The 230686-nt window shown below is 57.9% G+C and carries 198 protein-coding genes, 2 tRNA genes, 5 pseudogenes and 1 riboswitch (2 of these 206 only partly in view); of the genes and pseudogenes, 87 read left to right on the forward strand and 118 right to left on the reverse strand.

What is annotated here, in order from left to right:
- The 9 genes from ACR3E0_RS20800 to ACR3E0_RS20840 form a co-directional block, all read right to left on the reverse strand.
- Positions 1-397: the 5' end (the start) of an SMP-30/gluconolactonase/LRE family protein gene (locus ACR3E0_RS20800; RefSeq protein WP_480481314.1), read on the reverse strand. Its footprint begins 464 nt before the window's first position; the window shows 397 of its 861 coding nt (coding positions 1-397); its start codon is at positions 395-397; its stop codon lies beyond the left edge, outside the window.
- The gene (locus ACR3E0_RS20805; RefSeq protein WP_480481316.1) at positions 394-999 is read right to left on the reverse strand and encodes a 2-dehydro-3-deoxy-6-phosphogalactonate aldolase; all 606 of its coding nucleotides are present in this window, start codon (positions 997-999) and stop codon (positions 394-396) included. Before ACR3E0_RS20805 ends, ACR3E0_RS20800 begins: the two co-directional genes overlap by 4 nt.
- Entirely contained in the window at positions 996-1889 is an 894-nt protein-coding gene (locus ACR3E0_RS20810; RefSeq protein WP_480481318.1) for a 2-dehydro-3-deoxygalactonokinase, read from the reverse strand. The genes ACR3E0_RS20805 and ACR3E0_RS20810 overlap by 4 nt, the downstream gene beginning before the upstream one ends.
- Positions 1890-1893: 4 nt before the next feature.
- On the reverse strand, positions 1894-2661 hold the full coding sequence (locus ACR3E0_RS20815; protein WP_480481320.1) for an SDR family NAD(P)-dependent oxidoreductase: 768 nt from the start codon (positions 2659-2661) through the stop codon (positions 1894-1896).
- Positions 2661-4370, reverse strand: coding sequence for an IlvD/Edd family dehydratase (locus tag ACR3E0_RS20820; RefSeq protein WP_480481322.1), 1710 nt, complete (start codon positions 4368-4370; stop codon positions 2661-2663). The genes ACR3E0_RS20815 and ACR3E0_RS20820 overlap by 1 nt, the downstream gene beginning before the upstream one ends.
- A 26-nt stretch (positions 4371-4396) precedes the next feature.
- Positions 4397-5737 (reverse strand): alpha-galactosidase, encoded by a 1341-nt coding sequence (gene melA / locus ACR3E0_RS20825; protein WP_480481323.1) that lies wholly within the window; start codon positions 5735-5737, stop codon positions 4397-4399.
- Positions 5738-5758: 21 nt separating this feature from the next.
- Positions 5759-6607 (reverse strand): carbohydrate ABC transporter permease, encoded by an 849-nt coding sequence (locus tag ACR3E0_RS20830; protein WP_480481325.1) that lies wholly within the window; start codon positions 6605-6607, stop codon positions 5759-5761.
- Position 6608: 1 nt separating this feature from the next.
- Positions 6609-7535: a carbohydrate ABC transporter permease gene (locus ACR3E0_RS20835; RefSeq protein WP_480481735.1), complete on the reverse strand. Its 927-nt coding sequence runs from the start codon at positions 7533-7535 to the stop codon at positions 6609-6611.
- Positions 7536-7632: 97 nt separating this feature from the next.
- A complete protein-coding gene (locus ACR3E0_RS20840; protein ID WP_480481327.1) occupies positions 7633-8892 on the reverse strand; it encodes an ABC transporter substrate-binding protein in 1260 nt (419 codons plus the stop codon).
- 141 nt (positions 8893-9033) lie between these two features.
- Between ACR3E0_RS20840 and ACR3E0_RS20845 the strand changes: the two genes are divergently transcribed.
- From ACR3E0_RS20845 to ACR3E0_RS20860, 4 genes are all read left to right on the forward strand, one after another.
- Positions 9034-9840 carry an IclR family transcriptional regulator gene (locus tag ACR3E0_RS20845; RefSeq protein WP_480481329.1) on the forward strand — a complete coding sequence of 269 codons (807 nt, stop codon included), beginning with the start codon at positions 9034-9036 and terminating at the stop codon, positions 9838-9840.
- Entirely contained in the window at positions 9837-10895 is a 1059-nt protein-coding gene (locus tag ACR3E0_RS20850; RefSeq protein ID WP_480481331.1) for an ABC transporter ATP-binding protein, read from the forward strand. Before ACR3E0_RS20845 ends, ACR3E0_RS20850 begins: the two co-directional genes overlap by 4 nt.
- Before the next feature lie 281 nt (positions 10896-11176).
- A complete protein-coding gene (locus tag ACR3E0_RS20855; RefSeq protein ID WP_480481333.1) occupies positions 11177-13390 on the forward strand; it encodes an NADP-dependent isocitrate dehydrogenase in 2214 nt (737 codons plus the stop codon).
- A gap of 142 nt (positions 13391-13532) precedes the next feature.
- Complete coding sequence (locus tag ACR3E0_RS20860) at positions 13533-14261, forward strand: formyltransferase family protein (protein WP_480481335.1); 729 nt, start codon at positions 13533-13535, stop codon at positions 14259-14261.
- An 8-nt stretch (positions 14262-14269) separates the two neighbouring features.
- On the opposite strand, the gene ACR3E0_RS20865 is transcribed toward ACR3E0_RS20860, so the two are convergent.
- Both ACR3E0_RS20865 and ACR3E0_RS20870 read right to left on the reverse strand, forming a co-directional pair.
- Positions 14270-15349: an SGNH/GDSL hydrolase family protein gene (locus ACR3E0_RS20865; protein ID WP_480481337.1), complete on the reverse strand. Its 1080-nt coding sequence runs from the start codon at positions 15347-15349 to the stop codon at positions 14270-14272.
- Positions 15350-15534: 185 nt separating this feature from the next.
- On the reverse strand, positions 15535-15927 hold the full coding sequence (locus ACR3E0_RS20870; RefSeq protein ID WP_480481339.1) for a GtrA family protein: 393 nt from the start codon (positions 15925-15927) through the stop codon (positions 15535-15537).
- Positions 15928-16292: 365 nt separating this feature from the next.
- On the opposite strand from ACR3E0_RS20870, the gene ACR3E0_RS20875 reads away from it, so the two are divergent.
- Entirely contained in the window at positions 16293-17672 is a 1380-nt protein-coding gene (locus ACR3E0_RS20875; protein ID WP_480481341.1) for a pectate lyase family protein, read from the forward strand.
- Between the two features lie 14 nt (positions 17673-17686).
- On the opposite strand, the gene asnB is transcribed toward ACR3E0_RS20875, so the two are convergent.
- Genes asnB through ACR3E0_RS20905 form a run of 6 tightly spaced genes read right to left on the reverse strand, consistent with a single transcriptional unit; the run spans position 17687 to position 24177 of the window.
- A complete protein-coding gene (asnB, locus tag ACR3E0_RS20880; protein ID WP_480481343.1) occupies positions 17687-19621 on the reverse strand; it encodes an asparagine synthase (glutamine-hydrolyzing) in 1935 nt (644 codons plus the stop codon).
- 12 nt (positions 19622-19633) lie between these two features.
- Complete coding sequence (locus ACR3E0_RS20885; RefSeq protein WP_480481345.1) at positions 19634-20755, reverse strand: glycosyltransferase; 1122 nt, start codon at positions 20753-20755, stop codon at positions 19634-19636.
- On the reverse strand, positions 20756-21934 hold the full coding sequence (locus ACR3E0_RS20890) for a DegT/DnrJ/EryC1/StrS family aminotransferase (RefSeq protein WP_480481347.1): 1179 nt from the start codon (positions 21932-21934) through the stop codon (positions 20756-20758).
- A gap of 13 nt (positions 21935-21947) precedes the next feature.
- Entirely contained in the window at positions 21948-22643 is a 696-nt protein-coding gene (locus ACR3E0_RS20895) for a PIG-L deacetylase family protein (protein ID WP_480481349.1), read from the reverse strand.
- Positions 22640-23554 (reverse strand): methionyl-tRNA formyltransferase, encoded by a 915-nt coding sequence (locus ACR3E0_RS20900; RefSeq protein ID WP_480481351.1) that lies wholly within the window; start codon positions 23552-23554, stop codon positions 22640-22642. Before ACR3E0_RS20900 ends, ACR3E0_RS20895 begins: the two co-directional genes overlap by 4 nt.
- Entirely contained in the window at positions 23551-24177 is a 627-nt protein-coding gene (locus tag ACR3E0_RS20905) for a sugar transferase (RefSeq protein ID WP_480481353.1), read from the reverse strand. Before ACR3E0_RS20905 ends, ACR3E0_RS20900 begins: the two co-directional genes overlap by 4 nt.
- A gap of 596 nt (positions 24178-24773) precedes the next feature.
- Between ACR3E0_RS20905 and ACR3E0_RS20910 the strand changes: the two genes are divergently transcribed.
- The 16 genes from ACR3E0_RS20910 to ACR3E0_RS20985 all read left to right on the forward strand — a co-directional run bounded on the left by ACR3E0_RS20910 (position 24774) and on the right by ACR3E0_RS20985 (position 45433).
- Positions 24774-26579, forward strand: a complete 1806-nt coding sequence (locus ACR3E0_RS20910) for a GumC family protein (RefSeq protein WP_480481737.1) — start codon at positions 24774-24776, stop codon at positions 26577-26579.
- A 198-nt stretch (positions 26580-26777) separates the two neighbouring features.
- Positions 26778-27962 (forward strand): polysaccharide biosynthesis/export family protein, encoded by a 1185-nt coding sequence (locus ACR3E0_RS20915; RefSeq protein ID WP_480481355.1) that lies wholly within the window; start codon positions 26778-26780, stop codon positions 27960-27962.
- A 55-nt stretch (positions 27963-28017) separates the two neighbouring features.
- Positions 28018-28875, forward strand: coding sequence for a sulfotransferase family protein (locus tag ACR3E0_RS20920; protein ID WP_480481357.1), 858 nt, complete (start codon positions 28018-28020; stop codon positions 28873-28875).
- 487 nt (positions 28876-29362) lie between these two features.
- On the forward strand, positions 29363-31477 hold the full coding sequence (locus ACR3E0_RS20925; protein ID WP_480481359.1) for a polysaccharide biosynthesis protein: 2115 nt from the start codon (positions 29363-29365) through the stop codon (positions 31475-31477).
- A gap of 91 nt (positions 31478-31568) precedes the next feature.
- Positions 31569-31991: a GtrA family protein gene (locus ACR3E0_RS20930; protein ID WP_480481361.1), complete on the forward strand. Its 423-nt coding sequence runs from the start codon at positions 31569-31571 to the stop codon at positions 31989-31991.
- Complete coding sequence (locus ACR3E0_RS20935; protein ID WP_480481363.1) at positions 31988-33631, forward strand: hypothetical protein; 1644 nt, start codon at positions 31988-31990, stop codon at positions 33629-33631. The genes ACR3E0_RS20930 and ACR3E0_RS20935 overlap by 4 nt, the downstream gene beginning before the upstream one ends.
- Positions 33632-33735: 104 nt before the next feature.
- Positions 33736-34542 (forward strand): glucose-1-phosphate cytidylyltransferase, encoded by an 807-nt coding sequence (rfbF, locus tag ACR3E0_RS20940; RefSeq protein WP_480481365.1) that lies wholly within the window; start codon positions 33736-33738, stop codon positions 34540-34542.
- Positions 34543-34549: 7 nt separating this feature from the next.
- Positions 34550-35677 (forward strand): CDP-glucose 4,6-dehydratase, encoded by a 1128-nt coding sequence (gene rfbG / locus ACR3E0_RS20945; protein ID WP_480481367.1) that lies wholly within the window; start codon positions 34550-34552, stop codon positions 35675-35677.
- A gap of 25 nt (positions 35678-35702) precedes the next feature.
- Positions 35703-36917 carry a DegT/DnrJ/EryC1/StrS family aminotransferase gene (locus ACR3E0_RS20950; protein ID WP_480481369.1) on the forward strand — a complete coding sequence of 405 codons (1215 nt, stop codon included), beginning with the start codon at positions 35703-35705 and terminating at the stop codon, positions 36915-36917.
- Entirely contained in the window at positions 36917-37813 is an 897-nt protein-coding gene (locus ACR3E0_RS20955; protein WP_480481371.1) for a class I SAM-dependent methyltransferase, read from the forward strand. The genes ACR3E0_RS20950 and ACR3E0_RS20955 overlap by 1 nt, the downstream gene beginning before the upstream one ends.
- 116 nt (positions 37814-37929) lie before the next feature.
- A complete protein-coding gene (locus ACR3E0_RS20960; RefSeq protein ID WP_480481373.1) occupies positions 37930-38889 on the forward strand; it encodes an NAD-dependent epimerase/dehydratase family protein in 960 nt (319 codons plus the stop codon).
- Positions 38886-39887 (forward strand): glycosyltransferase family 2 protein, encoded by a 1002-nt coding sequence (locus ACR3E0_RS20965; RefSeq protein ID WP_480481375.1) that lies wholly within the window; start codon positions 38886-38888, stop codon positions 39885-39887. The genes ACR3E0_RS20960 and ACR3E0_RS20965 overlap by 4 nt, the downstream gene beginning before the upstream one ends.
- Before the next feature lie 6 nt (positions 39888-39893).
- The gene (locus ACR3E0_RS20970) at positions 39894-40952 is read left to right on the forward strand and encodes a glycosyltransferase family 4 protein (protein WP_480481377.1); all 1059 of its coding nucleotides are present in this window, start codon (positions 39894-39896) and stop codon (positions 40950-40952) included.
- A 50-nt stretch (positions 40953-41002) separates the two neighbouring features.
- Complete coding sequence (locus ACR3E0_RS20975; protein WP_480481379.1) at positions 41003-42823, forward strand: GumC family protein; 1821 nt, start codon at positions 41003-41005, stop codon at positions 42821-42823.
- A gap of 16 nt (positions 42824-42839) precedes the next feature.
- A complete protein-coding gene (locus tag ACR3E0_RS20980) occupies positions 42840-44111 on the forward strand; it encodes an O-antigen ligase family protein (RefSeq protein WP_480481381.1) in 1272 nt (423 codons plus the stop codon).
- A 143-nt stretch (positions 44112-44254) separates the two neighbouring features.
- Positions 44255-45433: a glycosyltransferase family 4 protein gene (locus ACR3E0_RS20985; protein WP_480481382.1), complete on the forward strand. Its 1179-nt coding sequence runs from the start codon at positions 44255-44257 to the stop codon at positions 45431-45433.
- A 248-nt stretch (positions 45434-45681) separates the two neighbouring features.
- Here ACR3E0_RS20985 and ACR3E0_RS20990 read toward each other — a convergent pair whose 3' ends face one another.
- Positions 45682-46488, reverse strand: coding sequence for a sulfotransferase (locus ACR3E0_RS20990; RefSeq protein ID WP_480481384.1), 807 nt, complete (start codon positions 46486-46488; stop codon positions 45682-45684).
- A 488-nt stretch (positions 46489-46976) separates the two neighbouring features.
- Here ACR3E0_RS20990 and ACR3E0_RS20995 point away from each other — a divergent pair, with 488 nt between their 5' ends.
- Both ACR3E0_RS20995 and ACR3E0_RS21000 read left to right on the forward strand, forming a co-directional pair.
- Positions 46977-48281 carry a lipopolysaccharide biosynthesis protein gene (locus ACR3E0_RS20995; protein WP_480481385.1) on the forward strand — a complete coding sequence of 435 codons (1305 nt, stop codon included), beginning with the start codon at positions 46977-46979 and terminating at the stop codon, positions 48279-48281.
- A gap of 78 nt (positions 48282-48359) precedes the next feature.
- Positions 48360-49520 (forward strand): glycosyltransferase family 4 protein, encoded by a 1161-nt coding sequence (locus tag ACR3E0_RS21000; protein ID WP_480481387.1) that lies wholly within the window; start codon positions 48360-48362, stop codon positions 49518-49520.
- A gap of 19 nt (positions 49521-49539) precedes the next feature.
- Here the strand turns inward: ACR3E0_RS21000 and ACR3E0_RS21005 are convergent, their stop codons facing one another.
- The 3 genes from ACR3E0_RS21005 to ACR3E0_RS21015 form a co-directional block, all read right to left on the reverse strand.
- Positions 49540-50535, reverse strand: a complete 996-nt coding sequence (locus ACR3E0_RS21005; protein WP_480481389.1) for a glycosyltransferase family 2 protein — start codon at positions 50533-50535, stop codon at positions 49540-49542.
- Between the two features lie 71 nt (positions 50536-50606).
- On the reverse strand, positions 50607-52139 hold the full coding sequence (locus tag ACR3E0_RS21010; RefSeq protein WP_480481391.1) for an ArnT family glycosyltransferase: 1533 nt from the start codon (positions 52137-52139) through the stop codon (positions 50607-50609).
- A 97-nt stretch (positions 52140-52236) separates the two neighbouring features.
- Complete coding sequence (locus tag ACR3E0_RS21015) at positions 52237-53808, reverse strand: carbamoyltransferase C-terminal domain-containing protein (protein WP_480481393.1); 1572 nt, start codon at positions 53806-53808, stop codon at positions 52237-52239.
- A 542-nt stretch (positions 53809-54350) separates the two neighbouring features.
- Between ACR3E0_RS21015 and ACR3E0_RS21020 the strand changes: the two genes are divergently transcribed.
- Both ACR3E0_RS21020 and ACR3E0_RS21025 read left to right on the forward strand, forming a co-directional pair.
- Positions 54351-56123: a carbamoyltransferase family protein gene (locus ACR3E0_RS21020; protein ID WP_480481395.1), complete on the forward strand. Its 1773-nt coding sequence runs from the start codon at positions 54351-54353 to the stop codon at positions 56121-56123.
- Between the two features lie 4 nt (positions 56124-56127).
- Positions 56128-56985, forward strand: coding sequence for a polysaccharide deacetylase family protein (locus ACR3E0_RS21025; protein ID WP_480481397.1), 858 nt, complete (start codon positions 56128-56130; stop codon positions 56983-56985).
- 50 nt (positions 56986-57035) lie between these two features.
- Here ACR3E0_RS21025 and ACR3E0_RS21030 read toward each other — a convergent pair whose 3' ends face one another.
- The 12 genes from ACR3E0_RS21030 to ACR3E0_RS21085 form a co-directional block, all read right to left on the reverse strand.
- The gene (locus ACR3E0_RS21030; protein ID WP_480481398.1) at positions 57036-58142 is read right to left on the reverse strand and encodes a peptidoglycan-binding protein LysM; all 1107 of its coding nucleotides are present in this window, start codon (positions 58140-58142) and stop codon (positions 57036-57038) included.
- A gap of 44 nt (positions 58143-58186) precedes the next feature.
- Positions 58187-59449, reverse strand: a complete 1263-nt coding sequence (locus tag ACR3E0_RS21035) for a peptidoglycan-binding protein LysM (RefSeq protein ID WP_480481400.1) — start codon at positions 59447-59449, stop codon at positions 58187-58189.
- Between the two features lie 23 nt (positions 59450-59472).
- Complete coding sequence (locus tag ACR3E0_RS21040) at positions 59473-60258, reverse strand: PP2C family protein-serine/threonine phosphatase (RefSeq protein ID WP_480481402.1); 786 nt, start codon at positions 60256-60258, stop codon at positions 59473-59475.
- Positions 60259-60261: 3 nt separating this feature from the next.
- Positions 60262-61284, reverse strand: coding sequence for an FHA domain-containing protein (locus ACR3E0_RS21045; RefSeq protein ID WP_480481404.1), 1023 nt, complete (start codon positions 61282-61284; stop codon positions 60262-60264).
- A gap of 209 nt (positions 61285-61493) precedes the next feature.
- Entirely contained in the window at positions 61494-63629 is a 2136-nt protein-coding gene (locus ACR3E0_RS21050) for a serine/threonine protein kinase (RefSeq protein WP_480481406.1), read from the reverse strand.
- Between the two features lie 339 nt (positions 63630-63968).
- Complete coding sequence (locus ACR3E0_RS21055) at positions 63969-65255, reverse strand: dynamin family protein (protein WP_480481408.1); 1287 nt, start codon at positions 65253-65255, stop codon at positions 63969-63971.
- Positions 65252-67294 carry a dynamin family protein gene (locus ACR3E0_RS21060; RefSeq protein ID WP_480481410.1) on the reverse strand — a complete coding sequence of 681 codons (2043 nt, stop codon included), beginning with the start codon at positions 67292-67294 and terminating at the stop codon, positions 65252-65254. Before ACR3E0_RS21060 ends, ACR3E0_RS21055 begins: the two co-directional genes overlap by 4 nt.
- Positions 67295-67362: 68 nt before the next feature.
- Positions 67363-68220, reverse strand: coding sequence for a hypothetical protein (locus ACR3E0_RS21065; RefSeq protein ID WP_480481412.1), 858 nt, complete (start codon positions 68218-68220; stop codon positions 67363-67365).
- Between the two features lie 23 nt (positions 68221-68243).
- Positions 68244-68645: a hypothetical protein gene (locus ACR3E0_RS21070; RefSeq protein ID WP_480481414.1), complete on the reverse strand. Its 402-nt coding sequence runs from the start codon at positions 68643-68645 to the stop codon at positions 68244-68246.
- A 51-nt stretch (positions 68646-68696) separates the two neighbouring features.
- Positions 68697-70460: a dynamin family protein gene (locus ACR3E0_RS21075; protein WP_480481416.1), complete on the reverse strand. Its 1764-nt coding sequence runs from the start codon at positions 70458-70460 to the stop codon at positions 68697-68699.
- Positions 70461-70468: 8 nt separating this feature from the next.
- Positions 70469-72481 carry a dynamin family protein gene (locus tag ACR3E0_RS21080; RefSeq protein WP_480481418.1) on the reverse strand — a complete coding sequence of 671 codons (2013 nt, stop codon included), beginning with the start codon at positions 72479-72481 and terminating at the stop codon, positions 70469-70471.
- A gap of 2 nt (positions 72482-72483) precedes the next feature.
- Complete coding sequence (locus ACR3E0_RS21085) at positions 72484-72906, reverse strand: hypothetical protein (protein WP_480481420.1); 423 nt, start codon at positions 72904-72906, stop codon at positions 72484-72486.
- 786 nt (positions 72907-73692) lie between these two features.
- On the opposite strand from ACR3E0_RS21085, the gene ACR3E0_RS21090 reads away from it, so the two are divergent.
- Positions 73693-73777: transfer RNA gene (locus tag ACR3E0_RS21090), tRNA-Leu, on the forward strand.
- Positions 73778-73921: 144 nt separating this feature from the next.
- On the opposite strand, the gene ACR3E0_RS21095 is transcribed toward ACR3E0_RS21090, so the two are convergent.
- The 4 genes from ACR3E0_RS21095 to ACR3E0_RS21110 all read right to left on the reverse strand — a co-directional run bounded on the left by ACR3E0_RS21095 (position 73922) and on the right by ACR3E0_RS21110 (position 77930).
- The gene (locus tag ACR3E0_RS21095; RefSeq protein ID WP_480481422.1) at positions 73922-74806 is read right to left on the reverse strand and encodes a LytTR family DNA-binding domain-containing protein; all 885 of its coding nucleotides are present in this window, start codon (positions 74804-74806) and stop codon (positions 73922-73924) included.
- Positions 74807-74874: 68 nt separating this feature from the next.
- The gene (locus ACR3E0_RS21100) at positions 74875-75726 is read right to left on the reverse strand and encodes a dienelactone hydrolase family protein (RefSeq protein WP_480481424.1); all 852 of its coding nucleotides are present in this window, start codon (positions 75724-75726) and stop codon (positions 74875-74877) included.
- A gap of 38 nt (positions 75727-75764) precedes the next feature.
- Positions 75765-76562, reverse strand: a complete 798-nt coding sequence (locus ACR3E0_RS21105) for a MipA/OmpV family protein (RefSeq protein ID WP_480481426.1) — start codon at positions 76560-76562, stop codon at positions 75765-75767.
- A 129-nt stretch (positions 76563-76691) separates the two neighbouring features.
- Complete coding sequence (locus tag ACR3E0_RS21110) at positions 76692-77930, reverse strand: alpha/beta hydrolase (RefSeq protein WP_480481428.1); 1239 nt, start codon at positions 77928-77930, stop codon at positions 76692-76694.
- A 369-nt stretch (positions 77931-78299) separates the two neighbouring features.
- Between ACR3E0_RS21110 and ACR3E0_RS21115 the strand changes: the two genes are divergently transcribed.
- The 3 genes from ACR3E0_RS21115 to ACR3E0_RS21125 all read left to right on the forward strand — a co-directional run bounded on the left by ACR3E0_RS21115 (position 78300) and on the right by ACR3E0_RS21125 (position 81359).
- Positions 78300-80327 (forward strand): adenylate/guanylate cyclase domain-containing protein, encoded by a 2028-nt coding sequence (locus ACR3E0_RS21115; protein WP_480481430.1) that lies wholly within the window; start codon positions 78300-78302, stop codon positions 80325-80327.
- A gap of 225 nt (positions 80328-80552) precedes the next feature.
- On the forward strand, positions 80553-80927 hold the full coding sequence (locus tag ACR3E0_RS21120) for an IS3 family transposase (RefSeq protein ID WP_480481432.1): 375 nt from the start codon (positions 80553-80555) through the stop codon (positions 80925-80927).
- 12 nt (positions 80928-80939) lie between these two features.
- Positions 80940-81359 carry a transposase gene (locus ACR3E0_RS21125; protein WP_480481434.1) on the forward strand — a complete coding sequence of 140 codons (420 nt, stop codon included), beginning with the start codon at positions 80940-80942 and terminating at the stop codon, positions 81357-81359.
- A 232-nt stretch (positions 81360-81591) separates the two neighbouring features.
- On the opposite strand, the gene ACR3E0_RS21130 is transcribed toward ACR3E0_RS21125, so the two are convergent.
- The 9 genes and pseudogenes from ACR3E0_RS21130 to ACR3E0_RS21170 form a co-directional block, all read right to left on the reverse strand.
- Positions 81592-83076 (reverse strand): ABC transporter ATP-binding protein, encoded by a 1485-nt coding sequence (locus ACR3E0_RS21130; protein ID WP_480481436.1) that lies wholly within the window; start codon positions 83074-83076, stop codon positions 81592-81594.
- Positions 83076-83879, reverse strand: coding sequence for an ABC transporter permease (locus tag ACR3E0_RS21135; protein ID WP_480481438.1), 804 nt, complete (start codon positions 83877-83879; stop codon positions 83076-83078). Before ACR3E0_RS21135 ends, ACR3E0_RS21130 begins: the two co-directional genes overlap by 1 nt.
- Positions 83879-84817, reverse strand: a complete 939-nt coding sequence (locus ACR3E0_RS21140) for an ABC transporter permease (RefSeq protein WP_480481440.1) — start codon at positions 84815-84817, stop codon at positions 83879-83881. The genes ACR3E0_RS21135 and ACR3E0_RS21140 overlap by 1 nt, the downstream gene beginning before the upstream one ends.
- A 5-nt stretch (positions 84818-84822) precedes the next feature.
- Complete coding sequence (locus ACR3E0_RS21145; protein WP_480481442.1) at positions 84823-86346, reverse strand: ABC transporter substrate-binding protein; 1524 nt, start codon at positions 86344-86346, stop codon at positions 84823-84825.
- A gap of 337 nt (positions 86347-86683) precedes the next feature.
- Entirely contained in the window at positions 86684-87202 is a 519-nt protein-coding gene (locus tag ACR3E0_RS21150) for a hypothetical protein (protein ID WP_480481743.1), read from the reverse strand.
- 54 nt (positions 87203-87256) lie between these two features.
- A pseudogene (locus ACR3E0_RS21155) lies at positions 87257-87652 on the reverse strand (EamA family transporter); the annotation flags it as partial.
- A 29-nt stretch (positions 87653-87681) separates the two neighbouring features.
- Complete coding sequence (locus ACR3E0_RS21160) at positions 87682-88557, reverse strand: TIGR01459 family HAD-type hydrolase (RefSeq protein WP_480481444.1); 876 nt, start codon at positions 88555-88557, stop codon at positions 87682-87684.
- Complete coding sequence (locus ACR3E0_RS21165) at positions 88558-90030, reverse strand: pyridoxal phosphate-dependent aminotransferase (protein ID WP_480481446.1); 1473 nt, start codon at positions 90028-90030, stop codon at positions 88558-88560. It lies immediately after the preceding gene.
- Positions 90031-90120: 90 nt separating this feature from the next.
- Complete coding sequence (locus ACR3E0_RS21170; RefSeq protein ID WP_480481448.1) at positions 90121-91254, reverse strand: hypothetical protein; 1134 nt, start codon at positions 91252-91254, stop codon at positions 90121-90123.
- Positions 91255-91633: 379 nt separating this feature from the next.
- On the opposite strand from ACR3E0_RS21170, the gene ACR3E0_RS21175 reads away from it, so the two are divergent.
- Positions 91634-91894: a hypothetical protein gene (locus ACR3E0_RS21175; RefSeq protein WP_480481450.1), complete on the forward strand. Its 261-nt coding sequence runs from the start codon at positions 91634-91636 to the stop codon at positions 91892-91894.
- A gap of 148 nt (positions 91895-92042) precedes the next feature.
- Positions 92043-92378, forward strand: coding sequence for a hypothetical protein (locus ACR3E0_RS21180; protein WP_480481452.1), 336 nt, complete (start codon positions 92043-92045; stop codon positions 92376-92378).
- On the opposite strand, the gene ACR3E0_RS21185 is transcribed toward ACR3E0_RS21180, so the two are convergent.
- The 9 genes and pseudogenes from ACR3E0_RS21185 to ACR3E0_RS21225 form a co-directional block, all read right to left on the reverse strand.
- A complete protein-coding gene (locus tag ACR3E0_RS21185; protein WP_480481454.1) occupies positions 92344-93354 on the reverse strand; it encodes a FecCD family ABC transporter permease in 1011 nt (336 codons plus the stop codon). The two genes, ACR3E0_RS21180 and ACR3E0_RS21185, sit on opposite strands and share 35 nt — an antisense overlap.
- Complete coding sequence (locus ACR3E0_RS21190; protein ID WP_480481456.1) at positions 93355-94305, reverse strand: ABC transporter substrate-binding protein; 951 nt, start codon at positions 94303-94305, stop codon at positions 93355-93357.
- Between the two features lie 12 nt (positions 94306-94317).
- A complete protein-coding gene (locus ACR3E0_RS21195; RefSeq protein WP_480481458.1) occupies positions 94318-95094 on the reverse strand; it encodes an ABC transporter ATP-binding protein in 777 nt (258 codons plus the stop codon).
- A complete protein-coding gene (locus tag ACR3E0_RS21200; protein ID WP_480481460.1) occupies positions 95091-95447 on the reverse strand; it encodes a DUF1636 family protein in 357 nt (118 codons plus the stop codon). The genes ACR3E0_RS21195 and ACR3E0_RS21200 overlap by 4 nt, the downstream gene beginning before the upstream one ends.
- A 99-nt stretch (positions 95448-95546) precedes the next feature.
- Positions 95547-95754, reverse strand: a riboswitch (cobalamin riboswitch).
- 176 nt (positions 95755-95930) lie between these two features.
- Entirely contained in the window at positions 95931-96596 is a 666-nt protein-coding gene (locus ACR3E0_RS21205; RefSeq protein ID WP_480481461.1) for a D-lyxose/D-mannose family sugar isomerase, read from the reverse strand.
- An 18-nt stretch (positions 96597-96614) separates the two neighbouring features.
- A complete protein-coding gene (locus ACR3E0_RS21210) occupies positions 96615-97541 on the reverse strand; it encodes a carbohydrate kinase family protein (protein WP_480481463.1) in 927 nt (308 codons plus the stop codon).
- A 41-nt stretch (positions 97542-97582) separates the two neighbouring features.
- The gene (locus ACR3E0_RS21215; RefSeq protein ID WP_480481739.1) at positions 97583-98626 is read right to left on the reverse strand and encodes a glucokinase; all 1044 of its coding nucleotides are present in this window, start codon (positions 98624-98626) and stop codon (positions 97583-97585) included.
- Positions 98612-99910 (reverse strand): annotated as a pseudogene (locus ACR3E0_RS21220) (GH1 family beta-glucosidase); the annotation flags it as partial. The gene ACR3E0_RS21215 and the pseudogene ACR3E0_RS21220, both read right to left, overlap by 15 nt.
- A 2-nt stretch (positions 99911-99912) precedes the next feature.
- Positions 99913-100944, reverse strand: coding sequence for a LacI family DNA-binding transcriptional regulator (locus ACR3E0_RS21225; RefSeq protein WP_480481465.1), 1032 nt, complete (start codon positions 100942-100944; stop codon positions 99913-99915).
- A gap of 219 nt (positions 100945-101163) precedes the next feature.
- On the opposite strand from ACR3E0_RS21225, the gene ACR3E0_RS21230 reads away from it, so the two are divergent.
- The 5 genes from ACR3E0_RS21230 (at position 101164) to ACR3E0_RS21250 (ending at position 107417) form a co-directional block, all read left to right on the forward strand.
- Entirely contained in the window at positions 101164-102432 is a 1269-nt protein-coding gene (locus ACR3E0_RS21230) for an ABC transporter substrate-binding protein (RefSeq protein WP_480481467.1), read from the forward strand.
- Positions 102433-102497: 65 nt separating this feature from the next.
- Positions 102498-103505: a carbohydrate ABC transporter permease gene (locus ACR3E0_RS21235; RefSeq protein ID WP_480481469.1), complete on the forward strand. Its 1008-nt coding sequence runs from the start codon at positions 102498-102500 to the stop codon at positions 103503-103505.
- A gap of 12 nt (positions 103506-103517) precedes the next feature.
- The gene (locus ACR3E0_RS21240; RefSeq protein ID WP_480481471.1) at positions 103518-104666 is read left to right on the forward strand and encodes a carbohydrate ABC transporter permease; all 1149 of its coding nucleotides are present in this window, start codon (positions 103518-103520) and stop codon (positions 104664-104666) included.
- A 9-nt stretch (positions 104667-104675) separates the two neighbouring features.
- Positions 104676-106331, forward strand: coding sequence for an alpha-glucosidase (locus tag ACR3E0_RS21245; protein ID WP_480481473.1), 1656 nt, complete (start codon positions 104676-104678; stop codon positions 106329-106331).
- 3 nt (positions 106332-106334) lie between these two features.
- Positions 106335-107417, forward strand: a complete 1083-nt coding sequence (locus ACR3E0_RS21250; protein ID WP_480481475.1) for an ABC transporter ATP-binding protein — start codon at positions 106335-106337, stop codon at positions 107415-107417.
- A 243-nt stretch (positions 107418-107660) separates the two neighbouring features.
- On the opposite strand, the gene ACR3E0_RS21255 is transcribed toward ACR3E0_RS21250, so the two are convergent.
- Positions 107661-108074 carry an Rrf2 family transcriptional regulator gene (locus ACR3E0_RS21255; protein WP_480481477.1) on the reverse strand — a complete coding sequence of 138 codons (414 nt, stop codon included), beginning with the start codon at positions 108072-108074 and terminating at the stop codon, positions 107661-107663.
- A 245-nt stretch (positions 108075-108319) separates the two neighbouring features.
- On the opposite strand from ACR3E0_RS21255, the gene ACR3E0_RS21260 reads away from it, so the two are divergent.
- From ACR3E0_RS21260 to ACR3E0_RS21295, 8 genes are all read left to right on the forward strand, one after another.
- Positions 108320-108853: a DUF2478 domain-containing protein gene (locus ACR3E0_RS21260; RefSeq protein ID WP_480481479.1), complete on the forward strand. Its 534-nt coding sequence runs from the start codon at positions 108320-108322 to the stop codon at positions 108851-108853.
- The gene (locus ACR3E0_RS21265) at positions 108854-109330 is read left to right on the forward strand and encodes a hemerythrin domain-containing protein (protein ID WP_480481481.1); all 477 of its coding nucleotides are present in this window, start codon (positions 108854-108856) and stop codon (positions 109328-109330) included.
- Positions 109327-109500 (forward strand): hypothetical protein, encoded by a 174-nt coding sequence (locus tag ACR3E0_RS21270; RefSeq protein ID WP_480481483.1) that lies wholly within the window; start codon positions 109327-109329, stop codon positions 109498-109500. Before ACR3E0_RS21265 ends, ACR3E0_RS21270 begins: the two co-directional genes overlap by 4 nt.
- Positions 109497-110006, forward strand: a complete 510-nt coding sequence (gene ubiT, locus ACR3E0_RS21275; protein WP_480481485.1) for a ubiquinone anaerobic biosynthesis accessory factor UbiT — start codon at positions 109497-109499, stop codon at positions 110004-110006. The genes ACR3E0_RS21270 and ubiT overlap by 4 nt, the downstream gene beginning before the upstream one ends.
- A gap of 17 nt (positions 110007-110023) precedes the next feature.
- A complete protein-coding gene (ubiU, locus tag ACR3E0_RS21280; protein WP_480481487.1) occupies positions 110024-111022 on the forward strand; it encodes a ubiquinone anaerobic biosynthesis protein UbiU in 999 nt (332 codons plus the stop codon).
- 5 nt (positions 111023-111027) lie between these two features.
- Entirely contained in the window at positions 111028-111939 is a 912-nt protein-coding gene (gene ubiV / locus ACR3E0_RS21285) for a ubiquinone anaerobic biosynthesis protein UbiV (protein WP_480481489.1), read from the forward strand.
- A gap of 20 nt (positions 111940-111959) precedes the next feature.
- Positions 111960-113120: an NnrS family protein gene (locus ACR3E0_RS21290; protein ID WP_480481491.1), complete on the forward strand. Its 1161-nt coding sequence runs from the start codon at positions 111960-111962 to the stop codon at positions 113118-113120.
- Positions 113121-113274: 154 nt separating this feature from the next.
- Positions 113275-114090: a DUF2189 domain-containing protein gene (locus tag ACR3E0_RS21295; RefSeq protein ID WP_480481493.1), complete on the forward strand. Its 816-nt coding sequence runs from the start codon at positions 113275-113277 to the stop codon at positions 114088-114090.
- A 77-nt stretch (positions 114091-114167) separates the two neighbouring features.
- On the opposite strand, the gene ACR3E0_RS21300 is transcribed toward ACR3E0_RS21295, so the two are convergent.
- The 4 genes and pseudogenes from ACR3E0_RS21300 to ACR3E0_RS21315 all read right to left on the reverse strand — a co-directional run.
- The gene (locus ACR3E0_RS21300; protein ID WP_480481495.1) at positions 114168-114899 is read right to left on the reverse strand and encodes an amino acid ABC transporter ATP-binding protein; all 732 of its coding nucleotides are present in this window, start codon (positions 114897-114899) and stop codon (positions 114168-114170) included.
- Positions 114896-115756 carry an amino acid ABC transporter permease gene (locus ACR3E0_RS21305; protein ID WP_480481497.1) on the reverse strand — a complete coding sequence of 287 codons (861 nt, stop codon included), beginning with the start codon at positions 115754-115756 and terminating at the stop codon, positions 114896-114898. Before ACR3E0_RS21305 ends, ACR3E0_RS21300 begins: the two co-directional genes overlap by 4 nt.
- A complete protein-coding gene (locus ACR3E0_RS21310; protein ID WP_480481499.1) occupies positions 115757-116581 on the reverse strand; it encodes an ABC transporter substrate-binding protein in 825 nt (274 codons plus the stop codon).
- A 299-nt stretch (positions 116582-116880) separates the two neighbouring features.
- A pseudogene (locus tag ACR3E0_RS21315) lies at positions 116881-117312 on the reverse strand (substrate-binding domain-containing protein); the annotation flags it as partial.
- A 241-nt stretch (positions 117313-117553) separates the two neighbouring features.
- Between ACR3E0_RS21315 and ACR3E0_RS21320 the strand changes: the two are divergent.
- Positions 117554-118948 (forward strand): annotated as a pseudogene (locus tag ACR3E0_RS21320) (Tn3 family transposase).
- Positions 118949-119523: 575 nt separating this feature from the next.
- On the opposite strand, the gene ACR3E0_RS21325 reads toward ACR3E0_RS21320, so the two are convergent.
- From ACR3E0_RS21325 to pdxR, 3 genes are all read right to left on the reverse strand, one after another.
- Positions 119524-121017, reverse strand: a complete 1494-nt coding sequence (locus ACR3E0_RS21325) for an aldehyde dehydrogenase (RefSeq protein ID WP_480481501.1) — start codon at positions 121015-121017, stop codon at positions 119524-119526.
- Positions 121018-121033: 16 nt separating this feature from the next.
- A complete protein-coding gene (locus ACR3E0_RS21330) occupies positions 121034-122224 on the reverse strand; it encodes an epoxide hydrolase family protein (protein ID WP_480481503.1) in 1191 nt (396 codons plus the stop codon).
- A 112-nt stretch (positions 122225-122336) separates the two neighbouring features.
- Positions 122337-123800 carry a MocR-like pyridoxine biosynthesis transcription factor PdxR gene (pdxR, locus tag ACR3E0_RS21335; RefSeq protein ID WP_480481505.1) on the reverse strand — a complete coding sequence of 488 codons (1464 nt, stop codon included), beginning with the start codon at positions 123798-123800 and terminating at the stop codon, positions 122337-122339.
- 157 nt (positions 123801-123957) lie between these two features.
- Between pdxR and ACR3E0_RS21340 the strand changes: the two genes are divergently transcribed.
- The 5 genes from ACR3E0_RS21340 to ACR3E0_RS21360 all read left to right on the forward strand — a co-directional run bounded on the left by ACR3E0_RS21340 (position 123958) and on the right by ACR3E0_RS21360 (position 130204).
- Positions 123958-124998: a TRAP transporter substrate-binding protein gene (locus ACR3E0_RS21340; protein WP_480481507.1), complete on the forward strand. Its 1041-nt coding sequence runs from the start codon at positions 123958-123960 to the stop codon at positions 124996-124998.
- A gap of 89 nt (positions 124999-125087) precedes the next feature.
- On the forward strand, positions 125088-126377 hold the full coding sequence (locus ACR3E0_RS21345) for a TRAP transporter large permease (protein WP_480481509.1): 1290 nt from the start codon (positions 125088-125090) through the stop codon (positions 126375-126377).
- A 14-nt stretch (positions 126378-126391) separates the two neighbouring features.
- Positions 126392-126955, forward strand: coding sequence for a TRAP transporter small permease (locus ACR3E0_RS21350; RefSeq protein WP_480481511.1), 564 nt, complete (start codon positions 126392-126394; stop codon positions 126953-126955).
- Positions 126956-127471: 516 nt separating this feature from the next.
- Positions 127472-129055, forward strand: coding sequence for a trimethylamine methyltransferase family protein (locus tag ACR3E0_RS21355; protein WP_480481513.1), 1584 nt, complete (start codon positions 127472-127474; stop codon positions 129053-129055).
- Positions 129056-129097: 42 nt separating this feature from the next.
- On the forward strand, positions 129098-130204 hold the full coding sequence (locus ACR3E0_RS21360; RefSeq protein ID WP_480481515.1) for a mandelate racemase/muconate lactonizing enzyme family protein: 1107 nt from the start codon (positions 129098-129100) through the stop codon (positions 130202-130204).
- 266 nt (positions 130205-130470) lie between these two features.
- Here the strand turns inward: ACR3E0_RS21360 and ACR3E0_RS21365 are convergent, their stop codons facing one another.
- The 5 genes from ACR3E0_RS21365 to ACR3E0_RS21385 form a co-directional block, all read right to left on the reverse strand.
- Complete coding sequence (locus ACR3E0_RS21365; RefSeq protein ID WP_170431619.1) at positions 130471-131430, reverse strand: sugar phosphate isomerase/epimerase family protein; 960 nt, start codon at positions 131428-131430, stop codon at positions 130471-130473.
- Positions 131427-132275: a hypothetical protein gene (locus tag ACR3E0_RS21370; protein WP_480481517.1), complete on the reverse strand. Its 849-nt coding sequence runs from the start codon at positions 132273-132275 to the stop codon at positions 131427-131429. The genes ACR3E0_RS21365 and ACR3E0_RS21370 overlap by 4 nt, the downstream gene beginning before the upstream one ends.
- Positions 132272-133273 (reverse strand): Ldh family oxidoreductase, encoded by a 1002-nt coding sequence (locus tag ACR3E0_RS21375; RefSeq protein ID WP_480481519.1) that lies wholly within the window; start codon positions 133271-133273, stop codon positions 132272-132274. The genes ACR3E0_RS21370 and ACR3E0_RS21375 overlap by 4 nt, the downstream gene beginning before the upstream one ends.
- Entirely contained in the window at positions 133270-134259 is a 990-nt protein-coding gene (locus ACR3E0_RS21380) for a sterol desaturase family protein (RefSeq protein ID WP_480481521.1), read from the reverse strand. Before ACR3E0_RS21380 ends, ACR3E0_RS21375 begins: the two co-directional genes overlap by 4 nt.
- A gap of 137 nt (positions 134260-134396) precedes the next feature.
- Positions 134397-136040 carry an ABC transporter substrate-binding protein gene (locus tag ACR3E0_RS21385; RefSeq protein ID WP_480481523.1) on the reverse strand — a complete coding sequence of 548 codons (1644 nt, stop codon included), beginning with the start codon at positions 136038-136040 and terminating at the stop codon, positions 134397-134399.
- A gap of 202 nt (positions 136041-136242) precedes the next feature.
- Between ACR3E0_RS21385 and ACR3E0_RS21390 the strand changes: the two genes are divergently transcribed.
- A complete protein-coding gene (locus ACR3E0_RS21390; protein WP_170431610.1) occupies positions 136243-137148 on the forward strand; it encodes a LysR family transcriptional regulator in 906 nt (301 codons plus the stop codon).
- 559 nt (positions 137149-137707) lie between these two features.
- Here ACR3E0_RS21390 and ACR3E0_RS21395 read toward each other — a convergent pair.
- The 4 genes from ACR3E0_RS21395 to ACR3E0_RS21410 are packed head-to-tail and all read right to left on the reverse strand — an operon-like array spanning position 137708 to position 142388.
- Positions 137708-139207: a tripartite tricarboxylate transporter permease gene (locus tag ACR3E0_RS21395; RefSeq protein WP_480481525.1), complete on the reverse strand. Its 1500-nt coding sequence runs from the start codon at positions 139205-139207 to the stop codon at positions 137708-137710.
- A gap of 12 nt (positions 139208-139219) precedes the next feature.
- A complete protein-coding gene (locus ACR3E0_RS21400; RefSeq protein WP_480481527.1) occupies positions 139220-139756 on the reverse strand; it encodes a tripartite tricarboxylate transporter TctB family protein in 537 nt (178 codons plus the stop codon).
- An 18-nt stretch (positions 139757-139774) separates the two neighbouring features.
- Positions 139775-140764: a Bug family tripartite tricarboxylate transporter substrate binding protein gene (locus tag ACR3E0_RS21405; RefSeq protein WP_480481529.1), complete on the reverse strand. Its 990-nt coding sequence runs from the start codon at positions 140762-140764 to the stop codon at positions 139775-139777.
- Positions 140765-140795: 31 nt separating this feature from the next.
- The gene (locus tag ACR3E0_RS21410) at positions 140796-142388 is read right to left on the reverse strand and encodes a sulfatase (RefSeq protein WP_480481531.1); all 1593 of its coding nucleotides are present in this window, start codon (positions 142386-142388) and stop codon (positions 140796-140798) included.
- Positions 142389-142484: 96 nt separating this feature from the next.
- Here ACR3E0_RS21410 and ACR3E0_RS21415 point away from each other — a divergent pair, with 96 nt between their 5' ends.
- On the forward strand, positions 142485-143405 hold the full coding sequence (locus ACR3E0_RS21415) for a LysR family transcriptional regulator (RefSeq protein WP_480481533.1): 921 nt from the start codon (positions 142485-142487) through the stop codon (positions 143403-143405).
- 187 nt (positions 143406-143592) lie between these two features.
- Here ACR3E0_RS21415 and ACR3E0_RS21420 read toward each other — a convergent pair whose 3' ends face one another.
- From ACR3E0_RS21420 to ACR3E0_RS21445, 6 genes are all read right to left on the reverse strand, one after another.
- Positions 143593-143802, reverse strand: a complete 210-nt coding sequence (locus ACR3E0_RS21420) for a hypothetical protein (protein WP_480481535.1) — start codon at positions 143800-143802, stop codon at positions 143593-143595.
- Complete coding sequence (locus ACR3E0_RS21425; RefSeq protein ID WP_480481537.1) at positions 143792-144325, reverse strand: adenylate/guanylate cyclase domain-containing protein; 534 nt, start codon at positions 144323-144325, stop codon at positions 143792-143794. The genes ACR3E0_RS21420 and ACR3E0_RS21425 overlap by 11 nt, the downstream gene beginning before the upstream one ends.
- 376 nt (positions 144326-144701) lie before the next feature.
- Entirely contained in the window at positions 144702-144920 is a 219-nt protein-coding gene (locus ACR3E0_RS21430; protein ID WP_480481539.1) for a hypothetical protein, read from the reverse strand.
- A gap of 202 nt (positions 144921-145122) precedes the next feature.
- The gene (locus ACR3E0_RS21435; RefSeq protein ID WP_480481541.1) at positions 145123-147381 is read right to left on the reverse strand and encodes a xanthine dehydrogenase family protein molybdopterin-binding subunit; all 2259 of its coding nucleotides are present in this window, start codon (positions 147379-147381) and stop codon (positions 145123-145125) included.
- Positions 147382-147385: 4 nt separating this feature from the next.
- The gene (locus tag ACR3E0_RS21440) at positions 147386-147850 is read right to left on the reverse strand and encodes a (2Fe-2S)-binding protein (RefSeq protein WP_480481543.1); all 465 of its coding nucleotides are present in this window, start codon (positions 147848-147850) and stop codon (positions 147386-147388) included.
- Positions 147847-148836 carry an SDR family NAD(P)-dependent oxidoreductase gene (locus ACR3E0_RS21445; protein ID WP_480481545.1) on the reverse strand — a complete coding sequence of 330 codons (990 nt, stop codon included), beginning with the start codon at positions 148834-148836 and terminating at the stop codon, positions 147847-147849. Before ACR3E0_RS21445 ends, ACR3E0_RS21440 begins: the two co-directional genes overlap by 4 nt.
- A gap of 191 nt (positions 148837-149027) precedes the next feature.
- Between ACR3E0_RS21445 and ACR3E0_RS21450 the strand changes: the two genes are divergently transcribed.
- The 7 genes from ACR3E0_RS21450 to ACR3E0_RS21480 all read left to right on the forward strand — a co-directional run bounded on the left by ACR3E0_RS21450 (position 149028) and on the right by ACR3E0_RS21480 (position 154149).
- A complete protein-coding gene (locus ACR3E0_RS21450; protein WP_480481547.1) occupies positions 149028-149600 on the forward strand; it encodes a TetR/AcrR family transcriptional regulator in 573 nt (190 codons plus the stop codon).
- 250 nt (positions 149601-149850) lie between these two features.
- On the forward strand, positions 149851-150012 hold the full coding sequence (locus ACR3E0_RS21455; RefSeq protein WP_480481549.1) for a hypothetical protein: 162 nt from the start codon (positions 149851-149853) through the stop codon (positions 150010-150012).
- 23 nt (positions 150013-150035) lie between these two features.
- Positions 150036-151157, forward strand: coding sequence for an ABC transporter substrate-binding protein (locus ACR3E0_RS21460; RefSeq protein ID WP_480481551.1), 1122 nt, complete (start codon positions 150036-150038; stop codon positions 151155-151157).
- Positions 151158-151238: 81 nt separating this feature from the next.
- Complete coding sequence (locus ACR3E0_RS21465; RefSeq protein ID WP_480481553.1) at positions 151239-152159, forward strand: ABC transporter permease; 921 nt, start codon at positions 151239-151241, stop codon at positions 152157-152159.
- Positions 152160-152171: 12 nt separating this feature from the next.
- Entirely contained in the window at positions 152172-152984 is an 813-nt protein-coding gene (locus ACR3E0_RS21470) for an ABC transporter permease (protein WP_480481554.1), read from the forward strand.
- Between the two features lie 8 nt (positions 152985-152992).
- Entirely contained in the window at positions 152993-154051 is a 1059-nt protein-coding gene (locus ACR3E0_RS21475) for an ABC transporter ATP-binding protein (protein ID WP_480481556.1), read from the forward strand.
- Complete coding sequence (locus ACR3E0_RS21480; protein WP_480481558.1) at positions 154051-154149, forward strand: histidine phosphatase family protein; 99 nt, start codon at positions 154051-154053, stop codon at positions 154147-154149. Before ACR3E0_RS21475 ends, ACR3E0_RS21480 begins: the two co-directional genes overlap by 1 nt.
- 267 nt (positions 154150-154416) lie before the next feature.
- On the opposite strand, the gene ACR3E0_RS21485 is transcribed toward ACR3E0_RS21480, so the two are convergent.
- Complete coding sequence (locus ACR3E0_RS21485) at positions 154417-154782, reverse strand: helix-turn-helix domain-containing protein (protein ID WP_480481560.1); 366 nt, start codon at positions 154780-154782, stop codon at positions 154417-154419.
- Positions 154783-154881: 99 nt separating this feature from the next.
- Between ACR3E0_RS21485 and ACR3E0_RS21490 the strand changes: the two genes are divergently transcribed.
- Entirely contained in the window at positions 154882-155262 is a 381-nt protein-coding gene (locus ACR3E0_RS21490) for a YegP family protein (protein ID WP_480481562.1), read from the forward strand.
- A 237-nt stretch (positions 155263-155499) separates the two neighbouring features.
- Here the strand turns inward: ACR3E0_RS21490 and ACR3E0_RS21495 are convergent, their stop codons facing one another.
- Entirely contained in the window at positions 155500-156381 is an 882-nt protein-coding gene (locus tag ACR3E0_RS21495) for a LysR family transcriptional regulator (protein WP_480481564.1), read from the reverse strand.
- 114 nt (positions 156382-156495) lie between these two features.
- On the opposite strand from ACR3E0_RS21495, the gene ACR3E0_RS21500 reads away from it, so the two are divergent.
- Positions 156496-158046, forward strand: a complete 1551-nt coding sequence (locus ACR3E0_RS21500; RefSeq protein WP_480481566.1) for a proton-conducting transporter transmembrane domain-containing protein — start codon at positions 156496-156498, stop codon at positions 158044-158046.
- Positions 158047-158059: 13 nt separating this feature from the next.
- Positions 158060-160471: a YbcC family protein gene (locus tag ACR3E0_RS21505; RefSeq protein WP_480481568.1), complete on the forward strand. Its 2412-nt coding sequence runs from the start codon at positions 158060-158062 to the stop codon at positions 160469-160471.
- 49 nt (positions 160472-160520) lie between these two features.
- Here ACR3E0_RS21505 and ACR3E0_RS21510 read toward each other — a convergent pair whose 3' ends face one another.
- The 9 genes from ACR3E0_RS21510 to hutI all read right to left on the reverse strand — a co-directional run bounded on the left by ACR3E0_RS21510 (position 160521) and on the right by hutI (position 172275).
- The gene (locus ACR3E0_RS21510; protein WP_480481570.1) at positions 160521-161666 is read right to left on the reverse strand and encodes an iron-containing alcohol dehydrogenase; all 1146 of its coding nucleotides are present in this window, start codon (positions 161664-161666) and stop codon (positions 160521-160523) included.
- A gap of 203 nt (positions 161667-161869) precedes the next feature.
- On the reverse strand, positions 161870-163231 hold the full coding sequence (locus ACR3E0_RS21515) for a glutamine synthetase family protein (RefSeq protein ID WP_480481572.1): 1362 nt from the start codon (positions 163229-163231) through the stop codon (positions 161870-161872).
- Positions 163232-163414: 183 nt separating this feature from the next.
- Positions 163415-164263: a carboxylating nicotinate-nucleotide diphosphorylase gene (gene nadC / locus ACR3E0_RS21520; RefSeq protein WP_480481574.1), complete on the reverse strand. Its 849-nt coding sequence runs from the start codon at positions 164261-164263 to the stop codon at positions 163415-163417.
- Positions 164260-165828, reverse strand: a complete 1569-nt coding sequence (locus ACR3E0_RS21525) for an L-aspartate oxidase (RefSeq protein WP_480481576.1) — start codon at positions 165826-165828, stop codon at positions 164260-164262. Before ACR3E0_RS21525 ends, nadC begins: the two co-directional genes overlap by 4 nt.
- A 6-nt stretch (positions 165829-165834) precedes the next feature.
- Positions 165835-166884, reverse strand: a complete 1050-nt coding sequence (gene nadA, locus ACR3E0_RS21530; protein ID WP_480481578.1) for a quinolinate synthase NadA — start codon at positions 166882-166884, stop codon at positions 165835-165837.
- 174 nt (positions 166885-167058) lie between these two features.
- The gene (gene hutU, locus ACR3E0_RS21535) at positions 167059-168741 is read right to left on the reverse strand and encodes a urocanate hydratase (protein ID WP_480481580.1); all 1683 of its coding nucleotides are present in this window, start codon (positions 168739-168741) and stop codon (positions 167059-167061) included.
- Positions 168738-169532, reverse strand: coding sequence for an N-formylglutamate deformylase (hutG, locus tag ACR3E0_RS21540; RefSeq protein WP_480481582.1), 795 nt, complete (start codon positions 169530-169532; stop codon positions 168738-168740). Before hutG ends, hutU begins: the two co-directional genes overlap by 4 nt.
- Positions 169529-171067: a histidine ammonia-lyase gene (gene hutH, locus ACR3E0_RS21545; RefSeq protein ID WP_480481584.1), complete on the reverse strand. Its 1539-nt coding sequence runs from the start codon at positions 171065-171067 to the stop codon at positions 169529-169531. Before hutH ends, hutG begins: the two co-directional genes overlap by 4 nt.
- Positions 171064-172275, reverse strand: coding sequence for an imidazolonepropionase (gene hutI / locus ACR3E0_RS21550; RefSeq protein ID WP_480481586.1), 1212 nt, complete (start codon positions 172273-172275; stop codon positions 171064-171066). Before hutI ends, hutH begins: the two co-directional genes overlap by 4 nt.
- Positions 172276-172356: 81 nt before the next feature.
- Between hutI and ACR3E0_RS21555 the strand changes: the two genes are divergently transcribed.
- Both ACR3E0_RS21555 and ACR3E0_RS21560 read left to right on the forward strand, forming a co-directional pair.
- The gene (locus ACR3E0_RS21555; protein ID WP_480481588.1) at positions 172357-173721 is read left to right on the forward strand and encodes a formimidoylglutamate deiminase; all 1365 of its coding nucleotides are present in this window, start codon (positions 172357-172359) and stop codon (positions 173719-173721) included.
- 82 nt (positions 173722-173803) lie between these two features.
- Positions 173804-174505, forward strand: a complete 702-nt coding sequence (locus ACR3E0_RS21560) for a GntR family transcriptional regulator (protein WP_480481590.1) — start codon at positions 173804-173806, stop codon at positions 174503-174505.
- Between the two features lie 183 nt (positions 174506-174688).
- On the opposite strand, the gene ACR3E0_RS21565 is transcribed toward ACR3E0_RS21560, so the two are convergent.
- Both ACR3E0_RS21565 and ACR3E0_RS21570 read right to left on the reverse strand, forming a co-directional pair.
- Positions 174689-175720, reverse strand: coding sequence for a GlxA family transcriptional regulator (locus tag ACR3E0_RS21565; protein WP_480481592.1), 1032 nt, complete (start codon positions 175718-175720; stop codon positions 174689-174691).
- 104 nt (positions 175721-175824) lie between these two features.
- Positions 175825-176442, reverse strand: a complete 618-nt coding sequence (locus ACR3E0_RS21570; protein ID WP_480481594.1) for a TetR/AcrR family transcriptional regulator — start codon at positions 176440-176442, stop codon at positions 175825-175827.
- A gap of 225 nt (positions 176443-176667) precedes the next feature.
- Between ACR3E0_RS21570 and ACR3E0_RS21575 the strand changes: the two genes are divergently transcribed.
- From ACR3E0_RS21575 to ACR3E0_RS21600, 6 genes are all read left to right on the forward strand, one after another.
- Positions 176668-177597: an AEC family transporter gene (locus ACR3E0_RS21575; RefSeq protein ID WP_480481596.1), complete on the forward strand. Its 930-nt coding sequence runs from the start codon at positions 176668-176670 to the stop codon at positions 177595-177597.
- Positions 177598-177699: 102 nt separating this feature from the next.
- Positions 177700-178533, forward strand: coding sequence for an S-formylglutathione hydrolase (fghA, locus tag ACR3E0_RS21580; protein WP_480481598.1), 834 nt, complete (start codon positions 177700-177702; stop codon positions 178531-178533).
- Positions 178534-178536: 3 nt separating this feature from the next.
- Positions 178537-179994 carry a Si-specific NAD(P)(+) transhydrogenase gene (gene sthA / locus ACR3E0_RS21585; RefSeq protein ID WP_480481600.1) on the forward strand — a complete coding sequence of 486 codons (1458 nt, stop codon included), beginning with the start codon at positions 178537-178539 and terminating at the stop codon, positions 179992-179994.
- Entirely contained in the window at positions 179991-180446 is a 456-nt protein-coding gene (locus tag ACR3E0_RS21590) for a YaiI/YqxD family protein (protein WP_480481602.1), read from the forward strand. The genes sthA and ACR3E0_RS21590 overlap by 4 nt, the downstream gene beginning before the upstream one ends.
- 130 nt (positions 180447-180576) lie before the next feature.
- The gene (gene mtnA, locus ACR3E0_RS21595; RefSeq protein WP_480481604.1) at positions 180577-181671 is read left to right on the forward strand and encodes an S-methyl-5-thioribose-1-phosphate isomerase; all 1095 of its coding nucleotides are present in this window, start codon (positions 180577-180579) and stop codon (positions 181669-181671) included.
- A 75-nt stretch (positions 181672-181746) separates the two neighbouring features.
- Entirely contained in the window at positions 181747-183783 is a 2037-nt protein-coding gene (locus ACR3E0_RS21600; protein ID WP_480481606.1) for a bifunctional aldolase/short-chain dehydrogenase, read from the forward strand.
- A gap of 38 nt (positions 183784-183821) precedes the next feature.
- Here ACR3E0_RS21600 and ACR3E0_RS21605 read toward each other — a convergent pair whose 3' ends face one another.
- Positions 183822-185063 carry an MFS transporter gene (locus ACR3E0_RS21605; protein WP_480481608.1) on the reverse strand — a complete coding sequence of 414 codons (1242 nt, stop codon included), beginning with the start codon at positions 185061-185063 and terminating at the stop codon, positions 183822-183824.
- Positions 185064-185210: 147 nt separating this feature from the next.
- Between ACR3E0_RS21605 and zapE the strand changes: the two genes are divergently transcribed.
- A complete protein-coding gene (gene zapE / locus ACR3E0_RS21610) occupies positions 185211-186269 on the forward strand; it encodes a cell division protein ZapE (RefSeq protein ID WP_480481610.1) in 1059 nt (352 codons plus the stop codon).
- Between the two features lie 62 nt (positions 186270-186331).
- On the opposite strand, the gene ACR3E0_RS21615 is transcribed toward zapE, so the two are convergent.
- From ACR3E0_RS21615 to ACR3E0_RS21630, 4 genes are read right to left on the reverse strand one after another with little or no spacing between them, the layout of a single operon-like run.
- A complete protein-coding gene (locus tag ACR3E0_RS21615) occupies positions 186332-187606 on the reverse strand; it encodes a bifunctional folylpolyglutamate synthase/dihydrofolate synthase (RefSeq protein WP_480481612.1) in 1275 nt (424 codons plus the stop codon).
- Positions 187603-188538, reverse strand: a complete 936-nt coding sequence (gene accD, locus ACR3E0_RS21620; RefSeq protein WP_480481614.1) for an acetyl-CoA carboxylase, carboxyltransferase subunit beta — start codon at positions 188536-188538, stop codon at positions 187603-187605. Before accD ends, ACR3E0_RS21615 begins: the two co-directional genes overlap by 4 nt.
- 59 nt (positions 188539-188597) lie before the next feature.
- A complete protein-coding gene (locus ACR3E0_RS21625; protein WP_480481616.1) occupies positions 188598-189494 on the reverse strand; it encodes a CPBP family intramembrane glutamic endopeptidase in 897 nt (298 codons plus the stop codon).
- Positions 189487-192594 (reverse strand): ABC transporter transmembrane domain-containing protein, encoded by a 3108-nt coding sequence (locus tag ACR3E0_RS21630; protein WP_480481618.1) that lies wholly within the window; start codon positions 192592-192594, stop codon positions 189487-189489. The genes ACR3E0_RS21625 and ACR3E0_RS21630 overlap by 8 nt, the downstream gene beginning before the upstream one ends.
- 247 nt (positions 192595-192841) lie before the next feature.
- Here ACR3E0_RS21630 and ACR3E0_RS21635 point away from each other — a divergent pair, with 247 nt between their 5' ends.
- The 3 genes from ACR3E0_RS21635 to ACR3E0_RS21645 all read left to right on the forward strand — a co-directional run bounded on the left by ACR3E0_RS21635 (position 192842) and on the right by ACR3E0_RS21645 (position 195579).
- Positions 192842-193603, forward strand: a complete 762-nt coding sequence (locus ACR3E0_RS21635; protein ID WP_480481620.1) for a DUF6478 family protein — start codon at positions 192842-192844, stop codon at positions 193601-193603.
- Positions 193604-193614: 11 nt separating this feature from the next.
- A complete protein-coding gene (locus ACR3E0_RS21640) occupies positions 193615-193974 on the forward strand; it encodes a hypothetical protein (protein ID WP_480481622.1) in 360 nt (119 codons plus the stop codon).
- A 78-nt stretch (positions 193975-194052) separates the two neighbouring features.
- Entirely contained in the window at positions 194053-195579 is a 1527-nt protein-coding gene (locus tag ACR3E0_RS21645; RefSeq protein ID WP_480481624.1) for an MFS transporter, read from the forward strand.
- A gap of 49 nt (positions 195580-195628) precedes the next feature.
- Here ACR3E0_RS21645 and ACR3E0_RS21650 read toward each other — a convergent pair whose 3' ends face one another.
- From ACR3E0_RS21650 to ACR3E0_RS21680, 7 genes are all read right to left on the reverse strand, one after another.
- Positions 195629-196969 carry a S41 family peptidase gene (locus ACR3E0_RS21650; protein ID WP_480481626.1) on the reverse strand — a complete coding sequence of 447 codons (1341 nt, stop codon included), beginning with the start codon at positions 196967-196969 and terminating at the stop codon, positions 195629-195631.
- A 6-nt stretch (positions 196970-196975) separates the two neighbouring features.
- Complete coding sequence (locus ACR3E0_RS21655) at positions 196976-198106, reverse strand: murein hydrolase activator EnvC family protein (RefSeq protein ID WP_480481628.1); 1131 nt, start codon at positions 198104-198106, stop codon at positions 196976-196978.
- Positions 198103-199620 carry a 2,3-bisphosphoglycerate-independent phosphoglycerate mutase gene (gene gpmI / locus ACR3E0_RS21660; protein WP_480481630.1) on the reverse strand — a complete coding sequence of 506 codons (1518 nt, stop codon included), beginning with the start codon at positions 199618-199620 and terminating at the stop codon, positions 198103-198105. The genes ACR3E0_RS21655 and gpmI overlap by 4 nt, the downstream gene beginning before the upstream one ends.
- 149 nt (positions 199621-199769) lie before the next feature.
- Positions 199770-201440, reverse strand: a complete 1671-nt coding sequence (locus ACR3E0_RS21665; RefSeq protein WP_480481632.1) for a sulfatase-like hydrolase/transferase — start codon at positions 201438-201440, stop codon at positions 199770-199772.
- A gap of 70 nt (positions 201441-201510) precedes the next feature.
- Entirely contained in the window at positions 201511-201747 is a 237-nt protein-coding gene (nqrM, locus tag ACR3E0_RS21670; protein ID WP_480481634.1) for a (Na+)-NQR maturation NqrM, read from the reverse strand.
- A gap of 15 nt (positions 201748-201762) precedes the next feature.
- Entirely contained in the window at positions 201763-202788 is a 1026-nt protein-coding gene (locus tag ACR3E0_RS21675; RefSeq protein WP_480481636.1) for an FAD:protein FMN transferase, read from the reverse strand.
- 66 nt (positions 202789-202854) lie between these two features.
- Positions 202855-203040, reverse strand: a complete 186-nt coding sequence (locus tag ACR3E0_RS21680) for a hypothetical protein (protein WP_480481638.1) — start codon at positions 203038-203040, stop codon at positions 202855-202857.
- A 121-nt stretch (positions 203041-203161) separates the two neighbouring features.
- Between ACR3E0_RS21680 and ACR3E0_RS21685 the strand changes: the two genes are divergently transcribed.
- Positions 203162-203686 carry a CBS domain-containing protein gene (locus ACR3E0_RS21685; protein ID WP_480481640.1) on the forward strand — a complete coding sequence of 175 codons (525 nt, stop codon included), beginning with the start codon at positions 203162-203164 and terminating at the stop codon, positions 203684-203686.
- A gap of 46 nt (positions 203687-203732) precedes the next feature.
- Here the strand turns inward: ACR3E0_RS21685 and ACR3E0_RS21690 are convergent, their stop codons facing one another.
- Positions 203733-204497, reverse strand: a complete 765-nt coding sequence (locus tag ACR3E0_RS21690; protein WP_480481642.1) for a metallophosphoesterase family protein — start codon at positions 204495-204497, stop codon at positions 203733-203735.
- A gap of 180 nt (positions 204498-204677) precedes the next feature.
- Between ACR3E0_RS21690 and ACR3E0_RS21695 the strand changes: the two genes are divergently transcribed.
- Both ACR3E0_RS21695 and tviB read left to right on the forward strand, forming a co-directional pair.
- Complete coding sequence (locus ACR3E0_RS21695) at positions 204678-205691, forward strand: NAD-dependent epimerase/dehydratase family protein (protein WP_480481644.1); 1014 nt, start codon at positions 204678-204680, stop codon at positions 205689-205691.
- A 14-nt stretch (positions 205692-205705) separates the two neighbouring features.
- Positions 205706-206989, forward strand: coding sequence for a Vi polysaccharide biosynthesis UDP-N-acetylglucosamine C-6 dehydrogenase TviB (tviB, locus tag ACR3E0_RS21700; RefSeq protein ID WP_480481646.1), 1284 nt, complete (start codon positions 205706-205708; stop codon positions 206987-206989).
- A 59-nt stretch (positions 206990-207048) separates the two neighbouring features.
- On the opposite strand, the gene nqrF is transcribed toward tviB, so the two are convergent.
- The 6 genes from nqrF to ACR3E0_RS21730 are packed head-to-tail and all read right to left on the reverse strand — an operon-like array spanning position 207049 to position 212906.
- Positions 207049-208269 carry an NADH:ubiquinone reductase (Na(+)-transporting) subunit F gene (nqrF, locus tag ACR3E0_RS21705; protein ID WP_480481648.1) on the reverse strand — a complete coding sequence of 407 codons (1221 nt, stop codon included), beginning with the start codon at positions 208267-208269 and terminating at the stop codon, positions 207049-207051.
- Positions 208270-208279: 10 nt separating this feature from the next.
- Complete coding sequence (gene nqrE / locus ACR3E0_RS21710) at positions 208280-208888, reverse strand: NADH:ubiquinone reductase (Na(+)-transporting) subunit E (RefSeq protein ID WP_480481650.1); 609 nt, start codon at positions 208886-208888, stop codon at positions 208280-208282.
- Positions 208888-209541 (reverse strand): NADH:ubiquinone reductase (Na(+)-transporting) subunit D, encoded by a 654-nt coding sequence (locus ACR3E0_RS21715; RefSeq protein ID WP_170435367.1) that lies wholly within the window; start codon positions 209539-209541, stop codon positions 208888-208890. The genes nqrE and ACR3E0_RS21715 overlap by 1 nt, the downstream gene beginning before the upstream one ends.
- A complete protein-coding gene (locus ACR3E0_RS21720; protein ID WP_480481652.1) occupies positions 209541-210356 on the reverse strand; it encodes a Na(+)-translocating NADH-quinone reductase subunit C in 816 nt (271 codons plus the stop codon). The genes ACR3E0_RS21715 and ACR3E0_RS21720 overlap by 1 nt, the downstream gene beginning before the upstream one ends.
- Positions 210349-211557, reverse strand: coding sequence for an NADH:ubiquinone reductase (Na(+)-transporting) subunit B (locus tag ACR3E0_RS21725; RefSeq protein WP_480481654.1), 1209 nt, complete (start codon positions 211555-211557; stop codon positions 210349-210351). Before ACR3E0_RS21725 ends, ACR3E0_RS21720 begins: the two co-directional genes overlap by 8 nt.
- 5 nt (positions 211558-211562) lie before the next feature.
- Complete coding sequence (locus tag ACR3E0_RS21730; protein ID WP_480481656.1) at positions 211563-212906, reverse strand: Na(+)-translocating NADH-quinone reductase subunit A; 1344 nt, start codon at positions 212904-212906, stop codon at positions 211563-211565.
- A gap of 293 nt (positions 212907-213199) precedes the next feature.
- Here ACR3E0_RS21730 and ACR3E0_RS21735 point away from each other — a divergent pair, with 293 nt between their 5' ends.
- From ACR3E0_RS21735 to ACR3E0_RS21745, 3 genes are all read left to right on the forward strand, one after another.
- Complete coding sequence (locus tag ACR3E0_RS21735; RefSeq protein WP_480481658.1) at positions 213200-214315, forward strand: THUMP domain-containing class I SAM-dependent RNA methyltransferase; 1116 nt, start codon at positions 213200-213202, stop codon at positions 214313-214315.
- 104 nt (positions 214316-214419) lie between these two features.
- Positions 214420-214496 (forward strand) — tRNA-Pro (locus tag ACR3E0_RS21740).
- A gap of 458 nt (positions 214497-214954) precedes the next feature.
- Positions 214955-215449, forward strand: coding sequence for a hypothetical protein (locus tag ACR3E0_RS21745; protein ID WP_480481660.1), 495 nt, complete (start codon positions 214955-214957; stop codon positions 215447-215449).
- Positions 215450-215482: 33 nt separating this feature from the next.
- Here ACR3E0_RS21745 and ACR3E0_RS21750 read toward each other — a convergent pair.
- The 4 genes and pseudogenes from ACR3E0_RS21750 to ACR3E0_RS21765 all read right to left on the reverse strand — a co-directional run.
- Positions 215483-215584 (reverse strand): annotated as a pseudogene (locus tag ACR3E0_RS21750) (IS5/IS1182 family transposase); the annotation flags it as partial.
- Positions 215585-215678: 94 nt separating this feature from the next.
- A complete protein-coding gene (phnY, locus tag ACR3E0_RS21755; protein ID WP_480481662.1) occupies positions 215679-217136 on the reverse strand; it encodes a phosphonoacetaldehyde dehydrogenase in 1458 nt (485 codons plus the stop codon).
- Positions 217133-218395 carry a phosphonoacetate hydrolase gene (gene phnA / locus ACR3E0_RS21760; RefSeq protein ID WP_480481664.1) on the reverse strand — a complete coding sequence of 421 codons (1263 nt, stop codon included), beginning with the start codon at positions 218393-218395 and terminating at the stop codon, positions 217133-217135. The genes phnY and phnA overlap by 4 nt, the downstream gene beginning before the upstream one ends.
- Positions 218396-218413: 18 nt before the next feature.
- The gene (locus ACR3E0_RS21765) at positions 218414-219601 is read right to left on the reverse strand and encodes a 2-aminoethylphosphonate--pyruvate transaminase (protein ID WP_480481666.1); all 1188 of its coding nucleotides are present in this window, start codon (positions 219599-219601) and stop codon (positions 218414-218416) included.
- A gap of 122 nt (positions 219602-219723) precedes the next feature.
- Here ACR3E0_RS21765 and ACR3E0_RS21770 point away from each other — a divergent pair, with 122 nt between their 5' ends.
- Entirely contained in the window at positions 219724-220665 is a 942-nt protein-coding gene (locus ACR3E0_RS21770) for a LysR substrate-binding domain-containing protein (protein ID WP_480481668.1), read from the forward strand.
- A 4-nt stretch (positions 220666-220669) separates the two neighbouring features.
- Here the strand turns inward: ACR3E0_RS21770 and ACR3E0_RS21775 are convergent, their stop codons facing one another.
- A complete protein-coding gene (locus ACR3E0_RS21775) occupies positions 220670-221167 on the reverse strand; it encodes a MarR family winged helix-turn-helix transcriptional regulator (RefSeq protein WP_480481670.1) in 498 nt (165 codons plus the stop codon).
- Between the two features lie 156 nt (positions 221168-221323).
- Here ACR3E0_RS21775 and ACR3E0_RS21780 point away from each other — a divergent pair, with 156 nt between their 5' ends.
- From ACR3E0_RS21780 to ACR3E0_RS21790, 3 genes are read left to right on the forward strand one after another with little or no spacing between them, the layout of a single operon-like run.
- On the forward strand, positions 221324-222337 hold the full coding sequence (locus ACR3E0_RS21780) for a TRAP transporter substrate-binding protein (RefSeq protein ID WP_480481671.1): 1014 nt from the start codon (positions 221324-221326) through the stop codon (positions 222335-222337).
- 8 nt (positions 222338-222345) lie between these two features.
- Positions 222346-222849 (forward strand): TRAP transporter small permease, encoded by a 504-nt coding sequence (locus tag ACR3E0_RS21785; protein ID WP_480481673.1) that lies wholly within the window; start codon positions 222346-222348, stop codon positions 222847-222849.
- Complete coding sequence (locus ACR3E0_RS21790; RefSeq protein WP_480481675.1) at positions 222846-224156, forward strand: TRAP transporter large permease; 1311 nt, start codon at positions 222846-222848, stop codon at positions 224154-224156. Before ACR3E0_RS21785 ends, ACR3E0_RS21790 begins: the two co-directional genes overlap by 4 nt.
- 28 nt (positions 224157-224184) lie before the next feature.
- On the opposite strand, the gene ACR3E0_RS21795 is transcribed toward ACR3E0_RS21790, so the two are convergent.
- Positions 224185-225141 carry a DMT family transporter gene (locus tag ACR3E0_RS21795; RefSeq protein WP_480481677.1) on the reverse strand — a complete coding sequence of 319 codons (957 nt, stop codon included), beginning with the start codon at positions 225139-225141 and terminating at the stop codon, positions 224185-224187.
- Between the two features lie 79 nt (positions 225142-225220).
- Here ACR3E0_RS21795 and ACR3E0_RS21800 point away from each other — a divergent pair, with 79 nt between their 5' ends.
- Complete coding sequence (locus ACR3E0_RS21800; RefSeq protein ID WP_480481679.1) at positions 225221-226615, forward strand: aminotransferase-like domain-containing protein; 1395 nt, start codon at positions 225221-225223, stop codon at positions 226613-226615.
- Positions 226616-227000: 385 nt separating this feature from the next.
- Here ACR3E0_RS21800 and ACR3E0_RS21805 read toward each other — a convergent pair whose 3' ends face one another.
- A complete protein-coding gene (locus tag ACR3E0_RS21805) occupies positions 227001-227888 on the reverse strand; it encodes a penicillin-binding transpeptidase domain-containing protein (RefSeq protein ID WP_480481681.1) in 888 nt (295 codons plus the stop codon).
- A gap of 216 nt (positions 227889-228104) precedes the next feature.
- Positions 228105-229298 carry a helix-turn-helix domain-containing protein gene (locus ACR3E0_RS21810; RefSeq protein WP_480481683.1) on the reverse strand — a complete coding sequence of 398 codons (1194 nt, stop codon included), beginning with the start codon at positions 229296-229298 and terminating at the stop codon, positions 228105-228107.
- Positions 229299-229539: 241 nt separating this feature from the next.
- On the opposite strand from ACR3E0_RS21810, the gene ACR3E0_RS21815 reads away from it, so the two are divergent.
- Complete coding sequence (locus tag ACR3E0_RS21815) at positions 229540-230277, forward strand: alpha/beta fold hydrolase (RefSeq protein ID WP_480481685.1); 738 nt, start codon at positions 229540-229542, stop codon at positions 230275-230277.
- A 155-nt stretch (positions 230278-230432) separates the two neighbouring features.
- Positions 230433-230686 carry the 5' portion of a S41 family peptidase gene (locus ACR3E0_RS21820; protein WP_480481687.1) on the forward strand. 1150 nt of this gene lie beyond the right edge of the window, so only the first 254 of its 1404 coding nucleotides appear in the window; the start codon lies at positions 230433-230435; its stop codon lies beyond the right edge, outside the window.

The raw sequence follows: 230686 nt of genomic DNA on the forward strand, positions 1-230686 counted from the left end.
GTCGCAGTTCCCCCCGCCAAAAGCGGTAGATTGAACCAGCCCCGGGTTCCGCGTGTTTCCCCATGGTCCCAATCCAGAATCCGCCCCACGGGTCAGCGCGACCGTCATTGGAGCGAGTCACAGGATTGTCCGCCTCAAGAGGCACGACCAGGTCTTTCCGACCTGACGTCAACTCAAACCGCCAGAGCCCTGTTTCTGAGGCGACCAACAGCGTGTCATGATCCACCCACCCGGCGGCCGAGACATGCTCGGGGAATTCCCAACTTTGCTGTTCATCGTCCTTCCGCGTCATCAGACGCTTGCCCACGATATCAAACCAGAAAAGCTGTTGCCGCCCGGGGTGCCATAGGGGCCCTTCGCCCAACCCGCACGGACGGTCGTCAAAGACTGCGCTCATGCTGCGGCCCTGTCATATGCGGCGACGATGTTTTTGGCGTGATCCGCGATCTCGGCAACCTGCAAACCGGGTTTGTAAAGGGCCGAGCCAATACCAAATCCGTCGGCTCCAGCCGCGATCCACTCGGCAAAGTTGTCCGGGCCGGCACCGCCAACAGCAAAGACCATCGCGCCCGCCGGCAGAACCGGGCGCAGCGCGGCCAGACCTGTCGGTCCGGCGATCACACCGGGGAACAGTTTCAGCCCCGTTGCTCCGGCCTGCAATGCGGCAAAGGCTTCGGTGGGGGTGTAAACGCCCGGCCAGCTTTGCAGGCCCAAGGCCACAGACCGGCGGATGACATCGGTATCGCAGTTTGGGGAGACAATCAGTTTGCCGCCAACCTCAGACACTGCCTCAACCTGTTCGGGCGTGAGAACAGTGCCCGCCCCGATCAAGGCGCGATCTCCGAACGCCTCGGCCAACAAGCCAATGCTGCGCAGCGGATCCGGGGAGTTTAACGGCACCTCGATCCGGTCGATCCCGGCTTCGATCACGACCTGCCCGACAGCCATGGCTTCGGAAGGGTCCAAGCCCCTAAGGATCGCAATGATTGGACGGCTCATACGGTCTGCCTCGTCAGGTTTCGGGCCAGTGCAAGACCCGCCAAGGTGGTTGGAATGGCACTAACGGTTTCTGCCAATGCCCCCTGTTGTTCCAGGGCCCGCGCGTAGATCTGCGACACGTTTTCCGCCCCGATGATCGCCAATTGCTGCCCCAGCCAATAGGGTCGCGTCGCGGCCAGTTCCACGCCGATCAATTGGCCGGACAGGCGCGCGCGCGCGGTGTTTCCGTCCTGCCCCAGCAACAGATCCGCCGCGCGCAGGCCAAACAATCGGGCGGCCAGTTGCTCCGGCTTTGTCAGAGCATCCGCAACCGCCTCTGCAAAGGCCGCGTCATCCCAGCCATCGCCGATGGAGTGCCGCAATACCGATTGGCTGCACAAAAGCTCGAAAATCTCGCCCGTCATGAATGTGCGGAAACTCACAACCTCTCCGGCGCTGATCTGAACCCACTTTGTGTGCGTCCCGGGCAGGCAGAGAACGCCATCCCAGTTTTGTCGGGACGCCAGAAACCCAGCGATCTGAGTTTCTTCCCCGCGCATCACGTCAGGTGGGGCGTTCTGTTTGAGGCCGGGCACGACGAACGCCCGAATGCGGGGGTCCGTGTTTGGAACACGGATCGGGGCGGCGGGTACGGGCTCGGACGGTACCGCAGAGTAGGGGGCTTCAACCCAACCCTGACGCGCGCCGACCATCCCGCAGGCGATGACGTCCACCGGTGCGGAACCCAACCAGTCAGCCACCAGTTCCAGTAACGCCGGCTGAAACGCGCCCTTTGCCACGCGTGCCATCCCGCGATCCGATTGCGCCTGATCCAGCACGGTTGCCCCTTGCATGGCCCAGGCCCGCAGATGGGACGTACCCCAATCAACGGCGATCCATTCTGTATTCATGACATCACCCTGTCACCACCACGCCGCCATCAACGGCCATACACTGACCGGTCATGGCGCGGCTGGCCTCTGATGCAAGAAACAGCGTGGGTGCGACCATATCTTCGGGCGTCAGATGTTCTTTCAGACATTGACGCTCCATATGCGCCGCTAGGTCTTCCGGCGTGGCCCACATGTCCAGCTGCTTCTGCGTCAAAACCCATCCCGGCGCCAAGGCATTCACGCGGATGTTCTGCGGGCCTAGTTCACGCGCAAGAGATCGCGTCATACCGGTAATACCGGCGTTGGACGTTGTGTAGATCGGATAGCCGGAGTTGCCCATCATGTAGCTGATCGAGCTGAAATTGATAATCGAACCGCCCTTGCCCAGCATCTGGCGCCCCGCTTCCTGACAGGCAAAGTAATAAGCCTTGAGGTTGACCTCGATCATCCAGTCCCAAAACTCGGGCGTGCTTTCCTCCAGCGAGTGGCGCTTGTCGTTGGCCGCGTTGTTGACCAACACGTTCAATGGCCCATGCGCCTCGGCGGCCTTGGTCATCGTGGCGTGCAGCAACTCGGTATCCGTCATGTCACCCTGCATGAACAGGGGCGCGCGGTCGTGTTTGTCGCGCATCTCATCCACAAAAGCGCTGGCATCCGAGCGACCTATGAAGGCAACGTTTGCACCCTGGGCCAGAAACCCATCCGTGAGCGCAGCGCCAACGCCCGAGCCGCCGCCGGTGATGTAGACGGAGGCACCGTTCAGATCGTGAAATGTCGCTGGCTGGTCCATCAATGGCTCTCTCTCGTCACAAGGCGGGTGTCTTTGCCGACAAGGAAATCAAGATCGGCACCCCGATCAGCCTGCAGCACATGGTCGATATACAGTTTTGCGTAACCGCGGGTGTAATGCGGATCGTCCGGTTTCCAGTTGGCGCGACGCGCCTCCAATTCCTGCGCATCCACCAACAGTTCGAGCTCGCCTTTGCTGGCCGAGACGCGGATGCGGTCACCGGTTTTGACGAGTGCAAGTGTGCCGCCCGCTTGCGCTTCGGGACTGACATGCAGGATGACCGTACCGTAGGCCGTGCCGGACATGCGGGCATCCGAGATGCGGATCATGTCGCGCACGCCGTCCTTCACCAACTTGGCCGGGATCGGCATGTTGCCCACCTCGGGCATACCGGGATAGCCCTTGGGCCCGCAGCCTTTGAGCACCAGAATGGTCTCGGGCGTCACCGGCAGGTCGTCGCGGTCAATATTGGCTTTCAGGTCTTCGATGTTTTCGAACACGTAAGCTTCGGCCTCGGTTTCCAGCAGCGTATCCGTTGCGGCCGACGGTTTCACAATTGCCCCGTTTGGCGCGAGGTTGCCGCGCAAAACACGCAATCCGGCGGCGGGCTTAACCGGGTCGTCGAACGGCCGGATCACATCGTCGTTAAAGCACTCTGCACCCTCGTAATGGGCCGCGATATCCTTGTTCAAAACCGTCTTGGCCGGGCGCAAGAACGGTTTGAGTTCTGATAGAACAACTGGAACACCCCCGGCGTAGCAGAAGTCTTCCATCAGGTATTTGCCCGACGGCATACAATTCACCAGCAACGGGATGTCCGATCCGATCTCGAAATCCTTCAAGGTCAGATCAACGCCAACACGACCGGCCAGCGCCAGCAGGTGCACAACCGCATTTGTCGATCCACCCACGGCTGCATTCGCCAGAATGGCGTTTTCAAATGCTTCCTTGGTGAGGATGTCCGATGGCTTCAGGTCTTCGTCCACCATCTCGACAATCCGTTTGCCGGTCAGATGGGCCAACGCCATACGGCGGGCATCGACGGCGGGCAGGGCGGCGTTGGTGGGCAGGGACATACCCATCGCCTCAACCAGCGACGCCATCGTGGACGCGGTGCCCATCGTCATGCAGACACCCGCGCTGCGCGACATGCCGGATTCGGCATTCATGAAATCCTGAAGGGTCATTTCTCCGGCACGGACAGCCTCGGAGAATTTCCAGACATCCGTGCCCGAGCCGATGTCCTGACCGCGATACTTGCCGTTCAGCATCGGGCCGGAACTGACCACAATAGATGGCAGATCGACCGAGGCCGCGCCCATCAGTTGCCCCGGTGTGGTCTTGTCGCACCCGCCCAGCAGCACGACCCCGTCAATGCCATAGGCGCGGATCGATTCCTCGACATCCATGGCCAGCAGGTTGCGAAACAGCATGGCCGTGGGCTTCATCTGCGTTTCACCCAGCGACATCACCGGAAACTCGACCGGAAAACCACCCGCTTCCCAGACACCGCGTTTGACGCCTTCGGCCAGATCGCGCAGGCCTGAGTTGCAGGGGGTCAGTTCAGACCATGTGTTGCAGATTCCGATGATAGGACGCCCATCAAAAGCGTGATCGGGAAACCCCTGGTTCTTCATCCACGACCGGTGGATGAAGCCATCCTTGTCCAGCTTGCCATACCAGTGCTGTGAACGGCGTTTCTTTGTCATTGTCTTTCAGCCTTGCGAAGTTGGGGTCAGGCAGCCTTGGCGGGTTTGCACCAGTCCGGCAGCCAATCGGCGTGCGCTGCAAGAAGATCATTCACCAGATTGCGGATCTGGCGCAGATCCAGTTCCGCAGCGGTATGGGGATCCAGCATGGCAGCGTGATAGATGTGTTCCGGATTCTGCTCAACCAGGGCCCGTACCGTCAGCTCCTGCACGTTGATCTGCGTGCGCATCAACGCGATCAACTGCGGCGGGATATCTGTGACGACTGACGGCTGAACACCATTTGCATCTACGAGGCAGGGTGTTTCAACAACAGCACCCAAGGGCAGCTGCGGGATCTGGCCCGTATTGGGCATGTTGCCATATGTTGCATAGGCAGCGTCAGTGACGATTGCGTTCATCAGGTCAGCCGCAAATTCGTGACTGCGGGTGACTTCAATGTCGCGGCCATCCGTCAGGGTCTTGGCCTGCTCCTTCCAGTTGGCGACCTGCTCGACACAGCGCGTCGGGTACTCATCCAGCGGAATGCTGAACTGCTCGATCAGGTCTTCGCGGCCATCCTTGATGAACCACGGAACATATTCCGCAAAATGCTCGGAACTTTCGGTGCAGAAATAGCCGAGATGATCCATCACTTCGTACCGCACCTTGTTCGGGCAGCGGGGCATCAGCAAGGGCGGCTTGGGAAGACGCCCACTTTGATACCCTTGACGCAGGGCGGGGTATAGGTCGCGACCGTTGTGCTGCAATTGCAGGAAAAAGGCGACGTGATTGATTCCTGCGACTTTGTAGCGGAATTCGTCCTTCGGCAGGTCCAGATCATGGGCGAGTTCTTCGACCGTATTCTGAACAGAATGGCACAGGCCGACCTGTTTCAGGTTTGGGAAACGCTCGGCCAGTGCCCAGGTGTTGATTGCCATCGGGTTGACGTATTGCAGCAACGTGGCATTCGGACAAAGCTGCATCATGTCCTGCGCGACGTCCCACAAAACGGGAACTGTGCGAAGACCTCGCATGATCCCGCCGACCCCCATCGTGTCCGCAATCGTCTGTCGCAGGCCGTATTGCTTGGGGATTTCGAAATCCGTCACCGTGCAGGGCTGGTATCCACCGATCTGGAACGCGGTGATGACAAAATCGGCCCCATCCAGCGCTGCACGTCGGTCGGTGTGCGTTGAGACGGTCGCACCGGTCCCAACCGAGCGGATCATCGCGCGCGCCACGGTCTCGCTTTCCGCTAGGCGCACCGGATCGATATCCATCAGCGCAAAATGACTGTCGGCCAGCGCAGGGGTCAGCAGTGCGTCGCCCACGATGTTTTGCATGAAAATCGTGGAACCCGCACCAATAAAGGTGATTCTGGTCATGTAGCGAACTCCGGTTCGAAGTTATTTTACGGCACCGAGGGTCAATCCCGCGATGAAGTGTTTCTGCATCAGGAAGAACATGGCCACCGGCGGCAACGCCGCGACGATGGAACCGGCACTCATTAATTGATACGCCGCCCTGAATTGCGCGTTAAAGCTGGTAATTCCGGCCGTAACCGGCTGGCTTTCCGCGCCCTGGGTCAGAACAACGGCCCAGAAGTAATCGTTCCAGATGAAGGTAAAGATCAGCACGCTGAGCGCGGCAATCGCAGGCTTCATCAGTGGTAGTACGACGTACCAGAAAATACGCCATTCACTGATGCCTTCAACCCGTGCAGCCTCAATCAGCTCGAACGGAAGCGCGCGAATGAAATTTCGCATGAACAGCGTGCAGAATCCGGTCTGGAATGCGATGTGAAACAGGACCAGGCCGGTTTTGGTGTTGTAGAGACCCAGTTGCAGAGTCAAGTCGCGCACCGGCACCATGAGAATCTGGAACGGCACAAAGTTGCCCGCAACGAACAGGAAGAAAATCCAGAGGTTGGATTTGAACTTGTAGATCCCCAGTGCGAACCCGGTCATGCAGCTGAGCGCGACACATCCGATCACGGTGGGTACGGTGATCATGAACGAGTTCAGCAGATAACGCGGCATGTCGGAGTTGAAGAACACCTGCCCATAGTTGAAAGCGCCCTCGAAACTGGACGGCATTCCCCAATAGTTTGCATTGGTGAAATCTGCCGCGGGTTTGACCGAGAATAGCGCAACTGCCAAGAGAGGGCCGAGCCACAGCAGCAAAGCCAAAGGCAGCATCGCCTGATAGGTGATCTGTGCCGTGCGGGGTTGTTTTTCGATGGGTTTGGGAAACATCTCAGTGCCCCTTCTCTTCGCGGTACATCGACCAGAGGAAATAGGCGATGAAACACAGCATGATGAGGAACAGGATCACCGCGATCGCCGCGCCGTATCCCATGCGGAAACCATATTCGGACAAGGCGACCTCGAACATGTAATAGGCCAGCACGCGCGATGACCCGAAGGGTCCCCCTTGGGTCATGATCGAGATCAGGTCAAAGGACCGCAGCGCGCCGATGATGGTCACAACAAAGGCGATGAAGGTCGCGGGGCGCAGTTGCGGCAGGATGATGTGCCATAGCATCCGCCCCCCCTTGGCGCCGTCCAGACGTCCGGCTTCGATCTGTTCGGGGTCCACGGCATTCAGGCCAGTGAGATAGAGGATCATGCAATAGGCCGTTTGCGGCCAGAGACCGGCAAAGATGATGCCGTATGTCACAAACCTCTCGTCGCCAAGAATATTCAGGGGGCCCATTCCGAAAAAGCTGAGGAATTCATTCAGAAGGCCAAAAGTCGGGTCGTAGAACCAGGTGAACACAAGGCCGACGACAACCTGACTAATGACAAAGGGGAAGAAAAACAGTGATTTATACAGACGAATGCCCCAGACTGTCTGGTTCAGGAACAAAGCGATGAACAGCCCAGCCGGGATCGCCAAAAGGTACAGCAGCAGCCAGATCAGGTTGTTCTTCAGCGAGATGTAGAACGCATCCCGGTCGACCCACTCCCAATACAGGTCTTCGTAGTTGCGAAAACCGACATATTCTGCGGCGCCCAGCCCGTCCCATTCGTACAGCGACAGGTTAAAGGATTGAAACACCGGGATGATCACATAGACCATAAAGAACAGCAGGCCCGGAGCCAGAAAAAGCCAGGGCGCGATGCGTTGTTGGTTCCTGTGGAACCAGCTTTCTTGTTCTGGGACGTCGACGGCAACGGTCATGGCAAAACTCTGGCTTTGTGGGGCAGGGCGGGCCATGACCCGCCTTGCAATTGATTAAGTTTCCGGGCCGAACATTGGTCCGGCCCTTTGGGCACAATCAGTTGTCGTAGATGCGCTGACGTGCACGTTCCAGCTTGGCCAGAATCTTGTCCGCATCGTCCGGCTTGACCATGAATTCCTGGAAGCCTTCCATCGACGCCTTGGCCATTTCTGCAGGCGCGTCACGGTCCCAGAACTGGGCAACACCGCCGGGGCTGTTGGTCGACAACATCTCAAAGCCCTGCTGCAGGAACTTGTCGTCATCCACCGACGATTGAGCATTCACCGGAAGCTGCCCAAGGTTTGCGCCGTTGTTGATCTCGGTCTGTTCGGCCGGTGATACGGCAAAGCGCAGGAATTCACGGGCCGCTTCTTTATTCGACGCATTGGCCGGGATGTGGAACGTATCCGTTGGTGCGTCCTCGGCCAGTTCGACATCGGGGTTGATCGCGACAAACTGGTAGAAGTCCAGTTGATCGTCGGTCAGCCCGGCCTCACGCAAGGGCGCCACCGCGAAGTTGCCCATCAGATAGGCCGTCGCGTCACCATTCACCATGAAGGGCAGGGCTTCCTGCCAGCTATAGGTCTGGTGATTGTCGATGAAGGCACCCATGTCGATCAGCTGTTTCCAATTGGCGAAGGTCTGCTTGACCCGATCGTCTTCCCAGCTGACTTCGCCATTTGCGAGTTGCTGATGGAAGTCGAATCCGTTGGTGCGCATGTTCAGGTAGTCGAACCAGCCACCCGCCGTCCAAAGGAACTTGGTGCCGATGGTATAGCAGGCGCGGCCCGAATCGACGATCTTCTGGCAGTTTGCCAGCTCTTCTTCCCAAGTGGTCGGTTCGCTCAGGCCCAACTCGTCAAAGATGTCTTTGCGATAGTAGACGCCCCACTGGTAGTAGGTGTAGGGCACGCCCCACTGCTTGCCATCAATGGTCATCGCACCTTTGGTCGATGCGAGGTTGTCGGCAATCGCAGGCTCGGCCCATAGGTCTGACACATCCTCGAACAGGCCGGCCTCGACATACGGTTTCATCCGGTTGGCGGCATACCAGGTGGCCACATCCGGTGTGTCTGCAGTCAGGAAGTTGCGAATCTGGGTCTTGTACGCCTCACGGTCGATCACGGTGGTTTCGATCTCCAACCCCGGGTGCTGAGCCGCGAATCGTTCGATCATCGCTTCCATCGTCGCGCGCGGTGCGGGGTTCGAAGTATCGAGAAAGATTCTCAGATCGCCAGTCAGTTCAGCCGCAACCGGCGCAGCAAGTGCAACACTTGCAGCCAGAGCGGCCGCTGTGCGCTTGAACATGGAATGCATGGTTTCCTCCCTTAAGCTTCCATTTTGGTTCCAAATAATGAAACCATGTTTTATATATTGAAAACTACACATCGACTCGGTTAGTCTTGTCAAGACCTTCGTGCCTCCGGCCGCAGGTTAAGTGGAGGAGAACAGACAGCCTTGGCTGGTGACGGAACAATAGGCAAAGCATGTGATGTGCTGGATCAGGTCGCGTCGTTTGAGCGACCCGTCCGGTTTGCGGAATTGCTGGACAGCAGCGATTATCCCAAGGCAACGCTGTATCGGTTTCTGCAATCCCTGACCAATCAGGGAATGCTGTCATACGACCCAGACAGGCAGACCTACTCACCGGGGCTGCGGCTGGTCCGGCTGGCGCATGCGGCGTGGACACAAAGCTCGCTGGCACCGATTGCCCGACCCTTTCTGGATGCGCTGAGCCGGGAAACCGGCGAAACCGTGCATCTCGCGCAGTTGGATTCCAGCCAGGTTCTCTACGTCGACAAGCGTAACGCGGCGCAGCCGGTCGAGATGTATTCCCAGGCGGGCAAAGTCGGGCCGGCATATTGCACCGGTGTCGGCAAGGCGATGATGGCCTATCTGGACGAAACCGCGCTGAACAAGGCAGTGGCGCAGCAAAGTTTTCATCGCTTCACGGATAAAACGCTGGCCTCGGAACAGGCGCTACGCGCGGATCTCGACCTGATCAGAAGCCGTGGATACGCAGTCGATGATGAAGAACACGAGCCCGGCATCATCTGTATTGCCTGCCCCATCCTGACGTCCGGTGGCCGGATGTTGGGTGCGATTTCGGTGACCGGGTCCACCGAACGTATGAACTTCAAACAACTGGAGACATGGGTCCCTCGCGTTCGGCGCGTCGCCGAACAGATCGGAACCGAAGCACAGGCATGGCGGTTCCCCGAGACCCGCCCGAACGCCACTAACAACAGGATGCAAGCGACATGACGGGTGTAAATCTGAACCAGGCAATCAAACGGTACGGCCAGACACAGGTCATTCACGGTGTTGATCTGCAGATCGAAGATGGCGAGTTCTGTGTGTTCGTTGGCCCGTCAGGCTGCGGAAAATCCACCTTGCTTCGGATGATCGCAGGGCTCGAGGAGACATCCGAAGGCGAAATTCACATCGGTGCCCGCGATGTGACCCATATGGACCCGGCCAAGCGCGGTGTCGCCATGGTGTTTCAGACCTATGCGCTCTATCCGCATATGACAGTGGCGGAAAATATGGGGTTCGGCCTGCGGATGAACGGTGTGCCCAAAGGCGAAATCGACCAGAAGGTACAGGAAGCGTCGAACATCCTCAAACTGGATCAGTACCTGAAACGCAAACCCAAGGCGCTGTCCGGCGGTCAGCGTCAGCGCGTTGCAATCGGTCGCGCGATTGTACGCGGCCCCGAAGTGTTCCTTTTCGACGAGCCGCTTTCGAACCTCGATGCGGAACTGCGCGTCGAGATGCGCGTGGAAATCGCACGCCTGCATCAGGAAATTGGCGCCACAATGATCTATGTGACCCACGACCAGGTTGAGGCGATGACCATGGCCGATAAGATCGTGGTGCTGCGCGACGGTAGGATCGAACAGGTGGGAGCACCAATGGATCTGTACCGCGACCCCGACAATCGGTTTGTGGCCGGGTTTATTGGATCGCCTGCGATGAACTTCCTTAAGTGTGACTACGCTGATGGACAGGTCACCCACCCGGCGCTGAGCCAGCCAGTGGCTGTGCCTGCGTCCGTTCCGGCGGGCCTGAGCAAAGTGACGCTGGGCATGCGCCCCGAACACATACACATCGACCGGTCAGCCGACACATGCACCGTCGACCTGACAGAAGCACTCGGAGGTGTGTCCTATTCCTATCTGATCTCCCCGAATGGCGACAAACTGATCGTCGAAGAACGCGATGACCAGCGCAGCACAACAGGCGAACGGGTGGGCATCTCGGTCCCGTCCGAGCGTGTAATGGTGTTTGATCCCGAGACGGGCCAGAGGTTTCGTTAAACCATCGAGAGGTCGAAGAGCCAGCGGACAATTCGAGGTGTGATCACAATTTTGGGTCAGAACCTGCCCAAAACCGTGCCATCGGCGAAGTTTGTGCCAACCCGTGTCAAATTGCGCGGGTCTACGCGATTGATTCCAAGACAAACGTGATTTAAGGGAGGCCCTGTCAAATCAGAGTCACCCAAGGGGCAGATCGTAACATTGCTCCTTCCGTGCCGCAGACTTTGTGGCCGCAACTCTCAGATCGTTCGCCCCTGAAAGGCTAAAAAAGGTAAAGTAATATGGCAGATAAATCGAACTTCGACATATTGTATACCATTGTAGACGAAGCGCCCGAACTGGCCAGCGCCTCGTTCCTGCCCATCATCCGCAAGTTCGCCTCGGCGGCCGGTGTGAGCGTCGGCACCAAGGACATCTCGCTGGCCGGGCGCATCATCGCGACCTTCCCGGAAAACCTGACCGAGGAACAACGCATCACGGACGATCTGGCCGCATTGGGCGAGTTGGTGAAAACACCGGACGCCAATGTGATCAAGCTGCCCAACATATCCGCCTCGGTCCCGCAGCTGGTGGCCGCGATCGAAGAGTTGCAGGCGCAAGGTTACAATCTGCCAGACTACCCCGAAGACCCGTCAAACGACGAGGAAAAAGCAACTCGTGCACGGTATGACGCGATCAAAGGGTCTGCTGTGAACCCCGTGCTGCGTGAGGGCAACAGCGACCGCCGTGCTGCGCGGGCGGTGAAAAACTATGCTCAGAAAAACCCGCATTCGATGGGTGACTGGGCGTCGGACAGCAAGACCAAAGTATCCTCCATGCCGGGCAATGATTTCTATGCGAACGAGAAATCGGCCACCATCACCGCGGCACAAGCCGGTGACGCGAAGATTGAATTTGTCGGCAAGGATGGCAGTGCCACCGTTCTGAAAGACGGCTGGCCGCTGGCCGAAGGTACTGTCGCCGACGCGACATTCATGTCGGTCAAGGCGCTGTCCGCGTTCATTGCGGATGCCATTGAGGACACGAAGAAAGACGGCACCATGTTCTCGCTGCACATGAAAGCCACGATGATGAAGGTCAGCGACCCGATCATCTTTGGCTACGCGGTCAAGGCATGGCTGGCACCTGTGTTCGAGAAATTTGGAACAGAACTGGATGAATTGGGTGTAAACCCGAACTCCGGTCTGGGTGATCTGCTTGAGCGCGTAAAGGGCAACGCCGACATCATGGCGGCCATCGATGCGATCAAGGGCGACCGTCCGGCGATGTACATGGTCGACAGCGACAAGGGCATTACCAACCTGCATGTCCCGTCCGATGTGATCATCGACGCCTCAATGCCCGCCGTGATCCGCGCAGGCGGCAAGGGCTGGGATGAGACCGGCTCAAAGGGCGACACCAACTGTGTGATCCCCGATCGCTGCTACGCTCCGGTTTATGACGAGACCATCAAGTTCTTCAAAGCCAATGGCGCGCTGAACCCGGCCACAGCCGGAGCCGTGGAAAATGTCGGTCTGATGGCGCAAAAGGCCGAGGAATATGGCTCGCATCCGACCACGTTCCAGGCTCCTGCGGATGGCACCATGCGCATCGTTCTGGCAAATGGTGACGTGTTGCATGAACATGCGGTTGAACAGGGCGATATCTGGCGGTCATGCACGGTCAAGAAAGCGCCGATCGAGAACTGGATTCAACTGGCGATGGACCGTCAGCGGTTGACCGGATCGGAGGCCATCTTCTGGCTGGACGCAAACCGCGCGCATGACGCGGAGTTGATCAAATACGTCAAACCCGCACTGGAAGCGGCGGGTGTGGCTGACAAGTTCCTGATCATGGCTCCGCGCGAAGCGACCCGCCAATCTCTGGAAACGATCACCGCTGGCAAGAACAGCATCGCCATAACCGGCAATGTGTTGCGGGATTACCTGACCGACCTGTTCCCGATCCTCGAGCTGGGCACTTCGGCCAAGATGCTGTCGATCGTCAAATTGATGAACGGTGGCGGTCTGTTCGAAACCGGCGCCGGTGGTTCAGCCCCGAAACACGTGCAGCAACTGGTTGAGGAAAACCACCTGCGCTGGGATTCGATGGGTGAATTCTGTGCACTGGGTGAGTCGTTGAACTTCCTCGCGGACAGCAAGGGCAATGCCAAGGCAGGTGTTTTGGGCGCGGCAGCCGAAGCGGCCACACAAGGCATTCTGGACAACAACAAGACTCCAAGCCGTAAGGTTGGCCAGCCGGATAACCGCGATAGCCACTACTGGTTTGCGCGCTACTGGGCCGAGGCGTTGGCGGCACAATCGGACGACGCGGAGCTGGCTGCTGAGTTCGCTCCGGTCGCAAAAGATCTGGCCGACAAGGAAGGGCAGATTCTGTCTGAACTCGCCGCGGCACAAGGCGGCGCGGCCGACCTGGGCGGGTACTACCACACGGACCCTGCCAAAGCTGCCGCAGTGATGCGCCCCAGCGCGACACTGAACGCGATCATTGGCTGAACCATCGGGCCTGCACCATCAGAGTGCAGGCTCTTCCCGCATAATGCCGAAACGGTAGAGTGCGGGATTTTTGTATGTCATAGTTCCGGTTACGCGCTCGCGAACAGGGCGTGGGCTGACATGATGTGAACGAGTGACCTTGATGACAAACGGCATCGATGCGACGAGACAGGGTGATGGCCCAAGCGTGTTGTTCTTTGGGCGTGAAAACTGTGACGGAACGCAAAAGGCACTGCAGTTTCTGAAATATGCAGGGTTCGATGTCCGCTATGTCGAATCTCAGGGTCTGGGCCAGACGTTACCCGACTGGGTGCGCGACTGGCGCGGCGATTATGTCTTTTGCTTTCGCAGCTATTTCATTCTGGATCAGGCGCTGATTGATGCGGCCTCGGTCGCAGCGATCAATTTTCACCCCGGACCACCTGAGTATCCCGGCAGCGGGTGCATCAACTTTGCGCTGTATGACGGGGCCAAGGAATATGGTGTGACGGCGCACATCATCAACGCCAAAGTCGACAACGGCACCATCATTCAGGCCCTGCGCTTTCCGATTCTGCCGCATGATGGCTTGCGATCCCTGCTCGCCCGGACCCATTTGTACCTGTTCCACCTGTTTCAGGAGGTTGTTGGCGGGCTTGCGACGGCCGGGCAGACCTACCTGAACGACCAGATTTCCGCGTCGAGCGGGGAAAGCTGGCGCGGCGAAGCGCGACGGATGAAAGAGTTGTCCGCCCTGCAGCAACTGCCGCTGGACATTGACGCGGCAGAGTTTGATCGCCGCCTGCATTCCATTCATCTGCCCGAGTATCCGCTGCATGTACTGCTGCACGGTCGGAAATTCGTACTGACCGGCGAAGCAGACGAGACCTGAGGCGGAGATCAGGGGCAGGCGACCTGCGACGGATCAAAGCGGGTCAGGTCAACAAACTCATCTTCGACTTCGAATTGCGCCATACCGTTTTCATCCAGAAACCGGGCCACTTCGCTTGCCACGACAAAATTTCCGATCTCCTGATGATGATGATCCGGTTTGCCATAGAGATCACTGGCGGGAATGTTCTGTTCGGTTGCATACCCGATCACTGCTGGCTTCAAATCCAGCCAGGTCAGACCATTCTCGATCGCAGCCTGATTGATCAGATCGCGGACCTCATCGCTGTATCCCACAGGGTCTTCGCGAAAGGTGATCCTGTCTTCGCCGACAAACTCTGAGATGTCGGGCAGTGAAAACACAACCAGACGGGCGCCTTTGGCGGCAACGGCAGCGGACAGAGAGCGAATGGATTCAAAAAACAGGGTCTGTTCCGTCTCGGAAGGCACGGATGGCAGAAGATTCTGGTCGAACACCTGCGTTTTGAATATCAGCAACAACTTACCCACATAAAGCGAGGCAAAGCCGCGTTTCATACGCTGGGCGAGTGTAGGCGTGTGGCTGCGTGTGCCCGGGTTGTCCTGCCATTTACGGAACCGGACGTTGTCGATCAGGTCATTGCGGTTTAAGATAAACAACAGCACCGTGTCATGAGGAATCTTGTCTTTGAATTCATCGTAGGTCAGTGCGTGTTGTAGCGTCCCGTGGCCCCCAGTTGCCAGATTCACGAAATGCGAATCCTGCGACCACCGAGACAAGAGGGCCGGGATCGTTTCGGTTTCGTCAGACAAAGTGCCCCGGATGAACGAGTCGCCAAGGACCGGTATCTGCGCTTTGTCATCGCCGGAAGAAAACGGCCCACGAAACCCGTGTTCATTGATCTCGTGAAAGGACGCGACCTCGTTGCGAAACTCAAAATAGGATTGGTTGGGCGCTTCCCGCGAGAATACAACATCATGCGGCAGCAGCCGTTTCGGACCGCCGGTACAGAAATAATTCTCTTCGTTTACAAGCGGGACGTTGGCCAGTTTTCGGCTGACATGTGGCTGGAAGTTCAACGGATCGAACAGGCGCAAACCGATTTCCACAACACCCAATGTTATCAATATGCTGAGTAAAATGAGAAAACTATTCTTCAACACGAACTGGCAGTCCCCAAAACTAAAAAACCTGTCACAAACTCAAATGCACCGATCATGACACCCACGTGATGTCGGCAGCGTACCTGCCATGGAACGTTCAGGCAACTGTGTAGCCGACCTCGTGCATCGTTCTATTTTTGCAGTATCTTCCGCGAAATCAAAAAGTTCAGCGTCATTCCTGCAAGCGTTGCAATGGCCAGCGCGAATATCGGATACTCCTTGGCCGTGTCCGACAGGAAAAGAACCACGAAAAAGGTGGTGAAATTGGTCACCAACCCGATCTGCATCCCGCCGAGATAGCTCAGAAACTCAAGAAACGAAGCGGGTTTGCGCGTGCGAAACGTGAAGGTTCTGTTGAGATACCAGGTAAAGGTGATCGAGGCGAGGATCGACAGACAGCGAGACAAGAACGTGCCTGCTCCAATCGCGTACATTGCGGTGAACACGCCAGCATCCACAAAGAAGGCCAACGATCCGACGACGGCAAAGGTCATCATATGACGAAAGGTTTCGCCTGACGGCACGCTGGCGCTCCTGTTTCAGATTGACCACCTATTCGGCGGCATGTTTGAGCATTCGCAGACAACATGCAACGAACGGCAATGCAAGACCAAGGCCGGATAGGGCGCACAGGGCAGTCAAAGGACTCAATAGCTGCTTGAAACGGTCATAGGACAGGGAAATACTGCCGGCTTTCTCAATACAATCAAAACTTTGCCGATTTCAGGGCCGCTGTTGGTTTTGGATGCCAAACCTGAACGCATGGGCTAGAGTGTGTTTTGGGAATTGCGACAATTCACTGAATTCTGTTCTTCGGTTTCGACATATAATTGGTTCAAACATGCGTGTATCGAGTTTTCTTCGTTCTACCCTGATTCACACCAGCGCCGTGAGTGTGTTGTTGGCCACCGGAGGAGCGGCTGACACCGCGTCTGGTGAAAATGTGGCGTTTCCCGGTGCCCAAGGGTACGGCAAACACGCAACCGGCTGGCGGGGTGGAAGTGTTTACTATGTCACGACGCTTGAGGATTCCGGGCGTGGCAGCCTGCGCGAGTGTCTGCAGCACCCGGGTGTTGGCCGGGTTTGCCTGTTTGCGGTTTCAGGCACGATAGAGGTCGACAAGCAATTTCGGGTGTCACCCAATACATATATTGCCGGACAAACCGCGCCAGGGCAGGGGATACAACTGCGCGTCCGCGATGTGCAATCCTCCCCGCTCATGATCTACGATTCCAACAACGTCTTGCTGCGGTTCATGAAGTTTCGACCCGGGCCAAGCAAAAAACCGTCACCCAGCGTCGACGGGTTGGGCATTGAAAGCAGTACGGATGTTTATGTGGATCATGTTTCAGTAGCCTTTGGCGTCGACGAAAACCTCGGCATTGGCAGTGAACGATATGCCAGCCATGACATCACCATCGCCAACACGATCCTGGCATATGGCCTGGACAAATCCACCCACACCGAGCGGCGTCATTCCAAAGGCGCGTTGATCTGTTCCAAGGATGGGGCCGTCTCGGATTGCGGGCGGATTACGCTGGTGGGCAACCTGTTTGCCCATAACCGGGATCGCAATCCCGATGTCTCGTCCTCGCAACTCGGGCCGATCGATATCGTCAACAACGTGTTTTACGATGCAAGCTCGCAATTCGGCGAATTTCGGAACCTCTATGGTGACACCTGGATCAACTATGTCGGCAACGTGATCCTGCCGGGGCCCAGCACACGCGACCGCAACCGCCCGGCGGCGTTTGAGGTATTTCCCGTTGAACCGAGCCATAAACTGGAGGTCTTTGAGCAGGACAACCTGTATCTGGACAACCGGTTGGATATGCTGTGCGACCGCTCAAAGAGAGGGCGAATTGCCGACGTTGCTGCGGTTGCTAATCTGGTTGAACAACCGGCGCATGGCCTGTCGGTCACGCCGCAGCCGGTGGGGGGCGTACTGGATCACGTGCTGGGAAATGTCGGCGCGCGCTTTGGCCCGGATCGGCAATTGGACAGTCTGGATGCGTCGATCATCGAAAACGTTCTTGGGTGCGACGGGCACAGGATTGACCACCCGGACGAGGCAGGTGGCTGGCCCGATCTGCCAGAGATCAGTCTGTTGAACGACCGGGATCTGGACGGTCTGCCGGACGATTGGGAAGAGATGCACGAAGGCCTGGACCCCGATGACCGGAGCGACACGTGGAAAGACCGGGATGGCGACGGCTGGTCAAATCTCGAAGAATACCTGAGCGTTCTGGCCGGTGACCCTCTGCCATAGGTCAAAGCACCCGGTCAGCGCAGCCATTCCTCCTGCCAGAAATGGTACATCAGCGCGACCCACAGATGGGGCCCCCAATTGCGTGTACCGGCCAAGTGCTCATTCCACCGTTTGTTGAGTTGCGCGCGGCCAAAAATCTCACCTACTGTTGTGTCAGCAGAAAACACCTCTTGCGCGACGGATTTCAACGGGCCCCGCAACCAGTCGTTCAGCGGTATGCCAAAGCCTTGTTTGGGCCGGTCATACAACGCCTTCGGCACGCGTTTGTCCAACAGATGGCGCAGGGCAACCTTGCCGGATTTGCCATCATAACGCAGCGACGCAGGCGAGCGCCAGGCCGCCTCGACCACACGGTAGTCCAGCAACGGCGCACGCACCTCCAGCCCCACCGACATCGACGCGCGGTCGGCTTTCACCAGAATGCTCTCGGGCAGGTACAGTTCCGAGTCCAGCAGCATCATGGTGTCCTGCGGTGTCAAACCGTCCGGTATATGATGTGACCGAAAGACACCCTGACAATCCTCCACAGGGGGCTCCCACAACGTGAACAAGGCGTTGTAGCGGCTCCGAAAATCCGCGTGGCGCGCGATTGAGGCCACCTTGGACAACCGGTCCGGCGTAACCTGATCGCGCATGCTCGCCGGTGCGAGCGGCTGAAGGACCTTGGCCGCCGCCTGCGTTACAAATGCGGGTGAGGCTGCCAGTGCGGAAACCGCCGGGCCGGGCAATTTGGCGCTCAGGCGTTCCATCGCCATCATGCGCACATAACGCTCGTATCCTCCAAAGGATTCATCCCCGCCATCACCCGACATCACCACCTTGAGCTGCGCGCGCGCCAGTTGCGAAACCAACAGCGTCGGAAAGGCAGAAGGGTCGGCAAACGGTTCGTCATAAACCTGCGGCAGCGTTTGCAACAGATCAAAGGCCATCTGCGGCGTTGCCGTCACCTCGTGATGGTCGGTGCCCAGATGTTGTGCGATGGCCGCCGCATGATCGGCCTCGTTGGTGGCGTCATGATCGAAGCGGACGGTGAAGCTGATGACTTTGTTGTCCGATTGCTCCTGCATCATCGCGGTGATCAGGCTGGAATCTATCCCGCCCGACAGGAACGTACCAACGGTGACATCCGCGACCATACGTTCGCCAACCGCCGCATGCAGGGCGTCTTCAATCCCGGCCAAGGCCTGCGCCTCGGTATCGTAGGGGTTTGCCCGTCCGGCCTCGACCCGCTCGCGCAGATCCCAGAAGGCTTCGAGCCCCTCAACGAGGTCTTCGGAAGATGCCGGTGGCGCGTTCAGGTCGACCTCGACCATCGTGCCCGCAGGCAGCTTCATCACGTCCCGGTAAATCGTCAATGGTGCCGGGATAAACGCATAGCGCACATATTGCGCCTGTGCCCGCCGGTCGGCCTCGGGCGGTCCGAATGCGGAATGGGTGCGCAGGGCCTTCAATTCTGAGCCGAACAGCAGATGGCCGCCTTTTACGCCCAGATACAGTGGCTTTTTGCCCAGTCGGTCGCGCGCAAAGACAACCCGGTTCTTTTGTCGGTCGAACACCGCAAAGGCAAACATGCCATGCGCAAGTTCCAGTGTCCTGCGAATGCCCCACAGATCCATCGAAGCCAACAGAACCTCGGTGTCCGACGTGCCCCTGAACGCGACGCCCTGGTCGATCAATTTCTGACGCAGGTCGAGAAACCCGTAGATTTCGCCGTTATAGACGATGCAAAACCGTCCGCTGGGCGATGTCATGGGTTGCGCACCGGTTTCCGACAAATCGACGATGGACAAGCGCCGGTGACCCAACGCGACACCGGCATCCGGATCGACAAACATCCCGTCGGCATCCGGGCCGCGATGCGCAATACTGTCACACATCGCCTTGAGTGCAGCGGTCCCCGCCTCGACGCCGATGGGTTGGAATGCAAGATATCCAGCAATGCCGCACATGACCCTGACTCTCTATCCGATATTCGGGGCGGTTGACGACCCCGGCTGGCCCGCAGGACTTTGCAAGACATCATCATAGGCGCGCGCAACAGCGGCCAGAGAATAATTGTTTGCGATCCGGTCCCGCGCGGCTTGGCTGCGCGCCACATATTCCTGCGGCGACCATTGTGCGGCTTTGATAAGTGCCTGAGCTAAAGCCTGCGCATCTCGCGCGGGCACAACAAGATGGGCATCATCCACAATCCGCGCCGCGTCGCCGACATCCGTTGTCACGACCGGGCGACCAAAGCTCATGGCTTCTGCGATAACATTCGGGAAACCTTCGGTGCGCGATGACAGAACCAGCAGGTCAATCTCATTGTAGAACGCGTGCATGTCATGTAGGTCACCGCACAGCGTGACGCTCTCTTCAGGCAGATCGTTTTCTGCCATCAACTCGCGCAAAGCATTGTTGTCTGACGAGACATTTTCTCCGGCAAGACGGGCTGAAAGATCGGGTAGCGTGCGCCGGGCCAGTGCAAACGCGCGGAAAAACGTCCCGAAGTCTTTTTGTGGATGAAACCGGGCCGCCAGTCCAATCACGCGCACTGGACCGTCGCGGGACTGCGGTGACTCCGGCAAGGTAAACCCGTTTGGTATGACCCTAGCGTTTGTATCGGCAAATCCATATTTCGTGTGCTGTTCCAGTGCACGGTTCGAGTTGTAGATGATCGCCGTGCAGAAGCGCGACAGTTTCTGGGATAGCCGCACGGCCATTCGCGTGCTGCGTGTAAAGGCAGCCGGGTCGTCCAGCGCCTGGCGCACCGTCCAGATCACCGGAACCCGCCGCATCGACAACACCTCGGCGATCAGTCCGACCACCATCGCGTGATACATCCAGCACAACACGACGTCGGGTTTATGGGTACGGATCAGCCGGGCAATACGCCAGATCGCACGCGGAAAGGAGACCGGCGACTTCGCGTGAAGCGAGACATACTCGATCTTGTCATTCCCGGCCATCGCACGGCAACGATCCGACACTTCGGTCAGGGCTATGACCACGGCTCGCTCACCCGAATGCGCCAGCAGGCGTGCCAGCATCGCCTGCGCACCACCCTGAGTCGAGAAATCCGTGACCACGTGCAGGATCATCTATCCGGCTTTCTGCGCAGCGAGGGCGCGGTTGCCCACGTCGCGAACGACCTGTGCGAGACGCGCCGTGTGTTCCAGACTACATCCCGGATCGACAAGGAATGCGAGGCTTGTTTCGCCGAGCTCCCGTGCCACGGGCAAACGCTCCGAGGGTCCCAAACCATTCTTGCGGAACGTCTCTTCCAGGTAAATCTCAGAACAACTGCCTGAAAACGCAGGGAAACCGGCCTCGGTGATCTCGGCGATGATCCGGTCGCGCGACCAACCGGAGGCCAGAGCCTGCGGGCGCACAAATGCGTAGAACCGATAGTACGCATGCGTGATACCTGCGGGCGGGATCGGCACGTGGAAGGCGGGGCAACCCGACAAAGCCTCGATCAGACATTCGGCATTTGCCGTGCGATGGGCCCGCCATTCATTCAGCCGCCGCAGCTGCATACGCCCAAGCGCCGCCGAGGGACCCGTCATCCGAAGGTTCGTTCCCGGACCGGAGTCGTGCAGCCACCGAAAGCCCGGCGGGTGGGGCTTGTTGAAAACGGTGTCGTAGCCTTTGCCGTGGTCCTTGTAGCTCCAGACCCGCGACCATAGATCGTCGTCGTTGGTCACCAACAGCCCGCCTTCGCCACCGGTTGTCATGATCTTGTCCTGGCAAAAGGAAAAGGACCCGAACGTGCCGATGGTGCCGATATGCCGATCCCCGATCATGGCACCGTGCGCCTGCGCACAATCCTCGATCACCCACAGGTTATGGACGCGGGCCAAACCCATGATCGCGTCCATGTCGCAGGGCCAGCCGCCCAGATGCACAGGGATGATCCCACGGGTGCGGGGCGTGATCAGCGGTGCGATTGTCTCGACCGTCAGATTCTGCGTCACCGGATCCACATCGGCAAACACCGGCGTGCCACCCGCCAGCATCACCGAGCTGGCAGAGGCAATGAAACTGCGGGGGGTCACAATAACTTCGTCGCCGGGGCTCAAGTCCAGCACGTGCAGGGCCCCGTCCAGGGTCACCGTTCCGTTCGCCATCGCAATCGCATGTCTTGCACCGGTGTAGGCCCGGTATTCGTCCTCGAACGCGCGGACATCCGGACCGGTCCAGGCATTGACCTTGCCCGAGGCCAGAACCCGGCTGACCGCGTCAATCTGTTCCTGATCGTAAATGGGCCATGAAGACATGGGTAACCTCCTGCTAAACGACCGTTCGAACCAGTACGAACCCCTCGGCGGCATGACGGTGAACAGTGGCCCCGCGCAAGGTTGCCAGTGCGCGCAGGCTTTCCACCGAACGTTCGTGGGGCGGTTGCTTGGCCTGGCTTTCGAACAGCCGGAACGCCTCTAGTTTACGCTCCAGCGTGTCCGAGATGTCCACGAAAATATTCGGAACAAAAGGGGGTGTCAGGTACGGCGCATTCCAGTTCGTCTCAGACAGGGTCTCATAGGCCGCGATGGTGGCCGGGTACTTGTCCTGATGCGGTCGACTGGCCACGAGACTGGAAAGAAAAGTCAACTGGTGGTCCATATGGATATCACCCGGATGCGGCGCCAGGATCAGATCGGCGCTCAGCTCTCGCACCAGTGACCCAAGACCCGCATTCAGATCCGAATGCGGTTGCTCCGACAACTCAGCGGCCGTGAAATCCAGCCAATGCGTTTTGGTGACGCCCAGAAAGGCATGAGACCGGCGGGCTTCCGCCCGTGTGATTTCGGTTTCTTCATCTTTGAACTTCGGCGGTTTGGCACGGGTCACGACAACCACATGGACCTCCCGTCCGGCGTCGACCAGCCGCGCAATGGTGCCGCCAGCCCCCAAAATCTCATCATCGGGATGCGGGGCAACGACAAGGGCGGGGCCTGCGCCTGCGTTGATCAAATCGGTGGTAATCATGAAGTCTTTCCCAGTTTCGAGTGCAGAGGCGGGGGCGTGTCGGCGCCGGACCACTCCAGAATATCAAGACACCGGCCATCGCCGCAGGCCACGGTGAACGCCTGACCATCACTGTCCTGCACCTGGCCGGGCAACCCGACAAAGTACCCGTCCGGCTGGGTGTGTCGCGCGCGCGTCAGTACCAACTGGCGGCCATCCGGTCCAAAGGTAAAGGCCCCAGGATAGGGCGGGCCAGAGGCACGGATCAGACGGTCGATATCGGCAGCCGGTTTGGACCAGTCGATCAGACCGTCTTCGGGCCGGCGGCGCGCGCAGAGGCTTATTCCTGTCTGCGGTTGCGGCTCTCGCGGAATGTCCCCCACGGCAATCTGCTCCAGAAGGGGCGGCAGCAAGCCGGAAACGGCCCGCAGCGACCGGTCATACAATTCCCGGGCGGTCACGGTTTCAGGGTCCACCGCATACCGGGCCTGGGCCGCGATCGGTCCGTCATCGGCGCCTTCGCCCAGCCAGAACAGCGACGACCCGACATTGCGTTCCTGCAACAGAACCGTCCATGGGATGACACCGCGTCCGCGCAGACGGGGCAGGGCCGATGGGTGAAATCCGATGCACCCGATCCGGGGAATGGCCCGAAATTCTGGTCCGCAAAGTTGCGACCATCCAATGACCAACAGCAGATCAGGCTGCACCGCCCTGATTTGCTCAAGTGTTTCCGGCGCATTGGTCTTTTCGATATGGGACACCGGTACGCCATAGCGTTTTGCAACGATCCCGAGGTCCACAAAGTCGGAATGGCGATGGGCCAGGTGCGGCGGCAAGGTCATCACCAGATCGGGTGCATGGCCAGCCGCACAAATCGACACCAGCGCCGCATGCGAGGTTTCCACCGCACCCACCAAAACGGTTTTCATGCCGGTGTCTCCTGCAGGTTGGAACAGGCGGGCGGATGATCCCTCAGCCATTGGGCCGCAGTTTCAATTCGGTCTGTTCTGCGGTGCTCACCCCGGATCGCAACACCAACCGTTTCGAGCAAAATCCTAAAGTCCAGTGCCAAGGACCGATGCGCGACATACCACAGATCCAGGCTCAGCTTTTCCTCATTGCTGAGATTGGTGTTGCCGCTGACCTGTGCCCAGCCGGTCAAACCCGGTCGGACGGAACAACGGTACTGACCCCTCGACCCGAAACTCTGGATCGTTTCCGGCAACAGCGGGCGCGGACCAACCAACGCCATCCTGTTTTGCAGAATCAACACAAGCTGCGGAATTTCATCCAGCCGCAATCGCCGGATGAGTGCCGTGGCCTGCGTCTGTCGCTGATCATCGGGTAGCAATTCCCCGTCGGGGCCGCGCGCGTCGGACATGCTCCGCAGTTTGAAAAGGTGGAAAACACGCCCCCCGAGACCGCAACGTCGCTGCGAAAACATCAAAGGTGCACCCACGGACCACAGGACAATCACACAGGCAATCAGGAAGAACGGCAGGGCGACAACACCCAGGACGACGCACAGCAGAATTTCCGGCAGTCTGTTCACAATTCAACCCAACTCAATACTACGCGGCAGGCCGCGCCACATCGAAATCACTTAACAATTCGTCAGCCAGCGTTGACGAGGAAAACGCATGCCCACGCGACCAAAAGGGGCGAGCGCTCTCAATCTGTTCGAATTGTATCCGATTTGCAAGAAGTCTGGACGCCGATAGTCGAATCAAACCCTCCGGCGTTCGGGATCGGTGGACTGGTGCGGGAATTCGGGATACTCAGTCAACGATTCGAGCGGCTGATTGTCATTGTTTCCGATGCAAGAACCGATGAAAGGCGGGTGGAAAAGCAGATGGAAAATCATTGAATTCCATCTATTTGACCTCGGATTTGCGCGGTTGGCCTGACAAATCTCACTGCGCCGCCTGCTGCGTCTTGCGAATATCCCAAGATATCGGTTCAATTGCGCGAAGGTGGATGGAGTAATTCCCTGATAACACGAAGCCGGATTATGAGGCTCTGGCAGCGTGGGCTGTGCCATCGTATCCGACCGTCGGAGCAAAGCAATTTTTAAAACTGGAAAGAGCAGTGCCGGATAATCTCGAACGAACGTATCAGGCCAATCAATTTGAACGTTTCGCGCGCCCGATGATTTGGACCGTGCTGCGGCGACATGCGCTTTTGATGGCAGGAATTTGCCTGCTGTTTCTTGTGATCGCTTATTTCGTTCTAAACCGGCTGGAACCGCGCTACAGCGCACAGGCGACCGTTGTCATGGCCCAGTTGGACACAAGGGTCAGAACGACGGATGTACAACTTGAATCCTTTGAGCTGTCGCGCGTCGCGATTGAAACTCAGCTGGATATTCTACGATCGCGCGAGTTTGCGGCGGATGTGGCGCAGGCCATGGATCTGTATGACAACACTGTATTCATGCCGCTTGCACCACCGGATCAACCTGTTCCGTTCGAGTTTCGGCGCGAGCAAGTTGTGGACAAGCTGCTTGGCTCCTACAACATCCTGCGCCAGGGCGAGAGCCTCGCCATCAAGATAGAAGCCGAGTCAAACGATGCGCCTTTGGCCGCGGAAATTGCCAATACCGTCGCGGAAACCTATATCGCCGAAAGTGATCAGGACCGGCAGGCCGGGATTACGCGGTCGATTGAATTCCTGCGCGCACGCGTCACCCAATTGGGTGAGGAACTGTCGGCAGATGAAATCGCGCTCGCCGCATTTGTCCGGGAAAACAATCTGGACGATGAAACGCTGCCTGATCGTCAACGTGCTGATATCGAACGCCTGCAGGCAATTTTCGATGTCATTTCAGCCGATGACGGTGCATCGGACGAGGCTGAGGAACTCAAGGTGGAACTAGATCTTGCCCGCGCTGAGTTACTTGAGCGTTCAAGGGCAGAACTGAGGCTCATCGGAATGGAGCGGTCTCTGGAGTTGCTACGGTCGCGCTATCAAAGCTCAATCGAACGGCTGAACGAATTGGAAACACAACTGCAATTTGTCTCAGAGGGCGCACGACAAGTCACCATCGCCCGCGTCCCGACACGGCCCTTCTGGCCGAATCCGTACGTCATTCTGGGCGGAGGTCTGTTGATAGGTGCGTTTCTGTCCGTATTGGTTGTGGCCGTGCTGGAAGCCTTGAACACACGGGTCTGGAGCGACAGCCAAGTCACCAATTCGGTCGGCACCGTCAACTATGGATTCCTACCCAAGATCAAAAAACGCAACATGTTCGACAAACGGCAAGAGTTGGTGCCCTATTTCCTTGAGAACCCGCGCTCACCTTATGCCGAAGCGTTGCGAAACTTTCTGACACTCTGGTTCAATCGTGAGGGTCTGGGCCGCGTCGTGATGGTAACGTCCGGCCTTCCAAGCGAGGGCAAGTCGACCGTCGCGGTATCTATCGCGTTGGCGGCAGCACGCGAAGGTTTGAAAGTGCTGGTTCTGGACCTGGACTCCTACAGGATGGGTGCCAGCCGGACATTGACAACAACTCCGGCGGCGCAACCTTTGGAAGACGCAGCAAGCGGAAAGGCCCGACCCAAGGCCCTCCAGATCGACGGGATACCTGACGACGCGATTTCTCTGCTGAGCGTCTCAATCAGGTCCGAAGCCTCGGTCAGGGACGAAACATCGATGCTGGGCGACCTGAAGTCACGGATCGATCCCAGCTATGATCTGGTTTTGGTGGACACACCTCCAATCCTTGTGGTTAACGACGCCTGCAGGATCGGGACACTGATCGACAGCACTCTGTTTGTCATTCGCTGGGGTCGGACGCGCGTGGAAGAACTGCAGGATGCATTCGAAAAACTGGACATGCACGGAATCGAGACCACAGCAACGCTGATCAACGATGTCGACTTGGACAAACAACGGAAATACGGTTACGGCACGTATTCCTATTACAACGACTACAGCAAGGCCGGGTACTCCTGACGGTGGGCCTGTTTCACTTGCCAGCCGAAAGGACTGTGATTAGCTTTATTGACAGGGGCGTTGCCCCAGAGTTTTTTACGGCACGGAATCGTGTGTTTGTATTGTAGCGCAGAGAATTCCCCGACCATTTGGCGATGGGGCGCGATCTGCGGATTTAGTGAGTTGGGAGACAGAGTTTTGCACAGCTGTTTCAGAGCATTGTTTTTGATTTTCACACTGGCGGCCACGTCAGTCTGGGCCGAAGGCTATCGCCTGCTGCCACAGGACCGATTGTCGCTTAAGGCCATGCGTTGGGATGCACCGTCGACCACCTATGTCAGTTGGGATGGTGTCACAGGCGAGTACACCATTGCCGGAGACGGTACCGTGATGGTCCCTCTCGTCGGCCAGATAGAAGCTGAAGGACACACGCCGTCAGAACTGGCCGCCTTGCTGGAGCTGAAATTTCGCCGGCAGATCGGCATGGCCGAACCTCCGCGCATCGCACTTGAAGTGGTGGGACATCTGCCGGTCTATGTTCTGGGGGACGTCAATTCGCCAGGTGCCTATGATTTTCATTTTGGCATGACGGCACAGCAAGTTCTGGCACTGGCGGGTGGACCCATTCGCCCTCCGATCCAATTCTCGTCCAGCAATGACTTTCAGATTCTGCGCATGGGCGGCGAGATTCGTCTGCTGGCCACGCAGATCGAAGAACTGGAACAGGAACGACAACGGCTGGTTGCTGACCTTGCCATCCTGGAAAGTGAAGAAAGTAACGGTGAGTTGCCGGAACTTCCCGAGGGGCTGGAGGGCGAAATACTGGAAGCGACCCTGGCGGCGCGACAGGGGTTGGGCGAGCGCATCGAGGACCTTCAGAGTCTCCTGAAAGAGCAGATATCCAGCCTGACAATTCAACTCGAGCTGCGCAACACGCAGATCGAGAACGTGACCAGAGAGTTGGACAACCTCACGTCGCTCAAGGAAAAAGGTCTGACAGTTTCGAACCGCGTCACCACTATGACCAATGCGCTGAACGATCTGGAATCCAAGCGACTGGATCAGGAGGTTGCGCTGTTGGTCGCGCGTCAGGAGCTGAATCGCGCGGAACGGGACGGGCTGGAGTTGGACGACAACGCCCGTTCGGATTCTCTTGTGCAACTGAACAGGGTCGAAAGCGAACTGGCATCGCTCAAAACACGGCTGGAGACCGCTACCACGCTGCATGGGGAACTCGCGGCGGCCGGTCTCCTCAGCGACGATGATGTGGCCAGCGAGACGATCATAGAGTTTGTCGTAACGCGCGGTGACGACAGTCAGACAAACCGTGTCAAAGGCACCGATCTTGTCCAGCCGGGCGATACGATCGAAGTTATCCGGAGGACTGTTCTGACCTCGAATTGACGGCATTGTTTGTCGGGGGTCTGTTTCCCACGCTTATTGGTTGACGAGTTTTATCATGACATTGCCTGCGGATCGCACGGTCGACTTTCTGATTATTGGCGCGGCAAAATGCGCCACCACCTGGTTGCAGCAATCGCTGTCGCAAACCCGGTCCATCTACATGCCGGGACCAGAGCTTCATTTCTTTTCCCGCGAATATGACAAGGGACTGGGCTGGTATCGGGAACAGTTCGAAATCAGCGAAGACGCCTCGCTGATCGGCGAGAAATCCAACTCATATCTGACCGTACCCGAAGCTGCCCAACGTATACGTGAGTTTGCACCAGGTGCGCGGCTGATCCTGCAGATGCGCGATCCGGTACAACGTGCCTATTCCGACTATTGCATGCTGTTTCGCCGCGGCGAAGTGTCCGATCGGATCGAGGATTATCTCGACCCCGCGCGGGCGGCAGATCAACGGTTCATTTCAGACGGGCGGTATGCGCATCACCTGACCCGGTTCTACGACCTGTTTCCGAAAGACCAGATACTGCTTCTGGCCTACGAAGATATACGCCGCAACCCGACCGGAAACCTGGAAAAGGTGCAGGCCCATCTTGGCATCGCGACCAGACTGGAGGCGCCCGTCAAAAAGCGGGTCAAGGACAAGAACGCGCCGATGGTTCCTCTGCCTTTGCGTCAGGCGCTGGCCCCGGTTCGGAAGGTGCTGGATCCGGTGCGTCATACGTGGCCGGTGCGGACTCTACGCAATGCTGTGGCCAAGCCGGTCAGGTATCCGCCGCTGTCAGATGATCTGTCGAAAAGACTGGCAGATTTCTATGCGGACGATATCGCCTTGATTGAGGCATCCAACCCGGGCCTGTCGCAGGCCTGGTCCATGCCTGATGCTGCGGAAAAGGCGCGAATCAATTGAAGTGGGCGAGGGCTTTGACTCCTGCTAAGTTTCCGCATTGGAAACAAAAGCTGACGATCGGCGCCTGAGTGTCAAGGTTTCGAATGCGGCATTAGGTTTTCGTGAACTGCGCGAACAGCAGGCGAACATTAAGAAATAAGGCAATTCTTTGGTCAATCGGTGTCTGCAAGGTGAAAAAAGCATTTTTATCCCCGTTTTGCTGTGGTACCGTTTACCTATATTAGGAAGACACGGGCCGATTGTGTCGAATACTTGGTCGGCCCGATTTGTAGTTTGGTATGTACGAGTGAAAGGGGTCTTGGTGTCAGAAGCGTGTATTTTCGCGCGTTTGGGGCCGTTGTGGGGGACTTTAAACGAAGTAAGTCAAGCTTGTTGGCACCTGATATGTGCTGATGGATGAGTGCGGCTTTGAAGGCGGGACGGTTGTTTTCGGTCCGTTGATTTGAGTCGAGTGGTAGTGGGCAATTTATACGCCGGAGTACTGAGTATGTATGAGCGTGAGTTTGTTAAGCTCAAGAATGGGTCCGTTAAGGACAACATGGTCGAGCCCGATCTGAAGCTGGGCGATTTTGTCTCGATCCTGAAGCAGAAACTCAATGAGTTGAGCGCGAACCGCCGTCTTGTGATCGGCGATGTCGTGGCTTCGGCTATTTCCGTAATTGTGGCGGTGGTTCTGGCCAATGGCGGCCTTCTACCGGCAGAAGGCGCAGCGGTTTTGATGCCGCTGGTTCTGATGTCTTGCCTTGTGGCATTGGCCATCCTGCCAATGTCCGGCCTCTATAAGCGTCACACACGCTCTACATCGCTGCGTGACGTAACCTTGATTGTGCGCGCCTCAGCGCTCTGTGTTGGAGTGCTCGCACTTTTGAGTACAGCCGTTCAGGTCACCTCGCAGGTTCCGTTGGCGGTTTATGTCGTCCAGTTTTTCCTGATCGTCCCGGCGTTCGGGGCTCTCCGCGTCCTGGCCCGCAGCACTGAGTTCAAGCGCAAGGTGCAATGCCAGAGGGTACGCACCGACGGCAAGATTCCGGTTATCCTGGTTGGTACCGGTGCCAGCTGCGATCTGTTCGTTCGCTCGCTGCGCAATACCGAATCCAAATACGAGCCTGTCGGGATCATTGATGACGCCCGCAACACCCAGGGCCTCTACTTTCATGACGTCAAAATCATCGGCTCTCTGCTGGATGCGGACGCCGTGATCGAACGTCTCAAGTTCTATGACGAGTTGCCCCAGCGTGTTCTGCTGACCGAACCCGTCACGCATTTCGAAAGCGACGGTATTCGCAAATTGACCCGCTGGGCCGAGGCCAACAGCATTACCGTGTCGCGTCTGACCGGGCTGGAAGAGCTGGGCACCGAAAACTCGGGCATTCGCACGGTCAATCCCGAAGACATTCTGGATCGCCCGCAAAAAGCGGTTGAACGTTCCATGCTGCGGGAGATGTTCCAGGATCGTCGCGTGCTGATCACCGGAGCCGGTGGGTCCATCGGCAGCGAACTGACCCGTCAGATCGCTTCGTTTGAACCCGCAGAAATCGTGATGATCGAAAACTGCGAGTACAACGCCTATTCGATCGATATGGATCTGAGCCAGAACTTCCCCGAGGTCGCGCGCCGTATCTATGTTGCCGATATCCGCAGCGCGGATCGTGTGAACTCGATCTTTGAACGTCACCGCCCCGAGTTGGTGTTCAATGCAGCGGCTCTGAAGCATGTACCCATGGTCGAGTTGAACCCCTGCGAAGGCGTTCTGACCAATGTGATCGGGACCCGTAACGTCGCTGACGCCGCCCGAAACGTGGGCGCCATCGCGATGGTTCAGGTCTCGACCGACAAGGCTGTCAACAGCACCAGTGTCATGGGTGCGACTAAGCGCGTCGCCGAGTTCTACGCTCAGGCGCAGGACCGTGTAACCAACGAAACCGATGAAAAGACACGCTTCTTCTCGGTGCGCTTTGGTAACGTTCTGGGCTCGTCGGGCTCGCTTATCCCGCTGTTCCAGCGTCAGATTTCCGAAGGCGGTCCGCTGACCGTGACCGATCCCAAGATGGAACGGTATTTCATGACCATTCGCGAAGCGGTCCAGTTGACGCTTGTAGCCGCGGCCAAGGGTCTGAATCTGGAAGACAGCCATGGCGAGATCTTCGTTCTGGATATGGGCCGCCCGGTCAAGATCGTCGATCTGGCCGAACGGATGATCCGCCTTGCCGGTCTGGTGCCCTACGAAGATGTCGACATCAAATTCATCGGTATTCGCCAGGGTGAAAAGCTGTACGAAGAACTGTTTGACGTCACCGAAGATCACCGCGACAGCGGTATCCCCGGCGTGTCCTCGGCGATCCCAGAAGGCATCTCGGCGGCCCGTTTACGCGCAATGATCCTCAAGCTGGAACAGGCAGCGCATGAAGGGAACGACCTTTCAGTGAAGAAACTGCTGAAAGAACTGGTCCCGGGCTATGGCGCTAACGGTTTGCGTCCGATCGACGCAAAGGATCTGGTGGAGCGTCCGGCAAGACCCAAGCTTCAGGCAATCCCGACGGAAAACCTGACAGGCGGATTTCAGAAGCAAGATACGCTCGAAACCATTAACGGCGGTCGTTAAAATTATACTTTAATGCAATTTGATCTCACGGCCTGATCCCCCGGCGGTGAGCAGTACGAATGAACAAGGGCTCTTCGGAGTTTGGTTTTGTATGACAGGATTTAGTCCGTCCGACGCCCGCAGCCGGTTTCAGGCGCAGTGGGATCGCATTCTCAGATTTCTGGGCGCGGGCGTGGTGAACACTCTTTTTGGGTACACTGTCTTTTCTGTTCTGGTGTGGACCGGCGCACACCCGCAGGTGGCACTGGTCGTGCAATTTGTGGTGGGTGTGTTGTGGAATTTTCAGGTTCATGGCCGCTACGTGTTTTATTTGCAGGGCTATGGTCGGCTTCCGCAGTATGCGATATCTTATTTAGCGATCTATGCCTTTAATGCCGTCCTGTTGTGGGGGCTGCTGCACTTTGGGCTCGACGCATATCTTGCGCAGGCCATTGCGCTGGGACCAACGATCGCGTTGTCCTACGTCCTGATCTCCCGTGCCCTGCGCCCCAACCCTCAGGAGGCGGTCCAGTGACCCAATCCGCAGACCCTGATTTCGAAGCGACCCCAGGGCTGGACGCTCGGGCACATCCGTCCCGCCGGTTCGGTGGCACTGTTTTCACCCGAGCCTTAGTCACAGGTGTATTGGTTGTTTTGTTTGCGGCGCTCTATGGGCGGATCATGGGGTACGGTCTGCGCCGGGACGAACTGATGTTTGTGCCGCCGGCTGAATTGCTGGACTATTGGGGCCTCTACAGTGATTTCTTTTACAATCATGTCCCCAATTCAGCCTGGTACTACAGGGGCTTTTACCTGATTTTCGGGGGCGAGGGTCTGTTGGCCTCAGCCCGCTTTGGTCAGTTCATCGCATGGTTGCTGTTGGCATCAGGTGTGGGATGGGCAACCTGGCGGATATCCGGTTCCGCGTTGCTGGCGATCTTTTTTACAGTGGCGTTGGTGGTCAACGAGACTTTGCAGACCCAGGCTGGCATGGCCGCCAGCAACAACCTGCTTCCGTTGCCATTCGCCGTCTGGGGGTTGGGGCTCTTCATTGTTGAAACCTTGCGTGACCAGCCAAGGTTTCCTTTGCTGGTGCTGTCCGGACTGTGCTTGTCCATTGCCGCCGGGGTAAAAGTCAGTGCAGCAATGTACATCCCTCCGGTCGCTGTCGCCGCCTTTTTTCTTCCCTGGCACATGCAGTTCTCTGACAGAGTACGGTCTGTTGTCCTTCCGGTTCTCATTGGCGGCCTGATCGGAGCCATACCCTTGTTCTGGTACCTTGGGGCAAACCCGGCCGGATTCCTGGCGCATGTGATGCAGTTCCATACCGGACCCCATATCGCGTATTGGCAAGCCAATGCCGCGTCCGAGCCCGGTCTGGCCATGGGCGTAGGAGGCAAAATCCTGTTGGCTTATGCCACGTGGTTCAGCGGAGCGGCGTTGATCGGGCTCATGGTCCTGTTTTATCTGGCGGTTCTGGGCGGTATGCGCGTGCTGCGGGACCGGTCGGGGCTGGGTCAGGTTCTGTTGGTTCTGGCCATACTCGCCGTTACGGCATTGTTCAGTTTTGTTCCGACGCCGGGCTTTCCGCAGTACTACATTCAACCCCTGATCGCGGTACCCGTGTTGGCGGCCCTGATGTATCGGCTAGTGCCTCAGGACAAACGCGTGCAAATCGCGCCACTCTGCGCTGCCGGGTTCGCATTGCTGTTTCTGTTGGGCGCGCCCCGGCTTGCGCCCGGGTTACTGAGTCTGGCGAACCCGGATGGATTTACCACGGCGCGCATCGCCAAAGGGGGTCAGGCCCTCAGCGAGGCTGTGGCCGAAAGCGACCGTCCCGATGGGCCGGTTGCAACCCTGATGCCCCTGTATCCGCTTGAAGCCCATTTGCCGGTCTATCCTGAACTGGCGACCGGACCGTTCGCCTATCGCATCGCTCCCTACACCGACCCCGATCTGGCGCAGCAATATGTGATGGCCGGAGAGGACGAGTTGCAGGCTCTGTTTGATTCCAACCCACCGGCTGCTTTCCTGTTAGGATATGATTCTGCACTTGAAGCTCCATTGTTGCGCTATGCAGAAACAAACGGCTACGCTGCAGTGCAAAAAGACGGGTTAGATAACCGCTATGGTCAGGGTGTGATATACTCACGACATGCAGGTGTGTCAGAATGAGCATGAGACGCAAATGATCCCACCCGCGAGACGACGAACGACACGCAAGACACCGGCGTGAACATGCAGATTTTAGTAAAGGTTTATTTGAGGGAGTGGCACACATGAAAACAGTACTTCTGGCAGGAGGACTGGGCTCGAGGCTGGCCGAAGAAACGGTTTCGATACCGAAACCGATGGTCGAGGTTGGCGGTCGCCCGATCATCGCGCGGGTCATGGACATTTACAGCCATTTTGGCCACCGCGACTTTGTCGTTGCTGCAGGGTACAAGGCTCTGTTGCTCAAGCAGTTCTTCGCGAACTACCACCTGATTGCGAACAATATTTCGGTCGCGCTGGACACTGGCGAGCTGAAACTGGTGCCCTCGGCACCCGGTGGTTGGAACGTATCCGTGGTTGATACGGGCGCGCATACAATGACCAGCGGCCGTATTCGCCGTCTCAAAGACTGGCTGGATCCCGGTGAAACCTTCATGTGCACCTATTCCGACGGTCTGGGCAACATCGACATCGACGCGCTGATCGATTTCCACAAATCTCACGGCAAACTGGCCACCGTAACCGCAGTTCAGCCGCCCGCACGGTTCGGGAATATCGAACTCAAAGGTGACCGCGTGGATGCCTTTACGGAAAAGGTGCGTCGCCGCGAGACTTGGATCAACGGCGGGTATTTTGTCTTTGAACCCGGTGTTATGGACTACATGGTCGACGACATGGAGCCGCTGGAACAATCGCCCCTGTCGCAGATGGCGCGCGATGGCGAGTTGATGGCCTATCGTCACGAAGGATTCTGGCATCCGATGGACACCATCCGTGATCGCAATGCCCTGAACGCCTTGAGCGAGGAAGAAACGCCACCGTGGATGAAATTCGGCGAGAAAGCTTCGGCTGAATACCCGGTTGCGATCTGAGGGTACAATGCAAGGTCTTCAGGATCAGATGTTCGGCGGCCAGTTCCACGGCCGCCGCGTCCTTGTGACGGGGCACAGCGGGTTCAAGGGCGGTTGGATATCGCTCTGGCTGAACCGGCTGGGGGCTGACGTGACCGGACTGTCATTGCCACCGGAACCGGGGCCATGCTTTTTTGATGCCTGCGATCTGGCCGAAACAACCGACAGCCGCTTTGCCGATATCCGCGATGCAGCGGGCTTGACCGAAACGCTGCAAGATGTGGACGCAGAGGTTCTGTTTCACATGGCTGCCCAACCGCTGGTGCGGAAATCTTACCGGGACCCATCGGAGACCTTTGCCACCAATGTGCAGGGCACGGTGAACGTGCTGGAAGCGGCGCGCAAGATGCCGTCGCTCAAGGCGATTATCGTGATTACCAGCGACAAGTGTTACGACAATCGCGAATGGGTCTGGGGCTATCGGGAAAACGATCCTCTGGGTGGAAAAGACCCTTACAGCGCATCCAAGGCCGCGACAGAACTTGTGGCGCAGTCCTACGCCCATTCCTTTTTCGCCGATCCGCAGGGGCCGCAACTGGCCACGGTCCGGGCCGGAAATGTGTTCGGCGGCGGCGACTGGGGCGAGGACCGGCTGGTCCCCGACATTATCCGCGCCTGGGCAAAAGACGAACCGGTGGTGATCCGCAACCCGGCCAGCATCCGACCGTGGCAGCATGTTTTGGAGCCGGTCTCAGGCTACCTGCAGGTTGCCGAGAAAATGCTGACGGATGGCGCGGAGTATGCCGGAGCGTGGAACTTTGGGCCTGATGTTTCAAGTACTGTGGATGTTCGGCAACTGGCCGACATGATCCGGCGCGCCTGGGGGGCAGGCGCGCCCGTGTTCAGGTTCCCGGATCAGGCGCATGATGCCCCGCACGAAGCCGGCATCCTGCGGCTTGACAGCACAAAAGCCCAATCGCGACTGGGATGGCGTCCGCGCCTGACCCTTCAGGAGGCTATTGATCTGACCGCTGACTGGTACAAAGCTCATGCAGCCGACGGCCAGATGACCAAAATCACCGCCACGCAGATTGAACATTTTGAAAGCCTGATGGCACCCGTTGAACCCGACCGCCCGACGGTCGCAGCGCAGTAAGCTGCACATTTGAGGAGTGAGTATTATGAGAGTGAATTACGGGCAGACAGTACATGGCCAGGAAGAGATTGATGCCGTTGTCGAGGTTCTGAAGACATCGACCCAAATGGGCCCCAAAGTGCGCGAAATGCAGCAGAAAGTGTCGCAGCTTTTTGCCAAATCGCACGGGATCATGACCAATTCGGGCTCTTCGGCGAACTATCTGGCAGTTGAGATCCTGGACCTGCCAAAGGGCAGCGAGGTTGTTACGCCCGCGCTGACCTTTGCGACAACTGTCGCGCCGCTGGTGCGTCAGGGACTGGTGCCCGCATTTGTTGACGCCGCCGAAGGCACATACAACATCGACGTGGATCTGATCGAACGGATGATCACTCCCAAGACGTCGGCGGTGATGATACCTTCACTGATCGGCAATCTGCCGGATTGGAAGAAAATCCGCGAATTGGCCGATACGCATGGCCTGAAGGTCATTGAAGACAGCGCCGATACGCTCGGCGCGACGATGGACGGGGTCAGCACCGGCAAATACTCGGACATCTCAACCACCAGCTTTTACGGCAGCCATGTGATCAATGGCGCAGGCAATGGCGGTATGTTGTGTGTCAATGATGACGAACTGGCGCGCAAGGCGCTGCTGATGCGGTCATGGGGGCGCAGCTCCTCGCTGTTTGTGGAGTCCGAGGCCATTGAGAACCGGTTCAACGTGCAACTGGACGGCATCGAATATGACGCAAAGTTCCTGTTTGAAGCGTTGGGCTACAACCTTGAACCATCGGAAATCAGCGCGGCCTTTGGTCTGGTGCAGCTGGGCAAACTAGAGAACAACATCAAAGTCCGCGAAGAGGCGTTTGACGCCCATCGTGCCTTTTTTGCCCAGTACGAGGAATGGTTCATCCTGCCGGAACAACTGCCGGGATCCCGCACCGGCTGGCTGGCGTTCCCGCTGACAATCCGCGAGGCGGCGCCATTCACCCGCCGCGAACTGCAGATTTTCCTGGAAAAGGCCGACATTCAAACCCGACCGGTCTTTACCGGCAACATCCTGCGGCAACCGGCGATGAAAGATGTCGAGTATCGCAGCGATCCGGCGGGATATGCGGTGTCGGATGCGGTGATGCGCGGCGGTATTCTGCTGGCGTGCCATCATGGCCTGACGCAACCTCAGATCGACTATATGCATGAAAAGGTGACAGAATTTCTGGCACCGCATGTCACCGGGCTGTCGCGGGAGGCCTCCTGATGCCACTGGCCCCGACCGAAGCGATCAAGGATCTGATCCGAGAGGACTTCAAACAGGGTACCGGTCCCTGCGCCGCCAATGGCGGGGTCCCGGTCTATGTGCACTATGAGGACTCGGTCATCGAGCCACCAAAACCCACGGATATCGAGGTCGAATCCCAGATTCACCGCCCGGCCTATCGCGGGCCGATCAAGGTCCTCAAGCGATTGGCCTCGCCCATCAAACAGGTCACCTTGCGCAACGTGGACAGGTTCCTTTCGGAAATGAAGGCGCTGAACCCTGCTCCGCGCGTTTTGATCGTCGGTGGCGGCAGTGTGGGGCAGGGCATGGGCAAGCTGTACGAAGACCCCGATGTCCAGATTTTCGCTTTTGACATCTACCAGTCACCCAACATTCAGTTCGTCGCCGACGCCCATGACATCCCGATGAAGGATGACGTGTTTGACGGCGTGGTCATCCAGGCGGTTCTGGAACACGTGCTGGACCCGCGTCAGGTCGCTGCCGAAATCCATCGTGTTCTCAAACCCGGCGGCCTGATTTATGCCGAAACGCCTTTCCTGCAGCAGGTGCACGAAGGACCCTATGACTTCACCCGGTTTACCGAAAGCGGACACCGGTACCTGTTTCGTGCATTTGAGCGGATCGACTCGGGTGCCAGTGCCGGGCCGGGCGTGCAGTTCATGTGGTCGGTGGACTATCTGTTCCGGGGCCTGTTCCGGTCGCGCACGGCCGGGAAAGTGGCCAAGCTGTGCGTGTTCTGGGCCCAATACCTGGACCGGCTGATCCCGGAACCTTACCGCGTCGACGGGGCCAGCGGCGTGTTCTTTCTGGGCCGGAAGTCCGACACGACACTGCAACCCAAAGAGGCTGTCGCTCATTATCAGGGCGCGCAATAGCCATGCGGAGGCCGGGCATTTCACCGGATCGCCCTAATCGTGTAAGCTGCGGTGCAACAAGCAGAGACGGGTATGTTTAAGGTTTTACGTTGTTTGCTGAGTAGGAAGCGGTTCTGATGATGCGGGTTCTGATCACCGGCGCGAACGGGTTCATCGGCTCGCATCTGGTTCGGGCCTGCGCCGCGCGTGGCGACGATGTGATTGCCCTTGTGCGTCCCGGGGCATCGATGGAGAGGCTGGCGGGTGTTGACGGCCTGACGCTCCGACAAGCGCATTTGACCGATGCCATCGCGCTGCAAGCCGTGTTTGCCGAAACCTCGCCCGATCTGGTGTTTCACGCGGCCGCCAAAACCCGCATTGCCAATGCTCCCGATTTCTCGGACGCAGCTGCCAGCCTGCAGGAAAACGTCCTGAGCTTCCTGCAGGTCCTGGGCGCAGCGGCCGCCAGCAAAACACCACCAGGCGCATTTGTCCGACTGGGCACAATCGCGGAATACGGCAACAACCCGGTCCCTTATGTCGAAACGCAGTGCGAGCGCCCGCGCGACAGCTATGGCGCGTCGATGCTGACAGGCACGAAATACCTTGAGATGCTGCGCGACCGCCTGCCGTTTCCCGCCGTAACAGCGCGACTGTCACTGACCTACGGCCCCGGCCAGACAGGTCAGCAGCTTGTGCCGTATCTGATCGACAGCCTGCTGAACCGCCGTACCGCCAAAATCGGCCGGCCGGATGACGCACGGGATCTGATTCATGTGGATGACGTGGTGCGGGGATTGTTGCTTCTGGGCTCTGACCCCCTTGCTGCAGGGCCCGTCGTCAATATCAGTACGGGCATTGCCACCGAGGTGCGCACCGTCGCCACCATGCTGCGCGACTTGACAGGAGCACCCACAGAGTTGTTGTCCTATGGGACGCCCGAGGGTCCGCCGATCGATCTCGTCAATGATCCCGGACTCATGACTTCCCACTATGGCTGGTCCGCACGGATTTCTCTGGCTGATGGCCTGAGGGACACGGTTGACTGGGCGATGCGCGCGCGTGCCGGCGCAAAAGTGACAGGACAGGTATCATGACCCTCGTTTCCATCCTCATCCCCGCTTACAACGAAGAGGCCAATGTGCGGATGGCCTATGACCGGGTCATCGCCGTGTTTGACGGCCTTGACGGGTATGAGCCCGAGATCATCTTCACCGACAATCACTCTGAGGACCGGACCTTTGAAATTCTGTCGGACATCGCTGCAGACGACCCGCAGGTCAGAGTCATACGCTTTGCCCGAAACATGGGGTATCAGGGCTCGGTCCTGACGGCGTATCGGTCGGCCAATGGCGCGTGTGCGGTGCAACTGGACTGCGACATGCAGGACCCGCCGGAGCTGATCCCGCAGATGCTGGATCTGTGGCGGCAGGGCAACCACGTGGTATATGGCATCCGCCGCAGCCTGCCGGACGGTCCCTTCGTGGCAGCCGCACGGCGCGGATTCTACGCGCTGATCGACATGATCAGCGATGACGACCTGCCCCGGAACGCTGGCGAGTTTCGCCTGACCGACCGTCGCATTCTGGACGAGCTGCGCCGTGTTGACGACCGGTCGCCGTATGTCAGGGGCCTCATCAGTGGCATGGGATTCAATCAGGTCGGGTTCGAATACGACCGTGCGGCGCGAACGGCCGGGGAATCGAAATTCCCGTTCCGCGCGATGCTGGGGCTGGCCGTTGATGGATTGATCAATCATTCGCTTCTGCCTCTGCGGCTGGCATCGATGATCAGCCTGACAGCGGGTCTGGCCATGTTCCTGCTGATGGTGGGGTATCTGATTGCCAAGCTGGTCTTCGGCGCCGAATGGCCAGCGGGTTTTGCAACAACCACTGTCCTGCTGCTGTTGTCGATGACCCTGAACGCCATGTTTCTGGGCATTCTGGGCGAATATATCGGGCGGATTTTCCTGCAGTCCAAGGACCTGAACAGACCGATCGTTGAACATGAACTGAACCGGCCCGGACCAAACGACCAGCCAGTGACCCCGGCATTGCGCGAGGCCGAGAAGCCACGCAAAAAGGCATCGGGATAACCGCGCGTGAAACTGTTGATCATTCAGGGCGGTTTCGGGGCAGGGGGCGCCGAAAAGATCGTCTCGGTTCTGGCCGCACATCGGCATGAACGCGGGGATGACGTGCACGTCGCCGGGCAGACCATGCCGTCGGAAGGATCCTATTTCGACTACCCGGATGCGGTCAGCCTGCATGTTGCGACGGCTGACGGTGGGCAACTGGATCGCCTGCGTCATATCCGGCAGGTCATTCACGACGTCGCACCCGACGTGATCGTTACCTTTCTGACCAAGATCAACGTCCTGACATTGCTGGCAACGCTGGACAAGCGGGTGCCGGTCATCATTTCGGAACGCAACAATCCACGCGCGCAGACGGCCCATCCGCTCTGGCGCCATGCCCAGAACCTGCTGGCGCGCCGGGCTCATACGGTTGTGATGCAGACCCAACGGGCCAGCGAAGACCTTCCGCGCGCCGTGCAACGCAAGGCAAAGGTGATTGCCAATCCCTGTGCGCTGCCACCCGGCGCGCGCGAGAATCTTGGAACGGGGTCAAACAATCTGGTTGCCGTCGGCAGGCTGGACAAACAAAAGGGCTTTGATCTCTTGCTGGCTGCCATGCCCGCGATTCTGCAGGGCAACCCGGATGCAAGGCTGACCATCTTCGGGGAAGGCCCAGAGCGCGCGTCGCTCGAGAAAATGCGCGATCAGTTGGGCTTGTCGGATGTCGTGTTCCTGCCCGGTCCCAGCCCATTGCCGGGAGAGTGGATGGAAGGCGCCGATATCCTTGTTTTCCCGTCCCGCTACGAAGGCTTCCCGAATGTCCTGGCCGAAGCCACAGTGACGGGGTTACCCGTGGTATCTTTCGACTGCCCCTACGGTCCGCGAGAGTTGATCCGACCGGAGGAAAACGGCCTGTTGGTGCCGCCCGAGGATGTCGAGGGGCTGGCACAGGCTGTGCTGCGTCTGACCCGGTCTCCTGAGTTGCTGCAACGCATGCGCGAGGTGAACATGGAGAGCCGGGTCTGGCTGGCACCGGACAACATTCTTGCAGAGTGGGACGAAACAATCGACGATGCGGCCTAAGACCGCGCCCGCTCTGGCAGTGAAAGGATACAGAGGATAGTGAGACAGGTGTGAATGTCTCGAATTCCATACCGGACAGAACCAGCGAGTTTCAGTTGGTCGAGGATCAGGTCGAACGTCTGGGCCTTGTCGGCGTGCGCGCAATAATACGGCGCAACCTGGCCTTGTTCCTGTCTGTTTTTGCAGCGGTCATGCTGGTCGCCAGTTTGGTCTTGCTGTTCAAAGACAGGCTTTACGCGACTGAATCCGTCATCGTCCTGGACGACCGCAAGGTCACGATCCGCGCAGACCTGCGCCCGATCGCGAATCTTGAAATTGCGTTGTCCGAAGTCCAGACTGAAGTCGAAATCATTCGGTCCCGGGATTTCGCCCAAACAGTTGTCACACGGCTGGGTCTCGAAAACGACGACAGCTACAACCCGTTTCTGCTGCGCCCGCCCAGAAACCCACCGACACCGGAGCAAAGCCTGACGGCCACGACAACCAAATTGTTGGAAAGATACGTCGTATCGCCGTACCGAAACACCCTGGGAATCGGAATTCAGGTCTATGACACCAACCCAAACCGCGCGGCCCTGATCGCCAATGAAATTGCGCAGGCTTACATTGATCAGACGCTGGAGGTTCAACGGCGCAGCGCGCTTGAGAAAATCGACCTGCTGACCGAACGGATGGGTGTCATGGAGCAGGAAATTTCAGGCATCGAGTCGGACCTGTCCGACTTGATCCTGACCAATCAACTGGACGATGCAGACACCGGAACGGCTCTGAATGCCGAGATACGCAGCGTCGCAGCACGGTTACAATTCCTGCGCGACAGCGATGCTTCGCTATCAGAGATCGAACCTCTAGAGGCTCGTGCGGATCGGGCGCGTGCGCAACTTGAGCAGCGATCCAAGGCAACGCAGGAGCGCATCACGCTGGAACAGCAGCTCGAAGACCTTTTGACCCGTCGCGAAATCCTGTTTCAGCGCAGCAGTGACCTGGCCGTGCATGCCGGGTTGATGGCACCGCTGGCACGCCAAATTTCGGCCGCGCAGCCGCCGCTGGAGCCAGCCTTGCCAAACCGAAACACTGTTCTGGCCGGCAGTTTTGCCAGCGCGCTGGTTATCGCATTCATTGTCGTTCTGCTCAGCGAGATGCTCAACAAACGACTGTTTGTGCGCCGGTCCGTTCACCCAGCCCTGGGCTTACAGGGTGCGCTGGCTTTTCCACGCTTTCCCCGCGCCGCGCGCAGCAGCATGTCAACGTTGCTCGACATATTTGATCAGCGCGTGCCGCCCGATCCGCGCGCCGAAGGCGCCCGACACATCCTGTCGGTTCTGATGGATCGGTTGTCTCAGGACGGATCGACCCGGATGATGATCACTTCGTCATCCCAGAGCGACCGATCGGCATTCATTACCCTGTGCCTCGCGGTATCTGCCGCCGGTGATGGGTTGCGTGTGCTATTCATCGACCTTGATCCGAGTGACGACCCGTCCGTCGCAGGGCTGTTGCCGCGGCACCAATCCCAATACGGCCTGCCATTGCTGTTGGGGAACGCCTTGCTGATGGCTCAGGAGGCGGAAGAAATCACCGACAAGGTTAAGTACGTCAGACCGTCAACTGATGCCCATATCCCGGTGGATATGTTCGATTCGCATAATATGTGGTCCGGGTCGGCAGCCCTCGGCGACCTCTACGACAAGGTTGTCATCCACGTCCCCCCGATTACTGACAATGCAGTTTTGGGCAGGTTGCTGCCATTTACCGACAATGTGGTGTTTGTCGTTCGTGATCAATCATCGGATATGGAGGGTATTATCCGCTCTTTAGAAAAGCTGCACCAGTTGAACCTGAATCCGATCAAGCTCGTGAATTTCGGATAGTTCGGGGTGTCGATCTATGCTGGGCTCACATAACCAAATAACGATCGGAACGGCTACCAAACCGGAATCCCGGCTCGAATTCGCGTTGGTTGCCATTGCCGTGTTTCTTTCCCCTCTGAACTATTTCCGTCCAAGTTTTGTGTATTTCACACTCGGGGATTTCTTTACATTTTTTGCCTTTCTGGTCGTGCTGTTCAGCGGGCGGCTGCCTCTGCGGCCAATGGGGGCGGCGTCGGCTCTTTGGTTTGCGTCGGTGTTGGCATTTCTGGCTGGCTTCGCCGCCGCGTCGATCATTAACGGCAACGCAATGGATGGGGCGCTTGGACTGCTGCAATATTGCTTTTCCTTTGTTCTGCTGCCGTGGATCATTCTGCGAAGATCACGGAAGGAAACCGAAACTCTGATCTTCCTGTTTGTATTGTCCATCGCGCTCGCGATGATTCATGGGGCCTACTACATAAACTTTGTGCCTGGCCAGAACGACTTTGTGAGCGGAAACGGACGCCTGAGTGGACTATTTGAGCGCGAAAACGAATCCGGTGTCTTGGCCGCCTTTGCATTGGTGTTTCTGATATGGATGCGCTCGGTTCACCGGGTCACGACCGTCAGCGCGATCCTGTTGTTTGTGCCGGTGGTCTATGGTTTGCTGCTGACCGGCTCGAACACTGCATTCTACCTGTCTATCCTCGGAATCATACTCTTTGTCTTGCTCACAGGATCTGTAAAAGCAACGGTTGGCCTGACGGTAGGCGTTGTCCTTTTCTTTGTTGCTGCGGCGCTGTTTGGCGAGCTTTTCCTTCCCGAGGTATTTCAGGAGCGCGTTTTTTCTGCTTTACGCAACGCCGATATCAGCGAATCCGGAACAATCGATGACAGGCTGTTTCTGATCCTCGAAGCCATGCGATTTGGTGAAAACACAACTTGGCTAGGTTTCGGGATAGACCAATATGAAGAAAAAAGCGCCATCGGCGCACCTGTCCACAATGCCTATCTTCTCACCCTGACCGAGGGTGGAGCAATTTCTCTGATCGGTCTCGCCGGGCTGTTCGCATCGGGGATCTATGTGATCTGGCGCTACAACATGATCCAGGGCGAGGTCAGGAACACGGCATTGGCGGTGACTATTCTGATCATGCTGGTGATGGTTCTGAACACCGCACCGCATTTCTATGGCCGGTTCTGGCTGGTGCCTTGGATGCTGGGTCTTTCCGTTTGTCTTGCGGGGCGAACCACTGGTGTCACGCCAGCTCGGCCCAACCCGGTTAAACCCGCTGAACAGGCTCACTGATTTGTTGACATGCCATGCCGCGTCAGCACAGTTTCGACGGGAATTGGTTTAAGATGTTGATTGATCCGCATTGCAGCGGTTTGAATGACGAGTGACTGGAGTGCGTCGTGTTGCAAAAACCGGAACCCCTTCAAACCGGACAGGTGCAGCCAGGTCGAAAGATCGCGGTGGTGGCAAATCTGACGTCTTCTCTTGTGAACTTTCGCTTTGATCTGTTGCGCGAAATGGCCCAGAGGGCCGAGGTGATTGCCTGTGGCCCCGAACGTCACGACGCGAGCGAGATCGCCTTGCGCGAGATCGGTGTCAGGTTTGTACCGTTTCCAATGTCGCGGACCGGGATGAACCCGGTAGAAGACCTCGGAACGCTTCGCGCGTTGAAACGGATATTCGATGAGTTTCAGCCGGACACGGTGTTTGCCTATACGATGAAGCCCATCATTTACGGGTGCCTTGCAGCGCGTATGGCGGGCGTGCCGCACAAATACGCCATGTGCACAGGTTTGGGGTATGTATTCAACGCGCAGAATACCAGCCTCAAACGAAGATTGGTGCGCGCCATCTCTTCCAATCTGTACCGGGCGTCGCTGAAAGGCGTTGACGAACTGCTCGTCTACAATCGGGCCGACGAAGAGGAATTTCGGGCCCGTCGGATGGTAGGCAACGGGACCCGGCTGAGCATCGTTCCGGGCTCAGGCGTGAACCTGACCAAATACGCGTCTTCCGGACCACCGGAAGGACCGCCGGTATTTCTGATGATTTCCAGGCTTTTGCGCGAGAAGGGGGTTTTTGATTTTGTCGAAGCAGCCCGAGCTCTCAAACGGACTCATCCGGCCGCACGGTTTCAGATACTTGGTCCGATGGATGCAAACCCCGATTCCGTTGGCCAGAAAGAGATCGACGCTTGGACCCGAGAGGGCGTGGTTGAGTATTTGGGCGAAACAAACGATGTCCGCCCTTACCTCGCCAATTGCTCGGTTTTTGTACTGCCGTCTGCCTACCGCGAGGGCATTCCACGCACGATCCTCGAGGCGATGTCATCTGGTCGCGCGGTGGTCACATCTGATGCCCCCGGTTGTGCAGATCCTGTTGTGGAGGGCGAAACGGGGTTCGTGGTCCCGATGCGGAACCCGCAGATGCTCAGCGAGGCAATGTCACGGTTTCTGGACAACCCCGCTCTGATCTCTGAAATGGGGCTGGCGGCCCGGAGCCGGGCGGAGGACGTTTTTGACGTACGGCGGGTCAACACGATCCTTTTGAAGAAAATGGGTCTGTTGGACGAAAACGAACAACTGTCACATGTTCAGACCGCGCAGGACGGATGAAGAGCCAACGTCGCTGATCCACTGACTGGTCGGACAGAAAGCCACATAAAATCAGTATCCTGTGCTAATTCCTGAGCCCTACGGGATTCCCCTAATTTCTGCCGATGTCATCGTTTGCTAGGTTGATCTCAACAGAAAGATACTACCGGTGAGGCCTAACGGCTTTATCACTCACTCGGAGAGAATGACCAGCATTTGGGGTGCTGGTCATTTGTTTTTGGGGTTGCCGTTTCGGAAGATGTTTTCGATCAGCGCGCTTTGGGCGGCAGTTGGTATCCGTATTTCTCCAGATCTAGACCTGTCAGCTTTTGCAGGGCCGCATTGGAGTCGGCAAACGCGCCTTCGAACTGAACCGCTGCTCGTTTGGCCATGCGTTCTTCCAACATCTGATCTAGCGCTCTGGGGAACATCTTGCCCAAAGGGTCACTCAGCTTGCCGAACCGTCGCGTGGCGTAGGGAAACGGGATCACTGCGCCTGTGCTCAGTTGATTGTCGCTGAAGATGCGATTTACCGCACGCTGCAAAACCTGAAAACTCTGCGACCTTTTCTTGTTGGTCTTCAGAAATTCACGTTTTGGGACCTCAACACCCAACGACCCGCAGAGCTGTGACACAAATGCGTCTGAATCCTGAACAAACTGCTCATAAGTCAGCCCATGGACCCGTTCGGGACCAAACAGCGACTGATAATACTTGAACAGCCGATCATATCGATAGAAATCCGGGCTGAACATCGGGACGCGACGCATCATTGGTTCCGTTTGCGCCAGATACCCCTTGAACGACTTGTGGCCGCCGTCTGTGATGTACTGGCTGTACATCGACAGGATGCTGGAGAGCTGCTCGCGGAAAACGATCAGAATGTGGGCCTCGGGAAATGTGTTCTTCAGGCGCTGCGCGATCAAGGGGCTGTCGAATCCACCCGATGCCGGATAGCCCGAAAACCGTTCGTGAGAGAAGACAGCGACTTTCCCGGAATTATGCGCAGTATCGAGAAAATCCGCATATTGTTCACGAACGGCAGAAGCATCAAAGGTCAGCGGTTGTGGCAACACGAATCTATTGGAAAGGACATATTTCCGCTCATCAGGCGGGCTGACAAAGGGGCCATCAGACTCAGCGAAAAGCTGTTTCTGCAACGACGACGTTGCCGTCTTGTGATACCCGATGTGAATGAGAACTTTTGCTTGTTCCATAAAACGTTAATCAATACCCAAAGTCGATCGACCACCCCACAACCTCGCCTTCAAAAAGGCGATTCACCGTACCCTTAGCCCCTGATTCTCGCGGGTTGCAAACCAATCTTTGCATGTTCAAAACCGGTTCCCCAAAACAGGACTGGATTTCCCCATCAAACTGCGCTTTCGTAAAACGATACAAGCGTAAAAAACAAAATGATAGAAGTAGTGGCGAGAAGAATCGCCAATTTAATGGTTTGACGAGTGATGAAAGGTATTTGACCTGAGACGAGTACCAAGGGTTTTTGCACCATGTTTTTAAAGGGTGCCCGGGATAGCGCCCGGACAAACCGCCAAGTGACGCAATGATCGGGTTTGACGCCAGATCTTTGATTGGGCGGCTGGCCAAGAACATGTCGTGGCTGTTCTTGTCGCAAATCCTTATGGCCGTTTTTGGACTTGCAACGCTGATCATCACCGCACGTGCCGTAGGTCCCGCCGCAGTCGGCATCCTGGCGCTGGTAGACGCCTATGTTCAGGTTCTGGATCGGCTTTGCCGTCTGGAACCCTGGCAAGCGGTCATCAAATACGGCAGCGATGCGCTGACCGAAGATGACACGCATCGGTTTGGTCACCTCATAAAACTGTCTGTCGCGATTGACATCATGGGGGGGTTGCTGGCCGGAACGGTGGCCATCCTCTTGGCGCCAGTCGTGGCGCCGCTGATTGGCCTGCCCGAGGACGGCGGGTCCGCTTACATTGTCCTTGTCGCGCTGGGTCTGTTCCTGTCTCTGCGGCCAACCGGCATCGCCGTTCTTCGTATCCACGACCGGTTCGATCTTTTGGCGATCTCGGACATGGTGGTCGCAGGGCTGCGTCTGGTCGGGACGGTTATCGTATTTCTGTTGGATATGGGCCTGTGGGCCTTCCTCGCGTTGATGCTGATGCACCAGATCCTGACCGGGCTGGTTGCCTTTTTCATCGCATTGAGAGAGTTGCGGCGACGCGGGATGCCTTCCTTCATGTCCTTGAAACTGCGCACGGCGCTGCGGCAGAACCCCGGCTTTCTGAGATTCCTGTGGAACTCGAATTTCAACGTCGTTCTGAGGCAGTCGACCCAGCGGCTGGATGTGCTGGTTGTCGGGGCGCTGTTGGATGTCACGTCGGTCGGTTTCTATCAGATCGGGAAACGGATCATGACCAATATCGTGCGAGTCGGCGGGCCAATCCGGCAGGTCCTCTACCCCGAAATGACACGTCTCTGGTCGGCTGAGGAATACGGCAGGTTCTGGAAACTAGTGCGCTATGTGTCCTTCGTGATGCTTGCATTCTCGCTGGCCATCTCGGTTCCCCTGGCCTGGAAGATGACGGATCTGGCCGTGCTGTTGTTTGGTGCTGAGTTTGCCGGCGCGGCACCGGTCATGACAATCCTGATGTTTGCGGCCGTCATCTACCTGGGCGGTCTGGCCCTCAACCCAACGCTTCTGAGTATGGGCCTGGACCGGGCACTTGTGCGCACGACGATGGTGGCCACGGGTGTTTTTGCACTTTCTTTCATTCCGCTTTTGTGGGTTCTGGGGATCGAAGGCGTTGCCCTGTCCCATATAGTATTCAACATCGTCTGGACGACCGGCTGCATCCTGGCGATCCGGTCCTACCTCGCGCGATAACAGGGGACGCAACCGATTTAAGCATTCCCCGATTTGGCCCCCGCATTAACCGGAATCTAGTGATTAACGAGACGAGCAATGACGAAACGTATTCTGTTTCCTTTTGAAGGCGACACCGTGATCGGTGGCAGCCACGTGTCAGCCATGAAGCTGGCCGCCGGTCTGGACCGGTCGAAATATGAACCTTACATCATGGTCCACTATCAGGACGGGCTGGCTGGCGAATATGCCCAATCGCTGGGGCTGGAATACGAGGTTCTAAAAAAACCAAGCCTGATGTCGCCGGGACAGATCAACTACCCGGGTGATTGCGGCCCCGGACGGTATCTGATGTCGAGTGTGCCGGGGTTCATCTCGGTCCTGAACCGGATCAAGCCGGATATCGTGCACACCAACGAAGGGCGGATGCACTCGAACTGGGCCTTGCCGACGAAATTGTCGGGGCGCAAGCATATCTGGCATCATCGTCAGGACCCCACGGCCTTTGGCATCAATAAACTGGCCCCGGTCTTGTCGGATCACATCATCAGTGTTTCCCATTTCTCGAAGCCCAGGAAACCAGTGCGATCCGTTGACAAGAAATTCACTGTCATTCGCAGCCCATTTGACTTCAACCCGGATCCTCCGGACCCGGCGCAAGCCCGACAGGACCTCCTTGACGAGATGAGCTTGCCTCAGGACGCCTTGCTGTTGGGGTATTTCGGAAACTTCGTGCCCCGAAAACGCCCGGACCATTTTGTCAAAGCCGTGGCTGCCATTCAAAAGCAGATGCCAGATGTTCCCGTGCACGGGTTTCTGTTCGGCAGCGTCGTAGACCGGGGAAATCAGCTGGACAAGGAATGCGAGGACCTAGCGGCCGAGTCCTGGATGGAAAATCAGATCCATATGATGGGCTTCCGACAACCAATTGACGGGTACATGGCCGCGATGGACGCCAATCTGGTTACAGCCCTGGACGAACCCTTCGGGCGCACGTTGATCGAAACGATGTATCTTGGCACGCCGGTTGTCGCCACACGGCACGGCGGAAACGTCGAGGCTATCGTCGACGGCGAAAACGGCTTTCTTGTGGACCCGTTTGATGCAACGGCCTTCGTCGACCCCGTCCAACGCCTGCACAAAGACCCGGAATTGCGGGAAAGGATCATCGCCGCTGGCCAGCGTCACGCCCGGGACAACTTTGGAATGGCAATCCATATCGAAAGCGTCTGCAGAATTTACGATCAGTTGCTGGCCTGAGTTGTGAAGAACCCGGCAACTAAACAGCGGGGTTCTTTGCGCGAGCGACGCTGGGAAACTGCAGGTAAGACAGACGTCGGCTCTCGCGCCGACTTCGCGCCAGCGAGTCCAGGATCAACGCGCAGACCACCGACAACATCGCCGCAACAAAGCCCGAAACAGCAACAACCAGCGATGGCATTCGCGTGACAAGCCCTGTTTCAAGGAATTCGCCCAGAACCGATGCAAAAACCCACAGCGACGGCAGGAAAACGATGACAGCCAGCGACAGGAAGAAAGCCATGGGCTTTTCCTCTTTGATCAGAAGGCTGATCATTTTGAGGATACGCCACCCGTCTTTGAACGTGGACAATTTGGAGTTCGAATCCGGCAGACGTGAAAAGTAGCTTGTCTGAACCTCACCAATCGGCATGCGCATCTGCATCGCGTGAACTGTTAGCTCTGTTTCGATCTCAAAACCATCCGAGACAGCCGGGAAACTTTTGACGAACCGTCTGCTGAAGACCCTGTAACCGGACAAAAGGTCGTTGATCTTGCTGCTAAAGAAGAATTTTACCAAACCGGTAAACAGCGCATTTCCAAATTTGTGCCCGGGGCGGTAAGCCTCGGTTTCGGTGTTCACGCGGGCACCATTCACCATGTCCAGATTCTGGGAAACCAGCAAATCCACCAGCTCGGGCGCGGCGGAACTGTCATAAGTCGCGTCACCGTCGGCCATGATATAGACGTCCGCATCCACATCCGCGAACATCCGGCGCACCACGTTTCCTTTACCTTGCAACGGCTCTGTCCGCACGATTGCACCAGCGTCACGAGCGATCTGGATTGAGTCATCGGTTGACTTGTTGTCAAACACGTAGATGGTTGCTGTTGGCAGGGACTCGCGAAATTGCGCGACGGTTTCTCCGATGGCTACGGCCTCGTTATAACAGGGCAAAATGACCGCGATCTCCAACGCCTGCTGAGCAGGTGAGACTGCAGCACCAGTTTTGAAATCCTCACTACTCTGTTTCATGAGTATAATTGCCCTCAATACCGTGTCGGTTGCGTCGATACCACCGTATTGAGGCAAAAATGCGGACGCGCCTAATTTACCGGTAAATACAACAGGCTGCCATCTTCGGTGCGCACCAATTCCGTCAGGTTCAGGTCCTGGGTCAGTTCCTGCTGCGTCGGCAAATAGAACCGCCAGGTTACTTCGTCGAAAAAGGCCAAAACCGCATTGCCCTGCCGCAGGTCTTCATGCATTTCGGCCAGCAACGTTTCGTATGGGCGACCGGGCAACGGTTTGCCGGTGCGACGATTGAATTTCATCGGCAGCCATTCCGTGTCGCGCTGGGTCAGCAGATGCACAATGTCGGGTGCATTCGTATAGACGAATGTCCCTGGATCGAGCTTGTTTATCTCGGCAACCAGCGGTGACTGATACCACTGCGGTCCGGCAAAAAATATGCCTTCTTCGCGATACTCGGTCATCAACTTGCCGGTTCTTGCCAGATTGGATGCCAGAACCAGCGCGCCGAAAACCAGAAGAAAAACACCCAACAAACTCTGCAGGCGTGATCCATCGCGGGATCGCAAAAGGCTGCTGTATTGCGCACCAATGATCACGATCAGAACATAAACCGGCGCAAAGTAAGAGGGCTTGAGCGGCAAGTTCGGCTCGATCAGCAAGGACAGCAGCAAAAGAGCGAAGTGGCCAAAGATGTAAACTGCCGCGATCAGGGGAAAGGCGGCAAACCTGTCGTCGCGGTTGGATGGTGTCGCGACTACGCGATCTCGCGATTGTTGCCAGACAAGGGCGGCCAGAAGTGCGATCAGGGCAAGCGCTACCAGCACCTTGATGAAGGTCGGGACTACGTTGGGGAAGAACGAGACCCAGATCGACGTCGCGCCCTGCAATACCGTATCAAAAGTGGCGTTGCCCAGGAATCCGAACTCACGTCCAAGGCCCGTGCCACCGGTGCGTGCCTCGATCATACCCCACACGACCAGTGGCAGAATGACCGCTGCGAGGAAGGCAATCGCATGCAATACCCGTATTTTCATATTGCGGGGTCCCAGAAAGGCCGCCGTCAGCACACCAACCACCCACACGGGCGCCCCGTTGAACCGGGTCAGAAAAACCAGATCCGAGATAAGACCGGCCAGAAGCAGAAACGTCAGTGCACCGGACCCGGCATAAAAGCTGAGCAAGGCCAGCGTGATCACGAGTAGAAAGATAAACATGGCTTCGGACAGCACCGTGACGTGCAATTCAAAGACCAGCGGCGAGGTCAGAACCAGCAATGCGGCAAATGCGGCAATGGTTTTCGAAGCCCCAAACCCGCGCGCGAGGCCAAATACAATCACGCAGTTCAAAACCAGGAACACGGCGTTCAAAACGGTTGCGGCCGCAATGCTGTCCAAGCCTGTCGCGGCCGTTATCTTGATGGCCCAGAAGTAGCCCGGCGAATTGCCCTGCAGAAAGAATGGAAAATCCAGATAATAGGCGGAATCCGGACGGATTCCGATCCCCCACGGTGTTGCAACAACAAACAAGAGAACCGCCAGTCCCGAGAGTGCGGCGGCCAGAGCATAGTCAGGTATTCCAAGCCGTTCTGAACCGACAGCGCTCATACCAGACCTCCATCATCACCCTTAGAAAACAAGCTCGATACGTGCTTCATGATACTCTTCTTCGTCTGAATGTCTCAGATCAACAATGTGGATTGGCTTACACCTGATCGATCTCATAAAACGTGTTTCCGGCTACAAAACCATCCAGTTCAACCTGTCGGGCATAATGGCCAAGATCGCTGGTCGTGTTGATAAAGCCCGAATTGCGGAAGTTCAGTGAAGTGTTACACAATACGCCCACGCCCGAGATGGATTTGAACTCTGTCAACAAATCAAAGAAAAATGGGTTCTGGTCGCGTCGTACGGTCTGCACGCGGGCGGACCCATCCACATGGGTGACAGCGGCCAGATTGGGGTCGGTCACCTGATGAAAGCTGAGCATATATGGCGATGGCCCGGTCACGTCAAAATGCAGATGGGCGTCTTCCTCCAGACAGGACGGCGCAACAGGGCTGTTTTCTACACGGCCTTTGATCCGGTTCAGCCGCGCCCGCGTTTCCGCCTTGAAAGGGGCCGCCAGAATCGACCGGTTCCCCAAAGCACGGGGCCCGATCTCGCAATTGCCGCGGGTCCAGCCGATGATTTTCCCGTCATACAGGGCCTGTGCCACGTCCCTGAGGTTCAATTCCGACGCCCTCAGACCGTCCAGTTCCAGCTTGTCATCGCAAAAAGACTGGCCGGAATACACTGACCAATTCAGCTTGGCACGTCCGGTGAAATGGCGCATCGCATCGACCGCTGTGCCAATTGCGCACCCCGAATCCCCCGTTGTCGGGGGCACAAACACGTCGCGGAACAATCCGCTCTTTTCCCATTGCGCGTTCCAACTGCCATTCAACCCGCAACCGCCTGCGATGATCAGCGGATGTCCGTCGCGCAGATTGGTTTCGGCAAACTGGCGAAACTGCTCAAAAATGGCCTCTGAGAGCTTGGTCGCGAGATTCTTCAGCCTTTGGCTGTCCGTGCCGATGTTGAAGAACGGCGAGTTCACGAATGAGCTTTTGCGCAGCGGATCGGTGGAGGTGTCAATCGACAGAAGTTTGTCGATCAACTCCTGCTCATCCTCATCCGCCGGTCCCGGCTCTCCAAACGCGCATGCCGCCATCAGGCGTCCGGGGTCAGCGGGGCGCAACTCACCGCCCGAGATTGGAAAATCTGGATCAGCCAGTGCATAGAGAAAGGCAAATCGCGTACCGGGGGCCGTCATGACCTGCCCGCGATGGTGTATGTTCAGATCTCGGTCGATTTCGTAAAAATCACCCAGCGCACCTTCCCAAAGCAGCACATAGCAAGGTTCGCCCTGAGCATACGGAGACAGCGCATAGCTGCACCAGATATGAGCACGTTCATGGGTCGAGGTGTAGTAGTCGACCGTCTTCCCAAAAAATGTGCGCTTACCCACGGTTTCCGACCCCGACCCGATGCCGAAGTACCCCGCACCCGATGTCGTCACATGATCCCGGCCGTTGCTGGACCATCCACTGAGGGCCAAAACGTCAGGCAGGTCCTTGAACCACAGTCCCGCGTCGATAAAGGTGTCCGGCGTTACGGGTGTGTATCTGGGAAAGCTGTTTTTTTCCGCCTCGTAGGAAAACAATAGGCTTTCATCGATGCAGTCCACACCGGCGACCGTACCGTCGTGGCCAGATTTGAACGATAGAATCTTCATCCCTTGCGCCTCATCAATTCTGCCGGCTTCGAATCCAGCGAAATACACCGGCCAACACCATGGCCGGACCTCTCAGGGCTTTGCCCCGATCTCATTGCCTGATTTTGCAAAATGCATGCCAAAAACCCGCAGCCTTGGACGGGATCATAAACTGGCTCCATGGGTACATATACAAACCTGAAAATCGAAAACCGAACCAAATGCCAATTGATTGCACTCAACCTAACAGAAGGGGCAGGGGGCGTGTAAACACTCTTTTACTGCGACACGTGAACGCCAATCGGGACAAGCGAAATTGTGGACGGATATCGGAATCTGATGAGATTGTTCGTAAAACACGACCATTCAAATCGCGGCTAATCGCCGCCAGATCGGGCGGAAAACCGGGCAATCACGTTGATTTGGCTGCCTCCGCGACCGGTCCCATTTCGAACAGGCGATTTTTAGCGTGCCTGTGTGACCAACTACCTTGCGTGGCCAAGCGTCTGAACGTTACTGTGTGCGCGTTGTAGGCATGTATTTGGCCAAGGATGTTTTGAGTTATGTCAGTGATTTTGGGTTTGGCAACGATGAACAACAGTGCGGCGGCGCTGTTTGTCGATGGAAAACTGGTTGCCGCGGTTGAAGAAGAGCGGCTGACGCGGGTCAAGAATGACGGCGCCTTTCCGCATCACGCGATTGCCGAAGTTCTGCGAATCGGTGGATTGAAGTTTGCCGAGGTGGATGATGTTGCTGTCTACTGGCAGCCCTGGCGCATGGCCGGGCGCGGTGTGGGCACGGTCCGCAAGATCCTGCAAAGCCCGTCCACCGCCAAAAGCGTAACCACCCGGATCGGCGCGTTGTTTTCCTCTGATACCAGGGGCGAGGGCTCACAGGACAGCGGATGGATGGACCTGTTCCGCATCCGCAAGATCCTGACGGCAGAACACGGCCCGTCCGAGTTCAAGCTGCATTACATCAATCACCATCTGACCCATCAGCTGTATGCCGAGGCAATGCGCGACTGGGACAGCTTTGTGTCCCTGTCCTATGACGGCGGCGGTGAAGAGAGCTCGACCATCGTGACAACTGTACGCAACGGCAAACGAGAGGCCATCGCCGATCACCGCTGGCCCAATTCGCTGGGCCATTTCTATTCCGCCTTCACCGGTTTCCTCGGCTTCAAGATGCTGGAAGGGGAATACAAGATGATGGGTTTGGCGCCCTACGGCAAACCCATCTACCGCGATACGATCCTCAAGGAAATTCTGCATCTCGAGGACAATGGTGGATATCGCCTGAACACGACTCTGTGCGATTATCACTCGGCACTGCGCGGGGTGTTCCACCCGCGTCTTGAAGACCTGTTTGGTGAAGCCCGGACCCCCGGGACCGTGCCCGACGAACGCCATATCGATCTGGCCGCGTCAGTCCAGGCCGCGTTTGAGGAGGCGCTTCACCATATTCTCGGTCCGGTTCGCAAAGCGAACCCCGATTTGCGCAAACTGGTCATCTCGGGTGGCTGCGCATTGAACGTAACGGCCAACGGAACATTGATTTCGCACGGCACCTTTGACGAAATCATCATCCCGCCGGCCCCACACGATGCCGGATGCGCCGTAGGCGCGGCGCTGGCTTGCATTCCTCATGATCAAGTGGATCTGCCATCGGTACGCAACCCCTATTTGGGGGCGGAGTGGGATACGGCATCAATCACGATGGCGTTGAACGACTATTGCGCGCAACCGCAAACGGCATTGGCCGAGGCGGACCTGATCGAACAGGTGTCCGACCTTTTGGCCGACGGCAAGATCATCGCGTGGTTCCAGGGTCGGGCAGAGTTTGGTCCCCGCGCGTTGGGAACCCGGTCTTTCCTTGCCGACCCGCGTCAGGACAGTATTCGCGACGATATCAATGCCAAGATCAAGAAACGCGAACATTTTCGCCCCTTCGCACCCAGCGTCGCGGAAGAGGCTGCATCCGATTTTTTCGAGATCGATCAGTCCAGCCCGTACATGAATATCGTCGCACGTGTGCGGGACGAACGCGCCGCCGATATCCCGGCCATCACCCATACGGACCAGACGGCCCGGGTCCATTCTGTGGCGCAATCGGCCAACCCGCTTTACCATGCGCTGCTGACCAAATTTGGTGAAAAGACAGGTGTACCGGTTCTGTTGAATACATCGTTCAACATTCAGGAACCGATCGTCTATTCGCCGCTGAACGCGTGCGCGACCTTTGCCGCCTCGGGCGTGGATGCCCTGGTGATCGGCGACTATGTCGTCTTGCGTGAAGCCCTGAAAGAGGAAAGCCCGAGCAAAGCCGTGGCATAGCCCTGTGTTCCTGAGCATCGACTTCGAGGACTTTTCGCACGATCTGAAACGCGCGCTCGGTGTCTGGGAAACTGGACCGTTGCGTGTGGATGCCCTGTGGCACAGCTATGAAACGATTGCCGCGTTTCTGAAAGAGCACGGTGGCCCAGACGGCGGCACCGCAACGTTCTTTTGTACAGGTGTGGTCGCGGAAAACGCGCCTGACCTGATCGCACATATCGCGGGACAGGGGCACGAGATTGCCTGCCACTATCATTTTCACGACAGCATGAGCCAACAACCGGCGCAGACGATTGACCGGATGATGGGCCATGCAAAGGACAGATTGCAGGCGGCGGCGAACACTCCGGTGCGGGGCTTTCGAGCCCCAAAGTTTCATCTGAACCGGGACACGCCCGAGCAATACCAGCTGATTGAGCAGCATTTCGACTATGACAGCTCGTCGTTCTTTGGAACGACGGACGAGTGTCGCGCGTTTGCGCAAAACATGTCTTTGTCCAATCTGCGACTCGTCCCCTTGTTTTCCGGTCAGTACAGAGGTCGGGGTCCGCAGATTCGGCTGGGCGGCACTTATCTGAAACTGGCACCGGATGCCGTGGCACGGGACTTGATCGATCAGGCCCGCAGGGCCGGGTTTTCACCGCATGTCTACCTGCATCCCTATGAGGTTGTGACACCAACAGAATTCAGAGTACCGCGGCAGGACCTGTCCAAACTTGGTATGGCCAAGGCCACCTATTGGGCCGGTCGACAAAACCAATGGCTGATGTTCGGCGGCGCGCGGCTTTTGCAAAAACTGGCCCGGCTCATCCCGCCTCAAGGTTTGTCCGGTCGATTGGATCAGCTTTTGGTCAGCCAATAAAAAAGGGCCGGTCACAGGACCGGCCCCAGTTGTTCAGCTGAACCGAGGGATCAGTTCGAAGCTGTATTCAGTTTTTCATTCTGCTCGCGCAGGGTGTCCGAAATGATCGCGTACCATTCGCCGGATTCACGCATTTCGTTCAGGCCCTTGTTCATCATCGCAATGTATTCGCGCGCAAACGGGTTGGTGCGATGCGCGAGGAAGCTCATGGACGACAATGTCGATACATACGGGTTTTCAACGATGTCAGCCGAGGTCAGCCCCATGTCCTTCATGGTTGCCGCGAAAAGATCAACTTCGAACGCGGCAACGTCGGCCGTCCCGGTCAAAACCGCATCAAGGCATTCGCGGGCCGAATTTGGTTGGACCACGTTCGTGTTCTCGCGGTTCAGCCCGACCTCTTCCAGAACAACCATGCTCCAACCGGCCATACGACAGATGGTTGATCCTTCCAGATCCTTGAAGGTTGTTGCCTGAGTGTACTGGCTCTCTGGCAGAGTGAAGAAGCCGCCAACGATATCGTAAACCGGAACAGATGCGACAAACTGGGTGCACCGCGCTTCGGTTTCCGCAGACCACTCATAGGTGCGGTTTGTACAATCCGGTATGGTCCACGCAATCGAGATATCAAACGCACCAAGTGGCAACAGCGTGTCCAGGTGCGAGCTCCAGTCGTCCACAAAACTGACCGAATAGTCGCGGCTGTTACCGGCACGCTGAAGGCTGGTTGTCGCCAGACGGGTCATGATCCCACCGCCGCCGAGCGCTTCGCTGGTGAATGGCTCCCATCCGTTGCCTGCCACCATCTTAATCGGGGGCGCATAGACATTAGAGCGTTGGACGCTCGCAGCACGCTCTTCTTCTGCCGCGATGATTTCCTGTGCCGACCGACCGTTGGGCAGGCTACCGTCTTCACAGGGCAAGGCCAGAACCAAGCCTTGTTCCAACGCGTTCGGGTTGGTGATGACGTTGCGGTTCGCGTTAAAGATCGGCTGATAATTCGACGTGCCGTAGGCTGCGATGGCGATTGTTGCCATCGTGTCGCCGTCCTGAACCGTGTAGTTTGTGCACGCTTCCTGAGCGGCGGCGGCACCGGCGCTGAGTGCCGTGACGGCGGTGGCCGACATCACAACTTTCTTTGGGTTGAAATTAAACATGTCCACTTCCTCCAGACTATAGGTTTGTCAGGCTTTTCAGAGCCTTATCCATTTTCCATTTGGTGACGCAGCGCGGTTGACACGATGTCGCGCCACTCACCGGATTGCTGCATGATTGCCAGACCCTGATTCAGCGTCTCAAGGATCGCTTCCCCATCAGGATTATCTTTGTGGGTCATGACGTTCAGCGACTTGATCGCCGCTAGGTTGGGGTTTTCGACAATGCGGTGTTCATACCCGAGCCGGCTGATGGCTTCGACCGCCAGATGGGCCTCGATGGCCACGATATCGGCAGTGCCGATCATGACGGCATGGAAGCAGTCATCCGGGGATACCGGGCGCAGCAGATTGATCGCTGGTTCGTACAGACCCACCGCATCCATGTGCGAGAGGGTCCAACCTTCGGGACGGCAAATCGTGGTGCCCGCGAAGTCCGCATAGGTCAGTGTCGCCTCATAGCCCGAGCCCTCGCGGGCAAAGAAGGTATCCACGACCTCATAGAACGGGTTTGAGAAATTGTAGGTCTCGCACCGCGTCCGGTCACTTTCGGACAGCGCGGCGGCCTCTTCGCAATTCGGGCGCGACCAGGGGAAGGTTCCGTCAAAGGCCAGCGTGGGCATCAACAGGTCCAGATGCGAGGACCAGTCATTCACGAACTGAATCTTGTAGCCTTGCTCTGGCGCTGCGCGAAACAGGGCGGTTTCCACCAGTTGCGTGTACAACCCGCGATGCGGCAGGGCCTCATCCGTAAAGGGCGCATAGTTGCCGCCGGTGATCAGCAGCAACTGACGATCCCGGATTTCTGGTTGCTCACCCGAGCCGGCCTCACGGATCAGCGCCGCCCCCTGTGCGCGGGCCGCCTCGATCTCGTCCCTGGCAGCCGCTTTGGCGGCAATGACTGCCTCTTCGCTGGATTTCTTGGCTGCGGCCTCGGCCACGGCGACCCGGGCCTCAGCGTCTGCAATGGCCTTTTCCGCACGTTCTTCCGCGGCCTTGACCAGTTCTGCTGCCATTTCTGCGGCCAGACGTTCGGCTTCGGTATTGGCCAGTACCGGTGCGCGCCCGATGTCTTCGAGGCACGGCATGGTCAGCACGTCACCGACACGAATGATATTCGGGTTCGACCCGATCACATCGCGGTTGGCATCCCAGATGATGCGGAAGTCTTCAGTTGCATAGACCTCGATCGCCAGTTCCCGAAGGCTGTCGCCCCGCTGGATCTCATAGGTCGAACACGCCTCTTGCGCCGACGCCGCGCCTGTTGCGGCAGCGAGCGCAAGGCTTGATATGATAAGATGCTTTCTCATGGTCGCTGTTACTTTGCCTTCAGTTAGGGTCTCGCCAGTTTCACGACTGCGATTGATAGATTGTCTTGATCCGGATCGTCCTTGGCACGAACCGCCTGCAACAGCGCATCGGCGATGTCCTGCGCGAGGACCTGAGCGTGATCTCTGAGAATGGCCTGAATCTCAGCGTTGCTAAGGTATTGCAGCCCGTCGCTGCCCAGAATCAGAACATCTGCCGCCGACAGCGTGAGGGGGTCCTCCGGACAGTCTACCTTTGGGATTGCGGCGCCCATGACGACGGATGTGAGCTGATTGCGATCCGGGTGCGCGCGCGCCTCGCCCTCTGACAGAACGCCCTGCGCAACTTTTGCGTCAATCAGCGGCGCCATCGAGTGATCTTCGTTCACCTGCGTCAGGTCACCGTCCCGAAACAGGTAAAGCGGGCTGTCCCCGATCGAAATCCAGAACACGCGCTGATCCAGCAACAGAACACCCAGCAGGGTCGACCCCATCTTGAACCCGTTGCCTTGCTCATCATTGTGATTGGCGATGGCAGCGTTGGCCTGCATCGCCGCCAAGGGTAGTGCATCGATCAACGCGCCCTCGGACTGCTCTTCTGCCTCAAGCTCGGCATCCAGCGCATCGCGCCATGCCGCAATCACCAGCTCAGACGCGACCTCGCCGGCGGCGTGACCGCCCATTCCGTCGGCAACCACCACATAGCCCGCATCCGCCGCGTCAAACATTCGCGAGGCGATCGCATCTTCCTGCGTGTCGCGCTGTCCCTGATCCAGGATCAGCGCAATATCATATGCCGGAGACGCCAGCATCTATCAGGAATCCCGCCAGTCAAAGGCGTCGTCGCAGAAGGCGGCAAAACGGATCGAGGTTTCGCTGATCCGGATCAGATCGCCGCTGGACAAGGCAATGGTGCTGAGAACAGGCTTTCCGTTCAGGCGCACCAGGTTGGCCTTGCCGCCGTGCCCCAAATAGCATTTGCGATCCTCGGGATCATAGGCGATCACAGCATGGTTGCTGCGCGAAATGCCGGTGTCGCCGAAATCCAGTTGGATCGCCTGATCGTCGTTTCGGCCAATCTGCATCAGACCTTCGGTCAACGTAACGCTGGCACCGCGACCCGGCCCATTTGTGACAACGAGCCAGCCAACAGGGAATGTCTCTTGCGCTGCCTCGGACTTGCCAACAGGTTCTGCTGTTTCGATGAGATCCTGAACGTGGGTATCGGCGCGATCAAACCCCAGGAACGTGGTTTTCACACGGGACCGCCGGTCAGTGGCCGGGCTGGGCTCAGGTTGAGGGTCTTCAGACAGCTGTGCCTTAGGCTCCGGTTGAACCTCCGATGTGTCTTCCGCCGTTTCTACGTGGCTTGCAGACCCATCGACATCATCCGAAAGAACATTTTCTATTTCGACAGGGTCCTCGTGCGGGGTCTGAACTGTCGTGTCCTCGGACAGGCGCAAGGTGACAACTTGATCCGCCTCTTCCCGTGCAGCGCCGGAATCGTCATCAGGCACCTCAACGTTGGAATCTTCACCCTCTTCCGGACCCGCTGCGAGTACGGACACGTCCGCGACATTGTCGGACGCGGTGTCCTGATCGGATGCACCGTCGGCATCGGTGAATTCAGGCATCTTGTCTTCGGGGATCAACTCATCCGTTTCCTCATAGGATTCGGATGTCATGTTGCCGCCAGCCAGTGCCTCGCGCAGGGCATTGAAATCTGCAATTGGCTCTGCCGCGCCCTCTTCAGGTTTCGCGGTATCTGTGGCTTCGTCTTCCTTGGCTTTGCCGGCACCTTCTAGAAGCCGGCTGAGAGGGCTTTTGTATTTGAACATGGTGTCGACACCTTTGAATACTCGGCACACTGGTCTTGTGCCATTGGTCTGCTACTTACCCCTGCGCTCGGCAGCACAGCGGCACTTACGATGATGAAAAACCAAGTAAACTTTTACTTTCTGCGACGGGCCGGGTCCCGTCAGGGTGGCGGGAACACGGGCCACCCTCAGCAAACACACACTGGCAGATCACAGATGAACCGGTCAGATCACTCCTGTGCTAGCCGCATGACCGCAGCCGTCTCGGCCCCGTTGCGCGACACGGTCAGACGTGCCTGGGGCTGATCTTCGGAAACAAGGGCGTTCAGCACCGCGTCCAGACTTTCCGGCTCGTTCACTTCAATGCCGGTCTGGGATTCGCGCATCAGGACATCGCCTTGCCGAAGGTCACCGGCCCTATCTGCCGGAACACTGGACACAACGGTCTGCCATCCCGCATCGTCAGCATGCCGAATGGTAAACGCGTACCCGTTTTGCAGCCCCAGCACTCGGATTGCGGGCAGCGCCAACAGTCCGTTTTGAGCCCGAGTCTGACCGAGCGGACGGTACCGCGCCGCGACCCGGGTGTACCCGTCAGGGTCAACCTTGAGACTGTCCAGGACTTGCGCCGCAAACGACGCATCAGACCGCACGGGATTGCCATTCAGGGTAAAGATCGCAGCGCCGCGTGTGACCCATTCGCCGATGACTGACATGTCGGTTTGCGGATCGACACCTGTCACTGCAATCACGTTTCCGGTCGACGCACGGCGTCGCGAGGTCGTGAACGGGATCTCCACGTCCCAGTGGGCAAATGCGACTTGCGACTCAGCCAGATCGGCTGAACCCGCCGGTGCCACCGGGGTTTCCGGTTCAGCCGCAACCTCAGCACTTTGCGGGTCAGCCTCCTCTGCGGGTACCGGTTCTGCGGAGGCCGCTTCTGTGGCGGCCACCTCCGCAGGTTCGGCTTGCGCCTGCTCGACAGGCTGCTGTGAAACAGTTGATGTGTTTTCGGACGATGCCGCTTCCTGCCCGTCAGTTGCGTCCGCAATAACAGGTGCAGGTTCCTCAACACTGGTCGTTGTTGCGACATCGGGTTCCGACCTGCCGCCGGGCAGGAGAAAAAATCCACCCGCGGCAACGGCCGCGATGATGACCGCAATTCCGATGACCGCCTTGCTGCTGCCGCCTGACCCGCTTTGAACGACGGTGTCCACCGCGACCGGAGTTTCCTCCTTGGACGCGAGTTTCGCGATTTCCTCGTCTTTCTTTGCATCGCCGCCAAGGGCTATGTCGGGGTTCCCGGCCAGCAAAGCCGTCACAACCGCCTCGGCATTTTCGCTTTCGGCCTTGATGCGCGCCTTTTCGGCCTCTTTGTCCTTACGGTCCATTCCGACGATGACAGATACGGGGCGATAGGCGAACGTGTCGAACATGACACCGGGGCCACGGAACATACGCAGCCAGTCCAGGGCGGACTGCAGACGATCGGTGGCGTGGACTTCCATCGCCTTGTCTATCGCTTCCAGAAACCCCTCGGGATAGCCGTCGAACCGCCCGGCCAGCGGCACATAAGGATCTTCCTGGCCGTTGTTGAACGCGTTCAAACGGCTCTGACCGTCAATCGGGCGCTCTCCGCTGATGGCGTGATAAAGCGTGGCTGCGAGTACATAGAGGTCGCTGCTGGGGTCCTGCTCGGAGCCACGGACGTAGAACTCATGCGGTGAGTACCCATCCTTGATCACCCGAAGCGTCAGCAGGGCCGCAGTTTTGTTTGCAGCCTGTTCACGCGCCGCGCCAAAGTCGATCAAAACCGGATCGCCGTTTTCATCGATCAGGATGTTGTCCGGAGAGATGTCCCGGTGCAGCATGCCGCTCTGGTGGATGAAGGACACCGCCGACAGCATCTTTTCAGTGACCTGGACAATGAAATCCGGTCCGCTGTCGGTTTCGGGATCTTCGACGTAGTCCAACAGATCGCAGCCACGGATCAGATCCATGGCGATATAGGCGGTATCGTTGTCTTCGAAGACCTGATGCACATCCACGATATTGGGATGCACCAGACGGGCGTGGTTGCGGGCTTCCTGAATGAACAGATCGATAATGGCGCGCAGGTCTTCCTTGTAGGCCGGATCGGACGGTTCGACCAGATCGCCATTGCGGCGGCACAGGGCACCCGGAAAGCACTCTTTGATGACGACATCCCGCTCAAGGCTGTCGCGTGCAAGATAGGTAATTCCAAACCCACCATTGCTGAGAAAGCGGAGAATTTCATACTGCCCGCGCAGCAGCTTGGCGCCGGGTTGTAGACCTTCGATTTTTGGTTCGTCGTGCGATGCACCGACAGCCTGGTTGTGGCTCATTTCTTTCCGCCCGTTCTACTCGTTTTGCGGCAATTTTAACTGGGCAAACAACCCGCGAACTCACAACCAAACACAACCGCAGGACACTTGAGAACGGTTAGACGTTTCAAATTTGACTTTATTGGGGCCGCCTGATGGCTTCACTAAGGATCGTTTTGTTGGAATGTCCATATCTAGTTTGCGATGAACGTGAATTACCACATATAGACTTTCGACCGACAGAAACTGAAAACTGAGGCCCGGTTTCCAGGCATTTGGTGCACGGATTCGAAACAATACAGAGCCGATTCTGCGGTGTTTCGAATCGCTGCAGTGCAGCTCAATTTTAGCGGGAAGGTGTCAGGTTCCGGTTTTGGACTGAACTTCTGCCACAGTGCTGCCGGCCCAGGCCAGATTGTCGCTCAGCTGCGCCAATATGCTGATCGCATCCTTCAGCGGGGTCTCACCGCTTTCAAACTGAAGCAACAGCAGCAGGTCCGTGGCCTTTTCAAACTCACCGGGAATCCAGTCAGCGTCCGGGTCTATTTCGCCGCCCTGTTCCAGCCGTTCGGCAAAATCCTCGACGATTTCCTGGCAGCTCTGCAGGAACTGGGCGGGTTCGATGTCCGCCGACTCGCGCAGGTCTTCGTAGATGCTGGCAATCGCTGCAAGCCAGTCTTCGAGGATCGGGTTGGTCAGTGGCGGAAGCGCGGACCCAAGGGCCGCCTGAATGGATGGATTGTCCACCGGGTTCGGGGCCGGATCGGCGCCTTGAAGAGTCTCCAGATATGGCAGGAAATCCTGTTCCAGATCTTTGCGGGCCGCCTCCAAATCCCTTTGGCGCCGGGTCGAGGCAGCCTCAAGGACATGCTCGGCCAGTTTCTGACCGCCACAGGTTTCCCAAAGGGCGAAATCGGGCTCTGGCTCCTGCGCCATCGCACGTACCGCAACCGGAGTTCCGATCGGAACCACGGCCTGGAACATCCCGTCTTTTTCCTTGTTCAAACGAGCCAGGACTCGGTCCAGCGCGTCTCGCACCGGCGGCAGGTCGGCATGGGTGACCGCAAGCAGGCTGTTGGCGCGCAGTTCCGGCGGCACCTTGGCCCACAAATGGCGCTCGGTCTCGCGCCAGGCATTGGTCCCGTTGGTGCACCAGATGGCGCAGTCAACGAACTTCAGCAGATCCAGGGTTGGTTTATAGGTATCATCAAGCGCACCCGATCCTGGCAGATCAAACAGCGAGATTTCCTTTAGGGCCGGAGTGTTCAACCCGACCGAGATAAAATCCGGATTGTCCGCCGCGGCCTTTTCCAAGGCGATGCCGGAATACGTCTTGGGCTCTTTGTCCCACCACCCAACCGTCGTCTCCGGCGTTTCGGCATAGGCGACAATGACCAGCGGGAGCTTCAGGTGCTGCGGCCCGGTCGGAAGAATATCCGCACCCGCCAGCATGTTGGCAAGGCTGGACTTGCCTGCGCCAAACTCTCCGGCAAACCCGATGTTGACGGCATTGGACAGACGCTCCGCATGGGCCAACGCCCGGTCCCGCAACGCGTCAAGTGCCGCCTCGGACGGCAAGGATTCCGTTGCAGTCAAAAAGCGCTCAAGCTGACGCACTTCCTGTTCGGTTCCGGGAAATTCGATCATTCCGCAGCCTCTGCCAGTCCTTCATCCGCCGTCACCGTCCCGAAAGCCGTTTCCAGCTCATCCGAGATTCGGCGCGCCCGGTCGAACGCATTTTGCGCAGCGGCCTGCGCGTTTGTTTCTCCGGTTCCGGCCCGGTTTTCGAGATGCCCTGCAAGCAACGCCAGATAATGATCCAGAACCGTGTTCAGCCTTTCAATGATGTCTTCGCGTGTGGTGTCGATCAGATCATCGCCAATCAATTCGAATTCCTGCACGATCATCTTTTCCGCTCGGGAAACGACGCTTTTCCGCGAGATCAAACGCGACAGCCAGTTCACCCGCAACTCGACCGTGATGCCACGGGTCAGAGCCGTCGTGTCCGGCCTGAACCAGCGCACCGCGCTTGTGTTCATGCGATTGTCACTGGGTTCCTGCCAGCCTGGCAGGGCGCGCAGGGCGGCATTGCTCTGCATATCGATGGTATAGAGCTCGCTCAGCATCCGCTGACGCACAACCTGCGTCGCGCCTTGAACCAGTTCTCGCATGCGGTCGCGCAAAGGGGTGAAGTTCAATTCGGTCTCACTCCCTTTGGCCAACAATGGCGATTGGCCATCCGGACCGCGCACCACGGCCGAAACGGCTTCGGCCACGGTGTCATCCATGACACCGCGTAGATTGGACAGGACGTCGTCCATATCGCGGGTGATGTCCTGGGTTTTGTCAGCAATCAGCGCGCGCAGTTCGCTTAGTGTCTTGTCGTTCTCGTCGGCGCTGGTCTCAGTTGCATTTTCTTCGTCCTCCATCGCACGCAGATGCGCCTGAGATCGCTCCAGTTCACCCTGCGCGAAACTGTTGAGATGCTGCCACGCCATGCGCAGGTGTTCGCTGCGCGGCCCATCGGACAGGGCCTGGGTGACATGTCGGCGCAAGTCCGGCAGTCCCGACGCGATCATGGCCGCAAAGCGCAGCACAGCTTCACGGCTGATCGGGCCTGCGCCCTGCTTGATCTCTTCAACACCGTCCAGATACTGCTTCATCTGTTCGGGATGCGCCCTCAGCCAGGCCAGCACGTGGTCGTGATTGACCCCTGTTTCATCCCCGGTCAGCGCGTAGTGGGCCCATTGGGCGCTGCCCATCAGGACATCAACCTCCGAATTTCCAAGCGCCTGTTCCAAACCGTCCAAAACATCCGCGCGAACCTTTTTGGCATCTTCGGCGCCTCCGCCCAGCTCGTCAACGCGGTTGATGAACACCACGATCTGGCCCAGTTCCAAGGCCTGCATCAGGCGGAACAATTTCAGATCGGCCCGCGACAAAGCCTGGTGCGCGGACAGTACAACAACAAAGAAGTCTGATTCCTTCAGGTACTGCCGCGAAATCTCCTCGCGGATCAGCAGCGGGTCGTTGACGCCCGGCGTGTCGGTGACGGTCAACGGAAACGGAAAGTGGCCGACGTCGAAATAGACCTCGGCCTTGCGCGTGATGTCGCTGTAAAGTCCGCGATCACTGCCGGGATCAGGGCTGCCGTCTTCGGTCGGATCGTCGCCGGCACAGACATAGCGCGCCAGATCATCGGTTGTCAGGTCTTCAAGGTCGTGATGCTGGCCCAGCAGGTGTTCGTAGCTGTCCCCCAGACGCCGGCGGGCGCGGGTTTTCATCGCCTCGACCTGTTCCTCGATCATCTCGCGCTTATAGCTGTCCTCGTCATCCGGGAACATGTTACGCAGCTCTTCGCCTTCGGCAATCAGGGATTGCCACTGGTGGTTGTCGAAGAAATGAAACTCGGCACCTTCGGTTCGTCCGCTGGGATGACCGAAATGCATATCCGTAATGACCGTGGTCCAAGGGTTCACGTCAGACGGCAGGTATTCGGCCTGACCCGTGAACCCATTGATCAGACGGGATTTCCCCGCTTTGATCTGCCCAACAAAGGCAATTGACGGCTTGAGACTGGACAGGTCGCCAATGATGCGCGAGATGAACTGACGGGTTTCGTCATTGCTTGTCTCGTTCATGTCTTCGGCGATGCGAATTAACTCGCGGCGATGGGATTCACTCATAACTTATTACCCTGATAACTTGTAAAAACACGTTGAATTAGTTGAAAACTTGAAGGTTCGGGATGCGATCATTCTCCCGCCTCCACCAAAGAGGTCCACAGATTGACAACCGCGCCCAGCTTGCGGGCTTCGTGCATTGCGATGGCAACCTGCTCGCCGTCATTCAAAATGGCCAGACCGGAGCCTTTTCCGCCTGATGGGCGCATGACGATGAGTTGCGGGTGATCCAGTTGGGCGGCTGTATCGCGATCCCACCCGGCAAGATCGGCGGCAAAGCGGGTCAGCAGTTCCTGATCCGGGTGCGCCGTGCCCGAGGGCGCGCATTCCCCGTCCAAACGTGGTTCCGATCCATCCGAGCCGAGGCACAAAACCCGCCCGGTGGCAAAGCGCGCGGCATCTTCGAAGAACGTCTCGGCCAACGCACCTGTGTCGTCCGCGCCCGTTTCTGATGCCGGGTCCTCGGTGTCCGGCACCACAGCAACGATGGGATCCTCGGACAGGTCGATCCCTGCGCAGGCCTTTTCAACTTCGCTGAACGTGATGCCCACGTCATCTGCTTCGAGCGCCGTGTCGGGTTTCAGCGAGATCAGGTCCAAGGGGGCAGGGGCGCTGGCGATGTCCGAAACCAACTGTGCCAGTTTGTCGGTGAGCGCATCGCGGGATTCGGTCTCGAAATCGGGAACCGGTCCAGTGCGGACACGAAAGACATTGGTAATGCGGGAGCTGTTGACCTCAATCGCCAGACAATCGCCGTTTGCGGCGGTGAACTCCAGCCTCCGGGGCAGAACAGTCCCACGAATGGTGCGCAACACCGCGTCCCGACGGGCCGATGCCGTCTCACCAGCAAGGGTCACGGCAGGCGACAGACGGGCAACCGACGTCCGCCCGATGTCTTCGAGCATGTCGAGTATGTCCGTATCCGTCATGCTGTGACCCCCTTTGGTCCCGTTCACACCGCGGCCGTTACCGGCCCCAGGCTGAGATGCGATTTCGTAAGCGCCAGCCCGACATTCGCGCTGTTGCGGCAGATGTAGCAGACCACATGATCGGGATACTCCGGGGTCCGCAGAAAGATGTTCAGCCGATCTTTGGAGAACACCGCGATTTCCCCAAATCCCGGGCTGTCCGCCTGTTCCGTTCCGGACTGGCGCAACAAAGCTTCGAACGCGCTGACCCCGCGCCCCTGAAACAAATTTGCAACCGCAAACGCAAAAGTTTCCAACTCATCCGCGCTGTTGGCATCCGACACACTGGTGCCGAGCAACATCCCCGTTTCCATGTCAACATACCCGGCTGCAATACAGTCGGGTATGGTTTCCATCGCGGCAGTCAGGGAAGCTTGGATCGACATCTACATCCTTGTTATCAATTCAAATGCATCTCAATACCAAGTCGGAATGTGCTACAACACATGCCACTCCGCCCCGCTGTTTTCGCTGGCTTTCGGGATTGAGCGCAGGGTTTCTTTGGTCTGTTTTGACTTTTGTTCAAGAGCAATCTGATCGAACTCCGCCAGAAAAGCCTTGAACACGTTCTTTAGACCTTCCGCATCCTCTGGCAGATCTTCACCGTTTGCGATTTCCGACCACATTGCTGATGCGCTCAACAGGTCTTCTGCCGGCACATCCAGCATGCCTCCCAGTATCGGTCCTTGCACGTCCCCATCATCCTTGGGTTCCGGTGAAACGCGCATTTCGACAAGCCCATTGCTCTCCGGCTCGGGTTCGTATTCGTTTGCCACATTTCCCGATTGGTCGGCCATCAGGGCCGTGATCGAAGACACGGAAACTTCGATCCCCCTGTCATTTGGGTGCTCATCCGATCCCGTCGTCTCAGGCTCGGCTGCGGGCGTCTCCGCCAACCTATCGCTGATAGAGGTCATCAACACATCGTCAGAAGTGTCCTCCTCGGTCGCAACTGCCGAACCGCCCATGTCGTCTTCGGCAAGCAACTGATCTTCCAGGTCTGTATCGTCGTCCAACTCGGCCTCGGCCAGCAGATCAAGATCGTCGTCTTCTGTTTTGGGATCAATCCGGGGGGTCAGATCCAGCGGATCGCTTGACGTGTCCCGAAAGAACGCGCGCAACTCGTCTTCCTCTGCGTCCTGCGCTTCCGCCGCGACCTCTGCAGCAGGAACCATCTCGGCCCGCATGCGTTCGGCATCCTCGGCATCGATCCGCGCCCGCTCAGCTTCATCGGGGCGCCGTTCGACCCGGGCCGGGCGCACCGGAAAGCTGGTCACGACCCCGGTATCCTGAGAGTCGCTGCCGGTGTCTTCGATCACCGGGTTCACCAGTTTGAGTGGGGCTGCGGCGCGAGCCTCCTCTTCAACGACGGCTTCGCGACTTTTGAGAGCAGATCGCAACGGCTCTACGCCCACGACACTCGACAGGCTTTTGTCGATTTGGTAGCGCGCCAGTTGGTCGGCGCGGTTGTCCATAATCTGTTCGGTGATTTCGAGAAAGCTGTCGATCATCTTGCCACCGCCGCTGCGCGACCAAAGCTCGGCATCACCGGTTTTGTCACGCGCCACGATTGCGTCACGGGCCGAAAACAGAATCGACCGGTTGAACAGATGCCCGGCTTCGCGGTTTACCCGGCGCAAAACTTTCTGCCGGTCTTTCGATCCAAGGGCATCAGCGCGGGTGACCAGCAACAACGAATTGTGCTGCAGGCGTTCCGGCAGAGAGGCCCAGGTGGCCCGCTCTGTTTCTCTCCAGGCTTGGGTCGAGTGCGTGCACCAAAGCACACCATTCGCCTGTCCCACAGCGCGCCGCCATACATCCGTTGAAATTTTGGGATCGGAAATACCGGGCGTGTCGATCAGATCCACCGCCTCAAGAATATCCGCCTCAAGGTAGATGCGGATGAACTGAGCGTCATTGACACCAACTGTCTCCAGCTGATCCAGCGCGATATCTTGGGTGCTGCCGTCGTGACGTTTGACATAGGCTGACTGCGTGCCCCAGCTGAACCAGACCGGTGGAAGCTGCGTGGCCGTCACCTGTGTTGGCAAAGTGTGGGTGCGCAGGAGAAAGTTCATCAACGTCGATTTTCCGGCGCTGAACTCTCCCATAAGCGCGAAAACGGGCTTGCGGCGGGACCACTGCTCGATGCGTTCCCATGCCTGTGGAGAGACGAAGCGGGTTTGTGAATCTTTTGCCATTTTTCTACTTATGCTGCTTCGTTGCTTAGATCTTTGAGGATGTCACCCAGAATCTCGTCGCGTGATTTCTGCGGCTGCAATCCGGCCATCAAGGCCGCATTCTGACCGGCATCCTTTTCCGCCGACGCCGAGATGTTCAGAAGTGTCTCCTTCTGCTCGCGCATGAAATCGGCCAAGGTGGCCCGTACGTTTTCCAGAACAGCCGCGACCTGGTTTTCCTCGATGTCTTTGGTGATCGAGTTCGCCTCGGATGTGATCAGACGCGTGTAATCCGCGGCGTAGGCCTCGAACCCTTTGCGACGCTGCCACCAACGGCGCCACCAGGTGCTTTGCAGGTCCAAGGCGATGGTGCGCCCGATACCCAGCGGGGGCGGGACACGCGGCACGATGGGCGCTTCGATGCTGAATTCGCCCAGATGGTTTCCAAGCAATTTGTGATACAAGGCTTCGACATCCGCGGCAGAAGCGGTATAAAGCGCACCGGCCTCCTTGCGCATGGATCTTGCAAAACTAAAATACGCGGCCTTTTGCAACGTGCGCAGCCCGGCAGGGTCGTACTGCCATGTGCCCTGTTCGCCGTTCTGTTCAAGATGTGAGATCAGCGAGTCGGTCGCGCGTTTTACGAAATTGGCCTCGGCCGAGTTCAGCCGCTCCAAAACCTTGTTTCGCAGGACGGTTGTCAGTTCCGCCACTTTCTTCTCGTACTCGGCGGATACGGTCGCAATGGCGTCTTCCGGCGACGCCCCGTCCAGATCACGCACCACGCCGTCGCCGCTATTCAGGTTCTTAGCAACGGCCGTTGCGCGAATTTGACTGGCGATGTTGCGGGCCCGGTGACGCACACGGTCCAGCAGGCGCGCACCTGCACCCTCGGCAATCCGTTCGTTCATTGCCAGCAGCAGGTCGGGCAGACCCGACAGAGCCCAGATTTTGTCGAGTGACGCGGCCTGATCGCCAAATCCGGCTGCGAGGTAAAAGGTGTTCAGGGTCTGACGCGACTCTTCCGTCAGGATATCCGGATTGCCGGTCAATGCGGCTTCGGCCCATAATGCGCTACCAAAGACAACGCTCGTATTGGTGTCGATACCGTTCTGCTTCAGCGTATCCTGAATCCGATCTCGAATTTCCGGAACCTGATTGACCGGATTGGACAATTCGTCGATGCGGTTCACGAACAGGATGATCTGGCGGTTTTCGAACTGCGCGATGATCCGCATCAGCGCCATGTCCATCGTGGTCAGCGCCTGGCTTGCCGCCAGCACAACAATGCACACTTCGGACCCACGGAGGCTGCGCAGCGTGATCTGCTCGCGCACCATGAAAGTATCATTCACACCGGGTGTGTCGCACAGTTTCAGCGAGATTGGATATTGCGGAATATCCATGAACAGCTCGGCCGATTTCGTCACGTCGGCAAACCGGCCTGTCTTGGGATTGATGTCCGGATCGTCCTCGTCACCGAGACAGACATAGCGCTGGATCAGTTCCTCATCGAAGTAGTCGTATTGATGGCTCTGGCCCAGAATCAAATCGAAATGCTTGCCCAGCCGATCCTCGGACTTGGCCTTCATTTCGGCGATCTGGTGGCGGATATCGTCCATCTCGTCATCGGCACCCGCACGGTTGGCCAGTTCGCCCAGCCGACCGCCGCCGACCATCAGATTGTCCCATTCTTCCTGCTCGAAAAAGGTGAACTTGGACTTCGTATCGCCGGGGGTGCGGGTGTTGATGTTCAGCGTGGTTACGACGGACGTCCACGGGTTTACATCCGATGGCAGCAGGCTGGGACGGCCGGCAAGGATGTTCACGATCGAGGATTTTCCGGCTTTGACTTGGCCCACCATCGTCACGCTGGCGGTAAAATTCTCCATCCGTGTCTTGAGCGTGGACAAGCGTGCCGTGGATCGCGCATCGGCCACCTCTGTCAATTGGTCGATCTGTGCCGTAAGCGATGTCATCGCCGTCGTCATCGGCGCCAGCGCTTCGTTGCCGACGGACAAAAGGTGGTCGTTTCGGGCCATTGTCAGCCTCCGGTTCCGGTTGCGGCAATCCGGGGCGCGTTCGAAACGCGCCCGGCTGGCATGCTGGTCAACGCGTCAATCCGGGCGATCAGATTCAGGGCATTCCCGAGGATTTCCGCCTCGGCCCTGGGCGTGATCGCTTCATAGGCATGGGAATCTGCCAGAACTTCGATCGAGCTAAAACGATCCCCGTTCTCAAGGCAGGCAACGCGGCGCCCAGTTGGAAAACCGTCGGATTTCGTGGATGGCAACGGCATGCGGGCATTGGCCAACAGATAGTGTTCACCGGAATGCGTGCGCAGGGAAATACCAAAGCCAGTGTCAGGATAGTCGCGGTTCAGGGTTTTGAGTTCACCAAGAAAACTATCGCGAGCAAAGATGACTGCATCTTGCTCAGGGGCAGCGGAGTTGTTCAGATCGGTCACAGCAAAGAACCTTGTACTGGAGTTGAGCGGAAAACTCGTACGGGTGCCAAGGTGGCGGAAAGACTCATTAACTCCTGAAGACCAAAAGGACCCTTCAAGGCGGTGTTATTTTGACGTGAATAAGATATTTTGGCGTTTGAAATGTGGCGCGAATGTGGTCGTAAGAAACCCGGAATGTCTCAACCTGTGAGGGTATAGAGCAATCTGACAGGCACAAAGTTCCAAATGATAGCACCTGAGAAACCTGAGTAAGACAGATGGAGTTCTTGTTTCTACCAGGCTGACATTTCTACTTCGGTGAAATGTTATTTTAATTTATCAGATAGTTATTAGGGTTTGATGTTATCAATGGTCGCTCAGCGGGCGCAAGTGAGGCGTCAGGTGCCACGTCCCGAGACATCAATTGTCGGCACGGCTCCAAAAAACGTCTTATGGGCCACAGCTGTCTTCACTCAACGTAAGCGCGCTTTCTGCGCGCGCTCGGCAAACTGGATTGTATCGCTTTCGAGAACAATTGTGGCGTGCAGATTACCGGCCCCTCGAAGTCAAAGCGCACATTGTCAGGAAGCGGTCTTCGGATCATCCCGAAACTGCAGCAGAAAAGCATGCGAGGTGTTTCCGGAGGCGTCAGTCCATTCGACGAAACCGAAACGATCGACTTCCGGTTTGTCAGATATTGTTGCGGTTCAGGTCCCAATAAACTTGTTTTTCATCCGATTTTATCTCTCGCACTCATCTGCAAGCTTTGTTATTGAGCGGTTCACTGCGGCGCGACAGTGCCGGGATGCGGGTGTGGCGAAATTGGTAGACGCACCAGATTTAGGTTCTGGCGCCGCAAGGCGTGGGGGTTCAAGTCCCTCCACCCGCACCAGTCTTGCTTTGTAGCCGCATGGTCATATTTGCGGCCTTAGTGATATTGTCTGGCGATGTATTCTTGCGAGCGACTTGTTCGCGCCGATTTGGCGTTTGGGCAAATCCACGATCTGTTTTGGCGCGGACATGCCCTGAATTGGGCTTAAACGCCTCCTGCCGCAGCCCTCGCAACAGCTTTCAGGACGGCCTTCCGCTTGCGTCGACTGATCGGCAAGCGTTCTCCATTGGACAAGAGCAGTTCCGTACTTTCCGTGGGGCCGGTAATCCTGTCTGCGTGGGACAGAACCACCCAATGTGATCGATGGATGAGCATTCCATCCAGATGGCTCAACGCCTCGGCCGCCCGGCCAATCGGAAAAAGAATAAGGCTTCGGCCCTTGCTCGTGGTTACGTGCAGGTAGTGCTGCTCGGCAGAAAGCGAGATGATGTCACGCCCGAGTTCCCTTGGCACTTTGGACCAGAAGGCACTTTCAAGAGATGTCAAAGAAGGTGGACCAGAAGATCTGGCCTCGGTGTCACCCGCCTCAACGTGGCCAGTTGTGCTCATCATCGGTACTGAGAGGTTCTGCAATCGTGCACTGTTAACAAGCAGCCACACACACAGGATTGGACCCAGAAGCGCGAGTATCTCATCTACCAGAAGCATCAGAACCGTCGGGTCCTCGCCCAGATCCGGTGCCGGCTCAAATATCAGATCAAGCACCATCGATATCGGTGCAAAGACAATGGCCGCCAGAACGGCAGCAATAGCGAACTGTATCAGGGCAGGTATGTTCCGGGAGGCCAGCCGGTCATCCACAACGGTTTGCAGGAACATAAGCAACGGCAGGAGAAGCGCCACGTGCAGCATCCAAAAGCCGATCCGTGCCGGAAAAGTGAGATCGGCGGTAATCGCAGGGTTCAAAGCCAGGATCAATATGCTCAGGGTTGGCACCCAGACCAGTGCGAAGAGTGGGGGTGATTGCCACACTTCACGACCCAGTGCCGAGACCAGTTTGGAGTACCGTTGAGAGACGTTTCGAAGCATTTTCGCTATTGCAGGTTGATTAAGTTACACCTCGGAAGGCTGACAATACTCACCTTTAGGCGGGTCGCTTAAGGAGACAGCGTATCAAGATCGTCCAGTACTTCCATGCGAATTTCCTTGGTGAGGATCGGCTCATAGCGATGTGCAGCAATATCAAAATCACCCGGATTGTCGAACCAATGGGTGACGCCATCCAGCAGGACCATTTCCAGGCGCCCACCGTCGCGGGAGATGCGCCTTGCGGCCTGCGCGCACGCATCGGGCGACACGTTGGAATCCTCCTGCCCGATATACAAAAGGGTAGGGACATCGACGGCCCAACCATGCGTCGCAGTTCGCGTCCCGAACCCGCAATAAGGATAGAACAGGACGGTCGCAACAATACCGTCGGCCCAATCCCTTGGAAGGGAGGTCAAATTTGTGGGTTTTGAGCTCTCACCAAAGCTCATCGCGTCCATGACGGCCCAGCCTCCATGGGACCAACCGAATAACGCAATGCGGGCGTTATCCAGCGATGGGTTGGCCGTTATGAATTCTACAGCGGATACAACATCGGCTCCGCGCTCGAACCCCCACGGGCGTGCGCCATCGCAAACACGTTCAAGCTGTTGGACTTGTGTGACCCCGCGGGGTGTAAAACTGTCGACAATTATGGTCGCCCATCCAGCCTTGAGCAACGCGTCGGACCAGAGTTGATGGTGGCGCCGCTGACCCAGACAGCCTGGCATGAAGATCGCGGTCGGGGCAGCCGACCCTTTGGATTGGTCCGGGCGCGACAACGAAAAATATGGAGCCAGCATCTCCGTATGCTCGGACAGGGTGAGTTTCGGGACGAACCATCCCCTGAACACGTGACCGTAGAGCAGCAGAAGAACCACCGATGCCACAGCTACGACGCAACCCAGAGCGCGAAAAGACACACCGATCTCCTTTCCAGAGCAGTCATCAAAGTGCCGTGTCAGAACCGCCAAATCACACCGGCTGCAAGTTCGAAGGCCGTGTCGTCAAATGTAATCGGGCTGTCTTTGGCGTCACCGAGCAGCGTGCTGTACTCGACCAAGCCGTAGAGACCGAATTGCTCGGTCAGAAAATGAGCCGCTCCGATTTCAAGACCCGCTTCCTGCAATCCAGCACCCGCTGAGTAGGGTGTATAGCCAGAGGCCGCGGCTTCAGCCGAGGAAACGCCATAGAACGCGTTTGTGTGGGCACCGTTCGCCCAAGTCACAAAGGGGGCGATCGTAATGATCGTCCGCTCGCTTATGGGCACATCGAAACCCAGACTTGCTTCGACGGTCGTTCCCTCATGACCGGAGCTGCTCAATCCGCGTGACGCCAGAATCTCAAGGTCCGCGACACCGATTTCGTATTCAAGAAAAGCGCGGAGCGCAGCACCCGCTTCGACATCCGTAAGGCCAGACAGACGGTTGTCATCAGCGGCGGTACGTTCGTCGAAATCATAGCCAATCGCGAACCCGAAACTCAAAGGCCCACCAGACCGCTCACCATTCAGGGCATAAAAACCGATACCGGTATCCGTGCGCAAAAAGAGGCGTTGGTTCCATGTCAAATCGACCTCCAGGCCGGGGTCAACCTCGGTTTCATCTGAACCGGAATATGTCGGGCCGCTGCTGGCACCCAGCCCAAAATAGCCTTCCCAGCTGTCGCCAAGACTCTGGGCTTGCGCAGTGCCGGGACAGATAAGAAATGCGATTGCGGTCAGTGATCCTGTCACGCGAGTAAGGTCGAGAGAAGTCATAGGAGTTTCCTTGCTGGCCTGGCCGTTTCGGAACGAACCAAATTTTGATGATCCAGAGAGCGATGTGGGATGATTTGGGAAGCTGGGCCGTAGGCGGTAAAACGCGTCTGGGCACCCACCCGGCGCGGGTCAGCTTGCCGGGGTCACCAGATGTTGCGCCAACCAGTCGGCGATTTGCGGCATCACCGTGAAGCGGTCCTGCGGGCAGTGGTCGTCGCTGCCGCTGTAGATCAGCGTGCCATCCACGGTAGAACCGTTTGCAAGCTCCATATCGAATTTTGGCGCGACATAGTCATTGCGCGCGTTCACAGACAGGATTGGGACGTCCGTCACGGTCTGACCAGGTATGATGACACCCTGGTCAATCAGTGAAAAGCCGCGCATATGGGCAAGGAAAGCCGCAGGATCATCGCCACCGTCAATCTTGGTCCGGTCGTAAAGCGCAAGGCGATACATGAGCCCGACGCTGTCCAATTGATCCTCTGGAACCTGAAAAACCGTGTGTAGTGGGCCGCATACGTTCACGGAGGCCGCGAAGAGGTCGGGTCGGGTATGCGCCAGCTTCACCGCCGCATTGCCGCCAAAACTGATCCCAAGTATCGCTATCCGGTCCGCATCGAACGTACTGTTTGCTGCAAGAGATTCCGCCAACGCCACGGGCAATTCGTCATAGTTCGGTGCAAGCGCAAATTCAGCGTTGGTGCCTGTCCCGGCGATGTCGTACATCAGGAAGGCCATACCTCTTTGCGCTACATCTTCAGCAAAGGTGAAGAACTCCCCCTGATTTACATCTATCCCGTTGGACGCGATGACCAAAGGCCAGCCGTCAGCCGGTGCGACACCCGACGGATACAGGATATGGGCATCGGCCTGACCATTTTGAAACGGAACAGAAACGTATTCGACACGATAGCCGCGCAATTCATAAGCCCGGTGCAACGTTTCAAGACTGGCGTCAAACGCGGCAGCCTCGGCCTCATTTGGGTTGATCAATGGATACTTGGCCAGCGTGTAGTTGGCGGATGCGCGCATGTAGAGGTCTGCTGCCGCACCGAAGAGGCCAAGGTCTTCCTGCTCTTCTGCCAGCGCCCTGAGCCGGTCGGCCACCTGAGCAAACGCCTCGGTCCAGACGGAACCGCCTTGCGCGCGGGTCAGGTCCGGGTGTTCGGACCCGGCACCGGCGGTGCGAACACGCTCGAGAACGGCATTTGTGGTCAGCGGATCGGCACCGTTCCACACCCAATGGTTCGGCCGGATATCACGGAAGAATTCGGCCTCCTCGGCCTGAACGGGAAGCACATCTGCGATCAGGCCGAGGCCAATGCACAGGGCAAGGAAGCTGGGGTTGGTTTTGATTGCTCGTTTCATTTTCGGCTCCTGAAAATTCGCGGGAGGGGAGGCAAATCTTGCTTCCGACGAACACAGGGATAGGAGGCCTGGGCGCCCTAGGCATTTGAGTTTTCATGAACGGTCAGAACGTCTTCACAAGCGGTTTGTGCGCCCGCCGGCTGGCACTCGCTGTGTGTCCGCTGCGGACATCCGCTTAATTGCATAAGACTCTGGGATGACTGCCAAGCTAGAAAATGGGAATACTTTGAAGTTGTGCGCTTTGAACGCACCTCCACTTGCTTGAACCTAACAGTTGCGTGAGATTTAGAGGTTGAAGCTAAGTAAGCTTTGCTCTCCTCAGGGTCTCAAACCAGTATTGAAGCATATGTATTTGAAAGCGGAGTTTTGATGCGATTGAGCGTGGGCATTGCTGTTTCAATCCTGGTCGCCGTGTCCATCGGGGTTTCGACGTTTATTGTCCATTCCCTTTGGTGGACGACCGCGCGGGACAACAGCCGCATGCTCGCAGCCGAAATCAACAGTCAGATCGCAAATACCGTGCGTATCGAGGTGGGCGTGACGCTCAGCTCGGCCGAAGCCGCCTGGGCGGCGGTCCGCACGATCTTTGTCCAGAACGTCATCGCGACGCGACAGGCTGACAAGCGAGAGTTTGTTTTTCTGTCACAACTGCAGGCTCAACCGAATATCTCATGGATTTTCTTCGGCTGGCCCGATGGCAACTTCTTCGCGTCACACCGTCTGGGTGACGGTGGACTGGAGATGATTGAAATCGACAAGGACATTCGTGACGGGATGCTTCGGAAGGATCGCTACATCTTTATTCCGGGCGACATTCAGTTCGAGGAGCGGACATTTACCCAAACGACTTATGATCCGCGCGATCATGCCTGGTTTGAGAATTTTATGGGACTGAACTCAACCGGGTGGATCGAAGCGCGCGACCTCCCGGATAGTGACAAAACCATTTATGCCTTTGTCGGTCCAATTGACGTCAACCGTAAGCGGCAGGGGGTTCTGGCGGTTGCGATCGAAACGGATCGGCTGTCGCGCTTTCTCGCCACGCTTACGCCCGGTGAGTTCGGCGCCGCGTTCATTTTGGATGCCGATGGAAAAGTCATTGCGGTACCCGATGCTGAGGCTGACGAGGTCACTCCGGCGCGCATGGGCGAAGGGGAGCTGTATGAAGTGGCCATGATTTCTGGGGAAAGGTTGTTGGGTGACCCCGAAACGAATACCCCCGGCACACTAACGAAGCGCATTGTCATCGACGGCGTGCCCTACGCGGTGGCACTGACACCGTTGGGTTTTTATGGTTGGCGTGTTGCCACCGTCATTCCCGAGGCGGCCTTTTTGTCGGGGATCGACGAAACTCTGATAAACCTGATCTATATCCTGATCATTGTGGTGATTATCGCAACCGGGCTGGCGATCTGGTTGGTCCGACGAGTCGTCGCAAATCCGCTGGCACGCATCGCAGAGGACCTGAGCAAAATCGAACGCTTTGATGTCGAACGCATTTCGAGCAGGCCCTCCAAGCTTTCTGAGCTGGCCAATCTTTCTGCCGCAACCGCCAGCATGGCCGCAGGCTTGTCGGCATTTCGAAAGTATGTTCCAACCGATCTGGTGCGTATGCTGGTGGCTGAGGGCATCAAGATACAGCCTGGTGGCGACCTCAAGCAAATTTCTGTCCTGTTTTGCGATGTCAAAGGGTTCACGGGTTTGTCCGAAAGACTTGGACCCAAAATCGTCCAGCTGATGGAACCCTTCTTCAGCGCGGCGTCAACGGCCATTGCGCGCAACGACGGGACGATCGACAAATTCATGGGGGATGCGGTAATGGCGTTCTGGGGAGCGCCACGCAAGGACACCAACCACGCCGAAAACGCCTGCCGCGCCGCATTGGACCTTGTCGCCGCTGTAGAAAAATCCGGAATTGAGGATGACGGCGGCAACCCGCTGCGCGTCAGAATCGGGCTGAACAGCGGAGAGGCTCTGGTCGGAAATATCGGATCGGAGCAGCGTTTGAATTACACCGCAATTGGCGATGTGGTGAACGTTGCCAGCCGGTTGGAGGGGGCCAATAAGGACTACGGTACACTGATTCTGATTGGGCCGGAAACAAGACAGCAGGCGGCAGGCACAATCATAGTGCGCGAATTGGACACACTTAAGGTATCTGGGCGCGTCGAAGAACTGGTGGTTTACGAACTGATTTCCATGTCGGATGAGTTTGAGGAACCCCCAACATGGATAAAGGCCTATGAACAGGGCCTTGCATGTTATCGGGCAGGACAATTTGAAAACGCTATCGCCGCATTCGAGACCGCTGACCGTACACGAAAGGGAGACGCCGCGTCAGTCGCCATGATATCGCGCACCCAAGCCCTGTTGGAGGGGCTACCGCGGAAAGGCTAGCGTGCAGTAAATGCAACAAATGACAAGGTGTAGTATTGCTTCTGGAAAGTTGAAGCACCTCGAGAATAGGGTGCTTCTACTACATGACGGTTGCTGATCGCGTGCTGAAGCCAAAGCAACCATCGCAGCATTTCATCGGCATGCATGTATTTTGAGGCCGATGAGCGTAGTGACCTACGTAGCCGCAATGGGCCAAGCTAATTCTACAGGCAACCCGACGTTGACTTGAGTATCAGCCAGCAGTGCAAACTGGTGCGGCTGTCACGGTCGGCGTTATACTACACGCCGGTCGGGGTCGACGCGGACACGCTGGCCATGATGAAAGAGATCGACCGAGTGTTCACCAAGGACCCGTTTTTCGGCAGCCGCCAGATCGCGGCTTACCTGGGCAGAGAGGGGGCGATTGTCGGGAGGCATCGCGTAAGGCGATTGATGGCAAAGATGGGCCTCGAGGCAATCTACAAACGCCCCCGGACCAGCCAGCCCCATCCCCAGCACCCGATCTATCCGTACTTTCTAAGGCAGATGCAGATCGATCGTTCTAACCAGGTCTGGTGTGCCGACATCACCTTCGTTCCGGTGCGAAACGGGTTCCTTTAGCTCGTGGCGATCATGGATTGGGCCTCGCGCAGAATCCTGAGTTGGCGGCTCAGCAACACAATGCATGCCGACTTCTGTGTTGATGCGCTGAACGGGGGCACCGCCAGACACGGTCCACCAGAGATCATGAACACAGATCAAGGATCGCAGTTCACCGGATCGGCCTGGATCACGACATTGACCGAAGCTGGTGTGCGCATCTCTATGGATGGCCGAGATTGCTACCTCGATAACATCTTCATCGAACGGCTGTGGCGATCTTTGAAGCAGGAGGCCATCTATCTCGAAGAGATCAATGACGGCTTCCAAGCTCGGCGGGTTGTCAAAGACTGGATGGCATTCTACAAAACTGAGCGGACTCATTCCACGCTTGATCAGCGGGCGCCGGATGGCGCATATTGGGCAGGCTTGGAAGAGCAGAAAGCAGCATGACACCTAAACCCGATACACCTTAGCGAGGCTGCAAAACTGTCCGAAAAGGTGGGACCACTTCATTTGAACCCGGCGCATTGAGCCGGCATCTTTTCCTCGGTTTGCAGGACAAAGGCTTCGACATCTTGTGTATGGAAGCGCAACAGGTCAGCGCAGCGCAGTCAGCTATGCGGAACAAGGCCTTTTTGAGCCCATTTACACAAACCCCGCGATGCCTGCCAAGGGCCCACGCTCATGCAATGCGTTCATTCAGATCGATGGAGTGCAGGGGAGCGCGCGATATTCGTTTGTTGACTATGGTCTTTTGCAAAAGAGCACCGTTGCCGGTTAACTCGAATATACGACCCGTTCGCTTCTGAAGGACTGATAAGTCATGAGAAATCAGCAAAACGGCGGCAGACGATTCCGAGGCGTACTCAGTTATGACATCGATCGCCAACCTTTGGATCGACATATCGAGCCTTGATGATGGTTCGTCGCAGACCAGGAATTTTGGCCGGGACAGCAAGACGCGCACCAGGGCCAGGCGTTGCAGTTCCCCGCCGCTCACCTGGTCTGGGCGGCGTCTGAGGAGCAACTCGTCAATCCCCAATCGTGCCATAAGTCTCGCTTTGGAGAGCGGGCTAATGTGTGCCCCTGGCGTCAGTTTTTCGAACACATCTCCAATAACCAGGTTCGGTGGAAAAGATGTCACAGGATTCTGAAACAGTTTTTGGAACCTGATCCGCTCGCGTCGAAGGACTGTCGGTGTCAACGGCTCACCACACCAGGTCACAACTCCATGGGTTGGCGTGTGCAAACCAAGGCAAATGTCGCCCAGCGTGGATTTTCCAGCCCCGCTTGGGCCATGAAGACCGACAATTTCGCCGCTATGGATATTGATACTTGCATTGCTGATAAGAGGGCATGAGTTTGAAAACCCGAACGTGATGTCTTGCAGGCTGATACATGCTTCGGATGCCGGCTGTTCTAAGGCGTTGTGATGCGGCCAGTTTGTTGGTTCGCTCTGAATCAACGTTTTTGCGGCTTTGCTTTTGGGTTGCTGCAGGACGGGATGACGTGGGCCCTGCTCAACAACCTCGCCCTTGTCAAACACCACGACCACATCCGCTAGAGCCCGAACGACATCGAGATCATGAGTGATGATAATCAAACCTCGCCCAGAGGCTTGAACCAATTTAAACAATTCAATGACGCGGAGTTTGTTTTCGGTGTCGAGGCCCTTGGTGGGCTCATCAGCCACAACAAAGGCCGCGCGCGCTGCCAAAGCCATTGCGATCATAACCCTTTGCTGCATGCCACCCGATAACTGGCTTGGGAATTTTTCCAGGTCTGTGGCGCTCAATCCGACCTGAGTGCAAAGCGCATCAGCGGTGTTCCACCGGCTGTCCGGGTTCCGCCGCCATCTAAAAACCTCGGCAACCTGGCGACCAATTTGCATTGTCGGGTTGAGCGCGACGGCAGGTTCCTGGGGCAAGACGAATACGTGTTCCTTCCACAATGGTACGGTTTGCTCTTTGCCGCTCACCGCAATGTTGCCGGTCACCTTCAACCCGTGCATTGGCAGGCCGGACAACGCCGCCGCAAAGAGGGATTTACCCGATCCGGACCTGCCAATCACACAACAGGTCCTACCTTGATCAAATCGCAGGTGCGGTACATTCAGGGACAGCTGGTCCGCAGCTACGGTGAGATTTCGAACGTCAATACGGTGCATCAATCCACACCCGCCCTTGCTTTGACAAACGATTGGGACAGGATCAACAACGCCAATACGATCCAGACAATGGCCAGAATTGGTGCAGCCAGTTGGACCTGAGAAATTTGCCAGTAAACGCGCAGATCATTGATCATCATGCCCCATTCGGCCTGTGGAGGTGCGATGCCGATGCCAAGAAAACCCAGCGTGGCGATCGCCAACACTGTTTGACCCACCGAGAGCGCGCCAAGTGACAGTAAGTAAGGAGCCAAAACCGGAATGACCTGATATCTGAAAATTCGATACCCGCTGGCCCCTGCAAGCTTTGACGCAAGTACATGGTCGCTGAGAATAATGTTCTGACCGACCGAGTAGCAAAGCCGAAAGTACTCGGGCCATTTTACCAGCCAAAGCAGTAAAATTATGACCAGAGCCCCTCCACCCAGTACATCGGCCAGAAGTATTATTACCAAAAGGCCGGGCAGGGCATAGAGCGCATCCGCGAACATGGTCAGACTTGCCGAGACGGCTCCGCCGAACCACATTGCGACTCCCGCCAGTGCACAGCCCGTCGCAAGGCTGCAGGCGACGACCGATAATGCGATCCCGGCGGAGTAGCGTGCGCCATGAAGAACGCGAGCCAGGACATCGCGGCCCAACTGATCTGTGCCCAGCGGATGTCCTGCGCCCGGAGGGGTGAATGCTGCGAGCAAATCTTGCGCGTTGGGGTCCACTGCGTAGATGAAAGGGCCTAGCGCTGCGGTCAGCACAAAGGCCAGTGTCAGCAAGACGCCCAACTGCAATGTTCCCGACACACGCATCACACAGCCTTTTGGCGATAGATGCGCCATGTCAGGAGATCACATAAGGTTGTGCAACTCAGGTAGAACATCACCAGCGCCAGAACGAGGCCTTGCATCAAGGGCAAGTCCAGTGCTTTGAACGCGTTAATCAGCGCCCAACCGAGTCCATGGTAGTTGAAAATCGTCTCGATCACGATCACGTCGTAGATCAGGAACATGAACACAACCGGCAGGTAGTTGAGCATAGGACGTAGCGCATTCTTCGCTCCGTGTCGCCAGAACACTTGATTCTCTGGAACGCCCCGCATCAGGGCATTCTGCATGTAGGGTTGCCTGCGCACGTCGATCACTGCTGCTCGCACGATGCGGCTCAACGCGCCGGAAACAGAGAGTGCAATTGTCAGAATCAGCACCCATAGCCGTGCCCAACCCGCTGTGCCGCTGAGTGTTGCAAGACCGAGTTCGACGACAAAAAGCTGCACCATGAAAATCGCGATGAGAAAGGAGGGTATCGTTGAAACCACAGCGCTGAGAGTGGTCAGAACGATATCCAACCTGCTTCCCTCAAAACGTCCGCATATATACCCGATCGGCACCGCCAAGCAGACGCCTGCCCAAAAGCCCCAGAACACAAGACGCATCGAATTGGCTCCATGATGAGACAAATCGTCAAGCACATCGCGTCCCGAAACCAACGATACGCCAAAATCAAACATCAGCGTTTGTCCAAGCCAGGCGGCATATTGGAGAGGGATAGGCCGATCCAGGCCGTAGGATTGACTTACGACGCTGGCCAAGTCCTGGTTGGGTTCTGAGCCCGAAAATCGCGCAGCTGCAATTTGCAGCGCAAGATCCCCCGGAAGAAGGTGCACCGCCCAGAAGGAACACGTGGCAACCAGCAACGTGATGACCAAAATGAGCAGTGCCTTCTTCGCTAACAGAGCGCCGAGCGTCATGCGGCCTACCGCTCTGCCCAGGTCAGACGATTGAGGCCGAAGTCCCGCTCGTACACATCAAACGTGAAGTTCTCGACGTCATCCGAGACCGCATAGACATCATCGTACCAGGTCACCGTCACCATGGGATGTTCTTCATGAATCATGGTGACCATGTCAGTGCGAAGTTTTTCCAGTTCGGCGGGGTCAACAGTTCGCTGATAGGTTTCGACCAGCTCGTCAAACCGGTCGTTGTTCCAGTTCATTGAACCCCAGAAACCACCACTCTTGTAGAAGTTTTCGACAAGCGCACCGATTGGATCCGGAACATAGACGAAGCTATCCGAGACGATGCCTGCTTCCAGTGTGCCATCGGTATGCCCGTCAGAAATGACAGTCCAGTCACCCTGCTTTATTGTCGCCTTGATGCCGATTTCTTTAAGCATTTCCTGGATCGCCACGCCGATAACGGGCAATTCCGGGCGGGAGTCATATGTGCGCATTTCGATTTCGAAACGCTCACCGTCTCGAACAAGGATGCCGTCTTCATCTTTTTCAAACCCGGCATCTGCGAGCAATTCGGCCGCTTTGGCGGGGTCATACGCATTGGGCACCAGAGATGCGTCATGCCATGCTGGCAGGCTTGCAGGAAACAGTTGTGTGGCCGCCGTGTCAGGGTTCCCGACAATGGACGTGGCGATCCCCTGCCGGTCAATTGCATAGCTGATCGCCTGACGCACGGCGACCTCGTCCAGAGGCGCCAGTCCAGCGTTCAGTTTCAGCGCCCGCACGCGAGGAATCGCCTGAATTCTTACGTCGACATTGTCTGTCCCAGCCAGCATTTGCGTGGCGGTCACCGGTAAGCTGAATGCGAATTCCACTTCACCCGCTTGGGCCATTGCTTGGCGTGCCTGCGCATCTGGAACGAACAGGTATTCGACGTTACTGATCGTTGCCTTGTCCCCCCAGTAATCTGCATTTGCAGAAAGCTTCAGCATGGTGGGGTCAGAGCTATCAACAACCGTGTAAGGTCCTGTCCCCGAAACGCTCTCGCCGGGTTCATCAGTCAGGTTTGCGGCTGAAATAATGCCGGTGTTCCAGTCTGCCAAAATGGCGGGCAGGATTGAATAAGGGTGTTCCAAGGTCACGATGACGTCATCGCCCTCAAAAGTGATGTTCGAGACCGGTGCAGTTCTCAGCGAGCTTTCGTCGCGGAATTTTGTCAGGTTTGCTGCGACTGTTTCTGCCGTGAGAGGACTGCCATCGTGGAATGTGACGCCTGACCGGATTTTGAAGCGCCATTCATCCAGCGTATCGTTCGAAGTCCAGCTTTCAGCGAGCAGGCCCACAATATCGCCCGCTGGGGTTGGCATGGTCAGTGTCTCAACAACCCCCGTCCGCGAAAGGGTTGTTCCAGCCGAAGGGATGAGCGCACCAATCTTCCAGGGCGAAGCGATGCGAAGCGTGTCGTCGGCAGGACCTGCGAGGACCGGCTCTGCGGTCAGAAAGAGCGCTCCACTGAGAGCGGCAGCAAGGAAGGTGTGTTTCATCGGGCAATCTCCTGAGGTCGCGTCGAGCCAACACGTCTGTCCGCAGCTGTGCATCAGGAGACTTGTCAATCTGGCGATTGCGAATCCCGGAGCGCTTTCACGGCACAAAACGTCTTGATCGTGTCTTGATAAGGTTGGCTGGATCGCAGAGATCGGGGCTCACGCCCGCGTAATACACGACAATTTTGGTAAAGTAAAATGGTCAAGGCAAAGGACTAGCCTCCTCCTTTGCCAATGCGGCCATAACCAGTTTTTATTTGGCTCGCCATCATGTTCAAAACACTGCCACTGTGTTTGTGAAAGCCCGCGCATGGCTGTTAGCGGCCTGCTGCCTGTTTCAGGCACCTGTAGGGCGCCGAGACCTCGCAAAAAGAACCAGAAGCGATCCCAATGAAATGACGGAGCCGAAAAGCAGCGACTGTCCGATTGAAACAACAGGTGGCAAAAAACCCGCCCGATGGGCAATCATTTCGAAGCCCAGGCTCAAAAAGGGGAGTGCGGCCATTCCGGCAAGGTAGTTTTCGGTCTTTACTGCGCGTATTGCGCTAAGCGCAAGGTACAGCGAAGGCCCGCGTAGGAGTATCCCGACCGCACAGGCTGCAACCCACAGCCGCACATCCAGAAGTGTTGCAGGGTTTGTGAGCAGGCTCAGCGATTGCGGCAGATAGCGTTCGGTGGGCGGTATCCAGTGGGCCAATGCAGCGAGGCAACCAACTGCCAGAAGCATTACGAACGCGCTCGCCAGAAGCATGATGCCCGTCAGTTGAGCGCGCTGCCGCACGCTGTCGCCTTGGTTCATCGGATGAAACTCCGCGATAACTGTCGATAAGATGACGCAGATCTCAGAAAGGATCATCAGTTTGACCGCGGGATTTGACCATCCTCCGTCCAATGTCTGAACCAAAAGCACAAGCCCAAAGAGGATGACGACATGTCCAGGCAATTCGCTCAGACCGGGGCGACGACCGACAAATTGCCAAAGAAGAAGAACACTCATTGGCACGGAAACAACCCCCAGGAAGGCTGCATTTGCGGCACTTGTGTGCAGAAGCGCCGCGGTAAACAGCGCGGCCGTCGCAACGCGCAAGAACCCGTACAACCATATGAAAGGGTCGCGCAGCGCAGCTCTCTGTCCGTCGATCCCACCGGTTGCAACGAGCAAAAACATCCCGGCAATCATCATTTGGATCAATGTGAACAACCATGGATCCAATCCTGTCGCCGTCAGAACGGCCCGACTGGTCACCAACAACAATGCCCAACTCGCAAGTGATGCGATAAGTGCAAAAAACCCGGATGTTCTCATAAACTGGCTCGCTTACATTGAATCGCTTTTCACCAAGTGAGTGTGTTCGTGATGAAATCGGGAAAGACCCGATCGTACGGTCCTGTCGGGTTCAGGCGCATTTCTGCCGTGAGCGTACCCTCGATGAGTAGCGATGGTATGCCGGATCGATGTGCGCCAAGTATATCTGTCGCCATGCCATCTCCGATTGCCAGCACTTGGGCAGGTTCGATTTTTGCAGCAAACCGCTCCAGGTCATCCAAACAGCTATCGTAGGTAGCGATTTCAGGCTTTCCGAAGTGGACAACCGATCCCCCCAAGTTTTCGTAGAGATCCGCAAGCGCGCCGGCGCATGGCACCTTGTTTGAGCCTATGAAAACCTCTCTGTCCGGGTTCGCACAAAGAAATGGAAGCCCATGCTCGATGCCTGACAACAAGAGTTTTTCATGAGATGCAACGTCAGGCAGTTCAGGATCCAGACCCGTGCATAGCAGTGCGCTTGCCTTTTCGGGACACGCCTGCCCGGTGAGCCCGGTGTCTATCAATATGCGACGGTCCCTCTCGGGCCCGAGATACCAGATATCCGTTGCGCTGCCTGGTGTCGAAAGCCAGCTTCGTTGGCGCAGCGCAACATGGCAGAGCTCGCCAGCGGTGATTATGGCATCGTAGCAGCTTTCATCAATGCCAAGATCGCCCAGGAATCCGCCAAGAGCCTCGGAGCGGCGCGCCGTATTCGACAATAGCAAGACCGGAGCGGTCGATCGCAACTCCCGAAGGGCCTCTACTGCAACTGGAAACTGCTGTGTTCCGTCGCAGATTACCCCCCATACGTCGATCACGAATGCTCGGTAGTTGGGGGCAATTTCGCGCAAACGCTCAATTCTGATGCTACCGGACACTGCTGGGGGCTTCTGCACAACATTCATTCAAACCACACCCTCTTGTTTCTGCGTGCGCAGCCGCCCAGCCGTCGGAGCAGAATTGGACTTGATTAGCCTAAGAATGGCAGGAAGCATTCGGTCCATCAGTGCGGTCTGAATTGTGTCTCGACCGTCTTTGAACGGGTCTTGGCTTTCTGCGATGCCCCTGACGGAGCCGCCGCTGGGAGATCCGTGTGTATCGGGGGGGTCTACGGCGGACGATGCTGAAACACCAAAAGCCTGCGCGGCGGCCTCCCTTTCTTGGGCTGCAGAGTTCAGGTAAGTTGAAGCTAAACCCACAGAACCGAAGCAGAGCCGTACTTCGCAGTCGTCCAGCCCGCTCGAATAGCCGGGCGACACGGCAACTCCGGCCTCAGAAAGAAAGAACCTTGTAACATCGACGCTGTTGCGGATCACACCATGCGCGTATCGTAGACCCTGTAAAGGGTTGCACGTTATCAACAGCGAATGCCCCGCCTCAGGAACATGGACCAACCGGAAATTCTGCGTCAGCCCAGAGCGCAGGTCGGCCGATCCGCTGATCGTCGTGTTCCAACACTCAAGCGCATTCGTGACGATCGTTGCACGGCGAGCGCATTCCCTTGCGTTCGTCACCAGATAGTCACTGGGTACGGTGAGCGCCGCATGTGCCATGATCATACCAAGGCGGGGGATGGAGATGATCGTGCTAACGCCATACGCGCGCATCGCCTCAATGATGTGCGCAGGTCCACACGCCCAGCCAATACGCATGTTGGCCAGGTTATGCGACTTGGATACTCCGTCAACCGTCACCACGCGACTTGCCATGCCGGGTTGCGCCGCAAGGTATGACGCCTGCTCCGACCCTGGAAACTCCGTGCCTGAAAACACATGATCGGCAAGCACCAGCAGATCGGACTCAACAACAAATTCTGCTAGCGCCGCCAACTCTTTCGGTTGATAAAGTGCCCCTGTTTGCGTCGGATTGAACAGGAAAAGGCCTCTTGGTTTAGGCATGAGACCTGTGTCGACATTGGTACCGTACCAGGCCTCAAGTGCTTCGACAGTCAACTTGAACCCATCTTCCGCCTGCGTCGGGACACACGCGAGCGTTATCCCAAAGCGGTCGCACCAGTCCGGCAATGAATGATAGAACGTGGGGGCCGCAAGAAACACATCCCCGGGCTGCGCGACACAATGCAGGAAAGCACCAAACAGCCTCGTTGTTCCGCAATCGATGCAGATGTTTTCTGCGGCATGTGACGGAATGCCACCCTTGAGAAAGACTCTGGAGATTTCCTGCTCCAGTGGTTCGAACGATTGCAGGAACAGATAATCATCCAAAGGGCAGGACTGCGGATCAAGAAGGGCTGACACGCCAGCGGCGATGGCTTCGGCAGGCGGTCTTCTGGTGCCATCTCCACGGGCGAGTGAAATGACCCCCGCATCGAACATCCCGGGGTGAATTTTTGCGCCATCATCGTCAACGCCCGCCAAAGCTGATCGACACTGCTGCAATCGGTTCAGGTGTTCGTGATGAAACTCTGCATTTCCCGTGTCACCCGGGCCCTCTTTTCTGTCCATCTGCTAGATTGCCAATCCGTTGGTTTGCAGGAAACCAGTGTATTTTTGGGATAGTTCCCGCGCAGCATCATGCGCATCTGATAAGGGGAGAAATTTGCAGTCATACTCAAAAATCTCTTTCATTTTCGCTTGTTGTGGGGCCGCGAAATGAACTGTTCCCTGATCGTCGATCTTGTCGATCCCGTCGCAGACCTGGCCGCCTTCATTGACTTTGATCGCATCGTCGATGCTGATGCCCTTTGGAAGCGAAATAGAGCGTTCGGTCCGGCTGAGCCATATTGGATAACCTCCTGGCAACCCGTCGGGTCCCGGGGCATGAACCAGCAGTTTCTGCGGCGATAGGAGAGCTTCGAGAACGGCAACGGCAGATGACGCCGTGACGGGTTGCCCTTCGATACCCCCGGTCCGTCTGTGGCGTTTGGTGAGCGCTTTGAATATTTCCTGTTGGTCGATCATATCGCTGACATCGCTTCCATTTGCCGAAACATGGAATATCAGAGGTGCCCCATCGGGGTTTCCCAAACGCGATAGCCGGTAACTGACGAAATGATGTGCACAGATCCGAACATCCACATCACGGACGCAAAGCTTAAGTGCGTCAGCGACTGCCAGCCTGAGCGCCGGCACAACATTTGCGATATTGCCGATGCCAATGTGAGGGGACAACCCCGCAGCTGCAAGGGCTGGATTTACAGCATCGGGGAAAGCAGCGTTTACGACAATCGGATCGATTTCCGCAGCTGCAACGATCCGCATCAGTTTGATCGTTGGTGAAAGATGTAGAGGCAACCAAGGTCCAAATCGCGTTTCCGCGACTTGTTCACGAAGACCGTCAGGAAGCTTTGTCACCACCCACCATGACTGCATGGATGCGGTGTTGAAGATCACATCGGGGGCGATGTCTCTTAGAGTATCGCAGGACCGTCCCGCCTCGTCCAAATCCATCTGACGCGCTATGATATCAATGTCGTGCCCGATGTTCACCGCATGTTGTCGCAAGGTGTTTGCCGTCCGTGTCGCTCGCTCAAGATCGCGCGCGCAAAGAACGATGCGGTCGTACCCCGTTCTGTGGCTGAGGATGTAGAGAACATGGTTGGCCAAGACGCCATTTCCAATCACTGCCAGTGTGCGTAGCATGCAAATTCTCCTTGAAATACCGTAATGGATTCACAATATCCTACTAAATCTATCAGGAATCCAAAATCCCCCTTTTCTACCTCGGCGGGAATCTGCCCTTAGAACCTCGATCCGCACATCGCTGAACTTACTAACGCCAGCTGTCAGTGATTCAGTGTGCTCAAAACCGGACCCGCTGCTTCAAATCCCGGGGTTTAGGATGCGCTGAACCCATCTTTAGGATCCGCGGCAGAAAACTAAGCTGTCTGGCTCAGGACTCTTTTGCTATGCGTCGTACCCCGGTTATGGGAAAGTCGGCGCCGAACGCTCACTTCGTCCATATTCCGTCACTAAGTCACAAGTGCTTGGCGTTTGGGTCAGCATCACGTGACGTGGCCAGATGATCGGGTTCAAAATCTCAACGATCGAGTCAAAGATGCGAGATATTCCACAAATACCAATATCCGCGATCATCCACCCGGGTCAGGTCGGTGCGTTCAAACGGCTCCGATCACGAGATCGCATTGCCGCGCCGACCCAGCGTATAGAAATCATCTGTGCAAAGCCTGCGTTCGTTAGGCCCGCCCAGACCAAGCTCTTGAAATTCCTCGCCGAATGCGTAGCCATGCTCAACGCGGTGGGCATCGCCTCGGTCGTATGACGTTGTGCAGTGCGGGCCATGCTATGGTCGACTTCTGACGGCAGAATAGTCTCAGGGCTGACCGTGCGTAGATGGGCGGCGCTCGCCTCTCCCCGGTGGCAGCATGCCGAGTGCGTTGGTGTCACAATGCATTCAATTCGGGGGTCCGATGATCTCACGCGATTGCATCGTTCACGCGCCGGGTGTGGACAATCTGTGCTTTGAAAATGCCAACGACACGGGAGAACTGGGTATCAGCGTGTCCGGCGCCGTGCCGATTGCCCGCTTCGACGACATCGAAATGGCGGGTTGGCTTATGTTCGGCCTGACCAGCGTGCACAACCCGATTGGTCTGGCGGTTGAGCATGTTATCTGGCCCCTGAAACGCCGGCCGGCAGATCTTGGGAGGGACGGTGAAACCATTCTGATCGACCCATACAGTATGCCGCGCCGTGCGCATCGGCAGATAATCAGTTGTTGCGGGTTGATCTGTACAAATACATGAACACAAACAGGGATCCAACGGATGTGGTCACAATGCCCACTGGCAGTTCCTGTGGCGCAAGAAGCAGCCGGGACAGGATATCGGACAGCGTCAGCAGCACAGCGCCGACGATGGCCGACGCCACCAACAGGTTGCGGTGCAGCGTTCCCGCAATTCCGCGCGCGATATGGGGCACCATCAGCCCCACAAACCCGATGACACCCGCCACCGAAACAAAGGTTGCCGTTGCCAGAGCCGCAACAAAGAACATCCGGAACCGTAATCCCTGCACCGGAATCCCGAGCGTAGCGGCCGTGAAGTCACCGGTCAGCAGCGCGTCGAGCCAGCGGCTGCGATAAAGCGCGTAACTCAGGATCAGTCCAAGCCCTGCCAACACAAGCGGAAACGTCTCCCACCGGGCGAGACCTAACCCGCCCAGCATCCAGAAAATAACCGAATGCGCTGCGCGGCTGTCGCCGGCAAAGATCAGATAGTTGGTAATCGCCGAAAACAGAAAAGAGACCGCGAGCCCTGCGAGGATCAGCTTTTCCGGCGCGCTCGTCCGCAAGCTTTGGACAAGGGCCAGCACAATGCCCGAGGCGATGAGCCCGCCACAAAAGGCCGCAATGGGCAGGGTCCAGATCCCCAGTATGTCGCCGGTGACGGTGATGACCAGAACCGCCCCCGCCGCTGCGCCCGAGGACAGTCCGAACAGGAAGGGATCGGCCAGATCGTTGCGCGTGGTGGTTTGCAGAACCACACCTACCACCCCCAGCCCGGCCCCGATGATGGCCGCAAACAAGGCGCGCGGCAGGCGCAGGTCGAACACGATCCGGTGCAGAGGCGACATCTCGCCTTCAGTGAGACCAAGGCCCAGCCCGATGGCGGTGAACACATCCGTGATCGGGATCGAGGTCGTACCATAGATCGTTGACAGCAGCACAAGGGCGGTCAAAACAACCGCCCCCATCACAATCAATCGACCTGTCAGGCCCATCTAGTTCATATCCGGATGCATGGCCCGCGCCATTTTCTCGATGGCGTCGATGTTTGCCGGTCCGGGTGTCAGCTCTTCGTAGCGCAAACCGATCCAACGCGCGTTTTTGACTGCATCGGTCTGTGACATCACAGGGTGTTCCTGCAGGAATTTGAACGTGTCGGCAGCTCCGTTCCCGGTCTGGTAGTCCAGCAGAACCAGAAACTCGGGGTTCGACGCGGCCACGGCTTCCCATGAAGTGCGGCCCCAACTGGTATCCAGATCATGGGTGACGTTTTCGCCGCCAGCAGCCGCAATCATAGCGTCCGGAATCGCAAACTTGCCGGCCGTAAACGGCGCATCCGCCGGACCGTCCAGCAGGAAGACGCGGGGCTTGGACAGATCGGCGGTTTTGGTTTCGATGGCGGACAGCTTGTCTTTCCAATCCGATACAAGAGCTTCGGCCCTGTCTTCGACATGCATGACCTGACCCAGGCGCAGGACATCGTCAAACAGCAGGTCCATGCTCGCCTCGGGGCGATCCTTGTTCAGATGCACGCAGCTTTCGGTCAGGACCATCGTCTTGATACCGAATGGGGCAAGGGTATCCGGCGTCACGTCGCCGCCCGGTTTCATGCCATAGTACCAGCCGGCAAAAAACAGATCGGGCTCGACCGCAACCAGGTTCTCGATGGTCGGGTACTTCGGAGCAAGTTCCGGGATGTCGCCGCGCAGCGCATCAAAATCCGGGCTGGTTTTATACCAGCCGGTGATCCCGGTCAGGCCAACGATCTGATCCTGCAAGCCGAGGGCAAAGGCCATGTCAGTCATGTTCATGTCGTGGACAACAAGCCGCTCGGGCGTGGTTTCAAACACAAGCGGTTCGCCGCAATTGTCGACGGTCACCTCATGCGCCGCAGCACCGCTTGCCAGGCCAGTGATCAGCGCCACGGGCCAGAGTCTCTGCATCATGGTATGCTCCTGTTATGATGACAGTTTTCGTTTTCGGATATCGAGCGCGGGAATCACGCGGCCCTCATGGGTAAAGCACAGGTAATCGACGCCAAACGTCTCGCGGACGCGGTCCGGGGTCAGCACTTCGCTAACGGGTCCAAAACCGGTCAGGCGGGTGGATTTCATCAGCGCGACATGCGAGGCGAATTCGGGGATCATGACCAGATCGTGCACGATCATGACCACCGTGATCCCCAGATCTGCAATCAGAGACAGCATGTGTCCCTTGGCATCCGGGTCCAGATGGTTGGTCGGTTCATCCAGAAACAACAGTGAGGGGTTTTGCGCCAAAGCGCGCGCGATATGCGCCCGTTGCCGCTCGCCCCCCGATAATCGGGTCATCGGTTTGTCCGCCAGATGCGTCAGTTCGGTTGTTGCCAAGACGCGATCCAATGCCTGCTTGTGGTCTGCGGTCGACCTGTCGGTTTTGACGGGTATCTGCCCCAGCGCCACATAGTCACGCAGCCGCAACCGCCCGTCCGGAAACTCCTGCTGGCTGACCACGGCCATCGCACGCGCCCTTTGCGGCGCCGTCAGTGTGCGGAGACTTTGCCCGCGAATACGGACGTCCCCAAGGGCAATACGCTCGACGCCGCACAGCAGATTCAGCAGAGTGGTCTTTCCCGCGCCGTTTGGCCCGGCAATGGCGAGCACCGCGCCTTCTTCCAGAGTGAACGAGACATCCTGCAGCAGCACATCACCGTTCAACGCATAATATTCCAGACCCTCTGCGACCAGAAAGCTCATCCCTTGCCCCCCACCGGCAGGCAGGGCATCCGAGACAGGGTCTTGTAAAACAGGGCAGGGGGGCGATCTGACGCGCTGGTCCAGCCATCGGCGCTGCTCCTGAACTGATGCGCAAAGTCGACAAGCGCCGTTAGGTCGGCCTGAGTTTTAATGTCGCCAAACAGGTATTGCGCTTTGCCCGCCGCCTGCAGACCCACAGTCATCGGTCGGGCGCATCCGGCCATGCAGGGGATCAACCGTGTTTCGTACCCTGTGGGCAATTCTGCATCCAGGGTGGCTTGTGCGATTTCCGCCTGTATCGGGCCCTGGCAGGTCGCGCAGATCAGGACGAAATGATCAGGAGCGGTCGGCATTGTTCGCTCCGCCTGATGCCACGCGCGGACAGAAGGTACGAACAATGTGCGCACTAGGATGTGCCATCAAAGCCTCCTTCCAGGACACCCCGCCCCGGGTTGGTTGAACATGTGATGGCAGGTCTCCTGACTTGCGGATCATCGCTTGGCCAACCTTCCCGGCATTGGATGCCAGTGGCGATATGGCGTTGCTCTCCGCTTACAGTTGCGGGGGCAGTCACGGCCTTGGCACCCGTCCGGCGCCGCACCGTATTCCCATTTTCATCCCTCGGATCATCCGCCGGGAACCATCGCAGCCAGCTAGTCTGCTGTCACAATAATTGTCAAGCGTTTGGTGATTGGACCAGCGCATCAGGCGCAGAACAGTCTGCGGGGCCGGTTCTGGTTTGCGGTGGCTGCTGGTCGGCAAGGACCAGATGCGCATCCATACACCCGCTTGTCACTTGATCATTCACATTGCACGGTTTCGGAAAACCAGCGCGGTCAGTAATCCGAAACGAGCAGAAAATCCGGGTCGACGTCTTCCTCGATCGTTGTAAAACGCGGGATTGGATCCTCGAACACGTTATCTGTGCGATCGTCGTTGACGGTCGAGACTTCACCGATCAGACAGTCGCCGCGCTCTGCCCAGAACGCATGCCAGACACCGGGCATCAGTGTCACGCTCTGGCCCGGTTTGAGGCGCAGAAGTTCGCCGGGTTGAATGGCGACAGGGCAACCGTCGCTCGGAACCACAATTGGCGTGTCGCGATCAATACCGCCTTCGGCGTCGGACGCGTAGATTTCCATCACCAGATCACCGCCGCCGCGGTTGATAATGTCTTCGGCCTTCACGATATGGCGATGCATCGGTGACAGTTGTTTGTCGCGGGAAATCAAGAGCTTTTCCGCATACAACATCCCGCGTCCCCGGCTCAGGTCTTTCTCATCACCGTTGCGCAGGGTGAACAGGAACAGGCCCAATTCGTCAAACCCGTTCTGGGCATAGTCAGTGATATCCCAACCCAGGCCGCGGTCGCGAATACCTGACGCCAGCGTGCTGCGCATCTGGTCGGGTGACCAGTACGCAAAGGGGGGCAGGACCGCACCGAAGGATTTGATGAACGCCTCAGCCTCGGTCTTGATGCGGTTGATGTCGGATCGTTTCATGGTGTCTCCCTCGTGGGATCAAAGCTCGTGTGCCCAAGGCGGGTTCGCGCCGGCGCGAGATACGGTGACCGCTGCCACTTTGGCACCATAGTCCAGTGCTGCGCGCAAGCCGTCGGTGGTCAGATTGCGTATTCCGGGTTTGGTCAGATGCCCGGCCCGATTCAGTTCGGCCAGCACGCCCGCGTTGAAGGTGTCTCCGGCCCCGACGGTATCCACGACTTGCACCGGGTTCACGGGCACAGTGGTTTCGGACCCATCGGCGAGATACCCGGACGCGCCGTCGCCGCCACGGGTGACAATTGCCACTGCGGGTCCCGCCTGCAACAACAGCGGTACTTTCTCGGCGTGGCTTTCGGGCCCCGGAATGATCCAGTCCAAGTCCTCATCCGAGACCTTGACGATATCGGCCTGCGCGATCATCCGGTTGAGCCGGGTGCGGTATCGGGTCTGATCCTGGATAAAGCCGGGCCGGATATTCGGATCCAGCATCACTGCGCGATCCACTCCTTGCCGATCCAGCAAGGCGGCATAGGCGTCTGCACAGGGCTCACAGGCCAGGCTTATACCGCCAAAATAGAGTGCAGATACGGCGGGCAAGTGGTCTGGCATGTCTTCGGCGCGCAGCATTCGGCCGGCTGAATTCTCATCGAGGAACGTGTATGAGGCATGGCCATCCTTCAACTCCACAAACGCCAGGGTGGTCGGCTGGTCTGATTTTATCGCATGCGATGCATCGACATGGCTGGCTTGCAGTGCGTCGGCCAATTGCCGACCGAACATGTCCGAGGACAAACCGGTCAGCAGTCCCGCCGGAGCCCCCAAGCGCCCCAGAGCGATGGCCGTGTTGAACACGGCACCGCCGGAATGCGGCACAAAGCCCTGAGCCCCCGAGATCGTCGGTTCCGCGATCATGTCTATCAGGGCTTCGCCACAGCACAGGATCATCCCATGCTCCTTTTCTCGAAATTTGAGGTCTGGCGGATTGTTTACCGCTTCAAGGCATTTTTGCAGAAGTTGTTAGCGCCAACAATGCCAAATTCGGCCTGTTCAGAGACGTAGAGGTTCATGGAACGCCGCAAATCGCTGAACCGGCCGCCATCGTTGAACGCATTCTGAAAGGTTTCACCGAACAGCCAGCGGTTCTTTTCCGCCACTCCGCCAACAAGGAACACACCGCCTGCGGGCATCAGGGTCACCGCCATATCCCCCATCACAGCGCCCAAATGAGACGTGAACAGACTGGCCGCTTCAACGGCGACAGCATCCGTGCCGGATTTGGCATCCTGCAGGATTTCCTTGGCGGTTCGGACGGGCGTGTCAACCTGACCTCCGGCCATGCCCACGGCTTGATAGAGGATCGGGAGACCTGTGCCGCTCAGAAACATCTCGGCTTCGAGCGCCAAACTATCGGAAAAGAAGCATTCGGGCGCGATCTGACGCGCCGCATCAAAGATATCCACCTCGTGACGATGGCGGGGGGACAGGCCGACATGGCCGCCTTCGCCCGATACGGTGTGGTAGTGACCCTCGGAATAGAGCAGGGCGCCAACCCCAAGTCCGGTGCCCGGACCAACGACAAGCCGGGTCCCCTGGGGCGGACGGGCTTCGCCCTGTAGGACCACAACATCGGCTTCGGTCACTTCTGCCACTGACCATGCCGCAGCGGTGAAATCGTTGATGACATAGGTGTGCTTGGACCCTGTCGCCCGGGCCAGTTCTGCTTCGGAGAGGTTCAGATGGGCATTTGTCAGGCGAATGGTGCCGTCCTTTACCGGTCCTGCACCGGCGGCAACGACAGCCTGCGGGTCGGTTCCGATCTCGTCGCGCAGGTTGTGAAGCGCCTCAAGCAAATCTGGCAGACCGCCCGTTGGGTGCTTGCGCAGGTCAGTCAGTTCACCGTCCGAGACAACGCCGAGACGGGTGTTCGTGCCGCCGATATCTGCAACAAGGTTCCAGTGCTCATGTACTGCGCCGGCGGGTTGAGCCAGCGGCAGCGCGACATTCCTTCCAGTCGCCAGTGCAGATTTCAACGCCTTGAACGAGGCCTTTGGCGTGCGTTCCAGTGTATCGAAATCCACATCCACAAGACCAAAGCGTTTTTCATACCCGTAGGCCCATTCGTAATTGTCGAGCAAAGACCAGATGAAATAGCCTTTGACCGGAACCCCTTGGTTCAGCGCGTCCTGAACTGCGGTCAGGTGTTGGTTCAGATAGTCGATCCGGTCATCATCCTGCTGCCGCTCTGGGCTGGCCATGCCGTTTTCGGTCACATAGATGGGCAGATCGCCGGTATGGTCCTTCATCGTGCGCGTCAAAAACCGGGTGAGCGCACCGGGTTCAATTTCCCAGTCCATTTGGGTTTTAGCCAGAGGGCCTTCAACTTCTTTCAGGCTTGGCCACGCGGTGTCGGCCGGAGCGATCAGCTTGCGAGTGTAGTAGTTGAGCCCGCACCAATCGACAGGCGTTCCGATGGTGTCAAAGTCATCCTGCCAGTTTTGGGGTAGATAAGGCTCTAGCCCTTCCAGAAGGTTTTCCGGGTAGGCTTTGTTAAACACACCGCCCAAAAAGAACCGGTTGTAAATACCGTCATACAGGGCTGCGGCCCGCTGCGCCTCGGCGCTGTCATTGGCGGGTTCGGCCCATTCCAGATTAAACACGGCGCCCAGATTGCCTATGCCAAGGCCCCGCATGGCCTGAATGGCCCGGCCATGCGCCAGCAAAACATGATGCATTGCGCGCGCCGTCGCGCGGATGTCACGCAGACCGGGGGCGTGGTGGCCGTCGAAATGGCTCAACCAGCTGACGCACCAGGGTTCGTTGATCGGCGCAACACTGTACATGCGGTCCCCGATACGGCCCATGATGATTTCGGTGAAATCGGCGAACCAACCCGCGATGTCCCGATTGCGCCAGCCGCCGAGATCTGCGAGAGGCGAGGGCAACTCCCAATGATAGAGCGTGGCGCAGGGACGAATGCCGCGTTCCAGCAGTGCATCCGCTAGCCGGTCATAGAAATCCAGACCTTCCTCGTTCACCTGACCGCGCCCCTCCGGCAGGACGCGCGCCCAACTGGTCGAAAAGCGGTAACAGTCAAAGCCGGCTTCGCGGACAAGGTCGAAATCCTGCGAAAACCGATTCAGGTGATCACAGGCCAGGTTGCCGTTTTCATTGCGCACCACATTCCCAGGCGAGGCGGCAAACGTGTCCCAATGGGTCTGGCCCGCACCGCCCTGCGCGTGCCCTTCGATCTGATAGGCAGAGGTTGCCACGCCAAAGAGGAAATCTTTGGGAAAGTCAGCACGTGTGTATTTCATATTTACAACCTGTCGGGCGCCGGGCCTGTTGATCTGCCAACTACCAGTTCAGCTTCCAGCAATCTAGTTTTGATCCGGTCATTCGGGGATTTGATCCGATCAATCAGCATTTCTGCGGCCAGTTCACCCGCATGCCGGACCGAGGATCGCGTCGCCGTGAAGATGGGAACATCCTGACCGTTCTTCAGATAGGACAGGTCGTCATCATGCGCGATCACGGACACGTCTCGACCCATTACAAGTCCTTTTTCGTCCAACGCCCGCCGTACGCCGATGGCGGCAATCATGGACGATACAATGATGGCGGTCGGCGGATCGGCCAGTTCCAGCATGTCGCGGGTTTCGTGATGGCCGTACACCTCGGTCATTTCGGCACTGCGCATGATGTCCGGGTCGGGGGAGAGACCTTCCTGTCGCAACGCCTCAAGGTATCCGTCCCGACGACGCTGCGCAAAATCCATGTCCTCCAGCCCGTTGATCAGGGCGATGCGCCGGTGGCCCAGGTCGATCAGAAACTTCGTTGCGCGCAGGAACGAGCTTTTGTTGTTCACGTCGATCCAGTCGTACGGCACATCCACACCGGTCGAACGTCCGTGAACGATGAACGGCACGCCCATTCTTTTCAGAACCTCGATCCTCGGTTCATCGACCTTGGGGCCCTGCAGAACAACCCCATCAACCGCGCCGCGCTGAAACAGGCTGCGATAGGCTTCCTCGATAGAAGTATCGTCTGCGTTCGTGAACATCAGATCATAGCCATGCTCGGCGTATTTTTTGACGGCACCTGCAACAAAATCTCCAAAAATCGGGTTGACCATCTCATGCCGCGACGAACTGGGAATCACATGACCGATCACCATCGATCTGCCGGTTGCCAAGCCTTTGGCGCGGCTGTTGGGGCGGTAGCCATGTTTATGCGCCGCCGCCTGAACCCGAACGCGTGTATCCTCATTCACCTCTGGGTAACCGTTCAGCGCACGGCTGACGGTGGTCTGCGAGAGGCCCAGGATTTCCGAGAGCTGCTTTAGGTTCATAGTCTTTTCAAAGCGCCTTCAAACGGAGTGCATATCTGTTTTGTGGGCAATTGCCCATTCCGTCAACCGGTTTCGGTATGCTGTCCAGATTTATTAATATTTCAGGGATATGCAAACGCGTTGTTGACAGAGCTTGAATGTTAGCGGATAAAATCCTCCATTCAAAGCGCTTTGAAAACTGAGTCTCAAAGGCGCATGACACTGTTGGGAGGAAAATTCATGAAACACTCGCTTTACGCAGGTGCGGCCACGCTCGCCCTGATGGCGGGCGCGGCCCAGGCCGACAAGGTAACCGTGTTCGGACCATGGCTGGGGCCGGACCAGGAAAATGTCGAAAAGGTGCTGGATGGTTTCGCCGCCGCGACCGGACATGAATACGCCTATGTCGGGTCGGACAGTTTCGAACAGCAGATCCGCATCGATGCCGAAGCCGGATCGGCCCCCAACATCGCAGTCTTCCCTCAGCCCGGTCTTGCGGCAGATATGGCCAAGTCTGGCTTCCTGACGCCTCTGGCCGATGGTACAGCCGAATGGATCGGCGACAACTATGCCGCGGGCCAGTCCTGGGTTGATCTGGGAACATACCCGGGCGCGGACGGCGAGGATCATCTGTACGGGTTCTTCTACAAAGTCGATGTGAAGTCGCTGGTTTGGTTCATTCCGGAAAACTTCGAAGACGCCGGATACGAAGTGCCGACAACCATGGAAGAACTGAAGGCTCTGACAGATCAGATCGTTGCAGATGGTGAGACGCCATGGTGCATCGGGTTGGGTTCCGGTGGTGCCACCGGATGGCCCGCCACTGACTGGGTTGAGGATATGATGCTGCGCACGCAGTCTCCCGAAGACTACGATGCGTGGGTTTCCAACGAGATGAAGTTCAACGACCCCAAGGTTGTGGCCGCGATCGAGGAATTTGGGGCTTTTGCCCGCAACGATGACTATGTGGCCGGTGGTGCCGGTGCCGTTGCAACCACCGACTTCCGCGACAGCCCCAAGGGCATGTTCAGCTCGCCTCCGCAATGCTACATGCACCGTCAGGCGTCTTTCATTCCGGCATTCTTCCCCGAAGGAACGATTGTTGGTGAAGACGTCGATTTCTTTTATTTCCCTGCCTATGAAGGCAAGGATCTGGGCAGCCCGGTACTGGGTGCAGGTACACTCTGGGCGATCACCAATGACAGCCCCGGTGCACATGACCTGATCGCCTATTTGCAGACACCTGAGGCGCATGAAACCTGGATGGCGCTGAGCGGGTTCCTGACACCGCACAAGGGTGTCGACACCTCTGTCTTCTCGGACCCGACGCTGAAGAAGATGAACGACATCCTTCTGGGTGCCACGACGTTCCGGTTTGACGGATCTGACCTGATGCCCGGCGGCGTGGGTGCAGGCACGTTCTGGACGGGCATGGTCGACTATGCCGGTGGCACGCCAGCGCAAGAAGTCGCTGACGAAATCCAGTCATCCTGGGACGCACTGGACTAAGACGTCTGAGTTCGGGCAACCCGTGAAACCGGGTTGCCCACACCCCCGTCGCAAGGGAGAGCGGCATGCATCCGGCAATTCAAGGCCTGCTGACCATCGCCATCGGCGTGTCAGGTTGCGTAGGCTATTTCTACCTATCCAATCAGTTTCTGGACAAGATCCTGTTTCCGCCCCGCGGACCGAACGCGGGCCGCAACATCAACCGCGCGAACATGATCCGTCCTTGGCTGTTCCTGTTCCCGGCGCTCGCCGCATTGGGCCTGTATCTGGCCTACCCGGTTGTAGAAACGTTGCGCCTGTCACTGACCGATCGCGTACCCGGTGGCGGATATGAATGGGTTGGGCTGAGCAACTATGCGCAGATGGCCGCTGAACCGAAATTCTGGGAAGCGATGCGCAACAACATGTTCTGGCTCATCGTGGTGCCCGCGATGTCGACGGCATTTGGCCTGCTGGTGGCCCAGCTGACAGACCGTATCCGGTGGGGGAACATTGCCAAATCGCTGATCTTCATGCCTATGGCGATCTCCTTTGTTGGCGCTTCGGTGATCTGGAAGCTCGTTTACGACACGCGACCCGCCGAACAGGATCAGATCGGCATGCTGAATGCGCTCTACATCTTCTTTGGCGGAACGGAACCTCAAACATGGTTGACCGTTCCCTTCTGGAACAGCTTTTTCCTGATGGTTGTCCTGATCTGGATCCAGACCGGGTTTGCCATGGTGATCCTGTCGGCTGCTTTGCGCGGCATTCCCGAGGAAACGATTGAGGCCGCGATCCTGGATGGGGCCAACCCGTTTCAGATTTTCTTCCGGATCAAGGTGCCGCAGATCAAAACCACCATTCTGGTCGTCTGGACCACGATCACCATCACCGTGCTGAAGGTCTTTGACATCGTGTTCGCCATGACCAACGGGCAATGGGAAACTCAGGTCCTGGCCAATTACATGTACGACAAACTGTTCCGGGCCAATGACTGGGGCGTCGGGTCGGCCTCGGCCATCGTCATCATGTTGCTGGTGACCCCAATCCTGATCTGGAACGTGCGCAATGCGCGCAATGAAATGCGCTAGGGGGCCAGAGACATGAGCGATATTGCAGGAACAAAACCGGCTCTTAGATGGGTCGTTCACGCTTCGGTTCTCTTTTTGGTCGTCCTTTGGGTTGTGCCGACGCTCGGACTGCTGATTTCGTCGTTCCGCACGGCGGATCAGATCGCGACCAACGGCTGGTGGAAGTCGCTGTTTCCGTCCGAACAGAACCTGACCCTGCGCAGCGCAGCGCCGGACACTCAGGTTCAGGAGAACGGGCTCTATGTGATCGAAGGCAATCTGTTTGACGCGGGCACCACCGCCAAGATTTCCAAATGGGGTGTGAGTTCGCGCGCGGTGGATGCGTTCGAGCCGGGGCAAACGGCTGAGCTGCGCAATGGCGGCACGATCACCGTGGACGCCGAAGGCAACTACCGGATGGAGAACCAAGAAGAGTTCACCGGCAGCAGGGGCGCACGGGTCTTTGTGTCGGCATCTTTGCCACCCGAGTTTACTTTGGATAACTATCACAAAGTTCTGCTGGCTGAAGACAGCACCGACAGTATGGGTCGCGCGTTCTTCAACACGCTCACCGTAACGATCCCGGCGACTATCATCCCCATTCTGGTGGCTGCATTTGCCGCCTACGCGCTGGCGTGGATGGATTTTCCGGGGCGCGCGCTGTTGATTGCTGCTGTTGTGGGTTTGTTGGTTGTGCCGCTGCAACTGGCGCTGATTCCCCTGCTGAAATTCCACCTGAACATTGGGATCGGGAAGGGGTATCTGGGCGTCTGGATGGCGCATACCGGGTTCGGGATGCCATTGGCCATCTACCTGTTGCGCAACTACATGGCCGGGTTGCCGCGCGACCTGATCGAGAATGCGCGGGTCGATGGCGCGACCGAGTTCCAGATCTTCACCAAGCTGATCCTGCCGCTCAGCTTTCCGGCGCTGGCGTCGTTTGCGATCTTCCAGTTCCTCTGGACGTGGAACGATCTGCTTGTCGCCAAGGTTTTCCTGATCGACGCATCGGGCGAGACGACGGTGATGACAAACCGCATCGTGGAATTGCTGGGCACGCGCGGCGGAAACTGGGAAATCCTGGCCACGGCGGCGTTCGTCTCGATCGCTGTGCCGTTGGCTGTCTTCTTTGCAATGCAGAAATATCTTGTCCGCGGCCTGTTGGCCGGGTCAGTCAAATAGAGGCGTGTTATGAACGTGCAGAACACAGCAGAACTCACCAAAGCAACCAAAGTGGCCTCCGACTGGTGGCGCGGCGGGGTGATTTACCAAGTCTATCCGCGCAGCTTTCAGGACAGCAATGGCGACGGGATCGGCGACCTCAGGGGTATCGCTCAGCGACTGGGTTACATCGCGTCGCTTGGCGTTGACGCGATCTGGATTTCGCCGTTCTTCAAGTCGCCGATGAAGGACTTCGGCTACGATGTCAGTGATTACCGCGCCGTTGATCCGATGTTCGGAACGCTCGAGGATTTTCAGGTTTTGCTGGGTCAGGCCCACGCGCAGGGGCTGAAAGTGATGATCGATCTCGTGCTGTCACACACGTCAGACCAGCATCCGTGGTTTACCGAAAGCCGCGCCACCCGTGATAACCCAAAATCCGACTGGTTTGTCTGGGCCGATCCGAAACCGGACGGTACACCACCCAACAATTGGCTGTCGATCTTTGGAGGATCGGCCTGGCAGTGGGATTCGCGCCGCCAGCAGTACTACCTTCATAACTTCCTGTCGTCTCAGCCCGATCTGAACTTCCACAATATCGAAGTGCAGGATGCCTTGTTGGATGTCGCCCGGTTCTGGCTGGACATGGGCGTGGATGGCTTCCGGTTGGATACGATCAACTTCTACTTCCACGATCGGCAGTTGCGTGACAACCCGGCTTTGCCGCTGGATCAGCGCAACGCTTCGATTGCGCCGATGGTGAACCCGTACAACCATCAGGATCACCTCTATTCCAAAAGCCAACCGGAAAACATTGCGTTTCTGGAACGGCTTAGGGCGCTGACCGACGAATACGAGGGCCGTGCCTGTCTGGGGGAAATCGGCGATGCGCAGCGCGGGCTCAAGATCATGGGGGACTACACCACCGGCGATAAACGGATGCACATGTGCTATGCGTTCGAGTTTCTTGAAAAACGGACGCTGACAGCCGAATACGCAAAACAGGTGTTCGATCAACTGGAAGCAAAGGCAGGGGACGCCTGGCCGTGTTGGGCTTTCTCCAATCACGATGTACAACGCCATGCCTCGCGCTGGGGGCTGGATGACGCATCCATCCGTCAACTCGTGGTGCTGATGATGTGCCTGCGCGGATCCGCCTGTTTGTATCAGGGGGAAGAACTGGGCCTGCATGAGGCAGATGTTCCGTTCGAACGCTTGCAGGACCCATATGGCATCGAATTCTGGCCTGAGTTCAAAGGCCGCGACGGGTGTCGCACACCCATGGTCTGGGCTGCCCAAGACGAACAATCCGGGTTCAGCACCGGTGATCCGTGGTTGCCCGTCAGCGATGCGCAGTCCGAGCATGCGGTTGACCGGATGGAACTCGACCAGAACTCCATGCTGCACCATTACCGGCGGGCAATTGCCCTGCGCCACGCAAATCCCGCTTTGGCGTCTGGTGCCCAAACAAGCATGGCACAGGACGGGCCCGTTCTGACATTCCGGCGAGAGAACGCATCCGAACAGATTTTTTGCGCCTTCAACCTGGGGTCGGAAACGGCCGAGATCACTCTGCCGTCGGGCAACTGGCGGTTCATCGGGCAGGAATTGGGCGCGGTGGAAGGCTCAGAAAAACTGACACTGGAGGCCTCGCAATTCTGCATCATGGCCAAGGATAAGGGGTAAGACATGTCGGAACTCAACCTCACGGATGTCGCCAAGTCCTATGGCCCTGTCGACGTTTTGAAACACATTGATCTGGATATCGAGCAGGGTGAACTGATCGTGTTTGTCGGGCCCTCGGGCTGCGGCAAATCCACGTTGCTGCGTATGATTGCAGGTTTGGAAAAAATCACCGGCGGCACGCTGGAGATCGAGGGGCAGGTCATGAACGACGTGCCGCCCGCGCAGCGCGGCATTGCAATGGTGTTTCAAAGCTACGCGCTTTACCCGCATATGACTGTGCGCGAGAACATGTCCTTTGCACTCAAGATCGCCAAGATGCCGGGTGACGAGATCGATGCGGCGGTCGACCGCGCGGCACGTATCCTGCAGCTGGAGCCGTTCCTGGACCGCTTGCCCAAGGCCTTGTCCGGTGGTCAGCGTCAACGTGTAGCCATCGGGCGGGCCATTGTGCGCGACCCCAAAGTGTATCTGTTTGACGAACCTCTGTCGAACCTCGATGCCGCATTGCGCGTTGCCACCCGGATCGAGATTGCGCGGCTGAAAGAGGCGATGCCCGACAGCACGATGATCTATGTCACCCACGATCAGGTCGAGGCCATGACGCTGGCCAGCCGGATCGTTGTTCTGGCCAATAAAGGCGTCGCGCAGGTCGGCACGCCGCTGGAGCTCTACGAAACGCCGGACAACGAGTTCGTGGCGCAGTTCATTGGGTCGCCTTCCATGAACCTTTTGCCCGGAACCATCACGGAAACGGGGCAGACGACAACGGTGGCGCTGGACTCAGGCGGTGTGGCCGTGTCTGCGATTCCAACGGACGCAGCGGATCAGGGGAAACAGGTCAACATTGGCATCCGCCCGGAAGACTTCATTCTGACAGACGGCGAGGCTGTTTTCAGCGGCGATGTGGACTTCACGGAAGCATTGGGAGAAGTCACGCTGCTCTACTTTGCAGATACCGAGGGCGCGGAATCTGTCATTGCAAAGCTTCCAGGCATTCAGCGGGACCTGCGGGGGAAAAGCGTGTCGGTGATGGCCGCACCGGAAAAAGTCCACCTGTTCCACAACGGGCAGTCTATGCGGAAATGACCGCATAGGCGTCCACGGCAGGCGCCTGAGAAGCACACCTTTTCTGCTTCGCTACAAACGAAGTGTTTGATTGGCTAGAAATGCGGGTTTGGACGCAGGCTCATACGGTTGGTACGGCGGGGCAAATCCCAAAACCCTTAAGCCATTGAAATCTGCTTGGCACGAGGCCCGGCAGTTCGCTCTCGTCGTCTAGGCATTCCGACAGCTGTGAAGATGATCAATGCACGTCCGGCATCCGGGAATTCAGAAACCTCTGGGGCGATAGACGCAATCGGCCAAAGTGCTCTTGTTGAGGTCCGCGATGAAAGAGGCCTCGGCCTGGGCCAGTCGCGCCTTCAAGCGACAGTGCGGTGTCAGGGTACAGGCAGCACCGCCCGGGGAAAAGCACTCTACCAGCACTTGGCCGGTTTCAAGAAAGGCCACCACATCGCCAATCCGTATCTCTTCTGGCGGACGGGCCAGCTTGGCCCCGCCGCCGCCGCCGCGCCGGGTTTCCAGATAACCCGCCCCGGCCAGCGCCGAGATCACCTTGGCGAGGTGGTTGCGCGACACTTTGAACTCGACCGCGAGTTGGGCAGTCGAGATGGCGCTGTCCGGTGACCCTGCCAAGCGCATCAAAACGCGCAGCCCGTAGTCGGTGAAAGAAGTGAGGCGCAAGGTCGCGATCCTGTTTTGGTATTTGCAATGCGTATTAACCGGGCGTATTCGGCAAATCAAATACCAATTCGATCTCACCCATGCCCGTCGCAACGAAAAGGATCGACCGTGAGACATGATGCCGTGACTCTTCTGCCGGATGAAACCGGTACTTCTGACCTTACGATTCTTATCCGGTTTCACGGGGCGACTCGTGCAGGCCCCATGTCGCTGTTGGAGCGGGTCGAGCAGTGGCAGAACCGATGATGAGACTGGCAAGTGTTTCCGCGAAAGGCCGAGGCTGCACAGATCAATTGCTGGCAACCGTAGTCGCGCGTTTGCAGGCTGGTAGGATTCGGGTTGGCGGGGCGCTGCGAGCGCAGAAGGCGCACACTGGGACTTCCCATTGCAACAGCGATCTGTGGCTCTTGCCTGATGGACCGATTGCCCGGATCACGCAAGACCTCGGTCCTGGTTCAATGGCATGCCGGATGGATGCAGAGGCGCTGGAAGAAGCTGTCGCGACCGCAACTGCGCGGCTGACCGCGGGCGGGATCGATCTGGTCGTGTTGAACAAATTCGGCCTCAGCGAGGCAGAGGGACGTGGTTTTCGTTCTCTTGTCGTCGAGGCTCTCTCGCGCGACGTGCCAGTTTTGATCGGTGTACCCGTTGCGCACCGCGCGGCCTTCGAACGTTTCGCGGGTGGCATGGCAACGACGCTGGTCCCCGAAGAAAACGCGGTTCTGGCTTGGTGCCGTGCAGGGACCGTGTCCACTGCATCGCGTGCAAAGGAGGCGTGAATGCACGATCCGACACCCCAGACCCCGACTGTCGCGCTGATCGATCACATCTGGACCAGGTACCATGACACGCACCGGCGCGAGTTGCCGGGCCTTGTTGCCTTGGCCCGTAAAGTCGAGACGGCCCACGCAACGGATCCGAACACCCCGCACGGGTTGACCGATGCGCTTGAGGCGATGTTGGCGGAGCTCGAGGTTCACATGCGCGATGAAGAGGAAACTGTCTTCACTGCGCTGCAATCCGGATTCCTGGCGTGCGCCGCCAGGGCCGTCCCGGGTCTACGCGAAGCTCATGATGGTCACGAAGCTGCACTGAACCGCATCGCGGCGATCACCCACGGATTCAGGCTTCCGCACTATGCCTGCCAAAGCTGGCAACGCCTCTACGCCGGGCTCGGTAAGCTGGTTGAGGATCTCGACGAGCATATGTACCTCGAAAACGAGGTGCTGTTTCCGCGCATCGAGTCACGCGTATGAGAGACGGAAGTGTACCTGCCGCGCTGTGCAGCGAAGTAGAGGGTGTCGATATGGCAGGTATTGATCCCGTCGTGGCAAACTGGCCGATTGGATACGAACGGGACCTGCACGCGCTGCTGACTGACCCGGGCCGAACCGACCTTTCCACAGTAAAGGGATCTGAGAAATGACAGCCAACACCGATTCCGCGCATCGCCCGCGCTTGCCCGGGCAGCGCCCGGTGGCGCGGTTATCGGCGGCCATCGTTCAGCCGATTCTGCCGCGTGTGGCGCGGCGGGTCGCAGAGCGCCACCCGTCTCTCTTTGCAAGGCTCGGACCACATCAGACAACGGATTACATCATCGATCCTGTTGAGCTGCCCTTCGCCTTGCATCTGCGCCCTGATCCACAAGCGCTGATCTTTCGCGCCGTACCGCGCGATTTGGCACCCGTTGCCGGGGCATCGATCCGGGGCCGTTTCATGCTGCTGCTGGAATTGATCGATTCAGAGGAGGACGGCGATGCCGCCTTTTTCTCGCGCGATCTCGAGGTCACCGGTGATACCGAAGCTGTGGTGAGGCTGAGAAACGCGCTCGATGATGTCGACGGCTCCATCGCAGAAGACGTCGCCGACATGTTCGGCGCACCGGGCCGCGCGATCCTGGCGCGCTTGCGCCGCTCATACCCCGCAACCTGAAAGGATACAGGCCGACCATGAGCCTTGCCGAACTGATTTGCCCCGCCGGTACGCCCGCCGCCTTGCGCACCGCCGTTGATGCAGGCGCCGACGCCGTCTATTGCGGCTTCCAGGACGCCACCAATGCCCGCAACTTTCCGGGCCTGAACTTCACACCGGAAGAACTGGCTGAGTCTGTCGCCTATGCGCATGCCAAGGGGACCAAGGTTCTGCTGGCTCTCAACACCTATCCGCCGGCGGGCAAGGTTGACCTCTGGCGACAGGCGGCCGATACCGGTGCGCGGTTTGGCGTCGATGCGTTCATCGTTGCCGACATGGGCGTCGCCGACTACATCGCCCGCACCCATCCTGGCAGTCGGTTACATCTGTCAGTGCAGGCCGCAGCCTCCAGCCCCGAGGCCATCCGCTATTATTGCGAGAATTTCGGAGTGAAACGCGTTGTCCTGCCGCGCATTCTGACGATCCCCGAGATCCGTCAAATCCGCAAGGAAATCCCCTGCGAGATCGAGACCTTTATCTTTGGCAATCACGGGCTGATGGTTGAGGGTCGATGCAGCCTGACCAACTATCTGACCGGGCAATCGACCAATATGGATGGCGTCTGTTCCCCGGCCTCGGACGTCGAATATGTCCGTCACGAAGACGGGTCGATGTCCTCGCAACTTGCCGGATTTACCATCGACTGTTTCAGCCCGGACGAAAAGGCAGGCTATCCCACGATCTGTAAGGGCCGCTATTCCGCGCCGCACCGGCCCGAGGGATACTATGCCTTTGAGGAACCCATCAGCCTCAACCTCTCACGCCTGTTGCCCGAGCTGATCGACGCGGGTGTTCATGCCTTCAAGATTGAAGGACGGCAACGATCCAAGAGTTATGTGCGCAATGTTGTGAAGGCCTTTCGCGCGGCGGTGGATGATATTCGCGCGGGACGAGAGGCGAACATCTCCGACCTCGTCGCTTTGACTGAGGGGCAAAAGCAGACACAGGGCGCCTTTGAAACAAAGAAGTGGCGATAACGAAGATGACAAAACTGACATTGGGTCCGATAGCCTATCATTGGTCCGCCGAGCGTCGGCACGATTTCTACGCCCGCATCGCGGATGAGGCACCCGTCGACGAGGTGTATCTGGGTGAGGTGATCTGCTCCAAGCGCGCGCCATTCCAGGAGGCAGAACTGCCAAAGATCATGGAGCGGTTGGAGCGCGCGGGTAAGCGGGTGATCCTGTCTTCGCTTGCCGAAGTGATGTTGAAGCGCGAGCGTAAGGCAACCGAGGATTTGGCCGCGATGGATACGCCTGAGGTCGAAATCAACAATGCGGCGGGGCTCTATGCGCGTGGCAAACGCCCCCATCGCGTCGGCCCCTTCATGAATGCCTATAACGAGGCCACGATCAAATGGATGGCTGATCAGGGGGCGACGCATGTTGTTTTGCCGACCGAGTTGCCCGCCCCGGCCATTGCCGTTGCGACGCGGGCAGGCCGTGACTTGGGATTGGGCATTGAGGTGCAGGTTTTTGGTCGCGCCTCGCTGGCCGTTTCGGCGCGCTGCTACCATGCGCGCGCACATGGCCGAACCAAGGACAACTGCCAATTCGTCTGTGAGGAAGATTCCGACGGGATGCCGCTGACCACCAGCAAGGATCAGCCAATTCTGCGGGTGAATGGCATCCAGACCCAGTCGGAGAGTTACATCAACCTCCTGCCGGAAGTAGCGAGGCTGGCTGGATGTGGCATTACCCACATGCGTCTGATGCCACAGGCGGTGGATATGGTGGCCGTCGCTCGGACCTATCTCCAGGCATTGGAGGGCAGCTTGGATCTGCCAGAGGCGGAAGCCGCGCTACGTCAGATTTGCGATGGGACTCCGTTCAGCAACGGCTTCTTTCACGGTGAGGCCGGATACCGCCGCATCGCCAATGCCAACCCGGCCTAGTCACGCGTTGGGGCTATCCAATGGGCGCACCCCATCGGCCCATGTTTCTGGCCGGCGCGATCTGGGCAATTGTCGGGGTTGGTTTGGTCGGCTGGGATACGGGCATTGACCTGACGCGTTCACCGTTCGGCGATAGATGGGCCTGGCACGCGCACGAGATGGTGTTTGGGTTCGCCGCAGCCATGTTTGCGGGCTATGCGCTGACCGCGATGCCAAGCTGGTCCAACGGGTTCCGTATGTCGGGTGGTGGTGTCGCCCTCCTTTTGGGGCTTTGGGTGCTGGCCCGGATGACCGCAATGGGTGCATTCGGAACCAATCCCACCCTGGTCGCAGCTGGGCTTGCAACCTTCATGGGGTTTGTGACGCTGACCCTTACGCGTGCCGTCTTACGGTGCCCCTCTACGAAAGGGTTTGGATTTGCGCTTTTCGCGCTGATGATGACCGGTGTTCAGATCTCAATGCTTTGGATCGGCTTTATACCCTCTATCCCGGTCCTGGCGTTTGCCGCCCTGCTGTCGGTGGTGGGTGGTCGTATGATTCCTGCTTTCGCTCGGAACAGGCTGGGCGACTTTTCTCCTTACGAGAAGCGCCTCAGGTTGGCGCAACCTTTCGGTTACGCCTCGGGCATAGCGATCCTGATCGCGATCTTGCTGGAAGCATTTGGGACAGCATTCGAATGGATCATTGCATGCCTGCTGGTTGCCGCCGCCGCCGAGACGGTTCGATTGTTGCTTTGGCTGACGGCAGACACCTTCAAGGATGCTTTGCTCAGCATGCTGAGCCTGGCCTACCTTTGGCTGCCCTCGGGGCTTTTGCTGGTCGCGCTCAGCAAGGGACATGTTTGGACGCTGCCAGACAGCGCCGCTCTGCATGCATTGACCGCAGGGGCAATGGCGTGTTCGATCTATGCCGTGGCTTCGCGCGCTGTGGCGCATCGTGCGGATCGATTGCGACCGGCCTGGATCGACCAGATTGGCTTCGTTCTGTTATGGATGGCTGCTGCTTTGCGTGTATTCGCCCCGGTCGATACGATTGGGCAAGGCGCTGCGCCCGTTATCTGGTGTATTGCCTGGGCGATCTTTCTGGTGCGGCACAGCGCGGCTCTGCTCCGCCCGGTAGTCCGGCCGGTATTCAGCGGTCCCAAACAGTCGATCGGTAACCCGCCTTGTCCACCGAACTGATTTCCGCCCAGTCAAAGCGTGCTGAGCGGTCCGGACGCTTTACACCGAGCTTCACCTGCTGCAAACTTGTGTCCGGAGGAGCAACTTCTGTTTTACCGCAGGGTCGGCCACCAAACAGCACCAGCGTAGGGATGTGTTTTGGGAGGAGAGCGCCATGACATCCAAGACCGCAGGTTCCACACCACCGGACAACCTGACGCCGCGGCAGCCGGGCAGCCCCGTCGTTAACAAGGTTACGGTGGATGATATCACTGAATCACTGAAGGCCGGGTTTTCCGACTTTCTGGCGCGCCCCGTCATGAGCGCCTTTTTTGGCCTGTTCTATGCGGTGTTCGGAATCCTGTTTGTCTGGTGCCTGGTCTGGCTCGGCAAGGTCTGGATGGTCATTCCCGCCGCTATAGGCTTTCCGCTGGTCGCGCCTTTTGCCGCCGCTGGGCTTTATGAGATATCCCGCAGGCTGCAGAAGGGAGAGAGCTTTGGCTGGTCTGAAATCGTCACGGTCATTGCCAATCAACGCAAGCGTGAAATGGGCTGGATGGCTTTTGTTACCCTGTTCATTCTCTGGGTGTGGTTTTACCAGTTCAGGACCTTGCTGGTGATCATCCTGCAGGACTCATCCTTCTCGGATTTAGACGGGTTTTTGAACACCGTGTTTTTCACACCGGAGGGCTGGACTTTCCTTGTGATCGGCACCTGTGTCGGTGCATTTCTGTCTGCTGTGCTGTTCTCGGTGACGGTTGTAGCCATGCCCATGCTGCTCGACCGGGAAATCGACTTCATTTCTGCAGTCTTGACGTCCATTCGCGTCGTTCAGGAGAATCCCTTTGTCATGCTAACCTTTGCGGCGATAATCACCGTCACCATGCTGTTGTCGCTGGTTCCAGCATTTTTGGGCCTGATTTTCACTCTGCCAATCCTTGGTCACGCCACATGGCATCTCTATCAGCGGGCAGTGCGACCAGCCGAATAGTAACCTATCCAACCTTCACCCCAAGCAACTGCGCTTCCTTTGGTTCACAAAGAAGAAGAGCTTCGTTTTCAGCCGGGTCATAACACGCGCGCAAGGAAGGCTTTGGTGCGCGCCTCTTGTGGTGTGGCGAAAAGCGTTTCGGGCGGACCTTGTTCCAAGATGCGACCCGCATCGAGAAAACAGACTTTATCCGCCAACTCTCGCGCAAAACCCATCTCGTGGGTGGCAAGCACCATCGTCATACCCTGCTGGCGCAGATCGCGCAGCACGTCGAGAACCTCGCCAACCAACTCTGGATCCAGCGCGCTTGTGATCTCGTCGAAGAGCATGATCTGAGGCTCCATCGCCAGCGCTCGAATAATCGCTACGCGCTGCTGCTGGCCGCCGGAAAGCTGGTCCGGGTAGTGCTCCATCCGGTCGCCCAGCCCAAAACGGGAGAAAAGCTGTTCTATTCGAGGACGGAGGTCTTCCCGGCTCAGCCCGTGTACACGGCGCGGGGCGAGCATTACGTTTTCCGCAGCCGTCATGTGCGGAAAGAGATTGTAGCTTTGGAACACCATGCCGATCAGTTGGCGCACTGGCTGGGGGTCCAGTCCCGGCTCGGAGATATCCGTGCCATCCAGCAAGATGGTTCCATCATCAATGGGCTCCAGCAGATTCATGCAGCGTAAGAGCGTGGACTTGCCCGAGCCTGACGCCCCAATCAAACAAACCATCTCTCCATCGGCCACATCAAGATCGATGCCCTTGCAGACCTCATGATCGCCGAACCGCTTGCGCACGCCGCGCAAGGACAACTTCACTGTCATGTACGCGCCCGGTTCTGTTTGTTCATCAGGTAATCCGCATATCGTGTGGCGGGAATTGTCAGCGCAAGAAAGATGAGCGCCGCGCCGACATAGGGCGTGAAATTCGCATAAAGCGACTTGTAGACGCCAGCTTGTCGGAAGATTTCAACCGGCCCGATGAAGGACAACAATGCTACATCCTTTTGCAGGGCGATGAACAGATTCATATTGGCAGGAACCACGTTGCGAATGGCCTGCGGCAGCACCACAAAGCGCATAGTGTCCCGATCACTGAGACCGAGTGAGGCGGCCGCAGATCGTTGCGACTGGTGGATCGAGTCGATGCCCGAGCGGATCACCTCGGCCACATACGCCGAGTAGACAAGGACCAGCGCCAATGTGCCCCATATGTAGGGGCTGTTCCACGGTCTCGGCAGGCCTAGCCCGGGTACACCAAAGCCTATGATGTAGATGACAAGAACCACGGGCAAGCCACGGAATATGTCGGTGTAGGCGATCCCGAAGAGCCGGAGTGGAAAAAGCGCCGGCGCGCGGGTGTCCCGGCAAAGCGCAACGGCAAGTCCAGCCACCGCGATAAGCGGGGCCGACCAGGCAAAGATCATTACGTTCAGAAGAAAGGCGTTCAGCAACCCGGGAAACGTCGCCGCAAAAACCCGGCCGTTGAAAAAGGCACGCTGCACGGCCTCCCAACCGGGGGCGAGCGGCACGAGGACAACAATGGCCAGAGCCACGCTGACCGTGGAGATCAGCGCGATCAGGTTCGAACGTCGCCGTACCCCGGCCTCGTAAACCTCGCGACGTGTGGGCGCTGCACCTGAGCGCCCGGCCACACTGTTCCGCAGCGATGTTTCGTCCATCTATTCGATCACCGGAACACCCGTGGCCTCCGCCAGCCACTGGGCTTCGATAGCGGCAAGTTCCCCGCTTTCGGCCAGCTCCGAAATGGCGGTGTCGACACATTCTTTCAACGGGTTGCCCTTCTCCATCAAAAGGCCGAACTGATCCGGGCTTTCAGATTGCTCCGGCGGGAACTGGCCCAGCAACGCGCCACCCTCTACGACCACGGCGGACAAATAGAGGGCAGTGGGCAGGTCATACAGAGCCGCATCAATCTGACCTGCCATGATTGCGGCATTCACATCGGCATTGTCGTTGTACAACAGAGGTTCACTCGCAGGCTGGATCACATCGTTGAGTATCGGAAGCGCAGTGGTGGTGGCCACGGCCCCCCATTTCAGGCCCTTGAGGCTTTCGAGCGTCGCTTCGGCCCCTGCTTCAACCACGTTCTGAGTGGTCAGCACCGCCATCGCCGAGGTGTAATACGGCAAGCTGAAATCAACCATCTCCTCCCGCTCGGGCGTGATCGAGTATTGTTGCATGTTGAAGTCAAAGTTCTTTGCGCCAGGCTGTATCGCCTCGTCAAAGCTCGTCCGCACCCAGGTGACGTCGTCTGAGCTGAAACCCATCTTGTCGGCGATGGCATAGGCAACGGCCGCCTCGAACCCTTCGCCACTGTCGGGCGCGTCATTCATCACCCAAGGGTAGTAGGCCGGGTTGCCGGTGGCGATGGTCAGCGTACTTTCCACAAGAGTCTTACCCGCAGCGCAGGCCTCGTGCTCCGCTGCGAACGCTGCGCTTGTTGAGATCATTAAAGCCAGAGCTGTGCTAGCAAGCAGTTTCATCCAAACGTCTCCCTGTTTACCGATTGCTCACAGGTTCTAATGGGCAAAGGGATTTGTCCAGTGGTGGAACAACAAGACATGCGCGCGCCGATCTGCGGTCAAAGACCAACGCCCTGTCACATGATCACCGCAGGATACATGCACAAGGGCACCACGGCGGGGTAGGGGCGAAGAGTATGGCTCTTGCTGATTGGCCCGATTAGACTGGTCCGGAGTGATTGCTAGTGCGTGACGGGCCTCTGGTCTGGCTGAATTGCAAATGGTTGGCACGGCACATCGTTCAGGTGCATCGGCGCGGTTCAATCGCGCGATTGAACGGTATTTCTTTCGATGAGCTTTGGTGCCAGCGCTATGTTCTCAACTTCGATGGACTTGTCTCTCACCAGCTCGTTAATCTGGCGAACCGCGTTGGCAACCATGTTGTTGACGGGCTGCCTTAGCGTAGTCAGAGCGAACTCTGGCATGGAAGCCATCGGGATATCATCGAACCCGATAACCGAGAGATCATCAGGAACGCTGATGTTTAACTCGTTCCGCAAAATACTGATCGCTTCGATCGCCATGTAGTCGTTTGCCGCAAATAGGGCATCGGGATGTGTTTCCTTCGGGCCGCCAAACATCTTTCGAATTGCCGTTCCTGTTCTATCGAGATCAAAGTGACCGACTTCATGTGCAAAAAGACTGCGGCCACTTTCCCGAAGCTCAGCCTCAAAACCAAATTTCCGGTCTCGGCTTGTGGATGATCGCTCCTAGAGGAATGTCTTTGGACGCGCGTGGGAAAGCTTCATGACCGATAAGGATCGGGCGTCGGTACACCGCTCCTGGACGGCGGCAACCGTGTTGTTGATCAAACGGAGCCTGCGCAACGGATCGGCCAGTATTCCGCTGAGTCGTGATTATCGTGATTTTGACAAGAATCTGATGCCAAATGATATTTGGGAGAAACACCGGAGCCGTTTCTGCCACAACCTCATGCCTCAGAAGCCTTCTGAAGCCTATGTGGTGCGCATCGAGGGCGCACTAAGAGCAGGCCTTGAGCAGGTTGTCCTCGGCCTTGATGATGAAAGCCTGTGCATTGCAAAGGGTGGAATATCGTTACCAAAGCCTCCCAAATCTGAAGCTGATGAAGGCATTGAAACAAGGCGTCGTCAGCTTCTGGCGCGGCTTGGTCAGATCCAGTTCGTTGACGTTATCATCGAAGTTGACAGGCATACCGGAATATCGCGAATACTGCTGGGGCGACCGTCAACATTCGACCGCAAGCAGACCATCCTCTATGCTGCAATCCTGGCCCTCGGATCCGATCCCACACCTGCCGATATCGAGCGGATGGTGGCGGATGCCAGTGCCGACAGCGTTGGTCAGATGATGCGGAAACTTGAAGCATCAGGACGCCTAAGGGAAGCCAATGACGCCCTCGGGTCCTTCACTGCAAAGCTTGACGTCTCCAAAGCCTGGGTTGGTGGAATGATCGCCTCGGCAGATATGATTGGCTTGGATGTGGCACGCACGCTCCGATCCGCGGCGCAAAACCCAGGCCCTGGGGACCTATGTCCACCTTTCTGATCAATGGGCATTGCCTCACGATCAGCCGCTTGTACTGAACCAGAGGCAGGCCGGCGCGGCCTCCTAACGTGCACTACGCACGACGACGAAAGCCTCGAAAAAGTCGCCGTCGATACTCATGGCGTAACCTATTTCTCGATGGGGTTAGGCAAGTTTTTGGGCTTCGATATCTGTCCGCGACTGGCACGTTTGGCGGATCGGAAACTCTATGTATTCAAGGACACCAAAGTTCCGGAATTGCTAGAACCGATTATCTCTCAAACCTTGTCGAGACGGGCGATTGAACGCCATAGTTCCGCGTCGATCAACATGCAGGTTCACAATACTGGTGAAACCTTTGGAAAACTCCAACGATCAGTCCTCCTGTGTGACTATTTCGGGCGACCCGCGTTCCGGATGGGAACCCAGTGGCTCCTCACTCAGATTGAACCCATGCACACGCTGCAATGCGCCATCCATGCGGGCCCGGTCTCACTACGCCGTGGTCGGAAGTGCGAGCAAATGGCCGCAATCTCCGGGGTTCTCGCGCTGTTCACAAATGCCATCATCTGGAATGCCTATCAGTACGATCAGGCCACAAGCCGAGCAGACTGGAACCGGCCCAAGAGCCATGTGCGCCACATCCCCCGATCACATAGGCACATATCAACCTCAAGGGCACTATCACCTTCGATCTTGAGCAACGCAGAAATCCGGGACAGAATGAGGGAGAAAAGCGATAACTTAACCGATTGTACGCAGAAAAAATCACTTAAAAATAGCCTTTTGCTTATGGAACATACTGCAGGTTCGTTACGGTAACCCCGATGTGACTTCAATGAGGTGTTTGGCACTCAAATAAAATAACATAATGTAAATTATGCGCTTAACTGCAAAAATTTACCCCTGCTGTCGGAGTACGTAAATAATGGGACCGAATTATTGAGACTCGCTTCTCAATGAATTCAACATCTTGAGATTTTTGCGCTTATTTAATGTTTCGATGGTTCAAGCGCTACAAGTCTACGTCAAACGAACGCCAGTGAGCCTCGTCGCAACCTGAAAACCGGCGCAGTGTGTCTTACTTGAATTTGGTTGATCAGCAGAATGCCCTGCCCCAGCACACGGCCCATTGCCGCCTTTGACACAGAGCTTTTGTCGCTGCAGCGCGGCCCGTCGAAGCGGACTTTCGCCGTAAGCGCAAAGCCCGGAGTTGCTCCTATTCACAGTTTGCGGGACAAACCTGCCATTCGCGGCGACTGCGCCAATGGCTGTTGTCGGTGAACAAGATCCAGGCGATGTCGTGATCCACATCTGACGCAGCTTAGATCGCCAAAACGCGTGATGCCCATCGCTTCTTCATCGCGGTGGTTTCCGGTCTCGGACTGCTACCGGGCTCAAGATGCGGCAGATTGAATCCAGATTGTCTTTGTCTGCATATACTGCTCCAGAGCTTCAGTGCCGTTGTCACGCGCGAGGGAGCCGGATTGCTTGTAGCCCCCAAACGGTGTCTTGATGTCACCTTCCGAGAAACCGTTCACGGATACCGTTCCACAAGGCAGCGCGCGGGCCATGTGAAGGGCACGGTCTATATCTTGCGTGAACACTGTGGCGTGCAGGCCGTAGTCGGTATCACTGGCCACGGCCAGGGCCTCTTGGGCGCTGCGCATCGGCATGATGCCCAGAACCGGGCCGAAGATTTCCTCGCGGGCGATTTTCATCCCGGGTGTGACATTCTGGAAGACTGTCGGTTCAATGAAGTACCCCGGCAACTCGCTGTCGCCCCCCATCACCTTCTGGGCGCCCTCCTCGATTCCGCTTTGGATGTAGCTCATGACCAGTTCCTTGTGACCCTTGGTGATCATGGAACCGATATCGGTGGCCGGGTCCAAAGGGTCGCCGAGCGTGAAGGATTTGACGCGCTCCATGATCCGCCCCGTGAACTCTTCGACCAGCGGTTCCGCGATCAGCTGGCGCATATTGGCCGAGCAGTTCTGCCCGCCATTCCAGAAAGCCGACATGGCGGCATGTTCGATCAACTCGTCGCTGATCTTGGCATCATCCAGAACGATGAAAGGGCTTTTGCCGCCCATTTCCAACCCGACTCCTTTCAGGTTGCTGTCACCGGAGTAGCGCATGAACATGCGGCCCACTTCGGTTGAACCGGTAAAGGACACAGTGTCGATGTCGGTGTGCAGACCTATGGCCGCGCCTGCGGTTTCACCGAAGCCCGGCACAATGTTGATGACACCAGCGGGCACGCCGGCCTCGTGCATCAGCTCGGCAAGACGGATGGTGGAGAGCGGCGTCTGTTCGGCCGGTTTGATAACGGCCGAGCACCCCACCGCCAGTGCTGGCGCGATTTTCCAGGCGGCCATGACGAGCGGGAAGTTCCAAGGCAGGACCGCCCCCGCGACACCCGCAGGTTCGCGGGTGATCAGCGCCATGGCACCCGGCCCGGTCGGGGCGATCTTACCAAAGGTTTTATCAGCCAGTTCGGCATACCATTGGAAGAAGTTGGGCACTTCGCCGCCGATCTCGTCCATGCAATCGTTGATCGTCTTGCCGGTGTCGAGGCTTTCCAGAACGGCCAGCTCATGGGTGTGCTCGCGGACCAGTTGGGCAACTCTCAGCAGCACCTCTTTGCGGTCCTCCGGCGCGGCGCGAGACCAAGTGCCCTCATTAAAGATCCGGCGCGCAGCGGCAACGGCGCGGTCCACATCTGCGGCTTTGCAATGGGCCACCACGGCCAGAGCCTCGCCGGTTGCCGGATTGGCCGTTTCAAACCTATCGCCGTCTGCGGCATCGCAGAACTGCCCGTCGATAAAGGCCTGACCATTGGGGCTCAGCCCGTCTGCGATCATTCGGTAGTCGGCATGAGAAAGCGTCATCTGGGTCTCCGTTTGATTACATGCGCAGCGAGCGTGCGAATGCTCGTATATCGTCGAGCAACATTTGAGGTTCTTCCATTGCAGCGAAATGGCCGCCGCGGGGCATTTCGCTCCAATGGGTTACGTTGTAGATGCGCTCGACATAGGATCGGGGCGGCCAGCGAAGCATTTCCGCAGGGAACACGGCGCAGCCTGTTGGAACTTCCACGCGGTGCCCCTCCGGGGACAGGATGCGCCCGCCTTCTTCGCGCCGTCCGTAGTAAATCCAGGAGGCCGTGTTGAAGCTGCGGGTCACGATGTAGATCATTATGTTGGTGAGAAGCTCGTCTTTGCTATGCGCCTGTTCGAGTTTGCCTATGGGCACGTCGGACCAGTCGTGGAACTTCTCAACCAGCCACGCTGCAATGCCGACGGGGCTGTCCATCATGGCATAGCTCAGTGTTTGCGGGCGCGTGGCCTGTTGCGTGCGGTAGCCGTTCTGCATCACCTGATCGGCGTCGAACTGCTTGGCCCAGGTGATCTCCTCCGGGGTTCGCGGGCCGTCCGGATGACGCATCGTCAAGACATTAATATGGATGGCCCGGCAGGCGGGCGTATGTTCGAAGCCGAGCCAGGAGCATATGGCCCCGCCCCAGTCACCGCCCTGCGCAAGATAGTTTTCAAAGCCCAACGTGTCGGTCATCAGGGCGTCGAGGACACCGGCCATCTTGCGCGGGCCATAGGGGCGCGGTGGCCGACCGGAAAAGCCGAAACCCGGCAGCGAGGGGGCGATAACGGTGAAGGCGTCAGAGACATCACCGCCAAAGCGTTCCGGATGCGCCAGCGGTTCGATCAGGTGCAGGAATTCGGCGACCGAGCCTGGCCAACCATGGCTGATCATCAGCGGCATCGGATTGGGCCCGCTGCCCCTTTCGTGGATAAAATGCATGTCGATCCCGTCGACAACCGCGCGAAACTGCGGAAAGGCGTTCAGCCGGGCCTCCTGCGCGCGCCAATCGAAGTCTTCGACCCAATAGGCGCAAAGCTCTTTCATGTAGTCCAGATTGGCACCGTAGCCCCAGCCGCCATCGTCGGGCATTTCATGCCAGGGAAACTCGGCCACACGTGACCGTATCTGATGCAGTAGGTCGTTTTGCACATCGCACTTGAACGGGGTCACTGAAGCATCCCGTGTCATCGGATCCTGCTCAACTGTTTCAATCGCCATGGCCCATCCCACATCGCTATCGTTCAATCACTGGTCCAGACAGTTAACTGCTTCACCCGCACCGCAGCGAGAGACAGGTGGCGACATTCGAAGGGACAGTTGAGCAATACGCTCAGAGTGCGGTGGCGACCTCTTCCGCGATGATCTTCACCCCGGCTTCCAGATTGGACACTGGCACATAGGCAAAGCCCAGGCGAAAGCTGCGCCGGTTATTCATACCGAGATAATAATCCTGTCCCCGGTCGACCAGAACCCCACGTTGGCGTAGACGCACCGCCAGTTCGGAGGCGTCAAACCCCTCGGGCCCGGTCAGCCAGAAGGACGTCCCTCCTTCAGAATCGGTCCGTTGCAACATCCCCAGATGCCTGGTGATGGCGTCATTCATCGTGTGCCAACGCTCGTTGTAACGCCGCTCGATATTGCGCAGATGGGAATCATAGTGACCAAGCTGGAAGAACAGCGCAACGATTTCCTGCACGATCGTGGGCGTGTGACGCATCATCACGCCACGCGCGATACGGGCTTCGCGGATGATATCGCGATGTGCGACGATAAAACCCAGCCGGATGCCCGGTGACACGGTTTTCGACAGGCTGCCGACATAGATGACGCGGCCCGTCTCATCCATCGACCGCATGGAAGGCGAAGATTTGGCGACATAGTTCATCTCGGCCTCGTAGTCGTCTTCGATGATCAGGAAATCCTTGGCAATCGCGGCGTCCAGAAGCTCCTCGCGCCGGGCCTGGCTCATGGTGACCATGGTCGGGAACTGATGGCTGGGGGTTGTGAACACAAGCTGGCATCCGGATGGAATGGCACTTGGGATGATACCGTCTTCGTCGATGCCAACCCCGATCAACTTGCTGCCAGCCAGTCGAAAGGCATTGCGTGCCCCGAAGAATCCGGGGTCTTCTAGGGCGATGGGTTTGCCGGAGCGGGCAAAAATCGTGCCCAGAATGTACAAAGCATTCTGCGAGCCCAGAGTGATCAGGATTTCATCGTCATCGGCATAGATACCGCGTGTGTTCAACAACCGCTGGCGCAATTGCTGGATCAGTTGCGGGCTGTCGCTCTCGACGGAATCGCTGGTCCAGAGCGGCATTTGCTTGCGCCCCAAAGCCTGCCGCGTGCATTCGCGCCAGCCGTCCACCGGGAAGAGATCCGGGTCAATCTGATTGTAGATAAAGGGATAGGGATAAGCGTTCCAATCCAGAGGGTTGACCACCGGCATCAGGCTGTTCGGCTGAAAGGTGACCGGGCAAGGCACGTGTTGTTTCGCGTCGTGCCGGTCTTTGGATTGCGCTTTTTTGAGTTGTGCCATTTGCGGCGCCACAAAATAGCCCGAACGATCGCGCGACACCAAAAGCTCCAGATCAACCAGACGGTTATAGGCGGCAAACACCGTGTTCCTTGACACGCCCAATTGCTCCGCCAATTCACGGCATGACGGCAGCGGCCGGTCGGACGCCAGAGACTCAGACGTGATGGCCGCACTCACAACCTCGCAGATCTGGTCGCGCAGACTCAGAGGCGAGTTTTCGGGCAGCTTCATGAATCTGGGCGTGATGGATGTCAAATTCTATCCTTTCTTCGCGCGGACTGTAGAGCCTCGCAGGACAGTCTGTCAGCTTCAATCCGATCTGTCCCTTTCTTTCAAACTATCTGTCACTTTCCTTGTTCCGGCCCGGGGTGAAAAATGCGGACAACAATAAATCATGATGGGAGTGACGAAGATGAGACTGAAATCCGTAGGAAAGATGTTGTGCCTGGCGGGCGCCCTGGCGTTGCCGGCAGGCGTGGCCAGCGCCGAGAAGGTGCTGAAGCTGGGCACGGTTGGCTTTATCGGGATGCCGATCGGAGATGCCATCGACCAGGCGCTGATCCCGACCTTGGAAGAGGTCTCTGGCGGGCAGCTGAAGATCGAGCCGCATTACCGCAAATCGCTCTGCAGTGAACAAACCTGTGGCGAGCAGGCCAATCAGGGCCTCTTGGCGCTTTGGACAAGTTCGACCGCAAATTTTGGTAACTTTGGCACGTCGCTCGCGATTTTTGACCTGCCCTACATCTTCAAGAGCATTGAGGACGCTGATCGCATTTCGTCCGAGTGGCTGGCAGAAAAGCAATGCCAGATCGCAGCCGAGGAAGCGGGCCATGTCTGTCTGACGGTCTATTCGTCGGGCGGCTTCCGGCAGCTGGGCAACGCCAACGGCTCGGTGAAGGTGCCCGCGGACATGGAAGGTCTTAAGTGGCGCGTCACCAAAAGCCCGATTGAATATACACTGGTCAAAAACTGGGGCGCTGTCCCGGTGCCTTATGACTGGGCCCAGCTTTACCAGGGTCTTCAGACTGGTGTCGTCTCCGGCCAGTATGTCGCCACACCTTGGCAACATGTCGCAAAACTGCACGAAGTCGCACCCTATTTCACCGAGATCGGTGGCTCCTGGTCTGGTAACCAGCTTTCGATTGACAAGCGTCAGTATGACGCGCTGACTGATCAGGAAAAGGAATGGCTGCACATGGCGGCCAAAGCTTTTGGCCAAAAGGTGCAGGAACTGGATCGTGAATGGGTCGAGGCCGGTGAGGCCGCCATCAAGGAAACTGCCAAGGATTGGTATGTTCCAACCGAAGAGGAACTGACACTCTGGCGGGCGGGTGCCATTGATGCCTGGCTCAATGCCAAGGGCACTTATGATCCCGCAACCGCCCGTCGCGTTCTGGAGGAACAGGGCATGACCGGCTTCATTGCCCAACTGGAAGAAGCCGGCGCGCTTTAAATCGGGAACGAAACGATTGAGACAGGCAAGGGCGCGGGATCGGGTTCCGCGCCCTTGTATGATAACCTAACCTCAATGGGGCAGATTGAATGGAAAGCGTCGCACTTCTGACCATCTTGGTGGTGATGATCATGCTGGGCGCCCCTGTGGGATTTGTGATGATCCTGATCCCGGTGGTTTATATCCTGCTCACCGACGCGGCCCCGATGATCCTGATCCCCAGCCAGATGTTTCAGGCCATCGACTCGGTTCCTTTGACAGCCATTCCTTTCTTCATGCTGACCGGCGAGTTGATGACTTCTGCCACGATCACCGACCGGCTGGTGAATCTCAGCCAGCGGATCATCGGCAGGATGCGCGGCAGCATGGCGCAGGCCAACGTTCTGGTCAGCATGTTTTTTGCCGGCATGAACGGCTCGGTCGTGGCCGACACGGCGACAGTTGGGTCCTTGCTGGTGCCGGGCATGAAAAAGGCCGGGTATCCTCCTGAATTCGCAGCTGCCATTACGGCGGTCAGTTCGACCATCGGCGGGATCATTCCGCCCTCGATTATGATGATCGTGCTGGCCAATGCGGGCGGCATATCTGTGGGCGCGTTGTTTGCGGGTGGGATTGTTCCGGGGTTGATGATCGGTGGGCTGCTGATGGTGATCAATTACATTATCGCGAGCCGGAAAAACTTCGAACGCAGCGAGGAGCCGTTCAGCCTGAAGGGCATCGCCATCGCTGGGTACAAATCATCCTTTGCACTTTTGATCCCTGTGGTGCTGGTTGGCTCGGTCGTCTTCGGCATCGCCGGTGTGGTTGAGGCGGGCGCGCTGACGGCAACTATCGCGCTGTTTGTGGGCCTCTTCATCTACCGCACCATCACCTGGAGCAATTGCAAAAGCGCCTTTGTACGCGCTTTTCGCAACTCGGCCATGGTCTTTATCATCATCGCCGCGTCCGGGCCGTTCAGCTGGCTGCTGACCTCCATGGGCGCGATCGGACAGCTTGAGACCTGGCTGCTCAGCTACACGTACAACCCGATGGTCTTCGCTCTGGTTCTGGTGCTGTTCATTTGCCTGCTGGGCATGGTGATGGATTCAGCGGCCAACATCATCGTCGCGGGGCCGGTACTGGTCGATGTTATGGTCAAAGCCGGCTACCCGGATGTGCAGGCCGCCCTTGTCGTGGTGGTCGGCTTTCTGATCGGGTCGGTCACCCCGCCCGTGGGTGTTGCGTTCTTCACGGCCGGTGCTATTGCCCAGGTCCGGCTTGAGAAGGTTGCCATCGCCATGCTGCCCTACCTTCTTGCACTTTTCGCGCTGCTCTTTGTGCTGATCGCGGTGCCGGACTTCACCATGTACCTGCCGCGCGTCCTGGGCTTCACAAGCTGAGAAAGGAGCCACCGATGATTGCCGCCATCAAGTTCATCGACCAGGCCGTCAAGAAGACGCTGACGGTCTTCTGCGCGATCCTGCTCTTGGCGATGGTTGCCTTCACAGTCTACTCGGTCGTAATGCGCTATGTTTTCAAAGACCCACCCATCTGGGGAGACCTTCTGACGGTGCTGAGCAACATCTGGTTGGTCTTTTTCGCGCTGGCCCTGACCGTGCGTGACAAGGATCACATTGCACTCGATCTGATCTACAACTGGCTCCCCCCGAAAGCGGCGTTCTTCATTCAGCAGTTCTGGACGCTGGTGATCTTTGCCCTCGGTATGGTGATGATCATCTGGGGCATGGAGGCCGTGGCCACAATGGGCGGCAAATACTGGGAGATGTGGTATTTTGCCTGGGAAGACGGTGGGATGGTCTTCAAGCCCAACTACATGCCTAAAAAATACGCCATCGCTATCGTGCCGATCTCAGGCTTGCTTGTTTGCGTGGCTGCAATAGCCTCGATTATAGAGGACAGCCTGCGGCTGAAGGCGGGAACTTATAGGCAATCCCATGACCTAGAACCGGACAAATAGCAGCGCAAGTCAGAGCATCTCTTCCGCAAGCTTAGCGGACCTACATACTGAGCGCAGCATTCGGTAATATGGGCTCACTGCTGACCTCTGCCGCGCTTTGCTTCAAGGTCACTCCGCAGCCCCAATGAGACTTTGGTCACGGGTGTTGGGGTGACTGCAACGCGGGACATAGCACCATTTCGCTGCACAAACCCCAACGGCGGCAATCATCGCATCGCGAATACGGTGGAAAACGCCTTGGGCGGGAGGCTGATCTTCTCCATGGTCGCAAAGTAATCGGTTAGTGCGAAAAAAGCCGACATTCAAGTTGCGCGACATCCAGTCTCTCTTCTGCATGCTTGCGTGGCGGTTCCATGCTCGTCTTGCCAGCACCAAACTTGCATAACACTAAGGGCTCAAACGCCTCCCATTGTATGAGAGTGTCTCATATTTCTGACCATTCTTATTAATTTCCTTTGGAGGTCATGGAGATGTAGCCTCATCACCAGTACCGCGTCAAAATCAGGGTAGTTCGCAATGGATCGACAGGCACCAGCAAAACAGGGCCAACAGGAAGAGCTCCCTAGAGGGCGGCGGAAGCGAGGGCGATCCAATGCTGGTTCGGAAACTTCCGGCACAGCCGCTCGCAATTCGAACTATTGCGCTTTGAAAAATGGCCTCATCAGGCAACCCGCATTTTCCGAAAACCGGTTGGAGAGTTTGCACCGAACCGCCTTGCGGGTCCTCGACGAATTGGGAATTCGCGTTTTGCATGCTGAGGCTCGAAATAGGTTTGCAGCGGCGGGTGCGAACGTGGATGAAGCGACGGAGATCGTCCGAATTGATCGCGCATTGGTGGAACAGGCCCTCGCGTCAGCACCCAGCGAATTTACTCTGCATGGCGCCACGCCGGAAAAGGATGTCTCGCTGGGAGGAGACAGCGTTGTTTTCTGCCCAGTAATTGGTCCGCCCTATGTCTCCGATCTTGATCACGGCAGGCGCACAGGGACGCTGGAGGATACTCGGAACTTTATTAGGCTATCCGAACATTTTGATGTGATCCATGTACAAACCACCAACGTTGAATCCCAGGATATTCCCTCTCAATTTCGGCATTTGCATACTACTGAAAGTCAGCTGACGCTCAGCCGGAAGCCAGTTTTCATTTATTCTCGTGGCGCGCCACAGGTGCGTGACGCGCTCGAGATGGTAAGAATCGCGCGTGGCCTAAGTGGCGAACGGTTTCGGGCGAAGCCTTACTGCTACACGTCGATCAACACAAATTCCCCGCGTCAACTGGATGTGCCCATGTGTCAGGGCATCATCGACTTCGCGGAGGCGGGGCAGATGCTGATTATCACGCCTTTCACGCTGGCGGGTGCCATGGCGCCAGTTACGTTGCCCGGCGCGCTTGCCCTCCAGCATGCAGAGGCATTGGCGGGGATTACGCTTGCGCAGATTGTCCGGCCCGGTACGCCCGTGGTCTACGGTTCCTTCACCTCAAATGTCGATATGAAATCCGGGTCGCCAGCCTTCGGGACACCTGAGTTTGTGTCCGCCGCATTCGGGGCTGGCCAACTGGCGCGGCATATCGGCCTCCCCTGGCGTGGTTCTGCCGCAACTTCGTCGAATGCTACGGATGCGCAAGCCGTCTACGAAACTGCAATGTCCGCCTGGGGCACTCTGTTGGGAGGGGCAAATTTCATGATGCATTCGGCTGGCTGGCTGGAGGGCGGGCTCACTGCATCGATGGAGAAATTCGTCCTGGATGTGGAGCTGTTACAAATGTTCGGTGAGATCTTTCAAAGACAGCAACTTGACGATGCCGACACGGACTTTGAGGCGATAGCAAGCGTTGATCCCGGTGGGCACTTTTTTGGCAGCGATCACACTTTGTCACGCTACCGAACCGCATTTTACGAACCGCTTGTCTCAGATTGGAACAGCTTTGGCACCTGGACTGAGGCAGGCAGTAAATCTGCACCTCAACGTGCCAATGAGATCTGGAAACGCATTCTACGCGAGTTTGAACCTCCGCGCTTGGATGACGCGGTCGCCGAAGAGCTCAGGGGCTTTGTGGAGCGCCGCACGAGCGAGGGCGGTGCGCCGCCGGAATCTTGACTTCTCCGAAAACTCGGAAGCCCTAAAACGAGGCACTATCGTATGCGTATCAGCGAAATTCATGTCTTTCAAAAAGATCTGCCGATAAAAGGTGGCCCATACACTTGGTCAGGAAACTCTTTGCATTCGGTTGATTCCACTATCGTAAAGATGGTTTCCGACACAGGGCTGGTTGGTTGGGGAGAGGTCGCACCCGTTGGGCCAACTTATCAACCGCAACATGCACTTGGCGCACGCGCGGCGATTGCGGAAATGGGGCCAAATCTGATCGGGCAATCAATTCTTACGCCACTTCTCTTGCGTCGGCGGATGGACGGTCTTCTCAACGGTCACAACTACGCCAAGACGACAATCGATGTCGCGGCTATGGACATGCTGGCCCGGAACTATGGGGTTCGGGTCTGTGATCTGCTCGGTGGTGCGGCGGCCGAAGGGCTGCCCGCATATTATGCGAGCGGTCTAGGCGAGCCTGATGAGATCACACGACTGGCAAAAGAAAAAGTTGCACAAGGCTATCCAAGGTTTCAGATCAAGGTTGGGGGCCGGGACGTTGCCATTGACATTGCGGTCGTCCGAAAAGTTTGGGAGGCGGTTGGCAACAGGACACAAATTGTTGTCGATGCAAACCGCGGCCTGACGGCAAGCCAAACCTTGCGGTTGAGCTTGGCCTGCAAGGATATTCCATTCGTTCTAGAGCAGCCCTGCAGCACCATAGATGAGATCGCTTCTATTCGGGCACAGGTTGCTCACCCCATCTATCTCGACGAGAGTACGGAGAGCCCCAACGACGTCCTTCGGGCCATCGCAATGGGGATTTGCGACGGGTTTGGTCTCAAGTTGAGCCGTTTGGGTGGTCTGACTCCCTTTGCAACAGTGCGTGATATATGTGCGATGCGGTCTCTCCCGCATACCTGTGAAGACACCTGGGGTGGCGATATTGCTGCAGCTGCCTGTATTCACATCGCAGCAACCGTTGAGCCACGTCTGTTAGAGGCTGTCTGGACGGCAGGAAGCTACATTGAGCAACATTATGACCCTGAGAATGGCATTGCCATCGAGGGCGGTTACTTCGCGGTCCCCAAAGGGGTGGGACTTGGCATCACGCCCGACGAAAGCCTGTTCGGTGAGCCTGTTGCAAGCTTTGGCTAGAGTTTTGGCGCACATCCGTCAAGGTCTAGGTCGGGCCAGCGGGTGCCAATCTAGTCGACACCTTGGCACCAGTTCTGGTCGGATTTTGCTTGAAGGCTTCAAAGATTACACATGAGAAAATAGCGTGCCTGCGCTCCAATACATGTGCGATCGCATTTTTCACAAGTGAACGCGGCAGCAATGCTATTTTGCACCGAACACACGCTTAATCGGAACCATGCAGGACGGGCCGATTTGGCAATCACACTGTATGTCGACCACCGAATTCATCGGGAAACCCAATCTCCAGTTGCACCGAGGTTTCCCAGAATTTGCCGAAATGCTGTGTGACCTCGGTGCAGGGCGTCGCTCTCAAGTTCGACGAGCTTTTCGGGGCTGAACTCCGATTGCTGTAAAACGACGACAGCCGGGTCGAATGGAGGGTCGAGAAATGCAAATGTGCCCTCGCCCAAGTTTACCCCATCCAGCGCTGTGCGACCTTCTTGAATAGGCGCGCTATAAGCCCAGACGTTTTCGAAAGTGAACCGCCGCAATCCCTGATTCAGCAAACGGCGGGTCAGTTCGGTAAGAGGCAGGAACCCGTCCCCCACCGGGACACCCGCAACGGTGAGCTGGCCAGCGTCCTCAGGGCGTATCATCACATGGTCTTTGAAATGGATGGAGTGGACATGGGGCAGCACCGCTTCCAACGCTGCAATCGGGTCCTCGAGAACCATCTGCGAATTGCCGTAATCATAGAGGATTTTCAGATTGGGGTGGGTCACCCGCTCCACAATCTCTGCCAGTTCTGGCCCGGTGAAATCCTCGTGGTTTTCCAGCACGATGATCACGCCCAGTTCACCCGCCTCCTGCATCACCTCCGCCAGATCAGAAGCCGTGTTTTGCATCATCTCCCGCACCTCCCCGCCATGGCGGGTATAGGTGCGCAAGGACGTTGCCCCCATGCGGTGGGCCACCTTCAGCATCTCGGACATATTGCCCGGTGACGTGTCCGAAGTGTCGATCTCCAGGCTCATCCCATGGGCTGTCAGATAGGTGCGCAGCCGATCCATCCGCTCAGTCTCGCGACCGCCCAGATGACGGTAGCTGGTATCATTCAGCGAAAGGCTGATGCCCTGAAAGCCCATTGACCGCGCGAGATCCGAAAAGGCAACGGCGTCAAATCCGGGCTTGTGCGCGAAGTGATGCCAAAGGCTGAAACTGTGGATGGTGGTCTCAACGATCATGCAGGTTGCCTCATGTAATCCAGTTCTACGCCAAGCGCGCGGCGGTACCGGGCGCAAATTTCTGCGTCCGTCAATACTTCGGCCCGCCATGCGCAATAGCCCGCAAAGCGCCAGGCATAGGCCGGGCGCAGCAAGGCATATCGTTCAGCAAGATCCGGGCGGGCCAAGGCTTGCCAGAAGGCATCTACCTCTATGCTGGTCAAAGCCTCACGTTCCGCAAGGATCTGAAACGCAGGTGAGAGAAAGCTATAGATGTCCTCGCAGATATCACCAGCAGCAGGGCATTGCCAGTCGATCAGACGCAGCGCCGTTTTCGAGCCGACAAGGTTCACACCTATGTCCGTATGGATAAGGGACAGCTTTTCCAGTGCGGGTACCCCGGGCGCCGGCAGCGGTGCGGAAGCTGGCATGTGCTGGCAGCGTGCAAAAAACGCAGCCCCCTCGGCTATGATATCCGGGGATGTCAAAGGCACTTTGCGAAACCCGGAGGGATCGGCGGCTTCCTTGCGTAAAAGCAGCTCTGCGACGCTTGGCATATCCCCGTCCCACATGTCCCCTTCGACAAATTCGTAAACCAGCAGCGCGGCTTCAGGCCAATACCCAACCAAATCCGGAGCAACGTCCAGCCCAGCAAGGCGGCGCAAGGCCTCTGCTTCATCATCTGGCAAATTGGGAAAGAGGGTGCCTGTCATCGGCTCTGCAAACTCTTTGGCGACAAGGCGCACGCCAGGCGCATCGACACGCCAGACAGTGTTGAGATACCCTCCCTTGAGTTTCCGAAAACCCGTCCGGTTGCCTGCCAGACCTTGCTCACAAAGGAACCGTCGCAGTTCAGCCTCTGTCATGCGAAACCTTTCAGCGTCTCATAGAGTTCTACGTCAATCGGAATGCCCTGTTTTGCAAGGTGCTGCTTGTTCGCCTCGCGCCGCGCATTTGGCAGACGGGCGCCGTCCTGTTCGGTGATGGAGGCCACAAGCGCAGTGATCGTCTGATCAAAACTGCCGTCAGACAGTTTGCCCGGCTCAAAGGCCACAAAGAACTGGCCGTTATCGATCGGCTTGCCGTCATTGTCGGTGAATGACCCCTGATCCGGCCCCAGCTTGCCCCCGGCAAGGGCGGCGCACAGCACCTCAACCAACAGCCCGATGCTGAACCCTTTGACGCCGCCCGCGGGTGCCATCGATCCGTCAAGCCCGGCTCCGGCGTCGGTTGTGGGATCGCCATTCGCATCCAGCGCCCAGCCCAGGGGGATCGGTTCGCCTTCTTCGGCAGCACGTTTCACCGCGGTCCAGGCCACCTGCGTTGCCGATTGATCAACCAGAAAGGCTGTCCCGCCATTCGGAGCAGGCACTGCATAGGAAATGGGGTTGGTTCCGATGATCGGGGTCTTGCCGCCGACCGGCGCAACGGTAGGAACAGCATTGGTTGCACCGATGGCCAGAAGGCCTGCGCGCGCAAGATACCCGGTGTGAAATCCCAAGGTTGCAGCATTATAGGAATTATGAACGCCCATCGCCGCAACCCCATGCGCCTTGGCCGCCGGGATCAGATGCTTGAACCCGGCCTCAATCGCCGGATGGGCGAACCCGTGCTGCGCGTCCACGCGAAAGCTGGTGTCGGACAGCGCCTCGATCTGCGGGACGACCTTGCCATCCACCTTGCCGCTGCGCAGATGGGCGCAGTAATATTGCAGCCAGTAGAACCCGTGGCCCTCCAATCCGGACAGTTCGGTATCCAAAATGGCGTCAGTGAAATACCCTGCGTTCTCTAGCGCGGTGCCGCTGCCGGTCAACGCATTCCAGATCAACGCACGGGCGTCCTGGGGGAAGAGTAAAACGCTCATTTCGCATGCATCCTTCTTTTGCGGTCACGGATGACAGCCGTCATCTCTTCGGTTCCGTCGTGGTAACTGCCGAACCATTTATCGAGCGGGAATTCCGGGCTGCCATAGTTGCATTCGTAATAACGGTGGTGAAGCTGGTGAAAGAACCCGCCAATCAAAATGCGCGCCTTGTTCCTGGCAAACACAGCCTCGTATCCGGAATGACCAGTCGGTGCCCCCAACATCTGCCAGTGCAACAGGAACATCATGTGTACGGGATGGGCGGGCAGCACAAAAAAGACTAACAGACTGCTGAAGTAGAACAGGTGTTCAACCGGGTGCATCGACAAGCCGGACCAGGGGCCGACATTGACATTCCGGTGGTGCACCGAATGCACATGCCGGTACAGCGGCGGCCAGTGGATCAGGCGATGGATCAGATAGAAGTGGATCCCCTGCAGCAGGGTCAGCAAAGGGAAAAGCAAGACAAACCAAACCGGGTTTTCGGAAAAGGTAACTGGCGTCGTCCAGCCGGTGGCGTAGGCCCAACGTATGGCGATCTCAAAACCAGATGCAATCGGCACACCATAGACCAGCGTGTGAAACATGTTGTCCCATGTCTGGTATCCAAAGAGGAACAGCGCATTCTTGCGACCGGTGATCGGACGGGCATCAAAACGCAGCACGTCGCCCTGTACGTCAATTCCATAGAACCAGATATGCAGACCGCCAACCACCATAAGGACAGCAACCATGTTGCGCAGCAGAACCATTGTGGTCCAATCCCAACTGAGTGTTGCCTCCGCAGGCACAAAGGGCATCAGCCAGAATGCGATGACAAAGCTGTAGACCAGAAACAGCGCCCGGTCAGAGACCTGCAAGAAATTCTCAAAAAGCCAGCGCAGAACAGCCCATGGCTGGGGCGGCCAGTACCAGTAGGGCATGGATTGCAACGGTAGTTCTGGCGCGTGGTTCCAGGTCGAAGATTTTCGTTGATTTGTAGACATGGCTCAGCCTGCTTTCAAAGGGAATGCCCATGTTTCCTGGTTTCGGTGATGCACCGAGGGCACTGTTGCAAGCCGTCCGGTTCGACTTCGACCTAAAAACTCGGAAATGGGGCGGCCATTTGGCCGCCCTGTCCAAGTCAACTTTCGAGCCAGACGAGATCGAGGTGTTGCTCCCGCCCTTGCTGCATCTCGTAACCATGAACGCCCTCCCGGTAAGACCGGAAATACGACCGCCAGTAGGGCTGGATGATGGCACCGGACTCGCGCAGCAACGTTTCCAGCTCAGCCATGATCGTGCGTCGGGCATCAACATCCGGTGTCGCCAAAGCCTGGTCCAGAAGGGCATCGAACTCGGGATTCGAATGGGCGCTTTCGTTCCAGGGAACGCCTGACCGGTACGCGAGTGACAGCACCTGAACACCGAGTGGTCTCGGGTTCCAGTTTGTCGACGAGAAAGGATACTTAGCCCAGTCGTTCCAGAAGGTTGAGCCAGGCAATACCGTCCGCTTCACCTTGAGGCCGGCGTCGCGAAGTTGGGCCGCGACCGCGTCGGTGGTGTTCTTGATCCAGTCGACATCCACCGAGATGATTTCAAACTCATGCTCGGACTGACCTGCGTCTGCCAACAAGGCATTGGCCTGTTCTACATCGCGAACATGGGGTCCGATATCGGCATATTCCGGGTGCATCGAACCCACGTGGTGGTTCTCGGCAACGACTCCAGTGCCGTTGATGCCCAGTTCGAGCAGAATGCTGTTTTCAACAGCCAGCTGTGCAGCCCCCCGGACGCGAACATCATCATAAGGCGGTTGATCCGCATTCATCCTGATGACGATTGTCGCTGCGGTTGCGATGCTGGAATTCACAATTCCGATGTTTTCGAACGCGGGCAAGGAGTCCGGCGAGGTTTCGTGGTTTCCATCGACCTCTCCGGCATCGAAAGCAGCGACTTCCGACGCAAAATCTGTTCCGTAGTCAATCCACTCGATACCATCGAGCCAGAACTCACCGCGCCACCATGGTGTCTCCTTTCGGCGCACCTCAGCCTTTTGACTGACAGCGTACTCAACAAGTTCACAAGGCCCAGTGGTGATCGCAAGTGCCTCGAAAGGATCCGCGCTGCCTGAATAACTGCGATGCATTATAAGGGCAGGATAGTCCGCCATGCCGGCGACCAGCGAAATGTCAGCAGTGGGCAGGTTCACGCGGACCGTGTGGTCGTCAATTCTTTCTAGCGAACCATCGCGGACCTTTTTGGTTTCGGTGTCGACGAGCCCACCCATCCTGGCCGCCATCGAGTTTCCTTCTACGTCCGCCTCGCACCAGCGGGATATGTTGTGGATCACGTCGTCTGCATTGAATTCGTCGCCATTCGACCATTTGATGCCTTTGCGAACGTTGAGAGTGTAAGTCTTGGCATCGTCGCTCGTCTCCCAGCTTTCAAGTAGCCAGGGCTCGAAGGTGAAGTCACGGTTCCAGCGCACGAGGTACTCGTTGCACTGACGGGCGACATTGGCAACTTCGTCCCAGTCGAACGTACGCGGGTCCTTGAAACTTTTCACCGACATCGAAATCCGCATAACGCCGCCTTTTTGCGGGCTTTGCGCAAATGCCGGGGTTGCAGTAATTCCCCCGAGTGCCAAAGCCCCCGAAGCTGTCACCCCGAAAGCAGCCATGCTTGCCAGATACTCTCTGCGGCTGAGTTTACCCGCCCTGAAGCTGGCGGCTGTTGGTTCCGCAAGCGGATGCAATGATCTATCCGTCATCATGAAGTCTGTCATGTGTTCCTCCCAGGTTGCCATTCCAGGTGCCGATTACTCGCTTCGAAGGCGACAACACTTGATCTTTCCAAGGCGAGACTTCCGGTCTGGTGCAGTCGATATTTGGTTCGGGCGGCACCGCCCCAACATTGGGGAGCGTAGGTAATTGCTTTGTCTTAAAGAAATTAATAATATTCACCAAAAGTATGATGGAGATTAATTCATGGCGGTCTTGGATCTGCGGCATTATCGTGTGATCCGCACACTCCAAACACAACGTACAACTGTCGCTGCTGCGGAGGAGCTTGGCCTGACGCAATCCGCTGTCAGCCATCAGATTGCGGAGGCAGAGCGACGTCTGGGCCGACCTCTTACGAGACGAGTGGGTCGTAGGCTCGCCCTAAATACCGCGGGTGAGCTTCTGGCAGCCGCCGCTGAGTCAATCCTTCGTGAGGCGGAGTACGTTGAGCGCAATTTGTCAGCGGGTCCGGATGTTGATCGTACCGAGATCATGCGAATTGCCAACTATGCCTATAGCTCTTACAAATGGCTGCCCTGGTTCTTGAAGGAAGTGCAAGCAGAGTTTCCGAGCCTGTTATTCGAATTTGAAGCCAATACATCGAAACTGCCTGTCCGAAGCGTCGCCGACGGAGAAGTGGACATCGGAATCGAACCCGGGACTATCTCGTCGCCGTCCGTGCATGTGGAGCCACTTTTTGCAGACGAGCTTGTTGGTGTTTGCCACGTGAACCACAAGGTTGCTTCGAAGGACTATCTTGAGGCAGCCGATTTTCTGGATGATCCGTTCATCACCTATTCTTCGATTTTTGAAACTGGCATCGAGGAAGACTTGTTTTGGCGCCCGTCAGGAATGAGACCAAGAACGTTACTCAATGCCGGGCTGACCGATGCGGTTGTTGAACTTGTCAGGGCCGAATTCGGCCTGACCATTCTCAGCCGCACAACAATCACACCGTTTCTCAAGGATAAAGAACTGACCTGTCTAAAGCTCACGAAAAATGGCCTCCCTTTGCAATGGAATGCCCTATACCGGCTGGGAAGCCCCCGCGCCGATAGACTTGAATGGATTGTGGGAAATTTGCGGGAGTGGTGCCAACTGAGATTTTAGTCCTGCCGCCGGTCCTGCCTTTGTCGCTGGGCTAGACGAGAGCATTCGACATGACGAAGACTGGCGGCCACGATTGCAGTAAATAGGCATTTGCAGATCGCGACAAAATACCGGGGGGGGGCGATCAGCTGTAAGGTGTCCCACTTCGACCTCGCTCACAGCGATCAAATTGTGCTGTTGTGAGGAATGGCCGGTTCGGTGACACTGTTTCGCGGCGAGGCCGGGCCCAATGAATGACCGATAAGGACCTGTCATTGCCATTGCCTATGGCAGCAATTCGCGCTTCGCACCTGTTCATGCGAAGCGCAGCATTAGGTAGATTGGGCTCACAGCGGCCATCAAGGACAGCGCAGCAAGGCCCCCTAGCCATCAGCTTGAAGACTTCGAGTTCGGCCCATAGCCGACCTTGGATTACTTGACACTTTGCTGCGATGCGACCCGTAGATGTAGATACAAACATTCGCGGCGCATGAGCAATCAGTCTGCACCGAACGTTAAAGAACTATGAGAAACTGCTACATGCCCAAGAAAAAGGCAATTTGATTGGCGTTGGCGACGCCTACTCACGCAACGGCGACTGGCCCTTCGCGCCGCGTCGCCAGGGAAGGAAAGCAAGCACCAGAATGATGCACGCGATCAAAATCGTTGCTGAAATCGGACGCTCCAGGAAAATCCAATGACCATTATCCGAAATCAACATGGACCGGCGATAGCTGGCCTCGGCGATGGGGCCCAGGATCATCCCGATGACGATGGGTGCCAGAGGATATTCAAAGCGGCGCAGGACATAGCCCAAGACGCCAAAACCCAGCATTACCCAAAGGTCGAAGGTCGAATTCTGCAGCGCAAAAACACCAACAGCCGAGAGCAGAAGCACGATTGGAATGAGGTATTTCTTTTTGACTTTGAGGACAGATACGAAGACCGGGGTCAGCAGGATCCCGAGCACCAGCAAGAAGATATTGGCCGCGAGATAGGCAAAGATGACGCCGCCCGCGACACCGACATTCTGTTCAAAAAGCTCGGGCCCCGGAAAGAACCCCAAGAGGAACAGCGCACCCATCAGAACAGCGCTTGAGGCATCGCCGGGGATGCCGAGCGAAAGCGTCGGGATCAATGTGCCACCACAGCAGGCGTTGTTGGCAGATTCAGTGGCCACAACGCCGCCCTCTGCGCCTTTGCCGTAGTTCTCATCGGGGCGGGCCTGGGATTTGGCGACCGCATAAGCCGTAAAAGACGCGATCACCCCGCCCGCGCCAGGAAGTGCGCCAAAAAACGTACCGATGGCCGAGGAGCGAAAGAGATTGACCTTGTGCGAGAGGGCAAGGCGCACCGAGGCCAGTGAAACGCGGACATTCTGTACATTTGGCTTGGCGTTCAGCCCGCCCGCCTGCACCTGCATGAACATTTCCGAAAGGGCAAAGAGACCGACCACGACGGGCACGATGTGGAAGCCGTTGAGCAGGTTGTAGTTGTCAAAGGTGAAGCGATAGGCTTGACTGAAACTATCAGTCCCCATCGTCGAAAGCATCAGTCCAAACGCACCTGTCATCAGCCCCTTGATGGTGGATTCACGGGCGACAACAGCAATCGAGAGCAGCCCTAATAGCGCCAAGGCGGTGTATTCGGGCGGTGCAAATTTCAGCGCCATGGCGGACAGCAGCGGTGAGAAGACCAGCAGGATAAACCCCGCAAAGACGCCGCCGATGGCCGAAGCCGATACGGCCAACCCGATCGCGTCACCCGCGCGTCCATTGGCGGCCATGGGGTAACCGTCCAACAAGGTTGCCGCCGCAATCGGAGTACCGGGGATGCGCAGCAGAATGGCCGTGATCGCCCCTCCGCAGGAACCCCCGACAAAGATGGCGATCAGCATGCCCATACCGGGCACCGGCGGCAGGTAAAAGGCGACCGGCAGCATCAGGATAATGCCCATCAACGGCCCCAGGCCCGGCAGAACGCCGATGACCAACCCAGCCAGGCAACCCGCCGCCGTCAGCAGAACCGCCTGCGGGGTAAAAAACAGCCCCGCGCCTTGTGTGATCAGATCGCCCAGCATGCCCGACCTTTCCTAAAACACAGTTGGCAGGCCTAGGCGCCCAACCGGCATAACCACATTCAAAACGGTCGCAAACACGAAGCCGATGCCGAAGGTCGCAAGGCAGGCAGCGATGATCGCCATCCACCAGCGCGCACCGAGGGTCATCATCATCATCACCATCATGACAGGAGTCGCAGCGACATAACCCGCCCAGGGAAGGACCCAGAGGTACAGTACAAATACCGCCGCCGAGATCAGCGCACGCAGCGTCAAAATGCGGCCCGGCTCATCGGTGGCAAGGGGCTCGGCCATCGTCGCGGGGCGTCCCGCGACCATCCCGGCCAGAAGCCGCGCGGCTTCAAGGCTGCCCAAAATCACCAATCCCCATGCCACCATTCGGGGGAACATGGCAGCGTTGTCAAAGGGCCCACCGGTGTTGGCATCCTGCTCGACAAAGCTGGTCTGGAACTGCCAGAACGCAATCCCGGCCATGCCAAAGAAAAGGATGGCAACGACGGCCAACTCAGCCGAACTGCGGGCTCTGCTGGATATATTCCGTCGTGCCATCGGGGAGGACCTTTCTGCTTACTGTTCGTCGAGGATGCGCTGCATCGCGTCGATACCGCTTTGCAGCTGTTCCCCTACTGCACCCACGACCTCATCATATTGATCATAGGTGAAGCCTGTGGGCACGAAACCGGTATTCATTATCCGCTCCTGCACATCCGGGCGCGCAAGGGCCGCAGCCATAGCGTCACGCAGTTTACCGACGATCTCGGGCGGGGTGTCGGCATGCACCAGCCACCAGTTCCAACCCATTGGCGACAGGCCGGTCATACCCAGATCATAGCCCAGATCGCCAATCAGCGGCGCACCGTCATAGATTTCTGAGACAGAAGCTTGCTCGCTGAGCGCGGCAAGCGGGCGCAGATGCTCTTTGTTGGCCTTGTAAAAGGCTGGATTGGAGATCATGAAATCCAGAACGCCTGCGCGCAAATCGCGCACGCCTTGCTCCAGTTCGTCATAGGGAACCACACGACCGCTGAGTCCATTCACGTCAAAAACCCGCGCCAGTACCATGTGCGGCAGGTTTGTGGGCGAGCCCGTGGTGTAGCGCACCGAGCCGGGGTTTTCCTCCATCATGGTCAAGAGATCATTGAGAGTCTCAAAGCGATCATCATCCCGACGCACAACAATGGAAAACGCGTTGGCCGTCGCAGCGTGTAACGGGATGAAGTCATTATGGCTCCATTCGGCATTGCCCAGAAGCGGTTGCAGAACCAGCGGCGCGACATAGCCATCATAGATCGTGTAGCCATCGGCGGGCTTTGCATTGGCCGTCTCAAAGGCCCGTACACCGCCCGCGCCAGGGGTCGAGACGACCGGGATAGACACGCCCAATTCCTCGCCCATGGCATCCGCGATGATCTGGCTGACGGCCATCGCGCCGCCGGGGCCCCACGGGAAGATGTTTTCGATGTTGCGTTCAGGGTATTCGGCACTGGCCGCACCGGCTGTCAGGACCGCAAAGGCGAGCCCTCCGGCCCAGGCCCGGGCTGATGTTAAGATGGTCATGGTGTGATCCTCCCTTTTTTACATCTTTTGGCTACTGAGCCGCCGGTGTCGCCACCGGCGCGCGCGCAGCTCTTCGGTTTTGCAGTCCGAAATGCCGGAAAATTTCGGCCGGGGCGTCATGCGCGGCGAAATGATCCGATATCCGAGATTTCAGCAAAGTCTCAATCTCGGGGTTCTGAATTGGCGTGCTCTGGCCCGGATCAGCGCGCAAATCGTAAAGTGCGGTTTCGCAATCCATCAGGGTCTGGCCGTCCTGGCCGACCTGGCTGTTGGCAAAATCGAGCGGCACTTTCAGAAGCGGCACACCCTTGGTGAAATCAAAGGGCGGTGCCAGCGTGGCTGATTGCAGCTCGTGAATGTCAAAGGGTTTCATAAGGTGCGACGGCGCGAGGGTATAAAGGTTCAGCCCCTCCGCGCCGGGATCATCCGGATAGAGGAAATAGCTGAAACGCCCATCGGTGATTGAGATCGGCCCTGCAAACATGCCCAAGGCAACGGTTTCGTGCAGAGGCATTTCGCCCTCCAGCAGAGGCAATATCGATTGCGCGGTGACAGTTGGCGGGATGTCACAGCCATGCAGCTCCAAAAATGTCGGCATCAGGTCAGGCGTCTGCGTCAGGCTTTGCCGCCGCGCGCCTGACTCCGTCCGTCCTGGCACCCAGGCCATCAGCGGGATATGTGAGATTTCTTCGTAGTAGGGCATGCGGTTCTTGCCCCACCATTCGTGCTCGGAGAGCAGGAAGCCGTGATCGGTAGACAGGATAAGAGCCGTATCTCCCCAAAGGTCGTGAGCGTCGAAATAGTCCAGCAGCTTGCCGAAATACTCGTCACACATGGTAACCAGCGCCGCGTAATTGCCCCGGATCTCGGCGATTTCTTCGGCCGAGTTCGTGGCTTTTTCGTAATGCGGCCAATCCAGTATCTTGCCCGAGTAGCCGGTTTCATAGGCTTTCTTGAACCGCTCGGGCGCCATGAAAGGCTCATGCGGATCGAAACATTCCAGCTGCAGGAACCAGTCCCCTGCCGTCCGGTTCATGTCGAGGAAATCAAAGGCCGAGGCAAAACATTTGGCAGTTGGGAAATCCACCTCCTCCCGCATCTCTTCGCGATTGATCGCGGCGCGCGAGCGCTTCCACAAGACATTTTCGTGACTGAAGCGCGTCAGGGTCTCCGGCCCATTGTTCTCCAGCGGATAGTGGCGCTCATCGTGGATCTCACGGTACCGTTCCAGCGGCGGGGCCACCAATGCGCGGGCCGGATCATATTCCTGGCCCCGCACAAAGTCCCAGCTGTCAAAGGCATTTGCATAGCCTGCGCCACCATCCTCGAAGTAATGCAGATGGTCCGAGATGAGATGCGTATAGGTGCCCGCCCGACTAAGTATCTTGGGAAAGGACTCGTCGAAAGGTTCCAGTGGGCCCCATGACCGGTGCATAAAGTTGAGCCGACCGGTATGCATATCACGACGTGCGGGCATACACGGCAGGCTGCCGACATAATGCCCGTCGAAAGTTGTACCCTTGGCGGCAAAGCGATCGAAATTCGGTGTCGCGATTGCTGTACCACCATAGGCCCCAAGCGCGTGACGGTTCAGCGAGTCAAACAGAACAAAAACCGTGCGCATTCTCTGGCAATCCCCCCAATTTCGATTCTGTCATGATTGATCGCACCAAGGCATTCTGTAAAATTGAAAAAACGACTTCTGCAATAGAAAATTGGAATGTCTATGGATCGCAATCTCGAGGCTTTTCTGGCCGTTGCCCGTTCGCGCACATTGACGGAGGCAGCAGAGACCCTGAACCTCACGCAGCCAACCCTGACCAAGCGCATCGCCAACCTCGAAGCCAGCATGGGTGTCAGGCTCTTTGATCGGCACAGGCGCGGCATGAAGCTTACTGCGGCAGGCGCCAGCTTTCTTGACCGCGCTGCGCGGATCGAGCGTGAGTTTTCGCAGGCTAAGGAAGAGGTTCAGGCCCTCACCTCGGCAGGCATGCCGATTTTGCGCGTTGGTGCGGGCCCTCTGTTTCATCTGATCTACATCGCGCCGCTGTTTACGCAGCTCAGGCAGAGGTTTCCGCGTCTGCCTATTGAACTGGTCGCCGACACGAATATCCGAACGATCCCCAGATTGCTCAATCACGAGCTCGATTTGGTGATGGGCGTGATCGAAAGCAGCAGTGACACCTCACTGCTTGTGACCCATACCCTGACCGAGGTTGAGCATGGCATTGTCATGCCCCCGGGTCATCCCCTTGCCCAGAGCGATGCGGTGGATCCGTCCGATTTCAAAGCCACGTCCTGGGTCCTCTATACCGAAGATCCTGATACTGAGGATCTCATTTCATCACATTATCAGGATCGAGGACTGGCCCCGCCGGGATTTGATGTGCGGACAAACTCCTTTGCAACCGGCCTGCAGTTGGTCTTGCAGGGTGGGTTTGTGATGTCTGCGCCGCGCCAACTGAGATCCGTGATCGAAACGGCAGGCCTTGCGATCCGCCCCGTGCGTCACGGTATGCCCAAACGCAAGGCGGGCCTACACTATCGCGCAAGTTCGCGAAACACAGCCGCGATCCAATCTGTCCGGGAGATCATGCAAGGTCTGTTTGCACCAAAGCACCAGCCAACCTATCTAAAATAAAAAACATATGGCGGGACGGCCCATTCCTGCCATTCACCACCTAACTCTGGTTCTGCGGTCGCAGCCCGCGTAGCGGTCATTTGCGGCGCTGCCAAAATATTAGTTTGCTCAAACTCACAGTCTGCCGCGGTTCCAGGTTTTTCCGACTTAGTGTTTACAGAACCGGTTCAAAGCTGCCGCTGATGCCTCAGGTTGTGTGGTTCGGAAACGCTGTGGTATCGCGCAGCAATACGTGGTCAAATCCGGCCTCTGCAATGACCTGCTGGCGCACGGCATCCGTAGACAGAATCCGTGCCTCCAATTCTCGAGTCTTGGCCTCTACGCGGCTGGCCATGTTCACCTTCTCGCCAACCACCGCAAATTCGAGCTGTTCGTTCGTACCGGCATCACCAAGCATGCACAAGCCCTAGTGTAGGCCGATCCCGATCTTGATTTCCTTGTCGCCCCGCGCGGATCGGTCTCTCTTCCAGTCGCGGATTCTCCCGACCATGGCACAGGCGCAGGCCAGAGCATTTATTGCGTCTTTTGGTGATGTGGTCCGCGTGCCGAATGTCACCATCAAACAAATCGTCTTCTAGCAGCTTGTCCAACGTTCCACGATTGTTGAAGATCTCAGTCGCCATACGCCGGTGGAACGCGTGTAGAAGATTCAGTGTTTCAGAGGGATGTTTTACGTTGGCATAGGTGGTGAAACCAACGATGTCGGCAAAGAGGACCGTAACGTTCTGTTGCCTGCTTTCCTTGAAAGACTCGTCGTTCTTCGACAGCTCTTCGACGATGCCCGGCGAGAAATAGCGCGACAGATTGATGCGTTCAGGTTCCACAACTGTGCGCGTGAGCAATAGATCACTATACCGCCTGACCGTGATCGACAAAATGAACGCAACAGGGACAAACACGACAATTTCTTGCAACCGCATGTCCAGCCGCAATGAGTCTGGATCATGGCGTTTAAGACGTAGGGATAATCGAAAAGCACATGCCGAACGGTCGTTGCACTGGGATGTCCTAAAGACAGAAGCCGGACGAACAAGACCCCTGCTGTCCAAATAAGCGCCGCAAGACTCGCATATGTGCGCAAGGACCGCCGGGAATAGGCCAGCGTGCCAAGCGCTAGAAAGATGAACAGTGTGATATAGCCACCGAACCGGTGTTGTAGCTCGATCGGAATATCGGGATTGATCAACGGGTTGGGATGGACAATCACCCAAGTCAACGCAGCCAGTTAGGCAGTCATCAAAGACAACTCCAACAATTTTCGATGCGGCCGCACAAACCGCAATTGCGCCGGGCCGATCAGCGCAAGGCCAACTCGAAGGCCATCCAAAAGACGACTTCGGGCCGCAGATAGTGAGTTGAGAACAAAACAAGCATGACCCCGGTCGCGATGAACCTTGTGCGCACGGCGAGGTGCTTGCCGCGCTGCACATGCACGTCGAGCGCGGCTTGAGTCGTTGGTGTGGCAGAGGGCCGAGACATGCCATGTCGCAGGACGTCCGATGTCATTAGAGCCATTGCAAAATCCTTCGACGATGCACCTACGTGGTTTCGATGAATAGTCTTCGGTAACGCACTGGTAATTCTGAAAGCAATAAACGGGCCGGTCCCTATTGAGCTGGCCGCCTATGAACAGAGGCCGTTGGAAAAGCTTCGTCCAAGATCCTTGAACGCCGTAATTAGACCAGCCAAAGCCATATTCAGACCGACAATCATGTATTCACGACAATCGCGCCTCGTTGGAAAACGAAACGTGTTTGCCAAGCGGAAGCTCTCGGATGCGTTGCCCGGTCGCGGCAAAGATCGCATTGGCTAATGCGGCAGCTACGGGGGGTGTGCCGGGTTCGCCCGCGCCACCGATCTGGTGACCGCTGTTGATAATGTGCGTTTCGATCACCGGCGCGGCGGCCATGCGCAGCGCCTCGTAGTCGTGGAAGTTGCTCTGTTCGGCGGCGCCGTTGACGATCGTGATTTCGCCATACATCGCGGCGGTCAGACCATAGATGATGCCGGACTCGATCTGCGCCGTCACGCCATCGGGTGTAACTGCAAGGCCAGGGTCAATGGCGGCGACGAAGCGGTCTACCGAAACTTCGCCATCCACGGCGGTGACCTCGGCGACTTGCGCCACGATGGACCCAAAAGACTCTTTCAAGGCGATCCCGCGCGCGCGTCCCGCCCCCATCGGAGTACCCCACCCGGCCTCCTGCGCCGCCTTCTTGAGCGCTGCAAGATGACGCGGGTTATCGGCCAGAAGCGCGGCGCGATAGGCAAACGGATCGGCCCCCGCGGCGGCTGCGCATTCGTCAATAAAGCTCTCTATAAAGAACCCGTGCTGCGATTCATCGACGCTGCGCCATGCACCGGTCGGTACATGGCTAGGGCTGCGAAGGTAGCCAATGTCTTGGGCGGGTACACCATACGGGATCAAGGCCGCTTCGGGAGGTTCCAGCTTTTCGACGTAAGTGTTCTGCCAACCCCGCAAGGAGCCGTCATTCCCGATTGCTGCGCGGAACCTGCTGGTAGCTGCCGGTCTGTAGAAATCCTGGCGGACGTCTTCTTCGCGTGACCAGATTAACTGGACAGGCTTGCCAACGGCTTGCGCGACACGAACGGTCTGCAATGCCCAATCGGCCCGCGACTTTCGCCCGAAACCACCACCCATGAGCTGGTTGTGCAGCGTGACGTTTTCTTCGTCCAGATCGAGCGCCTCTGCCACCGCGCGCCGAAATCCAAGCGGGTTCTGGCAACCAATCCAGATATCGCAAACACCGTCCTTGACATGCGCAGTGGCATTCATCGGCTCCATGCAGGTGTGCGCCAGGAAGGGAACGCGGTATTCCGCGCCTATCACCTGTTCCGCTTCTGCAAGAGTCGCATCGATATCACCGGTTTCTCGATCGCTCTCTCGGCCATCACCATTCAAGATTGCCCTGTCGTGCCGGGCATAAATGCTCTCCATGTTGACGTCGTCATTTCCTCGGTTGTCCCACTCAATGTCCAGAACGTCGAGCGCTTGTTTCGCGGTCCAGTAACTGTCCGCGACCACCGCGACGGATTCGCCCGTTTCGGCATACCCGCCGATTCTTGCGTCATTTTCGCTTGGCGGCAGTCTGATGACGTCTATCACGCCGTCCATGGCGCGCGCCGCTTTGTCGTCAATCCGGCCGATACGCCCACCGTAGACGGGCGACCTTTGGGTCGTCGCATAGACCATATCGGGTAACCGGACATCCAGCGCGAATTTGGCGGTGCCGTCGACCTTGGAGGGGATGTCGCGACGCGGAACCGAGCGGCCGATGATCTTGAAATCTTTCGAATCCTTCAGCTCTGGCGTATAGGACGGCTTCATCTCTGCTGCGGCTGCCGCAAATTTCGAATAGGGCTCGCTCCGAGCGCTTGCGAGGTGGACGAGCATACTGTTTTCGGTCTCAATCTCCGAAACCGGAACGCCCCATGCATCAGCCGCGGCGCGCTTAAGCATCTCTTTCGTCGCCGCACCGGCCACGCGCATACCAAATTGACCGGTAGCCCGAATGCTCAGGCTACCGCCGGTGATCTGCATGTTCATGGAATTCGCCAGACGCATCATAACGCCATCAAAGCTGGGCACCACAAAAGCCGGCAGGTCCACCCCACTCAGGATAAGGCCGCGGCCCAGTGTATATGTGCTGTATTCCGCCACAGCAGGCGCTTCCTCAATGCGAACGCGCTTCCAGTCGGTATCCAGTTCTTCGGCAAGCATTTGAGTCAGTGCGGTTTGCGCGCCCTGACCCATTTCGCCATGCGGAACAATCGCGGTGACGACGTTGTCCTTGTCGATCTTGACGAAGGCATGCACCAGTGTTTCGCCATCGCCTGCCACAATATCCTGAAGGTCATCTGCGAGGTTTCCCGGTCGCACAGCGACACCAACCAGAATACCGCCGCCCGCAACGACACCTGCTGAAATGAAAGCACGTCGGGTCCACTTTTTCATTGTCTTATCCCTCCTGAGTGGCGGCGGACTTAATGGCTGCGCGGATGCGCCCATACATGCCGCACCGGCAGATGTTGCCCTCCATCGCGTCATTGATGTCGGTATCGGTGGGGTTTGGATTATCCTGAAGAAGGGCCGCGGCTGACATCAGTTGACCGGATTGGCAATAGCCGCATTGCGGCACCTGATGCTCAATCCACGCCGCTTGCAGAGGGTGCAAAGTATCTTCGGTCGGCGCCAGCCCCTCGATGGTGACGATCTCTGCCCCCTCAGCCATGCCCACGGGGGTGACGCAGGACCGCGTAGCAACCCCGTCGATCATGACCGTGCAGGCCCCGCATTGCGCGATGCCACAGCCAAACTTGGTGCCCGTCAGTTCCAATTGTTCGCGGATTACCCAGAGAAGTGGTTTTGCGGGGTCGACGTCCAGGGTGTGTCGAACGCCGTTAACGGTCAATGTTGCCGTCACTTTGACGGTGCTCCAGTGTTTCGAGCCGGTGTGGCTTGGATTTGAAAGGGTTGCGTGACCTCTTCACAGAAGTCGTACAACCGCTTGGAGTCTTCCATGTTTTCAGCGGCCTTCGCGGGCTGGGTCACCTGACAGTCGGCGTAGTAGGCGCCGTTTTCCAGGTCGCTACCCGGCATGACTGCGCAGAGCGTTTGGGTGCGGGCGCCTTCGTCAGGCGTTACAATGCGCTGTCCACGTCCGGTCAGCATGGCCGCCATGTATTTGACCATCAACCATGTCGACATGTGCCGCGAGAGGTTGGTTCTTACGACGCCGGGATGGACGGCACAGGTCTTTAGGTGCGGATGCTCGACGGCGAACTGTTTGGCCAATAGGATAGCACCCAGTTTCGACTGTTGATAGCGGTGCCAACTGTCGTAGGTGTCGGGATCCACGACCTTGACTGCATCAATATCGATACGCGGTGCTTTTGCGAGATCATGGTTACCGGGTGGATTGGCAATCAAAGAATGCCCACTGGACGACAACCAAACCTGCCGTTCGGTCCGATCCACCAGCAAACGGGCGAGCAGATGATGTCCGATGACGTTGGTGCCGAACTGGATTTCAAAGCCATCCCTGGTCCTACCCGGTGGCGTGTTCATGACTCCGGCGTTGTTGATGAGGCAGTCGATCCGATTGTAACGTAAGCGAAGGCTGCGCGCGAAAGCCGCGACCGATGCCAGATCATCAAGATCGACGACCTCGTCTGCATCCACCAAAGCGCTCGGCCACTCCTCCCCAACTTCAACTGCAAATCCTATTTGGCTCTCCTTGTTACGACCGGCCAGAACGATGGTTGCTCCTGTGGCGGCCAGCGCTGTGCTGGTGGCCGCCCCAAGACCCGAATATCCGCCCGTAACCACAAAGACTTTGCCAGCAAGGTCTAGGCCCGCGGCGGCTTCGGTCGCAGTGGCGGGCAGCGTTTGCTTCGGCGAGGGTTTCATCGAGCACCTTTGGGTAAGAAACAAGAATCAAAATTCTGATTATGTTTTGACATGAAGGATTGACTGTGTCAACAAACCGAATATGAATTCTGGTTCGGGAGACTTAAGTGACCAAAGACCGGTGGATTTCCGAACTGCACTGGCGCCGCGACAGCAAACAGACCCGAAGCGAAAAGACTCAGGCGGCACTCTTGGATGCGGCCGAAGAACTGATTGTTGAAAAGGGTGTGGACGGCGCCTCGGTGACCGAGATTGCAAAACGCGCGGGCGCCTCCGTCGGGGCCGTCTATCACCATTTCAAAGACAAGACGGCACTGCGCAATGCCGTTTTTCATCGAATGACATCGCAAATTGCCGACATGAACAAACAGGCTGCGGACCCGGCCCGCTGGGAAAATGCAAGCGTACGCGAGATGATTGAGGCGTTTATCACTTTTCGACTGCATCAAACTAAGGCTGGCGGCATGTCGAAACGTGCCACCGCCTTGGTGATGGCGGACGATCCTGATCTCAAAGCACATATGGCCGAGATCAAGGCCGAAGGAAATTCAAGGCTCTTACAACTCCTCCTTTCACGGAAAGAAGAAATCACACACCCTGATCCAGAATTCGCAGCCGCGTTTGTAATCGATCAACTAAGCGCCATGTTGTACGCCCGGACAGACCCCTACCAAAAAGCCTCGGCCTTGGCAGAATGCAGTGATGATGTGTTCAAGGCCGAAGCGCTCAGGTGGGCTACAGTTGTTCTCGGTTTGAAGGACTAACGGCGACAATGGCTCGGTTCATGTCACCGACACCGGCCAAGATCGCGGTTATAATGTCTCACGAGCACCGGTAGCGCCGAAGTCACTGAATTCGCGGCAGCCGGGCCGTCGTCTCAGGCAGCTGATAGTTGAAATCGGAGGGGACCTAGTTTCATCGTCCCACCTTCACCTGAACTGTAGCAAGGCGGCCCAAACAACAATCATCATTTCCGGGAATTCAGGCGCGTTTCTTGCGCTGCGTCCCGATTATTTGCTGGCCGCGCCGCGATCCGGAGATCCTGACGCGTTCCAGACACTGACCGTGCCGATGACCGTGTGTAACGCGATCATCATCGCGGCGGGATTAACAGCGAAAGAGGAATCGCTGAAGAAACTCGAACGGCTGGGACAGTTGATCGAGCGTTTCGACTAAAGAGGAACCCAAGGGAGGATCACATGAATGTTCTGACGGCAACGCGCCTTGGCGCGATCAGTATCCTTATATCTACGGCGGCGATGGCCGATGGCCACTTGAATGAAATGGGGCTGGATGGGTTGCTACCCCTGGCCCAGGCAGAGGGCACATTGACGGTCTATTCCTTCACCAGCCGCATTGGCAAGGTCGAGAAGGCGTTTGAAGAGGCCTATCCCGGTATCGATCTGCAAGGCTTTGACATCACCTCTACCGAGCAGATTGCCCGGCTAAAGGCGGAGGCTCAGGCGAGCGTCACCAACGCCGACGTCATCTATATCTCGGACACGCCGGTTGTGCTGACCGAGCTGTTGGAGGCCGGGATCATTGCGCCCGATGTGCCGCCGCGCGTGGCAGGCCGTGTCCCGGATCAATACAAGAGCCCACTGCTGGCGCAACGGCTGTCCACCAAGGTTTTGATGTATAATGAAGAAGCCAATCCAGATGGCGCGCCGGTTGGCAATCTCTGGGAACTCACAACGGGTGCTTGGAAGGGCCGAGTGGTGATGGTCGATCCATTGCAGCGCGGCGATTACCTGGATCTGATCACCGAGATTGTGCTGCGCTCGGACGAGATGCGGGTCGCTTATGAGGCGCAATTTGGCAATGCTATTGATCTTGGCGGAGCGGCGAATGCCGGTGAAAAGTTTATCTCTGATCTCTTCGCCAATGATCTGATCCTTGTCGGGTCCACCGATGACGTAAACGCTGCCGTGGGTGCGTTGGGGCAGGAAAATCCACCGGTGGGATTCACCAGCTATTCGGATCGCCGTGACTACGAGGAAGAAGGCTGGGCCCTGCAAGTCGCCAATGCGGTCGAACCGGCGCCGGGCATCATCTTTCCTGCCATTTTGGCGCTTGCGGCAGAGCCTAACAACCCGGCTGCGGCCCGTTTGGCGATCGACTTCCTGATGGGCGACGAAACCGAAGTGGGCGGTGCGGGGCTGGCGCCGTTTTACGTCGCGGGCGATTATGTGACACGGACTGACATCCCGCCACATCCTGACGCTGTGCCTTTGGACGAGTTCACAGCCTGGCGTCTTGCACCCGCCGAAACGGCCACGATCCGAAGCGACATTGGCGATCTGATTTTAACGCTTCAATAGCCAAACGCAGCGCTGAGGGGCAGTCGTGGTGACGCGTCTACTCCTAGGCAATCTTGACGTCACCAACCAGGGATCATCTCAATGGTCGAAACAGCCATAGGCGCGCAAGGACGGCGTGTGCTCTTTCGCCAGGGCACGGTGCTGAAGGCCGTGGTTCTGTTGCTGTTAGTGGCAATGATCGTCCTTCCGCTGATCCGAACGGTCGTGTTCACGCTTCAGCCGGACACGATAAAAGCCTGGTCCGATGTGCTGACGGGGCGGCTGTCCACGAACCTGTTCTACAAACCGCTGGGCAACACGCTGTTGATCGGAGTGGTTGTTTCTGCCGGATGCGTTTTATTGGGCGGATTCTTGGCGTGGTTGGTCGTGATGACGAACGTGCCCTTCCGCACGACCATCGGTGTGATGGCCACGTTGCCATTCATGATCCCGTCTTTCGCGGCAGCACTCGCTTGGGGGTCGCTGTTTCGCAAGGACCGCGTCGGAGGACAGGTAGGATTGTTACAGGGCCTGGGGCTGGACATTCCCGACTGGCTGGCCTGGGGCATGGTGCCGACGTTGATTGTGTTGACGCTTCACTATTTCAGCTTGGCATTCACGATCATCGCCGCGGCGCTGGCGACCGTGAACTCTGATCTTGTGGAAGCGGCGCAGATCGCCGGGGCAAAAGGGCGTCGCATCTTGATGGGGATCATCCTGCCGGTGACGACCCCTGCGCTGGTCGCAGCGGGTTCGCTGTGCTTTGCAGGCGCAGTGTCAAACTTTGCGACCCCTGCGCTTTTGGGGTTGCCGGTTCGGATGCAGACCCTGTCCACGCGCCTTTTCGGGATGATCGAGGTTGGGCAAGTCGGGCGCGGCTATGTGATCGGCATGTTGCTGGTGCTGATCTCCGGCGCTTTTCTGTGGGCGGACAATCGGATCGTTTCGGGGCGCAGATCCTATGCAACCATCACCGACAAGGGCGGTCGGACGAAACGGTTTGACCTGCGGAGCGCGCGATGACCGCCGTTTGGTGTGGCCGCCATCGTGCTGCTAAGCTCGACCGTAATCCCTGTGATCGTGCTGACCGCGTCGAGCCTCGCGCCATCCTCCGCCAACCTCTTTTCCAACTGGACGCTGCATTATTGGCTGGGACAGAGCGACCCGAATGTTTCCCAAGGCATCCCTGGTATCGCCTACAACGAGGATATCGTGAGGGCGTTGACGGTCACGTTGGGGCTTGGTCTTGCGGTTGCGTTTGCGGGGATGTTCGTGGGCCTGCTGGCGTCCTACACGACCGCCCGGTTCCGCGACGGCTGGGCGTCTGCCGCCATAACCCAGATCAGCTTTCTGCCGCTCTTGGTTCCAGGTATTGCTTTTGGCGCGGCTTACATCGCCTATCTGGGCGCACCCATCGGACCGCTGCCAGCGTTATACGGAACTTTCGCCTTGTTGGTCATTGCTGGCACTGCGTATCTGTTGCCGTTCTCGGTACAGACCGGTCGTGCGGTGATCCAGCAGGTCAGCGGCGAGTTGGAAGAAAGCGCACGTATCACAGGCGCAAGCTTTGCACGGCGCCTCCTTGCCATCACAGTGCCACTGGCGATCCGAGGGCTGGCCGCGGGCGGTATCTTGATCTTCGTTAAAATCATCCGCGACCTGTCCTTGGTTGTGCTGCTCTTCACACCAACGATGCCGGTCTTATCGGTCGTTGCGTATCGCTATGCCTCGGAAGGGTTCGGACAGTTTGCGAACGCGATTACTGTGGTGATCCTATTCATCTCAATCTCGGCCACGTTGATCGCCAATCGGTTGCAAGCAAAATCCCAACCCTGGCTGCAAAACTAAAGGACCCCATGCTGGACATACGTAATCTAACAAAGCAATTTGGCGATTTTGATGCGGTCAAAGACGTGTCGATCACTGTGCCGGACGGTGCGTTCCTTGTGCTGCTTGGACCATCTGGCTGTGGCAAGACCACCTTGCTGCGAATGCTGGCTGGGCTGGAATTACCGTCTGCGGGGCAGATCATGTTCGCCGGTGAGACGGTGTCGGACGGTGACCGGAACTGGACGGTTGATCCCGCCAAGCGCAACTCTGGTCTGGTTTTTCAGTCCTATGCACTCTGGCCCCATATGTCGGTGCGCGGCAATGTTGATTGGCCGCTGAAAGTGATGAAGATGCCCAAGGCCGAGCGGGCCAAGCGGGTCGGCGAGGTGCTTGAGCTCTTGGACATCGCGCAACTGGCAGACCGCTATCCCAATGAAATTTCCGGCGGGCAGCAACAGCGTGTCGCAATTGCCCGCACGATCGCACCAAAGCCGTCGATCCTGTTGTTTGATGAACCGCTGTCGAATTTGGACGCAAAGTTGCGAGTCGAGATGCGCACCGAACTCAAGCGCCTGCATCGCGCAACCGGGGCCACCACGGTTTATGTCACACACGATCAGATCGAAGCGATGACAATGGCAAGTCATGTGGCTGTTATGAACCAGGGGCGGGTGCAGCAGTTCGGCACGCCAAAAGATCTGGTGGAACGCCCCGAAACCGCCTTTGTCGCGACCTTTGTCGGATCCCCGCCCAACAACATGGTGCCGGTGGTCAAGAACGGTACCGGATATCTGGTGGGCGGACGGCATATGCCGATGTCGGCCCCGGTCGAGGAATGCTTGGCGATGTACCGGGCGGAGTCGATGACCCTTGCCGACAGTGCCGGGGGCACGACCTTGCCAATGGAATTGGTGGAAACCAGCGCCATTGCGGGGCGAACGATGGTGACGGGTCTCCGGGATGGCTTGCGCCTGACCGCGATAGTCGAGAACGCGCCGGAAGCGGGCATCGGCGACACGATTCAGTTTTGCCTGCCGCGTCAGCCCGACAGTTGGTTTGGCTTAAATGGTGAAAGGATCGAGTGATGCGTTTGTTGTTGGTTCGCCACGGTCAATCAGAATGGAACGCGGCGCGGCGGCTGCAAGGACAGGCGGATAGCTCATGTGTCAGATTGGAATTTTGACGACGAGGGTGATGAAAATCGTTGTGATGTATTTCCTTGTAGTTTCCATTCGAGATGATGAGACCAGAGAACGGGTCTTTAGGGTGGTTAGCCCAATAGTTTGTAACTTCAAGTGGCAGTTTCGGATTGTCGCGAATACCGAATACTGGGATGCCTAGGTGTTCTGCCAAATCACGCGGACACAATGGCGCGTCCGGCATGAGAACCAACTCTGCTCTGAACTCTTCCGCATATCGCACGACTTCTGCTTTGAAACCGTGCTCGAACCTATGTCCCATTTGCCCTGCGTTTCCTCATATCTTCGTAAAGCGTCTTGATCATGAGTTCCATCGTTTGAGCGTTTTCACCACCGATGTGTCTGTCCGCACGAAGCAGGGTGGTTATCTCCGCGAGCGTATCCTTTTGAGCTCGCGGTGTGCCGGTGTCGCGATAGAACTGGCTCACATCCAAGCCCGACCAGGATGCCAGCGCCGCAAGGCTATCGACGTCGGGTCGTTTTCCCTGACCCATGCGGGTCAAAGTAGAAGCCGAGATTTTGGCTTTCTCTGCAACTTTCTTCCAAGAAACCTCTCTATCTCGCCTGATTGCATCGAGGGCAGCATAGAAGCCCTCCGCATCAAAGAAATTCGACATGTGCTCTCCCGTTTCATTCTTGCAACTGCTCAAGAATCGGACATCCCTGTGATTGCTAACTAGCAACACAACGTCACTACAGCAACAAAGGAGCATGCTATGTACGCTTTCAAGATTGTTGATGCGGCAAGCGGTCAGTACCGTGTGCGCTTCACCTACAACTCCGAAATCATGGTGTGGTCAGAGAACCTCACCTCCAAAGACGCAGCGAAAAGGAACATCTCTTCGCTCAAAGCAAATGCCCTCGGCGCGCCGATTGTCGAACTTACAGTGGGTGAGACAGGAAGCGGGTATCGTTGGGAGTTCGTCAAGTCAAGTGATGGTCAGCACTTCACCCGCTTTGTGGCGTCGAACGGCGAAACCATGGTGCGCAGTGAGCGCTATACACAAAAACACAACGTCAAGAATTGCGCTTCGTCTGTGTCCAGCAACGCGGGCTCGGCACGTGTCATCGATGAGACGAAAGCTCAGGCCGCGTAACCAACAGAAAGGACAAAAAACTATACCAAAGAAGAACAACCGAGCACGTGCAAGGAGTACCATCTCAGGTCGCTTCGTCAGCAAATCGCATGCAAAGCGCAAACCTTCGAGCGACTATCAATTAGCGCGTCGGTGGAGGGTCAACGACGCGGTCCAGCCTCGTCACGCCCCAGCCACAACGTGTTATGAAATTGGACTGGCTGCGTGTTCCCGTCAATCGCTGTCCGCCTTGGTTTGTCACAATAACGCCGCGCTGCCCGCCAACAACTGCTGAACCAGTGGATTGGGAAACCGCCGTCGGAACGTGACCGCGTGGAAGTTTTCTTTAATGCGCGGATGCTCCTCGGCTTCAAGCAACCTGCCGGACGACAACTCGTCCTGCACAACGATCGGTGCGACCAGCGCCAGCCCGATATCTTCGCGCGCCAGCAGGCGCATCATCGCCATGTCATCCACCTCGGCTGCGATTTGTGGGCGGACTGACATACGGCTGGCCATAGCGTCAAACGCGGTGCGGACGCTGTTGTTGGTTGTTGGCAGAATGAAAGGATGCTCCTCGAGCAGGTCCTTGATGGGACGTCCGGGATCCAGCCGCTCAGGCGTGCCAACGATGCTGACCGGTTGCTCGGCAATGTGATGCGTTTCAAAACTGGTCAAACTGTCACTTGCTGGCTCGTGATTCATCAATACCAGGTCAAAATTCAACGTCTCCAACCCGCCGAGCAGTTCGCTCGGACTGCCGGACCGCAGGATCACCTCGACATCCTTGCGGGCCAAAATGGGGCGCAGAAACCCGATCTGAAAGTTTCGCGACAGTGTGGACTGAGCCCCGACCCGCAGGGCCTGTCTTGTGTTCCCGGCATCCTGCAACGTAGCCACAAGCTCTTGACCCGTCGCAAAAATTGCATCGGCGTGATCCAATGCGATATGCCCCGCCTCGGTCAGGTGCAGTTTGCGTCCGCGGCGTTCGAACAGGGGATGGCCCAGACGTTCCTCAAGCTCCTTGATCTGAACCGACAGCGCGGATTGCGACAGGTTCAGACGTTGTGCGGTTCGCGTGAGGTTCCCGTCATGCGCGACGGCCCAGAAATAACGCAGGTGGTGATAGTTAAGTGGCATATCGTTCTATTTAGTAGAACTATAACCGGCAAACAATGAATTTTTCATAAACCTATTGCCGCAGTATGTCCTGAAAAACGGGCGCGCCAGCCCCCATCGCTGAGGGATACGACCATGATCTACCTGTTTCTTCCACTCCTGAGCCCGCTGATCCTGCTGGCTTCGGCTTATTATGCAAGCCGCCACCCCGGGATACGCCCTGGTCTGGTTCCGAAATTGTCGGAATGGGCTGCAGTGGCCGCCTTTGCCGTGGCCGCTTTGTCGGGCTTGATGTTGATCCTGCACGGATCGGGCACGTCTGCTCTGATCGGGTTCTGGGGAGTTGGCCTGTCGGTGCGTCTGGATGCGGTCAGCGCGATCATGCTGGTTCTGGTCAGTTTCATCGGCTGGATCGTTCTGCGGTACTCGGCGACATATATGGACGGCGAGGCGGGGCAAGGCGCATTTACCGGTTGGATGATGGTGACGCTGGCTGCGGTTCTGTTGCTGGTGATGTCCGGCAATCTCGTGCAGTTGCTCGCGGCCTGGGTCGTGACCAGCCTTGCCATGCACAAGCTTCTGCTGTTCTACCCGGAACGGACCACTGCGCGGCGCGCGGCCCGCAAAAAGGCCGTGGTGGCCCGGATCAGCGAAGTGTCTCTGGCGCTGGCCGTCCCGCTGCTGATCCTGAGCTATGGCACGACGGATATAGCCGCGATCCTGTCCCAGGCACAACCCACCGTCATGACGATTTCTGCGGCCTTGCTGATCGCACTGGCGGCGGTGATGGCCTCTGCCCAGTTTCCGATCCACGGGTGGTTGACCGAGGTGATGGAAGCGCCCACCCCGGTATCCGCGCTGCTGCATGCCGGCGTCATCAATGCCGGTGGCTTTCTGCTGATCCGCTTCGCCGATGTCATGCTCGCGGCACCCGGGATCATGGCCCTTCTGGTGATGCTGGGTGGGTTCACCGCCTTGTTTGCCGGGCTGGTGATGCTGACGCAACCGGCGGTCAAGACCTCGCTGGCCTGGTCCACGATCGCGCAGATGGCCTTCATGGTGATGCAATGCGGCCTGGCGCTGTTTCCACTGGCGCTGCTGCATATCGTTGCACATTCGCTCTACAAGGCGCACGCGTTCCTCAGCGCGGGCGAGGCGGTCCGCAACGTCGCCGCGATCAAACGTCCCGGCCCGGTTGCCGTTCCAAGCGCACGCAACGTGATCCAGGCCTTTGTCATCGGTATCCTGATCTATGGTGTGGTCGCTGCTGTGTTCGGAATCGACGGCAAGTCAATCCAGGCGATTGTACTGGGTGTGATCCTGATCTTTGGCGTGGCCTACCTGCTGGCGCAGGGTTTTGCAGATGCAGCCCCCGGAGCACTGACCCGTCGGACCGTGGTCTATGCCAGCGTCACGTCGGTCAGCTATTTCCTGCTGCAAATGGCGGCCCAGCATCTGACTGCAGGAACTCTTCCGGCAACGCCAGCCCCCGGACCCTTGGAGTGGGCTTTGATGATCCTGGCACTGATCAGCTTTGGCGCCGTCGCACTGGCACAATCGACCTTCCCGCTCTGGGCCTCACATCCGGCGGCGGCCGGGCTTCGGGTGCACCTGTCGAACGGGCTTTACGCAAACGCAATCTTTGACCGGCTTCTGGACGGATGGTCCAAGCCCCGGACCGTGTGAAGAGGGACCAGACATGTATATGAAACACGAAAGCTATCCCGCCGCCCTGCTGGAGCTGGTCGCGATTGCCGATGACGCCGTCCGGCAAATCCCCCCACTGTTCCCGCTGGCCTCAAACGTGGCCGTGAACCCGTTTCTGGGACAATCGGACGAGACGCTTGCCATCACCGCAGCCCGCCTTGGCCGGGTTTCTGGACTGCGCATCACGCCAGACAGGGCGATCTTTTCGAAAAAGCTCAAATCGGGCGAGATTCTGGACGCCGATCTGGCCGAGGCCCTGTCCAATGTCGAAAGCCGGTTTGACTCCCCTGACCTGGAGGACATCAAAGCGGCACTTGCAACCGAACCATCGCCTGTCTCCGCTTTGCCCACCGTCGCCGATCTGGCCGCCGACGTGTCTGGTATCGACTGGCCTGGCCTCATTGAAGAACGCATCGGGGCCTGGGCAGCCAGTCACTTCGATCAGGGACAGGCCCTGTGGCAGCCCAGCCGCACCGGCGGCGCCTTCAGCGCCTGGCGGGAGTTCGCGTCGCGCGATCTGACGCTGGAAATTCACGGCCTCAAAGGGTTCGGCGCTTACGTTGCGGCTACCAACAGGTCTCCCTGGCGGGCAATCGGGCGTGCTTCGGAAACACTTGGGGTTACACCCGAAGCCGCGGAAACCGCGTTTCACCGCTGGTTGGTTACACTTGGCGGTTGGTCCCAGTATGCGCGGTACCTTCTGTGGCAGGCCGAGCTCAACAACCAAAACGACACCACAGCGAACGAGCTTCTGGCGATCCGGCTGGTCTTCGAAGAAGCGCTGTTCGAGCTGTATCGCGACCAGATCGCGGCGCGGTGGTCTGAAACCATCGCTCAGCACGAGGCGCCCGTGACGCCAACACGGGATCTGGTGATCGATGCGCTGTTGCAGGACGCTGCCGAACGCGCGCAACAGCGCAAGCTGGCGCAAACCCTGTCCGAGGGTCAGCCGCGCAGGGCCGAGGGCCGTCCGCTGGTGCAGGCCGCCTTTTGCATCGACGTGCGGTCCGAAGTGTTCCGCCGGTCGCTCGAGGCGCAGGACAGCGGTATCGAAACCATTGGCTTTGCGGGGTTCTTTGGCTTGGCCAGCGCCCATAAATGCGCCGGATCCGATGTGACAGAATTCCGCGGACCGGTCTTGTTGCAAAACAACGTGACCTCGACGGCAGCCGAAGATACACAATCCGATCTGAGCCGCCGGTACACCGCCCGGGCCAAACGCGCCTGGGGCCGGTTCAAGCTGGCCGCCGTGTCGTCCTTTGCCTTTGTCGAAGCCACAGGACCGGTCTATGCGGGCAAGCTGTTGCGAGACGCGCTGGCGGCGGGCAAAGGCGCGGCTAAATTCGATCCGGCACCGCGCCTCGACCCCTCGATTGACCTGCAAACACGGATCGAATCCGCCAAGGCCATTCTGGGTGCAATGTCTTTGACACGGGATTTTGCACGCATTGTCATGTTGGCGGGGCACGGCGCAGATGTGACCAACAACCCGCACGAAAGCGCCTTGCAATGTGGGGCCTGTGGCGGACACGCCGGGGATGTCAGCGCGCGGTTGCTGGCGGGCCTGCTGAATGAAGGCGCGGTGCGCGACGGATTACGCGAACACGGCATCGACATCCCGGCGGACACGCTGTTTTTGGCGGCCATGCACCATACGACGACGGACGCGGTGACCCTGTTCGATCAGGACCACCCCGCCGGAAGCTGGTCGCAGGATATCGCAAAGCTTACAGGCTGGCTGCAGGCCGCCGGGCGTCTGGCACGGGCCGAACGCGCGCTGCGGTTGCCGCGTGCCGGCGGTGCCGAGGATATCGCCCGCCGCGCGGTCGACTGGGCCGAACTGCGCCCGGAATGGGGTCTGGCCGGATGCCGGGCTTTCATCGCCGCACCGCGTGCTCGGACAGATGGAACCGGGCTGGCCGGTCAGTCCTTTCTGCACAGCTACGATTGGCGTGCGGATGAGGGGTTTGGCGTGTTGGAACTGATCATGACAGCACCGGTCGTCGTCGCCAGCTGGATCAGTCTGCAATACTATGGGTCCACGGTAACGCCAAGGCTGTTTGGCGGTGGCAACAAGCTGTTGCACAATGTGGTGGGCGGTATCGGCGTCGTCGAAGGCAACGGAGGCGCTCTGCGTCCTGGCCTGCCATGGCAGTCCGTTCATGACGGTGAACAGTTCCAGCATGATCCTTTGCGCCTGTCGGTCATCATCGAAGCGCCGCGCGATGCGATGAACAGCATCCTGAAGAAACACGCAGGGGTGAAAGAGCTGTTTGACAATCGCTGGCTGCACCTGATCGCGATGGACGAAAATGGCGATCTGGCATGGCGCTACAGTCGCGATCTGGAATGGATCCCGATACAGCGGCAGGCAGGCAATGAACGCGCCATCGCAGCCGAATAGTTCCGAGCTCTAAGACAGGCCCGGCGCTCTTTGCCGGGCCTTTTCAGTTTTAAAGGGCAGATCTGAACAAGGCGGCAAGATGATCTTCGTTCAGGTCAATCGGATTGCCCCCACAGGACGGATCCATGATCGCCCCCTGAACGAGTTCAGGAATAGACGCCTCCGTAACACCTAGTTCGGATAGGCGTCGGGGAATACCCAGCGAATCGTTGAATTCCTGCACGAAGCGACGGAACCCGTCAAAGCCGCCATCTATGCCCAGATAGGCCCCTGCCATCTGGAACTTGTCCGCGATAGCCGGGGCGTTGAACTCCAAAACCGCAGGCATGCAGACCGCGTTGGTCGTGCCGTGATGCGTGTTGAACACCGCGCCTATCGGGTGGCTCATCGCGTGGATCGCGCCGAGGCCTTTCTGGAAGGCCGTGGCGCCCATGGCCGCCGCGCTCATCATCTGGGCGCGGGCTTCGATATCGGTGCCGTCGCCGTAAGCGCGCGGCAGATAGTCCTTGACCAGCCGCATGCCCTCCAGCGCTATGCCCTGGCTCATCGGATGGTAATGCGGGCTCGAAAACGCCTCGACACAATGCGCAAAGGCGTCGAGACCGGTGCCCGCAGTGATAAACTTGGGCATGCCCACTGTCAGTTCCGGATCGCAGATTACAACTGTTGGCAGAACCCTGGGATGGAAGATGATCTTCTTCGCATGGGTTTCCGAGTTGGTGATGACGCTGGCCCTGCCGACCTCTGACCCGGTTCCGGCTGTTGTCGGCACGGCAATGATAGGCGCAATCGCGTCCGCGTCCGCACGGGTCCACCAGTCGCCGACATCCTCGAAATCCCAAACGGGGCGCGTCTGGCCCGCCATGAACGCAACCATCTTACCGAGATCCAGACCAGAGCCGCCGCCAAATGCGATCACCCCGTCATGCCCACCAGCGCGATAAGCCGCGACACCCGCCTCAAGGTTTTTCTCGTTCGGGTTCGGATCCACATCCGAGAACAGGCCCCGGCCCAGACCGGCCGCCTCCATGATATCCAGCGTCTCGGACGTAATCGGCAGATCGGCCAGCCCCTTGTCCGTCACCAGCATCGGGGACTTCATACCCGCAGACGCGCAGGCCTCTGGCAATTCCCTAATTCGCCCTGCCCCAAACTTGACAGCAGTCGGATAGGACCAGTTTCCAACAAGGCTCATGATGTCACCTTTTTCTGATTGTAAGTTTTTGGACGAATAGGATCGTCGGAGCCAATAGCAGGCAAGCCGCCAATCATCTGCAGCGTTCTCCATCTGGGCTCAAGAGAAAACATCCCTGCATTTTCCGGCCAAAATATCTTGTGGATTGCCGTCATTGCGCCATGGACTCGAAAAAAGACACCTGTCAACGCCCCGGCTCGCCATCAGGCGCGCTCAAACCCACGGGCGATTTCCCAGTCGGTGACCACGCGTTCGAACTCTTCAATCTCGACCTCGGCCGCACGTACATAGTGATCAACCACATCGTCTCCCATCGCCGCACGCAACATGGCTGAACCATGCAAGGCATCCCGCGCCGCGCGCAGGGTGCCGGGGATCATACCGGTTGCACCCTGGTAGACATCGCCTCTTGCCGGCGGCGGCAGTTCCAACCCCTCCTCGACGCCGGCAATCCCGGCAGCCAGCATGCCCGCCAGAACCAGATAGGGGTTCATGTCCGAGCCGGGAATCCGGCATTCCACGCGAACCGCCTTTGTGCCTTCGCCGCACAACCGAAACCCGGCAGTACGGTTGTCCACCGACCAGATGATCCGCGTCGGCGCAAAACTCCCCTTCATGAAACGCTTGTAGCTGTTGATGTAGGGCGCCATGAAACAGGTATAGTCGGCGGCATATTTCAGCAGGCCCGCCATGTAACTCTTCATAACCGCGGACATGCCAAACTCGTCCGCCTCATCAAAGAACACCGGACGGTCCCCCGCCCAAAGCGACTGATGCACATGGGATGAACTGCCCACCTTATCGTGATGCCATTTCGGCAGGAACGTCGCCGCATGGCCATGTTGCCAGGCGATCTCCTTCACCGCATTCTTGGCAATCGAATGATATTCCGCTGTCTCCATGGCTGGCGCATATCTGATGTTGAGCTCTTCCTGTCCAGTCTCGGCCTCGCCTTTCGAGTTCTCGATCGGTATCCCGGCCTCCCACAGATGATTGCGGATCGGGCGCATCACATGCTCTTCCTTGGTGGTCTGCAGGATGTGATAGTCTTCGTTATAGCCCGAGATCGGCGCCAGATCGCGGAATCCGTCCTTGCGGATCTGGTCAAAGCTCTTTTCGAACAGAAAGAACTCCAACTCGGTCGCGGTCATCGCCTCGTAACCCATGGCCCTTAACCGCTCGACCTGTTTCTTCAGCACCGAACGGGGCGCATGCGGGACCTCGGCATGCGTGTGGTGATCCAGAACATCGCACATCACCATCACTGTTCCGTCGAGCCACGGCACCGGGCGCAGCGTGTCCAGATCGGGCTTCATGACGTAGTCGCCATAACCCCGCTCCCAACTGGTCGAGGCGTAACCATCCGGCGTTCCCATCTCCAGATCGGTGGCCAAAAGGTAGTTGCAGCAATGCGTCTCTTCCCATCCACCATCAACAAAATGCCCGGCATGGAACCGCTTGCCCATCAGGCGACCCTGCATATCGACCATGCAGACCAGAACCGTGTCCACCTCACCCGCAGAAACCTGGGTCTTGAGATGTTCAAATGTGAGAGATGCGTTCACGGTGTCTCCTCCTTGTTATGTACTAAGGCCGACCTTTTGAATGCCGTTGCCCTGCCCGCCACCGTGGCGACCTGTGCGCCTAAGTGCAATAGATCGTTGTTATTTGATCCAGGCTGACGGCTGGCGCCGATCCACAATTCGCTACGAATCTGTCCAAGGATTAAGCTGACGCGGCGCGAATGTTCAGAAATCCAGACCGAGATCGACCGTCCGGACTGAGTGCGTCAGCGCGCCAGACGATACATAGTCCACCCCGGTTGCGGCGATCGAAGCCACCCGGTCGCGCGTGACATTTCCGCTGGCTTCGGTCTTCATCCGGCCATCCACCATGGCAACCGCTTTGCGCAAGGTATCGTTGTCCATATTGTCCAGCAACACGACCGAAGCGCCGCCAACCTCAAGCACCGCGCTGAGTTGGTCCAGCCGGTCAACCTCGATCTCGACGGCCATCATGTGACTGGCGTTGGCCTTCGCAGCGCTCAGCACCTGACGGATACCCCCGGCTGCGGCAATATGATTGTCCTTGATCAGGATTGCATCGGACAGTGAGTAACGATGGTTGAAACCGCCACCATGCAGAACGGCCAGTTTTTCAACGATCCGCAGACCCGGTGTGGTTTTACGGGTGCACGTTATCCGGGCGTTGGTGCCCTGAGTCTGCGCAACGAACGCCGCTGTCTGGGTGGCTATTCCCGTCAGCCGACCGGCAAAGTTCAATGCAACCCGTTCTCCTGACAGAATGGATGCAGCCGACCCTTTGACGGTCATCAGGGTGTCGCCTTTTTGACAGGTCGCACCGTCCTGACAATGGGTTTCAATGTCCAAGGCCGGATCAACCAATCGGAACGCAAGCGCGGCCACCTGCATACCCGACACGACGGCCTCCTCACGCGCGTTCAGCCGGGCCTCATACATGGTCCCATCGGGAATAACGGCACGCGTGGTGATGTCGCCATAGGTGCCCAGATCTTCCATCAATGCCGCGCGAACCATCGGTTCAAGAACCAGATCAGGCAGGGTTGCGTAACTCATGACAGTTCCTTGCAAGCTTGAGAGCGGACGGCGAGCGCGTCGGACAAAAGCATCCGTGACCGCTGGCCCTGTCCTTCAGCCGTATCAGGGAAATCGGACCGTTCATGCGCGCCCCGGCTTTCTTCCCGAAGCAATGCGCCGACTGCGATCAACGTGGCGGTTGCACACATGTTTTGGAACGCCGGGCAGTCCTGATGCTCGGTTTCCAGGGCGGCGATGGTCGCCAATGCACGCGTCAGACCATCACGATTGCGCACCACACCAACGTCGCGGGTCATTGTCCGCCGCAATTCCTGCAGAGCCTTTGCGGCCTTGGGCGCGTTGGTTCTGGAGAAATGAACTTCAAGCGGATCAGATCCAGATACAGCAGGCAAGCTGCCAGATATGTCATCTGCGCAAATGCGGGCATAGACCAGAGCCTCCAACAGCCCATTCGACGCCAGCCGGTTCGCCCCATGCAGCCCGGTCGAGGACGCCTCTCCGCAGACCCACAACCGGTCGAGACTGGCTCGCCCCTGTGTGTCGGTTGCGATGCCGCCCATATGATAATGCGCTGCGGGTGCAACCGGAATGGGATCTTGTGCCGGGTCAATTCCGTTGCGGGCACAGTATTCAGCAACTGACGGGAAAAGCTCTTTGACCCGTTCGCCCAAGGCCGCGCGGGTGTCCAGCATTGGCCGGTTGCCAGCCTGTATCTCGGCAAATATCGCGCGCGCCACGACATCGCGCGGGGCCAGCTCGGCATCCGGGTGGAGGTCCTGCATGAACCGAACACCGTGCTTGTTGATCAGGATCGCACCCTCACCGCGCAACGCCTCAGTCGCCAGCGGCGCGGGGTCTTCGCCGACATCCATAGCCGTGGGGTGAAACTGAACAAATTCGGCATCCGCGATCACCGCTCCGGCGCGGGCCGCCATGCCGATGACCTGCCCGCGAATCCGGGGCGGATTGGTGGTCAGCGCAAACAGCCCACCCGATCCGCCTCCGGCAAGCAACACGGCCGGTCCGCGCAGCGTTACCGTATTCGATCCACCCTCGGACGCGTCCTGAATGGAAACGCCGGTTACGCGATCACCATCGACGGTCAGCCCAACGGCGATTGCCCCTTCAAGCACCTGAATAGAAGGGGTTTCCCGCACTTGTTCGATCAGGGCGGCCATGATCTCGGCCCCGGCTTGATCCCCCTTCACGCGCACCACGCGCGCGAAACTGTGGGCAGCCTCACGCGACAGAACGTAACTGCCATCTTCGGTCCGATCGAAAGGCGTGCCCAGTGTGGTCAGATCAAGGATGTAGGCGCGCGCCTCCCGCGTCACCAGATCCGCAACCGCGGGCACAACCGTGCCCGCCCCGGCCTGAACCGTATCCGCCGCATGACTTTCCGGACTGTCGGATAGATCCATCGCAGCCGCCACACCACCCTGCGCCCAGGCCGAACTAGCCCCCTCACCCAACGAGTCCGGCGAAATCACCACCACGGGCCGCGGCGCAAGTTTCAACGCAGCGTACAGCGCTCCGATACCCGCCCCCACGATGATGACGCGATCCGTGGCGATGTCGGTCATTTCAGGTCAGATACCCAGTTTGCGCGACAGATCGATCATGGCCTGCACGGACTTGCGCGCTTTGCTGGCGACATCTTCGGCAACCTCGACCTGACCTTCCATTGTGTGCAGCACGTACAGGATCTTTTCGAGCGTGATCTTCTTCATGTACGGGCACATGTTGCAGGGCCCGACAAAGTCGACCTCGGGCAACTCATCCGCAATGTTCGATGCCATCGAGCACTCTGTGATCAGCATCGCCTTTTCAGGTTTTTCGTCTTGAACGTATTTCAGGATGCCGCTGGTCGATCCCGAGAAATCGGCTTCGGCCACGACATCGGGCGGGCATTCGGGATGGGCAATAAGGCGTGTGCCCGGGTTCCACGCGCGAAAATCGCGCAGGTCCTGTGCGGTGTACTGTTCATGAACGATGCAGGAGCCCGGCCAGTAGACAATGTTTTTATGGCTTTCATTGGCCACATTCTGCGCAAGATACTGGTCGGGCGTCATGATGACCGTGTCACTGTCCATCGCGTTCACGATCTGCAGTGCGTTTGACGAGGTGCAGCAGATATCCGAGGCCGCTTTGACCTCTGCCGTCGTGTTCACGTACGACACGACCGGCGCACCCGGGTATTTGGCCCGCATCTCCTCGACCCCCTCGGCGGTGATCGATTCCGCCAGAGAACAGCCAGCGGCCATATCCGGCATCAGAACGGTTTTCTGCGGGCTCAAGATCTTCGACGTCTCGGCCATGAAATGCACGCCGGCCTGCACGATCACGTCCTCTTCGACTTCGCTGGCCTTCATGGCCAGTTGCAGGCTGTCGCCCACGAAGTCCGACACGCCATGGAAAATCTCGGGCGTCATGTAGTTATGCCCCAAGATCACCGCGTTGCGCTCTTTCTTCAGCGCGTTGATCGCACGCACATACGGCGCATAGATCGCCCAGTCCGGCGGGCTGACCACGCGGTCCATGCGCGCATAAATGTCCTGCATTTCATTGGCCAACGTGGCCGATGGGGCGAGGTCATAGACGTCCGACAGAACGGACCGGGCTTGTATAAGATCGAGCAACGGACGAGCCACCTTTTCAGTTGTCGTTTGCCTGGTGCACTACTTAAGAACATAGGCCTAGCCGAAACAAAATCTTTCTGAAATAGGAAAGTGTGACGTTAGCGCTAAGTTACCCCAACAATGTCACAAATGACGTTCGCCTCCGAAAAATTTTTGGTGCTTTGGCCGCCGCGTTCATCCCAGAATGCCCGGCAAACGCAGCCCATGTACGCGCGCGCACTCCCTTGCACTTTCATACCCGGCGTCAGCGTGCCGCCAGACACCCGACGCCGGATCGTTCCACAGAACCCGCTCCAGCCGTTTGGCCGCCGCATCGGTGCCGTCCGCGCAGATCACAACGCCTGCATGTTGACTGAAACCCATGCCAACACCGCCGCCGTGATGCAGTGACACCCAGGTCGCGCCAGAGGCCGTATTGACCAGTGCATTCAACAGCGGCCAATCCGAAACAGCGTCTGACCCGTCTTTCATCGCCTCGGTTTCACGGTTGGGAGACGCCACCGAACCACTGTCCAGATGATCCCGCCCGATGACAACGGGGGCTTTCAGCTCTCCGGTCTTCACCATTTCGTTGAAGGCCAGGCCGGCCTTGTGACGATCACCCAACCCGATCCAGCAGATCCGCGCGGGCAGGCCCTGGAAGGCGATACGCTCCTGCGCCATGTCCAGCCAATTGTGCAGATGGGTGTTTTCTGGAAAAAGCTCCTTCATTTTGGCGTCGGTCCTGTAGATGTCCTCGGGGTCACCCGACAAGGCGCACCAGCGGAACGGGCCGATACCCTGGCAGAACAGCGGGCGGATATAGGCGGGTACGAAACCGGGAAAGGCAAAGGCGTTCTCCAGCCCTTCATCCTGCGCCACCTGCCGGATGTTATTTCCATAATCCAGCGTCGGCACACCCGCGTTCCAAAAATCGACCATGGCGGCCACATGCTGTTTCATTGAAGCGCGCGCAGCCTTTTCCACCGCTTTGGGATCGCTTTCGCGTTTGTCCTTCCACTGGGCCATGGTCCATCCCAGCGGCAGATACCCGTTCACCGGATCATGCGCGCTGGTCTGGTCGGTGACGATATCAGGGCGCATGCCACCGGCCTGCATGCGGCGGTAGATCTCGGGAAAGATTTCAGCGGCATTGCCCAGCAAACCCACCGATTTCGCCGCACCGGCCTTGGTCCAGCGATCAATCATGGCCAACGCCTCGTCCAGCGTTTCTGCCTTTTCGTCCAGATACTTGGTGCGCAGGCGGAAATCGATGCTGTCCGGGTTGCATTCCACTGCAAGACAGCAGGCCCCCGCAAAAACAGCGGCCAGAGGTTGCGCGCCACCCATACCGCCCAAACCTCCGGTCAGGATCCATTTGCCGGTCAGGTCACCGCCATAATGCTGCCGACCAGCTTCGGCAAAGGTCTCGTATGTGCCCTGAACGATGCCCTGCGTACCGATGTAAATCCACGAGCCAGCTGTCATCTGGCCGTACATCGTCAACCCCTTCTTATCGAGCTCGTTGAAATGATCCCAATTGGCCCAATGCGGTACAAGGTTCGAATTGGCGATCAGCACCCGAGGCGCATCCGAATGGGTGCGCACAATTGCAACCGGCTTGCCCGACTGCACCACCAGCGTCTCATCCTCTTCCAGATCCTTCAGGCTGGCGACAATCGTGTCAAAATCGTTCCATGTGCGTGCCGCCCGGCCGATGCCCCCGTAGACCACCAACTCATGCGGGTTCTCTGCCACATCCGGATGCAGGTTGTTCATAAGCATGCGCAGCGGCGCTTCGGTCATCCAGCTTTTTGTATTCAGTTCAGGGCCGGTTGGCGGGTACACATCACGCGTGTTTTTGCGAGGGTCAGTCATGGGGTAAGCTCCAATGCTGTGTCCTGGATGGCGTCCAGGATGTCTTTTAGCCAGCGGCGCAAGCGGGCGGCTTTCTTGGCGTCATAGGTCCATGGCGGAGTTTCGGCGCTCAGATAGATCGCCTGGGCCAGTTCCATCTGAATGGCGTGAATACCCATCGCCGGTCGGCCATAGTGGCGGGTAGACCACCCGCCCTGGAAGCGCCCGTTCAGCACCGTGCTGTAGGGCGATGAAGCCGCAAATTCATGCGCGATGGCTTCAATTTGGGGCGAGCAGGTCTCGCCGCCGTTGGTTCCGATATTCATGTCCGGCAGGGTGCCGTCGAACAGAAATGGGATATGACTGCGGATGGAATGGCAATCATACAGCACCGCAACGCCGTGGATCGCTTTCACACGTTCGAGCTCTGTGGCCAAAGCTCTGTGGTAAGGCATGTGAAACGCTTCCGTTCGTTCTACGATATCCCGATCAGAGGGCGGACTCGTCCAGATGTCTTGCCCGTCAAAATCCGTCAGCGGCACAAGTGTCGTTGTGTTCTGACCCGGATAAAGCGAGACGCCAGACGGATCGCGGTTGGCGTCGACCACATAACGATGAAACGTGGCGCGAACGGTTGTGACATCCGGCAACAGCCCTTCGTAAAGGCTATGAATATGCCAATCTGTGTCAGCCAGTTCCCGGCCACGGCCATTCATCTGTGCTTGGACTTCCGACGGCACGTATGTGCCCGTGTGGGGCAGACCCAGGACCATCGGCCCGGAGCCCCGCCGGATTTCCACCACCTCTGTCATGCCCCGAGCTCTGGCATCGCAATTCCCGTTCGATGCGCAATTTCGCCTCTGGCAATCAAGGTCGAGGCTGCTTCAATCTCAGTCGCCATGTACCGGTCATCACCCAGAAGCGGGACTTCAGACCGTAGGCGCGCCATCACACCCTGCAGTGTTTCACTGGTTACCAGAGGCGCGCGGAATTCAACGCCCTGCGTGGCGCATAACAGTTCAACGCCCAGAATACGCTCGAGATTGGTGACCATTGGCCCCAGTCGCCGCGCGCCATGAGCCGCCATCGAGACATGATCCTCTTGGTTGGCTGACGTTGGCGTGCTGTCGGTCACGCAGGGGTTGGCCAGATGCTTGTTCTCGCTCATCAATGCCGCCGTAGTCACTTCGGCGATCATATACCCGGAGTTCAATCCCGGATTCGGGGTCAGGAAAGGCGGCAGGTCAAAGCTGAGCGCCGGGTCAACGATCAAGGCAATGCGACGCTGCGCGATGGCCCCGATCTCGGCCACGGCCAGCGCAATCATGTCGGCGGCAAAGCCGACCGGTTCGGCGTGAAAGTTCCCGCCCGATACGATCATTCCGGCTTCGGACAGCACCAGCGGATTGTCCGTGGCTGCGTTGGCTTCAATCTCCAGAGTGGTTGCGGCCTGACGCAGCACATCCATTGCCGCGCCCACGACCTGCGGCTGGCAGCGGATGCAATAGGGATCCTGCACGCGCGTGTCGCCGTCGCGGTGGCTTTCCCGAATGACCGAACCTGCCAGAATGGCCCGCATCGTGGCCCCCGCCTCGATCTGACCGCGATGACCGCGCAGCGTATGGATCTCGGGCTGCAACGGCGCTGTTGACCCCATAATGGCGTCGGTCGTGAGCGCCGAAGTGACCAGCGCGCTCTGCGCCGCCTGCCACGCTCGGAACAGCCCGGCCAACGCGAAGGCGGTGGAAAACTGCGTTCCGTTGATCAGCGCAAGACCTTCCTTGGGGCCAAGTTCGATGGGTTCCAGGCCAGCCGCTGCCAATGCGGCATCACCCGGCATCACCGTACCATCGAAGTCCGCCTCGCCAGCACCCATCATGACAGCGGCCATATGGGACAGCGGCGCCAGATCGCCAGAGGCCCCCACCGACCCTTGTGCCGGGATCACTGGCGTTACACCTGTCTCCAGCATCCCTTGCAGCAGGTCGATCAACTGAGGCCGCACGCCCGACGCACCACGACCCAGGCTCAATAGTTTCAGCGCCATCATCAGACGGGCATGGCCACGCGGGATCGCGGGACCAACCCCGCAACAATGACTGAGTATCAGGTTACGTTGAAGCGCCGCAGTATCCTCGGGCGCAATCTTGACACTGGCCAGTTTGCCGAACCCCGTGTTCACGCCGTATACCGCCGCGTCTCCGGCGGCCGCATCCGCGATACGACGGTGTGCGGCTTCAATCGCCGGACGACAGGTGTCATCCAGTCGTACGGCGCATTCCTCGCGAAAGATCTGTTCCAGCTGCTTCAACGAGACAGAGCCGGGCATCAGGGTCAGGGTCGTCACTGGATGCCTCCGAAGATGCGCGCGTGGAGCGGGTTGAAGCCGATGCGATACGCCAGTTCCGCCGGGTGTTGGACGTTCCAGATCGCCAGATCAGCGCGCTGACCCGGCGCAATCTGTCCACAATCCGTCAATCCAAGAGCACGGGCGGCATGGGCCGTGACGCCCTTCAAAGCTTCCTCTGGTGTCATCCGGAACAGCGTACAGCCCATGTTCATCGCCAACAGCAAAGAGGTCATCGGCGCAGAGCCGGGATTGCAGTCCGTTGCCAACGCCATTGGCGCGCCATGCTGGCGCAACAGGTCGATTGGGGGAACCTGGGATTCACGCAACGTGTAGAATGCACCGGGGAGGATGACACCTACAGTACCTGAACTGGCCATAGCCTCAGCACCTGCTTCGTCAAGATACTCGATATGATCTGCCGATAGCGCACCATAGCTGGCCGCCAATTTTGCCCCGCCGAGGTTTGACAATTGCTCTGCATGAACCTTGATCGGCAAACCCAACTCTGTCGCCGCGTCAAACAGGGGAACCAATTGGTCCGGCAGGAACGCGATCCCCTCACAGAACGCATCAACCGCATCGACCAACCCTTCGGCATGCGCGGCGCGCAGGGCCGGGATACAGATTTCCCCGATATAGGCCTCGGGCCTATCTTCGTACTCGGTCGGGATCGCATGCGCGCCCAGAAAACTGGTCACAACGCGAACCGGGCGATGATCCGGCAGGGCCCGTGCGGCGCGCAGCATATCCAGTTCGGTCTCGCGATCCAGCCCATAGCCGGACTTTACCTCGATCAGTGAAACGCCTTCGGCCAGCATGGCATCAACGCGCGGCAGAGCTTGCGCGATCAACTCCTCCACACTGGCCTCGCGCGTGGCCCTGACCGTCGAGATGATGCCGCCACCGGCGCGGGCGACCTCTTCGTAGGTCGCGCCTTTCAGACGCATTTCAAATTCAACGGCGCGGTGACCTCCATGCACGACATGTGTGTGACAATCGATCAGGGCCGGCGTGACCAGACGGCCCTCAAGCGAAGTTCTGGGCAAAGCGGCATAATCAACCGGCAGCTCGGCCTCTGCCCCGATCCACGCGATCTGCCCGTGTGCAATGGCAATCGCGGCGTCCGCGATCAACCCATAGGGCACAGCGCCGTCGATCATCGTCGCGGCGCTCAGACCCGAAAGAACCCGATTTTCCGCTTGCATCCGATTCTCGACCTCCCGGCATTTCCCTCTTTTCTAGTACAAGTCTTTCTGTATTATGTCTATGCATAAAAGAGGTGCACGATGATGACTGTCTTTGCAAAACGGGCCTTGCTGAGCACAGGATGGGTCGACGACCTGCGGCTTGAGGTCGAAGGCGGAAGGATCACCACCCTAAGGCCGGACAGCACCGCAAAGGACACAGATGTCACCGTCGATACTCTGTTGCCGGCGCTGGCCAATCTGCACTCGCACGCCTTTCAGCGGGCCATGGCCGGAATGACAGAGCACCGAAAGGCCGGGCGCGACAGTTTCTGGACCTGGCGGGATCTGATGTATCGCTTCACGGCTCACCTGACACCTGATCAGGTGCAGGCCATCGCTGCCCTTGTCTACATGGAGATGCAGGAAGCCGGGTTTGCCTCGGTTGGTGAGTTTCACTACCTGCACCATCAGCCCGACGGCACACCCTATGATCGCCTTGCCGAGCTATCAGACCGGATCATGGCAGCCGCTGTCGACACCGGGATCGGCCTGACGCATTTGCCGGTGCTCTACACCTATTCAGGGGTCGGGCAAAAACCGCTGGAACCCGGCCAGAGACGCTTTGGCAATGATGTGGCCCGATATTGTGTTTTGCTTGATCAGGCGGAGGACGCCGTCGCTGGTTTGCCTCAGGACTGTAAGGTCGGGATTGCACCCCACTCTCTGCGCGCCACCTGCCCATCCGACCTGACCGACATTCTACAAGCCCATGAAGCAAAACCAGTCCATATTCACATTGCCGAACAGCCACAAGAAGTGGCCGAGGTGCAGGCCGGATTGGGTGCGCGCCCGGTGGAATGGCTTTTGGCCAATGCCCCGGTGGACTCACGTTGGTGCCTGATCCATGCCACGCATATGACAGATCGGGAAACTCTCGACCTTGCGGCCGCCGGTTCGGTGACCGGACTGTGCCCGATCACCGAGGCCAACCTTGGGGACGGCCCCTTCAACGGCCCGACTTATCTGAATGCGGGCGGCGCCTTCGGCGTTGGGTCCGATTCAAACGTGTTGATTTCCCTGACCGAGGAGTTGCGCATGCTGGAGTATTCTCAGCGCCTGCGCGATCTGTCCCGAAACGTATTGGTTCCCGGTGAAGGGTCAGTCGGTCGGACACTCTATTGCGGCGCCGCACTCGGTGGTGCTCAGGCCCTTGGGCGCGCGAGTGGCCAGATTGCCGAAGGCCAGCTGGCCGATCTGGTTGCCATCGACAGCGAGCACCCGGCTCTGTGCACCCTTGGGCCCGATAAACTGCTGGATGGATTCGTCTTCGCGGCCAAGGACGAGGTCGTGACGGATGTCTGGTCTGCGGGCCGCCATCAGGTGCGGGACGGGCGCCATGTCGATCGCGACAGGATCCTTGCAAGGTACCGTTCGGCTATGGCTGAACTCCTACCCAACCTTTGACTGCCTTGATGGCACTCTTTACCGGGCATCTATAAAATGGACATAATACAAATATGTATACTCTAAAAACTGTGAACAGCCCGTGACCACTTCGAACAACGTCAGCTTTCAGGATATTCGCAACGAAGTCATCGACCGGATCCAGACACGGGTTTGGCCGCAAGGCACCTTGCTGCCAACCGAGCTGGAACTCGCTGCAGAGTTCGGCTGCGCGCGGGCGACGGTCAACCGGGCACTGCGAGAACTGGCTGAACAAGGCATCGTAACGCGCCGACGCAAGGGCGGAACACGGGTTGTCACAACGCCGGTCAAACAAGCCAAGCTGCCCATAACAGTCGTCCGCCAGACGATTGAAGACATGAATGCCGAGTACCGCTATGCCCTTGTCAACCGTACCCTCATGGATTGCCCGGCATGGCTGCAGGCAAAGCTGAACATTGTGGAGGGGTCGCAGGTCTTGCACCTGCAATGCATGCACCACGCTGACAATCGTCCATTTCAGTTCGAAGAACGCTGGATCAATGTCCGTGCAATTCCGCATGTCGTGGATGAAGGCTTTCTGACAATCGGGCCCAACGAATGGCTGCTGGCCGAAATTCCGTTTTCAAATGCCGAGATTGCGTTCTCGGCCGTTCCCGCCACGGGCCAGCTGCAGGAATTTCTGTCCGTGCCCCCCGGAACACCTTTGTTTCAGCTTGAACGCACGACATGGTTCCGCAACGATCCCGTTACATTCGTTCGGATGACGTTCCACCAAGGGTATCAGATGCGCACGACCTATTGACGACTGGCGTTGCCGCGCGCAGGGAAGTCGCGCATTGGCCCATGCATCGGACAGGCTGGTAAATTCATCTGCATCGGCCTGAACCACGCGATCACACCGTGGAAAGCCGTATGGGCCTGTCGCAGTTCATGTCGCCACACCCCGGCAACGTGATTTCCACAGGGACTCCACCAACCGCCCGGTTCAGCCCTGTTCGTCTTGCGACCATGATCGGCGGAAGTTATGTGGCGACGTCTTGTACCTGCCGCGAAAGTGAGTCGAGAGCCGTTCGGTGCTGGAAAAACCCGATGCAAAGGCGATCTCCGAAACGCTCAGATTGGTTTCACTGAGCAGCGCGAACGCCCGGTCCAACCTCAGGCCATTGTAGAATCTTCCGGGTGACATTTTGGTATGTTGCAGGAATAGACGTTCCATATGACGCCGTGACAGCGACGCCTTTTCGGCTACCTCTTCAAGGCTGAGAGGGTTTTCAATGTTCTCCCGCATGACCTGGACCGCTTCGATCAGCTTGCTGTTGCGTGTCCCCAGAACGGCCGAAACCGGTGACACCTGTTTGCTGCCGCTTTCGCCGACCCGCCGGTGCAGGCACATTTCGGACACGTTCAACGCCAGCGCATTTCCGAACAGGTCTTCGATCACCTCGAGCATCATGTCTGTGCTGGCGTGCCCGCCGCCGCAGGTCCTCAGGCTGCCGTCACTTTCATACAGGTTCTGGGACGGAACCATCGTGGGAAAATTCTCGCAGAAGCCCGGCCGGTTCTCCCAATGCACAGTGAACCTTTTGTCTCCGATCAGCCCAGCCTTGGCCAAGGCGAACGCCCCGGTGCAAATCCCCCCGAACTCGCAGCCATGCGCTTTTTGACGGCGGATCCAGTTCAGAACCCCGGCATCAAACGACGCCATCGGCTCGGTTCCCGCGCAAACGAAGGTATAAGCCCCCTTGTCCAGATCGCACATCGGATGATCCACGTGAATTCGAATGCCGTTGGAGCAGGTGACAGGGGATCCGTCCGGAGACATCACATACCACTCAAACAGTTGTTTCCGGGCCAGCTGGTTCGAAATGCGCAGGGGCTCGATCGCAGCACTGAACGCCAGCATCGTGGTGTTGGGCAACAGCAGAAAGTGGATGGCCTTGGGCGGCCCGTCATAAGACACGTCCACAGACATTGCACCTTTGGGCAGAAAGCGCTGGTTTTCGGTTTTGTTTCTCATGACCCAATATGCCCGTGCGCGTCCGGCATGCCATACCACATTTGGCAGTCGGGACGAAACCGCGTCACCCACCGGTGCATTTGCGGTGGTCAGTGTCCGATATTTCAGACCCCGTAGCGCGCCATGAACATATCGACAGCCTGCCGCGCGACTTCGTCAATTTCTTCCTGACTGAAATTTTTCTGAATGCCGAATACCGCACGCGTCCAGATCCGGACCTTGCAGAGCTCGGAAAACTGCTCTGCCGCGATATGTACATTCTCAACCGCAAGTTCCCCCTTGGCCACCGCCTTTTCCAGATACTGCGCCATCTGACGCTTTCCATTTCGCGGTCCGGCCTCGTAAAATGCACGGGCCAGTTCAGGAAACCGGTCCCGCTCGGCGACGCAAATCCGAAACACCTGCTGAGCGAAATCTGACACGAGAAAACTGGTCAACTGCGTGGCGGTAATCCTGAGAACCTCACGTGCAGGTTTGGTCTCATCAATCATTGCAATGACCCGCTCCGCCATGAGATTGCACTCAGTCTGCGCCACTTCCACAAACAACAGACGCTTGTCGGGAAAATAACTGTACAATGTCGCCTTGGACACGCCCGCCGCGCGGGCGATGTCGTCCACGCTTGCCCCTTCGAACCCATCCGCCATGAAAACCTCTCGGGCACCGCGCAGGACTTGGTCGAATTTCCGGCCTGTGCGCAGAATGGTGGCGGTCTGGGTCATGTCATCTCCCTGGAAGGTGGCTGCATCAAGCTTATAAACCGTTCGGTTCAGATACAAGGATTCTCCGGGCCCGCCGGCCGATTGGCTGCGGGTTTTTATTGGGTCGGAGCGTACACGATGTCAATTTTCATATAGGTTCCGAGCGTTCAGGGGTCCACTGCGGCAATTCCGACCAGCCGGACCAGGGTGCTTGCGGCGGCCTCAAACCATGTTAGGACATTGACCATGGTCGAGATCTTTCTGCGCACGCTTCCGTTTTTTGCGATCATCGGCCTTGGATATTGGGCGGGGCGCACCCGCTTCTTCTCCGCCGAAGCCACGGCTTACCTGACAAAGTTCGTTTTCTACTTTGCCCTATCTGCGATGCTGTTTCGCTTTGCAGCCACTCTGCCCTTTGCAGAGATTTTCAATGGCCGACTGATCGTGGGCTACCTGATTGGTACCGTGGCCGTTTATACGCTGGCCACCTTTGTTGCGTGGATGCGGGGCCTCGACATCCCGACCGCCGCAGTCGAGGCCCAGTGCGCCGCCATCGGAAATGTCGGGTTTCTGGGTCTGCCGATGCTGGCGCTGTTGTTTACCGAGGCAGCCATCGGACCGGTGATGCTGGTGCTGACGGTGGACCTCGTCGTGTTCTCATCCCTGATTGTCATCCTGATCAATGGCGGCCGCGACGGTAAACTGACACCGGCCACGTTTCGCCTGATCGGAATGGGCCTGATTAAGAACCCGATGATCGTGTCCATTTCGGCTGGGCTGATCTGGTCCGCGCTGCAGGTTCCGGTTCCCCGTCCGATGTATGATTTCCTGACCATTCTGGGTGGGGCCGCGACACCCGGGGCGCTGTTCGCCATTGGCGCGTCGCTGGCCGGAAAATCCGCCGAGCGGATACAGGTCGCGGGGTGGCTGAGCTTTTGCAAGCTGGTCCTGCACCCGGCCTGTGTGGCCATCGCCTTGATCTGGCTGGTTCCGATCGATGCCTTTCCGGCGGCTGTCGCCATCGCGGCGGCTGCATTGCCCGTCGCCGGCAACGTTTACATGCTGGCGGCACATTACGGGGTTGCGCCCCATCGCGCGTCAGCCGCGATCCTGCTGTCAACAATGGCAAGCATTCTCACCGTGCCGCTGGTGATTGCCTGGGTCGGGACGCCCTGACTTTTGCATGTGCAAAAATTTCCTGCGCTCCGACACGCGGACTTTACGGCGGGTCCGTGGATCGTTAGCCATGTCGCAACTCAAACATAAGGACGATGCCAGATGGAAACCGTTTCAGAGAACGCCTGTTTCGGTGGTGTTCAGGGCGTGTACCGCCACGCTTCTGCAGCCTGCAAATGCGACATGACCTTTAGTCTCTTCCAACCGGCAGAGGCAAAGGACGGCCCGGTTCCGATCTTGTGGTACCTCTCGGGTCTCACCTGCACCCACGAAAACGCCATGACCAAGGCAGGCGCGCAAGCCTGGGCTGCCGAACAGGGGATCGCACTGGTCTTTCCCGATACCTCGCCACGCGGCGAAGGTGTGGCGGATCACGAAGATTACGATCTGGGTCAGGGCGCCGGGTTTTATGTGAACGCAACCCAGGACCCGTGGGCACCGCATTTTCAGATGTGGGACTACATTGCGGAAGAGCTGCCCGCGCTGCTTGCCGAACAGTTTGCAATCGACGCTGACCGTCAGGCAATCACCGGTCATTCCATGGGCGGTCACGGCGCGCTGACGCTGGCGATGAACCTGCCGGGCCGGTTTCGTTCGGTCTCGGCCTTCGCGCCCATCTCCAACCCGATGGGTGCGGATTGGGGGCGCAAGCAGCTGAGCGCGTATCTCGGCAACGATCTGGCGGCCTGGGGCAGACATGACGCCTCGCTGATGATGACGGAAAAAGGCTTTGACGGCCCGATCCTGATCGACACCGGCACCAATGACCAGTTCATCGACCTGCTACGTCCCGAGACATTGGCACAGGCCATCGCGGAACGTCGCCAGCAGGCGACCTTCCGTCTGCAACCGGGTTACGATCATTCGTATTTCTTTGTGTCCACGTTCATGGAAGACCACGTCACCTTTCATGCCGAGGCACTGTACGGAGACTGAGAGATGAGCGAATTCGACTATGACCTGATCATCATCGGGTCCGGTCCGTCGGGACGCTCGGCCGCGATCCAGGCGGGTAAGCTGAAGCGCCGCGTGCTGGTGGTCGACCGTAAAGACCGGCTGGGCGGTGTTTCGGTTCACACCGGCACCATTCCGTCCAAGACGCTGCGGGAAACCGTTCTGAACCTGTCGGGCTGGCGCGAGCGCAGCTTTTACGGACGATCCTACCGTGTCAAGGACCAGATCCGGGCCGAAGACCTGAAGGCGCGCCTGCACATGACGCTCGATCACGAGGTCGATGTGCTTGAGCATCAATTCAACCGCAACCATGTCGAAACGCTGAATGGCCTTGCCAGGTTTACCGGTCCGCATGAGATTGAGGTGGCGACAGATGCGGGCGAAACCACGCGCCTAACAGCGGCCAAGTTCCTGATTGCCACGGGCACAAAGACGTACAGGCCGGACTACGTCCCGTTCAACGGAAAGACAATTGTCGACGGGGACACGTTTCTTGAGATGGCGGAAATCCCCCGCTCGCTGGTGGTGATCGGTGCCGGGGTGATTGGCGTGGAATATGCCACCATGTTTTCCACGTTGGATGTGCGTGTAACCCTGATCGAACCTCGGGAAACATTCCTGGATTTCATCGACAAACGCCTGATCCACGATTTCACCCATCAAATCCGTGAAAACGGCGTCGATCTGCGACTGGGATCCGCCGTCGAGAAAATCGAAGATGCCGGTGATCATGTCGAAGTGACGTTGGACAACGGTCGCCACGTGCGCGCCGAAATGCTGTTGTTTGCAGCCGGTCGCATGGGCGCCACCTCCGCCCTGAACCTCGACTCTGTCGGGTTGGAAACGGATCATCGCAACCGGATCAGCGTCGACCGCAAGACCTATCAGACGGACGTACCGCATATCTATGCGACCGGAGATGTGATCGGGCATCCGTCACTGGCTTCGACCTCGTTGCAACAGGGGCGCGTCGCCGCCTGCCATGCGCTGGAAACGCCAACCTTGCCGGAAAGCCCGTGGTATCCCTACGGTATCTACTCGGTACCCGAGATCTCGACCTGTGGCATGTCCGAGGAAGAACTGCAGGAACGCGGCATTCCCTACGAGGTGGGTGTAGCCCGGTTTCGTGAGACGTCGCGCGGGCATATCATGGGGTTGGAACATGGTATGCTAAAGATGCTATTCTCGCTGAAAACCCGCCGGGTGCTGGGCGTTCAGATCGTCGGCGAAGGGGCAACCGAACTGATCCATATCGCGCAGGCGGTTCTGAACCTGAAAGGCACCGTGGATTACTTTGTGCAGAACACGTTCAACTATCCAACACTTGCCGAGGCCTACAAGATTGCCGGGCTGGATGCGTTCAACCGGATGCCCATCCCGGAAGAGTTCAAAGTGCGCAAAAAACCACCCGAGCCTGCAAAGAAGCAGGCAAAAAACGCGTGACCACACTCTACATCGATGGCGATGCCTGCCCCGTTAAGGCCGAGGCGGAACGGGTTGCGACGCGGCACAAGATACCGATGGTTTTGGTGTCGAATGGCGGGCTGCGCCCATCGGCGAACCCCTTGGTGCAGGTTGTTATCGTGGCGGAGGGCGCGGACGAGGCCGACAAATGGATCGCTGATCGCTGTGGTCCGGGCGACGTTGTGGTCACATCCGATGTTCCGCTGGCCGCCAAATGTGTCGCGGCCCAGGCCCGTGTTTTGCGGCCCAACGGCGAGGCATTCACCGCCGCCAATATCGGCCAGCAGCTTGCGATGCGCGATCTGATGGCTGACCTGCGCGCGGCCAATCCGCTGGGCTCTGGCGGGGGTGGAAAACCGTTTGGCAAGGCAGATCGCTCACGCTTTCTGGATGCATTGGAACGGGAATTGCGCGCCGCCAAACACGGCTAAGCAGATCAATTGCAAATGCTACAGCGAACCAACTGCGGCGAATGTGGCTTGCCCGGTTTACAAGCCCTCGTTGAAATCGCACTTTACCTCCAAACTCTGACGTCACCCTCGCGAAAACGGAGGCCAAAGAATGAAGGTAAATGGTGATCACTACCGGTCGATTTGGTGGGACAAGGCGACAGGTGAGGTCCGCATCATTGATCAAAGATGGCTGCCGCACGAGTTCCGGATCGTGACACTCAAGTCGCTGGAAGAGTTCGCCGCGGCAATCCGCGACATGTGGGTCCGCGGCGCGCCTTTGATCGGCGCCACGGCGGCTTTTGGAATTGCCGAGCAGATGTCCCGCGACAGCTCGGACGCCTCGTTTGACACCGCTTACGATGTTCTCAATGCGACGCGCCCCACTGCGATCAACCTTCGCTGGGCATTGGACAAATGCCGCGATACGTTGATGCCTCTATCAGTCAGTGACCGCGCGGACCGCGCCTGGAAGCTGGCTCAGGACATCGCGGACGAAGATGTCAAAATCAATGCGTCTATCGGTCAACACGGGCTTGAGCTCATCAAAAGTATAGCGGCCCGCAAACCCGAAGGCGAGCCGGTGCGCCTTTTGACCCATTGCAACGCAGGCTGGCTGGCGACTGTGGATTGGGGGACGGCAACAAGCCCGATGTATCACGCACACGAGGCAGGCATACCGGTTCACGTTTGGGTTGATGAAACGCGTCCGCGAAACCAGGGGGCGCTGACATCGTGGGAGCTTGGCGAGCACGGTATTCCGCACCGTTACATCGTGGACAATGCGGGCGGGCACCTGATGCAGCACGGGTTGGTGGATGCGGTGATCACTGGCACCGACAGGACCACGGCACAGGGAGACGTTTGCAACAAGATCGGTACGTATCTGAAGGCTCTTGCAGCACATGATAATGGTGTCCCGTTCTACGTTGCGCTGCCCTCTCCGACAATTGACTGGACAGTTCGGGATGGGGTCGCAGAAATTCCGATTGAAGAACGTGATCAAGACGAGGTTTCCCATGTCATGGGGGTGGATGAGCACGGTGCCCTTGCCGACGTTCGCGTTACCCCGGATGGCACGGAAGGCGGCAACCCAGCGTTTGATGTCACCCCAAACCGGTTGGTCACTGGCCTGATAACCGAGCGCGGCATCTGCGAAGCCTCGGCGGAAGGCTTGGCCGCGCTGTTTCCTGAACGTTCTGGTTAACGGGTTATTGAGAACCCAACATGAGAGTCCGGCTGAACCCGTCGGGCAACCGATTGCATTTTCAAGGCAAAAACGATGATTGAGAACTGGTACAAATTGGACGAAGCCCAAACATGGCGCAAACAGGCAGGTGCAAACCCTGCCGACCAGGAACTGGGCGAACGCGTCTACACATCTCGTCTGATCGGACAAAACTCGGACCTGCTCATGCACGGCGGCGGAAACACATCCGTCAAACTGGAACGACCCGACCTGTTTGGCGAGGCTCAGCCTGTCCTTCACGTAAAGGGATCGGGATGGGACCTGGATACGATCGAAGCCCCCGGACTGCCCGGCGTCTGGCTCGAACCGCTCATGAAACTCCGCGCGTTGGATCGCTTGACCGACTTCGAAATGGTCAACGTCCAGCGCGCCAACCTGTTGGATTCAGGTTCGCCTAACCCGTCGGTGGAAACGCTGTTGCATGCATTCCTTCCTCATAAGTATGTCGACCATACACACGCGACGCCGTTTTTGGTTTTGGCAAACCTGCCAGACGCCGCCGATATCTGCCGCGAGATTTTCGGCGACCGCCTGGGTATCGTTCCCTATATCATGCCGGGGTTTGGGCTTGCAAAAAAAGCGGCCGAAGTGTTCGACGAGAACCCGGATGTTGAGGGGCTTTTGCTGCTGCAACACGGGCATTTCACATTTGGCAGCACAGCCAAGGAAAGTTACGACCGGATCGTTTCACACACCAACGAGGTAGCGGCCTTTTTTGGCATGAAAGACCTGACGCCAATTGGCGTGCGTAAACCAGCGCGGAATCTGGAGGTTTTGCCAACCCTTCGTGGGGTTATTGCCGAGGTGTCTGCTGGACGAGACGATCCGATGCCTGTCTTCGATCTTCGAAACGGACCGGAGGTGATGAAGTTCTTTGAGCGGTCAGATGTCGAAGCGCTGTCGCAACGCGGAATGGCCTCACCCGACCATGTCCTGCGAACCAAAGGCTGTCCGCTTGTCCTGCGCACTTCCGATCTGTCGGATGGGCGCGCGCGGCTCAAGGTCAAGGTCGAAAAGTTTGCCGAGGCGTATCGCGCCTATTTCGATCGGCAGGCGCCGACCGCGGATGAGCCAAAAACCTTGTTGCCGGCAGACCCGAAACACGCATGGATTGAAGGGGTCGGCGTCATCGGAATCGGCGCAAATGCAAAGGCGGCATCGATTGCAGCCGATCTGGCCGAACAGAACCTTCGCGTCAGGGCGGTGGGCGAAGATGCCGGAGGGTTTTACCCCATAAATGAAAGAGACCGGTTCGATTGCGAATACTGGTCGCTGGAACAGGCAAAACTCGGGAAAAGTGCGCCTCCACCTCTCCAGGGCAAGGTTGTGATGGTCACCGGCGGGGCGGGTGCAATTGGCTTGGCCACTGCCAGTGCCTTTGCCGCTGCCGGAGCCAACGTCATGCTGGTGGATCAGAACGAGGCGCTGTTAGCGGACGCTCAGGAATCGCTTGGCCGCTGGCACGCCACCTTCGGCTGCGACGTGACGGCTGACGCAGCTGCAGACGCGGCTATGGATGCGGTCATTCACCGGTTTGGCGGGCTGGATATCCTTGTGTCCAATGCAGGCTCGGCCATGTCAGGGGCCTTGCTTGATCTGGATGATCGCGAATTTCGCGCTGCATTCGAGTTGAACTTTTTTTCCCACAAGGCTTTCGCCGCAAGTGCCGCCCGCGTTATGCGCGAACAAGGACGCGGCGGTCAGTTGCTGTTCAACATCTCCAAACAGGCCATCAACCCGGGGCGGAACCTTGGCGCTTATGGGACCCCGAAGGCGGCGACTATGTTCCTGTTGCGCCAGCTCACGCTAGAGCTTGCAGAAGATGAAATTCGGGTTAACGGCGTAAACGCGGACCGCATCCGCTCGGGCCTGCTAACGGACCAGTTCATCAAAGAGCGCGCGGCGGCGCGCGGAATCACAGAGGAGGCCTACCTGGCCGGCAACTTGCTGGGCCGTGAAGTCGAAGCCACTCATGTCGCCGATGCGTTTGTCGCGCTTGCAAGAATGGAACGCACAACTGGTCACGTTGTGACTGTGGACGGTGGGAATACCGAGGCAGAATTGCGCTGAGGCTGGTCAACCAAAACGCTGGTTGTGGAGTGCATACTTCAGGCTGCTGCCGCTGCAACGGCGCGGTTCTCGCGAATGGGCAGGTGGACAATGGCGCTGAACGCGCCGACTGCCACGCCAATCCACCATACCATCGTGTAGTCTCCGTACTGATCATACATGCGACCGCCCAGCCATACGCCTAGGAAACTGCCGACCTGATGGCTTAAAAAAACGAACCCGTAGAGCGTTCCCATATACCGCAGCCCGTAAAGATGGGCGACCAGGCCAGAGGTCAACGGCACGGTGGCCAGCCACAAGGATCCCATCACCAGCGAAAACGCGATCACCGTGAGCGGCGTGATCGGGAAAACGATGAACAGCGCCGCAGCAAGTGTCCGGCCGGTGTAAATCGTTGCCAGAAGGTACTTCTTGGGGAAATGGTTCCCGGCCCAGCCCGCCAGAAGCGTGCCGCCGATATTGGCCAACCCGATCAGCGAAATTGACACCGCCCCCAGCGCTGAAGTCGACGTAATCCCGATGGAATGCAAAACGCCGCCGGGTTGGATCGGACCGCACATCTCGGTGACAAAGGCCGGAAAATGCGCGGTGACAAATCCCAACTGGTATCCGCAACTGAAAAAACCCAAGAAGATCAGCGCATAGGACGGGTCGCGAAAGGCTTTGCCCAATATCTGGCCCATGCTTTCTTCCAACTCGGCTTTGCTGACCGGCTGAGGTGCCCGCATGAAGGGTAGCGTGAGGACCAGTGCCAGGATCGCCATGGCAAAGACAATGAACACCTGTTGCCAGGGCAGGAAGGTCAGCAACCATTCGGCTGTCGGCGCCCCCAGCACCTGACCAAAGCTGCCGGCTGCTGTGACAATCGCCAGAGACATGGACCGGTTTTTGTCAGAGGACGCGCGGCCAACCACAGCCAGAACCACACCAAAACCCGTTCCGGCGATCCCGAAGCCGACCAGCCAGGCATACATCTGATGTTCGAACGGCGTCACGGACCAGGCCGACAAAACCATACCTGCCGCATAGATCAGCGCCCCGAGAATGATCGCCCGGCGGTCCCCGACTTTTTCGGCGATGGCCGCAAAGATCGGCTGGCCAATTCCCCAGGCGAGGTTCTGAATGGCAATGGCCATCGAGAAATCGGTCCGCAGCCAGCCGAACTCGTCGGCGATTGGAATCTGGAACACCCCAAAGGACGCCCGCACGGCAAAGCTGACCGTTATGATGATACATCCAACGATCAGAATCGGGTTCATAAGGCGGGCGGTTTGCGGCATGGGGATCTCGGGGTTTGGTTCGCCGGACGTTAGCGGATTTGAACAAACCGTCAATTCAGCAGATTTGCGGTCACGGATAAGGAAATTTGATGTGTCGTCAAAAATGGCCGCTTTTCAAGGCGCAAGGCGGACGTTAAGGCTCGGGTCATGACGGACCTGATTTCGATTTACGAGGCGCGCATTGCCGAGGGCAGCCTGACCCGGGACGATGCGCAAGAGGTCGTTCTGCCGCATTTCGAGCGTATCCGTACCGCCCTGTCCGAACCCGTCAAACGTGGACTGTTTCGCAAGGCACCCCCTCCGCCACAAGGCCTGTATCTGTGGGGCGGCGTCGGGCGCGGGAAATCCATGTTGATGGACATGTTCGTGGATACGTTGGAAGACATCCCCGCGCGGCGGGTGCATTTTCACGCCTTCATGCAAGAAATCCATGCCGGTATGCACAAGGCCCGTCAGGAGGGTGTCGAGGACGCGTTGGCTCCGGTCGCGCAGGATGTGGTGAAATCCGTCCGCCTGCTGGCCTTCGACGAGATGCAGATCACCGACATCACCGATGCGATGATTGTCGGGCGTCTGTTCGACATGCTGCATGACGGGGGCGTCGTTGTCGTGACCACGTCGAACCGGCATCCCGATGACCTTTATAAGGACGGACTGAACCGGCAGCTGTTCCTGCCGTTCATCGCGCACATCAAGGACCGGCTCCAGGTGTGGGAGTTGATCTCACCCACGGATTATCGCCAGAACCGGCTGGAAGGCGCACCGGTCTATTTCACGCCTATCGGGCCCGAGGCCCGGCAAAACATTCGCGCTGTGTGGAATGATCTCGCAGGTGGGCAGGCCGACCCGCTGGTGCTGCAGGTCAACGGCCGGGCGGTAGAACTGCCCGCGTTCCGCAACGGGGTCGCGCGCGCGTCATTTTATGATCTGTGCGGCCGTATGCTGGGCCCGGCGGATTACCTGGCCATCGCCGAAGAGGTCAAGGTTATGGTGCTGGAAGATATCCCGCGCCTGTCACGCAACAACTTTAACGAGGCGAAACGGTTCGTCACACTGATCGATGCGCTTTATGAGGCAAAAGTGCGTCTGATCTGTTCCGCCGCCGCCGAGCCCGAAATGCTGTATGTCGAGGGTGAGGGGACATTTGAGTTCGAACGCACCGCCTCGCGCCTGCGGGAAATGCAGGATCAGGACTGGGGGGCATAGGGGGCGCTGCCCCCGTCGCGCTTCGCGCGCCTCCCCCGAGGTATTTTCAGCCAGATGAAGCCCTAGCGGTTTTCGCGAAGTATATTGCCGGCCAGATAAAGCGAGCCACAGATCAGAATGCGGGCCTGTGGATCTCTGTCCGTGATCCCGGTCAAGGCATCCGTAACGCTGGTGGCCGTAAAAGCAGGCAGGTTCACGCGGACAGCGGCAGCGGCTGTGTCTTCGGCGCTGAGCGTGGCGGTCTCACCCGGTATCGAAACAGCCGTCAGGCTTTGCGCCTGCCCGGCCAGCGGAGCGAGATAGCCGGTCACATCCTTGGTGTTCAGCATGCCACAAATCAGATGCGTCGGTTTCTGAGGCAGTTTCGCCAGCACATCCGCCAGAGCGATCCCGGCGGCAGCGTTATGACCCCCGTCCAGCCACAATTCGGCCTGCGGCGCCTGGTCGACCAGCGGACCGGTTTTCAGCCGCTGCATGCGGGCGGGCCATTCGGCCCTGGTCACCGCAGCCTCATACGCGGTATCCCCCATGTCGAGGTGACGCAGGACCGCCAGCGCGGCACCTGCGTTTTGGATCTGATGTGCGCCCAGCAGGTTGGGCAGCGGCAGATCGCGCAGACCGGTTTCGTCCTGATAGACCAGACGTCCGTTTTCTTCGTGGACATGCCAGTGCTGACCATGCACCAAAAGCGGAGCCCCAAGTCGGGCCGCTGTGTATTCGATGACCTCCAGCGCCTCATCCTGCTGGGGACCTACGATACAAGGCACGCCCGCCTTGATGATACCGGCCTTTTCTGCCGCGATCTTGCCCAGCGTATTGCCCAGGAATTGTTCGTGGTCCATTGACACCGGAGTGATCACCGTGATGGCGGGCTGTGCGATCACGTTGGTCGCATCCAGGCGCCCACCCAGACCAACCTCCAGCAGGGTGAAATCCGCCTGGGATCGCGCAAAGGCCAGCAAGGCGGCGCAGGTGGTGATTTCGAAATAGGTGATGTTTTCGCCACCATTCGCGGCATAACACTCATCCAGAATCGCGGTTAGCGCGGGTTCCTCAATCAGCGTTCCGGCCAAACGGATGCGTTCGTGAAACCGCGCCAGATGAGGCGAGGTATAGGCGTGTGCCCGGTGCCCTGCCCCTTCGAGGCCCGCGCGGATCATGGCCAAGGTCGACCCTTTGCCATTGGTTCCGGCGATGTGGATCACCGGCGGCAGCTTGGTTTGCGGATTGTCCAATGCGGCCAGAAGACGCCAGACCCGGTCAAGGGTCAGATCAATGATCTTGGGGTGCAAGGCCATCATCCGGTCAAGGATGACGTCCGAGGTCTGCGCCCTCATGTCTCGGCCGTGTCCCCGGCAGGCGCGTCTTCCGCAACCTCTTCTTCAGGCTCCGGCGCGGGCAGATCGCCTTTGACTGCAGGCGGCAGGTCCATCAGCATCCGGATGATGGTGATCAGCTCCTCGCGCATGTCGGTGCGCTTGGTCACGCGGTCCAGCATGCCGTGATCCAGCAAATACTCGGCGCGCTGGAACCCTTCGGGCAGTTTCTCACGGATGGTCTGTTCGATCACGCGCGGTCCGGCGAAACAGATCAGTGCATTGGGTTCCGAGATATGCACGTCACCCAGCATCGCGTAAGAGGCGGTCACGCCACCCGTCGTTGGATGGGTCAGCACGACGATGTAGGGCAGGTTGGCCTCTTTCAGCATCTCGACAGCAACGGTTGTGCGCGGCATCTGCATCAGGCTCAGGATGCCCTCCTGCATCCGGGCGCCGCCGGCTGCTGAAAACAGGATCATCGGACGTTTCAGCCTGACCGCCTCTTGCGCGGCGGCGATGATGGCGTTGCCGACATACATGCCCATCGACCCACCCATGAACGAGAAATCCTGTGCGGCGGCCACAATTGGTGTGCGACCGATCTCACCGGATGCGACCAGCATCGCCTCTTTCTCACCCGTCTTTTTCTGGGCGGCCTTCATGCGATCCGGATATCTTTTCTGATCGCGGAACTGAAGCGGATCGTCTTTGGGTGCCGGAACCTCAACCTCGGTGAAAATACCGCCGTCAAACAGGTGATTGAACCGGTCGCGCGGTGTGATCGCCATGTGGTGGCCGCACTGGGTACAGACATTCTGGTTTTCCGCCAGTTCGCGGTGAAACAGCATCGTTCCGCATTCATCGCACTTGTGCCACAGGTTTTCCGGCACTTCGCGGCGCGAGAAGATCGAGTTGATCCTGGGGCGGACGTAGTTTGTGATCCAGTTCATGTTGGAACCTTGCTGATGCGGCGTTGACGTCAAATAAGACGCAACGGCAGGAAATGCAATCAGCGCCTGATCGCCAGACGCGCTGTTAACCAACAGACAATCATCACCGCAAAATCCACATAGAGCCATTGCCGGAGCATGCCGGTGTCGGACATGTCATAGGGCAGCAGGAACAAGGCAAGCCCGCTGAGGTTGTCCGGCAGCGAGATAAACAGCAACGCCACGACATTGTTGAAGAAATGCAACGCAATAGCCGGACCCAGGGTCCCGGCACGTGCCGTCAGATCGGCAGCGAGCAGACCGAAGATGAACGACCAGACAGCGATCAGGGCCGCGTTTTCTCCGGCCAGAACCGGGGCATAGTGACCGGCGGCGAACAAGGCGGCAGGCAGGCCCATCCAGATCACCGGAGATCGGAACCTTGCGGCCAGAGACTGTTGGATGTAACCGCGAAACAGCACCTCTTCGGCGCTGGTTTGAATCAGCACCGCAACGGCAGACAGGGGTAGCAGAACCATCCAGGTGGACAGGGCAAGGTTCTGTGTCAGTGGCGCGCCCATGTCATAGGGTGGCAGAACCGCCAGGGCCATGCCCAGAATGAGCAGCGCGACCAGTACCCGCCAAAACTGGCGTACCCCCAAGCTCCGCTGCCCAAGGATCGAGCGTAATGAACGATGTTGCAGGTTCCGCGCAGCGATGGCCACGCCAAGTGTGATAAACCCAAAGCTGCACAGCAGAATGAGCATCGCGACAGGCGATGACCCCTGCAGAAAGCCCGTCGCCCAGTCTTGCGAACCCATCCCGGCAATCACCGCAAACAGACCCAGATTCATTGCCGTGACCAGAACACCCACAAGTGCCAGACCGACAAGCAACCGCCAGAGTTCGGGCCGTGCGCGCGCGTCTTTCACGAGTTGCTCATGCGCGGCGTAAACACCGGGCGAAGTATCAGACATTGTCACCCGGGCCTTCCACCCCGATCGCATGGGAAACTTCCGGAAAAATATCAGCCGGGTTCTTGGCACCATTGATCCTGTTGGACAGCGTCGTCAGATACCCCGCCACCGTTTGCAGCAATTGTACCGCAACCGAGGCGTCGCTTTCGACAACGGCCCGCAGTTCCTCTGCCCCGATCCGCAGGAAAGAGCAATCGGTCAGGGCGACAAGGTCCAGTTGCCGGGTCTCACCGGTAATGATCGACAAATCGCCGATCAGGCGACCGGGTTCGATGATTGAAATCGGTCTCTTATTCCCGTCCTCGTCCGGCCAGTCCAAGCGGGCCTGACCAGAAATACACAGGTAGGCCGCGTCCGGGTTCTGGCCGCGGGCAAAGATGACCTGCCCCGCCGCAACGTCGTACCATTGCGCCGAAAACGCCAGCAAACGCTGGTTTCGAGCATCGATGCCTGCAAACAACTCGGTCGAGGAAATAACCTTGAGCTTTCGGCTCAGATCGGCCGATGCCCCCTCTTCATGAACAAGGTGGGTGCGCGACACACCGTCGATACGGCCATCCTTGACCTCGACAAACAGGTCGTATGCTTCCGGATGGGCGAAATGATCCTCCATGAAGATCATGATCGAGTCCGGCAGCAGTTCTCGCAGCTTCAGCCGGGTTCTCAGGCGGCTTTCGGAATCGTGGCTGGCCAGCGCCTTGTCCAGGATCAGGATGTCCGGACGCTTGATCCCGGCGCGGGAAAACGCGGCGCGTTCCTGAAAGACCGTTGGCAGGTTGTTCCCGCCCAGACCCGAGGGCAGGTCGTAGATGATAGCTGCCGCTCTGCGACGCAATCCGGCTTTGTTCAGGGCCGCGGCCACGACGTCCTCGATCTCATCTGTTCGAGCCCCGGCCATCAGTGAAATTCGACCATAGAGCGCATTTTCCATCACCGTCAGGCGTGGGATGTAGGCATCGGGTGAGACGGGGATGAACATCCCGTTCATCGCTCCCCTCAAACGCTCTGCCTGCCCTTTGCGGATCGAAAGGATCTTGTCTTTGTATTCGTCCGGGAAATCGGGCCCGATCTGTTCGGCGGTCAGAAGGAAGGGTACGGTCAGCAGCAGAGCGCGTTCCTCGTCGCTGATCTCGGCATCACCTTTTGCCTTGCGCCGATCCTGGATATCGAGCAGGCGGTGATACATCTCCTTGGACATTCCAAGCCGCAGAAACAGCGGGTGATCTGTGCCGTCCCGTCCGAACGCCTGGTTCAGAGTTTCAAGAACGGCGTTCGAGATGCTCATGGCATCGTCATCCAGTTCGTGGGTGCTTAGCATCGACAGAAATCGTTTATCGCCCGCCAGAATATCAGGGGAAATGTCCCGCGACGGCGTGGCAAAAAGCAGGTTGCCGCCCAAAGGTACGGCCGGGTTAAAACGGTCCGGATCGAACCGGTACACATATTGATCGAGGTCCTTTTCCCGCAATCGTTCCGCAACGGTGTCCCGCAGCTCGACGATTTCCCGCGCCAGAACGGGGTGCAGATCGGGATCAAGCTGGCTGCGCAATGTGCGGCGGAACATGAACTCGTCAATGCCCATCGCCTCGACCAACTGGAACCACCAATCCCGGATATCATCGATGTCGTCCAGCCCGGCCAATCCCGGATCGACCCATTCGTCAGACAGCGAATCCGGTGGATTGCCCGCGCGGACGGCTTCGATCTGTCGACGCGACGGGGTGTTAATGGCATCGGCTTCGTGCTGCGGATGTGTGCGCAGCGGCATCAAAAGGTTGTCACCCAGCGTTCCGTCAAACAGGTAGGGACGCGAATAGGCATAGCCGATCCGGGCCGCAATGACGGATTGATGCAGGTCTTTCAGCTTGTGTCCGGCCAGAATGACATCCCCCTGAACAGGCAGGAGCTCGCGCGTCAGCAACTGCGCCAGCGCGTTGCGTTCGGACGCATGGGTCGATTGGATCGCCACGCGTGCACCCTTGGGAATGGTCAGATCAATGTCTTCCAGAATGGTTTTGCCGTCATCGTCGCGTACGGTCACATTGCGCAGCTCGATATCACCGGTCAGGTGCGGGATGGTCTCTGGCTCACCTACGAAGAGGTGTTCCGGAACCATGTTTTCCGGGGCAAAGCGTTCGGTCACGATTTCCCAGCGCAGCGACATGTCCTGTACCTGGTTGTAATAGGTCAGCAGGTCTTTCCACGGGCCGCTCAGATCCTTGTACGCCCCCAACGCAGCAACCAGCGCACCCACCGTGATCTCGCCGGTGATCGCCAGATACCCGCCAACCGAGTAGAACAGAAACGGCGTCATCTGTGTGATCAGGTTGTTGAGGAACTTCATAAAGAACTTCTTGTTGTAGATCTTGAATCGGATCTCGAACAAGGTTCCAAGGCGATGGCTGAATTGCGCCAGCCGATAGCGCCAGCCGCCATTGGTGCGCAGGTCGCTGATCCCCGCCGCGCTTTCCCCGATTTCCGAGCTCAGCTGGCGGACCTGTTGAATACGATCCTTGTTCAACAGGTTGATCTGGCGTTGCAGTTTCGGAATCAGCCAGGCCTGCAGCGGGATCAACGCGATGCTGGCGAGGCCAAACCAAACACTTTGCATGAACAGGAATGTCACAATCGTCATCATCTGACCGAACTGGAACACCGGCTGCGCGATGGCATCGCCCATCAGCCCGCCCATCGGTTCAGCCTCGGACGTGATCATCGACACCAGTTCACCCTGACTGGTGGTCGCAAAATAGGACTTCGGAAAGCGCATTGCGCGATGAATCAGGGTGAACCGAAGGCGGCGCAACATCCGCTCGGCCAGAATGCCTTTCATCGTGTTGATGCGCATTTTCATCAACCCGCTGACCAGCACGGTGGCCAGAAAAGCAAAGCACAGAATCATCAGGTACTGCACCTGGGTCACCGTAAAGCCCCAGACGGTTACGGTGTTACCCGGTGCACCAATGGCGTCATTGATGATCTGTTTGGGCAGTTCCAGCGAGGCATACAGAAAGGGAAAGGACAAAACGGTCAGCAGCAACAGAACAAACTGCTGTTTCTTTGAATACTTCCAGATGAACGAGAACAGAGTGGGTTCCATACCCGGGCCTTGCGTTAATTGAGATTGCGAAGCGGTGGGTTTTTTGGGGCAACCCGCTGATTTCAGATGACAGACGGTAAGCACTGGTCTTGTGTATTGCAAGAATTGACGCGGGATTCGGTACCCCTGTGCACGGCTCCGTGATAAAGCCGTTTACGAGAGGCGGTTTCCGCGGCCTTGTGTTCGAATGCGGTTTGTCCCCTGCGCTGTCTTGGACTAGAAAAATACTGCCTGAGACGATGGGACCATGAGCAGGATTCTTGATCGCTACTTTCACCGCAAGGTTCTGGGACGCTGGCGTAAAGCCGCGCAAGAAGCCGTGGATGCGCCGGAACTGCAACTGCGGCGGCAGCGGGACCAGGCCCGGACATTGCGCACGCATCTGGATCGGTTGATTCATATTGCCGATGGCCGGCTGACACTGCCTCAGATCGGATCGGCTCAGTTCCCGAAACCGATGGGAACGGACTGGTGTTGCCGTCCTGACCTTTGGCGCGGACCTCTGGCCAGACCTGGTATCGCCTCGGCCGCGCGCAAGGCACTGATCGACCCTCAGGTCACTCTGTTTCACGATTGTCCCCAATCGCAAATTGCCGTGCGGCAAATCCGAAACCGGCACGAGAGCGATCTTGCCCCCTACAGCCTCGCGATTGAAGTGTTCAGCTTTGAGGGCTCATTCCTGTCTCTTTCGGTTGAATTGCCGACCGAAGCCGCCCGGGACCTGACGCGACAGCACCTCATGCGCGTGGATGCCCGGATCGACAGTGAACGGGATACGAACGTGTTTGCCAGGCTCAATATTCAGCACGGGCCGAACACGGAACAGGTGTTGCGACAGATGGATCTGTCCGGCCCGTCGAATTCGGTGGATTTCGATCTGGCCCATTTGCCGCTGAACGAGCGGCGGGTCGAAAAGATCTGGCTGGACCTTATCTTTGAGAACCCGCACATGAACCGCATCGTTTTGCGGGACCTGACCTTTTGCCGCCATCACCGCGCCGATTTGTGAGACGCCCTGCCATGACCCAGCCAACAGTGACGATGACCCGGTTCGAAAACGGCATTTGGCAAGGCCATATTCAGGCCGATACGGAACCAAGGATCGAAGTGCGGTATCTGGATGAGACCGTGGACGGCGTTGAACTCTCACCAGTCCAAGCGGGCTGGTCCTTACGGGTTCCCGTCCCCATTGCGGCGCTGTCTGAAGGGGTACATTGTTTTGTCGTCGTCGATGCTGAGACAACCCAAAAACTGACAGATTTCACAGTGATAGCCGGTGCGCCCGCTGCGGATGACCTTCGGGCCGAGGTCGACTTGCTACGCGCAGAACTGGATATGCTGAAACGGGCATTTCGCCAAACCCATCACGGCGACAGCTAGGTCGTTCTAAAGGGCCTCCCTATCTTTTTGGCCATTTTCATGCATCAGTAAGGCATCCGGAATAACTCGGGCGCCGCCATGGATCGCAGCAGTATCGTGAAAGTCATCGCATTGATGGTGACGGGGTTTGGGATCGGCATCGACTTTACCGGCGCCCTGATGCTGGTTCCGGCCATCGAAAACTCGTTTGATTCCGACATCACCAGCACCCAATGGGTTCTCAACATCTACGCATTGTTCTTTGCCATGACCATGGTGGCCGGTGGGCGTCTGGGCGACATGTACGGGCACCGCAAGATCATGATCATCGGGCTGACGATTTTCCTGTTTTCGTCCGTCTTGTGCTTGGTGGCGCCCAGCCTCGATTTTCTGGTCGGCGCGCGCGCCCTGCAGGGTATCGGCGCCGGATGCGTCTGGCCTTGCACATTGGCCTTTGGGGCCACAAAGGTCTCGCGTCCGGAACACCGCGCACTGGTTATGGGTATGATCCTTGCGGGCGTGACCACGGGGAACGTTTTCGGGCCGATGATCAGCGGCCTTGCCGTCAGCCTGGGTGAGTGGCGCTATTTCTTCCTGGCAAACGTGGTGCTGTCCTGCGTTTCCATGGCCACCGCTCTGCTGTTGATGGAGCGTGAGACACAGCACAAACAGGGCGAGCACATCGATTTCGCCGGGATGGGCATCCTGTCCTTTGCCGTCCTGCTTCTGCTCTATGGGCTTGACGTGGGCGCGGACTGGGGCTGGACCTCGGTGCCGTTGCTGTTGTTGTTCTTTGTCAGCGCTATGCTGTTCTTTTTCTTCCCAAAAGTGGAAAAACGGGTGAAAGAACCGTTGCTGTTGCCCCAGATGATGCAGAATCGCGAATTCCGCATCACGCTTGGGCTCAACATGTTCAACGTCTCGGCGGCCTTTGTGGCCTTGTTGTATTTTCCGCAATACATGCAAAAGGTTCTGGGCTGGTCGACATTTGAATCTGCGCTCGGGCTTGCGCCATTGACGGTTCTTTTGGCTGTGGGATCGGTCGTCTCGGGCACGCTCTATAACGACTTTGGACCCAAACGGCTGCTGTTCTGGGGTTATGTGATTGCCACCATCGGGTCGGCCAGTATTGTCGTGCTGCCAAGCTCACTCGGCTATTTCCATATCCTGCCCGGAATGGCGATGATCGGGTTGGGCGCAACACTGACGGTTGGCCCGTCGGGCACAGCCGCTGTCTGCGCAGTCAAACCCGAGCGCGCCGGCCTGGTCGGCGGGTTGAGTTTCATGACCCACCTCGTCTATGGCGCGATTTCCGTCGCTTGTGCCACCGCGATCATGTACGTGGTGAGCCTGTCCAACCTGCGGGAGCGCCTGACAGAGGCCGGGATAAGCCTGTCCGACGCCGATCAAAAGGCAATCAATGGCGGCACCCTGGAAACAGACTCGGCCCGCGCGGTGATGGCGAAACTGAGCTCTGGCGATGTCGAAAAGGTCAAGGATGCTATCATAGCGGCCTTTGACAGCGGTATGAGCATGGCCTTTATCTTTTCAACCCTGTCTGTATCGATCGGCGTCATTCTGGCGCTGATGCTGGATGAGGAAAAACTACACAAAGTCGAAAGCTGACACGCCGCAACCTGCAAGAAGGGCCGCGTCTTGCGCGACCCTTTATTCTTTATTGAGATGGCCCGTCGGGGTTGAAGGCGGACAGTCCCTTGAGGATATCGATGGCATAGGCCAACTGGTAATCCTCTTCCCTCAACTCGGCAGTTTCCTCTGCCCGGGCACGGTCTTCTTCGATCTGGCGGATTTCATCCTCGCTCAGGCTATCGTTGTCCAGGCTACCGCGCAGTTCCGCCTCGGATCGGGAGAATGGATTATCTTCTTCTTCCTCCGTCTCGGGCGCCGGGCGTGGCTGTTCGACAATGATATCCGGGCTGACCCCAAGCGCCTGGATCGAACGACCCGACGGCGTGTAATACCGCGATGTTGTCAGGCGCATCGCGCCGTCCCCGCGCAGGGGCATAACCGTCTGGACCGAGCCTTTGCCAAAGCTCTTGGTGCCGACAACGATTGCACGGCGATGGTCTTGTAGCGCGCCAGCCACAATCTCGGAGGCAGAGGCCGACCCACCATTGATCAGAACAACAATCGGCTTGCCTTCGGCCAGATCGCCGGGTGTCGCATTGAACCGTTCTCCTTCTTCCGGGTCGCGGCCACGGGTCGACACAATTTCCCCTTCGTTGAGGAACGCGTCGGATACCTTGATCGCCTGCGTCAGCAACCCACCGGGGTTATTGCGCAGGTCGAGTACAAAGCCATTGACCTTTTCCATGCCACCCACTTCGAAGATCTGTTCCTCAAGGCCTTCCTGCAGGTTCGGGAACGTCTGGTCGTTGAACGTGGTCACACGCAGCACCACGCTGGTGCCTTCGGTGCGGGCACGCACGGCTGTCAGCTTGATCGTATCGCGGATAATGGTAACGTCGAACGGTTCGGGTTCTCCTTCACGCACCACGGTGATGACGATCTCGGACCCGACCGGGCCGCGCATCAGATCAACCGCCTTGTCCAACGTCAGGCCAAGGATGCTCTCACCATCCACATGCGTGATAAAATCGCCCGCTTCGATTCCGGCCGCCGCAGCTGGGGTTTCGTCGATGGGCGAGACCACTTTGACAAAACCCTCTTCCTGCGTGACTTCGATACCCAGGCCACCAAACTCACCCCGCGTCTGCACCCGCATCTGCTCGGCATCATCCGGAGACAGGTAACTGGAATGCGGATCCAGCGATGTCAGCATGCCGTCAATGGCGGCTTCGATCAGCTCTTCCGGCTCAACTTCCTCGACATATTGCGCCCGGATCCGCTCAAAGATGTCACCGAACAGATCGAGTTGCTGATAGACGCTGGCCTTGTTTTCAGCCTCCTGCGCCAACAGGGGCCCTGCAATCTGGGTGGTTGCAATCACGCCTGCCACGGTACCGGCCAGACCGGCCATCACAAATTTCTTCATACTCGTTTATCCATCCTTGTCGGTCCGAAACCATGATTCCGGGTCCACGGGGCTGTTGTCTTGTCTGACCTCTATATAGAGCGTTTCTGAACGGTCAGTTCCAGTGCCATCACTGCTTGTTGACAATATTGCGCCTATTTCGGGCGTTTCACCGGGCATCAGACCCACTGGTGTGCCCTCGGGAATCACTTGACCCGGCTCACCATAAACCTCTTGCAGACCGGAAAACACGAATAAAAGACCCGGTTCGGGTTCTAGGATCACCAGGTTCCCAAGAGACAACAGCGGCCCGCGATAGCGGATCGTGGCCGCAGTCGGCGACGTGACCAGCGCGCGCGGGCGGGTCCCAAGCACCAGCCCCGGCCGGGTCACACCGGCCGCATCTGTTTCACCGGCGCCATGCAGCAAGATCCCGCGCACCGGCAACGGAATCTGTCCCTTTTGATCCGATACACTGGCATCCGTTTCGGCAATCTCACCTTCGGATATCTCTGCCAGACCGCTGGCAAACCCGTCCAGAGTTTCCGTGGACGATATCAGGATGGCGGTGCGGACCGGGTCTTCGACAAACCGGCGCGGCAGATCGGTACGGTTCGCGATGGCCTCGCTGAGCCGCGTGCGGGCGCTCTGCACGCCGGTCAGACCTTCCGTCAGGGTTTCCGCCGCATCCTGTTGCAACAGGCGCAGGGTCTGAACCTCGTGCAGATCCTCTGCAAGTGCCTGGGCATTTGCATTCAAACCCGGTGTGACCTCGGACAGAATCATTCCGGTGCGCGCGGCCCCCAACGGGCCGGACGGGTGCAACATCAAAACCGGCGGCGCGGTGGTCTCGATCGTCTGCAGAACGCCCAGCAACTGGGCCACCTCTTTTTCGCGGGCACGCAGCTCTGCGGATAGCTGCGCCTCACGCGTGGCGGCACGGCGCAGCCCATCCCGCATGGCCGAAAGGCCGGCCTCATAGGCCTGTATCGTCTGGGTCAGTGCACGGACCCGATCACGGGCCCCATCCGCTTCACTCAAGGAGATCGAGGCCTCTTCCAACATCGCTGCCGCTTCGAGCGCGGCCTGTGAGGGATCGGTTTGCGCCTGCGCAGCCGCAGCGCAAAACAGAGAGACTGTGAAGGCGAGCACCCTCATGACAGCAGGCTTTCCCCGGTCATTTCGGGTGGTTTCGGCAGGTCCATCAGGTCCAGCAGGGTCGGCGCCAGATCCGACAAGCGCCCGTTGCGCAAATGAGCACCCTCCGGTCCGCCGACCAAAGCCACCGGCACGGGATTGAGCGTGTGTGCGGTATGAGGCCCCCCGGTTTCGGGATCGACCATCATCTCGCAATTGCCATGATCCGCAGTGACGATCATCGCGCCGCCAACTCTGGCCAACGCGGCAACCACCTGAGCCAGCCCCGAATCCACCGCCTCACAAGCCTTGATCGCCGCCTGCAGATCCCCGGTGTGCCCGACCATATCCGGGTTGGCATAGTTGGTGACGATCAGGTCATACCCTTCCTCGATGGCTTCAACGAATTTCGCCGTGACCTCCGGCGCAGACATCTCGGGCTGCAGATCATAGGTCGCCACCTTGGGCGATTTCGGCATATACCGGTCTTCGCCTTGTTCCGGGGTTTCCTTGCCACCGTTGAGGAAAAAGGTCACGTGTGGATATTTCTCGGTCTCCGCCAGACGAAACTGCCGCAATCCCTGTTTGGCCACCCATTCGCCCAGCGTGTTCACAATGGCACGCTTGGGAAAAATCGTCGTCATATACGCGTTGTGACCGTCGGAGTATTCCACCATGCCCAGAAGGGCGGAGAGCTTTGGTCGCGCACCGGTGTCGAAATCCGAAAAACCGGGCTCGCCAATCGCGCGCAGGATTTCCCGGGCCCTGTCGGCCCGGAAATTCAGGCAAAAGAACCCATCCCCGTCTTTGACGCCTTCATAGCCATCTAAGACGGTGGGGGTGATGAACTCGTCCGTCTCGGACTGGTTATAGGCATGATCCACCGCATCATGTGCACTGCTGGCGGTACGGCCCGCCGCTTGGATCATCGCCGTGTATGCCTCGCTGACGCGTTCCCATCGGTTATCCCGATCCATCGCAAAGTATCGCCCGCTGACCGTGACGATGTGCGCACCAAGCGGCAGCCGATCCTCAAGCTCTGCAAGAAAGGTAAACGCCGATTTCGGGGCCACGTCGCGCCCATCTGTGATGGCGTGCAGAGCCACCGGCACACCTGCATCGGTGATTGCCTTTGCCGCCGCGACAATATGGTTCAAATGTCCGTGCACCCCACCATCCGAGACCAACCCCATGAGGTGCGCGGTGCCATCTGCGGATTTGACCGTGGTGATGAAATCCTGCAAAGCGCCGGTGTGAAAAAAAGACCCGTCTTCGATGGCAAGATCGATCTGGCCCAGATCCATGGCAACAACCCGGCCAGCCCCGATATTGGTGTGACCGACCTCGGAATTGCCCATCTGACCGCTGGGCAGGCCAACGTCCGGGCCGTGGGTGGTCAGGATCGCATGCGGTCCATTCTGCATGATGGCATCAAAGGTCGGCGTGTTCGCCAGATACGGCGCATTGGCCTGTGTGTCGTCAGACAGACCCCAGCCATCGAGAATGCACAGGACAACGGGTTTCGGGGCGGCCATTGAGGGTCTCCGGTTACTGCTCTTACGTCATCTTCTATCGTTTGGCTGCCGAAGGGTGAACCGTCTTTACTGATCTGTACGCAGAATTAATCAACACTGCACAAAACACCGGTTGAGCCAGCCCCCAAGGTTGGTGGATCATCGGGCGGCTAGTCCTTGCGAACCGACTTGTAAGGCCGCGCTGTCCGGTTGCGATACTTGACCGTCAGGTCCAGCGGCGCATCGTTTTCATCATAGATACCGACAAGGACCCCCTTGCCGCGGCTTTTGGTTCGCATGTCGATCAGTTGCTGCTCCGACCGCGTCGTCCGCTGGGACGAGCGCCGGGCCCAGGCGAACAGATGATCATACATCTCTGCAATTGCGTCAGCATGATCCGCACTGTCACCAAGGTCTGTCAGCTCATTAGGGTCATTTTCGAGATCGAACAGGATGGGACGATAGCCGCCCTCACAATGGATCAGCTTCCATTTCCTGTTCGCCACCATGAACATCACGGCATCCCGAACGGAAACGCTCAGCCGCTCGGCGATCGGTGACGCGGAATAGTCATATTCGCAAATCACCGCATCCCGAGACGTCTCCCGCGTTTGCCCATGTAAGATAGGCAGCAGAGAATGCCCTTCGAGGATATGCCCTGCGACCTCACCGCCCGCGACTTCAACAAAAGTTGGTACCAGATCGATGGATTCAACGAGTGCGTCGCTGACCGTGCCACGTGTCGCATCCGCCTCGGGTGATGGATCAAAAATGATAAGCGGCATCTTGGTCGACGCATCGTGAAAGAAGGTCTTCTCTCCCATCCAGTGATCGCCCAGGAAATCGCCATGATCAGACGTCAGAACGATCATTGTGTCATCCATGCGACCGGTGTGTTCCATCCAGTCAAACAGTCGGCCCATCTGATCGTCTGCCTGCTTGATCAGACCCATATAAGCAGGGATCACCGCCTCGCGCACATCCTGGCGCGAGAATGTCTGCCCGATTTTCGTATCCATAAAGGCTTTGAGCACCGGATGGGCATTCTGTCGCTCTGACTCTGAGCGGATGACCGGCAAGACGTGCTCGGGCCCAAACATCGAGGCATAGGGCTCGGGCACGATGTAGGGCCAGTGCGGTTTGATGAAACTCAGATGACAGCACCACGGGCCGTCATGGGTCTGCATGAACTCGATCCCGCGCCCGGTCAGATAGGGCGTTTCGCTGTCTTCTTCAGCGATATTCGCCGCCTCGGATGAGTTTTTCAGAAACCAGCCGGACAAGACAGTGCCGTCTTCGGCCAGGCCGGAATTGGCGAAGTCATGCCAGGGATTGTCGCTGTCATAACCTTTGGATTTCAGGAACTTGTTGTACTCTTTCGCGCCGTCGGGATCGTAGTAGCCATCCGGTCCCTCGGGCAGCATGCCATCGTCCCGCTCAAACACGTCAAACCCGCATTCCGCGACGCGGGCACCGATCAGGCTGTCGGGTTCCAGACCCAGACGCGCCATGCCCTCGGCATCCGCGCGCATATGGGTTTTGCCGACCAGCCAGCATGCCATTCCGGCCTTGCGCAGGTGATCGCCCAAGGTCATCTCGCCCACTTTCAGCGGGATGCCGTTCCACGAGGCCCCGTGAGAGTGCACATAGCGCCCGGTATAGGTCGACATCCGCGAACTGCCACAGATCGGAGACTGGATATACGCGCGATCGAACCGCACGCCACGGGCTGCCAGACGGTCAATATTGGGTGTGTGCAGATGGGGATGACCGTAACAGCTCAGGTAGTCCCACCGCAGCTGGTCAAACATAATAAACAGGATGTTTTTGGCTTTGGCCATTTCTGAGCCCCTGGAAACCTCAGAGACCTACCTAACCATTTCCGGACCCGGCGCGAAGCCAAAACTTCGGCTAGGCCTGCCGCTCCATCTGTTCCAGCATCTTTCTGGCGCGCTTACACTGCAACTGGTCCCGCAGCGGACTGTCCGGATCGACATCCTTTTGGCAAACGACGCATTTGTCGGCACCGGAAATCGCGTTCAGGCCACCACAGCTGCCTTTGATGGTCTTGCCCATCAGCAGAACACCCAAAGACATGCCAACCATGATGATCAGCAGCAGTACAAAGGCCAGAACAAAAGTGCTCATCGTGGGTCCTACCTGTCAGTCAGTGCCAAGCGCGTCTTTGAACGCCGTGCTATGAACCGTAATATAAGCATTCTCACCGCCTGTCACATCCCGCGAGATGAAATAGACGGCGATTTTATGTTTTTCTGCCAGTTCCAGCCCCTTCTCCTGCCCCATTGCCAGCATAGCCGTGGCCCAGGCATCCGCCATCATGGCGTTTTCGGCCAGGACCGTGACCGATGTGGTTCTGTGCGTGATCGGCCGACCGGTTGTCGGATCGATGATATGCGAGTAGCGCACGCCATCCTGCTCAAAGAAATTCTTGTAATCCCCAGAGCCGGCCATGCCCTGATTGTCCAGCGACACGATCAGTTGCGGGTTCTGTGGGCCGGCCTCAGGTCTTTCGATCCCGATCCGCCAGGCTTCGCCCTGATCGTTCTGACCTTTCGCCACAAGATCACCGCCGATCTCGACCAGATAATCCTCGACGCCTGCATCTTGCAGCGTTTTGGCGACTGCATCGATCCCGTACCCTTTGGCGATGGCAGACAGGTTGATCCCCACACCCGCATCAGATTTCGCCAAAGTTCCCGCCTCGGCGTCCAGCGTCAGCAGCCGGTCTTGACCCACACCCTCAAGGGCCGCGCGAATATCAGCGTCTGACGGAACCGGGTCTTCCGATGTCCGCGGCCCAAAGCCCCACAATTCAATGAGCGGCCCAAGCGTGACATCGAAAACTCCGCCGGTTTTGTCGTGCACCTCATTTGCGGCGGCCATGACCACGGCAAATTCCTCGGATATCGGCATGGGGTCCGTGCTGGCGGAGGCCGAGAAGGTCGAAACCTCCGAGTTCGGGTCCCAGTTGGACATTTTGGCGTTTACGCTGGCCAGTGTCTCTTCGACGGCAGCAGCAAGGGCAGCTTCGTCCAGATCTTCACCGATGGCCGTGACATTGAACGTTGTTCCCATCGTTTCACCGGACAGGCGGACCACGTCGGGTTCCGTATCGAACAGGCACCCGGATACGAGTGCTGCAAGGGCCAGTGCGGGCATCAGGCGCATGGGGCGGTCTCCTGGAAAATCCGTGCCCGGCGTATGCCAGCGCCCCCTGTCGGAGTCAAACCGGGATCAGAGTTTCAGCGGCAGGAACCCGAGCACAAGCAGGCCAAGCCCAGCCGGGACCCCGAACAGCCACGCACGTTTTTTCCATCCTGGCGGCTGCTGCTTCCACGCCATGCGAAAATTGTGGCCGCAGACAACAACAAAAAAGAACAGCAACGCGGCCAGCGGCGGGGTCAGATACAACTCATTCAAACGCTTGGGTTTCCTTGTTTTGTCCGGGATTTTGCCGATTGGGGCAATTGAACTCTATACAGTCCGGTTGGCTGCGGTAAGGTGAAAGGGACGGTATTCCAATCACAGGAGGAGATTGCCAATGGCCCCAAGCTCTTATCAGCCCCCGACACGTGGCGACAAGGCAGGCAAAAGCACCTACAGCCAATCGGTCGACTCGAACCTGTCGCACACACAGACCAGCGTCGCCAAGCTGCTTGAGGGTAAAGGGGATGCGGTCTTTTCGGTGCGTCCCAACGACACGATCCATTCCGTGGTGAATACTCTCAAGGAAAAACGGATCGGTGCAGTGGTTGTGACGGATCAGAACGGCACCCTGCAAGGTATTCTGTCCGAGCGCGACATCGTGCGGCGCATGGCGGACACGCCGGGCCAAACCCTGCCGCAATCGGTCGAGGACCTGATGACCAGGGATGTGCAGTCCTGCAAGCCCGATGACCTGCTGAACGACGTTCTGAAAACCATGACCGACGGCCGTTTTCGTCATATGCCGGTTCTCGACAACGACAAACTGTGCGGTGTCATCACCATCGGTGACGTCGTGCATTTCCGTCTCAAGGAACTGGAATACGAAGCGCTGCGCATGAAACAGATGATCGTGGGCTGACACTCAAAACCAGACCTGCTGGGGACCCTCCAGCAAACCACCGTGTTTAGCCTGTTTCAATGAACCGAACACCGCCTTTGAATATCTCTGCGGCGGTCAGCCTGTTGGTCGCAAAAGCGCCCGTGTCGATCGAAACGATCCCGTGCCGTGCCCGCGCATGATCAACAATCGTATGCCCATGCACGACCCATTGGCCATCCTGACGCGGAAGGTGCGGGAATTGCGGATGCCCCCACAGGCAGATTTGCCGCGGCTGGCTTTCGATGGTTTGCCTGGGGTCAAGTGCCGCGTGCACCACGGTCACATTGCCGCTGGTCCAGGTTAGCGGGCGGGTGTCCAGCCATGACAGCAGCGCGTCGCCCATCGCCTGCCGCAAACGTGCCGCCACTGCCACGGCCCCATCGCCGAAAACGGCCTCGCTGATGTCGGTGATCCCGAAGGAGGCCAGGGTTTGCAATCCGCCATTGTTCAGCCAAAGCCCCCCGACCCGCCTAGGATCCTCGACAAAACGCAGCAGCATTTCTTCATGGTTGCCCAGCAGGCAGACAACTCGCCCGTCCGATGTTTCGCTTAGGTGATGCAACTGACGCAGGACCTGCGCGCTGTAGTCCCCTCGGTCCACGTAATCCCCAACAAAGATCAGGGGGCAATCGTCGTCCAGCTTGGGCAACAAGCTTTGCAACAGGTCAAGACGCCCGTGAATATCGCCAATCACGACAAACCGTTGGTCAGGCGCGATTTCGGACAGGGGAAACCCTGCGTCCTGCGCCGCATTGCGGCCGATCAGCCCTTTTATCCAGTCTTTAACCATGCTGGCTCATCCCTACTCTGACCAGGCTTTGGCGACAATCGACAAATGGAACCCCAAACGCGATCCGGACCAGCGCCGCGACACCCTGATTTGACACCATTAAACGGAAAATCTCCTTGACCTCGCGCCGGGGAACGTATCCCTGATGGGCAAGTGTTTTGATTTGTGTTTGAGGGTTTCATGAAACGCGTTCTGGTTACGGGCACCGCAGGATTTATCGGGTTCCATCTGGCAAAGCTGCTGCTGTCAGAAGGATTCCGCGTGCACGGCTATGACGGGATGACGGACTATTATGACGTTACCCTGAAACAGCGGCGGCACCAGATGCTGCTGCAAACACCCGGATTCTCCGCGACCGAAGACCTGCTGGAAAATCACGAGCGTCTGATGCAGGTGGCCGATGAGTTCGAGCCCGAATTGATCGTGCATCTCGCGGCGCAGGCCGGTGTCAGGTACAGCCTTGAACATCCCCGCAGCTATATCGACTCCAACGTTGTCGGCACGTTCAACGTCATGGAGGTCGCGCGGCAGCACAAGGTCGAGCATCTGCTGATGGCATCGACCTCGTCCGTTTACGGCGCAAACGAAGACATGCCGTTCACCGAGGTCGAAAAAGCAGACACTCAGCTGACGATCTATTCGGCCACCAAGAAGGCAAACGAGTCGATGGGCCATTCCTATGCGCACCTGTGGGACTTGCCGACCACCATGTTCCGGTTCTTCACCGTCTACGGCACCTGGGGACGGCCGGATCTGGCGCTCTACAAATTCGTCGATGCGATTCTGGATGGGCGTCCGATCGACATTTACAACCACGGCGACATGTACCGCGACTTTACCAACGTGGACGATCTGGTGCGCGGCATCAGATTGTTGATCGATGTGCCGCCAATCCGCCCCGCCAGCGCGGACGATATTGAAGAGGGCGACAGCCTGTCTCCGGTTGCCCCATATCGGGTCGTCAATATCGGCAACGGCGACAAGGTACGGCTGATGGATTTTGTCGAAGCCATTGAAGAAGCTGTGGGCAAAGAAGCCATTCGCAACTACATGCCGATGCAGATGGGTGACGTTCCCGCCACATGGGCGAACACTGACCTTCTGCAAAGATTGACGGGCTATCGCCCGCAAACCGATTTCAAGGACGGGATCGCCCGCTTCGTGGAATGGTTTCGCGACTATCACGGCAAGTAAACAACGAGACCCACATGCTGGAAACCAACCCCAATGCCCGAAAGATCGCCGTTCTCGGACTTGGATATGTCGGCCTGCCGCTGGCAGCGGCTTTTGGCAAGACCGGCCCGGTTGTGGGGTTCGACATCAATCCGTCACGCATCGATGCATTGCGCGCGGGTCAGGACACCACGCAAGAGGTCGAGCCTGATGATCTAAAGGCTGCAACGGGTCTGAGCTTTACAACCGATCCGGCTGATCTGGCCGCGTGCGATACATACATCATCACGGTTCCAACACCCATTACATCTGGCAAACAACCCGATCTCTCCCCCCTTCTGGCTGCAACCGAGACCGTGGGGAGAGTCATGAAGCCCGGTGATCTGGTGATCTACGAATCCACCGTGTATCCCGGCGCAACCGAAGAGGATTGCGTGCCGGTTCTGGAACGCATCTCAGGCCTGAAATTCAACACGGATTTCTTTGCAGGCTACAGCCCCGAGCGGATCAATCCGGGTGACAAAGCTCATAGGATAACCGATATCTGCAAAGTGACTTCGGGCTCAACCGCTGAGGTTACCGATCTTGTGGATGCGCTCTATGCCCGGATCATCACGGCGGGCACGTTCAAGGCCGAAAGCATCCGCGTGGCCGAAGCCGCCAAGGTCATCGAAAACACCCAACGGGACCTGAACATTGCGCTGGTCAATGAGCTTGCCATGATCTTTGGTCGCATGAACATCGACACCGACGCTGTCTTGCGGGCAGCGGCAACCAAATGGAACTTCCTGCCGTTCCGCCCCGGGCTGGTCGGCGGTCACTGTATCGGCGTTGATCCCTATTACCTGACTCACAAGGCCGAAGCGGTCGGTCATCACCCACAGATCATTCTGGCCGGGCGGCGGCTGAATGACGGGATGGGCGGGTATGTTGTCTCGCAACTGATCAAACGCATGGTGCAATCCGGGATCGATGTGGGCGCGGCCCGGGTTCTGATCCTGGGCCTGACATTCAAAGAAAACTGCCCCGATCTGCGCAACACCCGCGTCGTGGACATTGTCGAAGAATTGCAGAGTTATGGCGTGGACGTGGATGTACACGACCCGCATGCCGATCCCGAGGCCGCCAAGGCCGAATATGGGCTATCGATGACCCGGCAACCCGACCAGGCCGCGTATGACGGCATCGTGCTGGCGGTCGCGCATCGAGAGTATCGAGAGATGGACCCGGACCACTTCCGGTCTTACGGCAAGGAAAAGAGCGTGCTGTTCGACGTCAAATCCTGCCTGCCGCCCGAGGCCAGCGATCTGAGGCTCTAGACCCAACAGGCAGATCGGCAAAAGAAAACCGGCGCTCCAAGCGCCGGTTCTTTGGTCTCTTATCCGCCGAAATCGTCGAGCATGATGTCTTCGCGATCCACCCCCAGATCCAGCAGCATGTTGATGACTGACTGGTTCATGATCGGCGGGCCGCACAAGTAGTATTCGCAGTCTTCCGGTGCCGGATGCTTTTTTAAGTACTCTTCGAACAGAACGTTGTGGATAAAGCCGGTGTAGCCGTCCCAGTCGTCCCCGGGTTGCGGGTCCGACAGCGCCACATGCCATTCGAAATTGTCATTCTCGGCGGCCAGCGTGTCGAAATCTTCGACAAAGAACATCTCGCGCCTGGACCGCGCACCATACCAGAAACTGATCTTGCGGTCGGAATGCAGGCGTTTGAGCTGGTCAAAGATATGACTGCGCATTGGGGCCATGCCCGCACCGCCGCCGATAAAGACCATTTCCTTTTTCGTGTCCCGGGCGAAGAACTCCCCAAACGGGCCGGAAATCGTGACTTTATCACCGGGTTTGAGGTTAAAGATATAGGACGACATCTTACCGGCAGGGATGCCCTCGGAACCCGGAGGCGGCGACGCGACGCGCACGTTGAGCATGATCATACCCCTTTCCTCGGGGTAGTTCGCCATGGAGTAGGCCCGTTCGATCGGTTCGCTGACAACAGACTTGTACTGCCACAGATTGAACTTGTCCCAATCCTCGCGATACTCCTCTTCGACGTCGAAATCGGTATAGGCCAACTGGTGAGCCGGTGCTTCGATCTGGATGTATCCGCCGGCGCGGAAATTCACATCTTCACCTTCCGGCAGGTCCAGCGTCAGTGCCTTGATAAAGGTTGCCACGTTGTCATTCGATCGAACGGTGCATTCCCATTTCTTGACGCCAAAGACCTCTTCGGGAACCTCGATATCCATATCCTGCTTGACCGCGACCTGACAGGACAGCCGGTCGCCGCAGGCGGCCTCGCGCTTGGTGATATGGCCTTCTTCGGTCGGCAGAATGGATCCGCCGCCGGAATGGATGCGCACGCGACACTGGGCACAGGTTCCGCCGCCGCCGCAGGCCGAGGGGACAAACAGTTTCTCGGCGGCAAGCGTCTGCAACAGCTTGCCTCCGGCGGGAACCGAGATTGTCTTTTCACCATTGATGGTGATGTTGACGTTTCCTGTGGACACCAGACGCGAGCGGGCGGCCATGATGACGGCAACCAGCCCCAACACGATCAGGGTAAATAGGGCGACACCCAGGCTGAAAGTTTCCATCGACGCCCCCTTACAGTTTCACGCCCGAGAAGGACATGAAGGCCATCGCCATCAGCCCAGCGGTGATGAAGGTGATCCCCAGACCCTGCAGTCCGTCCGGAATGTCCGAATACTTCAGCTTTTCGCGGACACCGGCCATTGCGGTGATCGCCAGCGCCCAGCCAAAGCCCGACGACAGGCCATATGTCGTGGCCTCGGCAAAATTGTAGTCCCGTTCCACCATGAACAGCGACCCCCCCAGAATGGCGCAGTTCACCGTGATCAGCGGCAGGAAAATCCCCAGCGCGTTGTAGAGCGGCGGAAAGTACTTATCGAGGATCATCTCGAGGATCTGAACCATCGCCGCGATGACACCGATATAGGAAATCAGGCCAAGGAAGGTCAGATCGACATCCGGAAATCCTGCCCACGACAGTGCACCCGGTTTGAGCAGGTAATTCAGAAGCAGGTTGTTGGTCGGTACGGTGATGGCCTGCACCAGCATCACCGAGATACCAAGCCCAATCGCGGTCGATATCTTCTTGGACACGGCGATGAAGGTGCACATGCCGAGAAAGAAGCTGAGCGCGAGGTTTTCAACAAAGATGGCCTTTACGGCCAGTGAAAGCAGACCTTCCATCAGTGTGCCTCAACCTGCTGGATTTTATATTCACGCTCTTCGACCTGGTTCGGTTTCCATGTACGGAAGGCCCAGATGATCAGACCGATGATGAAGAACGCCGACGGCGGCAGCAGGAGCATGCCATTGGGCACATACCAGCCACCATTGTTGACGGTCTCCAGTATAGTGACGCCAAACAGCGACCCTGCCCCGAACAATTCGCGGAAGAACCCGACCAGCAACAGGATCAGGCCATAGCCCATGCCGTTGCCCGCCCCGTCGATAAAGGACGCCACAGGCGGGTTCTTCATCGCAAACGCCTCGGCCCGGCCCATGACGATACAGTTGGTGATGATCAGCCCCACAAACACCGACAGGGTTTTTGAAATCTCAAACGCGTAAGCCTTGAGGATCTGGTCCACCAGGATCACCAGCGAGGCGATGATGACCATCTGCACGATGATCCGGATCGAGCCGGGAATCTGGTTTCGCAGGCACGAGATGAAGAAAGATGAGAACGACGTTACGAAAATCACCGCCAGCGCCATGACGGCCGACACCTGCAGTGACGAGGTCACCGCAAGGGCGGAACAAATGCCCAGCACCTGCAGCGTGATCGGATTGTTGTCGACAAGCGGGTCGATCAACATCTCTTTCTTAGTCTGCGACATCAGATCTCTCCTGCTTGCATCTTGGCCAGAAAGGGCCCGTAGCCCGCATCGCCCATCCAGAACCTCACGAGATTGTCGACACCGACCGAGGTCAGCGTGGCCCCGGCCAACGCGTCGACGTAGAAATCGGGTCCGGCGGCAGGTTGTGATTTCGCGACGGTGATCTGAATTTCACCTGCATCGTCGCGCAGCCTCTTTCCGCTCCACAACGCGCGCCAGCGCGGGTTGTCGATCTCGGCCCCGAGGCCGGGGGTTTCACCATGCTGATAGAACTGCAGGCCGTAGATGTCGTTGCCGTTGTTTTCCAGCGCGAGGAACCCATACATCGTCGACCACAGACCATAGCCATGCAGCGGCAGAATGGCCTTGTCCAAGGCACCATCATCATCGCGCAGCAGATAGATGACGCGATATTGTGCCTGACGACCGATCCCTGCCGGGTCGTCATCCAGCGCGACACTCAGCTCGGGATCGGACGCGGCGGCCTTGTCGTCGAATGTGGTGGGGTCAAACCGGTCATCGACAAAATTGCCCGTCGACAGTTCCAGCACATGCGGCTCGAACGCTGCGAAGGCTTCGGTCACGTCAATGCCGGGCTCGTAAATCCCCGCAACCTGCAGGACGTTGATCTGTTTGTCCTTTAGTTGGTTCGCTTCTTGCACCGGACGTAGACTGACGGCCGCAGAGGACACCACCATCGAAGCCACGAGGCACACGGCCACGGCGACAAAGATCGTCTTGCCGACCGAATCCGGCGAGGCGGCCAGAAACCTGGCGATCGCGCCTTTTGGTTCAGGCGACTGCGTATCAGACATGGCGACGCGCCCTCCGTTTGATGTTTGCCTGTACGACGAAATGGTCGATCAGCGGTGCAAAAACATTGCCGAACAAAATGGCCAGCATCATGCCTTCGGGGAAGGCCGGGTTGATCACCCGGATCATCACAACCATGACACCGATCAGTGCACCATATATGTAGCGTCCCAGGTTCGTGTGACTAGCCGAAACCGGTTCGGTTACCATGAAAGCGAGCCCAAATGCGTAGCCGCCCAGCACGATGTGCCAGTACCACGGCATTGCAAACATCGGATTGGTGTCTGATCCGATCAGATTCAGCAGCAGAGTAAAGCCGATCGTGCCGGCCAGACAGCCGACAATCAGACGATAATTGGCGATCCGCGTCATGATCAAAAACGCCAGCCCGATCAGGCAGGCCAATGTCGAAGTCTCACCAAAACTGCCTTGAATCGTGCCAAAGAAGGCATTCCACCATGTAATGCCGTCGGCGGCCAGCGCCTGATAACCCTCCGAGGCTGATACCGAAAGGGTGGTCGCGCCCGAGAACCCGTCAACCGGGGTCCAAACCGTGTCGCCCGACATATTGGCGGGATAAGCAAAGTACAGGAACGCGCGCCCCACCAAAGCCGGGTTGAGGAAGTTCTTACCCGTCCCGCCAAAGACTTCCTTGCCAATGACGACACCAAAGATGATCCCAAGCGCCACCTGCCACAGCGGCGCCGTGGCCGGCATGATCAGCGTGTAAAGCATGGACGTGACGAGGAAACCCTCGTTCACCTCATGCCCACGCACGGTGGCAAAGATCACTTCGAAAGTACCGCCCGCAACAAGTGTCACGATGTAGATCGGCAGGAAATACATCATTCCGTGCATGACATTGGCGAATATGCTGTTGGGATCCAACGAGATGCCAACCGCCTGCAGGATTGCAATCCGCCAGCCGGTTGCCGAGTCCGGCCCCAAGGCTGCGATGGCCGAGTTCGCTTGATAGCCGGTATTCCACATTCCCCACAGGATGCAGGGGATCGTGGCGATCACGACATAGGTCATGATCCGCTTCATATCCACGTAGGACCGTGCATGCGGTGCTGCTGTGGTCACGGTCTTTGGCGTGTAGATGAAACTTTCAACCATCTCGTAGATGGGAAAAAATTTTTCGTATCTGCCGCCCTTGGTAAAGTTCGGCTCGATCCGGTCAAAGAAGCTGCGCAAACCCATTCGGCTCAGCCCTCCTTTTCAATTTTGGTCAGGCAGTCGCGCAGCGCCAGCCCGTATTCGTATTTTGCAGGGCAGGCAAAGCCCACCAGGCCCAGATCCTCTTCGTCGAGTTCCAGTGCCCCAAGCGCCTGCGCCGTATCCGTATCCATTACCAGTAGCGCGCGCAGCAACTGGGTCGGCAGGTAGTCCTGCGGCATCAACCGTTCAAAGGTGCCGGTCGGCACCATCGCGCGACGTCCCCCGTTCAGGTTACTGGTCAGCTTGAACAGCTTGTGTGAAAAGGCCGAGCCCAGCACCGGCTGCACCGCGTATTTCGAAGGCATCGGGCGAATCCAGCCCATCGGGATCTGATCGTGGTCTTCGCGGATGATCGTGATCTGGCGGGCAAACCGGCCCAGATACGCGGTTGGTCCTTCGGCCTGATGCCCGGACAGGACCGATCCCGAGATAATGCGTGCTTGCCCGTCGATTTGCACCTCGTCCCGGGTCAGGTCGTCGGTCGACGCGCCCATAACGGTCCGGATCAGGCGGGGCTGCCGCGCACCCGGTCCAGTCAGCGCGATGACGATGTTGGGATCCAGATGGCCAGTCTGCACGAGGCGACCAATGGCGATAACGTCCGGATACCCAATGGTCCAGACCTGCTTGTTACCCGCCAACGGCTCAAGGAAATGGATATGGGTTCCGGCCAACCCCGCGGGATGGGGGCCGTCAAAGGTTGCAACTTCAACGCCCGGCACATCTGCGCCCGGAACCGAGTCACCCTCCTTATGGCACAGGTAGGTCTTGCCTTCGGTCAGCTTTGCAATTGCGCTCAGCCCAGCGGCAAAAGCCTCTCCGGCGTCAGCGATAACAACCGCAGCGTCGGCCGCCAGCGGCTCGCTGTCCATTGCCGTCACGAAAATTGCAGCCGGTTTGGTACCCGGCACCGGCAGCTTGGAATAGGGGCGTGTGCGGAACGCGGTCCACAGACCAGACGCGCACAGTTTTTCGGTCAAACCCTCGGCGTCGTCCGCATTGCCAACGCCCGAGAAATCGACACCCGTGTCATTGGCGTCCGAAACCGCAACAACGACGCTTTGCAACACACGGCGCGCGCCCCGGTTTATGGCGACGACCTTGCCGCTCAACGGTGCCACCATCATCGCTTCGGGCGCATCCTTGTGACAGAAAAGCGGTGTGCCACGCCGCACCTCATCGCCCTCCTGAACCAGCATACGGGGCTTAAGTCCAAGGTAGTCCGCCCCCAACACGGCAACGCTGGAATATTCAGGTCCCGGCTGGATGGTCTGTTCGGGGGCACCCTGAATCGGCAGCTCCAACCCTTTTTTCAGTTTGAAACTTTGCATCTCGCTCCGGTCTTCCCAGCCTCTTTCCTGCGCCCGCTGTTATCCGCCATTCGGTCCTGGCCGTGCAACAGCGCGGATTGTCCATCCGCCAGGGCCGTCTGAGCGCCGGTAACCTGCCGGTATCCGCATGCGTATTTCCGATCACGGACCCTTTACGCGGGGATGCCGCGAAACGCAAACCTCTTACCTGCGAAAACCGTACTACTAAGTGACTTTCTCATGAAGGCGCAGCGCTGTCCTGCCAACAGAAAAAACCGTGTTGCGCGCATTTGCATCCGGTGTAAGCAACGGACATGAACAATTCAGACGATCTTGAGATATTTTTGGTCGCAACACCCGGTCTCGAGGCCCCGTTATGCGCCGAGGCCGTTCAATGCGGATTCGCCGGCGCTCGTGTGATCGCCGGTGGTGTCACCTGCCGGGGCGGCTGGTCCGAGGTCTGGCGCGCCAATCTGTCGCTGCGCGGGGCGAACAAGGTGTTGGCCCGGATTGGCAGTTTTCCTGCCGTACATCTGGCCCAGCTGGACAAGCGGGCCCGCAAGTTTCCCTGGTCAGACATTCTGCGCCCGGATGTACCGGTCAAAGTCGAGGCCACCAGCCGCAAATCCCGTATTTACCATGCTGGTGCTGCCCGGCAACGGATCGAACGTGCGATTTCGGAAACGTTGGGAGCTCCCATCTCGTCAGATGCCAGCCTGCGCGTTCTGCTGCGCATCGAAAAGGACATCTGCACATTTTCTGTCGACACCTCCGGCGACCCCCTGCACAAGCGCGGCCACAAACCGGCAGTGGCCAAAGCCCCGATGCGCGAAACGATGGCCGCGATGTTTTTGCGGGAATGCGGGTTTGACGGAACCGAGCCTGTGATGGACCCGATGTGCGGGTCAGGCACGTTTGTCATCGAAGCAGCCGAAATTGCCCTTGGCCTGTTGCCCGGCAGATCACGGCGTTTTGCCTTTGAGGATCTGGCCGGATTCGAGGGGCGGGTCTGGGAAAAAATGCGCCAACGTGACGCGGTACATACTACAAGTTTGCAATTCGTCGGGTCGGACCGCAACTCCGGCGCTGTCGAGGCAGCGCGTGCCAATGCCGCTGAGGCTGGCGTTGCGCCGGAAACACGTTTTTCCCAACAGGCCGTCAGTGAACTAAAGCCCGTGCCGGGACCTGCCGGGCTGGTGATCGTCAACCCACCCTATGGCGCGCGGATCGGCGATGAAAAGCGACTCAGATCGCTTTATGGCAGTCTGGGCAAGGTCCTGATGTCGCGGTTCTCCGGATGGCGGGTCGGGCTCGTGACCAGCTCAGCCCCTCTCGCCCGCACAACGCGGCTGCCATTCCTGCCGGCCGGGCCGGTGGTCGATCACGGCGGCACCAAAATCCGGTTATACAGAACCGAAGCCCTGCCGTGATCAGGAGCCGGTCTGGGCAACAGCTGTGCCGCGATCCGTTCGGTCGAGGCCGCGGAATTTCCCTTGCACATCTCAAACCCCGGGTATAGATCACCCGCCACGGTCGGAGTGTAGCTCAGCCTGGTAGAGCACTGTCTTCGGGAGGCAGGGGTCGGAGGTTCGAATCCTCTCACTCCGACCAACATTTTCAATAACTGTAGAGTCGCAGGCAATTTGTTCTAGGGACCATCACTTTTTCCTCTATCTGCACGAACTTTATCCAACGCATTGAAAACGAAAGAACACTTCGCGGGTCTTAGTTCAATGACTTTTAGCTGCTTATCTGACATGTGACACGAAGCTGCTGTTCGCCGCGAGAGGTCAACATTTCCCCTTCAAACCTCTGCGAAGCGCTAAAGATTGGCAATTTGGGTATCCCCCGCTGCGGTCGCCAAATTCGTACTGTCAGTGCGAAGTTACCTGACGGGAGGGCGGAAAGCCGACTTTCGCTGCATTGGCCACCGGCGGCAACATCACTCAGAAAGCAGTATGCACGGTGGGCATGCCCCTCCTTGCCGTGAAAATGAACAGCTAGATTGACCCCACGAGTGCTAACGCTGATAACTGCTGATCAAAAAACGAAAAGTTGAAGCATAAAGCATGACCCTAGACGTCCGTGGCAGCCTCAAGAATACTCGCAAGAGCGAGAATGCCTTCGTCGTTGTCGATGAGCTGATGGCAAACTCGATTGATGCATTTTTGATCAGACAAGCCGTCACCGAAAGCGATCTGAACCTAGAAATCAAGTTTTCAATCAAGGCTCGAAAATCCGACTTGCTTGGACATGAATACGACTTGGAAATTGAATGCGTTGACAATGGGTGCGGGCTTGGGCCGGATCAGTTAAAGGCGTTTCTGACTAAAGACACATCATACAAAGATGACCTGAGAATTCCGGGTATTGGCAATCGCAAGGGTGCCGGCCGTATTCAGTTTTTTCACCATTTCTCTAAGCTTTCATTATCGTCTTTGCACACAGAGAATGGTAATAAGTTCGGCGTGTACTTACCTTGTAACCGCTCACGGCGGATGGACGAAACTTCCATCAAAGTGAAAGGTGTTTGGGTCTATCGGACGTGTTTCCAATACTGTTAAGCTTCACCACACACTCGATAACAGTTGCGACGGCAAGACCTGTTTGTCGTCCGCACGAGGCCAGCCATGGGGCTTGGGGAATAAGTGTTCAAAACGTGCCATCCGCGCATCGCTCAACCAGAAAAGATCAGACATGGTTACCGCTTGTTTTGCCCGTCGTGACTCATGCGGCAAAGCTGAAATCAATGGGTCCTGAGCTTGATGCTCCCTTACAACTGCGAACTTTCGCTCAGCCCGGCCAAGGTAGTGAGTATGTTTTGACGTTTGTGAAGAATTTCATGGCTTCGATGACGCCTTCCTTAACCCCGTTGCCGCTGTCCTTGATGCCGCCGAAAGGGGACATTTCAATGCGGTAGCCGGGTTGCTCCCAGATGTTGCAGGTGCCGACGTTCAACCCGTTGATATAGGCAATGGCGCGGTTGAGGTCGTTGGTGCAGACGCCGGAGGACAGGCCGAACTCGGTGGCGTTCGAGATCGCCATAACCGCAGCGTCGTCATCCGGAACACGCACGATGGGCACAATGGGGCCAAAGGTCTCTTCCATCACCAACTCGCTGTCATGGGGCACCTTGTCGACCACAATCGGAGGCAACAATGCCCCCTGACGATCTGGATGGTAGAGGATCTCTGCGCCCTCTTTCTCGGCCTGGTACACGCGGTTTTCGAACAGTTCGGCGGCCTTGTCGTTGATCACGCAGCCCAGTTCGGTCTCGGGGTCCTGCGGGTCGCCGAACCTGATCTTTTTCGCCTTTTCCAGAACCAGCGGCACGAACCTGTCCGCCACACTCTCCTGCACCAGAATACGCTTTATCGCGGTGCAGCGCTGGCCCGAATTGCCGGTGGCGCCGGCAACCGCAATCGCTGCCGCCTTGTCCAGGTCGGCATCGGAGAGGTCGTTCAGAACGATCAGCGGATCATTTCCGCCCAGTTCCAGCGCCTGCCGTTTATAGACACCTTTTTCGGCAATCATCTTGCCAACAGGAACACCTCCGGTGAAGGTAATGATGTCGATATGCTCGTTGGTGATCATCTCATCGCCAATGTCCTGCGGCCAACCGGTCACCACCTGGAACATTTCGGGCGGCAGCCCCGCTTCATACAGAATATCCGCCAATGTCAGGGCGGTCAGCGGGGTCAGCTCGGTGGGCTTGCACACCATGCAATTGTTGGTGGCAATCGACGGCGCGATCTTGTGGCTGACCATGTTCAGCGGATGGTTGAACGGGGTGATCGCGCTGATTGCCTTCACCGGCTCGCGCGTGGTGAAGATCTTGCGAGCCTTGCCGTTATGGGTCAGATCGCAGGAGAAAATCTCGCCATCATCCTTCAGGGCCTCAGCAGCCGCAAACTGATAAACGTCCTGCGCACGCCTGGTCTCGTAGAGGGCGTGCTGGTGACAGATGCCCAGTTCCAGTGTCAGCCATTTGGCAAGGTAGTCGCGGCGCTCTCCGATGAGTTCGCCCGCGCGTTGCAGGATCTGGCTGCGCTCATAGCGGGTCAGCTTAGGTGTGTAATTTGCCGCAATTTCAAACGCCTTACGCGCGTGTTCGGCGGTGCCCGCAGGCACGCGGCCAATGATCTCGTTGGTGTAGGGGTAGTGAACCGGAACCGTGTCATCGGTAAACACGACCTCGCCCCCGATCCGCATCCCCTCGTTGCGGATGTCCGTCTTGTCCATCTTGTTCATGCGTCCACCTCTTCCAATGCGGCGGCCTGGGCCGCGTAGTAGAAGGCATCGAAATTGCGCAGAACCGGTGCATCCGGCAAATCGATCACCCGGTTGACGATGAACGGCACCTCCTGCTCGGTCAGACCGCCATGGCTGCGCAGGGGTTCGTCCAGAGCGGCCAGATCGTGCCGGTCTTGGCTGGTCCCGATGGTCGTCCCCGCCGTGCAGACCATGGTCAGATCCCCGATCCGGTCGGCGGGCAGTTCGTATTTGGCGACCGCCTCTTCTTTGGTCAGCACCTCCAGCATCTCCGGCAGGGCGCCGACCCTGGCCACGATCCCGGTGCGGTCCGCACCCTCCGGCAGATAGACGGTTGCAAATGAGCCAAGCGCCCCGTGATGGACCACATATGGATCGGTGATCGGCAGGATCACGCGCGCCTGACCTTCACCCAACCAGTCATCGAACACGTCCTGCATGTAGATCACCGACGGTTCTTTCGTGGTGGTGTCATGCTTGGGTTTCATGCCGTGATCGGCGGTCACCACAATGGCGGCGCCCAACGCGTCCAACTGACCCAGATAACGGTCGAACATGGCATAGAAATCCAGCGCACCCTTTTGCTCCGGTGCAAACTTGTGCTGAATGTAGTCGGTGGTCGACAGATACATCACATCGGGCCTGAACTCTTTCAGCAGCTTGACACCGGCTGCAAAAACAAACTCCGACAGTTCGGCCGAGTAGACCTCGGGCACGTCCATGCCCAGCCATTTGCTCGCATTGTCGATCCCATGCTCGGCCAGTGTCGTTTCACCGGACCGTTCGGACGAGAACGCAACGGCCCGACCTTCGTCAAACTTCAGCCCGGCCCCCAGCAGCGCGCGCAGCTTGTCCTTGGCGGTGACCATGGCGACGCGATAGCCCGCCTCGTAGAACTGCGAAAAGATCGTCGGCGCGCGCAGGAACCGCACATCGTTCATCATCACCTCTTCGCCAGTCTCCGGCTCATAGAGGAAATTGCCGCAGATCCCGTGCACCGAGGGCGGGCGACCGGTTGCAATCGACAGGTTGTTGGGATTGGTGAACGACGGAATCACGGAATGGGCCAGCCGGTCGGTACCGGTCTCCCGGATCCGTTTGAGGTTGGGCATCAACCCTTTCCCGATCGCAACCTCCAGATACTCGGGTTCACACCCATCGAGACAGATGGCAACGGCGCAGGTCTTGGGCACAGCGTAATGGCGGTCGTTCGCAACAATTGGGGTTTGGGTGGTCATCTGTGTCTTCCTTGGTAATCAGGCGGCCAGTTTGGCGCGTTCTTTCAATGCCCGGAGGGGAGGTGCGGCGCTTGTCACGCCCATTTCGTCCAGCGACTCTTTGGCGGCGCTCACGACCCGCCGCATCACATGTTCGTCCATCTGGCCGATACAGCCGATGCGAAAACTGTCCACAACCGTCAGCTTTCCCGGGTAGATGATGAAACCCTTGGCTTTCATAAGGTCATAGAACCGATCAAACACAAAGCGACCATCTGCCGGACAGAAGAACGTGACAATGATCGGGCTCAGCCAGCGATTGTCCAGCAATGTCTCAAAGCCAAGGTCCCGCATGCCTGCGACCATGACATCCCGGTTGCGGGTATAGCGTGCGCCCCGGCCGGCAACGCCCCCTTCTGCGGCGTGCGCCCGGAGCGCCTCGAGGAAAGCAGCAACGACATGTGTCGGAGGTGTGAAACGCCACTGGCCGGTTTTGTTCATATGCGCCCACTGCGCGTGTACATCCAAAGACAGGGAATGGCTGTTGCCTTTTGCGGCCTCCAACTCGTCTTGGCGCGCAACGATGAAACCAAAGCCCGGAACGCCCTCGATGCACTTGTTTGCCGAGGAAACCATCGCCTCATAGCGAATCTCGGCTGGCCTAAGCTCGATCGCGCCGAAACCAGACATCGAGTCGATCAATAGCTTACGCCCGGCCGCATATGTGGCATCCGATATCTCTTCGACGGGGTTCAGTATTCCCGAACTGGTTTCGCAATGAATTGCAACCACATGGGAGATGTCCGTGTCTTCGGCGAGAATCCGGGCCACTTCGTCACCCCTTGGCGGCAGGTAGTCCCCCTTATCCAGAACTACGTGATCCCGTCCCAGATACTCCAGTGTCTTGGCAGATCGTTGCCCATAGGCGCCGTTTGCCAGAACCAGCGCTTTGCCATGACGGGGAATAAACGACGCAAGCATCGCCTCGGCCGAAAATGACCCGCTGCCCTGCATCGGGACACAGTCAAAGTCGTTAGCGCCCTCACCAAGCAGCTGCAACACGCCTGAACGCAGCTCGCGGGTCATGGCGCGAAAGTCATCATCCCAGCTTCCCCAATCCTTCAACATGGCGGCCTTTACCGCGTAGGACGTCGTCAAGGGGCCGGGCGTCAGCAGATAGGGTTCACCCAGATGAGGTGGATCGATTGCAGAATTGGATGACGTCAATGCCAGGCTCCGGAAAAGCGTAATTCGAGAACACAATTGCAGCATCCGTTGCCATATGTGAAGTTGCAATTATCAATCCAACTATAAGCTCAGCCTATGTATAAACGACTAGAGGGTTCGCAATGCGCCACAGCCAGCTAAAGGCCTTCCACTCTGTGGCGAAACATGGGGGATTCTCCCGCGCGGCAGAGGCCCTGTGCCTGACCCAACCCGCCATTTCCGAGCAGGTTCGGAAACTGGAACAGGATCATGATCTATTGCTGTTTCAACGGGAACGAAGACGCGTATGCCTGACCCCTGCAGGCGAGCGGCTTTACAGATTCACCAATCAGTATTTCGAGATCGAAGATCAGATCGAAGACTACCTGTCCGAAACCAAAGCCGCGATCGATGGCGAGCTACGCATTATCGCGGATTCAGCACATCACGTGACGACCTTTCTGGCATCCTTTCAAAAGAAAAACCCCAAGGTCACCATTACTGTACGATCCGGCAACACCGAGGACATCCTGGAAGAACTCAGATCCTACAATGCCGAAATCGGCGTGGTCGGCAGCCTGGCTCCGGGCCGGGACATGGATGTCATACGCCTTGGGTCCACCGAGATCGTGGCCTTTGCAGCCAAGGACGAGCCTTTGACCTCCAAATCCAGCCTGTCCCTGAAACAGCTGGCGGAACTGCCACTTGTTTTTAGAGAAAGCGGATCGAAAACGCGCCAGAAGCTGGAGGATGAGGCCAGAAAACAAGGTGTTACGCTAAAGCCTACCATTGTGGCAGAAGGCCGGGAGGCCGTGCGGGAACTGGTCGCCTCGGGTGCCGGGATTGGCTTTGTCTCTCAGGCAGAATACGTGCGTGATGACCGCCTCCGGCAGATCAGGCTGAAGGACATCAACCTGCAGATGGGTGAAAGCCTGATTTCACTTTCGCAGCGTCGCGACGTAAAAATCATACGCGCCTTCATGGATCTGGTGAAACAGGCGCAGTCAGAAAAGCCCTGGGCCTCGACAACACAAGTGCAACCAGACGATTCCGAAACCGCGCAGAACAGCCGCCACCGTCGTTAACGGATCACGTTTGCTCCGCGGCCAACCTCTGGCCGGACGCCTCAATCTTTTTCAGAATGGCATTCAACTGCTTTCTTTCGGTCTGACTGAGCCTACTCAAAAGCTCTTTCTCCAGCCCGATCAGCTGCGGCGACACATCCTGGTACAATTGGGTGCCAGCTTCGGACGGGAAAAGCAGCTCGCTCCGGCCATCTTCCGGGTTTGGTTTTCGGTCGACCAAGCCTTTGTCGTCCAACCGGCTTATGGCCCGGCTGACTGCCACCTTGTCGATTGTGGCGTTGACGACAATCTCGCGGTTTGTCGCTTCTTTGTCCCGAACGAGTATGGCCAGAACACGCCATTCCGACGCAGACAGACCAAACTCACCCTCGTAAATCTGCAAAAGCAAATCCGAGACGACCGCATATGTCCGCCGCAGTTGGTATGGCATGAAGGAATTCAGGTCGAGACGCAGGTCATCCACCTTGTGTGTGATGTGTTCTTCAGCAACCGAGTTGGTCACGCCCCGCTCCTTTTTTACTGCAAGTCTCGGGTGCTTTTGTCGCGCCGACTTGAGTGTTGACTTTGTTTCATGGGAAACTAAAGTGACTATATCGTTACAGATGAAACCAATTGTGACAAGGGGTTTCTGTCTGCTTAAAATCGGGGAGGAAATGAAATGAGCAACTTTCGCGCGTTGATTGCCGCGACACTTGTCGGAACCGGCTTGTCCGCACAGGCTGTCTGGGCCGAAGAGCTGGTGATGTCGTCCTGGCTTCCGCCTCAACACCCTGTCGTGGCCGGTATCATGCAGCCTTGGGCCGACGCCGTGGCCGAAGCGACCGAGGATCGGGTGACTGTCCGGTTCCTGCCAAAGCCGCTCGGACCGCCCCCGGCTCATTTTGATTTGGCCGTCGATGGTGTCGCAGACATCACATACGGTCTGCACTCGTTCACCAAAGACGACCGGTTCTTGCGATCCCGCATCGGTCAGTTCTCGTTTCTGGGCGACTCGGCCGAGGCCACATCCGTTGCCTATTGGAACGTCTACAACGACACTTTGGACGCCCAGTCCGAACATGAAGGCGTGAAATTACTGGGTCTGTTCGTGCACGGCCCCGGCATGTTCCACAACAACCAGCGGCAGATTGAAACGCCCGAGGATTTCGCCGGTTTGAAGATCCGGACACCGGGCGGCTATATCGCCGACCTTTCAACTGATCTTGGGATCACCACGCAGTTCATGGGGCCGGGTCAGGTGTTCGAGAAGCTCTCGACAGGCGTTATCGACGGTGTGACCTTTCCGGCAGAGGCGCTGCAGGCCTTCAAATTGACCGATCACATCACCCATTCGATGAACATTCCGGGTGGCATGTATAACACGTCATGGTTTCTGGTTATGAATGAAGATCGCTGGGATGACATCTCCGAAGCCGATCAGGCCGCGATCGAGGCCGTATCCGGCGCTGCACTGGCGGCCATGGCCGGAAAAACATGGGACGCCGCTGATGCCCAAGGCACAGAATACACGGCCGGAACATCCGTTGTAGTCTATGACGCACCCGACGCCGTTCTCGAAGCCATCCGGGGGTTTGCCGCCAACCATGAGGCCGCGTGGGCCGAAGCCGTTGCAGAGGCGGGTTTTAATGGCACAGCGGCCCTCGCCGACCTGCGCAGCCAGACCGGTCAGTAGCCGGAACCATGGCCCTGAAAACCATGCAAACCAAGGCGCGTCGGGCCCGAAAGATCTGGCGCTCCTTTTTGGATGGCCTGTCGGTTGCTGCGGTTCTGGTCCTGCTGGCCATGATGCTGCTGACATCGGCAGACGTCATTGCGCGGTATCTGTTCAACCATCCGATCAGCGGCGCATTTGAACTGACCGAAATCTTTCTGGCGACGCTTGTGTTTCTGGCCATGCCGCTGACAACGGCAACTGATGGCCACATCCGCGTCGATCTCTTTCCGATCAGGACAGGCTCTGCCCTGTCGGTTGCGCTCGGGTTTCTGGGCATGATCATCGTTGCGGGCATCTTTGCGGCCATGGCCTGGGAAGTCTGGGAGCACGCTCAGAAACTTCTCAAACGCGGCACGGTCACCAACTCGCTCTCTATCCCTCTGTTTTTCGTTGCCGGGCTGGTCTCGATCTCTTGCGCGATCTCCGCCATTGCGGCGGTTGCGTCCAACACTGGAAACACGCCCTCATGATCGAGTCCCTGCTGGGCATGGCCGCCCTTTTTGCCCTGGTGTTCGTCCGGGTTCCCATCGCGTTTGCGATGATCGCAGTCGGAACCGTTGGCTTTGCCCTTCTGCGCAGCTGGAAGGCCAGCTTTACCCTTCTGGGCAACACCACATTTGACACCGTTTTGTCGTTTACCCTGTCGGTGATCCCGCTGTTTATTCTGATGGGGAACCTGCTGACGGTTTCAGGTGTCAGTCATTCCCTGTTCGCCACCGCGCACCGGCTGCTGCACCGCCTGCCCGGGGGCCTCGCCATGGCAACGGTGGTGGCCTGTGGCGGGTTCAGCGCGGTGTGTGGCTCATCCCTTGCAACCGCCGCGACCATGTCCAAGGTTGCAATGCCGTCCATGCGAAAGGTCGGCTATGCAGACAGTCTGGCGACCGGATCGATTGCCGCTGGCGGTACGCTGGGCATTCTCATCCCGCCATCGGTGATCCTGATCATCTACGGCATCATCACCGAGGCCGATATCGGCAAGCTTTTCCTAGCCGGGCTGCTGCCGGGTCTGCTGGGTGTGCTGCTTTACGTGGCAGCCGTGTATGCGACGGTCAAAGTGCGCCCGGACCTTGCCCCCAAAGAAGATTCGAAACAACCGCTGACCGAACGGGACGTCATCGGTGTTCTTGCCGTTGTCGGTCTGTTTGCGGTGATCATGATCGGCATCTATGGCGGCTTTTTCACCCCGTCCGAAGCGGCCGCCGTTGGGGCCCTCGTCTCTCTGGTCATCGCCTTTGCAATGGGGGGGCTGACCGTCAAAGGCCTGATCAAAGTGGGTCTCGACACGATACGCCCAACCGCCATGATCTTTGCCATCATCATCGGTGCCGAGGTGTTTTCCAACTTCGTCAGCTTCGCAGGCCTTCCAGATGCAATCCTGTCCTTCGTTCAGTCGCTGGATATCAACGCCTTTGTGGTGATCTTTGTACTGGTTCTGATCTACATCATCCTCGGCGCGGTGCTGGAAAGCCTGTCGATGATCCTTCTGACCGTGCCGATCTTTTTCCCGATGATCATGGCACTGGATTTCGGCGACGGCATGCTGGCCAGCCCCGAGGCCGTTGCCATCTGGTTCGGCATTATCGTCGTTGTCGTGACCGAGATCAGCCTGATCTCACCGCCCATCGGCCTGAACGTCTTTGTCCTGCGCACGGTGCTACCCGATGTCCCGATCCGGACGATATTCTCCGGTATTCTGCCGTTCTGGGTCGCCGATATCCTTCGTCTGGTCCTGTTGATCGCAATTCCTGCCATTTCACTGATTTTGGTGCTTTAGGCGACGGCAGACCGCACTTGCGTGGACGCTACGATCCGCTCGCTGGCTTCAGCCTGCGGGCCTTTTGCAGCCCTGCAAGTGTCAAGGCATAGATACAGGCAACCACGACAACCAGCGCCACGATTTGATACGTCTCGACTGTATCCCCCAGCAAGGGCACCGCCAAGATCATCGTCAGGGCCGGCCATGGCGTGGTGATCGAGCTGGCCAGCGACACGTCGATGTGGCGCACGGCGTAGAACCAGACGATGAGTTCCAGGAAATAGACGAGCCCCATCAACGCCGACATCGGCTGCACAATGGCGACACCCGCCGCAATCAGCCCGGAGGGCAAGGCCAGCGTTACAACAATCGCCAGGAACACCGTGGAGATCGCAACCCGGAAAAACGTGACCTGTACCGGCGTAATCGGAGTGGTGCTCAGTTCTTCCTTGATGATGACATGGGCCACGCTCCACAGAAATGGCACACCCAGCGACACCAGAAACCAGGGCGACAGCCCGGACATGAGAAACGTACCACCTGTCCCCAGATAATAAAGCGAGCCGATCAGTATCGCGGTCAAAACCAATTCCGCAGCGGTTTTGCGGCGCTTGAGGAACAGGCTCTCCCACAGAATGGAAAACACCGGATAGGCCTGAATGGCGACTGCAGCGTTCGCGGCCCCGGCTTTTTGAACCCCCAGGACATAGAGGTAAGTCGACAGTCCGAACAATGCCCCTGTAAACACCGCCACCCACACCATCCGTCTGCGGGTACGGGATGGCAGATCGACGCCGAAAATTCCTCTTGTTCCGTGTTTCAGCTCAAGGCCAAAGACAGGCACAGCAAACACGACCTGCCAGACCGAAAGTGCCAGCGCAAAAGACAAGGCGTCGATGGCCGCCGGACGCAGGTTCGAAATGATCGGCATGATACCCAACAGCAACAAGCTCAGCAGCGCAAGCGCGATGCCTTTTCCAACGGATGGTGAAAACTGTGCCATGGGACTCACCCGATAAATTGCATTGACGTATTCAGGAATTGCGCCACTATTGCATAGATGCAATAGAAACATTGATACGATGGCAATTTGGCATCCAGACCTCAGTGGGCGACAGGGTCCCAAATACCTGCAGATCGTCGAAGCGATGGCCGACGCTATCGCGACAGGGCATCTCGCGCCCGGAGCGCAATTGCCACCCCACCGGGACCTCGCCTACCAACTCGGTGTGTCCGCAAACACCACCAGCCGGGCCTATGCCGAAGCCACCCGACGGGCCCTGCTGCGTGGAGAGGTCGGGCGGGGCACCTTCGTTCGGTCCATCGAAGAACCGGATATGGGCGAGAAGGCCAATACCCTGCATCGCGCACGAACCGGCCCAGTCGATCTGTCCCGCAATCTTCCGTTTCCGGGCTTTGCCGAACCCCACATTCGGCAGGCGCTTGGAGAGATTTCCAACGGTCCGCCGTTGCGGGCGTTGCTGGATTATCAGGCCGATTCAGACCTGGTGTCGCACGCGGACGCGGGTAGGATATGGCTGGACAGCTGCGGGGTTCGCGCAAAGCCCTGCGAAGTTGTTGCGACGATTGGGGCGCAGCACGGGTTGCTCTGTATCCTGACATCCGTTCTGGGGTCCGGAGATTTACTGCTCACGGAACCGCTGACATACATGCCGGTCCACAGTATGGCCGAACGCTTGGGTATTCATACAAAGCAGGTTGAATCAGATGCAGCAGGGATTATCCCGGACAGTTTCGATGCGCATTGCCGTGTGTCCAGACCCAAGGCGATCTACCTGACACCCACCCTTCAGGCCCCGACCACTGTGACACTGTCCGACGAACGCAGACAGGCCGTGGCCGAGATCGCCACACGCCATGGTGTCATTCTCATTGAAGACGACGTGTTCGGCCCGCTGAAACAAGACCGCCCGGCCCCGCTGGCGACCCGTGCGCCGGATCAGACGATCTATGTCACCAGCCTGTCCAAGGCGGTCGCACCTGGGCTCAGGGTCGGATTTCTGCGCGCGCCGGAGAGACTGGTGCCCGGGCTGCGGCGGGCGGTCAATCTCAGCGTCTGGATGGCCCCTCCGCTGACGCTCGAAGTGGCCGCGCGCCTGATCCGCGATGGTACAACCGGCACATTGGTTGCAAGCCAACGGACCCTTGCGGCACAGCGCCAGACCCTGGCCCGCAAGGTTCTGGACGGAGCCGGGTATGTCGCAGACCCGGATGGGTTACATGCCTGGATCCCGCTGCCGGACGGCGTGAGAGCCGATGTGTTCCGTGCACAATGTGCCCAACAGGGCGTTCTGGTAACCGAAGCCCGCAGTTTTTCCGTCAATCCCGGCGACGCTCCGGAGGCCGTCCGAATATGCCTCAGCCACGAACCAAGCGAAGATCGCTTGGTGCAAGGTCTTACAAGGATTGCGGCGTTGCTGCATGCGCCCTTGAACACCTACGATCTGACGATATAAGCGCAGAACCAAACCGGGAAGCCGAATCCCAGTATCTCGTCACTTGCCCGGCTAGGCCGTAGGTGTTTTGGGTGCGTTGCAGGATCGGGTCGCCATGTTTTGCAACAGGTTGTGCCCGCTGAACATTTTCCGCTCGGTAACGGCGAATTCGACCAGCGCCTAAACGGCGTCATAAGATGCGCCATGACCGCAAACAGGTCCGGACCGGAGGTTTCCGGCACACACAGGCCGGCAGCCGAATTGTAGACCCGAGCGGCATGGCCCCGAATGTCGATGATCCAGCCATACCCATCCGTTTGCCAGACGCCGTCGAACGTGCCAGACCCGTTTGCGCTTGAAGCAGAGGACCATAGGCAAGCACCAAGAATGAGCGTCCAGCATCGCATCAGCGGCAATCAAACGCGCCGATATCGTTTAGAACCGAAGTCGCAGCGCTCTGACGAAAGGTCCGATAGGATGCATCCGGCATATCCAGGTTGAGGGCGAACACATATGTGTCGTCGGCACATTGCAGCCATCCGACATACCAACCGATGTCCATAATATCCTCGCCGTGACGCCATCCGGATTTGGCGTACAAGGACCAGTTGTCGCCTCGCTCGTTAAACATGATGACCTGGGCAACCGCGTGCGTACGCTTCGAAATCGGCAGTTGTGCCCGCACAAATCTCGACACAAATGCGACCTGTTCCTCGGCCGAGATTCGCAGCGTCCCATCCAGCCAGTATGTCGTCAGATGATCCGCCGTGCCGATTGTTGCGTTGCCGTAGTCGAACCTGTCCAGCCAATCGGCCATGGTTTGGTGTCCTGCTATCTGGACAATCTCTTGAAACACCCACACTACCGACTGCCGAAACGCCGTGGTCAGCGTGTGATCCCGGTTCCAATCCTTGTTCCATGTGACAATCTTTTTCCACACAAACACGGTATCCGGCTGGGCAACACCCGTCTCCAAGGCGATCAGTGTGTGCGGGATCTTCGACGTAGAGGCCGGAGAGTAGCGCCGCTGCGCACGTTCCGGGTTACTGAGCCAGGTCCGGCCATCGGACAGACGCTTTATGACGATGGTCGAGGCCGCAGCGTCTACACCGGCATCGCGGACCGCCTTGGACACGTCAACGGTTTCCGCCGACCCTTGGGTCCACCATCCAATGGCCATCAGCACAGTCATCAGGCTCAGGAGGGCGTTGGATCGTTGGGGCTCTCTTCTGGGAAAGGCCGTTCGAACGAACAACCTGACAGCCGATAGTTTCTTTGTTTTGTAGTCCGACATTCTTACTGCTCCTGGCAATGTTGTTTTGGTTTCCGCCTGATGCGGGCGCTTTCAAGCGGGTAGTGTTTCAGCGCCATTGATAGGTTTTTTGTTTCTGTGCGTTGCGATTTGAGGCGTCTTTCCGAACCAGTCGCCCTGCCCTATCGGTGCGGACAGTTGTTTCGAAAAGGCATCAAGGTCATCCGTTGAGAGCCCTCTCTGCTCGGTGGGACGATTTCATTGCGAAACCGAGTTCATCCTGTCCCCGCGTTCCTTGTAGGCCGAGGGTGTCATGCCGGTCTTTTTTCTGAACGCGGTGTAAAAGGACGATCGGGAGTTGAAGCCGACCTCATAGGCAATGGCCAAAACCGTCTGCTCGTCGCGCTCTAACAAGGGGATCGCTTCTTCGATGCGCCACCCGTTCACATAGTCGAAAAAGGATTGCCCCATATGCTCGTTCAGTGTTTGCGACGTGTAGTTGGTGGACACGCCGATATGGCCAGCCAGGTTTGCCAGGGTCAGATTGGGATCCCGATACAGATAATCCTGCTCCATCGCCCTGCGCAATTTTTTGACGATACGATCCGCCTGCTCGGATGAAAGAGCACTCTTTTTGTATTTTGATGTGACTTCCGGCGTGTCGTCGTCCAACGTCTTGACGGCGTCCTGCAGTCTGACCGAGGGACGCAATCCCCATAGTGTCAGAACCAATACGATGGCCAGAACAAATAGGCTGTCCAGTTCGTTGCTTACAAAACCTGTTTTGCCAAACAGTCTCAGCAAGAACCCAGAGAGGCATACGAGTGCATAAAACCCGATCACACCCGCGACGGTCGTAACCCACCGCAACTCCAGACCTTTGGTGCTGGCAAAATGATCCTTGACCGCGGACAGGTGATTGACTTGCACGCGAACCACCCAGCCAACGTAGAACAACCACTGGAGGTAGATCGCCGCCTCCAGAGCCATTAACATCACCGCTATTGCTTTTCCGTATGTCGGCAAATCCTCGAATTTCACACCTGAAAACATCGCGGTGCGCGTGGCTTCGGGGATCGTCAGCATCAGCAGGACGGTGATCAGTGCAACAACCGGCAGGGCAAAGTGCCAGAACGTGTTTTCATTTCCTTGCTCATTCGTTCGGCTGCGCGCAATTGAACGAACATGTAGCAAGAACAGAGGTGCAATACAGAACGTGAGCGTATAGCTGAACATGAACACACCAAGGGAGACCGCCGCAGGCATATTCGGAAACACGAGCGCGGCGGTAGACGAAAACTCGCTGCCAGCGAGCACCAGAAAAAGCAGCGGCAGGACCCGGCCGAACTTGACCGGTCGGGTCAGACTGAGGCTGAGAACAGCCGCGATTAGGGCCACTGATACACCTGCCACCTGCGTGGCAATAAAAAGTCGTTCGAAATCGACGAACACACTCATCTCCTATGTCGGATCACGCGATACCAATACCTTGCCTCCGAGCCTCGGTCCGCCAATATCCAAGGACGAGACCCAGCTCAACGCCCGCGCTGCGGTCCAGATGTCTTTGCGGACAGGTTAAGACACGAGGCATGTCCATCAGGACGATCAAATCAAAGTATTCCGATAAGCTCTGGTATAAGTCGCAAATTGATACATCCGTTGTGCGCATTGGGTAGAAAAAGGCAAGACCACGATGCTGGAACAGGTCAGACCCAGGCTGGTTCAATCCGCCCTGACATTGGGTAACACGCACAGTCTGTGGCTGCATGGCGCGGGATTGTCGGGGGCAACCTGGCGCAAAATGACGGCCTCCTTACCGCATGCCAGCACCCCGGATCTGCCCTGGCATGGGTCTGCGGTGCAGGTAACGCCCCCGACTGTCGAAAGCTTCGCCGCGTGCATGCTTCCGAAGCTGTCAAAGAACAGCATCGTGATCGGCCACTCACTGGGCGGCATGGTGGCACTGGAATTGGCTGCGCGCGCGCCGGACCGCGTTTCAGCTTTGGTTTTGATCGAATCCGTTCCCAGCGTCGGACACACCCTGATCGGCCGTTTCATTTCTTTTCTGGCCCTTCAAACAGTGCGGCACATCTCTCCCAAAACGCTCGGACGCCTCGCGGGTGTCGGGCAAACGCCGGAAACCCGGGCAGAGTTGCTGCGCCAACTGTCCTCTCACAGCACGCAATCACTGGCGGCGGCGATGCAGGCCGCAGCCAGCTACGACGGTCGGGCAACGCTGGGGCGTATTCGCGCACCAACGCTGATTGTGGTCGGGCGTGACAACGGCGCGACCCACAAGGGCGCGAGACTGGCAACAAAGATGATCGAAACTGCCGAGTTGGTGACGCTGCCGGGTGGCCACATGCTGCACCATGACAATCCTGTGCAGCTCCGCAGGACGATCGACATATTCCTGAAACGCGTGTTGTGAGGCTCTCAACGTCTGTTTTGAGCCGTACTCTGTAGGCCGCCGCAATCGTCACAGTCCGAATTCTGACCCGCCCACGTCCTCCCCGATACGACCGGACGACACGCTGACGCTGCTGCGTCAGCCTCTATGGCATTGTTGAAACGAAGGATGACTTCATGAGAACGCTTTACACATTAGTGACGGCAATCGGCGCACTGGCAACGCCACCGGTGCTTGCGCAACAGGGCAATGTGCCCGCAGGCGACCAACTGCTCGGGATCTGGGAAACGGACGGGTATGGCTGGATTCTCGATGTGTCTGAGAACGAGGTCCGCGTGTTCGACACAGTTCCTGGCGCTTGCGTCTTTAACTCGAAGCTCACGGACAGCCCATCGACCTTGGCACAACGCCACAATGCCACGCTGAACCC

This window comes from Ruegeria sp. AJ12, assembly GCF_056536245.1.

Excerpts from the sequence above, each read along its gene's own strand:
- ACR3E0_RS20930 (WP_480481361.1), top strand. The coding sequence starts at position 31,569 with ATGACAGGATTTAGTCCGTCCGACGCCCGCAGCCGGTTTCAGGCGCAG.
- ACR3E0_RS21310 (WP_480481499.1), bottom strand. The coding sequence starts at position 116,581 with ATGAAACTGCTTGCTAGCACAGCTCTGGCTTTAATGATCTCAACAAGC.
- zapE (WP_480481610.1), top strand. The coding sequence starts at position 185,211 with ATGACGGACCTGATTTCGATTTACGAGGCGCGCATTGCCGAGGGCAGC.
- ACR3E0_RS21735 (WP_480481658.1), top strand. The coding sequence starts at position 213,200 with ATGAACAATTCAGACGATCTTGAGATATTTTTGGTCGCAACACCCGGT.
- ACR3E0_RS21360 (WP_480481515.1), top strand. The coding sequence starts at position 129,098 with ATGCGTATCAGCGAAATTCATGTCTTTCAAAAAGATCTGCCGATAAAA.
- ACR3E0_RS20860 (WP_480481335.1), top strand. The coding sequence starts at position 13,533 with ATGACAAACGGCATCGATGCGACGAGACAGGGTGATGGCCCAAGCGTG.
- hutU (WP_480481580.1), bottom strand. The coding sequence starts at position 168,741 with ATGACTGACCCTCGCAAAAACACGCGTGATGTGTACCCGCCAACCGGC.
- sthA (WP_480481600.1), top strand. The coding sequence starts at position 178,537 with ATGAGCGAATTCGACTATGACCTGATCATCATCGGGTCCGGTCCGTCG.
- ACR3E0_RS21130 (WP_480481436.1), bottom strand. The coding sequence starts at position 83,076 with ATGCACCGTATTGACGTTCGAAATCTCACCGTAGCTGCGGACCAGCTG.
- ACR3E0_RS21645 (WP_480481624.1), top strand. The coding sequence starts at position 194,053 with ATGGATCGCAGCAGTATCGTGAAAGTCATCGCATTGATGGTGACGGGG.
- ACR3E0_RS21030 (WP_480481398.1), bottom strand. The coding sequence starts at position 58,142 with ATGTTTAATTTCAACCCAAAGAAAGTTGTGATGTCGGCCACCGCCGTC.
- ACR3E0_RS20855 (WP_480481333.1), top strand. The coding sequence starts at position 11,177 with ATGGCAGATAAATCGAACTTCGACATATTGTATACCATTGTAGACGAA.
- ACR3E0_RS21135 (WP_480481438.1), bottom strand. The coding sequence starts at position 83,879 with ATGCGTGTGTCGGGAACATTGCAGTTGGGCGTCTTGCTGACACTGGCC.
- ACR3E0_RS20815 (WP_480481320.1), bottom strand. The coding sequence starts at position 2,661 with ATGGACCAGCCAGCGACATTTCACGATCTGAACGGTGCCTCCGTCTAC.
- ACR3E0_RS21615 (WP_480481612.1), bottom strand. The coding sequence starts at position 187,606 with ATGAGGGCGCAGACCTCGGACGTCATCCTTGACCGGATGATGGCCTTG.
- ACR3E0_RS21525 (WP_480481576.1), bottom strand. The coding sequence starts at position 165,828 with ATGACCGACATCGCCACGGATCGCGTCATCATCGTGGGGGCGGGTATC.
- ACR3E0_RS21625 (WP_480481616.1), bottom strand. The coding sequence starts at position 189,494 with ATGTCTGATACTTCGCCCGGTGTTTACGCCGCGCATGAGCAACTCGTG.
- ACR3E0_RS21230 (WP_480481467.1), top strand. The coding sequence starts at position 101,164 with ATGAAACACTCGCTTTACGCAGGTGCGGCCACGCTCGCCCTGATGGCG.
- ACR3E0_RS21035 (WP_480481400.1), bottom strand. The coding sequence starts at position 59,449 with ATGAGAAAGCATCTTATCATATCAAGCCTTGCGCTCGCTGCCGCAACA.
- ACR3E0_RS20965 (WP_480481375.1), top strand. The coding sequence starts at position 38,886 with ATGACCCTCGTTTCCATCCTCATCCCCGCTTACAACGAAGAGGCCAAT.
- phnY (WP_480481662.1), bottom strand. The coding sequence starts at position 217,136 with ATGAACAAGATGGACAAGACGGACATCCGCAACGAGGGGATGCGGATC.
- phnA (WP_480481664.1), bottom strand. The coding sequence starts at position 218,395 with ATGACCACCCAAACCCCAATTGTTGCGAACGACCGCCATTACGCTGTG.
- ACR3E0_RS21000 (WP_480481387.1), top strand. The coding sequence starts at position 48,360 with ATGACGAAACGTATTCTGTTTCCTTTTGAAGGCGACACCGTGATCGGT.
- ACR3E0_RS21460 (WP_480481551.1), top strand. The coding sequence starts at position 150,036 with ATGAATGTTCTGACGGCAACGCGCCTTGGCGCGATCAGTATCCTTATA.
- ACR3E0_RS21195 (WP_480481458.1), bottom strand. The coding sequence starts at position 95,094 with ATGAGCTTTCTGGTCGCAGAGGGTCTGGAATATTATGCGTTGAACGGT.
- ACR3E0_RS21005 (WP_480481389.1), bottom strand. The coding sequence starts at position 50,535 with ATGAAACAGAGTAGTGAGGATTTCAAAACTGGTGCTGCAGTCTCACCT.
- ACR3E0_RS20805 (WP_480481316.1), bottom strand. The coding sequence starts at position 999 with ATGAGCCGTCCAATCATTGCGATCCTTAGGGGCTTGGACCCTTCCGAA.
- ACR3E0_RS21495 (WP_480481564.1), bottom strand. The coding sequence starts at position 156,381 with ATGCCACTTAACTATCACCACCTGCGTTATTTCTGGGCCGTCGCGCAT.
- ACR3E0_RS21180 (WP_480481452.1), top strand. The coding sequence starts at position 92,043 with ATGATCTCACGCGATTGCATCGTTCACGCGCCGGGTGTGGACAATCTG.
- ACR3E0_RS21730 (WP_480481656.1), bottom strand. The coding sequence starts at position 212,906 with ATGCAAAGTTTCAAACTGAAAAAAGGGTTGGAGCTGCCGATTCAGGGT.
- ACR3E0_RS21405 (WP_480481529.1), bottom strand. The coding sequence starts at position 140,764 with ATGACCATCTTAACATCAGCCCGGGCCTGGGCCGGAGGGCTCGCCTTT.
- ACR3E0_RS21435 (WP_480481541.1), bottom strand. The coding sequence starts at position 147,381 with ATGAAAAAGTGGACCCGACGTGCTTTCATTTCAGCAGGTGTCGTTGCG.
- ACR3E0_RS21785 (WP_480481673.1), top strand. The coding sequence starts at position 222,346 with ATGGCCCTGAAAACCATGCAAACCAAGGCGCGTCGGGCCCGAAAGATC.
- nqrE (WP_480481650.1), bottom strand. The coding sequence starts at position 208,888 with ATGGAAGGTCTGCTTTCACTGGCCGTAAAGGCCATCTTTGTTGAAAAC.
- ACR3E0_RS21350 (WP_480481511.1), top strand. The coding sequence starts at position 126,392 with ATGATTGCCGCCATCAAGTTCATCGACCAGGCCGTCAAGAAGACGCTG.
- ACR3E0_RS21725 (WP_480481654.1), bottom strand. The coding sequence starts at position 211,557 with ATGGGTTTGCGCAGCTTCTTTGACCGGATCGAGCCGAACTTTACCAAG.
- ACR3E0_RS21655 (WP_480481628.1), bottom strand. The coding sequence starts at position 198,106 with ATGAGGGTGCTCGCCTTCACAGTCTCTCTGTTTTGCGCTGCGGCTGCG.
- melA (WP_480481323.1), bottom strand. The coding sequence starts at position 5,737 with ATGACCAGAATCACCTTTATTGGTGCGGGTTCCACGATTTTCATGCAA.
- ACR3E0_RS21110 (WP_480481428.1), bottom strand. The coding sequence starts at position 77,930 with ATGAAACGAGCAATCAAAACCAACCCCAGCTTCCTTGCCCTGTGCATT.
- ACR3E0_RS21365 (WP_170431619.1), bottom strand. The coding sequence starts at position 131,430 with ATGATCGTTGAGACCACCATCCACAGTTTCAGCCTTTGGCATCACTTC.
- rfbG (WP_480481367.1), top strand. The coding sequence starts at position 34,550 with ATGCAAGGTCTTCAGGATCAGATGTTCGGCGGCCAGTTCCACGGCCGC.
- ACR3E0_RS21250 (WP_480481475.1), top strand. The coding sequence starts at position 106,335 with ATGTCGGAACTCAACCTCACGGATGTCGCCAAGTCCTATGGCCCTGTC.
- ACR3E0_RS21270 (WP_480481483.1), top strand. The coding sequence starts at position 109,327 with ATGAGAGACGGAAGTGTACCTGCCGCGCTGTGCAGCGAAGTAGAGGGT.
- ACR3E0_RS21330 (WP_480481503.1), bottom strand. The coding sequence starts at position 122,224 with ATGGCGATTGAAACAGTTGAGCAGGATCCGATGACACGGGATGCTTCA.
- ACR3E0_RS20850 (WP_480481331.1), top strand. The coding sequence starts at position 9,837 with ATGACGGGTGTAAATCTGAACCAGGCAATCAAACGGTACGGCCAGACA.
- hutG (WP_480481582.1), bottom strand. The coding sequence starts at position 169,532 with ATGACAGAGGTGGTGGAAATCCGGCGGGGCTCCGGGCCGATGGTCCTG.
- ACR3E0_RS21805 (WP_480481681.1), bottom strand. The coding sequence starts at position 227,888 with ATGTCGGACTACAAAACAAAGAAACTATCGGCTGTCAGGTTGTTCGTT.
- ubiV (WP_480481489.1), top strand. The coding sequence starts at position 111,028 with ATGACAAAACTGACATTGGGTCCGATAGCCTATCATTGGTCCGCCGAG.
- ACR3E0_RS21305 (WP_480481497.1), bottom strand. The coding sequence starts at position 115,756 with ATGGACGAAACATCGCTGCGGAACAGTGTGGCCGGGCGCTCAGGTGCA.
- ACR3E0_RS21080 (WP_480481418.1), bottom strand. The coding sequence starts at position 72,481 with ATGGCCCGAAACGACCACCTTTTGTCCGTCGGCAACGAAGCGCTGGCG.
- ACR3E0_RS20885 (WP_480481345.1), bottom strand. The coding sequence starts at position 20,755 with ATGATCCTGCACGTGGTCACGGATTTCTCGACTCAGGGTGGTGCGCAG.
- ACR3E0_RS20830 (WP_480481325.1), bottom strand. The coding sequence starts at position 6,607 with ATGTTTCCCAAACCCATCGAAAAACAACCCCGCACGGCACAGATCACC.
- ACR3E0_RS21780 (WP_480481671.1), top strand. The coding sequence starts at position 221,324 with ATGAGCAACTTTCGCGCGTTGATTGCCGCGACACTTGTCGGAACCGGC.
- ACR3E0_RS20835 (WP_480481735.1), bottom strand. The coding sequence starts at position 7,535 with ATGACCGTTGCCGTCGACGTCCCAGAACAAGAAAGCTGGTTCCACAGG.
- ACR3E0_RS20925 (WP_480481359.1), top strand. The coding sequence starts at position 29,363 with ATGTATGAGCGTGAGTTTGTTAAGCTCAAGAATGGGTCCGTTAAGGAC.
- ACR3E0_RS21125 (WP_480481434.1), top strand. The coding sequence starts at position 80,940 with ATGGATTGGGCCTCGCGCAGAATCCTGAGTTGGCGGCTCAGCAACACA.
- ACR3E0_RS21570 (WP_480481594.1), bottom strand. The coding sequence starts at position 176,442 with ATGACCCAGACCGCCACCATTCTGCGCACAGGCCGGAAATTCGACCAA.
- ACR3E0_RS21715 (WP_170435367.1), bottom strand. The coding sequence starts at position 209,541 with ATGTCGCAGACTAAGAAAGAGATGTTGATCGACCCGCTTGTCGACAAC.
- ACR3E0_RS20910 (WP_480481737.1), top strand. The coding sequence starts at position 24,774 with ATGATTTGGACCGTGCTGCGGCGACATGCGCTTTTGATGGCAGGAATT.
- ACR3E0_RS21650 (WP_480481626.1), bottom strand. The coding sequence starts at position 196,969 with ATGAAGAAATTTGTGATGGCCGGTCTGGCCGGTACCGTGGCAGGCGTG.
- ACR3E0_RS21175 (WP_480481450.1), top strand. The coding sequence starts at position 91,634 with ATGATCGGGTTCAAAATCTCAACGATCGAGTCAAAGATGCGAGATATT.
- asnB (WP_480481343.1), bottom strand. The coding sequence starts at position 19,621 with ATGTGCGGCATTGCTGGATATCTTGCATTCCAACCCATCGGCGTCGAG.
- ACR3E0_RS21115 (WP_480481430.1), top strand. The coding sequence starts at position 78,300 with ATGCGATTGAGCGTGGGCATTGCTGTTTCAATCCTGGTCGCCGTGTCC.
- ACR3E0_RS21095 (WP_480481422.1), bottom strand. The coding sequence starts at position 74,806 with ATGCTTCGAAACGTCTCTCAACGGTACTCCAAACTGGTCTCGGCACTG.
- ACR3E0_RS21425 (WP_480481537.1), bottom strand. The coding sequence starts at position 144,325 with ATGCGGTTGCAAGAAATTGTCGTGTTTGTCCCTGTTGCGTTCATTTTG.
- ACR3E0_RS20995 (WP_480481385.1), top strand. The coding sequence starts at position 46,977 with ATGATCGGGTTTGACGCCAGATCTTTGATTGGGCGGCTGGCCAAGAAC.
- ACR3E0_RS20955 (WP_480481371.1), top strand. The coding sequence starts at position 36,917 with ATGCCACTGGCCCCGACCGAAGCGATCAAGGATCTGATCCGAGAGGAC.
- hutI (WP_480481586.1), bottom strand. The coding sequence starts at position 172,275 with ATGCAAGCGGAAAATCGGGTTCTTTCGGGTCTGAGCGCCGCGACGATG.
- ACR3E0_RS20895 (WP_480481349.1), bottom strand. The coding sequence starts at position 22,643 with ATGATTACCACCGATTTGATCAACGCAGGCGCAGGCCCCGCCCTTGTC.
- ACR3E0_RS21370 (WP_480481517.1), bottom strand. The coding sequence starts at position 132,275 with ATGACAGAGGCTGAACTGCGACGGTTCCTTTGTGAGCAAGGTCTGGCA.
- ACR3E0_RS21410 (WP_480481531.1), bottom strand. The coding sequence starts at position 142,388 with ATGCGCACGGTTTTTGTTCTGTTTGACTCGCTGAACCGTCACGCGCTT.
- ACR3E0_RS21485 (WP_480481560.1), bottom strand. The coding sequence starts at position 154,782 with ATGTCGAATTTCTTTGATGCGGAGGGCTTCTATGCTGCCCTCGATGCA.
- ACR3E0_RS21225 (WP_480481465.1), bottom strand. The coding sequence starts at position 100,944 with ATGAACCTAAAGCAGCTCTCGGAAATCCTGGGCCTCTCGCAGACCACC.
- ACR3E0_RS21400 (WP_480481527.1), bottom strand. The coding sequence starts at position 139,756 with ATGGCACGACGGAATATATCCAGCAGAGCCCGCAGTTCGGCTGAGTTG.
- ACR3E0_RS21480 (WP_480481558.1), top strand. The coding sequence starts at position 154,051 with ATGCGTTTGTTGTTGGTTCGCCACGGTCAATCAGAATGGAACGCGGCG.
- nqrF (WP_480481648.1), bottom strand. The coding sequence starts at position 208,269 with ATGGAAACTTTCAGCCTGGGTGTCGCCCTATTTACCCTGATCGTGTTG.
- ACR3E0_RS21240 (WP_480481471.1), top strand. The coding sequence starts at position 103,518 with ATGAGCGATATTGCAGGAACAAAACCGGCTCTTAGATGGGTCGTTCAC.
- ACR3E0_RS21140 (WP_480481440.1), bottom strand. The coding sequence starts at position 84,817 with ATGACGCTCGGCGCTCTGTTAGCGAAGAAGGCACTGCTCATTTTGGTC.
- ACR3E0_RS21355 (WP_480481513.1), top strand. The coding sequence starts at position 127,472 with ATGGATCGACAGGCACCAGCAAAACAGGGCCAACAGGAAGAGCTCCCT.
- ACR3E0_RS21605 (WP_480481608.1), bottom strand. The coding sequence starts at position 185,063 with ATGCCGCAAACCGCCCGCCTTATGAACCCGATTCTGATCGTTGGATGT.
- ACR3E0_RS21295 (WP_480481493.1), top strand. The coding sequence starts at position 113,275 with ATGACATCCAAGACCGCAGGTTCCACACCACCGGACAACCTGACGCCG.
- ACR3E0_RS21210 (WP_480481463.1), bottom strand. The coding sequence starts at position 97,541 with ATGATCCTGTGCTGTGGCGAAGCCCTGATAGACATGATCGCGGAACCG.
- ACR3E0_RS21790 (WP_480481675.1), top strand. The coding sequence starts at position 222,846 with ATGATCGAGTCCCTGCTGGGCATGGCCGCCCTTTTTGCCCTGGTGTTC.
- ACR3E0_RS21420 (WP_480481535.1), bottom strand. The coding sequence starts at position 143,802 with ATGCTTGGTGATGCCGGTACGAACGAACAGCTCGAATTTGCGGTGGTT.
- ACR3E0_RS21445 (WP_480481545.1), bottom strand. The coding sequence starts at position 148,836 with ATGAAACCCTCGCCGAAGCAAACGCTGCCCGCCACTGCGACCGAAGCC.
- ACR3E0_RS21190 (WP_480481456.1), bottom strand. The coding sequence starts at position 94,305 with ATGATGCAGAGACTCTGGCCCGTGGCGCTGATCACTGGCCTGGCAAGC.
- ACR3E0_RS21065 (WP_480481412.1), bottom strand. The coding sequence starts at position 68,220 with ATGACGGATACGGACATACTCGACATGCTCGAAGACATCGGGCGGACG.
- ACR3E0_RS21675 (WP_480481636.1), bottom strand. The coding sequence starts at position 202,788 with ATGCGCCTGATGCCCGCACTGGCCCTTGCAGCACTCGTATCCGGGTGC.
- ubiT (WP_480481485.1), top strand. The coding sequence starts at position 109,497 with ATGACAGCCAACACCGATTCCGCGCATCGCCCGCGCTTGCCCGGGCAG.
- ACR3E0_RS21665 (WP_480481632.1), bottom strand. The coding sequence starts at position 201,440 with ATGGCCAAAGCCAAAAACATCCTGTTTATTATGTTTGACCAGCTGCGG.
- ACR3E0_RS21245 (WP_480481473.1), top strand. The coding sequence starts at position 104,676 with ATGAACGTGCAGAACACAGCAGAACTCACCAAAGCAACCAAAGTGGCC.
- fghA (WP_480481598.1), top strand. The coding sequence starts at position 177,700 with ATGGAAACCGTTTCAGAGAACGCCTGTTTCGGTGGTGTTCAGGGCGTG.
- ACR3E0_RS21795 (WP_480481677.1), bottom strand. The coding sequence starts at position 225,141 with ATGGCACAGTTTTCACCATCCGTTGGAAAAGGCATCGCGCTTGCGCTG.
- ACR3E0_RS20810 (WP_480481318.1), bottom strand. The coding sequence starts at position 1,889 with ATGAATACAGAATGGATCGCCGTTGATTGGGGTACGTCCCATCTGCGG.
- ACR3E0_RS21375 (WP_480481519.1), bottom strand. The coding sequence starts at position 133,273 with ATGAGCGTTTTACTCTTCCCCCAGGACGCCCGTGCGTTGATCTGGAAT.
- ACR3E0_RS21380 (WP_480481521.1), bottom strand. The coding sequence starts at position 134,259 with ATGTCTACAAATCAACGAAAATCTTCGACCTGGAACCACGCGCCAGAA.
- accD (WP_480481614.1), bottom strand. The coding sequence starts at position 188,538 with ATGAACTGGATCACAAACTACGTCCGCCCCAGGATCAACTCGATCTTC.
- ACR3E0_RS21200 (WP_480481460.1), bottom strand. The coding sequence starts at position 95,447 with ATGCCGACCGCTCCTGATCATTTCGTCCTGATCTGCGCGACCTGCCAG.
- ACR3E0_RS21325 (WP_480481501.1), bottom strand. The coding sequence starts at position 121,017 with ATGACGCTTTCTCATGCCGACTACCGAATGATCGCAGACGGGCTGAGC.
- ACR3E0_RS21430 (WP_480481539.1), bottom strand. The coding sequence starts at position 144,920 with ATGGCTCTAATGACATCGGACGTCCTGCGACATGGCATGTCTCGGCCC.
- ACR3E0_RS21490 (WP_480481562.1), top strand. The coding sequence starts at position 154,882 with ATGTACGCTTTCAAGATTGTTGATGCGGCAAGCGGTCAGTACCGTGTG.
- ACR3E0_RS21045 (WP_480481404.1), bottom strand. The coding sequence starts at position 61,284 with ATGTTCAAATACAAAAGCCCTCTCAGCCGGCTTCTAGAAGGTGCCGGC.
- ACR3E0_RS21640 (WP_480481622.1), top strand. The coding sequence starts at position 193,615 with ATGACCCAGCCAACAGTGACGATGACCCGGTTCGAAAACGGCATTTGG.
- ACR3E0_RS21720 (WP_480481652.1), bottom strand. The coding sequence starts at position 210,356 with ATGTCTGATACGCAGTCGCCTGAACCAAAAGGCGCGATCGCCAGGTTT.
- ACR3E0_RS21345 (WP_480481509.1), top strand. The coding sequence starts at position 125,088 with ATGGAAAGCGTCGCACTTCTGACCATCTTGGTGGTGATGATCATGCTG.
- ACR3E0_RS21160 (WP_480481444.1), bottom strand. The coding sequence starts at position 88,557 with ATGAATGTTGTGCAGAAGCCCCCAGCAGTGTCCGGTAGCATCAGAATT.
- ACR3E0_RS21500 (WP_480481566.1), top strand. The coding sequence starts at position 156,496 with ATGATCTACCTGTTTCTTCCACTCCTGAGCCCGCTGATCCTGCTGGCT.
- ACR3E0_RS21070 (WP_480481414.1), bottom strand. The coding sequence starts at position 68,645 with ATGTCGATCCAAGCTTCCCTGACTGCCGCGATGGAAACCATACCCGAC.
- ACR3E0_RS20920 (WP_480481357.1), top strand. The coding sequence starts at position 28,018 with ATGACATTGCCTGCGGATCGCACGGTCGACTTTCTGATTATTGGCGCG.
- ACR3E0_RS21505 (WP_480481568.1), top strand. The coding sequence starts at position 158,060 with ATGTATATGAAACACGAAAGCTATCCCGCCGCCCTGCTGGAGCTGGTC.
- ACR3E0_RS21475 (WP_480481556.1), top strand. The coding sequence starts at position 152,993 with ATGCTGGACATACGTAATCTAACAAAGCAATTTGGCGATTTTGATGCG.
- ACR3E0_RS21150 (WP_480481743.1), bottom strand. The coding sequence starts at position 87,202 with ATGATCCTTTCTGAGATCTGCGTCATCTTATCGACAGTTATCGCGGAG.
- ACR3E0_RS21185 (WP_480481454.1), bottom strand. The coding sequence starts at position 93,354 with ATGGGCCTGACAGGTCGATTGATTGTGATGGGGGCGGTTGTTTTGACC.
- ACR3E0_RS21260 (WP_480481479.1), top strand. The coding sequence starts at position 108,320 with ATGAGACTGGCAAGTGTTTCCGCGAAAGGCCGAGGCTGCACAGATCAA.
- ACR3E0_RS20960 (WP_480481373.1), top strand. The coding sequence starts at position 37,930 with ATGATGCGGGTTCTGATCACCGGCGCGAACGGGTTCATCGGCTCGCAT.
- ACR3E0_RS21395 (WP_480481525.1), bottom strand. The coding sequence starts at position 139,207 with ATGCTGGGCGATCTGATCACACAAGGCGCGGGGCTGTTTTTTACCCCG.
- ACR3E0_RS21300 (WP_480481495.1), bottom strand. The coding sequence starts at position 114,899 with ATGACAGTGAAGTTGTCCTTGCGCGGCGTGCGCAAGCGGTTCGGCGAT.
- gpmI (WP_480481630.1), bottom strand. The coding sequence starts at position 199,620 with ATGGCCGCCCCGAAACCCGTTGTCCTGTGCATTCTCGATGGCTGGGGT.
- ACR3E0_RS21635 (WP_480481620.1), top strand. The coding sequence starts at position 192,842 with ATGAGCAGGATTCTTGATCGCTACTTTCACCGCAAGGTTCTGGGACGC.
- ACR3E0_RS21170 (WP_480481448.1), bottom strand. The coding sequence starts at position 91,254 with ATGCTACGCACACTGGCAGTGATTGGAAATGGCGTCTTGGCCAACCAT.
- ACR3E0_RS21055 (WP_480481408.1), bottom strand. The coding sequence starts at position 65,255 with ATGATCGAATTTCCCGGAACCGAACAGGAAGTGCGTCAGCTTGAGCGC.
- ACR3E0_RS21600 (WP_480481606.1), top strand. The coding sequence starts at position 181,747 with ATGATTGAGAACTGGTACAAATTGGACGAAGCCCAAACATGGCGCAAA.
- ACR3E0_RS21630 (WP_480481618.1), bottom strand. The coding sequence starts at position 192,594 with ATGGAACCCACTCTGTTCTCGTTCATCTGGAAGTATTCAAAGAAACAG.
- ACR3E0_RS21695 (WP_480481644.1), top strand. The coding sequence starts at position 204,678 with ATGAAACGCGTTCTGGTTACGGGCACCGCAGGATTTATCGGGTTCCAT.
- ACR3E0_RS21010 (WP_480481391.1), bottom strand. The coding sequence starts at position 52,139 with ATGAGCGCTGTCGGTTCAGAACGGCTTGGAATACCTGACTATGCTCTG.
- ACR3E0_RS21800 (WP_480481679.1), top strand. The coding sequence starts at position 225,221 with ATGGCAATTTGGCATCCAGACCTCAGTGGGCGACAGGGTCCCAAATAC.
- nqrM (WP_480481634.1), bottom strand. The coding sequence starts at position 201,747 with ATGAGCACTTTTGTTCTGGCCTTTGTACTGCTGCTGATCATCATGGTT.
- ACR3E0_RS21685 (WP_480481640.1), top strand. The coding sequence starts at position 203,162 with ATGGCCCCAAGCTCTTATCAGCCCCCGACACGTGGCGACAAGGCAGGC.
- ACR3E0_RS21385 (WP_480481523.1), bottom strand. The coding sequence starts at position 136,040 with ATGACAGACTTCATGATGACGGATAGATCATTGCATCCGCTTGCGGAA.
- rfbF (WP_480481365.1), top strand. The coding sequence starts at position 33,736 with ATGAAAACAGTACTTCTGGCAGGAGGACTGGGCTCGAGGCTGGCCGAA.
- ACR3E0_RS21690 (WP_480481642.1), bottom strand. The coding sequence starts at position 204,497 with ATGGTTAAAGACTGGATAAAAGGGCTGATCGGCCGCAATGCGGCGCAG.
- ACR3E0_RS21555 (WP_480481588.1), top strand. The coding sequence starts at position 172,357 with ATGATGACTGTCTTTGCAAAACGGGCCTTGCTGAGCACAGGATGGGTC.
- ACR3E0_RS21040 (WP_480481402.1), bottom strand. The coding sequence starts at position 60,258 with ATGCTGGCGTCTCCGGCATATGATATTGCGCTGATCCTGGATCAGGGA.
- ACR3E0_RS20950 (WP_480481369.1), top strand. The coding sequence starts at position 35,703 with ATGAGAGTGAATTACGGGCAGACAGTACATGGCCAGGAAGAGATTGAT.
- mtnA (WP_480481604.1), top strand. The coding sequence starts at position 180,577 with ATGAAGGTAAATGGTGATCACTACCGGTCGATTTGGTGGGACAAGGCG.
- ACR3E0_RS21340 (WP_480481507.1), top strand. The coding sequence starts at position 123,958 with ATGAGACTGAAATCCGTAGGAAAGATGTTGTGCCTGGCGGGCGCCCTG.
- ACR3E0_RS21390 (WP_170431610.1), top strand. The coding sequence starts at position 136,243 with ATGGCGGTCTTGGATCTGCGGCATTATCGTGTGATCCGCACACTCCAA.
- ACR3E0_RS21465 (WP_480481553.1), top strand. The coding sequence starts at position 151,239 with ATGGTCGAAACAGCCATAGGCGCGCAAGGACGGCGTGTGCTCTTTCGC.
- ACR3E0_RS21770 (WP_480481668.1), top strand. The coding sequence starts at position 219,724 with ATGCGCCACAGCCAGCTAAAGGCCTTCCACTCTGTGGCGAAACATGGG.
- ACR3E0_RS21745 (WP_480481660.1), top strand. The coding sequence starts at position 214,955 with ATGACCCTAGACGTCCGTGGCAGCCTCAAGAATACTCGCAAGAGCGAG.
- ACR3E0_RS21060 (WP_480481410.1), bottom strand. The coding sequence starts at position 67,294 with ATGAGTGAATCCCATCGCCGCGAGTTAATTCGCATCGCCGAAGACATG.
- ubiU (WP_480481487.1), top strand. The coding sequence starts at position 110,024 with ATGAGCCTTGCCGAACTGATTTGCCCCGCCGGTACGCCCGCCGCCTTG.
- ACR3E0_RS20820 (WP_480481322.1), bottom strand. The coding sequence starts at position 4,370 with ATGACAAAGAAACGCCGTTCACAGCACTGGTATGGCAAGCTGGACAAG.
- ACR3E0_RS21050 (WP_480481406.1), bottom strand. The coding sequence starts at position 63,629 with ATGAGCCACAACCAGGCTGTCGGTGCATCGCACGACGAACCAAAAATC.
- ACR3E0_RS21075 (WP_480481416.1), bottom strand. The coding sequence starts at position 70,460 with ATGGCAAAAGATTCACAAACCCGCTTCGTCTCTCCACAGGCATGGGAA.
- ACR3E0_RS21290 (WP_480481491.1), top strand. The coding sequence starts at position 111,960 with ATGGGCGCACCCCATCGGCCCATGTTTCTGGCCGGCGCGATCTGGGCA.
- ACR3E0_RS21510 (WP_480481570.1), bottom strand. The coding sequence starts at position 161,666 with ATGAGCCTTGTTGGAAACTGGTCCTATCCGACTGCTGTCAAGTTTGGG.
- ACR3E0_RS21565 (WP_480481592.1), bottom strand. The coding sequence starts at position 175,720 with ATGAGAAACAAAACCGAAAACCAGCGCTTTCTGCCCAAAGGTGCAATG.
- ACR3E0_RS21235 (WP_480481469.1), top strand. The coding sequence starts at position 102,498 with ATGCATCCGGCAATTCAAGGCCTGCTGACCATCGCCATCGGCGTGTCA.
- ACR3E0_RS20890 (WP_480481347.1), bottom strand. The coding sequence starts at position 21,934 with ATGTCTTCATGGCCCATTTACGATCAGGAACAGATTGACGCGGTCAGC.
- ACR3E0_RS21205 (WP_480481461.1), bottom strand. The coding sequence starts at position 96,596 with ATGAAACGATCCGACATCAACCGCATCAAGACCGAGGCTGAGGCGTTC.
- ACR3E0_RS21015 (WP_480481393.1), bottom strand. The coding sequence starts at position 53,808 with ATGAAGATTCTATCGTTCAAATCTGGCCACGACGGTACGGTCGCCGGT.
- ACR3E0_RS21145 (WP_480481442.1), bottom strand. The coding sequence starts at position 86,346 with ATGAAACACACCTTCCTTGCTGCCGCTCTCAGTGGAGCGCTCTTTCTG.
- ACR3E0_RS21575 (WP_480481596.1), top strand. The coding sequence starts at position 176,668 with ATGGTCGAGATCTTTCTGCGCACGCTTCCGTTTTTTGCGATCATCGGC.
- ACR3E0_RS21415 (WP_480481533.1), top strand. The coding sequence starts at position 142,485 with ATGTCTATGGATCGCAATCTCGAGGCTTTTCTGGCCGTTGCCCGTTCG.
- ACR3E0_RS21020 (WP_480481395.1), top strand. The coding sequence starts at position 54,351 with ATGTCAGTGATTTTGGGTTTGGCAACGATGAACAACAGTGCGGCGGCG.
- ACR3E0_RS20840 (WP_480481327.1), bottom strand. The coding sequence starts at position 8,892 with ATGCATTCCATGTTCAAGCGCACAGCGGCCGCTCTGGCTGCAAGTGTT.
- ACR3E0_RS21105 (WP_480481426.1), bottom strand. The coding sequence starts at position 76,562 with ATGACTTCTCTCGACCTTACTCGCGTGACAGGATCACTGACCGCAATC.
- ACR3E0_RS21265 (WP_480481481.1), top strand. The coding sequence starts at position 108,854 with ATGCACGATCCGACACCCCAGACCCCGACTGTCGCGCTGATCGATCAC.
- ACR3E0_RS21815 (WP_480481685.1), top strand. The coding sequence starts at position 229,540 with ATGCTGGAACAGGTCAGACCCAGGCTGGTTCAATCCGCCCTGACATTG.
- ACR3E0_RS20980 (WP_480481381.1), top strand. The coding sequence starts at position 42,840 with ATGCTGGGCTCACATAACCAAATAACGATCGGAACGGCTACCAAACCG.
- tviB (WP_480481646.1), top strand. The coding sequence starts at position 205,706 with ATGCTGGAAACCAACCCCAATGCCCGAAAGATCGCCGTTCTCGGACTT.
- nadC (WP_480481574.1), bottom strand. The coding sequence starts at position 164,263 with ATGAGTTACGCAACCCTGCCTGATCTGGTTCTTGAACCGATGGTTCGC.
- ACR3E0_RS20900 (WP_480481351.1), bottom strand. The coding sequence starts at position 23,554 with ATGAAAACCGTTTTGGTGGGTGCGGTGGAAACCTCGCATGCGGCGCTG.